Annotated in this window: 204 protein-coding genes, 1 tRNA gene, 10 pseudogenes and 2 riboswitches (1 of these 217 running past the window's edge); of the genes and pseudogenes, 125 read left to right on the top strand and 90 right to left on the bottom strand. The window is 72.2% G+C overall.

Annotated features, from left to right (window positions below; translation table 11 throughout):
- The 3 genes in view from J1792_RS29355 to J1792_RS29345 are tightly spaced (at most 6 nt apart) and all read right to left on the bottom strand, a layout consistent with a single transcriptional unit that may run on beyond the window.
- Positions 1–329, bottom strand: the 5' end (the start) of a protein-coding gene (locus J1792_RS29355) for a sugar ABC transporter permease (protein ID WP_086572383.1). The gene continues 526 nt to the left of window position 1, outside the view; only the first 329 of its 855 coding nucleotides appear in the window; the start codon lies at positions 327–329; its stop codon lies beyond the left edge, outside the window.
- Positions 326–1,267, bottom strand: coding sequence for a carbohydrate ABC transporter permease (locus J1792_RS29350; RefSeq protein ID WP_207248565.1), 942 nt, complete (start codon positions 1,265–1,267; stop codon positions 326–328). The genes J1792_RS29355 and J1792_RS29350 overlap by 4 nt, the downstream gene beginning before the upstream one ends.
- Positions 1,268–1,273: 6 nt before the next feature.
- A complete protein-coding gene (locus tag J1792_RS29345) occupies positions 1,274–2,575 on the bottom strand; it encodes an extracellular solute-binding protein (RefSeq protein ID WP_086572387.1) in 1,302 nt (433 codons plus the stop codon).
- A 296-nt stretch (positions 2,576–2,871) separates the two neighbouring features.
- Between J1792_RS29345 and J1792_RS29340 the strand changes: the two genes are divergently transcribed.
- Positions 2,872–4,269, top strand: a complete 1,398-nt coding sequence (locus J1792_RS29340) for an alpha-amylase (protein WP_372446198.1) — start codon at positions 2,872–2,874, stop codon at positions 4,267–4,269.
- 377 nt (positions 4,270–4,646) lie between these two features.
- Here J1792_RS29340 and J1792_RS35995 read toward each other — a convergent pair whose 3' ends face one another.
- Positions 4,647–4,850, bottom strand: coding sequence for a hypothetical protein (locus J1792_RS35995; RefSeq protein WP_372446197.1), 204 nt, complete (start codon positions 4,848–4,850; stop codon positions 4,647–4,649).
- Between J1792_RS35995 and pulA the strand changes: the two are divergent.
- Positions 4,758–7,016 (top strand): annotated as a pseudogene (gene pulA / locus J1792_RS29335) (pullulanase-type alpha-1,6-glucosidase); the annotation flags it as partial. The gene J1792_RS35995 and the pseudogene pulA overlap by 93 nt on opposite strands.
- Here the strand turns inward: pulA and J1792_RS29330 are convergent.
- The 8 genes from J1792_RS29330 to J1792_RS29295 form a co-directional block, all read right to left on the bottom strand.
- Positions 6,973–7,689, bottom strand: coding sequence for a TetR/AcrR family transcriptional regulator (locus tag J1792_RS29330; RefSeq protein WP_086575336.1), 717 nt, complete (start codon positions 7,687–7,689; stop codon positions 6,973–6,975). The pseudogene pulA and the gene J1792_RS29330 overlap by 44 nt on opposite strands.
- 78 nt (positions 7,690–7,767) lie before the next feature.
- Complete coding sequence (locus tag J1792_RS29325; protein WP_086575334.1) at positions 7,768–9,705, bottom strand: hypothetical protein; 1,938 nt, start codon at positions 9,703–9,705, stop codon at positions 7,768–7,770.
- 72 nt (positions 9,706–9,777) lie between these two features.
- The gene (locus J1792_RS29320; protein ID WP_086575332.1) at positions 9,778–10,605 is read right to left on the bottom strand and encodes a tyrosine-protein phosphatase; all 828 of its coding nucleotides are present in this window, start codon (positions 10,603–10,605) and stop codon (positions 9,778–9,780) included.
- 50 nt (positions 10,606–10,655) lie between these two features.
- Positions 10,656–11,330, bottom strand: a complete 675-nt coding sequence (locus J1792_RS29315; protein WP_207248564.1) for a rhomboid-like protein — start codon at positions 11,328–11,330, stop codon at positions 10,656–10,658.
- Positions 11,331–11,391: 61 nt separating this feature from the next.
- Entirely contained in the window at positions 11,392–11,940 is a 549-nt protein-coding gene (locus J1792_RS29310; protein WP_207248563.1) for a winged helix-turn-helix domain-containing protein, read from the bottom strand.
- A gap of 335 nt (positions 11,941–12,275) precedes the next feature.
- Positions 12,276–13,295: a sphingomyelin phosphodiesterase gene (gene sph, locus J1792_RS29305; RefSeq protein ID WP_086569777.1), complete on the bottom strand. Its 1,020-nt coding sequence runs from the start codon at positions 13,293–13,295 to the stop codon at positions 12,276–12,278.
- A gap of 219 nt (positions 13,296–13,514) precedes the next feature.
- A complete protein-coding gene (locus J1792_RS29300; RefSeq protein WP_086569776.1) occupies positions 13,515–13,916 on the bottom strand; it encodes a cupin domain-containing protein in 402 nt (133 codons plus the stop codon).
- A gap of 66 nt (positions 13,917–13,982) precedes the next feature.
- On the bottom strand, positions 13,983–15,443 hold the full coding sequence (locus tag J1792_RS29295; protein WP_207248562.1) for an MFS transporter: 1,461 nt from the start codon (positions 15,441–15,443) through the stop codon (positions 13,983–13,985).
- A 64-nt stretch (positions 15,444–15,507) separates the two neighbouring features.
- On the opposite strand from J1792_RS29295, the gene J1792_RS29290 reads away from it, so the two are divergent.
- Positions 15,508–16,290: a winged helix-turn-helix domain-containing protein gene (locus J1792_RS29290; RefSeq protein WP_207248561.1), complete on the top strand. Its 783-nt coding sequence runs from the start codon at positions 15,508–15,510 to the stop codon at positions 16,288–16,290.
- A gap of 104 nt (positions 16,291–16,394) precedes the next feature.
- Here J1792_RS29290 and J1792_RS29285 read toward each other — a convergent pair whose 3' ends face one another.
- Both J1792_RS29285 and glnA read right to left on the bottom strand, forming a co-directional pair.
- On the bottom strand, positions 16,395–18,617 hold the full coding sequence (locus J1792_RS29285) for an NADP-dependent isocitrate dehydrogenase (protein ID WP_086569769.1): 2,223 nt from the start codon (positions 18,615–18,617) through the stop codon (positions 16,395–16,397).
- Between the two features lie 213 nt (positions 18,618–18,830).
- Positions 18,831–20,240 (bottom strand): type I glutamate--ammonia ligase, encoded by a 1,410-nt coding sequence (gene glnA, locus J1792_RS29280; RefSeq protein ID WP_086569767.1) that lies wholly within the window; start codon positions 20,238–20,240, stop codon positions 18,831–18,833.
- A 198-nt stretch (positions 20,241–20,438) separates the two neighbouring features.
- On the opposite strand from glnA, the gene J1792_RS29275 reads away from it, so the two are divergent.
- Entirely contained in the window at positions 20,439–20,906 is a 468-nt protein-coding gene (locus J1792_RS29275; RefSeq protein ID WP_086569765.1) for an RDD family protein, read from the top strand.
- A 146-nt stretch (positions 20,907–21,052) separates the two neighbouring features.
- Here J1792_RS29275 and J1792_RS29270 read toward each other — a convergent pair whose 3' ends face one another.
- The 4 genes from J1792_RS29270 to lipB all read right to left on the bottom strand — a co-directional run bounded on the left by J1792_RS29270 (position 21,053) and on the right by lipB (position 24,158).
- Positions 21,053–21,736: a DUF4191 domain-containing protein gene (locus J1792_RS29270; RefSeq protein WP_086569762.1), complete on the bottom strand. Its 684-nt coding sequence runs from the start codon at positions 21,734–21,736 to the stop codon at positions 21,053–21,055.
- Between the two features lie 10 nt (positions 21,737–21,746).
- Positions 21,747–22,007 (bottom strand): SCO2195 family GlnR-regulated protein, encoded by a 261-nt coding sequence (locus J1792_RS29265; RefSeq protein WP_242646874.1) that lies wholly within the window; start codon positions 22,005–22,007, stop codon positions 21,747–21,749.
- Between the two features lie 230 nt (positions 22,008–22,237).
- Positions 22,238–23,203, bottom strand: coding sequence for a lipoyl synthase (lipA, locus tag J1792_RS29260; protein ID WP_086569760.1), 966 nt, complete (start codon positions 23,201–23,203; stop codon positions 22,238–22,240).
- A gap of 151 nt (positions 23,204–23,354) precedes the next feature.
- Positions 23,355–24,158: a lipoyl(octanoyl) transferase LipB gene (gene lipB / locus J1792_RS29255; protein WP_207248560.1), complete on the bottom strand. Its 804-nt coding sequence runs from the start codon at positions 24,156–24,158 to the stop codon at positions 23,355–23,357.
- Between the two features lie 271 nt (positions 24,159–24,429).
- Between lipB and J1792_RS29250 the strand changes: the two genes are divergently transcribed.
- Positions 24,430–25,932 (top strand): NsdA family TPR-like regulatory protein, encoded by a 1,503-nt coding sequence (locus J1792_RS29250; RefSeq protein WP_207248559.1) that lies wholly within the window; start codon positions 24,430–24,432, stop codon positions 25,930–25,932.
- Positions 25,933–26,003: 71 nt separating this feature from the next.
- Here the strand turns inward: J1792_RS29250 and J1792_RS29245 are convergent, their stop codons facing one another.
- From J1792_RS29245 to J1792_RS29235, 3 genes are all read right to left on the bottom strand, one after another.
- On the bottom strand, positions 26,004–27,320 hold the full coding sequence (locus J1792_RS29245; RefSeq protein WP_086574719.1) for an NAD(P)/FAD-dependent oxidoreductase: 1,317 nt from the start codon (positions 27,318–27,320) through the stop codon (positions 26,004–26,006).
- A 176-nt stretch (positions 27,321–27,496) separates the two neighbouring features.
- Positions 27,497–28,393 carry a TIGR01777 family oxidoreductase gene (locus J1792_RS29240; protein ID WP_086574718.1) on the bottom strand — a complete coding sequence of 299 codons (897 nt, stop codon included), beginning with the start codon at positions 28,391–28,393 and terminating at the stop codon, positions 27,497–27,499.
- Positions 28,394–28,426: 33 nt separating this feature from the next.
- On the bottom strand, positions 28,427–28,945 hold the full coding sequence (locus tag J1792_RS29235) for a DUF4240 domain-containing protein (protein WP_179199113.1): 519 nt from the start codon (positions 28,943–28,945) through the stop codon (positions 28,427–28,429).
- 187 nt (positions 28,946–29,132) lie between these two features.
- On the opposite strand from J1792_RS29235, the gene J1792_RS29230 reads away from it, so the two are divergent.
- Complete coding sequence (locus J1792_RS29230; protein ID WP_207248558.1) at positions 29,133–30,050, top strand: SDR family oxidoreductase; 918 nt, start codon at positions 29,133–29,135, stop codon at positions 30,048–30,050.
- Here J1792_RS29230 and J1792_RS29225 read toward each other — a convergent pair.
- From J1792_RS29225 to J1792_RS29200, 6 genes and pseudogenes are all read right to left on the bottom strand, one after another.
- Entirely contained in the window at positions 30,047–31,030 is a 984-nt protein-coding gene (locus J1792_RS29225; protein WP_086574710.1) for a helix-turn-helix transcriptional regulator, read from the bottom strand. The genes J1792_RS29230 and J1792_RS29225 overlap by 4 nt on opposite strands.
- Before the next feature lie 296 nt (positions 31,031–31,326).
- Complete coding sequence (locus J1792_RS29220) at positions 31,327–31,950, bottom strand: GntR family transcriptional regulator (protein ID WP_086574708.1); 624 nt, start codon at positions 31,948–31,950, stop codon at positions 31,327–31,329.
- A 126-nt stretch (positions 31,951–32,076) separates the two neighbouring features.
- Positions 32,077–33,856: pseudogene (sucB, locus tag J1792_RS29215) on the bottom strand (2-oxoglutarate dehydrogenase, E2 component, dihydrolipoamide succinyltransferase).
- Positions 33,857–33,905: 49 nt separating this feature from the next.
- On the bottom strand, positions 33,906–35,294 hold the full coding sequence (gene lpdA / locus J1792_RS29210) for a dihydrolipoyl dehydrogenase (RefSeq protein WP_086571512.1): 1,389 nt from the start codon (positions 35,292–35,294) through the stop codon (positions 33,906–33,908).
- A gap of 310 nt (positions 35,295–35,604) precedes the next feature.
- Positions 35,605–37,125, bottom strand: a complete 1,521-nt coding sequence (locus J1792_RS29205) for a leucyl aminopeptidase (protein WP_207248557.1) — start codon at positions 37,123–37,125, stop codon at positions 35,605–35,607.
- 139 nt (positions 37,126–37,264) lie between these two features.
- A complete protein-coding gene (locus tag J1792_RS29200) occupies positions 37,265–38,068 on the bottom strand; it encodes an adenosylcobinamide-GDP ribazoletransferase (RefSeq protein ID WP_207248556.1) in 804 nt (267 codons plus the stop codon).
- Positions 38,069–38,140: 72 nt separating this feature from the next.
- Here J1792_RS29200 and J1792_RS29195 point away from each other — a divergent pair, with 72 nt between their 5' ends.
- Complete coding sequence (locus tag J1792_RS29195) at positions 38,141–38,878, top strand: hypothetical protein (RefSeq protein ID WP_086571506.1); 738 nt, start codon at positions 38,141–38,143, stop codon at positions 38,876–38,878.
- Here the strand turns inward: J1792_RS29195 and J1792_RS29190 are convergent.
- From J1792_RS29190 to J1792_RS29175, 4 genes are all read right to left on the bottom strand, one after another.
- A complete protein-coding gene (locus J1792_RS29190) occupies positions 38,845–39,564 on the bottom strand; it encodes a hypothetical protein (protein ID WP_179198957.1) in 720 nt (239 codons plus the stop codon). The two genes, J1792_RS29195 and J1792_RS29190, sit on opposite strands and share 34 nt — an antisense overlap.
- Positions 39,561–41,327, bottom strand: a complete 1,767-nt coding sequence (locus J1792_RS29185; RefSeq protein WP_207248555.1) for a phosphatidylglycerol lysyltransferase domain-containing protein — start codon at positions 41,325–41,327, stop codon at positions 39,561–39,563. Before J1792_RS29185 ends, J1792_RS29190 begins: the two co-directional genes overlap by 4 nt.
- A 73-nt stretch (positions 41,328–41,400) precedes the next feature.
- Positions 41,401–42,447, bottom strand: a complete 1,047-nt coding sequence (gene cobT / locus J1792_RS29180) for a nicotinate-nucleotide--dimethylbenzimidazole phosphoribosyltransferase (RefSeq protein ID WP_207248554.1) — start codon at positions 42,445–42,447, stop codon at positions 41,401–41,403.
- Positions 42,448–42,526: 79 nt separating this feature from the next.
- Positions 42,527–43,726, bottom strand: coding sequence for a bifunctional adenosylcobinamide kinase/adenosylcobinamide-phosphate guanylyltransferase (locus J1792_RS29175; RefSeq protein ID WP_179199134.1), 1,200 nt, complete (start codon positions 43,724–43,726; stop codon positions 42,527–42,529).
- A gap of 114 nt (positions 43,727–43,840) precedes the next feature.
- Here J1792_RS29175 and J1792_RS29170 point away from each other — a divergent pair, with 114 nt between their 5' ends.
- The gene (locus tag J1792_RS29170) at positions 43,841–44,053 is read left to right on the top strand and encodes a hypothetical protein (protein ID WP_207248553.1); all 213 of its coding nucleotides are present in this window, start codon (positions 43,841–43,843) and stop codon (positions 44,051–44,053) included.
- Between the two features lie 106 nt (positions 44,054–44,159).
- On the opposite strand, the gene J1792_RS29165 is transcribed toward J1792_RS29170, so the two are convergent.
- Both J1792_RS29165 and J1792_RS29160 read right to left on the bottom strand, forming a co-directional pair.
- Positions 44,160–44,876 (bottom strand): class I SAM-dependent methyltransferase, encoded by a 717-nt coding sequence (locus J1792_RS29165; RefSeq protein WP_179199133.1) that lies wholly within the window; start codon positions 44,874–44,876, stop codon positions 44,160–44,162.
- Between the two features lie 83 nt (positions 44,877–44,959).
- Positions 44,960–45,553 (bottom strand): DUF3043 domain-containing protein, encoded by a 594-nt coding sequence (locus tag J1792_RS29160; protein ID WP_207248552.1) that lies wholly within the window; start codon positions 45,551–45,553, stop codon positions 44,960–44,962.
- A 249-nt stretch (positions 45,554–45,802) separates the two neighbouring features.
- Between J1792_RS29160 and J1792_RS29155 the strand changes: the two genes are divergently transcribed.
- From J1792_RS29155 to J1792_RS29140, 4 genes are all read left to right on the top strand, one after another.
- The gene (locus tag J1792_RS29155; protein ID WP_086575149.1) at positions 45,803–46,600 is read left to right on the top strand and encodes a PspA/IM30 family protein; all 798 of its coding nucleotides are present in this window, start codon (positions 45,803–45,805) and stop codon (positions 46,598–46,600) included.
- A gap of 110 nt (positions 46,601–46,710) precedes the next feature.
- Complete coding sequence (gene pspAA, locus J1792_RS29150; protein ID WP_086575147.1) at positions 46,711–46,989, top strand: PspA-associated protein PspAA; 279 nt, start codon at positions 46,711–46,713, stop codon at positions 46,987–46,989.
- 77 nt (positions 46,990–47,066) lie between these two features.
- Positions 47,067–48,386, top strand: a complete 1,320-nt coding sequence (locus J1792_RS29145) for a sensor histidine kinase (protein ID WP_207248551.1) — start codon at positions 47,067–47,069, stop codon at positions 48,384–48,386.
- The gene (locus J1792_RS29140; protein WP_086574066.1) at positions 48,383–49,069 is read left to right on the top strand and encodes a response regulator; all 687 of its coding nucleotides are present in this window, start codon (positions 48,383–48,385) and stop codon (positions 49,067–49,069) included. Before J1792_RS29145 ends, J1792_RS29140 begins: the two co-directional genes overlap by 4 nt.
- Before the next feature lie 74 nt (positions 49,070–49,143).
- Here the strand turns inward: J1792_RS29140 and nadA are convergent, their stop codons facing one another.
- Positions 49,144–50,331, bottom strand: a complete 1,188-nt coding sequence (gene nadA, locus J1792_RS29135; protein WP_086574064.1) for a quinolinate synthase NadA — start codon at positions 50,329–50,331, stop codon at positions 49,144–49,146.
- A gap of 243 nt (positions 50,332–50,574) precedes the next feature.
- Between nadA and erpA the strand changes: the two genes are divergently transcribed.
- Positions 50,575–50,931: an iron-sulfur cluster insertion protein ErpA gene (erpA, locus tag J1792_RS29130; RefSeq protein ID WP_086574063.1), complete on the top strand. Its 357-nt coding sequence runs from the start codon at positions 50,575–50,577 to the stop codon at positions 50,929–50,931.
- A 98-nt stretch (positions 50,932–51,029) separates the two neighbouring features.
- Here the strand turns inward: erpA and J1792_RS29125 are convergent, their stop codons facing one another.
- Complete coding sequence (locus tag J1792_RS29125; protein WP_207248550.1) at positions 51,030–52,589, bottom strand: hypothetical protein; 1,560 nt, start codon at positions 52,587–52,589, stop codon at positions 51,030–51,032.
- A gap of 117 nt (positions 52,590–52,706) precedes the next feature.
- Positions 52,707–52,919, bottom strand: coding sequence for a hypothetical protein (locus J1792_RS29120; RefSeq protein ID WP_086573973.1), 213 nt, complete (start codon positions 52,917–52,919; stop codon positions 52,707–52,709).
- A 175-nt stretch (positions 52,920–53,094) separates the two neighbouring features.
- Here J1792_RS29120 and J1792_RS29115 point away from each other — a divergent pair, with 175 nt between their 5' ends.
- Positions 53,095–54,069: a carbohydrate kinase family protein gene (locus tag J1792_RS29115; protein ID WP_086573975.1), complete on the top strand. Its 975-nt coding sequence runs from the start codon at positions 53,095–53,097 to the stop codon at positions 54,067–54,069.
- A gap of 43 nt (positions 54,070–54,112) precedes the next feature.
- Here J1792_RS29115 and J1792_RS29110 read toward each other — a convergent pair whose 3' ends face one another.
- Positions 54,113–55,501 carry a cysteine desulfurase/sulfurtransferase TusA family protein gene (locus tag J1792_RS29110; RefSeq protein ID WP_086573977.1) on the bottom strand — a complete coding sequence of 463 codons (1,389 nt, stop codon included), beginning with the start codon at positions 55,499–55,501 and terminating at the stop codon, positions 54,113–54,115.
- A 304-nt stretch (positions 55,502–55,805) separates the two neighbouring features.
- On the opposite strand from J1792_RS29110, the gene ctaC reads away from it, so the two are divergent.
- The 4 genes from ctaC (at position 55,806) to J1792_RS29090 (ending at position 60,260) form a co-directional block, all read left to right on the top strand.
- Positions 55,806–56,777, top strand: a complete 972-nt coding sequence (ctaC, locus tag J1792_RS29105; protein ID WP_086573979.1) for an aa3-type cytochrome oxidase subunit II — start codon at positions 55,806–55,808, stop codon at positions 56,775–56,777.
- The gene (ctaD, locus tag J1792_RS29100; protein WP_086573981.1) at positions 56,774–58,501 is read left to right on the top strand and encodes an aa3-type cytochrome oxidase subunit I; all 1,728 of its coding nucleotides are present in this window, start codon (positions 56,774–56,776) and stop codon (positions 58,499–58,501) included. The genes ctaC and ctaD overlap by 4 nt, the downstream gene beginning before the upstream one ends.
- Entirely contained in the window at positions 58,498–58,896 is a 399-nt protein-coding gene (locus tag J1792_RS29095) for a cytochrome c oxidase subunit 4 (protein WP_086573983.1), read from the top strand. Before ctaD ends, J1792_RS29095 begins: the two co-directional genes overlap by 4 nt.
- Positions 58,897–59,012: 116 nt before the next feature.
- Positions 59,013–60,260, top strand: a complete 1,248-nt coding sequence (locus tag J1792_RS29090) for a L,D-transpeptidase (protein ID WP_086573999.1) — start codon at positions 59,013–59,015, stop codon at positions 60,258–60,260.
- Between the two features lie 3 nt (positions 60,261–60,263).
- On the opposite strand, the gene J1792_RS29085 is transcribed toward J1792_RS29090, so the two are convergent.
- Entirely contained in the window at positions 60,264–60,665 is a 402-nt protein-coding gene (locus J1792_RS29085; protein WP_086573985.1) for a hypothetical protein, read from the bottom strand.
- 216 nt (positions 60,666–60,881) lie between these two features.
- Here J1792_RS29085 and ctaE point away from each other — a divergent pair, with 216 nt between their 5' ends.
- The 6 genes from ctaE to J1792_RS29055 all read left to right on the top strand — a co-directional run bounded on the left by ctaE (position 60,882) and on the right by J1792_RS29055 (position 67,991).
- The gene (ctaE, locus tag J1792_RS29080) at positions 60,882–61,502 is read left to right on the top strand and encodes an aa3-type cytochrome oxidase subunit III (protein ID WP_071963529.1); all 621 of its coding nucleotides are present in this window, start codon (positions 60,882–60,884) and stop codon (positions 61,500–61,502) included.
- Positions 61,503–61,570: 68 nt separating this feature from the next.
- Entirely contained in the window at positions 61,571–62,380 is an 810-nt protein-coding gene (gene qcrC, locus J1792_RS29075) for a cytochrome bc1 complex diheme cytochrome c subunit (protein WP_086573987.1), read from the top strand.
- Positions 62,377–63,432 carry a cytochrome bc1 complex Rieske iron-sulfur subunit gene (gene qcrA, locus J1792_RS29070; RefSeq protein WP_086573989.1) on the top strand — a complete coding sequence of 352 codons (1,056 nt, stop codon included), beginning with the start codon at positions 62,377–62,379 and terminating at the stop codon, positions 63,430–63,432. The genes qcrC and qcrA overlap by 4 nt, the downstream gene beginning before the upstream one ends.
- Entirely contained in the window at positions 63,429–65,051 is a 1,623-nt protein-coding gene (gene qcrB, locus J1792_RS29065; RefSeq protein ID WP_207248549.1) for a cytochrome bc1 complex cytochrome b subunit, read from the top strand. The genes qcrA and qcrB overlap by 4 nt, the downstream gene beginning before the upstream one ends.
- Before the next feature lie 151 nt (positions 65,052–65,202).
- Positions 65,203–66,267 (top strand): anthranilate phosphoribosyltransferase, encoded by a 1,065-nt coding sequence (trpD, locus tag J1792_RS29060; RefSeq protein ID WP_086573993.1) that lies wholly within the window; start codon positions 65,203–65,205, stop codon positions 66,265–66,267.
- A gap of 75 nt (positions 66,268–66,342) precedes the next feature.
- Positions 66,343–66,459, top strand: a riboswitch (SAM riboswitch).
- A 155-nt stretch (positions 66,460–66,614) separates the two neighbouring features.
- A complete protein-coding gene (locus J1792_RS29055; RefSeq protein ID WP_086573994.1) occupies positions 66,615–67,991 on the top strand; it encodes an aminotransferase class V-fold PLP-dependent enzyme in 1,377 nt (458 codons plus the stop codon).
- Between the two features lie 7 nt (positions 67,992–67,998).
- Here J1792_RS29055 and J1792_RS29050 read toward each other — a convergent pair whose 3' ends face one another.
- Positions 67,999–68,280: an Lrp/AsnC family transcriptional regulator gene (locus J1792_RS29050; RefSeq protein ID WP_086573996.1), complete on the bottom strand. Its 282-nt coding sequence runs from the start codon at positions 68,278–68,280 to the stop codon at positions 67,999–68,001.
- Positions 68,277–69,011 (bottom strand): rhomboid family intramembrane serine protease, encoded by a 735-nt coding sequence (locus J1792_RS29045; RefSeq protein WP_207248548.1) that lies wholly within the window; start codon positions 69,009–69,011, stop codon positions 68,277–68,279. Before J1792_RS29045 ends, J1792_RS29050 begins: the two co-directional genes overlap by 4 nt.
- Positions 69,012–69,155: 144 nt before the next feature.
- On the opposite strand from J1792_RS29045, the gene J1792_RS29040 reads away from it, so the two are divergent.
- The 3 genes and pseudogenes from J1792_RS29040 to J1792_RS29030 all read left to right on the top strand — a co-directional run bounded on the left by J1792_RS29040 (position 69,156) and on the right by J1792_RS29030 (position 73,106).
- Positions 69,156–70,529 (top strand): NYN domain-containing protein, encoded by a 1,374-nt coding sequence (locus J1792_RS29040; protein WP_207248547.1) that lies wholly within the window; start codon positions 69,156–69,158, stop codon positions 70,527–70,529.
- A 238-nt stretch (positions 70,530–70,767) separates the two neighbouring features.
- Positions 70,768–71,831: pseudogene (locus tag J1792_RS29035) on the top strand (C40 family peptidase).
- A gap of 48 nt (positions 71,832–71,879) precedes the next feature.
- Complete coding sequence (locus J1792_RS29030; protein ID WP_207248546.1) at positions 71,880–73,106, top strand: hypothetical protein; 1,227 nt, start codon at positions 71,880–71,882, stop codon at positions 73,104–73,106.
- 25 nt (positions 73,107–73,131) lie between these two features.
- Here J1792_RS29030 and J1792_RS29025 read toward each other — a convergent pair whose 3' ends face one another.
- A complete protein-coding gene (locus J1792_RS29025; protein WP_086571626.1) occupies positions 73,132–74,373 on the bottom strand; it encodes a glycosyltransferase 87 family protein in 1,242 nt (413 codons plus the stop codon).
- A gap of 155 nt (positions 74,374–74,528) precedes the next feature.
- On the opposite strand from J1792_RS29025, the gene J1792_RS29020 reads away from it, so the two are divergent.
- Positions 74,529–75,671, top strand: coding sequence for a glycosyltransferase family 4 protein (locus J1792_RS29020; RefSeq protein ID WP_086571630.1), 1,143 nt, complete (start codon positions 74,529–74,531; stop codon positions 75,669–75,671).
- Between the two features lie 76 nt (positions 75,672–75,747).
- Here J1792_RS29020 and J1792_RS29015 read toward each other — a convergent pair whose 3' ends face one another.
- A complete protein-coding gene (locus J1792_RS29015; RefSeq protein ID WP_207248545.1) occupies positions 75,748–77,544 on the bottom strand; it encodes an AMP-dependent synthetase/ligase in 1,797 nt (598 codons plus the stop codon).
- A gap of 266 nt (positions 77,545–77,810) precedes the next feature.
- On the opposite strand from J1792_RS29015, the gene J1792_RS29010 reads away from it, so the two are divergent.
- The 6 genes from J1792_RS29010 to J1792_RS28985 all read left to right on the top strand — a co-directional run bounded on the left by J1792_RS29010 (position 77,811) and on the right by J1792_RS28985 (position 82,795).
- Complete coding sequence (locus J1792_RS29010) at positions 77,811–78,572, top strand: metallophosphoesterase family protein (RefSeq protein ID WP_179198961.1); 762 nt, start codon at positions 77,811–77,813, stop codon at positions 78,570–78,572.
- A 69-nt stretch (positions 78,573–78,641) separates the two neighbouring features.
- Positions 78,642–79,091, top strand: coding sequence for an SRPBCC family protein (locus tag J1792_RS29005; protein ID WP_086571620.1), 450 nt, complete (start codon positions 78,642–78,644; stop codon positions 79,089–79,091).
- Positions 79,092–79,210: 119 nt separating this feature from the next.
- Positions 79,211–80,437: an ArsA family ATPase gene (locus J1792_RS29000; RefSeq protein WP_086571619.1), complete on the top strand. Its 1,227-nt coding sequence runs from the start codon at positions 79,211–79,213 to the stop codon at positions 80,435–80,437.
- A gap of 57 nt (positions 80,438–80,494) precedes the next feature.
- Positions 80,495–80,950 carry a DUF5304 domain-containing protein gene (locus J1792_RS28995; RefSeq protein WP_086571617.1) on the top strand — a complete coding sequence of 152 codons (456 nt, stop codon included), beginning with the start codon at positions 80,495–80,497 and terminating at the stop codon, positions 80,948–80,950.
- An 89-nt stretch (positions 80,951–81,039) separates the two neighbouring features.
- Entirely contained in the window at positions 81,040–81,981 is a 942-nt protein-coding gene (locus J1792_RS28990) for an ROK family glucokinase (RefSeq protein ID WP_086571615.1), read from the top strand.
- A gap of 67 nt (positions 81,982–82,048) precedes the next feature.
- Positions 82,049–82,795, top strand: a complete 747-nt coding sequence (locus J1792_RS28985) for an endonuclease/exonuclease/phosphatase family protein (RefSeq protein ID WP_207248544.1) — start codon at positions 82,049–82,051, stop codon at positions 82,793–82,795.
- A gap of 19 nt (positions 82,796–82,814) precedes the next feature.
- Here the strand turns inward: J1792_RS28985 and J1792_RS28980 are convergent, their stop codons facing one another.
- Positions 82,815–83,390, bottom strand: coding sequence for a hypothetical protein (locus J1792_RS28980; protein WP_086571612.1), 576 nt, complete (start codon positions 83,388–83,390; stop codon positions 82,815–82,817).
- Positions 83,383–84,156, bottom strand: coding sequence for an alpha/beta hydrolase (locus J1792_RS28975; protein WP_086571610.1), 774 nt, complete (start codon positions 84,154–84,156; stop codon positions 83,383–83,385). Before J1792_RS28975 ends, J1792_RS28980 begins: the two co-directional genes overlap by 8 nt.
- Before the next feature lie 139 nt (positions 84,157–84,295).
- On the opposite strand from J1792_RS28975, the gene J1792_RS28970 reads away from it, so the two are divergent.
- From J1792_RS28970 to J1792_RS28955, 4 genes are read left to right on the top strand one after another with little or no spacing between them, the layout of a single operon-like run.
- Positions 84,296–85,054 (top strand): lysophospholipid acyltransferase family protein, encoded by a 759-nt coding sequence (locus J1792_RS28970; RefSeq protein ID WP_086571608.1) that lies wholly within the window; start codon positions 84,296–84,298, stop codon positions 85,052–85,054.
- A 27-nt stretch (positions 85,055–85,081) separates the two neighbouring features.
- Positions 85,082–86,317 (top strand): MacS family sensor histidine kinase, encoded by a 1,236-nt coding sequence (gene macS / locus J1792_RS28965; RefSeq protein WP_242646801.1) that lies wholly within the window; start codon positions 85,082–85,084, stop codon positions 86,315–86,317.
- Complete coding sequence (locus J1792_RS28960; protein WP_086571604.1) at positions 86,314–86,988, top strand: response regulator; 675 nt, start codon at positions 86,314–86,316, stop codon at positions 86,986–86,988. Before macS ends, J1792_RS28960 begins: the two co-directional genes overlap by 4 nt.
- Positions 86,989–87,041: 53 nt before the next feature.
- Complete coding sequence (locus J1792_RS28955; RefSeq protein ID WP_207248543.1) at positions 87,042–88,073, top strand: 6-phosphofructokinase; 1,032 nt, start codon at positions 87,042–87,044, stop codon at positions 88,071–88,073.
- Positions 88,074–88,128: 55 nt separating this feature from the next.
- On the opposite strand, the gene J1792_RS28950 is transcribed toward J1792_RS28955, so the two are convergent.
- Positions 88,129–90,045 (bottom strand): anthranilate synthase family protein, encoded by a 1,917-nt coding sequence (locus tag J1792_RS28950; RefSeq protein ID WP_207248542.1) that lies wholly within the window; start codon positions 90,043–90,045, stop codon positions 88,129–88,131.
- 319 nt (positions 90,046–90,364) lie between these two features.
- Here J1792_RS28950 and J1792_RS28945 point away from each other — a divergent pair, with 319 nt between their 5' ends.
- A complete protein-coding gene (locus J1792_RS28945; RefSeq protein WP_086572760.1) occupies positions 90,365–91,714 on the top strand; it encodes a class II 3-deoxy-7-phosphoheptulonate synthase in 1,350 nt (449 codons plus the stop codon).
- Positions 91,715–91,862: 148 nt separating this feature from the next.
- A complete protein-coding gene (locus tag J1792_RS28940) occupies positions 91,863–92,111 on the top strand; it encodes a (2Fe-2S)-binding protein (protein WP_086572762.1) in 249 nt (82 codons plus the stop codon).
- A gap of 30 nt (positions 92,112–92,141) precedes the next feature.
- On the opposite strand, the gene bfr is transcribed toward J1792_RS28940, so the two are convergent.
- A complete protein-coding gene (bfr, locus tag J1792_RS28935) occupies positions 92,142–92,630 on the bottom strand; it encodes a bacterioferritin (protein WP_086572763.1) in 489 nt (162 codons plus the stop codon).
- A gap of 150 nt (positions 92,631–92,780) precedes the next feature.
- Between bfr and J1792_RS28930 the strand changes: the two genes are divergently transcribed.
- Positions 92,781–93,413, top strand: coding sequence for a sulfite oxidase-like oxidoreductase (locus tag J1792_RS28930; protein WP_207248541.1), 633 nt, complete (start codon positions 92,781–92,783; stop codon positions 93,411–93,413).
- Between the two features lie 30 nt (positions 93,414–93,443).
- Here the strand turns inward: J1792_RS28930 and J1792_RS28925 are convergent, their stop codons facing one another.
- The 5 genes from J1792_RS28925 to thiO form a co-directional block, all read right to left on the bottom strand.
- A complete protein-coding gene (locus J1792_RS28925; RefSeq protein ID WP_086572766.1) occupies positions 93,444–94,334 on the bottom strand; it encodes a deoxyribonuclease IV in 891 nt (296 codons plus the stop codon).
- A gap of 8 nt (positions 94,335–94,342) precedes the next feature.
- Positions 94,343–96,298 (bottom strand): Stk1 family PASTA domain-containing Ser/Thr kinase, encoded by a 1,956-nt coding sequence (pknB, locus tag J1792_RS28920; RefSeq protein ID WP_207248540.1) that lies wholly within the window; start codon positions 96,296–96,298, stop codon positions 94,343–94,345.
- A 124-nt stretch (positions 96,299–96,422) separates the two neighbouring features.
- On the bottom strand, positions 96,423–97,217 hold the full coding sequence (locus J1792_RS28915) for a thiazole synthase (protein ID WP_086572767.1): 795 nt from the start codon (positions 97,215–97,217) through the stop codon (positions 96,423–96,425).
- Between the two features lie 9 nt (positions 97,218–97,226).
- Positions 97,227–97,451 (bottom strand): sulfur carrier protein ThiS, encoded by a 225-nt coding sequence (gene thiS, locus J1792_RS28910; protein ID WP_086572769.1) that lies wholly within the window; start codon positions 97,449–97,451, stop codon positions 97,227–97,229.
- Positions 97,448–98,611 carry a glycine oxidase ThiO gene (gene thiO, locus J1792_RS28905; RefSeq protein ID WP_086572778.1) on the bottom strand — a complete coding sequence of 388 codons (1,164 nt, stop codon included), beginning with the start codon at positions 98,609–98,611 and terminating at the stop codon, positions 97,448–97,450. The genes thiS and thiO overlap by 4 nt, the downstream gene beginning before the upstream one ends.
- Positions 98,609–98,721, bottom strand: a riboswitch (TPP riboswitch). (Overlaps the previous gene by 3 nt.)
- A 209-nt stretch (positions 98,722–98,930) precedes the next feature.
- Between thiO and J1792_RS28900 the strand changes: the two are divergent.
- The 5 genes and pseudogenes from J1792_RS28900 to J1792_RS34660 all read left to right on the top strand — a co-directional run bounded on the left by J1792_RS28900 (position 98,931) and on the right by J1792_RS34660 (position 103,388).
- Positions 98,931–100,099, top strand: a pseudogene (locus J1792_RS28900) (NAD(P)/FAD-dependent oxidoreductase).
- Between the two features lie 107 nt (positions 100,100–100,206).
- Complete coding sequence (locus J1792_RS28895) at positions 100,207–100,572, top strand: Rv2175c family DNA-binding protein (protein ID WP_086572772.1); 366 nt, start codon at positions 100,207–100,209, stop codon at positions 100,570–100,572.
- Positions 100,573–100,668: 96 nt separating this feature from the next.
- Positions 100,669–101,322: a thiamine phosphate synthase gene (thiE, locus tag J1792_RS28890; protein ID WP_086572773.1), complete on the top strand. Its 654-nt coding sequence runs from the start codon at positions 100,669–100,671 to the stop codon at positions 101,320–101,322.
- Between the two features lie 135 nt (positions 101,323–101,457).
- Complete coding sequence (metF, locus tag J1792_RS28885; protein WP_086572775.1) at positions 101,458–102,375, top strand: methylenetetrahydrofolate reductase [NAD(P)H]; 918 nt, start codon at positions 101,458–101,460, stop codon at positions 102,373–102,375.
- A 527-nt stretch (positions 102,376–102,902) separates the two neighbouring features.
- On the top strand, positions 102,903–103,388 hold the full coding sequence (locus J1792_RS34660; RefSeq protein WP_242646800.1) for a hypothetical protein: 486 nt from the start codon (positions 102,903–102,905) through the stop codon (positions 103,386–103,388).
- 16 nt (positions 103,389–103,404) lie between these two features.
- On the opposite strand, the gene J1792_RS28875 is transcribed toward J1792_RS34660, so the two are convergent.
- The 4 genes from J1792_RS28875 to J1792_RS28860 form a co-directional block, all read right to left on the bottom strand.
- A complete protein-coding gene (locus J1792_RS28875) occupies positions 103,405–104,910 on the bottom strand; it encodes a phytoene desaturase family protein (RefSeq protein ID WP_086574647.1) in 1,506 nt (501 codons plus the stop codon).
- Between the two features lie 341 nt (positions 104,911–105,251).
- The gene (locus J1792_RS28870) at positions 105,252–105,863 is read right to left on the bottom strand and encodes a TetR/AcrR family transcriptional regulator (RefSeq protein ID WP_086566058.1); all 612 of its coding nucleotides are present in this window, start codon (positions 105,861–105,863) and stop codon (positions 105,252–105,254) included.
- A 35-nt stretch (positions 105,864–105,898) separates the two neighbouring features.
- A complete protein-coding gene (locus tag J1792_RS28865) occupies positions 105,899–108,028 on the bottom strand; it encodes a YhgE/Pip domain-containing protein (RefSeq protein WP_086566057.1) in 2,130 nt (709 codons plus the stop codon).
- Positions 108,000–108,767 (bottom strand): ATP-binding cassette domain-containing protein, encoded by a 768-nt coding sequence (locus J1792_RS28860; protein WP_086566056.1) that lies wholly within the window; start codon positions 108,765–108,767, stop codon positions 108,000–108,002. Before J1792_RS28860 ends, J1792_RS28865 begins: the two co-directional genes overlap by 29 nt.
- A gap of 159 nt (positions 108,768–108,926) precedes the next feature.
- On the opposite strand from J1792_RS28860, the gene J1792_RS28855 reads away from it, so the two are divergent.
- Positions 108,927–109,682 (top strand): methyltransferase, encoded by a 756-nt coding sequence (locus tag J1792_RS28855; RefSeq protein ID WP_086566055.1) that lies wholly within the window; start codon positions 108,927–108,929, stop codon positions 109,680–109,682.
- Between the two features lie 237 nt (positions 109,683–109,919).
- Complete coding sequence (locus J1792_RS28850; protein ID WP_086566054.1) at positions 109,920–110,312, top strand: SCO2097 family morphological protein; 393 nt, start codon at positions 109,920–109,922, stop codon at positions 110,310–110,312.
- A 186-nt stretch (positions 110,313–110,498) separates the two neighbouring features.
- Here the strand turns inward: J1792_RS28850 and J1792_RS28845 are convergent, their stop codons facing one another.
- From J1792_RS28845 to J1792_RS28830, 4 genes are all read right to left on the bottom strand, one after another.
- On the bottom strand, positions 110,499–112,937 hold the full coding sequence (locus J1792_RS28845; RefSeq protein ID WP_086566053.1) for a transglutaminaseTgpA domain-containing protein: 2,439 nt from the start codon (positions 112,935–112,937) through the stop codon (positions 110,499–110,501).
- On the bottom strand, positions 112,934–114,289 hold the full coding sequence (locus J1792_RS28840; RefSeq protein WP_086566052.1) for a DUF58 domain-containing protein: 1,356 nt from the start codon (positions 114,287–114,289) through the stop codon (positions 112,934–112,936). Before J1792_RS28840 ends, J1792_RS28845 begins: the two co-directional genes overlap by 4 nt.
- A complete protein-coding gene (locus J1792_RS28835) occupies positions 114,289–115,287 on the bottom strand; it encodes an AAA family ATPase (RefSeq protein ID WP_086566059.1) in 999 nt (332 codons plus the stop codon). The genes J1792_RS28840 and J1792_RS28835 overlap by 1 nt, the downstream gene beginning before the upstream one ends.
- A gap of 198 nt (positions 115,288–115,485) precedes the next feature.
- Positions 115,486–116,040 (bottom strand): beta-class carbonic anhydrase, encoded by a 555-nt coding sequence (locus J1792_RS28830; RefSeq protein ID WP_086566051.1) that lies wholly within the window; start codon positions 116,038–116,040, stop codon positions 115,486–115,488.
- A 306-nt stretch (positions 116,041–116,346) separates the two neighbouring features.
- Between J1792_RS28830 and rsmH the strand changes: the two genes are divergently transcribed.
- From rsmH to J1792_RS28750, 16 genes are all read left to right on the top strand, one after another.
- Positions 116,347–117,306 (top strand): 16S rRNA (cytosine(1402)-N(4))-methyltransferase RsmH, encoded by a 960-nt coding sequence (gene rsmH, locus J1792_RS28825; protein WP_086566050.1) that lies wholly within the window; start codon positions 116,347–116,349, stop codon positions 117,304–117,306.
- Positions 117,303–117,938, top strand: coding sequence for a cell division protein FtsL (ftsL, locus tag J1792_RS28820; protein WP_207248539.1), 636 nt, complete (start codon positions 117,303–117,305; stop codon positions 117,936–117,938). The genes rsmH and ftsL overlap by 4 nt, the downstream gene beginning before the upstream one ends.
- A gap of 4 nt (positions 117,939–117,942) precedes the next feature.
- Positions 117,943–119,844 carry a peptidoglycan D,D-transpeptidase FtsI family protein gene (locus J1792_RS28815; RefSeq protein ID WP_207248538.1) on the top strand — a complete coding sequence of 634 codons (1,902 nt, stop codon included), beginning with the start codon at positions 117,943–117,945 and terminating at the stop codon, positions 119,842–119,844.
- 12 nt (positions 119,845–119,856) lie between these two features.
- Positions 119,857–121,557: a UDP-N-acetylmuramoyl-L-alanyl-D-glutamate--2,6-diaminopimelate ligase gene (locus J1792_RS28810; RefSeq protein WP_207248537.1), complete on the top strand. Its 1,701-nt coding sequence runs from the start codon at positions 119,857–119,859 to the stop codon at positions 121,555–121,557.
- Between the two features lie 65 nt (positions 121,558–121,622).
- Positions 121,623–123,044, top strand: a complete 1,422-nt coding sequence (locus J1792_RS28805; protein WP_086567478.1) for a UDP-N-acetylmuramoyl-tripeptide--D-alanyl-D-alanine ligase — start codon at positions 121,623–121,625, stop codon at positions 123,042–123,044.
- The gene (gene mraY / locus J1792_RS28800) at positions 123,044–124,108 is read left to right on the top strand and encodes a phospho-N-acetylmuramoyl-pentapeptide-transferase (RefSeq protein WP_086567477.1); all 1,065 of its coding nucleotides are present in this window, start codon (positions 123,044–123,046) and stop codon (positions 124,106–124,108) included. Before J1792_RS28805 ends, mraY begins: the two co-directional genes overlap by 1 nt.
- On the top strand, positions 124,105–125,532 hold the full coding sequence (gene murD / locus J1792_RS28795) for a UDP-N-acetylmuramoyl-L-alanine--D-glutamate ligase (protein ID WP_242705060.1): 1,428 nt from the start codon (positions 124,105–124,107) through the stop codon (positions 125,530–125,532). The genes mraY and murD overlap by 4 nt, the downstream gene beginning before the upstream one ends.
- 73 nt (positions 125,533–125,605) lie before the next feature.
- Entirely contained in the window at positions 125,606–127,000 is a 1,395-nt protein-coding gene (gene ftsW, locus J1792_RS28790) for a putative lipid II flippase FtsW (protein WP_107430991.1), read from the top strand.
- A gap of 6 nt (positions 127,001–127,006) precedes the next feature.
- On the top strand, positions 127,007–128,101 hold the full coding sequence (gene murG, locus J1792_RS28785; protein ID WP_086567473.1) for an undecaprenyldiphospho-muramoylpentapeptide beta-N-acetylglucosaminyltransferase: 1,095 nt from the start codon (positions 127,007–127,009) through the stop codon (positions 128,099–128,101).
- A 27-nt stretch (positions 128,102–128,128) separates the two neighbouring features.
- On the top strand, positions 128,129–129,010 hold the full coding sequence (locus J1792_RS28780) for a cell division protein FtsQ/DivIB (protein WP_086567472.1): 882 nt from the start codon (positions 128,129–128,131) through the stop codon (positions 129,008–129,010).
- 240 nt (positions 129,011–129,250) lie between these two features.
- Positions 129,251–130,501 (top strand): cell division protein FtsZ, encoded by a 1,251-nt coding sequence (gene ftsZ / locus J1792_RS28775; RefSeq protein ID WP_086567470.1) that lies wholly within the window; start codon positions 129,251–129,253, stop codon positions 130,499–130,501.
- 77 nt (positions 130,502–130,578) lie between these two features.
- Entirely contained in the window at positions 130,579–131,307 is a 729-nt protein-coding gene (gene pgeF / locus J1792_RS28770; RefSeq protein WP_086567497.1) for a peptidoglycan editing factor PgeF, read from the top strand.
- Positions 131,308–131,310: 3 nt separating this feature from the next.
- A complete protein-coding gene (locus tag J1792_RS28765) occupies positions 131,311–132,039 on the top strand; it encodes a YggS family pyridoxal phosphate-dependent enzyme (protein ID WP_086567469.1) in 729 nt (242 codons plus the stop codon).
- 120 nt (positions 132,040–132,159) lie between these two features.
- Complete coding sequence (locus tag J1792_RS28760; protein WP_086567467.1) at positions 132,160–132,768, top strand: cell division protein SepF; 609 nt, start codon at positions 132,160–132,162, stop codon at positions 132,766–132,768.
- A gap of 71 nt (positions 132,769–132,839) precedes the next feature.
- On the top strand, positions 132,840–133,124 hold the full coding sequence (locus tag J1792_RS28755; protein WP_086567466.1) for a YggT family protein: 285 nt from the start codon (positions 132,840–132,842) through the stop codon (positions 133,122–133,124).
- A 61-nt stretch (positions 133,125–133,185) separates the two neighbouring features.
- Complete coding sequence (locus tag J1792_RS28750) at positions 133,186–134,376, top strand: DivIVA domain-containing protein (protein WP_086567464.1); 1,191 nt, start codon at positions 133,186–133,188, stop codon at positions 134,374–134,376.
- 179 nt (positions 134,377–134,555) lie between these two features.
- On the opposite strand, the gene ileS is transcribed toward J1792_RS28750, so the two are convergent.
- Positions 134,556–137,690 (bottom strand): isoleucine--tRNA ligase, encoded by a 3,135-nt coding sequence (gene ileS / locus J1792_RS28745; RefSeq protein WP_086567463.1) that lies wholly within the window; start codon positions 137,688–137,690, stop codon positions 134,556–134,558.
- Between the two features lie 446 nt (positions 137,691–138,136).
- On the opposite strand from ileS, the gene J1792_RS28740 reads away from it, so the two are divergent.
- The 4 genes from J1792_RS28740 to J1792_RS28725 all read left to right on the top strand — a co-directional run bounded on the left by J1792_RS28740 (position 138,137) and on the right by J1792_RS28725 (position 142,678).
- On the top strand, positions 138,137–139,348 hold the full coding sequence (locus tag J1792_RS28740) for a TraR/DksA family transcriptional regulator (protein ID WP_086567461.1): 1,212 nt from the start codon (positions 138,137–138,139) through the stop codon (positions 139,346–139,348).
- A gap of 63 nt (positions 139,349–139,411) precedes the next feature.
- Positions 139,412–140,002 (top strand): signal peptidase II, encoded by a 591-nt coding sequence (lspA, locus tag J1792_RS28735; protein WP_107430990.1) that lies wholly within the window; start codon positions 139,412–139,414, stop codon positions 140,000–140,002.
- Positions 140,003–140,072: 70 nt separating this feature from the next.
- Complete coding sequence (locus tag J1792_RS28730; RefSeq protein ID WP_086567458.1) at positions 140,073–141,014, top strand: RluA family pseudouridine synthase; 942 nt, start codon at positions 140,073–140,075, stop codon at positions 141,012–141,014.
- A 71-nt stretch (positions 141,015–141,085) separates the two neighbouring features.
- Positions 141,086–142,678, top strand: a complete 1,593-nt coding sequence (locus tag J1792_RS28725) for a Na+/H+ antiporter (protein WP_086567457.1) — start codon at positions 141,086–141,088, stop codon at positions 142,676–142,678.
- 39 nt (positions 142,679–142,717) lie between these two features.
- On the opposite strand, the gene J1792_RS28720 is transcribed toward J1792_RS28725, so the two are convergent.
- On the bottom strand, positions 142,718–143,821 hold the full coding sequence (locus tag J1792_RS28720) for a mechanosensitive ion channel family protein (protein ID WP_086567455.1): 1,104 nt from the start codon (positions 143,819–143,821) through the stop codon (positions 142,718–142,720).
- A 100-nt stretch (positions 143,822–143,921) separates the two neighbouring features.
- On the opposite strand from J1792_RS28720, the gene J1792_RS28715 reads away from it, so the two are divergent.
- Positions 143,922–144,533: a dienelactone hydrolase family protein gene (locus J1792_RS28715; RefSeq protein WP_086567454.1), complete on the top strand. Its 612-nt coding sequence runs from the start codon at positions 143,922–143,924 to the stop codon at positions 144,531–144,533.
- On the opposite strand, the gene J1792_RS28710 is transcribed toward J1792_RS28715, so the two are convergent.
- The 6 genes from J1792_RS28710 to J1792_RS28685 all read right to left on the bottom strand — a co-directional run bounded on the left by J1792_RS28710 (position 144,530) and on the right by J1792_RS28685 (position 150,837).
- A complete protein-coding gene (locus J1792_RS28710) occupies positions 144,530–146,188 on the bottom strand; it encodes an alkaline phosphatase D family protein (protein ID WP_086567453.1) in 1,659 nt (552 codons plus the stop codon). The two genes, J1792_RS28715 and J1792_RS28710, sit on opposite strands and share 4 nt — an antisense overlap.
- A gap of 88 nt (positions 146,189–146,276) precedes the next feature.
- Positions 146,277–147,134 (bottom strand): thioredoxin domain-containing protein, encoded by an 858-nt coding sequence (locus J1792_RS28705; RefSeq protein WP_086567452.1) that lies wholly within the window; start codon positions 147,132–147,134, stop codon positions 146,277–146,279.
- A 58-nt stretch (positions 147,135–147,192) separates the two neighbouring features.
- A complete protein-coding gene (locus J1792_RS28700) occupies positions 147,193–147,846 on the bottom strand; it encodes a hypothetical protein (RefSeq protein WP_086567451.1) in 654 nt (217 codons plus the stop codon).
- A gap of 84 nt (positions 147,847–147,930) precedes the next feature.
- Positions 147,931–148,773, bottom strand: a complete 843-nt coding sequence (locus J1792_RS28695) for a thioredoxin domain-containing protein (protein WP_207248536.1) — start codon at positions 148,771–148,773, stop codon at positions 147,931–147,933.
- Positions 148,774–148,826: 53 nt separating this feature from the next.
- Positions 148,827–149,462 (bottom strand): hypothetical protein, encoded by a 636-nt coding sequence (locus tag J1792_RS28690; protein WP_086567495.1) that lies wholly within the window; start codon positions 149,460–149,462, stop codon positions 148,827–148,829.
- Between the two features lie 37 nt (positions 149,463–149,499).
- A complete protein-coding gene (locus tag J1792_RS28685) occupies positions 149,500–150,837 on the bottom strand; it encodes a DUF2252 domain-containing protein (RefSeq protein WP_086567447.1) in 1,338 nt (445 codons plus the stop codon).
- A 154-nt stretch (positions 150,838–150,991) separates the two neighbouring features.
- Here J1792_RS28685 and dnaE point away from each other — a divergent pair, with 154 nt between their 5' ends.
- Complete coding sequence (gene dnaE, locus J1792_RS28680) at positions 150,992–154,534, top strand: DNA polymerase III subunit alpha (protein WP_086567446.1); 3,543 nt, start codon at positions 150,992–150,994, stop codon at positions 154,532–154,534.
- Between the two features lie 83 nt (positions 154,535–154,617).
- On the opposite strand, the gene J1792_RS28675 is transcribed toward dnaE, so the two are convergent.
- On the bottom strand, positions 154,618–154,791 hold the full coding sequence (locus J1792_RS28675) for a hypothetical protein (protein WP_179198794.1): 174 nt from the start codon (positions 154,789–154,791) through the stop codon (positions 154,618–154,620).
- 267 nt (positions 154,792–155,058) lie between these two features.
- Between J1792_RS28675 and J1792_RS28670 the strand changes: the two are divergent.
- The 4 genes and pseudogenes from J1792_RS28670 to J1792_RS28655 all read left to right on the top strand — a co-directional run bounded on the left by J1792_RS28670 (position 155,059) and on the right by J1792_RS28655 (position 159,121).
- Positions 155,059–156,361: pseudogene (locus J1792_RS28670) on the top strand (NYN domain-containing protein).
- Positions 156,362–156,532: 171 nt separating this feature from the next.
- Positions 156,533–157,504 carry an ABC transporter ATP-binding protein gene (locus tag J1792_RS28665; protein WP_086567442.1) on the top strand — a complete coding sequence of 324 codons (972 nt, stop codon included), beginning with the start codon at positions 156,533–156,535 and terminating at the stop codon, positions 157,502–157,504.
- A 37-nt stretch (positions 157,505–157,541) separates the two neighbouring features.
- Positions 157,542–158,378 (top strand): ABC transporter permease, encoded by an 837-nt coding sequence (locus J1792_RS28660; RefSeq protein ID WP_086567440.1) that lies wholly within the window; start codon positions 157,542–157,544, stop codon positions 158,376–158,378.
- A 59-nt stretch (positions 158,379–158,437) separates the two neighbouring features.
- Positions 158,438–159,121 carry a hypothetical protein gene (locus J1792_RS28655; protein ID WP_179198793.1) on the top strand — a complete coding sequence of 228 codons (684 nt, stop codon included), beginning with the start codon at positions 158,438–158,440 and terminating at the stop codon, positions 159,119–159,121.
- A gap of 34 nt (positions 159,122–159,155) precedes the next feature.
- Here the strand turns inward: J1792_RS28655 and J1792_RS36190 are convergent, their stop codons facing one another.
- The 4 genes and pseudogenes from J1792_RS36190 to J1792_RS28640 all read right to left on the bottom strand — a co-directional run bounded on the left by J1792_RS36190 (position 159,156) and on the right by J1792_RS28640 (position 162,198).
- Entirely contained in the window at positions 159,156–159,230 is a 75-nt protein-coding gene (locus tag J1792_RS36190) for a 50S ribosomal protein bL37 (protein WP_466319588.1), read from the bottom strand.
- A 97-nt stretch (positions 159,231–159,327) separates the two neighbouring features.
- Positions 159,328–159,840: a Cys-tRNA(Pro) deacylase gene (gene ybaK / locus J1792_RS28650; RefSeq protein ID WP_207248535.1), complete on the bottom strand. Its 513-nt coding sequence runs from the start codon at positions 159,838–159,840 to the stop codon at positions 159,328–159,330.
- A gap of 33 nt (positions 159,841–159,873) precedes the next feature.
- Positions 159,874–160,611 carry an LON peptidase substrate-binding domain-containing protein gene (locus tag J1792_RS28645; protein ID WP_207248534.1) on the bottom strand — a complete coding sequence of 246 codons (738 nt, stop codon included), beginning with the start codon at positions 160,609–160,611 and terminating at the stop codon, positions 159,874–159,876.
- Positions 160,612–160,655: 44 nt separating this feature from the next.
- A pseudogene (locus J1792_RS28640) lies at positions 160,656–162,198 on the bottom strand (oxidoreductase).
- 247 nt (positions 162,199–162,445) lie between these two features.
- Between J1792_RS28640 and hisD the strand changes: the two are divergent.
- The 8 genes from hisD to hisF are packed head-to-tail and all read left to right on the top strand — an operon-like array spanning position 162,446 to position 168,165.
- On the top strand, positions 162,446–163,771 hold the full coding sequence (hisD, locus tag J1792_RS28635; protein ID WP_207248533.1) for a histidinol dehydrogenase: 1,326 nt from the start codon (positions 162,446–162,448) through the stop codon (positions 163,769–163,771).
- A complete protein-coding gene (locus tag J1792_RS28630; protein WP_207248532.1) occupies positions 163,768–164,889 on the top strand; it encodes a histidinol-phosphate transaminase in 1,122 nt (373 codons plus the stop codon). Before hisD ends, J1792_RS28630 begins: the two co-directional genes overlap by 4 nt.
- Positions 164,889–165,482, top strand: coding sequence for an imidazoleglycerol-phosphate dehydratase HisB (gene hisB / locus J1792_RS28625; protein WP_207248531.1), 594 nt, complete (start codon positions 164,889–164,891; stop codon positions 165,480–165,482). Before J1792_RS28630 ends, hisB begins: the two co-directional genes overlap by 1 nt.
- A complete protein-coding gene (locus J1792_RS28620) occupies positions 165,479–165,646 on the top strand; it encodes a CG2302 family histidine operon protein (protein WP_179199165.1) in 168 nt (55 codons plus the stop codon). The genes hisB and J1792_RS28620 overlap by 4 nt, the downstream gene beginning before the upstream one ends.
- Positions 165,643–166,287 carry an imidazole glycerol phosphate synthase subunit HisH gene (gene hisH, locus J1792_RS28615; protein WP_207248530.1) on the top strand — a complete coding sequence of 215 codons (645 nt, stop codon included), beginning with the start codon at positions 165,643–165,645 and terminating at the stop codon, positions 166,285–166,287. The genes J1792_RS28620 and hisH overlap by 4 nt, the downstream gene beginning before the upstream one ends.
- Positions 166,287–167,012 (top strand): bifunctional 1-(5-phosphoribosyl)-5-((5-phosphoribosylamino)methylideneamino)imidazole-4-carboxamide isomerase/phosphoribosylanthranilate isomerase PriA, encoded by a 726-nt coding sequence (gene priA, locus J1792_RS28610; protein WP_207248529.1) that lies wholly within the window; start codon positions 166,287–166,289, stop codon positions 167,010–167,012. The genes hisH and priA overlap by 1 nt, the downstream gene beginning before the upstream one ends.
- Complete coding sequence (locus J1792_RS28605) at positions 167,009–167,413, top strand: RidA family protein (protein ID WP_207248528.1); 405 nt, start codon at positions 167,009–167,011, stop codon at positions 167,411–167,413. The genes priA and J1792_RS28605 overlap by 4 nt, the downstream gene beginning before the upstream one ends.
- Complete coding sequence (gene hisF / locus J1792_RS28600; RefSeq protein ID WP_207248527.1) at positions 167,410–168,165, top strand: imidazole glycerol phosphate synthase subunit HisF; 756 nt, start codon at positions 167,410–167,412, stop codon at positions 168,163–168,165. Before J1792_RS28605 ends, hisF begins: the two co-directional genes overlap by 4 nt.
- Before the next feature lie 63 nt (positions 168,166–168,228).
- Here hisF and J1792_RS28595 read toward each other — a convergent pair whose 3' ends face one another.
- Together J1792_RS28595 and J1792_RS28590 are read right to left on the bottom strand one after the other, a co-directional pair.
- Positions 168,229–168,813, bottom strand: a complete 585-nt coding sequence (locus J1792_RS28595; protein ID WP_207248526.1) for a DoxX family protein — start codon at positions 168,811–168,813, stop codon at positions 168,229–168,231.
- Positions 168,814–168,870: 57 nt separating this feature from the next.
- Positions 168,871–169,503: a TIGR03085 family metal-binding protein gene (locus J1792_RS28590; RefSeq protein ID WP_207248525.1), complete on the bottom strand. Its 633-nt coding sequence runs from the start codon at positions 169,501–169,503 to the stop codon at positions 168,871–168,873.
- Positions 169,504–169,606: 103 nt separating this feature from the next.
- Here J1792_RS28590 and hisI point away from each other — a divergent pair, with 103 nt between their 5' ends.
- The 13 genes from hisI (at position 169,607) to J1792_RS28525 (ending at position 185,716) form a co-directional block, all read left to right on the top strand.
- Complete coding sequence (hisI, locus tag J1792_RS28585; protein WP_207248524.1) at positions 169,607–169,975, top strand: phosphoribosyl-AMP cyclohydrolase; 369 nt, start codon at positions 169,607–169,609, stop codon at positions 169,973–169,975.
- A gap of 11 nt (positions 169,976–169,986) precedes the next feature.
- Complete coding sequence (locus tag J1792_RS28580; RefSeq protein ID WP_207248523.1) at positions 169,987–171,528, top strand: anthranilate synthase component I; 1,542 nt, start codon at positions 169,987–169,989, stop codon at positions 171,526–171,528.
- A gap of 121 nt (positions 171,529–171,649) precedes the next feature.
- A complete protein-coding gene (locus J1792_RS28575; protein WP_207248688.1) occupies positions 171,650–172,264 on the top strand; it encodes a TIGR02234 family membrane protein in 615 nt (204 codons plus the stop codon).
- A gap of 113 nt (positions 172,265–172,377) precedes the next feature.
- A complete protein-coding gene (locus J1792_RS28570) occupies positions 172,378–172,605 on the top strand; it encodes an HGxxPAAW family protein (RefSeq protein ID WP_086570981.1) in 228 nt (75 codons plus the stop codon).
- 100 nt (positions 172,606–172,705) lie between these two features.
- On the top strand, positions 172,706–173,125 hold the full coding sequence (locus J1792_RS28565) for a DUF2752 domain-containing protein (protein WP_242705061.1): 420 nt from the start codon (positions 172,706–172,708) through the stop codon (positions 173,123–173,125).
- Positions 173,126–173,295: 170 nt separating this feature from the next.
- Positions 173,296–174,105, top strand: coding sequence for an indole-3-glycerol phosphate synthase TrpC (gene trpC, locus J1792_RS28560; protein WP_086570977.1), 810 nt, complete (start codon positions 173,296–173,298; stop codon positions 174,103–174,105).
- Positions 174,106–174,380: 275 nt separating this feature from the next.
- Positions 174,381–175,625, top strand: a complete 1,245-nt coding sequence (gene trpB, locus J1792_RS28555) for a tryptophan synthase subunit beta (RefSeq protein ID WP_207248522.1) — start codon at positions 174,381–174,383, stop codon at positions 175,623–175,625.
- Positions 175,625–176,440 (top strand): tryptophan synthase subunit alpha, encoded by an 816-nt coding sequence (gene trpA / locus J1792_RS28550; protein ID WP_086570971.1) that lies wholly within the window; start codon positions 175,625–175,627, stop codon positions 176,438–176,440. Before trpB ends, trpA begins: the two co-directional genes overlap by 1 nt.
- Positions 176,441–176,504: 64 nt before the next feature.
- Positions 176,505–177,287, top strand: a complete 783-nt coding sequence (locus J1792_RS28545; protein ID WP_207248521.1) for a DsbA family protein — start codon at positions 176,505–176,507, stop codon at positions 177,285–177,287.
- Between the two features lie 149 nt (positions 177,288–177,436).
- A complete protein-coding gene (lgt, locus tag J1792_RS28540; protein ID WP_207248520.1) occupies positions 177,437–178,456 on the top strand; it encodes a prolipoprotein diacylglyceryl transferase in 1,020 nt (339 codons plus the stop codon).
- Positions 178,457–178,664: 208 nt separating this feature from the next.
- On the top strand, positions 178,665–179,396 hold the full coding sequence (locus J1792_RS28535) for a VIT1/CCC1 transporter family protein (RefSeq protein WP_086570965.1): 732 nt from the start codon (positions 178,665–178,667) through the stop codon (positions 179,394–179,396).
- Between the two features lie 310 nt (positions 179,397–179,706).
- Entirely contained in the window at positions 179,707–184,263 is a 4,557-nt protein-coding gene (gene gltB / locus J1792_RS28530) for a glutamate synthase large subunit (RefSeq protein ID WP_086570963.1), read from the top strand.
- Positions 184,256–185,716, top strand: coding sequence for a glutamate synthase subunit beta (locus J1792_RS28525; protein WP_086570961.1), 1,461 nt, complete (start codon positions 184,256–184,258; stop codon positions 185,714–185,716). The genes gltB and J1792_RS28525 overlap by 8 nt, the downstream gene beginning before the upstream one ends.
- Before the next feature lie 88 nt (positions 185,717–185,804).
- Here J1792_RS28525 and J1792_RS28520 read toward each other — a convergent pair whose 3' ends face one another.
- From J1792_RS28520 to J1792_RS28510, 3 genes are read right to left on the bottom strand one after another with little or no spacing between them, the layout of a single operon-like run.
- Entirely contained in the window at positions 185,805–186,470 is a 666-nt protein-coding gene (locus J1792_RS28520) for a calcium-binding protein (RefSeq protein ID WP_086570959.1), read from the bottom strand.
- Positions 186,467–187,660, bottom strand: a complete 1,194-nt coding sequence (gene wecB / locus J1792_RS28515; RefSeq protein ID WP_242646798.1) for a non-hydrolyzing UDP-N-acetylglucosamine 2-epimerase — start codon at positions 187,658–187,660, stop codon at positions 186,467–186,469. Before wecB ends, J1792_RS28520 begins: the two co-directional genes overlap by 4 nt.
- A gap of 58 nt (positions 187,661–187,718) precedes the next feature.
- On the bottom strand, positions 187,719–188,981 hold the full coding sequence (locus J1792_RS28510; RefSeq protein WP_086570957.1) for a glycosyltransferase: 1,263 nt from the start codon (positions 188,979–188,981) through the stop codon (positions 187,719–187,721).
- A gap of 519 nt (positions 188,982–189,500) precedes the next feature.
- On the opposite strand from J1792_RS28510, the gene J1792_RS28505 reads away from it, so the two are divergent.
- Together J1792_RS28505 and J1792_RS28500 are read left to right on the top strand one after the other, a co-directional pair.
- Positions 189,501–191,339: a DUF2334 domain-containing protein gene (locus J1792_RS28505; protein ID WP_207248519.1), complete on the top strand. Its 1,839-nt coding sequence runs from the start codon at positions 189,501–189,503 to the stop codon at positions 191,337–191,339.
- Positions 191,340–191,344: 5 nt separating this feature from the next.
- Complete coding sequence (locus tag J1792_RS28500) at positions 191,345–192,397, top strand: glycoside hydrolase family 113 (RefSeq protein ID WP_242646796.1); 1,053 nt, start codon at positions 191,345–191,347, stop codon at positions 192,395–192,397.
- Between the two features lie 21 nt (positions 192,398–192,418).
- Here the strand turns inward: J1792_RS28500 and J1792_RS28495 are convergent, their stop codons facing one another.
- Positions 192,419–193,300 carry a hypothetical protein gene (locus J1792_RS28495; RefSeq protein ID WP_242705063.1) on the bottom strand — a complete coding sequence of 294 codons (882 nt, stop codon included), beginning with the start codon at positions 193,298–193,300 and terminating at the stop codon, positions 192,419–192,421.
- Between the two features lie 213 nt (positions 193,301–193,513).
- On the opposite strand from J1792_RS28495, the gene J1792_RS28490 reads away from it, so the two are divergent.
- From J1792_RS28490 to J1792_RS28435, 12 genes are all read left to right on the top strand, one after another.
- Positions 193,514–194,323 carry a serine protease gene (locus J1792_RS28490; RefSeq protein WP_242646795.1) on the top strand — a complete coding sequence of 270 codons (810 nt, stop codon included), beginning with the start codon at positions 193,514–193,516 and terminating at the stop codon, positions 194,321–194,323.
- 316 nt (positions 194,324–194,639) lie between these two features.
- Complete coding sequence (locus J1792_RS28485) at positions 194,640–195,353, top strand: hypothetical protein (protein WP_207248518.1); 714 nt, start codon at positions 194,640–194,642, stop codon at positions 195,351–195,353.
- A gap of 114 nt (positions 195,354–195,467) precedes the next feature.
- Positions 195,468–196,154 (top strand): response regulator, encoded by a 687-nt coding sequence (locus J1792_RS28480; protein WP_207248517.1) that lies wholly within the window; start codon positions 195,468–195,470, stop codon positions 196,152–196,154.
- A 76-nt stretch (positions 196,155–196,230) separates the two neighbouring features.
- Positions 196,231–197,388 (top strand): sensor histidine kinase, encoded by a 1,158-nt coding sequence (locus J1792_RS28475; protein WP_086573109.1) that lies wholly within the window; start codon positions 196,231–196,233, stop codon positions 197,386–197,388.
- 101 nt (positions 197,389–197,489) lie between these two features.
- On the top strand, positions 197,490–198,206 hold the full coding sequence (locus J1792_RS28470; RefSeq protein WP_307843123.1) for an MBL fold metallo-hydrolase: 717 nt from the start codon (positions 197,490–197,492) through the stop codon (positions 198,204–198,206).
- A 266-nt stretch (positions 198,207–198,472) separates the two neighbouring features.
- Positions 198,473–200,140: a recombinase family protein gene (locus tag J1792_RS28465; RefSeq protein WP_207248516.1), complete on the top strand. Its 1,668-nt coding sequence runs from the start codon at positions 198,473–198,475 to the stop codon at positions 200,138–200,140.
- A 470-nt stretch (positions 200,141–200,610) separates the two neighbouring features.
- Positions 200,611–201,042, top strand: a complete 432-nt coding sequence (locus J1792_RS28460; RefSeq protein ID WP_207248515.1) for a hypothetical protein — start codon at positions 200,611–200,613, stop codon at positions 201,040–201,042.
- A gap of 112 nt (positions 201,043–201,154) precedes the next feature.
- A complete protein-coding gene (locus J1792_RS28455; protein WP_207248514.1) occupies positions 201,155–201,667 on the top strand; it encodes a hypothetical protein in 513 nt (170 codons plus the stop codon).
- 138 nt (positions 201,668–201,805) lie between these two features.
- Entirely contained in the window at positions 201,806–202,945 is a 1,140-nt protein-coding gene (locus tag J1792_RS28450) for a phage major capsid protein (protein ID WP_207248513.1), read from the top strand.
- Positions 202,946–202,956: 11 nt separating this feature from the next.
- A complete protein-coding gene (locus J1792_RS28445) occupies positions 202,957–203,133 on the top strand; it encodes a hypothetical protein (RefSeq protein WP_207248512.1) in 177 nt (58 codons plus the stop codon).
- Between the two features lie 596 nt (positions 203,134–203,729).
- The gene (locus J1792_RS28440; RefSeq protein ID WP_207248511.1) at positions 203,730–204,140 is read left to right on the top strand and encodes a hypothetical protein; all 411 of its coding nucleotides are present in this window, start codon (positions 203,730–203,732) and stop codon (positions 204,138–204,140) included.
- On the top strand, positions 204,130–204,297 hold the full coding sequence (locus J1792_RS28435) for a hypothetical protein (RefSeq protein WP_207248510.1): 168 nt from the start codon (positions 204,130–204,132) through the stop codon (positions 204,295–204,297). The genes J1792_RS28440 and J1792_RS28435 overlap by 11 nt, the downstream gene beginning before the upstream one ends.
- A gap of 100 nt (positions 204,298–204,397) precedes the next feature.
- Here J1792_RS28435 and J1792_RS28430 read toward each other — a convergent pair whose 3' ends face one another.
- Positions 204,398–205,135, bottom strand: a complete 738-nt coding sequence (locus J1792_RS28430) for an XRE family transcriptional regulator (protein WP_189455360.1) — start codon at positions 205,133–205,135, stop codon at positions 204,398–204,400.
- Positions 205,136–205,336: 201 nt separating this feature from the next.
- On the opposite strand from J1792_RS28430, the gene J1792_RS36140 reads away from it, so the two are divergent.
- Both J1792_RS36140 and J1792_RS28425 read left to right on the top strand, forming a co-directional pair.
- Entirely contained in the window at positions 205,337–205,570 is a 234-nt protein-coding gene (locus tag J1792_RS36140) for a DUF7848 domain-containing protein (RefSeq protein WP_436840079.1), read from the top strand.
- A 170-nt stretch (positions 205,571–205,740) separates the two neighbouring features.
- Entirely contained in the window at positions 205,741–206,328 is a 588-nt protein-coding gene (locus J1792_RS28425) for a hypothetical protein (protein WP_242646794.1), read from the top strand.
- Here the strand turns inward: J1792_RS28425 and J1792_RS28420 are convergent.
- The 4 genes from J1792_RS28420 to J1792_RS28405 form a co-directional block, all read right to left on the bottom strand.
- Complete coding sequence (locus tag J1792_RS28420; RefSeq protein ID WP_207248509.1) at positions 206,325–206,726, bottom strand: hypothetical protein; 402 nt, start codon at positions 206,724–206,726, stop codon at positions 206,325–206,327. The two genes, J1792_RS28425 and J1792_RS28420, sit on opposite strands and share 4 nt — an antisense overlap.
- A 68-nt stretch (positions 206,727–206,794) precedes the next feature.
- Positions 206,795–207,187, bottom strand: a complete 393-nt coding sequence (locus J1792_RS28415) for a VOC family protein (protein WP_207248508.1) — start codon at positions 207,185–207,187, stop codon at positions 206,795–206,797.
- Between the two features lie 22 nt (positions 207,188–207,209).
- On the bottom strand, positions 207,210–207,419 hold the full coding sequence (locus J1792_RS28410) for a DUF397 domain-containing protein (protein ID WP_086573104.1): 210 nt from the start codon (positions 207,417–207,419) through the stop codon (positions 207,210–207,212).
- Complete coding sequence (locus J1792_RS28405; protein ID WP_086573103.1) at positions 207,416–208,252, bottom strand: helix-turn-helix domain-containing protein; 837 nt, start codon at positions 208,250–208,252, stop codon at positions 207,416–207,418. Before J1792_RS28405 ends, J1792_RS28410 begins: the two co-directional genes overlap by 4 nt.
- A gap of 133 nt (positions 208,253–208,385) precedes the next feature.
- Between J1792_RS28405 and J1792_RS28400 the strand changes: the two genes are divergently transcribed.
- From J1792_RS28400 to J1792_RS35505, 4 genes are read left to right on the top strand one after another with little or no spacing between them, the layout of a single operon-like run.
- Positions 208,386–208,712, top strand: coding sequence for a hypothetical protein (locus J1792_RS28400; RefSeq protein WP_179199020.1), 327 nt, complete (start codon positions 208,386–208,388; stop codon positions 208,710–208,712).
- A 2-nt stretch (positions 208,713–208,714) separates the two neighbouring features.
- Positions 208,715–208,933 (top strand): DUF6255 family natural product biosynthesis protein, encoded by a 219-nt coding sequence (locus J1792_RS35990; protein ID WP_372446196.1) that lies wholly within the window; start codon positions 208,715–208,717, stop codon positions 208,931–208,933.
- Positions 208,930–209,277, top strand: a complete 348-nt coding sequence (locus J1792_RS35510) for a hypothetical protein (protein ID WP_086573101.1) — start codon at positions 208,930–208,932, stop codon at positions 209,275–209,277. The genes J1792_RS35990 and J1792_RS35510 overlap by 4 nt, the downstream gene beginning before the upstream one ends.
- 8 nt (positions 209,278–209,285) lie before the next feature.
- Positions 209,286–209,528, top strand: coding sequence for a type II toxin-antitoxin system RelE family toxin (locus J1792_RS35505; RefSeq protein WP_242705064.1), 243 nt, complete (start codon positions 209,286–209,288; stop codon positions 209,526–209,528).
- Between the two features lie 19 nt (positions 209,529–209,547).
- Here J1792_RS35505 and J1792_RS28385 read toward each other — a convergent pair whose 3' ends face one another.
- Complete coding sequence (locus J1792_RS28385; RefSeq protein WP_207248507.1) at positions 209,548–209,865, bottom strand: EF-Tu C-terminal domain-related protein; 318 nt, start codon at positions 209,863–209,865, stop codon at positions 209,548–209,550.
- A 140-nt stretch (positions 209,866–210,005) separates the two neighbouring features.
- Between J1792_RS28385 and J1792_RS28380 the strand changes: the two genes are divergently transcribed.
- Both J1792_RS28380 and J1792_RS28375 read left to right on the top strand, forming a co-directional pair.
- Positions 210,006–210,518, top strand: coding sequence for a hypothetical protein (locus J1792_RS28380; protein WP_179199018.1), 513 nt, complete (start codon positions 210,006–210,008; stop codon positions 210,516–210,518).
- 82 nt (positions 210,519–210,600) lie between these two features.
- Positions 210,601–213,714 carry an endo-alpha-N-acetylgalactosaminidase family protein gene (locus J1792_RS28375; RefSeq protein ID WP_207248506.1) on the top strand — a complete coding sequence of 1,038 codons (3,114 nt, stop codon included), beginning with the start codon at positions 210,601–210,603 and terminating at the stop codon, positions 213,712–213,714.
- A gap of 120 nt (positions 213,715–213,834) precedes the next feature.
- On the opposite strand, the gene J1792_RS28370 is transcribed toward J1792_RS28375, so the two are convergent.
- Positions 213,835–215,640 carry a glycoside hydrolase family 35 protein gene (locus J1792_RS28370; protein ID WP_307843121.1) on the bottom strand — a complete coding sequence of 602 codons (1,806 nt, stop codon included), beginning with the start codon at positions 215,638–215,640 and terminating at the stop codon, positions 213,835–213,837.
- A 111-nt stretch (positions 215,641–215,751) separates the two neighbouring features.
- On the opposite strand from J1792_RS28370, the pseudogene J1792_RS28365 reads away from it, so the two are divergent.
- From J1792_RS28365 to pepN, 3 genes and pseudogenes are all read left to right on the top strand, one after another.
- Positions 215,752–216,640: pseudogene (locus tag J1792_RS28365) on the top strand (helix-turn-helix domain-containing protein).
- A 15-nt stretch (positions 216,641–216,655) separates the two neighbouring features.
- Entirely contained in the window at positions 216,656–216,985 is a 330-nt protein-coding gene (locus J1792_RS28360; RefSeq protein WP_207248684.1) for a chorismate mutase, read from the top strand.
- A 111-nt stretch (positions 216,986–217,096) separates the two neighbouring features.
- Positions 217,097–219,618: pseudogene (gene pepN, locus J1792_RS28355) on the top strand (aminopeptidase N).
- Between the two features lie 130 nt (positions 219,619–219,748).
- On the opposite strand, the gene J1792_RS28350 reads toward pepN, so the two are convergent.
- Entirely contained in the window at positions 219,749–220,291 is a 543-nt protein-coding gene (locus J1792_RS28350; protein ID WP_372446195.1) for a F0F1 ATP synthase subunit B, read from the bottom strand.
- A 349-nt stretch (positions 220,292–220,640) separates the two neighbouring features.
- Here J1792_RS28350 and J1792_RS28345 point away from each other — a divergent pair.
- A pseudogene (locus J1792_RS28345) lies at positions 220,641–222,068 on the top strand (pyridoxal phosphate-dependent decarboxylase family protein).
- Positions 222,065–223,495, top strand: a complete 1,431-nt coding sequence (locus J1792_RS28340; protein WP_207248505.1) for a lysine N(6)-hydroxylase/L-ornithine N(5)-oxygenase family protein — start codon at positions 222,065–222,067, stop codon at positions 223,493–223,495. Before J1792_RS28345 ends, J1792_RS28340 begins: the two are co-directional and overlap by 4 nt.
- Here the strand turns inward: J1792_RS28340 and J1792_RS28335 are convergent.
- Positions 223,451–225,247, bottom strand: a complete 1,797-nt coding sequence (locus J1792_RS28335) for a bifunctional metallophosphatase/5'-nucleotidase (RefSeq protein WP_207248504.1) — start codon at positions 225,245–225,247, stop codon at positions 223,451–223,453. The genes J1792_RS28340 and J1792_RS28335 overlap by 45 nt on opposite strands.
- 119 nt (positions 225,248–225,366) lie before the next feature.
- On the opposite strand from J1792_RS28335, the pseudogene J1792_RS28330 reads away from it, so the two are divergent.
- A pseudogene (locus J1792_RS28330) lies at positions 225,367–226,102 on the top strand (SIMPL domain-containing protein).
- 156 nt (positions 226,103–226,258) lie between these two features.
- Positions 226,259–227,695, top strand: coding sequence for a pyruvate kinase (gene pyk / locus J1792_RS28325; RefSeq protein ID WP_207248503.1), 1,437 nt, complete (start codon positions 226,259–226,261; stop codon positions 227,693–227,695).
- A 6-nt stretch (positions 227,696–227,701) separates the two neighbouring features.
- Here the strand turns inward: pyk and J1792_RS28320 are convergent, their stop codons facing one another.
- Positions 227,702–228,490: a helix-turn-helix domain-containing protein gene (locus tag J1792_RS28320; protein WP_207248502.1), complete on the bottom strand. Its 789-nt coding sequence runs from the start codon at positions 228,488–228,490 to the stop codon at positions 227,702–227,704.
- An 88-nt stretch (positions 228,491–228,578) separates the two neighbouring features.
- A tRNA-Leu gene (locus J1792_RS28315) sits at positions 228,579–228,662 on the bottom strand.
- A gap of 89 nt (positions 228,663–228,751) precedes the next feature.
- Between J1792_RS28315 and J1792_RS28310 the strand changes: the two genes are divergently transcribed.
- A complete protein-coding gene (locus tag J1792_RS28310) occupies positions 228,752–229,402 on the top strand; it encodes an ANTAR domain-containing response regulator (protein ID WP_086575044.1) in 651 nt (216 codons plus the stop codon).
- A gap of 66 nt (positions 229,403–229,468) precedes the next feature.
- On the opposite strand, the gene J1792_RS28305 is transcribed toward J1792_RS28310, so the two are convergent.
- The coding region (locus J1792_RS28305; RefSeq protein WP_207248501.1) for an ABC transporter ATP-binding protein at positions 229,469–229,877 on the bottom strand (409 nt) is incomplete at its 5' end.

Genomic DNA, 229,877 nt, shown 5'->3' with positions numbered 1-229,877 from the left:
CCGGGGAAGCGCATCCGGGAGACGGCGTAGCCGGCGGTCGCCGAGATGAGGACGCCCACGACGGTCGCGCCGAGGGCCACCACCACGGAGTTGCCGAACCACGTGAGGAACTTCGTCTCGCCCAGGATGTGGGTGTAGTTGGAGAGGTCGAAGCCCGTGAACTTCGTGGGCTCCTGCCAGCCGTCCCGCCCGCGCAGCGAGACGAGGACGATGAACAGGACGGGGAAGAGCGAGATCAGCGAGGCGGTGATCAGCGCGGTGTGCAGGGCGACGGAGGCCACGCGCGAGCGCTGCCCGCGCCCGCGCGGCCTGGGGGTGGTGGCGCTCATCGCTGGGCCTCCTGTCGGGCGAGCATCCGGCGGTAGAAGGTGGCGAAGACCAGCAGGAGGGAGAGGATGAGGATCCCGTACGTCGCCGACCCGGCGTAGTCGCGGATCCCCTGGAACGCCAGGCGGTAGGCGTACGTCACCAGGATCTCGCTGTCCGAGCTCGCGCCCTGCCCGATCAGCAGGTAGATCACCTGGAACATGTTGAACGTCCAGATGACGCCCAGCAGGATCACCGTGCCGCTCACCGGCCGCAGCCCCGGCAGGGTCACGTGCCGGAAGCGCTGCCACGGCGAGGCGCCGTCCATCTCGGCGGCCTCGTGCAGCTCGCCCGGGATGGCCTGCAGGCCGCCGAGGATGGCCACCATCATGAACGGCACGCCCAGCCACACGTTGACCGCGACCGCCGCCATCTTCTGCAGCGTGCTGTCGCCGAGCCAGTCCACCGGGTCCATGCCCAGCCCGGTCAGGAAGGCGTTCAGCACGCCGTACTTCTCGTTGAACATCAGCCGCCAGGAGAACGTGGCGACGAACGCCGGCACCGCCCAGGGAAGGATCAGCAGCACCCGGTACAGGGCCCGGAAACGGACCTCCCGGTTGAGCAGCAGGGCCATCCCCAGGCCGATGGCGTAGTGCAGGAAGACGCAGGCCGCGGTCCAGACGACGGTCCAGGTCAGGCGCGAGTAGAAGTGGCCGTCCTGGCCGGAGAGCACCTTCCAGTAGTTGTCGAGTCCGACGAACTCGTAGGTGGCGGCGATGTGGTTGACGCCGATGGTGCGGCCGACGCTGGCCTCGTTGGCGTCCGTGAGGGAGAGGTAGATGCCCTTCCCCAGCGGATAGCCGACGAGCACGGCCAGCACGATGACGACGGGCAGCACCATCGCCCACGCGTACCAGTGGGTGCCGAAGGAGCGCCTGACCTTGGTGACGACTGTGGCCATCGGGTCCTACTCCTCGATGCCGTAGTCCTTGAGGAGCGCGGACTGCCAGGCCTTGGCCGTGGCGTCCAGGCCCGCCTTGGGCTCCTCCTTCAGCGTGAGGATCTTGGTGTAGTGCTGGAGGTACTCCGTGAAGAGATCGCCGCCCTGGGGGATCGGCGGGCGCGGGTGGGCCTTGCCCAGCGCGTCGTGGAAGGAGCTGCGCACCGGGTCGGCCAGGACGGCCTTGGTGTAGGCCGACTTGCGCGTCGGCAGCACGCCGATGGCGTTGGAGACGTTCTCCTGCTGGGCGGCCTCGGTCATGAAGCGGGTGAAGAGGTAGCTGGCGTCGAAGTTCTTGGAGCCGGCGTAGACCACGAGGTTGTGGCCGCCGACCGGGGCGCCCGCGGTGCCGGTGGAGCCGGCCGGGATGGGGGCGATGCCCAGGTTGTCCTTGGACTTGAAGGCCTCGCCGCCGAAGATCTCCTTGGTCGCCCAGGGACCGTCGACCATCATGGCCAGCTTGCCGTTCTTGAAGTCCGTCTTGAGGGCGTTGTAGCCGTCGGTGCCGGCCGGCTTGGGCGCGGCGCCCGACTTCACCAGGTCGACGGCGGTCTCGATGCCCTTGAGGGAGGCGGCGCTGGAGACCGTGATCTTCTTCTTGGCGGCGTCGACCATGTCGCTGTTCTCGCCGTAGAGGAAGGGCAGGGAGTAGTAGCTGTCCGGGCTCAGACCGATGCCGCCGGCGCCGGTCTTGTCCTTGATCTTCTCCGCGGCCTCCTTGACCTCCTTCCAGTTCGCCGGGGCCTTGTCGACGCCCGCCTTGCTCAGCAGCTCCTTGTTGTAGAGCAGGCCGAGGGTGTCGGTGACCTGCGGGACGCCGTAGGTCTTGCCCTGGTAGGCGGCGTTCTTCAGCGGCCCCTCGAGGAAGTCCTCGCTCTTGTCGAGGGCGGGAGTGCCGGTGAGGTCCTTGAGGTAGCCGAGCTGGGCGAAGCCGGGGGTCCAGCCCACGTCGGAGCGCAGCACGTCCGGGGCGCCCTTGCCGGTGGCGGCGGCGGTCTTGAACTTCTGCTGGGCCTGGTCGAAGGGGACGTTGACGTACTCGACCTTGATCTTGGGGTACTTGGCCTCGAAGGCCGCCACCAGCTTCTTGAAGGCGGGCGCCTCGTTGGTGGCGTCGGAGGTGTCCCACCAGGTGACGGTGCCGGTCACACTGCCCGGGTCGTTCGCCGCCTTGGAGCCGTCGCTCTTGTCGCCGCCGCCACCGCCGCAGGCGGTCATGGTCAGGGCCAGCGCGCCGACAACGGCGGCGACCGATATGCCTCTTCGCATATGGATGCTCCTTTTCGGGGAGGCCGGCCTTGGTGCGGGCGGCCCGAGCTGAGGAGGAAGTTAACAGGCTGCAATCTCTTGCGAAAGACCTTGCAAGAAGTGAATCGCGAGATTACGGGGTTGTAACCGGACCGTGTCCCAGGGGTTGACCGTTACGCGAGGGACTCGTACGGTCTCGGCGGCAAGCGGTTGCACTCGTGCGGGCAAACTTGCTGAAAGAACCTTCATGGGCCTTACGGGCAAGGCGCGTTGCCGTACGGGGTTCGTATACCGCACCCCCCACCCCAGGAGGACCCGTGCCCCCCACCGGCATGTCCGACATCGCCCGAAGAGTCCTGACCGCCACCCTCGCCCTCGTGGCGGGCGCGGCCGTCTGCACACCCCAGGCCCAGGCGAGCCCACCCGGCGAGAAGGACGTCACCGCCGTCCTCTTCGAATGGGACTACCGCTCCGTGGCGAAGGAGTGCACCACCGCCCTCGGCCCCGCCGGATACGGCTACGTCCAGGTCTCCCCGCCCCAGGAACACGTCCAGGGACCCCAGTGGTGGACCTCGTACCAGCCCGTCGGCTACCGCATCGCCGGACGGCTCGGCGACCGGGCCGCCTTCACCACCATGGTCGCCGCATGCCACACGGCCGGCGTGAAGGTCGTCGTCGACGCCGTCGTCAACCACATGGCGGCCGGCTCCGGCACCGGCACGGGCGGCACGCCGTACACGAAGTACGACTACCCCGGCACCTACCAGCGCCAGGACATGGACGACTGCACGACCGTCGTGAGCGACTACCGCGACCGCGGCAACGTCCAGAACTGCGAGCTCGTCGGCCTCGCCGACCTCGACACCGGCGAGGAACACGTACGCGCCCGCATCGCCGCCTACCTCGAGGACCTGCTCGGACTCGGCGTCGACGGCTTCCGCATCGACGCCGCCAAGCACATCCCCGCCCAGGACCTCGCCGCCATCAAATCCCGCCTGAGCAGGCCGGACGTCCACTGGAAGCAGGAGACGATCTTCGGCGCCGGCGAGGCCGTCCAGCCGGAGGAGTACCTCGGCACCGGCGACGTCCAGGAGTTCCGCTACGCCCGCGACCTCAAGCGCGTCCTCCTCGGCGAGCGGCTCGCCTACCTGAAGAACCACGGCGAGGGATGGGGCTACCTCCCCGGCGGCAAGGCCTCCGTCTTCGTCGACAACCACGACACCGAACGCGGCGGCGACACCCTGAACTACAAGGACGGCGCCGCCTACACCCTCGCGAACGTCTTCATGCTCGCCTGGCCCTACGGCTCGCCGGACATCCACTCCGGCTACGAGTTCTCCGACCGCGACGCCGGCCCGCCCCGGGGCGGCGCCGTGGGCGCCTGCTGGCAGGACGGCTGGAAGTGCCAGCACGCCTGGCCCGAGATCCGCAGCATGGTCGCCTTCCGCAACGCCGTACGCGGCACGGCCGTCACCGACTGGTGGGACAACGGCTACCAGACCATCGCCTTCGGCCGGGGGAGCAAGGGCTACGCCGTGATCAACCACGAGGCGTACGCCGTGACCCGCACGTTCCAGACGTCGCTGGCGGCCGGTGACTACTGCGACGTGCAGAGCGGACGCCGGGTGACGGTGGCGGGGGACGGTCGCTTCACGGCGACGGTCGCCGCGAACACGGCGCTGGCCCTGCATGTGGGGGCCCGCGTCTGCGCTTGAGTTCCCCCACCCCGCCCCTTCCCGTAAGGCCTCAAACGCCGGCCGGGCTGTGATTTCAGCCCGTCCGGCGATTGAGGACGCCGCGCGCAGCGCGGTCCGGGGGCCGGGGGCGAAGCCCCCGAAAACGGTGAAAGGGCGGGACCGGGGCAAGCACCACGTCTGTGACCCCAGCCAAAGGAGCACCGCAACAGTGAAACGCTTAGCCGCCCTCGCGGCAGCCATAGGCATGGCCCTGCCCACGGCCAACCCCGCCGCACCCCCAACCCCCACCCCCGCCCAAGTCCAGTGGCTGGACCGCCACACCATCGCCTGGCCCAAGAACCTCGGCGACCCCGCCCGCCCCCACCGTCTCGTCCACGAGCGCGGCCGCATCACGCTCACCCCCTGCCGGGCGGCGGCCTGGCGAAGTACCCGCGTCTCGCCCCACCCACGACGCCTTCCGCGTCGACGCCGACGAGAAGACCGAGCGCACCGCGCTCAGAGGCCGCCTCGTCGCGGAGACGGACGGCGGCGTCAGCACCGGTGTCCAGATACCGGGCGTCCTCGACGACCTGTACGCCCGCGCCGCCACCACCGCCCACCTGGGCCCCACCTTCCGTAACGGCCGCCCCACCCTCTCCGTCTGGGCCCCCACGGCCAAGAACGTCGCCCTCGACCTGGACGGCAGGACCGTGGCCATGCGGCGCGACGCCGCCACCGGCGTGTGGAGCGCCACCGGCCCCGCCGCCTGGACCGGCAAGCCCTACCGCTACGCCGTCACCGTCTTCGCCCCGGCCGCCGGGAAGGTCGTCACCAACCACGTCACCGACCCGTACTCCACCGCCCTGACCGCCGACTCCGCCCGCAGCCTGGTCACCGACCTCGCCGACCCGGCCCTGGCCCCGGCCGGCTGGCAGCGGCTGCGCAAGCCCAAGGCCGTGCCGCTGCGCGACGCGCAGATCCAGGAGCTGCACGTCCGCGACTTCTCCGCGCGGGGCGACTACCTGGCCTTCACCGACCGCCGCTCGGCCGGCATGCGGCACCTGAAGCAGCTCGCCGACGCCGGGACCTCGTACGTCCATCTGCTGCCCGTCTTCGACTTCGCCACCGTTCCCGAACGCCGCGCCGGGCAGGCCACCCCGCCCTGCGACCTCGCCGCGCTGCCCGCCGACTCCGACGAGCAGCAGAAGTGCGTCGGCCGGACCGCCGCCCGCGACGCGTACAACTGGGGCTACGACCCGCTGCACTACACCGTCCCCGAGGGCTCCTACGCCTCGGACCCGGACGGGCCGCGCCGCACCCTGGAGTTCCGGCGGATGGTGGGCGGGCTGGCGGACGCCGGGCTGCGGACCGTCATGGACGTCGTCTACAACCACACCGCGGCCTCCGGGCAGGACGAGAAGTCCGTCCTCGACCGCATCGTGCCCGGCTACTACCACCGGCTCCTCGACGACGGCACCGTCGCCACCTCCACGTGCTGCGCGAACACCGCGCCCGAGCACGCCATGATGGGCAAGCTCGTCGTCGACTCCGTCGTCACCTGGGCCAAGGAGTACAAGGTCGACGGCTTCCGCTTCGATCTGATGGGGCATCACCCCAAGGCGAACATCCTCGCCGTGCGCAAGGCCCTCGACGCCCTGACCCCCGCCAAGGACGGCGTCGACGGGAAATCGGTCATCCTCTACGGCGAGGGCTGGAACTTCGGAGAGGTCGCGAACGACGCCCGCTTCGTCCAGGCCACCCAGAAGAACATGGCCGGCACCGGCGTCGCCACCTTCTCCGACCGCTCCCGCGACGCGATCCGGGGCGGGGGCCCCTTCGACGCCGACCCGCGCGTCCAGGGCTTCGCCTCCGGGCTGTTCACGGCGCCCAACGACTCGCCCGCCAACGGTTCCCCCGACGAGCAGCGGGCCCGGCTCCTGCACGCCCAGGACCTGATCAAGGTCGGGCTGACCGGCAACCTCGCGGGCTACCGCTTCACCGACTCCACCGGGCGCGACGTCCGGGGCGCCGACGTCGACTACAACGGCTCGCCCGCCGGCTACGCGGCCGCCCCCGGCGACGCCCTGTCCTACGCCGACGCCCACGACAACGAGACGCTCTACGACGCCCTCGCCTACAAGCTGCCCCGCTCCACCCCGCCCGCCGACCGGGCCCGCGCCCAGGTCCTCGCCCTGGCCGCCGCGGCGCTCTCCCAGGGCCCGTCCCTCTCCCAGGCCGGCACGGACCTGCTGCGCTCGAAGTCCCTGGACCGCAACTCCTACGACAGCGGCGACTGGTTCAACGCGATCCACTTCGACTGCGCCGACGGCAACGGCTTCGGCCGCGGCCTGCCCCCGGCCCGCGACAACGCCGACAAGTGGCAGTACGCCAGGCCGCTGCTCGCGGACCCGGGGCTGCGGCCCGGCTGCGGCCCGGTCACCGCCGCCTCGGCCGCCTACCGGGACCTGCTGCGCATCCGCACCACGGAGAAGACGTTCGGCCTGGCGACCGCCGAGGCCGTCCAGGCGGCCCTGAGCTTCCCGCTCTCGGGCCGCGACGAGACGCCGGGCGTCGTCACCATGCGCCTCGGCGACCTCGTCGTCGTCCTCAACGCCGCCCCGGACGCGCGCACGCAGCGCGTCGCCGCCCTCGCCGGCACGGACTACGCCCTCCACCCGGTGCAGGCGCACGGCTCGGACCCCGTGGTCAGGACGGCCTCCTACGCGGCCGGCTCGGGCACCTTCACCGTGCCGGGCAGGACGGCAGCGGTCTTCCGGCGCAGCTGAGCCGGACCGCCAGGGCGGCCACCGGGCCGTCCGCCGGCTCGTCGGCGAGGACCCGCGCCAGCACGGCCGCGGTGTCCTCGTCGTGGGCGGCGCCCACCGCGACGAGCGCCATGAGCGCGTGCGCCAGCTGCGCCTCCAGCTCCGGGCGCGGAATGCCGCGCCCGTCCAGCCAGAGCAGCGCCGTCGTCTCGACCAGGGAGATCCAGGACCGCAGCGTCAGCTCCAGCCGGGGCGTCGGCTCCCGTACGCCCAGGTGTTCCAGCAGCCGGGCGTACGCGGCCCCGCGCACGCCGTCGATCAGCGAGACCGCCGCCCCCGCGCCGGCCGTCGCCGGGCCCCCGCGCAGCAGGGCGGCGTATCCGGGGGCGTAGCCCTCGACGAAGTCGAGGAACCGCCGCAGAACCCGTAACAGCCGGGCGACCGGCGGGCCTTCGACGGGCTCCTCGAAGAGCGCCGTCAGCTCGTCGGCGGCGCGCCGCAGAGCGATCTCGTACAGGCTCTTCTTGCAGGTGAAGTACCGATAGACGAGCGGCCGGGAGATCCCGGCCGCCATGGCGATGTCGTCGATGGAGACGGTGTCGGGCGGGCGATGGCTGAAGAGGTCGAGGGCGACCGCGATGAGTTGCTCGCGTCGCTCCTCGACGCTCATCCTGCGGCGGACCTCGGTCGTCATGGCGGTCATCCTAAACCGCCCGAACCGCCCACCGGCTGGGGCCGTTGGGCCTGCCGCGCGGGGCCGTCCGACCCCGGATCAGCGCAGCGCGGCGATCTTCCGGCCGTCCTTCAGACGGGCCGTCAGCTCGGTGCGCGCGCCCTGCCGGGCCGGCACGGCCAGGACCGGCCCCGGGGCGCTGCCGCGCACCCCGCCGGTCGCGGTCACCGAGGCGACGTCGCCGCCGCCGGCCGCGAGGGCGTACCACGTTCCGGCGCGGGACTTCCACAGCACGCCCGCCAGGACGTACGGCTCGCGCCCGCCGCAGACGGGGGAGTCCTCGGCGCGGGCGACGACCGTGCCCGGGGCGCCCGCCCGGCCGCCGGGCACCTGGAACTGCGCGAGCACCCGGCTCCCCGCGCCCCGCCAGGTCTCGGCGCGGGTGCAGAACCACTCGGCGGTCCCGCCGGCCCCGGGCAGCGCCTGCGTCGCGAACCGCCAGGAGTTCACCGCCCGTACGCCCTGGCCACGGATCGTCGCGAGGTGGCAGGCGGTGTGGGCCCAGCCGGCGCGCTCGGCGGCGGTGGTCACGTCGTGCGGGGCGGCGGGGGCGCCCGAGGTGAGCCGGGCCGGGACCAGCTCGGCCAGGTCCGTGACGAGATGGCCGCCGAGCTGCAGGGCGGTCCAGCGGCGGCAGTCGCCGCTCGCGGCGGGGCTGGGGAGCGGGTCGGTGACGCCGTCGGCGTCGCGGTGCAGCGGCTCGGGCGCGGCGGTGGGCTCGAGCAGGTCGCGCGCGGCGGCGGTGGTGACCCAGGGGGCGGTGAGATAGCGGACGTTGCCGTCGGTGCGGCCGAGGACGAGCGCGGCGGCGCTCCCGCCGTCGGCGGCGTCGGTCCGCGCGAAGTCCAGCGCGGCCGATCCGGTGTCGCCGTTCCTGGACTCGGCGTAGCGCACGGCCCGCAGGCCGTCGTGGAAGAGCACCACCACGGCGGAGTCGACCTCGCCCGCGTACAGCAGCTGCGGCGGCCCCGCGGCCGGCCCGGAGGGGGTGCCGGGGGTCGCGGTGACCTGCACGGTGCGCCCGGGCCGGGCCCAGACGGCGAGCGCCCGGCGCAGCAGGTCCTTGTCGCCGGTGCGGTCGCCGCGGGCGGGCCAGCCGGCGTAGCCCAGGCGGTCGGCGCGCTTCCAGGCGTCGGGGGCCGCCCGGGTCAGGCGCGCGGGGTCGAGGGCCTGCTGCGCGGCCTCGTTGCGCGCGTACGAGGGCGCGGCCGCGCTGCCGGAGCCCCAGCCGTCGCCCGGCAGCCCCAGGAGCGTGCCGCAGACGACGGCGGCGGCCAGGGCGGCCAGCGCCGCGCGGGCGTGCTGGCGGCGCCGCATCAGGTCCGTGGGCCTGGCCTGCAGCGAGCAGGGGTCGAACTCCACCGACTCCAGCAGCGAGACGTCCCGGCTGCCGGCCGGGACGCGCAGCCGGCCGGCCTCGGCGAGGGCCGCGTCCGGGTCCTCGGCCCCGGCGGCGGCCAGCAGCCGGCGGACGTCCCGGTCGTCCGGCAGCTCCAGCTCGCGCAGCACGTACGCGGCGCGGGCGGGCCCGGAGAGCGCGGCGAGCGCCTGGTCGAGGGCCAGCTCGTCGGCGCCGCCGGAGCGGGGGAACAGCCGCAGGCCCCACACCTGGGGGAGCAGCGGCGGCAGCTGGCCCGGCCGGGGGAGCTGCCACCGGCCGCGCGGGCGGCCCGCGTCCAGCGCGGCGCGCAGCACCCGCTGCCGCACATAGGCGTACCCCGCGTCGCCGGGGGATCCCCCGGCCTCGCGGGGCGCCGGCAGGACCGGCTCCGAGTCGGCCGAGCGGTTGCGGGGCAGCGCCCGCTGGACCAGGGCGTGCGCGGTCAGGACCCGGCGGTTGCGCCCCAGCGCGGGCGGCAGCACCAGATAGGCGAGCCGCACCAGGCGCGGGTAGTGCTCGATGAGCGCGGCCTCGGCCTGCTCGACGTCGACGGGGGCCGGGGCGAAGGGCCGGGGGACTGTAGCTTGCTGCTCCACATCCGTAGAACGAGTGAATGATGCGATGGTCACCTCACCCGTGTGGGCGGGCGCAGATCTATCGGACAGGCCCTACGCCACGCAGCGGGCCCGGATGCGGTCTATGGCCGCGTGGGGGATGCCGAGGCCCTCGCGCACGTAGCCCGTCACGTCGCCGTGGAGGCGGTGCATCTCCTCCAGGGCCGCCTCCAGGTAGGCGGGCCGTACGCCCAGGATCGCGTCGGCTATCGCGGGATCCCCGCCGACGGCGGTGAAGCGCTCGACGACCGGCGCGAAGGCGGCCCGTACGGCGGGCGTCACCGCGAGGTACTCGCGCTCGACGGCGGCGGCGTCCGCGCCGAGCAGCAGCAGGAGGACGGTGGCCGCCCAGCCGGTGCGGTCCTTGCCGGCCGTGCAGTGGAAGAGCAGCGGGCCGCAGTCGGGCTCGGCCAGCGTGGTGAGCAGCAGGCCGTAGGCCTGGCAGGCGGGCTCGGAGGTGACGAACGTGCGGTAGGTGTCGCACATCAGCTTCTCGGCCTTGCCGCCGCCCAGGTGCTCCTCGGCGGCGGCGGGGCTGCCCAGCACGTCCTCGAGCCGGGCGGGCACCCGGTCGCCGGGGGCGGCATGGCCCTGGTGGGGGCCGGCGCGGTGGGCGGACAGGCCCGCCAGGACGTCGGCGACGATCAGCCGGGCGCCCTCGGGCAGCCGGTCGGGCCGCTCCCGGCGCTCGTGCTCGGAGCGCAGGTCGACGACCGTGTGGATGCCCAGGGCGGCGACGGCGGGATCGGTGGCCGGGTCCAGGCGGTCCAGCCGCCCGGAGCGCAGCAGCAGACCTGGGCGGACGGCGGAGTTGCCCGCCAGCGCGATGCCGCCGAGGTCGCGGAGATTGGTGATCGTCGAGGCATCGAACTGCTGCGGCATGGGCGGGTCTCCCTTGTCTGCCTTTTGCGCTTATCCCATTGTCTGTCCTTTTATTGTGAGGAAGGGCGGCCGAGTCCGCGACGGCGCCCGGCGGCGAGGGCCGGTCCCAGGCTCATGCCCAGCGCCAGCGCGAGCAGGTGCCCCGCGTCCGTGAAGCTCGTCCGCCGGAATCCGTGCAGGCAGGGGCGGGTGGCGAGGGCGAGCAGCGCCCCGCGGGCGGCCGTTTGCGGGTAGCCCCGCGGCAGGGCGGCGGTGAGCGCTCCGGTCACGGCGTTGAAGCCGTAGCTGGTCCCGACGTCGATCGCGGCCCGGGTCCGCGGCCCGGCGCGCAGGGCGCGCAAGCCCGCGTACACGACGAGCGACGCGCCCACGTGCCCGTACGCGAAGGCGCCCGCCGCCCACCACGCGCCGTAGGCGTACTCCGTGTATCCGAGCACGGCCAGGAGCAGCAGGGCGTAGGGCAGCTCCATGGGGGCCTCGACCACCAGCGCGCTGCCGGCGAGGGTGTGCCAGCGGCCCCGGCGCAGGTTGTCGACATTGGTGGAGCACAGGCGCAGCAGGCGCCGGCGTGCATCGGGCGTGAGCAGGTGTTGCACGGCGTATGCGCCCAGCTGCACGCCCCCCACATAGGCGGGCGCCAGGCGGGGCAGCCCGGCGGGGGAGAGGGACGGCAGGAGGTCGGCGAGGGCTAAGCGCACGGGCCCCCGCCCGGAGGTGTCGGTCATGGCCTTACCCTCACCCGCCCCACCGGTCACCGACAAGAGGCGAGCGGCGGGGCGGTACGTCTCACATCCCGGCCGGGGGCGCGTACTTGTAGCCGACGCGGCGGACGGTGACGATCGAGGAGCGGTGCTCGGCGCCCATCTTGCGGCGCAGCCGGGCGACGTGCACATCGACGGTCCGGCCGTCGCCCACGTGTCCGTAGCCCCACACCGTGGTCACCAGCTGGTCGCGGGTGTGCACCCGGTGCGGGTGGGCCACCAGGTGGGACAGCAGCTCGAACTCGAGGTAGGTCAGGTCCAGCACCCGGCCCGCGACGCTCGCCGTGCGCTGCTCGGGGTCGATGCTCACCAGCGCGTCGCCTTCGGTGACGGGGGCGACGGCCTCGGGGGCGGGCTGCCCGGCCGGTACGAGCACCAGGTAGCCGATCATCGGCGGCTGGCCGGGGAGGGAGGGCAGGGTGTGCTGCGGGGCGGGCATCCACGTGGCCCCCGGGTGCAGCAGCTCGGCGACCGGCGGCACCTCGTCCGGGGCCACGGCCCGCAGCCGCTGGCGGTGGGCGGCGGGGGCGGCGGTGGCCTGCGCGGGGAGGGGCAGCGTGCGGAGGTTCGTCATGGCGGAAGCTCTTTCGCGCGAGAACGTCGAGGGGACGTGCTGGGCGCGCGGGCCGCTTGGCCGGACCTGGTGCCGGCGGCTGACTACGACGTAAGGGTCAGCGAGAGAGGAGGGCCTGCGCGAAGGACGCGCGACAACACACTCGGTCGAAGTCGTGGTGCTGGCGAGAGGGCCAGAAGGGCTCGAGGTCGCTGCGACCCGTCGCGGTGTTCTGGTAGCTGGCCATGCCCCCTATTGAAGCATGGCCCGCGACGGGGCAGCAGACCCCTTGGCCGGTCGATACGGAACCTTGGCGAAAGATCGACTTCGCGGCCGGGTCCGGGGGGATCTTCCGGTCAGTTCGCCCCGGCGATCACGGGGTAGTGGTCGCTGAGGTCGGTGTAGGTGTACCGCTTGCCCCAGCTGGAGACGGTCCACGGTGCGGACGTCTCCTGGACCACCGTGTTCCGCCAGCCCGCCGGGCGCGCGTGGCCGTTGCGGTGCAGGACGTAGTCGAGGTCCTCGCGGGGGTCGGTGGGGTAGCGGTAGGCCGCGATCGAGTTCTCCTTGGTGTCGAAGGAGTACGGGTGGCCGGCGCGGGAGTCGGCCGGGGCGAGATCGCCGTCGGCGAGCATCGAGGCGTACTCCGCGCTGTGGGAGTCCACGTTCAGGTCGCCGGCGAGCATGACCTGCTCGTCGGCCGGGATGTTCTTGGCGTCCAGGAACGCGTCGATCTGGCGGAACTGCCTGGAGCGGTCGGCCGCGGCCTCGCCCGCCGCGCAGCCGCTGTCGGTGGACTGGGCGTGGGTGCCCACCACGTGCACCCTGGTGCCGCCCACGTTCAGCACGACGTACGCGAAGCCCTTGTTGGACCACCAGTCCGCGCCGCAGGCGTCGTTGAAGATCACCTGCTCCTTGCGGACGATGGGCCACTTGCTCAGCACGGTCACGCCGCCGTCCTCCGGCGTGGTGGCGGAGTACTTGCCGCCGGTCGCGTCCCAGCCGTCCTTGCTCCGCCCGACCACCGGCGTCTGGTACGGGTACCGGTCGGCCGCCGCGGCCTTCAGCCCGTCCGCGGTGGCGTTGTCGAACGCCTCCTGCAGCACGACGACGTCGTTGCCCTGGAAGAACCCGGCCGCCGCTATCTCCCTGGCCCGGTGCTCCTGGCCCCAGTTGGGGTAGAGGCCGGTGCTCATGAGGAAGGTGTTGTACGTCAGCACCTTCAGCGACGGGGTGGCGGCGGCCGGTGCGGCCATCGCCGTCTGCGGCAGGGCCGCCGTCAACGCGGCGGCGGTGAACAGGGCGGCGGTTGCGGTGCGCTGGGTGAACGGCACTGCGGCTCCCGGGGTGGGGGTGGGTGAACGGGCCTGTGCCATCCCATCAGTTGGCGTTACTCCTGGGTAACGGGTCGTTGGCGGGCGGGAGACCACCACCGCAACGCCTGGAGAAGGCTCGCGGGAACTCGCGGGAACGCGCGGGAAAAAGGACGAGCCCCGTCCCTGGAACGCGACGGGGGAGGCGCGTCAGGGACGGGGCTCGGGACGGCGGAGCGCCCGCAGGGCGGGGGAACGCTGCGGGGTGCTCCGCCCCGCTCGTTACGACCGCGGAGCGGTCGGGGCCGCGCGCACTCCGAGGAGGACGCAGCCCTTCTCGGTGCTGACCTGGTGGACGCTGCCGGGCTCCTCGACGATGAGATCGCCGACGGTGTAGCGGTCGCCGTTGTCGTTGACCAGCTCGCCCTCGAGGACGAACACCAGCTCGTAGCCCAGGTGCTCGTGCAGGTCGCCGTGGGCGCCGGGGCGCATTCTGGTGACGAGCGCCGAGCCCGGTCTGGTGTCGTCGGTGACGTAGAGCCGGTGGAGCTCGACGCCCGAGCGGCCGGGCTCGGTCCAGGTCTCCCACTCGAGGGCGTCGAGGCCCTCTGCGGTGAGCAGGTTGCGCAGTACGGTGACGTCGCGCGCCGGGGCGGTACCGGTGTTCCGTGCGGAAACCGACATGAGGATCTCCTTGGTGCTCGGGTGGGCCAACGGTGGTGCCGGAGCGGTCGGTCGACCGGCCGTCTGTCAGGAGGAGCGGAGCGCGGCGTTCTTGCGCCGGGCGAAGAGGGCCAGCACTCCGCCGGTGAGGAAGGCCCCGGCGGCGATCACGGCCGAGATGTGCAGCCCGTCGGTGAGGTGGCCGGCGGTGGCGGTCAGGGTGCCGAAGAGGGCCACGCCGACGGCGCTGCCCACCTGGCGGGAGACGTTGAAGACGGCCGAGGCCACGCCCGCTCCGTCGGCGGGCGCCGACTCGATGATCGCGGCGGTGGACGAGAGCGCCGTCATGGTCTGCCCCAGCCCCGTCGCGACGAGCGCGAACAGCAGCACGGGGTAGGCGGTGTCGGACGCGGCGAGCAGCCAGCCCAGGAAGCCCGCCGAGCCCAGGAACAGGCCGCAGATCATGGGGACGTACGGGCCGGTGCGGGCCGCGATCCGGCTGAAGACCGGGGCGGCGATCAGACCCATGCACACCGAGGGCAGCAGCGCCAGGCCGGTGCGCAGGGCGTCGTACCCGCGCTCCTGCTGGAAGTAGAGCGTGGACAGGAACAGCATGCCGTAGTAGCCGAGGCTGATCAGCAGGCCGACCAGGGCCGTCGCGGAGAACGCCCCACGGCGGAAGAGCGAGGGCCGCAGCAGCGGCCTGCGGCCGTCCGGGTTCCGGGTCAGCCCGGTCTCCAGCCGGGTCTCCACGACGATGAAGGCGGCGAGGGCGATCACGCCGACGGCGGCGGCGGAGAGCACGGTCGGGGACGTCCAGCCCTGTGAGCCCGCCTCGTTGAGGGCGCCGGCCAGGGCGACCAGCCCCAGCACGCCGAGGATCTGCCCGGCCGGGTCCATCCGGCCGGCCGCGGGCCGCGCCGCGGGGGCGGGCACATGGCGCAGGGTGAGCAGCACCGCGAGCGCGCCCACCGGCAGGTTCAGCCAGAACACCGCCCGCCAGTCCAGGCCCGAGATCAGCAGGCCGCCCACCACGGGGCCGGCACCGAAGGCGATCGAGGCGACGGCTCCCCAGATCGCGATGGCCCGGGCCCGTACGGCCCGGTCCGGGTAGGTGGCCTGCAGCAGCGCGAGGGAGGCGGGAACGAGGAACGCGGCCCCCGCGCCCTGCACCAGCCGCCCGGCGACCAGCACGGCGGTCGACGAGGCCAGACCGCAGCCGATGGAGGCGAGGGTGAAGACGGCCAGGCCCCACAGGAACATCCTGCGGTGCCCCAGCCGGTCGCCCAGGCCGCCGCCGAGCAGCAGCAGACCGGCGAAGACGGTGCTGTAGCCGTCGACGATCCACTGCAGGGAGGCCGTTCCGGCCCCCAGCGACTCACGGATGTCCGGCACCGCCACGGTCACCACCGTGACGTCCAGCATCACGAGGAAATAGCCGAGGCTCAGGGCGATCAGGGGGACCAGCTGCAAGGGCGGGCGTTCGGGCGCCGTGTTCACCACGGCGCCCTGCCTCGGGTCCGTGGCGGACCCGGTCGTCGTCGTCATGGCTCAAGTCTCCGGGCCGGACACTTCGTCAGCTGCCGAAGTGTCGTCGCGCTACGGTGGCGTCATGCGCACCGCCACTCACGAACGCGCCGACGACCGGCTCCGCCAGCAGACCGACGTCGCCCGCGCCGCCACGCTCATCGCCGACCCCTCCCGGGCCCGCATCCTCAAGGCGCTGTGCGACGGGCGCGCGCTGCCCGCCGGCGCGCTCGCCGCCGAGGCGGGCGTCACGGCCCAGACCGTCAGTGCCCACCTGGGCAAGCTCATGGACGGCGGGCTCGTCACCGCCGACCGCGACGGCCGCCGCCGCTACTACCGCCTCACCGGCCCCGAGGTCAGCGCCGCCCTCGAGGCGCTGGCCCTGATCGCCCCGCCGCTGCCGGTGACGTCCCTGCGCGAGAGCGGCGTCGCCAACGCGCTGCACCGCGCCCGCACCTGCTACGACCACCTGGCCGGGCAGCTCGGCGTCGCCCTGATGGGATCCCTGATCGAGGGCGGCCTGCTCGCCGGCCACGACGGCAGCCACCACCCCCGGGCCGCGGTCCGGGACCGGCCCGCCGCCTACGGGCACGACGTCGACTACCGGCTGACGGACGAGGGGCGGGCCACGCTGCTGGCCTTCGGCGTCGACCCCGAGGGCCTGCCCGGGCGCCGGCCCGCCATCCGCTACTGCGTCGACTGGAGCGAGCACCGCCACCACCTCGCGGGCGGCCTCGGCGCGGCCGTCACCGCCCGGCTCTTCGGCCTCGGCTGGCTCCGCCACGGGGTGAGCCCGCGCGTGGTCCATCTGACGGACGCCGGCACGCGGGGGCTGGCCGCCACGTTCGGGCTGGCGGCGGAGGCCTGAAGGAGCCCGGCACTTCGGGCACGACGAAGGCCGGGGCCCCGTGCGGGGCCCCGGCCTGTGCGTTCAGCCGGTCGTCAGGCGGATGTCACCGCCGTCGGAACGATTCAGCCGAGGGTGGCGATCGCCTGGTTGAAGGTCTTCGACGGGCGCATGACCGCCGAGGCCTTGGCGGCGTCGGGCTGGTAGTAGCCGCCGATCTCGACCGGCGAGCCCTGGACCGCGATCAGCTCGTCGACGATGGTGCTCTCCTGCTCGGCCAGGGACGTGGCCAGCGGGGCGAACGCCTTTGCGAGCTGGGCGTCGGCGGTCTGCTTGGCCAGCTCCTGGGCCCAGTACAGGGCGAGGTAGAAGTGGCTGCCGCGGTTGTCGATGCCACCGAGACGGCGGCTGGGCGACTTGTCCTCGTTGAGGAAGGAGCCCGTGGCGCGGTCCAGGGTGTCGGCGAGCACCTGGGCGCGCGCGTTGCCCGTGGTGGTCGCGAGGTGCTCGAAGCTCACCGCGAGCGCGAGGAACTCGCCCAGGCTGTCCCAGCGCAGGTAGTTCTCCTTGACCAGCTGCTGGACGTGCTTGGGAGCGGAGCCGCCGGCACCGGTCTCGAACAGGCCGCCGCCGTTCATCAGCGGGACGACCGACAGCATCTTCGCGCTCGTGCCGAGCTCGAGGATCGGGAAGAGGTCGGTCAGGTAGTCACGCAGCACGTTGCCGGTGACCGAGATGGTGTCCTCGCCGCGGCGGATGCGCTCGAGGGAGAACTTCGTCGCCTCGACCGGGGACAGGATCTTGATCTCCAGGCCCTCGGTGTCGTGCTCCGGCAGGTACGCGTTGACCTTCTCGATCAGCTGCGCGTCGTGGGCGCGGCCCTCGTCCAGCCAGAACACGGCCGGGTCGCCGGTGGCGCGGGCACGGGTGACGGCCAGCTTGACCCAGTCGCGGATCGGCAGGTCCTTGGTCTGGCACATGCGGAAGATGTCGCCGGCGCCCACGACCTGCTCGAGCACGACGTCGCCCTTGGCGTCGACGACCCGCACGGTGCCCGTGACGGGGATCTCGAAGGTCTTGTCGTGGCTGCCGTACTCCTCGGCCTTCTGCGCCATCAGACCGACGTTGGGCACCGAGCCCATCGTGGCCGGGTCGAAGGCGCCGTGGGCGCGGCAGTCCTCGATGACGGCCTGGTAGACGCCCGAGTAGCTGCTGTCGGGCAGCACGGCGAGGGTGTCGGCCTCCTGGCCGTCCGGGCCCCACATGTGACCGGAGGTGCGGATCATGGCCGGCATGGAGGCGTCGACGATGACGTCGCTGGGGACGTGGAGGTTGGTGATGCCGCGGTCGGAGTCGACCATGGCCAGCGCCGGGCCCTCGGCGAGCTCGGCCTCGAAGGACGCCTTGATCTCGTCACCCATGTGGGGCAGCGTCTCGAGGCCCTTGAGGATGCCGCCGAGGCCGTCGTTCGGGGACAGGCCGGCCGCGACCAGGACCTCGCCGTACTTCGCGAACGTCTTCGGGAAGAAGGCGCGCACCACGTGACCGAAGATGATCGGGTCGGAGACCTTCATCATCGTGGCCTTCAGGTGCACCGAGAACAGCACGTCCTCGGCCTTGGCCCGGGCGACCTGCGCCGACAGGAACTCGCGCAGCGCCGCGACGCGCATGACGGACGCGTCGACGACCTCACCCGCGAGGACGGGGACCGACTCGCGCAGCACGGTGGTCGAGCCGTCGTCGCCCGAGAGCTCGATGCGCAGCGAGCCGTCCTCGGCGACGACCGCGGACTTCTCGGTGGAGCGGAAGTCGTCGACGCCCATGGTGGCGACGTTCGTCTTCGACTCGGCCGTCCAGGCGCCCATGCGGTGCGGGTGCGCCTTGGCGTAGTTCTTGACCGACCCGGGGGCGCGGCGGTCGGAGTTGCCCTCGCGCAGCACCGGGTTCACGGCGCTGCCCTTGACCTTGTCGTACCGGGCGCGGACGTCGCGGTCCTCGTCGGTCTTCGGGTCGTCCGGGTAGTCCGGCAGCGCGTAGCCCTGCTCCTGCAGCTCGGCGATCGCGGCCTTCAGCTGCGGGATCGAGGCCGAGATGTTGGGCAGCTTGATGATGTTGGCGCCGGGCGTCTTGGCCAGCTCGCCGAGCTCGGCGAGGGCGTCGGCGACGCGCTGGCCCTCCTCCAGGAACTCGGGGAACTGCGAGATGATCCGGCCCGCCAGCGAGATGTCGCGGGTCTCCACAGTGACCCCGGCCGTCGAGGCGTAGGCCTGGACCACGGGCAGGAACGAGTACGTGGCCAGGGCCGGCGCCTCGTCAGTGTGGGTATAGATGATGGTCGAGTCAGTCACCGGGTGCTCCGCTCCACGTCTGCAACATTGCTCGACATCAAGATATCTCGTGAGCGCTCCCCACTCGACAGGGACCTGGCGTGAGATACGCCCCGCGCCCTGGATGGGCCCCGGAATCCGGAGATCCCCCCGGACACGCCCCGAGCCCCGCTCCCGCACAGGCGGGAACGGGGCTCGGGGTCCGGACTCGGGTCGTCGCGAGACGCCGGGTTCTTAGATGTCGAAGTACATCTCGAACTCGTGCGGGTGCGGCCGCAGCTGCATCGGCGCGATTTCGTTGGTGCGCTTGTAGTCGATCCAGGTCTCGATCAGGTCGGAGGTGAAGACACCGCCGGCCTGGAGGTACTCGTTGTCGGCCTCGAGGGCCTCGAGGACCGCCGGGAGGGAGGTCGGGACCTGGGGGACGCTCGCGTGCTCGTCGGGGGCGAGCTCGTAGAGGTCCTTGTCGATCGGCTCGGCCGGCTCGATCTTGTTCTTGACGCCGTCCAGACCGGCCAGCAGCAGGGCCGAGAAGGCCAGGTACGGGTTGGAGGACGGGTCCGGGGCGCGGAACTCGACGCGCTTGGCCTTCGGGTTCGAGCCCGTGATCGGGATACGCATGGCCGCGGAGCGGTTGCGCTGCGAGTAGACCATGTTGACCGGGGCCTCGAAGCCGGGGACCAGGCGGTGGTAGGAGTTCACCGTCGGGTTGGTGAAGGCCAGCAGCGACGGGGCGTGCTTGAGGATGCCGCCGATGTAGTAGCGGGCGGTGTCCGACAGGCCGGCGTAGCCCTGCTCGTCGTAGAAGAGGGGCTCGCCGTTGCTCCACAGCGACTGGTGGACGTGCATGCCGGAGCCGTTGTCACCGAAGATCGGCTTGGGCATGAAGGTCGCGGTCTTGCCGTTGCGCCAGGCGACGTTCTTCACGATGTACTTGAAGAGCATCAGGTCGTCGGCCGCGGCGAGCAGCGTGTTGAACTTGTAGTTGATCTCGGCCTGGCCGGCGGTGCCGACCTCGTGGTGCTGGCGCTCGACCTGCAGGCCGGCCTTGTCCAGCTCCAGGGAGATCTCGGCGCGCAGGTCGGCGAAGTGGTCGACCGGCGGGGCCGGGAAGTAGCCGCCCTTGTAGCGGACCTTGTAGCCGCGGTTGTTCTCCACCGCACCGGTGTTCCAGGCGCCGGCCTCGGAGTCGATGTGGTAGAAGGACTGGTTCGCGCTGGTCTCGAAGCGCACGTTGTCGAACACGTAGAACTCGGCCTCGGGGCCGAAGTACGCGGTGTCGGCGATGCCGGTGGAGGCGAGGTAGGCCTCGGCCTTCTTGGCGATGTTGCGCGGGTCGCGGCTGTACTGCTCACCCGTGATCGGGTCGTGGATAAAGAAGTTGATGTTGAGCGTCTTGTCCCGGCGGAACGGGTCCATACGGGCCGTCGACAGGTCCGCGCGCAGCGCCATGTCGGACTCGTGGATCGCCTGGAAACCGCGGATCGACGAGCCGTCGAACGCCAGCTCCTCGTTCGGGTCGAAGGCATGGGCCGGGATCGTGAAGTGCTGCATCACGCCGGGCAGATCGCAGAACCGGACGTCGACGAACTTGACGTCCTCGTCCGAGATGAACTTCTTGGCCTCGTCGGCGTTCTGGAACATCCAACTCCTCCTAGCCCGGCCGCTCGGGTCGGGGATTGCTTCGGTGGCGCGGTCCGTATCGCAATGGCGCGCTGGGGCCGACCCTAGAGAGACGGGATTTCTCAAGCATGACCCATTTGTTTCGCCGACGTTAACCGCCGCGCGGCAGGGGCGTACCCGGGCGCCGGGGAACGTAGGGGGACGCAGTACCTTTGATGGGTGGACAACAGGCAAGCAATCGGATCATGGCTCTCCGGTCCCCGCGCCGCCGCCGAGGACATGGGCGTCGAATTCGGCCACCGGGGGGAGCGCCTGGGGCTCCCGAAGGAGGGGCCGGGTTCCGTCGCCCCGCCCGGCCGCCGCATCGCGGCCCTCGTCGTCGACTGGGCGTTGTGCGAGCTCATTGCATACGGCTTTCTGGGTGGCGCCGATCTTCAGCGGGTCGGGAACTGGGCCGTTCTGATCTTCTTCGTGCTCAGCCTGCTCACCGTCGGCACGATCGGCTGCACCCCCGGCAAGCGACTGCTGGGCCTGCGCGTGATCTCCGAGGACGGCGCCCGGCTCTCCCTGCCGCGGGTGCTGCTGCGCAGCCTGCTGCTCGTCCTCGTCATTCCCGCCGTGGTCTGGGACCGCGACACGCGCGGTCTTCACGACCGTTTCTCGCGCGCCGTTCAGGTGCGGATCTGACCGCGGATCCGACGGCGGATCCGACCGTGGATCCGCACAGCGAATCCCGCATAACCGAGATGTAATCGAGACACGGCACGAACGGAAAATGGGGCGGGGCGGAACCGAATGGTCCCGCCCCGCCCCATTGTCATGTTTTTCGTTCGTCAGCGGCCCTTCGGCATCCGCATGCCCTTCGGCATGGGCCCCTTGGGGATCGGCATGTTGCTCATCATGTCGCCCAGCGCGCGCAGCCGGTCGTTCACGGCCGTCACCTGCGCGCCCGGCAGCACCCGGGGCAGCTTCAGGAGGGTGGTGTGGAGCTTCTTCAGCGACACCTGGCCCTCGCCGTCGCCCACCACGATGTCGTGCACCGGGACGTCCGCGACGATGCGCGCCATGCGCTTCTTCTCGGCCGCCAGCAGGGCCTTCACCCGGTTGGGGTTGCCCTCGCCGACCAGCACGATGCCCGCCTTGCCCACGGCACGGTGGACGACGTCCTGGTTGCGGTTCATCGCGACCGCGGGGGTCGTCGTCCAGCCACCGCGCCGGATGTTCTCCAGCACCGCGGCGGCGGCGCCCGGCTGGCCCTCCATCTGCCCGAAGGCAGCGCGCTCGGCGCGTCGCCCGAAGACGATCGCCATCGCGAGGAAGGCCAGCAGGAAGCCCAGAATGCCCAGGTAAATCGGGTGGTCGATCAAGAAGCCGATGGCAAGGAGTACACCGAAGGTGACAATGCCCACAGCCGCGACGACAAGACCGACCTTCGAGTCGACCTTCTTGGTCATCTTGTAGGTCAGGGCGATCTGCTTCAGTCGCCCGGGGTTCTCGGATGTTTCCTTCCTCGCCATACGGCGAAGTTTACGTGGCTTGCGGACCAGGGGTAGCCACGGCCTCGAGCACATGCTGAGCCTCACGCCTGTCCTTGGCCCGGCGGCGGTCCTCCAGCACCGCCGTCCAGGCGTTGCGCCGGGCGGTGCGTTGGCCCCCGCGCATCAGCAGGCCCTCCAGCGCGCGCAGGGCGCCGGTGACGGACGGGGGTCGTACGGACAGGGTGGACGGCAGTGCGGTGGAGGCGCGGGTGGCGGTCGACAGGACTGCGGTACCGGGCGCGGCCTGCATCTCGGATTTCCCCTCGGGAGCGTCGGTCATCGAAGGCGTGGAGGGTGGTACTGCTGGGGGCCGTACGGGTGGGGTCGCACTGCTGTGCGTACACCCATCGTCACTGAACGGTGTTACCAACGGATGACCTGTTGGTCAAACACCTATGAAACGTTGACGCGGCCCGTACCTTCTCCGGCTGTCGCCGGGAGGTGCGGGCCGCGTCAACGGACGTTCCGGAAGGGGCTGGCTCAGACGGCCTTCGCCGCGGCCGCCGCCTCGCGTCGCTCGATGGCCTGCTGGTGCAGCCTGCCCGCCCGGTAGGAGGAGCGGACCAGCGGGCCGGACATGACGCCGGCATAGCCGATCTCGTCCGCCTCCTCCTTGAGCTCCACGAACTCCTGCGGCTTCACCCAGCGCTCCACCGGGTGGTGGCGCACCGACGGGCGCAGGTACTGGGTGATGGTGATCAGGTCGCAGCCCGCGTCGTGCAGGTCCTGCAGCGCCTCGCTGATCTCCTCGCGGGTCTCGCCCATGCCCAGGATCAGGTTCGACTTCGTCACCAGGCCGGCCTCGCGGGCGCGGGTGATGACCTCGAGCGAGCGCTCGTAGCGGAAGCCGGGGCGGATCCGCTTGAAGATCCGCGGGACGGTCTCGACGTTGTGGGCGAAGACCTCGGGGCGGGAGGCGAAGACCTCCTCCAGCAGCTCGGGCACCGCGTTGAAGTCGGGGGCCAGCAGCTCGACCTTGGTGTGGCCGCCCGCGCGGCCCGCGGTCTGCTGGTGGATCTGGCGCACGGTCTCGGCGTACAGCCAGGCGCCGCCGTCCGGGAGGTCGTCGCGTGCGACGCCGGTGATGGTGGCGTAGTTCAGGTCCATCGCGACGACGGACTCGCCCACGCGGCGCGGCTCGTCGCGGTCGAGCGCCTGCGGCTTGCCGGTGTCGATCTGGCAGAAGTCACAGCGCCGGGTGCACTGGTCGCCGCCGATGAGGAACGTCGCCTCGCGGTCCTCCCAGCACTCGTAGATGTTGGGACAGCCCGCCTCCTGGCACACCGTGTGCAGACCCTCGCGCTTCACCAGGCCCTGCAGCTCGGTGTACTCGGGGCCCATCTTCGCCCGGGTCTTGATCCACTCGGGCTTGCGCTCGATGGGGGTCTGGGCGTTCCGGACCTCCAAGCGCAGCATCTTGCGTCCGTCGGGTGCGACTGCGGACACGTCCGGCTCCCTATGACTTCGATTCCTCGGCGGACACCAGGGTACGCCCGTTATTTCCTACGCTGATACGCGCGACTGCGCGTACGCCCAAGGCAACCGTCGGTGCCCGGGGCACATTCCCTTCCGCGGGCCCGCTCGGCCTCCGGCCCCGCTAGGAGCCGGCCGCGGCCGGCTCCACCGCGCGGGGGCGCGGCTCGGCCGACTCCAGGACCTCCCGCAGGTGCTTCTCCACCAGCGGGATCACCTCGGCCACGGTCACCCGGCGGCCCAGTTCGTTGGAGAGCGACGTCACACCGGCGTCGCGGATGCCGCAGGGGACGATCCGGTCGAACCAGGTGTTGTCCGGGTCACAGTTGAAGGAGAAGCCGTGCATCGTGACGCCCTTGGCGATGCGGATGCCGATCGCCGCCAGCTTGCGGTCCTCGCGGCGCTGGCCGGCGTTGGAGGGGGCGTACTCCGGGCCGTTCAGACGGGGGTCGAACTCCTCGTCCGTCAGCCGCGGGTCGAAGTCCAGGCTCAGGCCCCCGATGGCCGGGCGGCTCTCCACCGGGTCGCCGAGCACCCACACCCCGCTGCGGCCCTCCACCCGGGTCGTCTCCAGGCCGAGCTCGGCGCAGACGCGGATGAGCGCCTCCTCCAGGCGGCGGACGTGCGCGATGACGTCCACCGGGCGGGGGAGCTTGAGGATGGGGTAGCCGACGAGCTGGCCGGGACCGTGCCAGGTGATCTTGCCGCCGCGGTCGACGTCGATGACCGGGGTGCCGTCCAGGGGGCGCTCGCTGTCCTCCGTGCGCCGTCCGGCCGTGTAGACCGCCGGGTGCTCCAGGAGGAGGCAGGTGTCCGGGATCTCGTCCGCGAACCGCGCCGCGTGGACGGTGCGCTGCTCCTGCCACGCCTGCTGGTACTCGACGGCGTCCGCTCCGAAGCCCAGGTGGACAAAGCGCAGCTCAGTCACGGCAGCTTCCCTTTTCCTTCGAACCTTCGAACCACATCGTGTCGCTCGCGTTCTTGCCACTGTACGGCGGAGCGCCGGCGAACCCGCAGGGGGCCGGGGAGGGCGATCACTCCGGCCGATCTCCCGGTGATCTTCCGCGGTGATCCTCCGGGGGCGGGTGAGCTGTCCTCACACGATCGGATGAATGCGGGGCGAAGGTGGCGATCGGGGCGTTGGGGGCCGCTAAGTTCACGCCGTTCCAGGAACAAAGATCAGGGAGACCGGCAGGCTGATGACGGAACGACCCCCACAGCGCATCCCCAACCGTCAGCTCGCGGCGCTCATCGCGGAGGCCGGCTTTTCCAATGCGGGCCTGGCCCGCCGCGTCGATCAATTGGGGCTCGAACACGGCCTCGACCTGCGCTACGACAAGACCTCCGTCACGCGGTGGCTGCGCGGCCAGCAGCCGCGGGGCACCACGCCCGCGCTGATCGCCGAGGTGTTCACCCGGCGGCTCGGGCGGCGGCTGTCCGCCCAGGACCTCGGGCTGGACGCATGCGCCCCCGTGTACGCCGGGCTCGAATTCGCCGCCTCACCGGAAGAGGCCATTGACATCGTCAGCGGGCTCTGGCGCAAGGACTCCGGCAGCCACACCGAGCTGCGGAAGATCGCCTTCACCCCGGCCGGGCTGGTGGTGCCGAGCCGGGACTGGCTGATCGGGCGCGCGGACGAACGGGTGGCGCGCGGGCCGGGCCCCGCGCCCTCCGGAGACGGCGCGCGCGTACCGCAGCAGGCGCGGGCCGGACAGGGAGCGCCACCCGCCCCCGGCGCCCCGGCCCTGCCGCCCCCGACGCTGTCGCTGCCCCGCCAGCGGCTCGCCGAGCGGGCGCCCGGCGCCCGCGTCTCCATGGGAGACATCGCCGCCCTGCGATCGGTGGGAGAGCTGTTCCGCACCATCGACAACGCCTACGGCGGCGGGCACGCCCGCCAGGCGCTGGTGCGCTACCTCGAGCACGAGACCGAGCCGATGCTGCGGGGCGTGTACGGCGAGACGACGGGCCGGCGGCTGTTCGCCGCGGCCGCCGACCTGACCCGGCTCGCGGGCTGGACGTCGTACGACATCGCGGCGCACGGCCTCGCCCAGCGCTACTACGTCCAGGCGCTGCGGCTGGCCCAGGCGGCCGGCGACCGCGCCTACGGCAGCTATGTCCTGGTCACGATGAGCCGTCAGGCCGTCTACCTGGGACACGGCCGCGAGGCCGTGCAGCTGGCGCGGGTCGCCCAGCAGGGCGTCGGGTCCGGGGCGCCGCCCGTGGTGCAGTCGTTGCTGCACGCGGTGGAGGCCCGGGGCCACGGCGTCCTGGGGGAGGTACGGGCGTGCTCGGCGTCGCTGGCCCGGGCGGAACGGGCGCTGGAGACCTCGCGGCCGGGCGACGACGTGCCGTACTGGGCCCGGTTCTTCGACGAGGCGCAGCTCGCCGACGAGTTCGGGCACTGTCACCGGGACCTGCAGCAGTACCGCGCCGCCGCGCAGCACGCGGAGCGGTCCCTGCAGCTGCGGGCACCGGCCTACGCGCGCAGCCGGCTGTTCTGCAAGGTGGTGCTGGCGTCGGCGCGGCTGGGGCTGGGCGAGCTGGAGCCGGCGTGCTCGCTCGGGGTGGAGGCGGCGCAGTCGGCCGCGGAGATGCGCTCGGTGCGGGCGCTGGAGTACGTACGGGACTTCGAGCGCCGGCTCGAGCCCTACCGGGACGCCGCGGCCGTACGGGCGTACCGGGAGAAGGTCTCGGTGCTCTGACGGCGGTGCTCTGACGGCGTCGTGGCCCGGCGTCGCCGGTCGTGCCCACCGGGCCGCGTCGCCGGGCCGGGCTACGCCGCCCGCAGGGCCTGCCCCTGTCCCGGGCGGACGCCCAGGTCGCGCAGGACCGCCTGTGCGGCCCGGCGGCCGGAGAACAGCGCCCCCTGGACCGTGCTGGTGTCGCGGTGGTCGCCGCAGACGTAGAGGCCCGACAGCAGCCGCACGGGGCGGCGCACGTCGTGCGGGGCCGGCATGGCCGGGACCGCGTCCGGGTCGTGATGGGCCGCCAGGAGCCGCCACCTTGAGGCCGAGGTGCCGTAGACCCGGGCCAGCTGGGCCCGGGCCGCCCGGTCGAGCTCCGCCGTGGGCAGGCCCGCCGCCGCGCCCAGGACCGTCGAGGTGATCAGGGCCTCGCCGGCCGGCGCGCGGTCCGGGTCCACCTCGCTGGCCACCGTGGTGTGGGCCACCGGGCCCCGGCGGGTGCCGGTGAGGATCAGCGAGGCGTCGCGCAGCGGCGGCTCGTCCGCGGCGTGGTGCAGGACCGTCACGGGGTGGAAGCCCGGCAGGCGCAGCCCCGGGATCAGCTCCGCCGCCGAGCGGGCGCCCGTGGCGACGACGACCGAGCGGCAGGTGATCTCGCCGTGCTCCGCCGTGTCCACCGCCGTGGTGCCCACCGCCTTGGCGTGGACGCCGGTGCGGACCGTCTCCGGTGGCAGCTGTGCCGCGAGCAGGTCCGGGATGATGCCGGCCCCGCCCGCCGGGAGGCAGAGGCGGCCGCGCGCGTAGCCGCGCAGGACCAGGTCGGCGCAGCGGCTGGACGTGGTGAGGTCCGGGTCCGAGAGCAGCGACGCCAGCAGGGGGCGCAGGAAGCCCTCCACCGTACGGGCCGGCAGGCCCCGGGTGGCGAGGGTCGTGGAGGTGGGGCGGTCCGGGCGGGCCAGCATGCGGTCGATGGGCAGTGCGGCGAGGCGGGCCAGGGCCGCTCCCAGCCGGGCCTGGTCGAGGCCGGCGCTGCGCGAGGCGCGGGCCGCCGCGAAGGCGCGGGCGGTGGTGAAGGCGCGCTTGGCGCCGCGCAGTTCGCCGGTGCGGTGGTTGCGGCCGTCGGTGTGCACCAGCACGCCGGGGCTGAAGGGGCGCAGCTTGAGCGCCTCGAGCCCCGGGGTGCGGATCAGCTCGGGGAACGAGGTGTTGAGCAGCTGGCCCGTGCGGTCCAGGAGGAAGCCGTCCACCGCGTCGGTCGTCATGCGGCCGCCCGGCCGGGGCCCGGACTCCAGGACGGTCACGGTCACGCCGGAGCTGATCAGGTGCTGGGCCGCCGAGAGGCCTGCCAGGCTTGCCCCCACGACGACGACATCGGCGTGGTGTGCGGTGCGTGCGCTGCTGAGCACGTGCCCTCCCGGGGTCGGTCCGCTCGCTCGGGGGCCTGATGCCCTCAACCGGCGGCGGCGATGCGCGAGTTCGCCTCGACCGTAGAGAGAAATCCGGTCAATAACAGTCGCGCACGGGCCGAGCACGGTCGCACGGCGGTCGCATAAACCCCGTTCCGGGGTGCGGGCCGAGGGCGTCAGCTCTTCGCCAGCGCCGCTCGTACGGCGCTCTCGATATCCGGGTGGGCGAAGACGAAGCCGGACTCCAGCAGGCGGCGGGGCAGCACACGCTGACTGGCCAGCACTTCCGTGGCCATCTCGCCCAGCGCCAGCCTGAGCGCCGGAGCGGGCGCGGGCAGCAGCGCCGGACGCCTCAGCACGCGCCCCGTCGCCTCGGTCGCCTCGCGGTTGGTGACCGGGTGGGGTGCCGTGAGGTTGAAGGGGCCCGAGAGGTCGGAGGAGCGCAGCAGATGCCGCAGGGCCGCGACGTGGTCGGCGAGCGAGATGAAACTCCAGTACTGCCGGCCGTTTCCCAGCCGGCCCGCCAGCCCCAGCTTCGCGAGGGGGAAGAGGCGGGCCCAGGCGCCGCCGTCGGCGGACACCACCAGGCCGGTGCGCAGCAGCACCGTGCGTACGCCCGCCTCCGTGGCCGCGCCCGTCGCCGCCTCCCACTCCTGGCAGACGTCCGCCAGGAAGCCCCGGCCGGGCGGGGTGTTCTCGTCCACGACCCGCTCGCCGGTGTCGCCGTAGACGCCGATCGCGCTGGCGCTGAGCAGGACCCGGGGCGGGGTGTCGAGCGAGGCCACGGCCTCGGCGATCGCCCCGGTGCCGAGCACCCGGCTGTCGCGGATCTCCTTCTTGTACGCCGCCGTCCAGCGGTGGTCGCCCACCCCGGCCCCGGCCAGGTGGACGACCGCCTCGCACCCGGCGAGGCCCGCCGCGTCCACCCGCTGCCGGGCGGGGTCCCACTCCACCTCGCCGGGCTGCCGGGGCGGGTGGCGCACCAGGCGTACCACCTCGTCGCCGTCCCGGACGAGGGCGCGCGTCAGCGCCCTGCCGATCAGTCCCGTCGATCCCGTGACCGCTACGCGCATGATGTCCCGTCCGATGTCTTCGCAGGAGGAGAATCAGGACGAGAAGCGGGCCCAGAGCCGGGGGAAGCGCTCGGCCAGCACCGCCTCGTTCTCGAGGTCGAACGGCGTGCCGAGCGGTTCGGAGGGCTGCGGGGGCAGGCCGAGGTCGGGGGTCTCCACGCCCGTCAGCTGCTCGTACGCCTCGTCCGCCGCGTAGCCCAGGTCCTCGCCGTCCCCGTCCACGTCCTCGTCGAAGTCCTCCAGCAGGTCGGCGAGCGCGTCCGGTTCGTGCACGGCGCCCTCGAAGACCTCCCGGCCCTGCCCGATGAGCCAGCAGCGGAAGTAGTCGAAGACGTCGTCGCTCGCCCCGTCGAGGAGCACGGCCGCGGCCCCCCACAGGTCCCAGAGATAGGCACGGTTGTAGCGCGCCTCGAAGTGCCGCGCGAAGTCCAGCACGGCGTCCGGGTCGAGCTGCGTCAGCTTCTCGACCAGCAGGTCGGCCTGGTCCTCGGGGTCTCCCTCGGCGGTCTCTCGTGCGCTGTCGATCAGCTCCCAGAACTCCGTCTCGTCCATCATCACGGGACCAGCATCGGTCCTCGAGGGGGGCGACGCACCCGGAGGGCTCCGGATGCGGCCGTGTTGTTACCGGAGGCGGGTGGTGCCCGGTTGCCGGAAAATCAGGACAACAGATGTCTGGTATCGCTGGCAACGTCCTCCTCGTCGTCGAACGCAGTCGTCGAACGCAGGAGAGAGAGGACGGATGGACATGGGTGCACTCGAGGGGAAGGTCGCGCTGGTCGCCGGCGCCACCCGGGGAGCCGGCCGGGCCATGGCCGTGGAGCTGGGCCGCGCCGGGGCCGTGGTCTACGCGACCGGGCGCACCACGCGCGAGCACCGCAGCGAGGTGGGCCGGCCCGAGACCATCGAGGAGACCGCCGAGCTGATCACGGCCGCCGGCGGCACCGGCATCGCCGTCCCCACCGACCACCTGGAGCCGGAGCAGGTGCGGGCCCTCGTCGAGCGCGTCGAGAGGGACCACGGACGGCTCGACGTGCTCGTCAACGACGTGTGGGGCGGCGACCACCTGCTGCAGTTCGACACCAAGGTGTGGGAGGCGGACCTCGCCGCCGGGCTGCGGATGCTGCGCCTGTCCATCGACGCCCACGCCATCACCAGCCACTTCGCCCTGCCGCTGCTCATCCGGCGGCCGGGGGGCCTGGTCGTGGAGATCACCGACGGCACGGAGGAGTTCAACCGTGGCACCTACCGCGACAACCTCTTCTACGACCTGGCCAAAATCGCTCCCACCCGGATGGCCTTCGGGCTGGCGAAGGAGCTCCAGGAGTGCGGCGGGACGGCCGTCAGCCTCACGCCCGGCTTCCTGCGGTCCGAGGCGATGCTCGAGCACTTCGGGGTGACGGAGGAGACATGGCGGGACGCGGTGGCCGGCAGCCCGCACTTCGCCGTCGCCGAGTCGCCCGTCTACATCGGCCGCGCGCTCGCCGCGCTCGCCGCCGACCCGGACCGGGCGCGGTGGAACGGCCGGTCGCTCTCCAGTGGTGAGCTCGCCAGGGTCTACGGGTTCACCGACGCCGACGGCTCCCGGCCGGACGCCATGGGGTACTTCCGGGACGTGGTGTTCGGCGGCAAGGACGCGCCGGTGGAGGACTACCGCTAGGGCGTCTCCAGGGAAGGCCGGTAGAGGGCGGCGGCCCGGTCCGCCGCCCGCGCGAAGCGCACGCGGAGCTCCGGCGGCCCCAGCACCTCGGCCTCCGGGCCCAGCGCCAGCAGCTGCTCGTACGCGACGTCCTGCGACTCCACGGCCAGGGTGACGGCGACGCGGCCCAGCTTGTCCGGGGCTCCGGCGGCCTCCAGGGCCTCGTGGGCCGCCGTGCGGTCGGTGACGTACGGCAGGCGGCGGGCGCCGTCGGGGGACAGCCGCAGCTCCACGCGGTCGCGGAGGATCGAGCGGGCGAACGCGGCGGCGCGCTCCTCCCAGAAGGCCGGCAGGTCGAACGCCTCGGGGCGGTGGAAGCGGGCCTCGCCCACGGTCACCGCCGTGAAGCGGTCCACGCGATAGACCCTCACGTCCCCGTCCGCGCGGGCGGCCAGATACCAGACGCCCGCCTTGAGGATCAGGCCGTACGGCTCGAGGTCGCGCTCGACCTCGCCGCCCGGCCTGGCGTAGCGGGCCGTCATGCGGCGGTCGTCCCAGACGGCGTCGGCGACGGAGGGCAGCAGGTCGGGCGGGTCGTGGGGCTGCCACCAGCCGGGGGCGTCCAGGTGGAAGCGCTGGGCCGCGCTCGTGGGGGCGTCGCTCAGCTCCGGCAGCAGGGCGGCCGAGACCTTCAGACGGGCGGCGGAGGCGGCGTCGGCCAGGCCCATGTCGCGCAGGGCGGCCGGTACGCCGGAGAGGAAGAGGGCTTCGGCCTCGGTCCGGCCGAGACCCGTCAGGCGGGTGCGGTAGCCGCCGATCAGGCGGTATCCGCCGGCCCGGCCGCGGTCGGCGTAGACGGGCACGCCGGCCTCGGACAGCGCGAGGACGTCCCGGGCGACGGTGCGCTCGGAGACCTCGAGCCGGCGCGCCAGCTCGGTCCCGGTCATGGACGAACGGGACTGCAGGAGGAGCACCAGTTTGATCAGACGGGCCGCACGCATGACCTCATCATGCCGGGGCCCGCCCGTCGGTTCGGGGCACGACGACAGGAGCCCGTGCGCAGCCAGGGCACGGATGACGCATGGGGTCCTGTCGTCACCCCTTCGGACCGTGGCCGCGACACAGGACAGGGCGCGCGGCGACGGCTCCGGCGGAGACGATACGCCTTTGATCGATGATCGATCAATCCCTTGCGGGAATCGGATGCGGATCGGGCCGGATCTCCGGCGTGGACCGGACCGGATTTCGGCGGATTCCGGTGCTTTTCGAGGGCGTGCGGCCGGGATTCCGGCGTGGATCAGATGCGGGGCGCGCAGCTCAGGACGTGCCGCTTGAGGAGCTCGCCGATGGCCGGGTCGCGGCGCCGGAAGGCCCGTACGATCTCCGCGTGGTCCTCGGCGTGGGCGCGCGGCTCCGGGCTCAGCCAGCGGATCGACAGCGTCGTCCAGACCTCGATGCCCAGCGACTCCCAGGTGTGCAGCAGCACCGAGTTCCCCGCGGCCCGCACGATCTCGCGGTGGAAGGCCACCGTGTGGCGCGCCTGCGCCTCGCTGTCGCCCGCGCGGTCGGCCACCTCCAGGGCCGCCACCTCCCGCTCCAGCGCCGAGACGTCCTCGGCCAGGGCGCCCGCGGCCAGCTCGGCGGCCACCTGCTCCAGGCCCGCCCGGACCGGGTAGCTCTCCTTGAGGTCGGCGGCGGTCAGGTCGCGGACCCGCACGCCCTTGTTGGGCACGGACTCGATCAGCCGCAGCGACTCCAGCTCGCGCAGCGCCTCGCGCACCGGGGTCTGGCTCACCAGCAGCTCGGCGGCGATCCGCCGCTCCACGATCCGCTCGCCCGGCTGCCAGCGCCCGCTGACGATCCCCTCGAGGATGTGCTCGCGGATCTGCTCGCGCAGCGAATGGACGACGGGCGGGGTCATTTCTCTCCTTGGTCGGATCTGCCGGGTACGTCATTATGTCGGCACACGTAAGGGCGCGGCCCCGGCCCGTACGGAGTACGGAGCCGGGGCCGCGCCCTTCAGCGCTTACCGTCGAGAACGCTCGGGTCAGAGACCGATCTCGGTCTCGAACTCGGCGGCCTCGAGGATCTGCTTGACCGTGGTCAGGTAGCGGGCCGCGTCGGCACCGTCCACCAGGCGGTGGTCGTAGGAGAGCGCCAGGTACGTCATGTCGCGGATCGCGATGGTCTCGCCGAGCTCCGGGTGGTTGATGACCACCGGGCGCTTGACGGTCGCACCGATACCCAGGATGCCGACCTGGTTCGGGGGCACGATGACCGTGTCGAACAGCGCACCGCGCGAGCCGGTGTTGCTGATCGTGAAGGTCGCGCCGGCCAGGTCGTCCGGGCTGATCTTGCTGGAACGGACCTTGCCGGCCAGCTCCGCGGTCTTGCGCGCGATGCCCGCGATGTTGAGGTCACCCGCACCCTTGATGACCGGGGTCATCAGGCCCTTCTCCGAGTCGACGGCGATGCCGACGTTCTCGGAGTCGAAGTAGGTGATGGTGTTCTCGTCCTCGTTGATCCGGGCGTTGATGACCGGGTGGGCCTTCAGCGCCTGGACGGCGGCCTTGACGAAGAACGGCATCGGGGAGAGCTTGACGCCCTCACGGGCCGCGAACGCGTCCTTGGCCTTGTTGCGCATCCGCATGATCTTGGTGATGTCCACCTCGACCACGGAGGTCAGCTGCGCCTGGCCGTGCAGCGCCTTCATCATGTTGTCGGCGATGACCTTGCGCATGCGCGGCATCTTGACCGTCTGACCGCGCAGCGGCGACGCCTCGAGGGCCGGGGCCTTCGGGGCGGCGGCGGCCGGGGCGGCAGCGGCGACCGGAGCCGGCGCGGCCTTGGCGGCCTCGGCGGCGGCGATGACGTCCTGCTTGCGGATGCGACCGCCGACGCCGGTGCCGGCGACGGTGGTCAGGTCGACGCCGGCCTCGGCGGCGAGCTTGCGCACCAGCGGCGTGACGTAGGCGCCGTCCGTCGCCGGGGCGGCGGCGGCCGGAGCCTTCGGCGCGGCCGGAGCGACCGGCGCGGGGGCCGGGGCGGCCGGAGCCGGGGCGGCGACGGGCGCGGCCGGGGCGGCGGGGGCCGGGGCCGGAGCGGCCGGAGCCGGGGCCGGGGCGGCCGGGGCCGGAGCGGCGACCGGAGCCGGGGCGGCGGCGGGGGCCGGGGCGGCCGGGGCAGCGGCGGCGGCCGGAGCGGCGCCGGCGGCACCGATCACGGCGAGCTTGGCGCCGACCTCGGCGGTCTCGTCCTCGCCGACCAGGATCTCCAGCAGGGTGCCGGAGACGGGGGCCGGGATCTCGGTGTCGACCTTGTCGGTGGAGACCTCGAGCAGCGGCTCGTCGGCCTCGACCGTCTCGCCGACCTCCTTGAGCCAGCGGGTGACGGTGCCCTCGGTGACCGACTCGCCCAGCGCGGGCAGGACGACGTCGGTGCCCTGGGCGCCACCGGCGGCCGGAGCGGCGGGGGCCTCGGCGACGGGCGCGGGGCGGCGGGGCCTCGGCCACGGGGGCCGGGGCGGGCTCGGCGACCGGGGCCGGGGCCTCGGCGGCGGCCGGAGCGGCGGCCTCGGCGGGGGCGCCGGTGCCGTCGTCGATGATGGCCAGCTCGGCGCCGACCTCGACCGTCTCGTCCTCGGCCACCTTGATGGAGGCGAGGATGCCGGCCGCGGGGGCCGGGATCTCGGTGTCGACCTTGTCGGTGGAGACCTCGAGCAGCGGCTCGTCGGCCTCCACGCGCTCACCCTCGGCCTTGAGCCAACGGGTGACAGTGCCCTCGGTCACGCTCTCGCCGAGCGCCGGCAGGGTTACGGAAACCGCCATGATTGCGGTTGCTCCTTACGATTAGTGCGGATGGTCGTGCGCTCGGGACTCAGTCGTGCGAGTGCAGCGGCTTACCGGCCAGGGCCAGGTGCGCCTCGCCCATGGCCTCGTTCTGCGTCGGGTGCGCGTGGATGAGCTGCGCGACCTCGGCGGGCAGCGCCTCCCAGTTGTAGATCAGCTGGGCTTCGCCCACCTGCTCGCCCATGCGGTCGCCGACCATGTGTACGCCGACGACGGCACCGTCCCGCACCTGGACGAGCTTGATCTCGCCCGCGGTCTTGAGGATCTTGCTCTTGCCGTTGCCCGCGAGGTTGTACTTCAGGGTGACGACCTTGTCGGCGCCGTACAGCTCCTTGGCCTTCGCCTCGGTGATACCGACCGAGGCGACCTCGGGGTGGCAGTACGTGACGCGCGGCACGCCGTCGTAGTCGACCGGCACGGGCTTGAGCCCGGCCAGACGCTCCGCTACCAGGATGCCCTCGGCGAAGCCGACGTGCGCGAGCTGGAGGGTCGGGACGAGGTCACCGACGGCCGAGATGGTCGGCACGTTGGTCTGCATGTACTCGTCGACGAGGACGTAGCCGCGGTCCATCGCGACGCCGGCCTCCTCGTAGCCCAGGCCCTGGGAGACCGGGCCGCGGCCGACGGCGACGAGCAGCAGCTCGGCCTCGAAGGTCTTGCCGTTCTCCAGCGAGACCTTCACTCCGTCGGCGGTGTACTCCACGCCGGAGAAGCGGGAGCCGAGGGAGAAGTTGATGCCGCGCTTGCGGAAGGCGCGCTCCAGCAGCTTGGAGCTGTTCTCGTCCTCGACCGGGACGAGGTGGGGAAGCGCCTCGACGATGGTGACCTCGGCGCCGAAGGACTTCCACGCGGAGGCGAACTCGACGCCGATGACGCCGCCGCCCAGCACGATCGCGGACTTCGGCACGCGGTCCAGGACCAGCGCGTGGTCCGAGGAGATGACGCGGTCGCCGTCGATGGCCAGGCCCGGCAGCGACTTCGGCGTGGAGCCGGTGGCCAGCAGGACGTGGCGGCCGTTGATGCGCTGCCCGTCGACGTCGACGGACGTGGGGGAGGACAGGCGGCCCTCACCGGTGATGTAGGTGACCTTGCGGGAGGCGACCAGACCCTGCAGACCCTTGTACAGGCCCGAGATCACGTCGTCCTTGTACTTGTGGACGCCCGCGATGTCGATGCCCTCCAGGGAGGCCTTGACACCGAACTGCTCGGCCTCACGAGCCTGGTCGGCGATCTCGCCGGCGTGCAGCAGAGCCTTGGTGGGGATGCAGCCGCGGTGCAGGCAGGTGCCGCCCAGCTTGTCCTTCTCGATCAGGGCGACCTCGAGACCCAGCTGCGCTCCACGCAGGGCAGCGGCGTAACCACCACTACCGCCTCCGAGGATCACTAGGTCGAAAACGGTGCTGGCGTCGTTCGCCACGTCACGTCCTCCATGCATGGGTACGCCGGGCCGGTCGTCGGTGACCGGGCGGCGGCTGTTGTTCGGCCGCGTTTCTTCGGCCCTGTGATTACGGGGGCCCTGTCCTGCCGAGACAACATCTTCGCACTTGTTGACGGACGGCGGGACGCCGGGCCGGGCTGTGGGACGACTGATGCGTCACCTTCAGGGGGTTACTCGCGCGTACGAACGTGCCGGTTCATGCGGGTTTCGTCCGTAGCGAACACGCCACCGTACCGGCCGCGGCCCCGGGCGTCGCCCGGGGCCGCGGAGCCGGCACGAGACCCGTGACTCAGCCCAGGTCGCCGTCGGCGGTGCGCTCCGCCAGCCGGACCAGGGTGCGCACCGAGGAGCCGGTGCCGCCCTTGGGGGTGTAGCCGAAGGGGGCCTTCTCGTGGAAGGCGGGGCCCGCGATGTCCAGGTGCGCCCAGGCGATGCCCTCGCCCACGAACTCCTTCAGGAAGACACCGGCCACCAGGCCGCCGCCCATGCGCTCGCCGATGTTGGCCATGTCGGCCACCGGGGAGTCCATGGACTTGCGCAGCTCGACGGGGAGCGGCATCGGCCACGCCTGCTCGCCGACCTCCTCGGCGATCTCGTACAGCGAGGTGCGGAACGCGTCGTCGTTGGCCATGACGCCGAAGGTGCGGTCGCCGAGCGCGACGACCATGGCACCCGTGAGGGTGGCGACGTCCACGATCGCGTCCGGGTTCTCCTCCGAGGCGCGGGTCAGTGCGTCGGCCAGCACCAGGCGGCCCTCGGCGTCGGTGTTCAGCACCTCGACCGTCGTGCCGCTGTACATCCGCAGCACGTCGCCCGGACGGGTGGCGTTGCCGGAGGGCATGTTCTCCGCGAGGGCCAGCCAGCCGGTGACGTTGACCTTCAGGCCGAGCCGGGCGACGGCGAGGACCGCGCCGAGGACGGCGGCGGCGCCGGCCATGTCGCACTTCATGGTCTCGTTGTGGCCGGCCGGCTTCAGGGAGATGCCGCCCGAGTCGTAGGTGATGCCCTTGCCGACCAGCGCGAGGGTCTTCTCCGCCTTGGGGTGGGTGTAGGCGACGCGCACCAGGCGCGGCGGGTTGACCGAGCCCTGGCCGACGCCCATCAGACCGCCGAAGCCGCCCTTGAGCAGCGCCTTCTCGTCCAGCACCTCGACCTTGAGGCCGAACTCCTTGCCCGCGGCCTGGGCCTGGGCGGCGAACGACTTCGGGTTGAGGTCGTTGGGGGACATGTTGACCAGGTCGCGCGCGCGGTTGACCTCGGCGGCCACGGCGGTGGCGCGCTCGACGGCGGCCTTGAACGCCTTGTCGCGCGGCTTGCCGCCCAGGATCGCGGCCTCGGCCAGCGGGGCGTTCTTCGCGGGCTTCTCGTCCTTGCCGCCGCGGTAGGCGGTGAAGGAGTACGCACCCAGGACGGCGCCCTCGCCGATCGCGGCGGCGGACTCGGCGTCCTCGACGGGCAGGGCGAACGCGGCCTTCTTCGAGCCGGCCAGCGCACGGGCCGCCACACCGGCGGCGCGGCGCAGCGTCTCCTCGTCGAAGGCGTCGCCCTCGGCGGGCAGATCACCGAGGCCGACCGCCAGCACCACCGGGGCCTTGAAGCCGGAGGGGGCGGGCAGCTTGGTGACCTCCCCCTCGCCGCCGGAGCCGCCGAGGGTCTCCACGACGGCGGCCAGCCGGCCGTCGAAGGCCTGGTCAACGGCTTCGGCACCGGGCGCGACGACGAGGCCCTTCGGGCCCTTCGCCACACCGATGACGACGGCGTCCGCGCGCAGCGTCGCCGCACTGGAAGTGCTGAGAGTCAGAGCAGTCACGGTGGTGGGTGTCCCTACTTCCGTCGAGTTCTCGGCCGTGGATGGTGGTCCGGCCGCACCTTGCGCATCGTATGCGCCGTGCTGGGGCCGCCAGGGCCCGGGCCATCCGGCACGCGAGAGCGTATCGGGGCGGGAGCGGTCAGCCCAGTGCCAGGACGACCAGCGCGCAGGTCGCCGCGGTCTCCGCCAGGGCGCCGAACACATCGCCGGTCACGCCGCCGAACCGGCGCCGGCAGCGCCGCAGCAGCGCCTCGGTGCAGGCCAGGGCGAGGAGAACAGCGGCCGCCCCCTGCGCCGCCCGGAAGGGGCCGCCCGCCGTGCAGGCACAGGCCCCCGCGGCCGCGGCGGCGGTCGCCACGGCCACGGCCCACGCGGCCGGTACGGGCACCACGCCCGCCACCGCCGCGCCCAGCCCCTCGGGCCGCGCGGCGGGCACCCCCGCGCGGGCGGCCAGGGTCAGGGCGCAGCGGGCGGCGAGGGCGGCGACGACCGCCGCGACCGCGCCGCGTGTCCAACTGGCCGCGTACAACTGCGCGAGGACGGCGACCTGCGCAAGCAGGGTGAGCAGCAGGGTGACGACGCCGAAGGGGCCGATGTCGGAGCGCTTCATCACGCGCAGCGCGTCCTCGGCCGGCTTGCCGCTGCCCAGCCCGTCGGCCACGTCCGCGAGCCCGTCCAGGTGCAGCCCCCGGGTGAGCACGGCGCCCACCGCGACGGCGGCCACGGCGGCGAGCAGGGGACCGGCCCCGAGCAGCAGGAGCAGCGCTCCGGCGGCGGCCGCGCAGCCGCCCACCACCAGCCCGGCCAGGGGCGCCGCCAGCATCCCGCCGCGGGCGGCCGGGCGGTCCCAGCGGGTGAGGGCGACGGGCAGCACGGTGAGGGTGCCGAACGCGAAGCGCAGGGCGTCGCCGAGGCCGGCCCGGGCGGTGGTCGTGTCGGTCATCGCGGGCAGGGTATCCCGGCGCCCACGGCAGTACGTTTGCCGGGAGGGCGCGGCACGGGAGCGGGAGTTGCGATGGGTCACTGGCTGGCACGCAACATCGTCGAGCCGGGCAAGCTGCCGCTGCTGCTGGCGCTGGCCGCGTTCGTGCTGACGTTCCTGGTGACCCGGGTCATCACCCGGCTGATCCGGGCCGGGAGGGGGCCCTTCCGCAACATCCGCCCGGGCGGGATGCACGTCCACCATGTGGTGCCCGGCGTGGTGCTGATGGTGGTCGGCGGCTTCGGGGCGGTGGCCGAGGGCCGGCACGGCTTCGGCGCGTCGGTGGCCGCCGTGCTGTTCGGCATGGGCGCCGGGCTGGTGCTGGACGAGTTCGCGCTCGTGCTGCACATGGACGACGTCTACTGGACCGAGCAGGGCCGCAAGAGCGTGGAGATCGTGGTCCTGACCGCCGCGCTGGTGGGCCTGGTGCTCTGCGGCTTCGCGCCGTTCGGGGTCAACGAGCTGACGCCGGACGAGCTGCAGAACCGCACCATCGTGGTGACCAACACCCTCGCCAACTTCCTGCTGGCGCTGTTCGCCCTGGCCAAGGGCAAGCCGCGGCTCGCGCTGATCGGCGCCGTGGTGCCGCTGGTGGCCATCGTGGCCGCGGTGCGGCTGGCCCGGCCGGGATCACCGTGGGCGCGGCGCTTCTACCGGCGCCGGCCCCGCGCCCGGCGCCGGGCACGGCTGCGCGCGTACCGCCACGACGCGCGCTGGTCGGCGGTGCGGCGCAGGATTCACGATCTGGTGGCGGGCGCGCCGGACCGCTGACCCGGCTGCCGGTGGGCGTCGCGGCGGGGCTTGCGGCGCCGCCGGAGCTCGTCCAGGCCGCACAGCACGAGCATCGCGGCGACGGCGGCGACGTGCTCCTTGCCCGCCAGGTTGGGCTTGAGGAGCACCTCCACGGCCATGGCCAGCACCACCAGGGAGCAGGTGAACCAGGCGCGGTAGCGCCAGGAGACGTACATCGCCAGGCCCACGACGGCCGCCGACGGCCCGGTGTCGATGACCTTCGCGGCCTCGGCCGGCAGCCCGAAGGGCGAGTCCGGGCCGGTGGCCACGGCCAGCCGCGCGTACATCGTCCCCGCGAGGGTGGCGACGTAGGCGACGGTCAGCGTGCGCCACCGGCCCACCGCGCACTCGGCGATGCCGAGGACGAGCAGGACCTGGGCCAGCGCCCCCCATACCGGCAGGTCGAGCGCGGGCACGAACAGCGACAGCGGCGTGCGCAGCAGCGCGAGCCACCAGGGGAGCTGGGCCTGTACGGAGCCCAGCCGCTGGACGGGGCCGAAGCCCCAGGGCTGGTTCTGGACGATCTGGAAGACGGCCGTGAGGGCCACGGCCGAGAGCGTCATGGGGACGGCCCTCAGCCGCTTTCGGGTGAGGGTCCCCCACACGGCCGTGTACAGGGGACCCCATTCGGTGCGCGCGGCGCGGAGCAGCGCCGCGCGCTTCATCGCCGGCTCTCCAGGTGCTTGCGGTTGAGCCACTTGGGCAGGCCGGGGGCCTCCAGGAAGCCCTCGGCGCGGGCGCTGGCGATGCCGATGCGCAGCAGGTCACTGCTCTTCTCGAACAGCATGAAACGAGGCTCCCAGATGGGGCGGTACTTCGCATTTGCTCGGTAGAGCGATTCGATCTGCCACCAGCGGGAGAAGAAGCTCAGCAGCGAGCGCCACATCCGCAGCACCGGACCCGCGCCGAGCCGGGAGCCGCGCTCGAAGACGGAGCGGAACATCGCGAAGTTCAGCGAGACCTGAGTGATGCCCAGGGATCTCGCCCGCTGGAGCAGTTCGATGACCATGAACTCCATCAGGCCGTTCTCGGAGTCCCGGTCACGGCGCATCAGGTCCAGCGACAGGCCCTTGGGGCCCCAGGGCACGAAGCTCAGCAGGGCGCGCAGCTCGCCGTCGCCGTCATGGCACTCCAGCATCATGCAGCGGCCGTCGTCCGGGTCGCCCAGCCGGCCCAGCGCCATGGAGAAGCCGCGCTCGGTCGCGCCGTCGCGCCAGTCGTCGGCGCGGCGCAGCAGCTCGGCCATCTCCTCGTCGGGGATGTCCTCGTGCCGCCGGACGGTGACGGTGTACCCGGCGCGCTTGACCCGGTTGTAGGCCTGGCGCACGGTCCGCATGGCCCGGCCCTCGAGGGTGAACTCGGCGGTGTCCACGATCGCCTCGTCGCCCAGCTCCAGGGCGTCCAGGCCGTGCCGGGCGTAGATCGTGCCGCCCTCCTCGCTCGCGCCCATCACGGCCGGGATCCAGCCGTGCTCGCGCGCCTCGGTCAGCCACGGCTCGATGGCCCCGGGCCAGGCCTCGGGGTCGCCGATGGGGTCGCCGGAGGCCAGCGAGACGCCGCCGACGACGCGGTAGGTGACCCCCGCCTTGCCGGAGGGGGACCAGATGACGCTCTTCTCGCGGCGCAGGGCGAAGTAGCCGAGAGAGTCGCGGTCGCCCCAGCGCTCGAGCAGGCCGCGCAGCCGCGACTCGTCCTCGGCGGTGAGGGCGTCGGTGGCGCGGCGGGAGCGGAAGGCCGCGAAGAGCACCAGGATCAGCAGCGCCGTGCTCATCACGTTGATGACGACGTTGACCCAGCCGGGGGGAGCGATGCCGGCGTAGCGCTGGTCGTCGGCGGCGATCGTGATCAGCCGCATGACGCCGTAGTGCCAGCGGTCCAGGAAGGTGGAGCGCTGTTCGTCGGTGGACTCGTTGGTGACGGTGACCAGGGCCGCGGCGAGCAGCGAGGTGACGAGCAGGCCGACCGCGGCGACGGCGGTGGCGAGCTTGGGGTTGGAGCGGTCGCCCTTGGCGTAGAACTCGCGGCGGCCCACCAGCAGGGAGAGCACGAACAGCGCGGTGGCCACCAGCGAGAACCAGTTCAGGCCGTGCCGGCGGAACTCCGGGAAGGCCATCACGAACACCAGGAGCAGCAGGAGCAGCCCGGAGAGCACCAGGTTGAGGATCCACGCGGCCCGCTTGCGCCGGCGCATGGTGATCGCCAGGAGCAGCGACACCACCGCCGGGGCGAAGCCGGCCGACAGCAGGTAGGGAGTGAAGAACTCGTCGACGTTGTGCCGCCGGACGTCGGCGCCGAAGGACACCCAGACCGCGCCGAGCAGATTGACGAACGTAACGGCGCGCAGGTACCACACGGCGAACGACGCGGCGCGCCGCTGCCAGGGGCCGCCGCGGGCGCCCTCATCCGGAGTCAAGCGGATATCTCCCATGAAAAGTGGCCATATGGGGCTCTTGTTCGGCGGGATCCGGGCGCTCGCGACCCCGCCGGCACGGCCGGCGTCGTCAGGAGCGCTCGGGGAGCTCCGCCGCCAGGGCCGCGGCCGCCTGCACCAACGGCAGAGCCAGCAGCGCCCCTGTCCCCTCGCCCACTGTGACGCCGTGGTCCAGCAAAGGGTTGAGCGCCATCCGGTCGAGCGCCTTCGCCTGCGCCGGGTCGCCGCTCGCCTGCCCGGCCAGCCACCAGTCCGGCGCCCGGAACGCCACCCGCTGGGCCACCAGCGCGCACGCCGCGGTCACCACGCCGTCCAGGATCACCGGGGTGCGGCGCACCGCGCTCTGCAGCAGGAAACCGGTCATCGCCGCCAGGTCCGCGCCGCCCGTCGCGGCCAGCAGCTCCATCTGGTCGCCCAGCACCGGGCGGGCCCGGCGCAGCCCGTCGCGGATCGCGGCGCACTTGCGCATCCACGCCAGGTCGTCGATGCCGAAGCCGCCGCGCCCGGTGACCACCGACGCGTCCGTCCCGCACAGCGCGGCCACCAGGATTCCGGCCGCCGTGGTGCCGCCCACGCTCAGGTCGCCGAGGACCACCAGGTCGGTGCCGGAGTCGGCCTCCTCGTCCGCCACGGCCATCCCGGCCCGGAACGCCCGCTCCGCCTCCTCGACGGTCAGCGCGTCCTCGATGTCGACGCGGCCCGAGCCGCGCCGCACCCGGTGCCGGGTGACGTCCTCGGGCAGGTCGGCCGCGTCGCAGTCGACGGACATGTCCACCACGCGCAGCTCCGCCCCGAACCGCCGGGCCAGCACGGCCGCCGGGCTCACCCCGTCGAGCACGGCCCGCACCAGCTCGTGCGCCCCGCCGGCCGGGCCGCCGGAGACGCCGAGCTTGGCGACGCCGTGGTCGCCCGCGAAGAGCAGCACCCTGGGCCGCTCCACCGGCTTCACGGGCAGCGCGCCCTGCGCGGCGGCGAGCCACTCGCCGAGCTCGTCCAGCCGCCCCAGCGCACCGGCCGACGGGACGAGCCGCTCACGGCGTTCCTCGGCGTCCCGCCGGACGCCGGCGTCGGGGCGCTCGATCAGCGTGGCGAAGTCATCAAGATTCAGACTGCTCATCCGCGACACACTACCCGTGGGGGCCTGGGCAACCGGGGTTGCCGGGGGTTCGGGCGGGGCGGCCGTGCCGTAGGGGGCCCTAGCCGCGCAGGGTCAGCGCCTGCCCGGCCACCACCAGCACGACCTGTTCGCACTCGTCGCCCACGGCGGCGTTGAGCCGGCCCAGCTCGTCGCGGAAGCGGCGGCCCGACGCCGACGCCGGGACGACGCCCGAGCCGACCTCGTTGCTCACCACGACCACCGTGCGGCCGGTGGCGCGTATCGCGGCCACCAGCTCCCCGACCCGCCCGGCCAGCTCGGCCGCCCCGCCGTCGGCCCACCGGGCGTCGTCCCACGCGCCGACCGAGTCCATCGCGTCGGTCAGCCACAGCGCCAGGCAGTCGATCAGCAGCGGCGGGCCCTGCTCCGCCAGCAGCGGCACCAGGTCGCAGGTCTCGGCCGTGCGCCAGGAGCCCGGCCGCCGGTCGCGGTGGCGGGCCACCCGCTCCGCCCAGTCCGCGTCGCCGTCGCGGGTGCCGCCGGTGGCGACGTAGAGCACCTCGGGGAACGACTCCAGCCGCCGCTCGGCCTCCACCGACTTGCCCGAGCGCGCCCCGCCCACCACCAGCGTCCGCCGGGGCACGTCCGGCACGGCGTGGTAGTCGCCGACGGACAGCGTCGTGCCGTCCGGCACCGCGCGGGCCCCCGCCGCCGCCAGCCGCCGGTGCAGCTCGGGCCCCGGCGGGACGTCGTGGTCCAGGTGCACCGCGATCACGTCCGTGGTCGCCCCGACCGCGCCCGTCTCCCGCAGCCGGGCCAGCGCGTCGGGCCGCCCGACGACGTCGAGCAGCACCATGTCGTACGGGCCGACGTGCCCGGGCAGCCCGGCCGGGCCCCCGCCGGGGGCCAGGTACAGCAGCCGCTGCCCGTCCGGCGACGTCACCTCGTACCCCGTGCCCGGCGCGTCCAGCGCCATGGCCCGCACCCGGTGGCCGCTGATCACCGACAGCTCGCGGCCGTCGGGCACCCGGCCCGGCGCGGGCAGCCCGGCCGGGAACTCCACGGCGGGGCCGTCGTTCGGGTGCGAGAGCAGCACCTGCCGCACGCCCGCGATGGAGTGCCCGGCGCGGGCGGCGGCGAACGCCGGCCCCGGGGTGAGGTCCAGCAGCAGCGCGTCGTCCACGAGCAGCGAGGTCGCCGCCCGCGCCGCGTCGCCGACGGCGACGGCACAGGCGGCGCAGGGGCAGCCGGGGCGCGGCAGCCCGTCGGGGGCTCCGGTGCCCAGGAGAGTCAGTTCCACCCCCTGATCGTCTCGCGTCCCCGCGCGGCGGGCGCGCGGGGCTCACCCTTTCTCGTTCCCGACGGGCCGTTAGGCTGCGGGACGGACACTCACTTCAGCCCCCAGGAGGCGGACATGGTGTGGACGTGGCGGTTCGAGAAGAGCGACGGGAGCGAGACGCCCCCGGCGCTGGAGCCGGAGGAGTTCACGACGCAGGGTGACGCGGAGTCCTGGATCGGGGAGAACTGGAAGGACCTGCTGGAGGGCGGGGTGGACCAGGTGCGCCTCTTCGAGGACGACACGGAGATCTACGCGGCCCCGATGAGCCTGCACGCCGCCGCGGAGTGACCCACGCCGCCGCGGAGTGACCGACGTGCGAAGACCGCCGGCCGGACCCCTTTTTCCCGGGGTCCGGCCGGCGGTCTTCGCACGTTCTTCTGTTGCTCTTCTGTTCCTACGAGCCGCCGCGCACGCCGCACAGGTGCAGCAGGGCCGCCACCGCGCGGTACGGGTCGGTGCGCCCGGCCCGGTCCTCGGCGGCCAGCAGGCGCTCCAGCTCGGCGCCGACGGGCGGCGCCTGGTCGTCGGCCGCCAGGTCGGTGAAGACGCGCACGCCGTACCAGGCCTGCAGCGGGGCCCCGATCCCGGCGAGCGTCGCGGTCAGCGCCTCCAGCCGGTCCGCGCGGGCCTCGACGCCGATGCGGTTGGTGTAGGCGGGGGAGTCGAAGGCCGCCAGCGCGGTGTCCCAGTCGCCCGACAGGCCCGGCCGCATGGCCAGGGCGTCGGCGTTGCGCACCACCAGCGAGAGCACCCCGCCCGGGGCGAGCACCCGGGCCAGGCCCGCGAGCAGCGGATCCGGCTCGGCCACGTACATCAGGACGCCGTGGCACAGCACGACGTCGAAGGTGCCGGGCAGGAAGTGCGCGCCGGTGTCACGGCCGTCGCCCTCCACGATGCGCACGCGCTCCTGGATGCCGGCCGGCTCGGCGGACAGCGCGAGGCGCAGCGCCTCGACCATCCGCGGATCCGGCTCCAGACCCGTCACCTCGTGCCCGGCCCGGGCCAGGCGCAGCGCCTGGGTGCCCTGGCCGGGGCCGACGTCGAGGACGCGCAGCCGCCGGCCGACCGGGAAACGGGCGGCTATCTGTTCGTCGGTCTGGCGGGCGACCAGCTCCTGGCGAACGATGTTCCGCAGCCCCCCGAGGCCCTCGAGCCACCCCCACGCGCCACCGCCGAAGCCGGGCGCGAAGGCGCTCAGGGCTTCGCCCCGCGCTTGACCTTCGGCTTGGGCAGGCGCAGGCGGCGCATCTGCAGCGTGCGCATCAGGGCGTACGGGACGGCACCGCGGGTGTTCTCGTCCGGGAAGCGCTGCTTGAGGGCGCGCTTGAAGGTGAGGGCGGTGACCACCGAGTTGATGACGATCAGCACGATCACCACGAGCCACGCCAGCAGCACATAGCTCTGGAAGGCACCGCGGTTGATCATGCTCAGGATGAGGATCAGCACGGCCAGCGGCAGGAAGAACTCCGCCACCGAGTACCGCGCGTCCACGAAGTCACGGGCGAAGGACCGCACCGGGCCCTTGTCGCGGGCGGGGAGATACCGCTCGTCCCCGCTCGCCAGCGCCTCGCGCTGCTTGGCCAGGTCCACGCGGCGCGCCTCGCGCTGCCGCTTGGCGGCCTCCTTGCGGTTGGCGGGCGTGCTCGCCAGGGAGCGGCGCTGGGCGGAGGCCTCACTCCGCTTGGGGGTGGGTCGGCCCTTGGGGGCCTGCGGATCACGGGGCTTCTTGGGCTGGTCCGCTGTCACCTCGGGGGTCGCGGCCTGCGCTTTCGAACGGCTTCGGAACACAGAACCCAAGGGTACGGGGTCCGGGCGTCCCGTTCGGGCACGATCCGGCAACGGAGTGCGGCCGCCGCCGGCGCCGCCCCGCCCCCTACTCCTCGCGCCGGAGGGCGGGGGGTGCTGATCGTCCTGCAGGAGGAGCGCATCCACGGCCGAACAGTGCGGTAATGGAAGCAGGGCCCGTACTGTGGGTTCTGAAGGATGTGCTGGAGCCTAAGCCCGATCAGTTCGGTCAGAAGGGGGCGCGCGAGGCCCATGAGCGGTGTCATGAAGCGGATGGGAATGATCTTCCGCGCAAAGGCCAACAAGGCCCTGGACCGGGCCGAGGATCCCCGCGAGACCCTCGACTACTCGTACCAGAAGCAGCTCGAGCTCCTGCAGAAGGTGCGCCGCGGCGTGGCCGACGTCGCGACCTCCCGCAAGCGCCTGGAGCTCCAGCTCAACCAGCTGCAGAGCCAGTCCTCCAAGCTCGAGGAGCAGGGCCGCAAGGCGCTCGCGCTGGGCCGGGAGGACCTGGCGCGCGAGGCGCTGACCCGCCGGGCCGCCCTGCAGCAGCAGGTCAGCGACCTCGAGACGCAGCACCAGACCCTCCAGGGCGAGGAGGAGAAGCTCACGCTCGCCTCCCAGCGCCTGCAGGCCAAGGTCGACGCCTTCCGGACGAAGAAGGAGACCATCAAGGCCACCTACACCGCCGCCCAGGCCCAGACCCGCATCGGCGAGGCCTTCTCCGGCATCTCCGAGGAGATGGGCGACGTCGGCATGGCCATCCAGCGCGCCGAGGACAAGACGGCCCAGCTGCAGGCCCGCGCCGGCGCCATCGACGAGCTCCTCGCCTCGGGCGCGCTCGACGACCCGACCGGCATGGCCAAGGACGACCTCACCGCCGAGCTGGACCGCATCTCCGGCGGTTCCGACGTGGAGCTGGAGCTCCAGCGGATGAAGGCCGAGCTGGCGGGCGGCAGCGGCGGCCGGCAGCAGGCGATCGAGGGCGGCTCCGCGGGCCAGGCGCAGCAGAACCACCCCCAGGACCAGCCGCGCTTCGACAAGGGCTGACCCACGGGACGACGGGCAGGCACGGGCCGGGCGGCTACGAGCCGACCCGGGCGGGAGCTGGCAGACTCGGCTCGCAGGCATCTCACTCGCCCTACGCAAGGGAGACCGTCGTGATCGTACGGATCATGGGGGAGGGCCAGGTGAGGCTGGCCGACAGCCACTTCACCGAGCTCAACACGCTGGACGACGAGCTGCTCGAGGAGATGGAGAGCGGCGACGAGGAAGGCTTCCGGCGCACGCTGGGCGCCCTGCTCGACGCCGTTCGCCGCCTGGGCACGCCACTGCCCGACGACGCGCTCGAACCCTCCGAACTGATCCTGCCCGCGCCCGACTCCTCCCTGGCCGACGTCCGCGCGATGCTCGGCGACGACGGCCTCATCCCCGGCTGACACCGGGCTCCGCACCGCACATCCCCGGCTCCCCGCCGCAACCACCCGATGCCGGCCCGCCCCCGATCGGTACCGCGATGACCTCCCTCGCCGCCACGGGCCTCGCCCGCCCGCACCGCTGGCTGCGCGCCCATCCCCTGGCCGCCGACACCCTGCTGGCCGTCCTCGTCCTCGGCCTCGTCCTGGTCGGCGTCTACCTCGGCCCGCGCACCGCCGCCCATCCGCCCGGCCTCGTCTTCGCCCTGCTGGCCACGGCCGCCTGCGCGTCGCTCGCGCTGCGCCGCCGGGCGCCGCGCGCGGTGCTGGCCCTGACCGCCGCGCTGACGGTCGTCGCGACCGTCACCGCCCACGACGGCGGGCCCCCGCGCACCCAGGTCGCCACCGCCACCGCGGTCGCCCTCTACACCGTCGCCGCCCGCACCGAGCGGCCCACCGCCTGGCGGATCGTCGCGGTGACCGTCGCCGTCGTCACCGCCGCCGTCATGCTCTTCGGCCCGCCGCCCTGGTACGCCCAGGAGAACCTGGGCCTCTTCGCCTGGACCGGCATGGCGGGCGCGGCGGGCGACGCCGTCCGCAGCCGGCGGGCCTTCGTCGCCGCGATCGAGGAACGGGCGGTACGGGCCGAACGCACCCGCGAGGAGGAGGCCCGGCGCCGCGTCGCCGAGGAACGGCTGCGCATCGCCCGCGAGCTGCACGACGTCGTCGCCCACCACATCGCCCTGGTCAACGTCCAGGCCGGGGTCGCCTCGCACATCATGGACAGCCGTCCCGAGCAGGCCAAACAGGCCCTCGCGCATGTCCGCGAGGCCGGCCGCTCGGCCCTGGAGGAACTGCGCGCGACCGTGGGCCTGCTGCGCCAGTACGGCGACCCGGAGGCCCCCACCGAGCCGGCCCCCGGCCTCGGCGTCCTCGACCAGCTCGTCGACGGCTTCGCCCGGGTGGGCCTGCGCGTGGAGGTCGCGGCGGCCTCCACCCTGACGGAGAGGTCCGGCACCGCGACGGGCGCCGCCGGGGCGGCGGCCGTCCTCGGCCCGCTGCCCGGCGCGGTCGACCTGACCGCCTACCGGGTGCTGCAGGAGGCGCTGACCAATGTGCACAAGCACGCGGGCTCCGGCGCCCGCGCGGAGGTCGCCCTGCTGCGCAGCGCGGACAGCCTGCACCTGACCGTCCTGGACGACGGCGGCGACGGGCCCGGCCGGGCCCCGGAGGGCGGCGCGGCGGGCGACGCGTCCGGCGGCGGCCACGGCCTGATCGGCATGCGCGAGCGCGCCACCGCCCTGGGCGGCGTCTGCGAGGCGGGCCCGCGCGGCGGGGACGCACCCGGCTTCCGGGTGCGGGCGGTGCTGCCGCTGCAGGCCCGTACGGGTGATGTGCGGCCCCTAGGGTTTGACGCATGACTGAGCCGATCACCGTCGTCCTGGCCGACGACCAGGCGCTGCTGCGCAGCGCGTTCAAGGTGCTGGTGGAGTCGGAACCGGACATGAGGGTGGTGGGGGAGGCCGCGGACGGGGCGCAGGCGGTCGAGCTGGCCCGGGCGCATGTGCCGGACGTGGTGCTGATGGACATCCGGATGCCCGGGACGGACGGCCTCGCCGCGACGCGGGAGATCTGCTCTGACCCGGCGCTGGCGGCGGTGCGGGTGCTGATGCTGACGACGTTCGAGGTCGACGAGTACGTGGTGCAGTCGCTGCGGGCCGGCGCCTCGGGCTTTCTGGGCAAGGGGGCGGAGCCGGGGGAGCTGCTGGCCGCGATCCGGGTCACGGCGGCGGGCGAGGCGCTGCTGTCGCCCGCGGCGACCAAGGGGCTGATCGCGAAGTTCCTGGCCCAGGGGGATCCCGCCGACCGCCCGGCCGGTGCCGCCGCGGTCCGGCTCGACACGCTCACCGGCCGGGAGCGCGAGGTGCTGGTGCAGGTGGCGGGCGGCCTGTCGAACGACGAGATCGGCGAGCGCCTGACGGTCAGCCCGCTGACGGTCAAGACGCATGTCAACCGCGCCATGGCGAAGCTGGGCGCCCGGGACCGGGCGCAGCTGGTGGTGATCGCCTACGAGTCGGGGCTGGTGCGGCCGAGAACGGACTGAAGGCCCCCGGACGCGAAGACGCCGGCCGGACCGCTCGGGGCGGTCCGGCCGGCGTCGGCCAAGACGGGCGCGGGCTACGGAAGCGCCAGCATCCGCTCCAGGGCCAGCTTCGAGAAGCTCGCGACCTCGGGGTCGACCTCGATGCGGTTGACGACCTTGCCGGCCGCCAGCGACTCCAGCGCCCAGACCAGGTGCGGCAGGTCGATGCGGTTCATGGTCGAGCAGAAGCAGACCGTCTTGTCGAGGAAGACGATCTCCTTGCCCTCACCGGCGAATCGATTCGCCAGGCGGCGCACCAGGTTGAGCTCCGTGCCGATGGCCCACTTGGAGCCGGCCGGGGCGGCCTCGAGGGTCTTGATGATGTACTCCGTCGAGCCGACGTAGTCGGCCGCCGCGACGACCTCGTGCCGGCACTCGGGGTGCACCAGGACGTTGACGCCCGGGATGCGCTCGCGCACGTCGTTGACCGAGTCCAGCGAGAAGCGGCCGTGCACCGAGCAGTGCCCGCGCCACAGGATCATCTTCGCCGCGCGCAGCTCCTCGACGGTCAGGCCGCCGTTCGGCTTGTGCGGGTTGTACAGGACGCAGTCGTCCAGCGACATGCCCATGTCGCGGACGGCGGTGTTGCGGCCCAGGTGCTGGTCGGGCAGGAAGAGGACCTTCTCACCCTGCTCGAAGGCCCAGTTCAGCGCCCGCTCGGCGTTGGAGGAGGTGCAGATGGTGCCGCCGTGCTTGCCGGTGAAGGCCTTGATGTCCGCCGAGGAGTTCATGTACGAGACCGGGACGGTCACGTCGGCTATGCCCGCCTCGGTCAGCACGTCCCAGCACTCGGCGACCTGTTCGGCGGTGGCCATGTCGGCCATCGAGCAGCCGGCGGCCAGGTCGGGCAGCACGACCTGCTGGTCGCTCGTGGTGAGGATGTCCGCGGACTCGGCCATGAAGTGCACGCCGCAGAAGACGATGTACTCGGCGTCCGGCCGGGCGGCGGCGTCGCGGGCGAGCTTGAAGGAGTCGCCGGTGACGTCCGCGAACTCGATGACCTCGTCGCGCTGGTAGTGGTGGCCGAGGACGAAGACCTTGTCCCCGAGCTTCGCCTTGGCCGCGCGGGCACGCTCCACCAGGTCCGGGTCGGACGGCGCCGGCAGGTCGCCGGGGCACTCCACGCCGCGCTCGCTGCGGGGGTCGGACTCGCGGCCGAGCAGCAGGAGGGCGAGGGGCGAGGGGGAGGGGGCCTGGAAGTCCAAGGGCTGGGCGGTGGTCACGACACGCACCCTTTCTGTTCTGCGGACGGCCGTTCGGGCCTTGTCGTCAATTTGACGCTATCTATCATAACCCCTTCACGTCAGTTTGACGATGATGATCGCGTCGATGTGACACATTCCCGATCCGTCCAGGGGTGTGCGAGCATGAAAAGCGGAAGTCAGTTCAGGCCCGGAATGAATCCGGGACGCCGGCGGTTGCTGCCACAGGCAAGCAGTCCGCACCAAGACCCGGGAGTGAAGCAGATGTCCGTACAGGACGAGAAGACCACTGTGAGCGACGGCATCCTCCTGTCCGACGCCGCGGCCGCCAAGGTCAAGACCCTGCTGGAGCAGGAGGGTCGTGACGACCTCGCCCTGCGCGTCGCCGTCCAGCCCGGTGGCTGCTCCGGCCTGCGCTACCAGCTCTTCTTCGACGAGCGCGCGCTCGACGGTGACGTCGTCAAGGACTTCGACGGCGTCAAGGTCGTCACCGACCGCATGAGCGCCCCGTACCTGCACGGCGCCTCGATCGACTTCGTCGACACCATCGAGAAGCAGGGCTTCACGATCGACAACCCCAACGCCACCGGCTCCTGCGCCTGCGGCGACTCGTTCAGCTAAAGCGGCCCGCCCGGCTTCGACAGGAAGCCGCGGGACACGCGAGAAAAGGGGCGGCACCCACCGGTGCCGCCCCTTTCGCCTGCCCGGCTGCCTGCCGGCTACTTGCCCTGCCGCTCCCGTACGGTCTCGCCGTTGCTGACGTCCACGACCTTGCGGTCACCCAGCGGCTCGTCCAGCGTCACCGTCGTCTCCATGCGCTTGGCGATCATCACGCAGGCCCGGCCCGGCTCCTTCTCGGTGCCGGTGATCTTGACCGTCGCCGCCGACGAGGACTGCTCGACGGAGGCCGCGTAGGTGCTGCAGACCCCGCCCCAGAAGTGCAGGACGAGCTTCTTGCCGTCGTCCTCGGTGGTGTACGCGTCCACCCGCACCGGGGACGACGAGGCCGGAGCGGTGGCCGACGGACCGCCGGGCCGCGTCGAGGGCGCCTTCGCGACGAACTTCGGGTCGATCGCCGGCTGGGCGATCGTGACGGTGTCGGCCTTGTCGTCCGCGCCCGGCATCTTCGCGGTGAACAGCCACGACGGCACCAGCGCCTGGCGGCCGGAGACCGACTGCGCCGACAGCCCGAAGACCGCGCCGGTCACCGTCACCGGCTCCCGTCCGTCCCGCTTGCCCTCGCAGGGGGCGTCACCGGCACCGTCCCCGTCCCGGAACGGAACCGCCGTCGCGCAGCCCCCGACGGCCACCCGGCCGGTGCCCGCTCCCCGGTTCAGCTCCTCCAGCGCCTTGCGCGCGGTGGTCAGTGGGTACGCCGCGCCCTTCTTCGGCGTCTGCAGGCGCCCGCTGCCGCCGACGACCTGCGCGTCCGCGCCGACCTGCAGGCTGGTCTGCCAGCCGTAGGTGGGAGTGGAGTTGACCACAGGGTCGGCGGTGACGGTCCGTACCGCGCCGTGGACCGCCGTCGCGCCCACCTTCGCGCCGTCCTGCCCCAGGGCCTTGAACACCGGGGCGACCACGCTCTTCGCCTTCTCCTCCGACACCGGCCCCGCGGCCGCCGGGTCCGTCCCGGGCGAGCCGTCACGGAAGGAGGGGCACGCCGGCGCCGGCGAGTCCAGGCCGGGGGAGGCGCCCGAGGAGCCCTGCTCCTTCGGCCCCCCGCCCGGCGGGTGGGCGCAGGAGGTGCCGCCCGGCACGCCGTACTTCGAGTACGCCCAGTCGCCCGGCCCCTGCCGGCTCACCTGCAGCGTGGGCCCGGCCGCGTCGGGGCCGCCGCCGACCGTCCAGGTGTCCTTGACCAGCCGGGGGGTGCCCCGCACGTCCAGGGCCTTGGCCAGGGCGGCCACCTCGGCGCCGGAGACCTCGCTCCCCGGCAGGTGCACGGGCGCCGTCCGGGGGCCGTCGGGCAGGCTGCCCGACGCCCGGTAGCGCACGCCGCGCGGGTCGGGCTCGCCCGGCGCGATGCCCTGGGAGGCGCCGCCGCCGGCCGTGCCGGACGGGTAGCCGTCGAGCGCCAGCGGGGCGGGGGTACCGCTCGCGCCGGACGCGCCCGGCGCGCCCCGCCGCCGTCGCCGTGCCCGGCGGTGGACGCCCAGTACGCCCCGCCGCCCCCGGCCAGCCAGCAGCACCGCCGCCGCCACCGATGCCACCGCCAGCGGGGAGTGCTTCCGCTGCCGTTTGTCGGGGCCACCGCCCGGAGTGCCGCCCTCGGTGCTCACCGCATCGCTCCTTCGCTCCGCTCAAACTTCAGTACTGCCGCATCCCCCGAGAGGGGGACACCGCTTGGACGGAGCGCAGGAGCGAGCGGTTCCAGTGTGTCCTCCGGTGCGGCGCCGTCAGTCGCCGTACTCCGACATTCCGTCCAGCAGCCGGGCCGACCGGGCCGGCACCCGGACCCCGTGGATCAGCGACAGGGGCGTGTGCGCGGCGGGCGCCGGGGCGGCCACCGTGGTGCCGGTCCAGTGCGGGGCCATCCGGGCGCAGTCCCTGCGCAGATCGGCCAGCGATTCCGGCTCTCTGGGCGTGACGTCCTTCACAGTCTTCGGCATACCCGCACCGTACGCACGCCGGTGCGCGGTACGTAAGACCTACTATTAGGTAGATCTGCCCACCGACCGGCCGGAACCGGACCTGGTGGATGTCCGGGGAACCGGTAGCGTGGTGTGGCTCTTCTCGTTGTTTTTCGTTCTCCATCACCGCCTCGCCACCAGGAGCAGATCCGTCGTGCGTATCGCTGTCACCGGCTCCATCGCCACCGACCACCTGATGACCTTCCCCGGCCGCTTCGCCGATCAGCTCGTGGCCGACCAGCTGCACACGGTCTCCCTCTCCTTCCTGGTCGACGAGCTCGACGTGCGCCGTGGCGGCGTGGGCCCCAACATCTGCTTCGGCATGGGCGTGCTCGGCCTGCGTCCGGTCCTCGTCGGTGCCGCCGGCGCCGACTTCGCGGACTACCGCGCCTGGCTGGACCGGCACGGCGTCGACACCGCCTCGGTGCACATCTCCGAGGTCCTGCACACCGCGCGCTTCGTCTGCACCACCGACAGCGACCACAACCAGATCGCGTCCTTCTACACCGGCGCGATGAGCGAGGCCCGCCAGATCGAGCTGCAGCCGGTGGCCGACCGGGTCGGCGGCCTGGACCTGGTGCTGATCGGCGCGGACGACCCCGAGGCGATGATCCGCCACACCGAGGAGTGCCGCGCCCGCGCGATCCCCTTCGCCGCCGACCCCTCCCAGCAGCTCGCCCGGATGGACGGCGACGACATCCGCGTGCTGATCGAGGGCGCGACGTACCTGTTCACCAACGAGTACGAGAAGGCGCTCATCGAGTCCAAGACGGGCTGGACGGGCGAGGAGATCCTCTCCAAGGTCGGCACCCGCATCACCACGCTGGGCGCGCGCGGCGTGCTCATCGAGCGGGTCGGCGAGCAGCCGATCGAGGTCGGCTGCGCCGAGGAGGAGGCCAAGGTCGACCCGACCGGCGTCGGCGACGCGTTCCGCGCGGGCTTCCTGGCCGGCGTGACCTGGGACCTGTCCCTCGAGCGCGCCGCGCAGCTGGGCTGCATGCTGGCCACCCTCGTCATCGAGACCCTGGGCACCCAGGAGTACGAGCTGCGGCGCGGGCACTTCATGGAGCGCTTCACCAAGGCCTACGGCCAGGAGGCGGCCGCCGAGGTCCAGGCCCACCTGGCCTGATCCCCCGGCGCGGGAGGGGGCGGCGCTCACCGCCCCCTCGCCGTCAGGTGCGGCGCCGCACCGTGTACGCGACCCCGGTCTCCGCCGGGCGCTCGCCCACGTACTCCTGGCCGCGCATCGAGCACCACGCCGGAATGTCCAGGCGCGCCGCCTCGTCGTCGGACAGGACGGTCACGAGGCCGCCCACCGGAACGTCCCCGATCACCTTCGCCAGCTCGATCACGGGGATCGGGCACCGCTTGCCGAGCGAGTCGACCACCAGCTCCTCGCCGGCCCCGGGCGCGGCGGCCGGAGCGGTGGCCGCCGGCGCGCCCAGCGCCTCGCGCACCGACGCGACGACCCCCGGCAGGACGCCGAGGAAGGCCTCCACGTCCTCCGGCGACGTGCCACGCGGCAGCGACAGGCGCACATTGCCCTCCGACAGCACGCCCATCGCCTGGAGCACATGGCTCGGCCGCAGGGTGCTGGAGGTGCACGACGAGCCCGAGGAGACCGAGAAGCCCTCGCGGTCCAGCGCGTGCAGCAGCGTCTCGCCGTCCACGTAGAGGCAGGAGAACGTGACCAGGTGCGGCAGCCGTCGCACGGGGTCGCCGACCACCTCCACGTCCGGTACGAGCCCGGGCACCCGGGACCGTACGCGCTCCACCAGCGCCCGCAGCCGGGCGTCCTCGGCCGCCGCCTCCGCGCGCACCGCCCGCAGCGAGGCCGCGGCCGCCACGACGGCGGGCAGGTCGGGGAAGCCGGGGGAGCGGCCCGACTCCCGTTCGTCCGCGGGCCCCTGGGCGGCGAACCGCACCCCCTTGCGCACGGCCAGCAGGCCCACCCCCGAGGGGCCGCCCCACTTGTGCGCGCTGGCCGTCAGCAGCGACCAGCCCGGCGCCACCGGGCCCCAGCCGAGCGACTGGGCCGCGTCCACCAGCAGCGGCACCCCCGCCGCCCGGCAGGCCTCGGCCACCTCGGCCACCGGCTGCTCGGTGCCGACCTCGTGGTTGGCGGACTGCAGCGCCGCGAGGGCGGTGTCCGCCCGCAGCGCGGCCGCGTACGCCGCCGCGTCGACGCGGCCGGCGCGGTCCACCTCCACCTCGGTGACGGTGCCGCCCGCCGCGCGCAGGGCGTCCGCCGAGTGCAGTACGGCGGAGTGCTCGACGGCGGAGACGACCAGATGGCGGCCCACCCGGCGGCGTCCGGCGAGGGCGCCGGCAATGCCGTCGTGCAGCGCGCGTGTCCCCGAAGGAGTGAACACGAGCTCGTCGGGGCGACAGCCGACGGCCTCGGCGGCGGCCTCGCGGGCGGCGTCGAGCAGCAGCCGGGCCCGGCGGCCCTCCCGGTAGAGCCGGGCCGGGTCGGCCCAGCCCTCGTCGAGGGCGGCCAGCAGCGCCTGGCGGGCGACCGGGTGCAGAGGAGCGGCGGAGGCCGCGTCGAAGTAGGGCACGGAAGAAACGCTAACTCCCGTCGCCGGTACGGCCCGCGGCCGCCGCGGCGCCGGCCCCGCCACGCCCCCTGTGACCAGGCAGCACACGGCGCTGACGGTCCTCCAGATGGTCGCCGGAGCCCCATATTCCACCGGTTCGGGGAGTGGTCCGGCGCGTTGGGCACCCTCCCCGCGCGGCCCCAAATAGCGTCCAGTAGGGTTTGGTCCGCATAAACATCCAAACCCCTGCCCGCAGCGGGCCGGCGACCGACCAGCGAGACGGCCGCAGCCGGCCGCACGGGCGAGACTCTCGGGAAGGCGCTACGTGAGTCCCAACGGCTCCGACCGCTCGTCGCGGCGCCCGGTGCGGCGGAAGCTGCTGCAGGCGCTGGCCGCGGGCGCTGTCCTGGCGACCGCCACCGGTTGCACATCGAAGGACTTCCCCCGCCTCGGCATGCCAACGCCCGTCACGGAAGAGGCGCCGCGGATCCTCTCCTTGTGGCAGGGCTCGTGGGCGGCAGCGCTCGCCACGGGCGTACTGGTGTGGGGCCTGATCCTGTGGAGCGTCATCTTCCACCGGCGCAGCAGGTCCAAGGTGGAGATCCCCACCCAGACCCGGTACAACATGCCCATCGAGGCGCTGTACACCGTGGTCCCGATCATCATCGTCTCGGTGCTCTTCTATTTCACCGCGCGCGATGAGAACAAGCTCCTGACCAACCCTGACAAGCCGCAGCACGTCATCAACGTGGTGGGCTTCCAGTGGAGCTGGGCGTTCAACTACATGGAGAACGTCGACGGCAACACCGCCACTCCGGCGAAGCCGCTCCGTGAGAACAAGGAGCTCGACGCGATCCCGGACCGGTTCCTGAACAAGGCACCGCAGGGCGCCGAGGGCGTCTACGAGGTCGGCGTTCCGGGTGACCGGAACCCGCAGACGGGCAACCCGGGCCCGACCATGTGGCTGCCCAAGGGCGAGACGGTCCAGTTCGTCCTCACCTCGCGGGACGTCATCCACTCCTTCTGGGTGGTGCCGTTCCTGATGAAGCAGGACGTCATCCCGGGGCACACCAACAGCTTCACGGTGACCCCCCAGAAGGAGGGCACGTACCTGGGCAAGTGCGCCGAGCTCTGCGGTCAGGACCACTCGCGGATGCTCTTCAACGTCAAGATCGTCTCTCCTGAGCGATACCGGGCGCACCTGAAGGAGCTGGCGGCCAAGGGCCAGACCGGTTACCAGCCGGCGGGTATCGCGATGACGGATCACGCGAAGAACGCGGAGACCAAGAACAAGTGAGCATCCTCAACGAACCCCAGGGTGCCGCCGCCGCAACAGCCACGGCAGCACCACCCGTACGCCAGAAGCAGCCCGGTAGTCAGGTCATCAAGTGGCTCACCACCACCGACCACAAGACGATCGGCACGCTCTACCTGGTCACGTCGTTCGCGTTCTTCTGCATCGGCGGCCTGATGGCGCTCCTCATGCGCGCCGAGCTGGCCCGTCCCGGCACGCAGATCATGTCGAACGAGCAGTTCAACCAGGCGTTCACGATGCACGGCACGATCATGCTGCTGATGTTCGCGACGCCGCTGTTCGCCGGATTCGCGAACTGGATCATGCCGCTGCAGATCGGCGCGCCCGACGTGGCGTTCCCGCGGCTGAACATGTTCGCCTACTGGCTCTACCTCTTCGGCTCGCTGATCGCGGTGGCCGGGTTCCTCACCCCGCAGGGTGCGGCCGACTTCGGCTGGTTCGCCTACTCCCCGCTGTCGGACGCGGTCCGCTCGCCGGGCGTCGGCGCCGACATGTGGATCATGGGTCTGGCCTTCTCGGGCTTCGGCACGATCCTCGGTTCGGTCAACTTCATCACCACGATCATCTGCATGCGCGCCCCGGGCATGACGATGTTCCGCATGCCGATCTTCACCTGGAACGTCCTGCTGACCGGTGTGCTGGTCCTGCTGGCCTTCCCGGTGCTGGCCGCCGCGCTGTTCGCCCTGGAGGCGGACCGTAAATTCGGCGCCCATGTATTCGACGCGTCCAATGGCGGCGCGTTGCTGTGGCAGCACCTCTTCTGGTTCTTCGGCCATCCCGAGGTGTACATCATCGCCCTGCCGTTCTTCGGCATCATTTCCGAGGTCATTCCGGTGTTCTCCCGGAAGCCGATGTTCGGTTACTGGGGCCTGATCGCGGCGACGATTTCGATCGCCGGTCTGTCGGTGACCGTGTGGGCGCACCACATGTACGTCACCGGTGGTGTGCTGCTGCCGTTCTTCTCCTTCATGACCTTCCTGATCGCGGTCCCGACCGGTGTGAAGTTCTTCAACTGGATCGGCACCATGTGGAAGGGCTCGCTGTCCTTCGAGACCCCGATGCTGTGGGCCGTCGGCTTCCTGATCACCTTCACCTTCGGTGGTCTGACCGGCGTCATCCTGGCCTCGCCGCCGATGGACTTCCACGTCTCCGACTCGTACTTCGTGGTCGCGCACTTCCACTACGTCATCTTCGGCACCGTGGTGTTCGCGATGTTCTCCGGCTTCCACTTCTGGTGGCCGAAGTTCACGGGCAAGATGCTGGACGAGCGTCTGGGCAAGATCACCTTCTGGACGCTGTTCGTGGGCTTCCACGGCACGTTCCTGGTGCAGCACTGGCTGGGTGCCGAGGGCATGCCGCGTCGTTACGCGGACTACCTCGCCGCCGACGGCTTCACCACGCTGAACACCATCTCGACCATCAGCTCCTTCCTGCTGGGCCTGTCGATCCTGCCGTTCTTCTACAACGTCTGGAAGACCGCCAAGTACGGCAAGAAGGTCGAGGTCGACGACCCGTGGGGCTACGGCCGCTCGCTCGAGTGGGCGACCTCCTGCCCGCCGCCGCGGCACAACTTCCTCACGCTGCCTCGCATCCGCTCCGAATCCCCGGCGTTCGATCTGCACCACCCGGAGATCGCGGCGCTGGAGATCGAGGAGAACCTCGCCGCTGACAAGGCCCTCGCGGGTGGCAAGGAGGCCGGCAAGTGAAGATCCAAGGCCGGATGTTCATCTGGCTCTCCGTCTTCATCCTCGCCATGGCGATCGTCTACGGCATGTGGGCGAAGGAGGCGGCCGGTACGACCGCCCTCTTCATGGCCTTCGGCCTGTGCGTCATGGTCGGCTACTACCTGGCGTTCACCGCGCGCCGGGTGGACGCCGGTGCCCAGGACGACAAGAACGCGGACGTCGCCGACGACGCCGGTGAGCTGGGCTTCTTCGCCCCGCACAGCTGGCAGCCGCTGTCCCTGGCCGTCGGTGGAGCGCTCGCCTTCATGAGCATCTGCTTCGGCTGGTGGCTGATGTACTTCTCGGCGCCGGTCATCCTGGTCGGACTCTTCGGCTGGGTGTTCGAGTTCTACCGCGGCGAGAACCAGAACCAGTAGGTTCCCCCGCGAACGTTCGGGCCCCGCACACCTCACGGTGTGCGGGGCCCGATGCGTTTCCACCCGTTTGCGGCCCTCAGGAGGCCGTATGACCGGATTCTTCCTATCGTGTGACCATGGGTCATACACCTCGACGCCGCACGGTGCCCGCCGGCGCCCTGCTGCTGGTCTCGCTGGTTCTGGGGGCCTCCGCGTGCGGGGGCTCGTCCAATCCCCTGGCCGACCCGCCGTACGACGCGACCGGCCAGGTCAGGGTCACCGGCTCGCAGGAGGGTCACAAGGCGGACCCCAGCAAGCCCCTGGAGGTCGAGACCTCCGGCGGCGACCGGATCACCGACGTGACCGCCACCGACGCGGCCGGACGCTACGTCAAGGGCGAGCTGGCCGCCGACGGCTCGCGCTGGCACAGCACCGGCGCCCTCGCCGCCGGGGCCCACTACACCGTGCGGGTCAGCACGGAGGACGAGGACGGCGCCCAGGGGCGCCGGACGATCGGCTTCGACACCAACCCGGCCGACCGGCTGCTCAGGGTCTCCTTCGGCCCGCAGAACGGCACCTACGGCGTCGGACAGCCCATCACCGCCGAACTCAGCGAGCCCGTCCAGGACCCGGCCGCGCGCGCCGTGGTCGAACGCACCCTCAGGGTCGAGTCCACGCCCGCCGTCCAGGGCGCCTGGCACTGGATCGACAACCGCACCCTGCACTACCGCCCGGCGGAGTACTGGCCCGCGCACGCCACGATCGACGTGCGCGCCACCCTCGACGGCATCAAGGTCGGCGGCGGCCTCTACGGCGGCCCCTCCAAGCCCGTACGGCTGACCACCGGCGACCGCGTGGAGGCCGTCACCGACGCCGCCGGGCACTACATGACCTTCACCAGGAACGGCGAGGTGCTGCGCACCATCCCCGTGACCACCGGCAAGCCCGGCTACGCCACCCGCAACGGGGTCAAGGTGATCCTGGGCCGGGAATCCTTCGTACGGATGCGCGGCACCAGCATCGGCATCGCCGAGGGCAGCGAGGACTCCTACGACCTGCCGGTCTACTGGGCCACGCGGGTGACATGGAGCGGCGAATACGTGCACGCCGCCCCCTGGTCCGAGGGCTCGCAGGGCATGGACAATGTCAGCCACGGCTGCACGGGCATGAGCACCGCCAACGCCAAGTGGTTCTTCGACAACGTCCGGGTCGGCGACATCGTCAAGGTCGTCGGCAGCGCCGGCGCCACCATGACGCCCTTCGACAACGGCTTCGGCGACTGGAACATGCCCTGGAAGCAGTGGCGCGAGGGCAGCGCCCTGGTGGGCGGCAAGCGCGAGGGCACCGGCCCCGCCGACATGGCCCGGATGCGGCCGAGGCTGTAGGCGTCAGGCGTCCACGCCGAGCCGCTCGCGCAGCAGCCCGGCCAGGGCGTCGGCGAACGCCACCGGGTCCAGCGGGTGGGTGACGGCCGCGTCCGCGCGGCTCCAGGTGGCCAGCCAGGCGTCCTGTGGACGGCCGATGAGCAGCAGCACGGGCGGGCAGCGGAACACCTCGTCCTTCAGCTGCCGGCACACGCCCATGCCGCCCGCGGGGGCCGTCTCGCCGTCCAGGACGCACACGTCGATCCGGCGCTCCCGAAGGGTCCGCAGCACGGCGGGCAGCGTCGCGCACTCCACGTACTCCACGGCCGGCACGTCCGGGGCCGGGCGCCGTCCCGCGGCCAGCCGCACCTGCTCCCGCGTGTTCGCGTCGTCGCTGTAGACCAGCACCGTGGCGGTCGGCTGCATCGTTCCTCCATGCTCGTGGGCAGGTGGGGCCGTTGTGCGCGGATGCTACTCCGCCGGGCCCCCGCAGGAGGAGGGTTCGGCAGGGCCCGCGGGGCCCCGGAAGCGCTCCTTCCTCCCTTTGGGGGACCGTCCCAATGGGCCGTACGAGCTGGGCATACGGTCTTGACACACCGAACGGCACCCCCCGGAGTGAGCGCGAGATAAGCGACCGACATAATGTCGGTCGTGGCGACAGCAACAGCAACAGATACCGGGCACGCACACCCGTCGGTCAATCGACCGAACCTCACCAGCGTCGGAACCATCATCTGGCTGAGTTCCGAGCTGATGTTCTTCGCGGCCCTCTTCGCGATGTACTTCACCCTGCGATCGGTGACCGGTGCCGAGCACTGGAAGGAAATGGCGTCCGCGCTGAACCTTCCGTTCTCGGCCACCAACACCACGATCCTGGTGCTCTCCTCCCTCACCTGCCAGCTCGGCGTGTTCGCGGCCGAGCGTGGCGACGTGAAGAAGCTGCGCATGTGGTTCGTGGTCACGTTCGTGATGGGTGCCATCTTCATCGGCGGCCAGGTCTTCGAATACACCGATCTGGTCAAGGAGGAGGGCCTCTCCCTCTCCTCCGACCCGTACGGCTCGGTGTTCTACCTGACGACCGGCTTCCACGGCCTGCATGTGACGGGCGGTCTCATCGCCTTCCTGCTGGTCCTGGGCAGGACGTACGCGGCCAAGAGGTTCACCCACCACCAGGCCACGGCGGCCATCGTCGTGTCCTACTACTGGCACTTCGTCGACGTGGTGTGGATCGGCCTCTTCGCCACGATCTACTTGATCAAGTAATCGGTCCCGTCCCGCACCGGGCCAATCAGTCCAGATCGACGCAGAAGATCCTGACACCGGGGTAATCCGTGAAAAAGCTCTCCGCACGACGACGCCATCCGCTGGCGGCGGTCGTCGTCCTACTCTTCGCGCTGGCGGTTACTGGGGGGCTGTACGCCGCGTTCGCGCCGGCGGAGTCGGCCAAGGCCGATGACACCGCCCAGTCCCTCGCCATCGAGGAGGGCAAGAAGCTGTACTCCGTGGGCTGCGCAAGCTGCCACGGTACCGGCGGTCAGGGCACCTCCGACGGCCCGAGCCTGGTCGGCGTGGGCTCCGCGGCCGTCGACTTCCAGGTCGCCACCGGTCGCATGCCGCTGCAGCAGCAGGGCGCCCAGGCCCCTCGCAAGAAGGCCATCTACACGCAGGCCGAGATCGACCAGCTCGCCGCGTACATCGCCTCCCTCGGTGCCGGCCCCTCGGTCCCGACCAAGAACCAGTACAGCCCCGACGGCGCCGACATCGCCAAGGGCGGGGAGCTCTTCCGTACGAACTGCGCCCAGTGCCACAACTTCGTCGGCAAGGGCGGCGCGCTCTCGAACGGCAAGTACGCCCCGTCTCTCGAGGGCGTCAACCCGAAGCACATCTACGAGGCCATGCAGACCGGCCCGCAGAACATGCCCTCGTTCCCCGACACCACCATGTCGGAGCAGAACAAGAAGGACGTCGTCGCGTACCTCGACACGGTCAACAGCGACAAGACGAAGAGCCCGGGCGGCCTCGAACTGGGTGGCCTCGGCCCCGTCAGTGAGGGTCTGTTCGCATGGGTCTTCGGCCTGGGCGCGCTGATCGCCGTCGCCATCTGGGTCGCCGCCCACACCGCCAAGGCCAAGAAGTCATGAGTAGCCAAGACATTCCAGAAGAGACCCTGCCGAGCAAGCAGGGCGACGCGCACCAGGGCGTAGCAGCGACCTCCGGCGACCCGTTCGCCGACCCGGGGATCCCGCCGCACGAGCCCCGCATCCAGGACATCGACGAACGGGCCGCCCAGCGCTCCGAGCGCGTGGTCGCGTTCCTGTTCCTGCTGTCCATGCTGGCCACGGTCGGTTTCATCGCCGCCTATGTGACCCTGCCGGTCGACAAGAGCATCTACGTCTTCCCGATCGGTCACATCAGCGCCCTGAACTTCTCGCTGGGGCTCACCCTCGGCGTGGCGCTGTTCTGCATCGGCGCGGGCGCGGTCCACTGGGCCCGCACCCTGATGTCCGACGTCGAGCACGCGGACGACCGTCACCCGATCGAGGCCGACCCCGAGGTCAAGGCCAAGGTCATGGCCGACTTCGCGCAGGGCGCGGAGGAGTCGACGTTCGGCCGCCGCAAGCTGCTGCGCAACACCATGTTCGGCGCGCTGGCCATGGTGCCGCTCTCCGGCGTGGTGCTGCTCCGTGACCTCGGTCCGCTGCCGGGCACCAAGCTCCGCAAGACCGCCTGGTCCGAGGGCAAGATGCTCATCAACCAGAACACGATGCAGCCCCTGCGTCCCGAGGACATCGCGGTCGGCTCCCTCACCTTCGCCATGCCCGAGGGCATGAAGGAGGAGGACCACGACTTCCAGCAGGAGATCGCCAAGGCGGCCCTGATGATCATCCGGCTGCAGCCGGAGAACATCAAGGACAAGCGCGAGCTCGACTGGTCGGCGGACGGCATCGTCGCGTTCTCCAAGATCTGCACGCACGTCGGCTGCCCGATCAGCCTCTACGAGCAGCAGACCCACCACGTGCTGTGCCCGTGCCACCAGTCGACCTTCGACCTCTCCGACGGCGGTCGAGTGATCTTCGGCCCGGCCGGTCACGCCCTTCCGCAGCTGCGGATCAAGGTCAATGACAAGGGCTACCTCGAGGCCATGGGCGACTTCGCCGAGCCCGTCGGTCCTGCCTTCTGGGAGCGCGGATGAGTACTACAGACAACCGCCGCAAGGCACCCGCGGGCGAGCGGGTCGCCGACTGGGCCGACGGCCGGCTGGGCATCTACAGCCTGGCCAAGGCCAACATGCGGAAGATCTTCCCGGACCACTGGTCCTTCATGCTGGGCGAGGTCTGCCTCTACAGCTTCGTGATCATCATCCTCACGGGTGTGTATCTGACGCTGTTCTTCCACCCCAGCATGAACGAGGTCGTCTACCACGGCTCGTATGTGCCCATGCAGGGCATGCACATGTCCGAGGCGTTCAAGTCGACCGTGGACATCAGCTTCGACGTCCGTGGCGGTCTGCTCATCCGGCAGATCCACCACTGGGCGGCGCTGATCTTCCTCGCCGGCATGTTCGTGCACATGATGCGCGTCTTCTTCACGGGCGCGTTCCGCAAGCCGCGTGAGATCAACTGGCTGTTCGGCTTCCTGCTGTTCGTCCTCGGCATGTTCACCGGCTTCACCGGTTACTCGCTGCCGGACGACCTGCTCTCGGGCACCGGTGTCCGCTTCATGGAGGGCGCGATCCTGTCGTTCCCCATCGTGGGCACGTACATCTCGATGTTCCTCTTCGGCGGCGAGTTCCCCGGCTCGGACTTCGTGCCGCGGTTCTTCTCGATCCACGTCCTGCTGCTGCCGGGCATCATGCTCGGCCTGCTGGTGGCGCACCTGATCCTGGTCTTCTACCACAAGCACACGCAGTTCCCCGGCCCCGGCCGGACGAACAAGAACGTGGTCGGCATGCCGCTGCTGCCGGTCTACATGGCCAAGGCCGGAGGCTTCTTCTTCCTGGTCTTCGGTCTGATCGCGGCCATCGCGGCCATCGCGACGATCAACCCGATCTGGGCCATCGGCCCGTACCGTCCGGACCAGGTGTCCACCGGTGCGCAGCCCGACTGGTACATGGGCTTCGCCGAAGGCCTCATCCGAGTGATGCCGGGCTGGGAGATCAACGTCGCGGGCCACACGTTCGTCCTGGGCGTGTTCATCCCGATGATGATCTTCCCGCTGGTCCTCGCGGCCATCGCGGTCTACCCGTTCATCGAGTCCTGGGTCACCGGCGACAAGCGGGAGCACCACCTGCTGGACCGCCCGCGCAACGCCCCGACGCGCACCGCGTTCGGCGTCGCCTGGCTGACCGCCTACATGGTGATGATGATCGGTGGTGGCAACGACCTGTGGGCCACCCACTTCCACCTGTCGATCAACGCCATCACCTGGTTCGTCCGGATCGGCTTCTTCGTCGGCCCGGTGCTCGCCTTCATCGCCACGCGCCGGATCTGCCTGGGCCTCCAGCGCCGCGACAAGGACAAGGTGCTGCACGGCCGCGAGTCGGGCATCATCAAGCGCCTGCCGCACGGCGAGTTCGTCGAGGTGCACGAGCCGCTCTCGCAGGAGCAGCTGCACACCCTCACCGCGCACGAGCAGCCCAAGCCGCTCGAGCTCGAGCCCGAGGTCGACGAGAACGGCGTGGCCCGCAAGGTCGGCGCCACCCGGAAGCTCCGCGTGAAGCTCTCCAAGGGCTTCTACGGCGAGGGGACCCACATCCCCAAGGCCACCGCGGAGGAGTACCACGAGATCACCAGCGGCCACGGCCACCACTGATCCCACCCGCTGATCACTGATCGCCACAGCGAGAGCCCCGTCCGGAAGCCCGGACGGGGCTCTTCGCCGTCCCCGGACCTGGATAGGCTGGACCGGAATCAGCGGACCCCTACGGCGGTCCCGTCACGACCGACCACCAGGAGTGTGGACCATGAACGTTGCGACCCCGGCAGGCGGCGAGCGCTCGGTGGCCCCTTCCTGGCCGGGCGTACTGGAGGCCCTGCTCAACCGGGTGGACCTGAGCGCCGACGAGACCGCCTGGGCCATGGACCGCATCATGCGGGGCGAGGCCACCGACGCGCAGATCGCCGGGTTCGCGGTGGCCCTGCGCGCCAAGGGCGAGACGGTCGCCGAGATCTCCGGCCTGGTACGGACGATGTACGCGCACGCCAACCTCATCGAGGTGCCCGGCCCGAGCGTGGACATCGTGGGCACCGGCGGTGACAACGCCCGGACCGTCAACATCTCCACCATGTCCTCGATCGTGGTCGCCGGCACCGGCGCCAAGGTCGTCAAGCACGGCAACCGCGCCGCCTCCTCCGCCAGCGGCGCCTCGGACGTGCTGGAGAAGCTGGGCGTCAACCTCGACCTCACCCCGAAGCGGGTGGTGGAGGTGGCCGAGGAGGCGGGGATCACCTTCTGCTTCGCCGTGAAGTTCCACCCGGCGCTGCGTCATGTGGCGCCCGCGCGGCGCGAGCTGGGCATCCGCACGACGTTCAACGTGCTGGGCCCGCTGACCAACCCGGCGCGGGTGCGCGCCCAGGCCACCGGCGTCGCGGACGCGCGGATGGCGCCGATCCTGGCCGGAGTGCTCGCCGAGCGGGGCTCCTCGGCGCTGGTCTTCCGCGGCGACGACGGGCTGGACGAGCTGACGACGACGGCCACGTCGAAGGTGTGGGTGGTGCGCGACGGCCAGGTGCGCGAGGAGTCCTTCGACCCCCGGGACGTGGGCATCGAGCTGGTGCCCGTGGAGGCCCTGCGGGGCGCCGACGCCTCGTACAACGCCGACGTCGCCCGGCGGCTGCTCGCCGGGGAGACGGGCCCGGTGCGGGACGCGGTGCTGCTCAACTCGGCTGCCGCGCTGGCCGCGCTGACGCCCACCGACGCGCCGCTCGTGGAGCGGATCCGGGAGGGAATGGAGCGCGCGGCCGAGTCGGTCGACTCCGGCGCGGCACGTCGGGTGCTCGAGCGATGGGTTTCGGCCAGCAACGCCTGAGGCCATGACGGGGCGCGGTCCGCGATGCGGACCGCGCCCTTGCGCTTGCAAGATCGTGTGGCATGATGCTGCGCAGGTCACGAGTGACAGCGCTTCGGCCCCGGCCTGCTGTCCGGCAACCCTCCTTCCGTGGCGGGGTGCCCCGGGTGATGACCGGGCCGCAGGCAGTGAGGTCTGCGGCAAGCGCGGATCCCTCGCCAGGGATCCTGGTCGTCGAGGGAGATCCTTCCGTGATGCAGCGAATGCGATAGGGCCGCAGCGGCCCCTTCTCCGGTACGTCCCGTGCGCCCCTGCCCTTTCGAGCGGGCCGCGCGTTTCCTTCATCGTCCCCGCCGGGAGAACTCGCCATGTCCGCATGCCCTGCCGCCGTCCTGTCCGCCACCGAACCGCTGCCCGTGCTGGGCCGGGACGTCCGCGTCCCGCTCGTCACCGGCGGCGAGGCGTCGTACGCCGCCCTCGACTACGCCGCCAGCGCGCCCGCGCTGCAGCGGGTGTGGGACGACGTGGCCGCCTACGCGCCCTACTACGGAAGCGTCCACCGGGGCGCCGGGTATTTGTCGCAGCTGTCCACCGACCTGTTCGAGAACAGCCGGGCCGCCGTCGCCGGCTTCCTCGGCTGCCGCGAGGGCGACCAGGTGCTCTTCACCCGCTCCACCACCGACTCGCTCAACCTGCTCGCGGCCGCGGCGCCCGCCGGCTGCCGCGTGTTCGTCTTCGAGACCGAGCACCACGCGGCGCTGCTGCCGTGGGAGCGCCGCGAGGACGTGAGCGTGACCTACCTGGACGCGCCGCGCTCCGCCGGCGAGGCGGTCGGGACGCTGGAGCGGGCCCTGGCCGACCGGGAGCCGTACGGCCCTGCCCTGGTCTGTGTGACCGGCGCGTCCAATGTGACCGGCGAGCTGTGGCCCGTACGGGAGCTGGCGGCCGCCGCGCACGCCCACGGGGCCCGTATCGTGCTGGACGCCGCCCAGCTGGCGCCCCATCACCCGGTGGACGTGGCGGAGCTGGACGTCGACTGGGTCGCCTTCTCCGGGCACAAGCTGTACGCGCCGTTCGGCGCCGGCGTGCTGGCCGGGCGCGCGGACTGGCTGCGGGACGCCGCTCCCTACCTCGCGGGCGGCGGCGCGAGCCGCACGGTGGCGCGCGGCGAGGACGGCTCGGTCGAGGTGGAGTGGCACGAGAGCGTCGCCCGCCACGAGGCCGGTTCGCCCAACGTCATCGGGGCCTACGCCATCGCCGCGGCCTGCCGGGCGCTCGAGGAGGCCGGCTTCGAGGGGCTGGTGGAGCGCGAGCGGCGGCTGGTGGACCGGGTGCGCGCGGGGCTGGCGGAGGTGCCCGGGGTGCGGGTGCTCTCGCTGTTCGGCGACGACGCCCCGCGCGTGGGCGTGATCTCCTTCGTCGTGGACGGCTGGAACAGCTCGCACTTCGCGGCCGCGCTCTCGGCCGAGTACGGCATCGGGGTCCGCGACGGCCTCTTCTGCGCCCACCCGCTGGTCCGGACGCTGCTCGGCGGGGAGCGGGACGAGCCCGGCGAGTGCGGGCCCACCGACGAGGGCCGGCCGCTGAGCGCCGTCCGGGTCAGCTTCGGGGCCGGCACGCCCGACGAGCACGTCGAGCGGTTCGTCCGGGCGGTGGGGGAGCTGGTGGAGCGCGGCGCGCGCTGGCTCTACCGCACCGAGAGCGGCCGCTGCGTCCCCGACGCCCCGGCGGCGGCCGCCGCCTGACGTCGCGTCAGCTGTCGAGGCCGATGGCGAAGGCGGCCTCGAGGTCGTGCTGGGAGTAGGTGCGGAAGGCGATGTGCGTCTCCGTGGAGGCCACGCCCGGCACCTTGCTGATCCGGCCCGGGATGACGTCCGCGAGGTCGTCGTGCCGGGCCACCCGCACCATCGCGATCAGGTCGTGCGCGCCCGTGACGGAGTAGACCTCGCTGACGCCCTCCAGTGCGGCGATCTTCTCGGCGATCTCGGGGATGCGGTCCACGTCGGTCTTGATGAGCACGATCGAAGTGATCACGTCGGTTTGTCTCCTGTTCCGGCCGGGGGTCCGGGGGGTGTCCCCCGGGAAGACACAGTAGCCGCACGCGTCCGGCTGACCCAGGCGTAGCCGAAGCCGAGGCAGAAGCCCAGGACATGGGCCAGATAGGCGACCCCGGGCCGCCCCGCGTCGGTGCCCGTCGCCAGCCACTGCAGAACGAACCAGAACAACAGTACGGCCCAGGCCGGAAAGCGCAGCGGCAGGAAGAAGAGGAACGGGAAGAGGCTGGTGACCCGGGCTCTGGGGAAGAGATGGAGGAAGGCGCCCAGCACCCCGGAGATGGCGCCCGACGCCCCCACGAGGGTGCGACTGGAGTCGGCGTGCACGGCCGCGTAGCCGAACAGGGCCAGATAGCCGGTCACGAGATAGCACAGCGCGAAGTCGGTACGTCCCATGCGGGCCTCGGTCATGGCGCCGAAGACGAAGAGGAAGAGCATGTTGCCCAGCAGATGCACCCAGTTGCCGTGCACGAACAGGGCCGTCAGGGGAGCGGTCAGAGCGAGCGGGGGGCTGTGCCACAGCTCCTGGGGGACCACCCCCCAGCGCTCGAAGTACTCGCTCTGGGCGGACAGCAGCCCGGTCCCGGTGCCGTAGGAGGGGTTCAGGCCGGACGCCGGGCCGATGAGGAAGACCGTGCCGCAGATGCCCAGGATCGTCCAGGTCACCCAGGGGGTGCCGGTCCGCCGTGAAAGTCCAGCCTTTCTGATCATGGCCAGATCATGGCGTACCGGGCGCAACCGGCACCAAGTGCCTCGCCGGTCCGTCCCCCGGGCCCCTGGGCACCGCGTCCGGCGACCGGCAGGCCGTAGGGTGGACCGGGCGTTGCGTATCAGAAGAACGGGAGCGATGAAGCGGTGGCGGAGCACACAGACGGCGTGGAGGCGGCCGGTGACGCCGGCGGGGCCGACGACGGCGTCAGCGAGGTGCTCGACCGGCCGCTGCCCGAGGGGATCCGGCGGCGGGTCGTCAACCTGGTCGCCGAGGCGTTCGGCGGCCTGACCGTCACCGAACTTCCCGCCCAGCTGCGGCAGTACGCCCGCTTCACCCCCACGCGCCGTGCCAAGTTCGCCGGGAACGCCATGGCGGCCGCGGTCGAGACCGACACCGCCTTCCGGCAGCGGATCTCCGCACGGCTGCGCGAGGGCGACTCGGAGCTGGTCCGGGCGCTCGACGCCGGCGCTCCGCCCGCGGCCGCGGACCCCGAGGACGTGGCGGCCATGGCCTTCGTGCTGCGTCCGGCCGGCTGGGTCAAGCTGGTCACGGCGGCCGGCGAGGAGGCCCAGCGGGCCACCGCCGAACGGGCCGGCGAGGAGGCCCAGCGCGAACTGCGGCGGCTGCGCGGCCGGCTGGCCGAGGTCCGGGACGAGGCGCGCGCCGAGACCGAGCGCGTCCGCGCCGAGCTGGAGGCCGCCCGCAAGGAGACCGAATCGCTGCAGCGCAAGCTGCGCAGCGCGGTCAGCGACATACGCCGCGGCGAGGCCGCGCTGCGCAGGGCGCAGGCGGAGCTGGAGGCCGCGCGCGCGGAGACCGCCGCCGAGAAGGCCGCGGCCTCGGGCGAACTGCGGCGCGTCAAGGCCCGGCTCGCGGAGGCCGAGGCCGCCCTGGAGGCCAGCCGCCGGGCCGTGCGCGAGGGACGCAGCGTGGAGGACATGCGGCTGCGGCTGCTGCTGGACACGGTGCTGGACGCCGCCCAGGGCCTGCGGCGCGAGCTGGCGCTGCCGCCCGCCTCGATCCACCCGGCGGACACCGTGGACGCGGTCCAGCCCGGCACGATGACGCCCAAGGACATCGCCACCCGCGCCCTGTCCGAGACCGACCCGGCGCTGCTGGACCAGCTGCTGGCGCTGCCTCAGGCCCACCTGGTCGTCGACGGCTACAACGTCACCAAGACCGGCTACCCGACGATGCCGCTGGACAAGCAGCGGCTGCGGCTGCTGGGCGGGCTGGCGATGCTGGCCGCGCAGACCGGCGCCGAGGTGACTTGCGTCTTCGACGGCGCCGAGCTCGCGGCGCCGGTGCTCCTGGCGCCGCCGCGCGGGGTGCGGGTGCTCTTCAGCAAGCCCGGCGTGACGGCCGACGAGCTGATCCGCCAGCTGGTACGGGCCGAGCCGCCCGGCCGCCCGGTCGTGGTGGTCTCCACCGACCGCGAGGTGGCGGACGGCGTCGCCAAGGTGGGTGCGCGCCCGGTGGCCTCGGCCCTGCTGCTCAAGCGCCTCGCCCGCACCTGATCCCCGGTCCCCGCCCCGGAGACCCGCCACACCACCCGTCCGGGCGAATCCCGGCTCCGGCGGCCGGTCGCGCGCCCCGCCGGTGACCTGCGCCTTGGGCCGGGTGTCCCTTTTACCCTTGGGCGGGTCTTTGAACGGAAGGTGACCGCGCCGCTACTGTCTGGCGCGCGGCGCCCGTCCGTCGTCCGCCCCACCGGGCGGCAGGGTCCGCACATCGTGGAAGGAAGTGCGGCCTCCCGTGGCGTCCCATCGCCGTCTCGTGCAGTCCGGTCTCACCCAGAGCGTCCGGGTCTCGGTCCTCTCGGCCGCCGTGGCCACCGCCGCGGCCGCCCTCTCGGCGGCCCCGGCCACCGCCCGGCCCGGCGACACCACCGACGAGGGCAAGGCCTCCGGGACGGTGAAGGCACAGCTCGACCGGCTCTACGAGCAGGCCGAGCGGGCCACCGAGAAGTTCAACGCCGCCGGTGAACGCGCCCACTCCCTGCGCGAGCGGGTGGAGCGGGCCGCCGGCCGGGTCGCCTGCGGCCAGGAGAAGGTCAACCGGATGCGCGGCGACCTCGGCATGATCGCCACCGCCCAGTACCGCAACGGCGCCGTCGACCCCGCCCTGGAACTGCTGCTGTCCTCCGACCCCGACGGCTACCTCGACAAGGCCGCCACCCTCGACCGCATCACCGGCCGGCAGGCCGAACAGCTGCGGGCCCTGATGGTCGCGCAGCGCACCCTGCGCCAGGAACGGCAGGAGGCCGCCCGCACCCTCGCCGAGCTGGAGGACAGCCGCAAGGCCGTCGAGCGGCACAAGCGCGAGGTCGAGGGGAAGCTCGCCGCCGCGCGCAGGCTGCTGAACACCCTGCCCCCGTCCGACCGGGCCGAGTACGCCCGCTCCTCGCGCTCGGGCGAGCGCTCCGGCGGCCCGTACCGGGCATCCGCCCTGCCGGAGCAGCCCGCCGTCGTCTCCGGCCGGGGCTACGCCGCGGCCATGGCCGTGCGCCAGGCGGTCGGCTCGCCCTACGCGTGGGGCGCGACGGGGCCGGGCGCCTTCGACTGCTCGGGGCTGATGCAGTGGGCGTACGGCGGGCCGGGGTGGGCCTGCCGCGCACCTCGCAGGCCCAGCGGCACGCCGGACGCCGGGTCTCGCTCGCCGAGGCGCGCCCCGGCGACCTGGTGATCTACCGCGACGACGCCAGCCACGTGGGCATGTACGTGGGCAACGGGCAGGTGGTGCACGCCCCCTATCCCGGCGCGCGGGTGCGCTACGACCCCGCCGACATGATGCCGATCTCCTCCGTCACCCGGCCCTGAGCGTGCCCTGACCCGGGGCCGGGCCCGCCCGGCTCGTACGATGCGGGCGTGACGGGCAGGCGGTGGAGCGGACGGCGGGCGGTGTGCTGCCTTGCGGCGCTGCTCGCCCTGCAGCCCCTCACCGGCTGCGGCGACACCGGCTCCGCGGACCGCGCCGACACCGGCGACCGGTCCGTCCAGCGGCTGCTGGACCGCTGGGGGCGGGCCGTGCGCGACCGCGACGAGCACGCCTACCTGGCGGCCGTCGACCCGGCCGCCCGCGGCTACCGCGACGAGCGCCGGCAGGTCTTCGCCAACCTCGGCGCCGTGCCGCTGGCCTCCTGGGAGTACCGGCTGGTCCGCACCCGGGGCACGGGCGGGCGGGTGGTGGCCGAGACGGAGCTGCGCTACCGGCTCGCCGGATACGACACGGCGCCGGTCACCGCCCCGGTGCGGCTGACCCTCGTGCGGCGCGTCGGCCGCTGGTTCGTGGCCGGGCAGGAGTCCCGCCAGGGCGGCGGGCAGCTGTGGGAGCAGGGCACGGTCACGGCGGTCCGCGGCCGCAGCAGCCTGGTGCTGGCGGTCGGCCAGGACCAGGAGCGGATGCGCGTGCTCGCCGCCCTCGCCGACCGGGCCGTGCCCGCCGTCGAGTCGGCCTGGAGCGGCGGCTGGGCCCGCCGCGTGGTGGTCGAGATGCCGGCGTCGCTGGAGCGGATGGCGGATCTGCTGGGCTCGCCCGCCTCCCAGTACCGGGGCATCGCCGCCGTGACCACCGGCGAGGGCGGCGGCGCGGGCGCCGCGCCCGCCGACCGCGTCATCGTCAACCCCGAGGCGTACGGCGTGCTCGGTGACTTCGGCCGCCGGATCGTGCTCACCCACGAGACCGCCCACGTCGCCACCCGCGCCGCGACCTCCCCGGCCACCCCGCTGTGGCTCTCCGAGGGCTTCGCCGACTGGGCGGCCTACCGGACCACCGGCCGTACCCCCCGCCAGGCCGCCCCCGAGCTGGCGAACGCCGTCGCGGCGGGCCGTGCGCCCCAGAGCCTCCCGGAGGACGCGGACTTCGGCTTCGCCGGGGAGGCGGGCCGGCTGGCGCGGGCGTACGAGGAGGGCTGGCTGGCCTGCCGGATGATCGCCGAGGGCTGGGGCGAGGACCGGCTCGTCGCCTTCTACCGGAAGGTGGGGGAGCGCAAGCAGCGGGCCGGCGCGGTGGAGGCGGCGCTGCGGGAGGTCCTGGGGATCGGGGCGGAGGAGTTCACTGCGCGGTGGCGGTCGTACGTGGCGAAGGCCTTCTGACGCCTCCGTTCCCTTCGGGTGCTCCCTAGCCCGGCACCAGCGCCGACTGCCGCTCGGCGGGCGGCTCCGGCTCCTCCTCCACCGTCCGGGGCGCGGTCACCGTCTCCTGCCACAGCCGCCTGCAGGAGATCACCGTCGCCGCCACCAGCAGCCCGTTGCGCAGCGTCAGCGTCGCCACCCCCAGCTTGTCGCTGGCGATGACGTGCGCGAACCAGATCGGGAACTCCAGCTGCGTCAGCGGCGCAGCGAGCAGCACCAGCAGCACCGGCAGCCACTGGCGCGGCGTCCGCATCGTCACGCACACCGCCGCCAGGCCGATCAGCCAGATCATGTACTGCGGGCTGATCACCCGGCTGGTCGTGGTGAACAGCAGCACCGCGGCGAACGCGGCCTCGTAGGGGGTCGTCGCGGTGAAGTGGCGGGCCCGCATCCGCCACAGCAGCAGCCAGGCGAAGGCCAGCACGCTCAGCCCCAGCGCCAGCGCGCTGACCGCGTGGACGTGCCGGCCGAGGAACTCCACCGAGCCGTAGTTCAGCCGCGCCTTGCCGTGCCAGCCGACGTGCCGGGCCAGATGGAAGACCAGCGATCCCAGGGACTCCACCTCCGTGCCCCGGTCGCGCTGGAAGGTGAGGAAGGCCAGCGCCCCCGGCATCGCCGCCGCGAAGAACATGGCCAGGATCCCCGCAGTGGCCAGCGCCGCGCCCCACGTCGAGCGGGTGCGCGGGCCGCGCGGGGTGCCGATGAGCAGCAGCAGGGGCCAGACCTTCAGCAGCGCCCCGAAGCCGGTCAGCGCGCCCGACAGCCGGGTGCGCCGGGCGGCGGCCAGCAGGGCCGCCACGGCCACCGCCGTGACCATCACGTCGTAGCGGGCGTAGACGATCGGGCCCAGCAGCGGCACCCCCACCACCCAGACCCACACCCCCAGCGGCCCGCGCCGCCCGTCGCGCACCGCGTAGAGCAGCATGCCGGTGATCGCGGCATCGGCCAGCAGGCACAGGGCGAAGAAGGCCGGGGCGTAGTCGAGGAAGGGCAGGAGCCCCGGGGCGAGCACGGCCAGCGCGGCGGCCGGGGGGTACTGCCAGGTGACGTCGTCGTACGGGAAGATGCCGGTGCGCAGGACGCCGTACCAGCCCTGGTAGATCACCTCGATGTCGACGGAGACGTCCGATCCCGGCATGTCCCACACCCGGAACACGCACATCATCAGAACGGCCCGGGTGACGGCCCACACCACGATCGAGAGCCGCAGACTCGTGCCCGCCACCATCGTCCACCTCGTCCCTTCGGGTCGGCGCCACCACCACGCGCCGTACACGTTCGGTCACTGGAAGGAATGATGCCGGGGAAGTGCCCCCGCGCGCGACGGACGTGGCGGGAAGCGGCCCGGTTGCCGCCCGATCGCACCCGGTACTGTCGGCGGCGATGCACAAGACCCTCATCGTCACCAATGACTTCCCGCCGCGCCCCGGCGGCATCCAGGCCTTCCTGCACAACATGGCGCTGCGCCTGGACCCGGAGAGCATCGTCGTCTACGCCTCCACCTGGAAGCACAGCCGCGAAGGCGTCGAGGCCACGGCCCGGTTCGACGCCGAGCAGCCGTTCCCGGTGGTGCGCGACCGTACGACCATGCTGCTGCCCACCCCCCGGGTGACCCGGCGCGCGGCCACGCTGCTGCGCGAGCACGGCTGCACCTCGGTGTGGTTCGGGGCCGCCGCGCCCCTGGGGCTGATGGCGCCCGCGCTGCGCCGGGCGGGCGCCCGCCGGCTGGTCGCCACCACCCACGGCCACGAGGCCGGCTGGGCCCAGCTGCCCGCCTCCCGGCAGCTGCTGCGGCGGATCGGCGAGGGCACCGACACGATCACCTATCTGGGCGAGTACACGCGCTCGCGGATCGCCGCCGCCCTGACGGACGAGGCGGCCGCCCGGATGATCCAACTGCCGCCCGGCGTGGACGAGAAGACCTTCCACCCCGGCTCCGGCGGCGACGAGGTCCGCGCCCGGCTCGGTCTCACCGACCGCCCCGTCGTCGTCTGCGTCTCCCGGCTCGTCCCGCGCAAGGGTCAGGACACCCTGATCCGGGCCATGCCGCGCATCCTCGCGGCCGAGCCGGAGGCGGTGCTGCTGGTCGTGGGCGGCGGCCCGTACGAGAAGGAGCTGCGCCGGCTCGCCGCCGACACCGGCGTGGCGCACGCCGTCCGCTTCACCGGGGCCGTGCCCTGGGAGGAGCTCCCCGCCCACTACGGCGCCGGCGACGTCTTCGCCATGCCCTGCCGCACCCGCCGGGGCGGGCTGGACGTCGAGGGGCTCGGCATCGTCTACCTCGAGGCCTCGGCGACCGGGCTGCCCGTGGTGGCCGGAGACTCCGGCGGGGCGCCGGACGCCGTCCTCGACGGCGAGACGGGCTACGTGGTGCGCGGCGGCTCCCCCGAGGACGCCGCCGACCGGATCGTCACGCTGCTCGGGGACGCCGAGCTGCGCCGCCGGATGGGCGAGCGGGGCCGGGAGTGGGTCGAGGAGCGCTGGCGCTGGGACCTGCTGGCGGAACGGCTGAAGGAACTGCTGTAACGGACGACGAAAACAAGGGGTAAGGGGCTCGTGCCATGGCGCGAGCCCCTTACCTTTCTGCGTTCATGAGCCGGCGTCAGCCGCGGTAGATCGCCTCGATCTCGTCCGCGAAGTCCTTCGCGACGACGTTCCGCTTGAGCTTGAGCGACGGCGTCACATGGCCGGAGGCCTCGGTGAACTGAGCCGGCAGGATACGGAACTTGCGCACCGACTCGGCCTTGGAGACCGCGGCGTTGCCGTCGTCCACGGCCTTCTGAACGTCCGCCAGCAGGTCCGGGTCGTCGGCCAGTTCGGCGGCCGTCAGCCCGGCCGGCTTGTCGTGCTCCTCCAGCCAGCGCGGCAGGAAGTCCTCGTCCAGGGTCACCAGCGCGCCCACGAACGGGCGGCCGTCGCCGACCACCATGCACTCGGCGACGAGCGCGTGGGCCCGGATGCGGTCCTCGATCACCGCGGGGGCGACGTTCTTGCCGCCGGCCGTGACGATGATCTCCTTCTTGCGGCCGGTGATGCTGAGGTAGCCCTCCTCGTCGAGGGTGCCCACGTCGCCGGTGTGGAACCAGCCGTCCGACATCGCCTCGGCGGTGGCCGCCTCGTTGTTCCAGTAGCCGGAGAACAGGTGCTCGCCGTGCAGCAGCACCTCGCCGTCGTCGGCGATGCGCACCACCGAGCCCGGCAGCGGCTGGCCCACCGTGCCGATCTTCGGCTTGTCCCAGGGGTTGAAGGCGGTCGCCGCGCAGGACTCGGTGAGCCCGTAGCCCTCGAGGACGGTGAAGCCGATGCCCCGGTAGAAGTGGCCGAGCCGCTCGCCGAGCGGGGCGCCGCCGGAGATCGCGTGGGTGGCCTTGCCGCCCAGCACCGCGCGCAGCTTGCCGTAGACCAGCTTGTCGAAGACCTTGTGCTTGATCTTCAGGCCGAAGGAGGGGCCGGCGGGGGTGTCCAGCGCGCGGCTGTAGGCGATGGCGGTGTCCGCCGCCCGGTCGAAGATCTTGCCCTTGCCGTCGGCCTGCGCCTTGGCGCGGGCGCCGTTGTAGACCTTCTCGAAGACGCGGGGCACGCCCAGGATCAGCGACGGCCGGAAGCTCTGCAGGTCGTCGGTCAGGTTGCGGATGTCGCTGACCATGCCCAGGCGGATCGGCGCCAGCATCGCGGCGACCTCGACGAGGCGGCCGAAGACGTGCGCGGCGGGCAGGAACAGCAGGACGGAGTGCTCGCCGGTGGTGAACAGCGGCTTGAGCCGCTCGACGGCGTTGCCGCACTCCGCGAAGAAGTTGCGGTGGCTCAGCACACAGCCCTTGGGGCGGCCCGTGGTGCCCGAGGTGTAGACGATGGTGGCGGGGGAGTCCGCGGTGGCCAGCGCGCTGCGCTCGTCCACCGACTCGTCGGTCAGCGACTCGCCGGCGGCCCGCAGCCGCTCGACGGCGCCGCGCTCGATCTGCCAGATGTTGGCCAGTTCGGGGAGCCGGTCGCGTACGGACTCCACCGACGCCTCGTGCGCGGGGGTCTCGGTCAGGCAGGCCACGGCGCCGGAGTCGCCGAGGATCCACTGGATCTGCTCCGGCGAGCTGGTCTCGTAGATGGGCACGGTGACGCCGCCCGCGCTCCAGATGGCGAAGTCCATCAGCGCCCACTCGTAGCGGGTGCGCGACAGCAGGCCGATCCGGTCGCCCGGCTTGATGCCGGAGGCCATCAGGCCCTTGGCGACGGCGCGGACCTCCGCCAGGAAGGCGGTCGCGGTGACGTCCTGCCACTGCCCGTCGACCTTGCGCCCTATGACCGCGACATCGGGGTGCAGAGCGGCGTTCCGGCGGATGAGATCCGTCAGGTTTCCGTCGGCCGGGACCTCGTAAAGGGCCGGAAGGCTGAACTCGCGCAAGACTGCTGCTCCTCGTCGGGCGCCGGCGCCGCCGCGTCGTCGAGGGGCGCTGCGTCGGCTGCGGTCCATGATCAGGCAGGGGTGTAGGACTGCCCGGACGTTACCCATCAGTACGGAATTCGAATAGAGGGGTGCGCCCAGATGTTCCATGCGTCACATGCCACGGGCCCGCTCCCGGCACCCTAGCTGCTCGGCACGGTGACCCGGAAGTAACCGCAGGTCGCGGCCCTTCCTGCGGCCCGTGCGCAGCGCCTAGGGTGATCGGTATGCGAGTCCACGTGGTCAGCGACGTACACGGCAACGCCGAGGGTCTGGCGCGGGCGGGAGAAGGCGCCGACGCCCTGGTCTGCCTGGGGGACCTGGTCCTCTTCCTCGACTACGCCGACCACTCGCGCGGCATCTTCCCCGAGCTCTTCGGCGTCGAGGCCGCCGACCGCATCGTCGAGCTGCGCACCGCCCGCCGCTTCGAGGAGGCCCGCGCGCTCTCCCGCACGCTGTGGGACGGCATCGACCGCAAGACCGCCGTCGAGGCCGCGGTCCGCAAGCAGTACGCGGAGCTCTTCGCCGCCTTCCCCACCCCCACCTACGCCACCTACGGCAACGTGGACATCCCGCCTCTGTGGTCCGAGTACGCCCAGCCGGGCACCACCGTCCTCGACGGCGAGCGGGTGGAGATCGGCGGCCTGGTCTTCGGCTTCGTCGGCGGCGGCCTGCGCTCGCCCATGCGCACCCCCTACGAGGTCGACGACGAGAGCTACGCCGCCAAGCTCGCCGCCCTCGGCGAGGTCGACGTGCTGTGCTCGCACATCCCGCCCGACGTGCCCGAGCTCTGCTACGACACCGTCGCCCGCCGCTTCGAACGCGGCAGCTCGGCCCTGCTGGAGACCATCCGCGCGACCCGCCCCAAATACGCGCTCTTCGGTCATGTCCACCAGCCGCTCGCGCGCCGGATGCGCGTCGGCGCGACCGAGTGCGTCAACGTCGGGCACTTCGCCTCGAACGGAACACCCTGGGTGCTGGAGTGGTGACGCGCAGCGCGAGGTAGCCTTCACCGGCAGACAATCGAGGCCGCGCACCGGTACGGAGGAGCCACGCAGATGGCGGAACACACCAGCTCGAGCATCACGATCGAGGCGACGCCGGCCCAGGTGATGGCGGTGATCGCCGACTTCGACCGCTACCCGGAGTGGACGGGGGAGGTCAAGCAGGCCGAGGTGCTCGAGAAGGACGAGCAGGGGCGCGCCGCCAAGGTGCGCCTGGTCCTCGACGCCGGCGCCATCAAGGACGACCACACGCTGAACTACAGCTGGCCCGGCGAGAACGTCGTCGCGTGGTCCCTGCACAAGTCGCAGATGCTGCGCCAGCTCGACGGGTCGTACAGCCTGGCCCCGGTGGCGGGCGGCCAGCACACCGAGGTGACCTACCAGCTCACCGTCGACGTCAAGATCCCGATGCTCGGAATGATCAAGCGCAAGGCCGAGAAGGTCATCATCGACCGTGCCCTGGACGGGCTCAAGAAGCGCGTCGAGAGCGGCCTGGCGTCCTGACCGCCCGCCCGGCGCCCCCGGCGCCGGGCACCCGACCGCCCGGGCCTCGCCCGGGCCCAGCGCACCACCGCAGTCAGCGCACCACAGCAGTTCCTGACACCACTGCCGGAGGCTCCACCTTGCGTACGGTCCTCGTCACCGGTCCCGGCGGCGCGGGCCGCACCACCGTGGCGGCGGCCACGGCGCTGGCCGCCGCCCGCGCCGGGCGCCGCACGCTGCTGCTCACCTGCGACCGCGGCCCCGCGCCCGACGCGGTGCTCGGCACCGCCCTGCCGGCCGAGGGCGGCGACGAGAGGACGCCGTGGGCGCCACCCGTCCAGGCGGCGCCCAGGCTGTGGGCCGCCCGCGTGGGCACCGGCGAGCACTTCCGCGCCCTGGCCGGAGACCTGCAGGAGCGCGGCACCTCGCTCTTCGACCTCCTGGGCGCCGCCCCCCTCGACCCCGAGGAGCTCACCGAGCTCCCCGGCGCCGAACAGCTGGCCGTCCTCGCCGCCCTGCGCGCCGCCCACGCCGACGCCGGCGCCTGGGACCTGCTCGTCGTCGACATGCCGCCCGCGCACGAGACCGTCCGGCTGCTCGCCCTCCCCGAACAGCTCGACCGCTACCTGCGCCGCCTGCTGCCCCCCGAGCGCCAGGCCGCCCGCGCGCTGCGGCCCATGCTCGCCCAGCTGGCCGGGGTGCCGATGCCCACCCAGAAGGTGTACGAGACCGTCGAGCGCTGGCAGCGGGAGCTCGCCGCCGTGCGGCGCGTCATAGAGGCCGACGGCACCACCGTGCGGCTGGTCGCCGAGCCCGGCCCGCTCGGCAACGACGTGCTGCGCACCGCCCGCGCCGGGCTCGCCCTGCAGGGCTGCCGTATCGATTCGCTGGTGGCCAACCGCCTGCTGCCCACCGGCTCCGCCGACCCCTGGCTGGCCGCCCTCGCCGACGAGCAGCGCACCGCCCACCAGGCGCTGTGCGAGGAGTTCCTCGCCGACGGGGTCACCGTGCGCGACCTGCCGCACCTGGGCCGCGCCCCGCGCGGGACGGCCGACCTGGCGGCGCTCGCCGCGGGCGCCGCCCCCACCGAGGCCAGCGGCCCCGGCGGCGACCCCTGGACCGTCGAGGACCGTCTGGCCGACGACGGCATGCTGATCTGGCGCCTCCCGCTGCCCGGCGCGGACCGTGACGGCCTCGGACTGGTCCGCCGGGGCGACGAACTGGTCGTGGGCGTCGGCCCCTTCCGCCGCGTCCTGCCGCTGCCCTCCGCCCTGCGCCGCTGCGGCGTCGCCGGCGCCGGGCTGCGCGACGGGGCGCTGTGCGTCCGCTTCCTGCCCGACCCCGACCTCTGGCCAAGGACTCCCTGAACGCCGCTACCGGGGTCGGGTAACGTCGAAGGAAAATCCAGCCCGCAGGAGTCCGTCATGAGCGAATCCACCGAGCGCCCCGGCCCGGCGCCCGACCCCGACGCGTGGGAGCGGGCCTGCGCCGAGGACCTCGCCGCCGAGAACGCCCGCCGCCGCCAGGCGTCCGGGCAGGGACCCGTACCGGGCAGCGCCGCCGAGGAGCTGCGCAAGCTCGTCGACGCCGTCGCCGAGAAGGTCGCCGCCTTCGAGCTGCCGCCGGCCGCCCAGGTCGCCCAGGGCGCGGTGCAGCAGATCATCTCCCAGGCCAAGGCCGCCGTGGAGCCGGTCATCGAGCGCAACCCCGAGGTCTTCGACCACCTCGCCTCCGCCGGCACCGAACTGCTGGCCGCCTACCGCGCGGCCGTCCACCGCCAGGAGGCGCGCTGGACGCGCGACGAACCGGCGCGCGAGCCGCGCGAGGGGCGCGAGGGCCCTGGGCCGGATGGCGGAAGCGAACGCATCGACCTCGACTGATCTCCCCCATAGCCTGAACGGCATGGGGGCACCCCCATGCTCCGGTACGGTGGGGCGCGGCGGGGTTCGAGCGAAAAGCTGAGGGATACATGGGACTCACCATCGGCGTCGACATCGGCGGCACGAAGATCGCGGCCGGCGTGGTCGACGAAGAGGGCTCGATCCTCGCGACGTGCAAGGTGCCGACACCCGACACCCCGGAGGGTGTCATCGACGCCATCGCGGACGCGGTGCGCACGGTCAGCGAGGGCTTCGAGGTCGAGGCCGTCGGCATCGGCGCCGCCGGGTACGTCGACGACAAGCGGGCCACCGTCCTGTTCGCCCCGAACATCAACTGGCGGCACGAGGCGCTCAAGGACAAGGTCGAGCAGCGCGTCGGCCTCCCCGTCGTCGTCGAGAACGACGCCAACGCCGCCGCCTGGGGCGAGTACCGCTTCGGCGCCGGCAAGGGCCACGACGACGTCATCTGCATCACCCTCGGCACCGGCCTCGGCGGCGGCATCATCATCGGCAACAAGCTGCGCCGCGGCCGCTTCGGCGTGGCCGCCGAGTTCGGCCACATCCGGGTCGTCCCCGACGGCCTGCTGTGCGGCTGCGGCAGCCAGGGCTGCTGGGAGCAGTACGCCTCCGGCCGCGCCCTCGTCCGCTACGCGCGCCAGCGCGCCCAGGCCACCCCGGAGAACGCCGAGATCCTGCTGGGCATGGGCGACGGCACCCCCGAGGGCATCGAGGGCAAGCACATCAGCGACGCCGCCCGCCAGGGCGACCCGGTCGCCATCGACTCCTTCCGCGAGCTCGCCCGCTGGGCCGGCGCGGGCCTGGCCGACCTGGCCTCGCTCTTCGACCCCTCGGCGTTCATCGTCGGCGGCGGCGTCTCGGACGAGGGCGACCTGGTCCTCGACCCCATCCGCAAGTCCTTCCGCCGCTGGCTGGTCGGCGGCCAGTGGCGCCCGCACGCCCAGGTGCTGGCCGCCCAGCTGGGCGGCAAGGCGGGTCTCGTGGGCGCCGCCGACCTGGCCCGCCAGGGCTGACCCGAAAGGGCCGTATTTCCCAGCGATACCCAGCGACACTCCAGCGGAATTCCCCAGCGGAGGGGCGATGCTCGCGGACCTGCCGGAATCCTCGACCGAAGCGGACGCGTCGGTGGTCCGCGTGCTGAGCTACAACATCCGCTCCCTGCGCGACGACGAGGCGGCACTGGCCCGGATCATCCGGGCCTGTGTCCCCGACGTCGTCTGCGTCCAGGAGGCGCCGCGCTTCTTCCGCTGGCGCAAGGCCGCGGCGCGCCTGGCCCACGCCTCGGAGCTGGTGTACGCCACCGGCGGCGGCACCGCCTCGGGGCCGATGATCCTCACCTCGCTGCGCGCGCACGTCGAGCACGCCGAGGACGTCCTGCTGCCCCGCACGCCATGGCTGCACCAACGGGGCCTGGCCACCGCGGTGCTGAGGTTCGGCAGGGCCCGGCTCGGCGTCGTCAGCTGCCACTTGAGCATCGACGCCGACGAGCGTCACGACCAGGGGAAGCTGTTGCTGGACCGGCTGGCGGCGCTGGACGTGCCGCACGCCGTCGTCGCCGGAGACCTCAACGACCGGCCCGACGGCCGTACGTTCGGCCTGCTGGCCGGGCATCTGCAGGACGGCTGGGCCGTCCGGCCGTGGGGGCGCGAGCACACCACGCGCCTGGGCGACCCGCTTCAGCGCATCGACGCCGTCTTCGCCACGAAGGGCGTCGAGGTGCTCGGCTGCGGGGTGCCGATGGGCCTGCCCGGCGTCACGGAAGCGGATCTGCGGGCGGCCACGGACCATCTGCCGGTGCTGGCGGCGCTGCGGGTGCCGGCGGCCTGACGGGCGCACCGGCCCGGGTTCACACGACGGCGCCGCGCCCCGGGTCGTCGTCGCCCTCGTCGTCGCCGTCCTTCATCCGCAGGACCAGCGTGGCGAAGCCCCCCAGGAAGCCCCCCACGCCCAGCGTGGTGAGCCACCACGTCAGCTCCTGCCGCAGCAGCACCATGACGAACAGCAGCAGCGGGCCGCCGAGCACCGCGATCCACGCGAAGCGGGACGTCACATCGCCGGTCGGCAGCGGCGGCGGCTCCGGGGGCACGAAGTGGCCCTCGTCCGGCTCCTCGCGAGCGTCGTCGGCGTCGCCCGACGCCGGATCCGGAGTGCTCGAGTCGCGGGGGCCGACGCCCGGCGCGTAGACGATGAAGCTCCCGGGCCTGCCGGGGGCGGCCGGCTTCTTCGCCCCGGGGGTCTTCGGCGCCGCCGGCGTCCCGCCCTCGGGGCCGTCCTCGACGTCGCCCGTGGCCGGCCAGCGCCCCTTGTCCGGGTCCGGCTGCTCGCCGTAGGCCGCGACCAGCTCCGCCCACGCCCGGTCCTCGTCCAGCGGGTCGCGGCTGTCGTCGCGGTCGCGGTCGCGGTCCGCGTCGTGCTCAGCCACGGGTGGCCGCCCCACGCGCGCCCACGGAGAGGCGCTCGATGAAGGCATGCGTCTGCTCGAAGATCGCCGGGGCGTCGTGGTCCAGGGTGGCCACGTGGTAGCTGTTCTCCAGCAGCCGCTCGGTGACGTCACGGGAGGAGACGCGGGCCAGGATCCGCGCCGAGTCGACCGGGGGCACGACGTGGTCCTCGGGGCTGTGCATCAGCAGCAGCGGCTGGGTGACCTGCGGCAGCTCGGCGTCCAGCCGCCGCAGCCCGCGCCGGAAGGAGTGCGCGGCGTGCAGCGGCACGCGGTCGTAGCCGACCTCGACGCCGCCCGGCCTGGCGATGTCGCTGGCGATGCCCTTGGTCGTGGGGACCAGGTGGCGCACCACCGGCAGGGCCTTGGCGGCCAGGCCGTGCACCTTGTTGGCGGGGTTGACCAGCACGAGGCCGGACACGGCGGCGCCGTGCCGGGCGGCCAGCCGCAGGGCCAGTGCCCCGCCCATCGACAGCCCGCACAGGAAGACCTGCGAGCACGTCTCCCGCAGCCGCCACAGCTCGCGGTCGACCTCCGCGTACCAGTCCTGCCAGCCCGTGATCGCCATGTCCTGCCAGCGGGTGCCGTGACCGGGAAGGAGCGGCAGGGAGACCGTGAATCCCCGCTCCGCGAGATAATCGGCCCAGGGCCTTACGGACTGCGGGGAACCGGTGAAGCCGTGACACACAAGGACGCCGACCTCTCCGCCCTCATGGCGGAACGGCTCGGCACCGGACAGGAGCGGCACCGGGATCTCCGATCGATGGAACGAGACAACGGGACAAGGAAGGCTCTGGGCCTCAGCCTACGCGGAGCGCCGCACGGCGGGTAGGCAGGTTAAGGTCTCCTCGTCACTCACAGGAGGTTCTCGGTTGTTCTACGGCGCTATGAAGCTGTCCATCGGAGGGTCGCTGAAGCTTGCCTTCCGCCCGTGGGTGGAGGGCTTGGAGAACGTACCGGCCGAGGGGCCCGCCATCCTGGCGAGCAACCACCTGTCCTTCTCGGATTCCTTCTTCCTGCCCGCGGTGCTCGATCGCAAGATCACGTTCATCGCCAAGCAGGAGTACTTCACCTCTCCCGGGGTCAAGGGAAAGCTGACGGCGGCCTTCTTCAAGGGCGTCGGCCAGCTGCCCGTCGACCGCTCGGGCGCCCGGGGCGCCGGCGAGGCCGCCATCAAGAGCGGCATCGAGGTGCTGGAGCGCGGTGAGCTCTTCGGCATCTACCCCGAGGGCACCCGGTCCCCCGACGGCCGTCTCTACCGCGGCAAGCCCGGCGGGCTCGCCCGGGTGGCGCTGGCCACCGGCGCACCGGTGATCCCCGTGGCGATGATCGACACGGAGAAGGTGCAGCCCCCGGGCAAGGTGCTGCCGAAGATGATCCGGCCCGGCATCCGGATCGGGAAGCCGCTGGACTTCAGCCGCTACCACGGCATGGACGGCGACCGCTTCATCCTCCGCTCGGTGACCGACGAGGTCATGTACGAGATCATGAAGCTCTCCGGCCAGGAGTACGTCGACATCTACGCCACCGCCGCCAAGCGGCAGATCGCGGACGAGGCGAAGCGGCAGGCCGAGGAGGAGAAGGCGGCGAAAGCAGCCGGACTCGACACGGCGGGAAAGAAGGCGGAGCACAAGCCCGAGGCGTAAGGTCGCCCGGCCGGGGGGAGTCGGTTCATGACACAGCGCACCGGGCGGCGCCCGCGTCCCGTACGGATGTCGGTGGAGCTGCCGCTGTGGCGCGCCCTGACCGGCTACCGCCTCCTGACGCTCGGCTACGCCCTCACGCTCTTCTTCCTCAACTACCGGGAGTACGCACATCCGGCCGGCGCGGCGCTCTACATGGGCGTACTCACCCTGTGGACGCTGCTGACCTGGAACCGCGTCACCTCGGCCGAGCGCTGCACGAAGTCGTTCCTGATCGCCGATCTGAGCATCGCGATCGCCGGAATCCTTCTCACCGCCGTCCTCGACACCGGCGAGCGCATCGCCGCAGGCTCGGCCACCCTCCCGTCCATCTGGGCGGGCGGCGCCGTCCTGGGCATGGCCATCAAGGGCGGCTGGCGCTGGGCGGCGGTCGGCTCCACGATCGTGGCCGTCGCCAACCTGGCCGAGCGCGGCGCCGCCGCCCGCGACACGGTCCACAACGTGGTCCTGGTGTGGGTCTCCAGCATCGCCGTCGGCTACATCGTCGAGGTCGCCCGCGCCAGTGAGCGCACGCTCGCCCGCGCCCTGCAGATCGAGGCGGCGACCCGCGAGCGGGAGCGGCTGGCCCGCGACATCCACGACAGCGTCCTGCAGGTGCTGGCCATGGTCCAGCGCCGCGGCGCCGCCCTCGGCGGCGAGGCCGCCGAGCTGGGCAGGATGGCCGGCGAGCAGGAGATCGCGCTGCGCACGCTGGTCGCCGGCGGCCTCGTGCCGCCGCAGCGGTCCGCCGAGCAGCTCGCCGAGGACGCCGAGCTGGTGGGCGCCGTGCGCACCGCCCCGGCCCCGCCGGCCGGCCCCTGCGACGTCCGCGCCCTGCTCGCCCCGCACGCCGGGGCGACCGTCACCCTCTCCGCGCCCGGCACCGCCGTCCTGCTGGAGGCGGCCGCGGCGGCGGAGCTGGCGGCCGCCGTCAGCGCCGCCCTGGACAACGTCGCCAAGCACGCGGGCCAGGACGCCCAGGCCTGGATCCTGCTCGAGGACGAACCAGGCGAGGTGATCGTCACCGTCCGCGACGACGGCCCCGGCATCCCCGAGGGACGGCTGGCCGACGCGGAGCGGGAGGGCCGCATGGGCGTCGCCCTGTCCATCCGCGGCCGGCTGCGCGACCTGGGCGGCACGGCCGAGCTGGTCTCGGTGCCGGGACAGGGCACCGAGGTCGAACTGAGGGTTCCGAAAGACCGACGGGGGAGCGAGGACACACGATGAGCACGGAGACAGCGCAGGTCAGGGTGATGGTGGTCGACGACCACCCGATGTGGCGCGACGCGGTCGCCCGCGACCTGGCGGCCGCCGGATACGACGTGGTGGCCACCGCCGGCGACGGCCCGCAGGCCGTCCGCCGCGCCCGGGCCGTCACCCCCGACGTGCTGGTGCTGGACCTCAACCTGCCCGGCCTGCCGGGCGCCGCCGTCTGCAAGGAACTGGTCGCCGAGCGCCCCGCCCTGCGCGTCCTGGTGCTCTCCGCCAGCGGCGAGCACGCGGACGTCCTGGAGGCGGTCAAGTCCGGCGCGACCGGCTACCTGCTCAAGTCCGCCAGCACCGAGGAACTGCTGGACGCCGTGCGCCGCACCGCCGTCGGCGACCCCGTCTTCACCCCCGGCCTGGCCGGGCTCGTCCTCGGCGAGTACCGCCGGCTCGCCGCCGACCCGGCCCCCGCCGCCCCCGACGAGCCCAAGGCGCCGCGGCTCACCGACCGCGAGACCGAGGTGCTCCGCCTCGTGGCCAAGGGACTGTCCTACAAGCAGATCGCGGAACGGCTGGTTATTTCCCACCGCACGGTGCAGAACCATGTGCAGAACACCTTGGGCAAGCTCCAGCTGCACAACCGCGTGGAGCTCGTCCGCTACGCGATAGAGCGAGGCCTCGACGACGCCTGACCGCCCCTTCCGCGGCCGGGCGTGCGTACCGGCGCGAAAGAAGGGTGTCTGTCATGCGGATCGGAGTGCTCACCGGCGGCGGCGACTGCCCCGGGCTCAACGCGGTCATCCGTGCGGTCGTCCGCAAGGGCGTCCAGGACCACGGTCACGACTTCATCGGCTTCAAGGACGGCTGGCGCGGGCCCCTCACGGGCGCCGTCGCCGAACTCGGCATCCCCGCGGTGCGCGGCATCCTGCCACGCGGCGGCACCGTCCTCGGCTCCTCACGGACCAATCCGTTCAAGGAACCGGACGGCGTCCGCCGGATCAAGGAGAGCCTCGCCAAGCACGAGGTGGACGCCCTGATCGCCATCGGCGGCGAGGACACCCTGGGCGTCGCCTGCCGGCTCCACGACGAGTACGGCATCCGCTGCGTCGGCGTGCCCAAGACCATCGACAACGACCTGTCCGCCACCGACTACACCTTCGGCTTCGACACCGCCGTCAACATCGCCACCGAGGCCATCGACCGCCTGCACACCACGGCCGAGTCCCATATGCGCGTCCTCGTGGTCGAGGTCATGGGCCGGCACGCCGGCTGGATCGCCCTGCACTCCGGCCTCGCCGGCGGCGCCAACGTCATCCTCATCCCCGAGCGGCGCTTCGACGTCGACGAGGTCTGCGGCTGGGTCACCTCGCGCTTCGGCGCCAGCTACGCCCCGATCGTGGTGGTGGCCGAGGGCGCGATGCCGGTGGACGGCGACCTGGTGCTCAAGAACGCCACCCGGCAGGACTCCTTCGGACACGTCCGGCTGTCGGGCGTGGGGGAGTGGCTGGCGGAGGAGATCGAACGACGCACGGGCAAGGAGGCCCGTACGACCGTGCTGGGCCATGTGCAGCGCGGCGGGACGCCGAGCGCGTTCGACCGGTGGCTGGCGACCCGGTTCGGGCTGCACGCCCTGGCCGCCGTGGACGGCGGCCACTTCGGGACGATGGTCGCGCTGCGGGGTACGGACATCGTCCGTGTCCCGCTGGCCGAGGCCACCGCCCGTCTGAAGACGGTGCCGGCCGCGCTGTACGAGGAGGCGAAGGTCTTCTTCGGCTGACCGCACCCGCCCGCCCGGAACGTCATGACGGCGTTCCGGGCGACGGGCGGGCGGGTCAGACGAGGACGGCGGCCAGCAGCTCCGCCACGATCGCCGCCCCGTTCAGCGTCAGCACCGACTCCGGGTGGAACTGGACGCCGCCGAACGTGCCCCCGCGCACCGCGTGGACGTCTCCGGTCGTCGCGTCGCGGCTCACCTTGATGCCGTGCATCGCCAGCTCCTCGGCCACGGCCACGTCGCAGCGCGCCGTGAAGGTGTTGTAGAAGCCCACCGTCTCCTCGCGCCCGAAGAAGTCGATCCGCTCCTGCGCCCCCTGGAAGGGCACGTGCTTGCGCACGATCTCCAGTCCCAGCTCCGCCGCGATCAGCTCGTGCCCGAGGCAGACGCCCAGCAGGCCGTGGTGGTGTGCCCGCAGCAGTCCGGCCGTCAGCTCGCGCAGCATCCGCATCTTGGGGTCGGCCGTGTCCGAGGGGTTGCCGGGGCCGGGGCCCAGCACCACCGGGCCCTCGTGGCGCAGCGCGGCCTCGGACAGGCCCGGCTCGTCGTAGCGGCGCACGGTCACTGTCAGCCCCGAGGTGCGCAGCAGATGGGCGAGCATCGCCGTGAAGGTGTCCTCGCCGTCGACGATCAGCGCGTGGCCGGTCAGCGCGGCGGTGGGCGCGCCGGTGCGCATCCGCAGCCAGAACGGGGCCAGATCCGCCCGGCGGGCGTCCAGCGCGGCCCGTACCCGGACGTCGTCGCCCAGCCGTACGGCCGGGGCGGCCGCCGGGCGTACGGCGGCCGGCCGGACGCCGAGGGCGGCCAGGACGCCCGCCGCCTTGGCGTGGGTCTCGGCGACCTCGCCGTGCGGGTCGGAGTGGCGCACGAGCGTGGCGCCGACGGACACCCGCAGCCGGCCGTCGCGGTCGATGTCGGCGGTGCGGATGAGGATGGGGGAGTCCAGGGTCTGCGCGCCGCCGGCGTCGCGGCCGATGAGGGCGAGGGCGCCGGCGTAGTAGCCGCGGCCGTGGGGTTCGTGGCGCTGGATGACCCGGCAGGCGTTCTGGACGGGCGAGCCGGTGACGGTGGCCGCGAACATGGTCTCCTTCAGCACCTCGCGCACGTCCAGCGAGGAGCGTCCCCGCAGCTCGTACTCGGTGTGCGCGAGGTGGGCCATCTCGCGCAGCCGGGGGCCGACGACCACGCCGCCCATGTCGCCGACGGTGCACATCATCTTCAGCTCCTCGTCCACGACCATGGACAGCTCCTCGACCTCCTTGCGGTCGTGGAGGAAGCCGAGCAGGTCCTCGGCGGTGGGGCCGCCGGCCGGGTAGCGGTAGGTGCCGCTGATGGGGTTCATCACGACCGTGCCGCCGGCCATCCGGACGTGCACCTCGGGGCTGGCGCCCACCAGGGTGCGGTCGCCGGTGTGCACCACGTACGTCCAGTAGGCGCCGCGCTCGCCGGCGAGCAGGCGGCGGAAGAGGGCGAGGGCGTCGGCGGCGGCGAAGCCGGGGATCTCGCCCTCGAAGGTGCGGCGGATGACGAAGTTGGCGCCTTCGCCGGTGCCGATCTCGTCCTCGATGACGCGCTCGACGATGCGCGCGTACTCCTCGTCGCCGACGTCGAACGCGCCGCCCTCGACCCGAACGTCGTGCGTGGGCAGGGCGTCGAGGGCCTCGGCGAGCGGCAGCTCGTGGGTCTCCTCGGGGCGCAGGACGAGCAGCGGGGTGCCGTCGTCGCGCACGTCGAAGCCGCGCTCGCGGATCTGGCGGAAGGGGACGAGGGCCAGCGCGTCGTGGGTGGGGCCGCCGTGCGCCGCGGGCCCGGTGGGCAGCGGGATGTCACCGAGCCGGCCGGCCTCGGCGACGGGGCCGAGCAGCAGCTCGACCGTGTCGCCGGGCAGGCCGGGGGTGCGGCGGTGCAGCAGGGCGAAGGGCGGGTGGCCGGGGGCGGTCAGCCGGGCGAGGAGGGCGGCGGCGCCGGTGGTCATACGAGGTGTTCCTTCCGGGGAGGAGGAACGGCCCCGGGCCGGCGTCCGGGAGAACGCCGAAGGCCGCCCCTCGGGGCGGCCTTCGCGGATCGTTCGGGAGTACGCGCGATCAGTGGGCCGCCGAAGGAGCGGGCCACCACCAGTTCTGCTTCTGGTTCGCGAGCACGTACATGCGGCGCACCTTACCCGACGACCCGGGCGCGCGTCCCGCGGCTTCCCGGAGCGTCGTCCGGGTATTTGTCTCGGCATTTGTCCAGGATTCGTCTCACAGTGCGGTCCCGCCGCTGGACGCCCTCCCCGACCCCGTAGTGTTGAGGGCGTGACCGTGAACGCTGAAATCCACGCCGGTGGCAACACCTGGCGCTCCCTGCCCGCGGCGCAGCAGCCTGACTGGCCGGACCAAGAGGCTCTGCGCGATGTGATCGCCGAGCTCGAGTCCTATCCGCCTCTCGTCTTCGCCGGCGAGTGCGACCAGTTGCGCCAGCGCCTGGGAGCCGTCGCGCGAGGAGAGGCGTTTCTGCTCCAGGGCGGTGACTGCGCGGAGGCCTTCGACGCCGTCGGCGCCGACCAGATCCGCAACAAGCTCAAGACCCTGCTGCAGATGGGCGCGGTGCTCACCTACGCCGGGTCCGTGCCCGTCGTGAAGGTCGGCCGCATCGCCGGCCAGTACAGCAAGCCGCGTTCGAAGCCGACCGAGACCCGCGACGGCGTGACCCTGCCGACCTACCGCGGCGACTCCGTCAACGGCTTCGCCTTCACGCCCGAGGCCCGTACGCCGGACCCGCAGCGGCTGAAGCGGATGTACCAGGCCTCGGCCTCGACGCTGAACCTGGTGCGTGCCTTCACCACCGGCGGTTACGCCGACCTGCGCCAGGTGCACGCCTGGAACCAGGACTTCGTGAAGTCCTCGCCGTCCGGTCAGCGCTACGAGCAGCTGGCGCGCGAGATCGACCGGGCGATGAACTTCATGAACGCCTGCGGGGTGGACCCGGAGGAGTTCAAGACCGTCGAGTTCTACGCCTCCCACGAGGCGCTCGTGCTCGACTACGAGTCCGCGCTGACCCGTATCGACTCGCGCACCGGCCACCTCTACGACGTCTCGGGCCACATGGTCTGGATCGGTGAGCGCACCCGGCAGCTGGACGGGGCGCACATCGAGTTCGCCTCGAAGATCCGCAACCCGATCGGGGTGAAGCTCGGGCCGACCACGACGCCCGAGGACGCCCTCACGCTGATCGAGCGGCTCGACCCCGAGCGCGAGCCCGGCCGTCTGACGTTCATCACCCGGATGGGCGCGGACAAGATCCGCGAGAAGCTCCCCACCCTGGTGGAGAAGGTCACGGCGTCCGGCGCCCAGGTGGTGTGGGTCTGCGACCCGATGCACGGCAACACCTTCGAGGCCGCCTCGGGCCACAAGACCCGTCGCTTCGACGACGTCCTGGACGAGGTCAAGGGCTTCTTCGAGGTCCACAAGAGCCTGGGCACCCACCCGGGCGGCATCCACGTGGAGCTCACCGGCGACGACGTCACCGAGTGTGTGGGCGGCGGCGACGAGATCTTCGTCGACGACCTCCACCAGCGCTACGAGACGGCGTGCGACCCCCGCCTGAACCGCAGCCAGTCCCTGGACCTGGCCTTCCTGGTCGCCGAGATGTACCGCGACCAGTAGGGGTGGCTTTCATCACCGTCGGTGACGACCGTGGGGCGCGGATCTGTGATCCGCGCCCCACGGCGTTGTGACCGGCCGCCGGGGCGGGTAAGGTAAGGGTAACCTTATTGATCAACTCGGCCCCCGGGCCGGCGCAAGGCGGTGACGCGTGTACGTCTGCTCGTGCTTCGGCATTACCGAGCGGCAGGTGCGCGAGCACGCGGACAAGGGTGCGTGCACGCCCCGGCAGATCGCGTCCGCCTGCAAGGCCGGCACCGACTGCGGTGGCTGCGTACGCCGCATCCAGGCCCTGCTCGGCCGGGGCGCCTGCCCCCGCCGGGAGCTCACCGACCAGGGGGAGACCGACGTGCTGGGCGCCGATGCGGCGCTCCTGACGGCCTCCGCCGCGGCCGCCTGAGCCGGCGGCCCCCGAGCCGACGGCCGCGGGTCAGTCGCCCCCGCCGTTCTCCTGCTCGATGAACTGCGCGAGGTAGAGCGCCTCGCCGAGCTTCTCGATCAGCTCCAGCTGGGTGTCCAGGTAGTCGATGTGGTCCTCCTCGTCGGCGAGGATCGACTCGAAGATGTTGGCCGAGGTGATGTCGCCCTTGGCCCGCATGACCTCCACGCCGCGCCGCAGGCGGTCGATGGCCTCGACCTCGACCTGCCGGTCGGCCTGGAACATCTCGGTGACCGTCTGGCCGATCCGGACGTGGAAGAGCCGCTGGTAGTTGGGCAGCCCCTCCAGGAAGATGATCCGGTCGGTGAGGGTCTCCGCGTGCCGCATCTCGTCGAACGACTCGGCGCGCGTATGTGAGGCGATCTTGGTCCAGCCGTGGTGCTCCTGCAGCTTCGCGTGCAGGAAGTACTGATTGATCGCGGTCAGCTCGGCAGTCAGCTGTTCATTGAGGAACTCGATGACCTCGGGGTCGCCCTGCATCGCAGAGGCTCCTTCCAAGCAGAATGGCAGGTTGCGCGCATCCTCGCACCGCCCCGGGGAGCCGTCCAGTAAGTGCACACTTAGTGGGAGTTGTCCAGATAACGCAACCCCCGGTCATCAGCACCCCCCACGGTCTGACACCATTGAGCCATGGGGCCCTCGAAGAACACCGAAAGCCGCAAAGGGGAGAATCTTCAGCTGCCCCCGGGGCAACGGCTCCAGCGCGGATGGCCGGTGACCCACTACGGCCCGGTGCCGAGGTTCAAGCCGGACCGCTGGGAGTTCCGCGTCTTCGGCGCCACGGCGGGCGGTGACAAGCACTGCTGGACGCACGAGGAGTTCTCCGCGCTGCCGTACACCACGGTCGTGGCGGACCTGCACTGCGTCACGAAGTACAGCATGCTCGGCGCCGAATGGGGCGGGGTCTCCACCCGTACGATCCTCGAACTGGCCCCGCCCGCGCCCGAGGTCACCCATGTGATGGTGTGGGCCGAGTACGGCTTCAGCTCGAACCTGCGGCTCGCCGACTTCACGGCCGAGAAGACCATGTTCGCCACCCACAAGGACGGCGAGCTCCTCACCGCCGAGCACGGCTTCCCCGTCCGCCTGGTCGTCCCGCACCTCTACGCCTGGAAGGGCCCCAAGTGGGTGCGCGGCGTGGAGTACATGACCACCGACCGGCGCGGCTTCTGGGAGGAGCGGGGCTACCACAACATCGGCGACCCCTGGAGCGAGCAGCGCTACTCCTACCAGGAGAAGCCCGGCGAGGGCCCGGAGCTCTAGGCTCCCCGCCCCGGCAGGTCAGGCGGCCTGTCAGCCGTCGCGCAGGGCCTTCAGCCGCGCCACGTCCACGGCGTGTCCCTCCTTGCCGCCGGGCGTCTCGATCGTCAGCGGCACGCCGGCCGTCGCCGCGTGGGCGAACAGCTCGGCGAAGGGCTCGGCGCCGATGTGGCCGGATCCGATGTTCTCGTGCCGGTCCTTGTGCGCGCCCACGACGTCCTTGGAGTCGTTGGCGTGGATCAGCCCCAGCCGGCCCTCGCCCACCACGCCGACCAGCTCGTCGAGGGCCAGCTTCATCCCGCCGGGCCCCGCCAGGTCGTGCCCGGCCGCGAAGGCGTGGCAGGTGTCCAGGCAGACGCCGAGCCGGGGGTGGTGCTCCAGCGCGTCGAAGTACGGCCCGAGGTCGTGCACCCAGGAGCACAGCGACGCGCCCTGACCGGCCGTCGGCTCCAGCAGCAGCCGCGGGTCGTCGTCGTGGGTGAGCTCCTCCAGCAGCGGCAGCAGCCGCTCGTGGACCTGGGCCAGGGCCTCGCGCCGGGGGCGGCCGCCGGTCGCCGAGCCGGTGTGGACCACGACGCCGCGCGCCCCGATCTCCCGGCCCCGGCGCAGCGAGTGCCGCAGGGACTCCACGGACCGCTCGACGGTCGCCTCGGTGTGCGAGCCGAAGTTGATCAGGTAGGGGGCGTGGACGAAGACGGGGATCCCCTCGTCCGCGCAGGCCGCCCTGAACTCCTCGTCCTGCCGGGGGTTGCCGTCCGGGGTGGCCCAGCCGCGCGGGTTGGCGACGAAGACCTGTACGGCCTCGGCGCCCATCTCCCGGGCGTAGGGCAGGCCCACCCGGGCGAGGCCGCCGGCCACCGGGATGTGGCCGCCCACGGGGTTGCGGGCGGGGCCGGGCGGAAGGTCGGTGCTGGTGATGTTCATGATCCTGTTCAGATGCCGCTCTTCATGCGGATGACGATGGTGTCCCCCTTGGCGGCCCGCTCGCCGCCGCGGACCGACTGGCTCTCGACGGAGTCCTTCGGGAAGAAGAACGGCCGCTCCACCTTCACCCCGAAGCCCGCGTCCGTCAGGGTCTTCCGGGCCTCCGCCTCGCTCTTCCCGGTGACGTCGGGGACCGCGATCATCTCCTTGCCCTTGGAGAGGGTGACGGTCACGGCGTCGCCCTCGGCGGCCTGCGCCCCCTTGGCGGGGGACTGCTGGGCCACGGAACCCTGGGGCCGGTCGGAGAAGACCTGGTCGTCCGAGACCTTGACGTCCAGGCCCGCGTCGCGCAGCGCCGAGGTGGCGGCCGCGGCGGACAGCCCGGTCACGTCCGGCACGCTGATCTGCCGGCCCTGGCTGACGACGAGCGCCACCGCCGAGTCCGGCCTGCGCTCCACGCCCGGCTTGGGGTCGGTGGCCAGCACCGAGCCCTTGGGCGTCTCGCCGCTGAACTGCTTGCTGATCTCGCCGACCGTCAGCCCCTGGCCCTCGATCTTCTTCTTCGCCTGGTCCAGGGTCATGCCGACGACGTTGGGCACCTCGGCCTTCTGCGGGCCGCGCGAGACGGTCAGCGTCACCTTGCCGGTGTTGCGGATGCGCTCGCCCGGCTTCGGGTCGGTGGCGACGACGTGCCCGCGCTCGACGGTGTCGCTGAACGCCTGGTCGGTGCGCACCCCGAGCCCGGCCGCGTCCAGCTTCTTCTCCGCCTCGGCCTGGGTGAGGTCCAGGACGCCGGGTACGGACGTGAACTGCCCGGAGTTGATGTACCAGACGCCCGTGCCGGCCAGCACGGCCAGCAGGGCGCCCAGCGCGGCGATGATCCAGCGGCGCGGCGGCATCCGCCGCGCGGCTCCCCGCCGGCCGGGCGGCCCGGCCGGCGGGGCCTGGACCGGCGGCGCGGAGGGAGCCGTGACGCGCTCCAGCCGGGTGGTGTGGTGGAGCTCGTCCTCGCCCTGCGCGGGCACGACCACGCGCGGGATGACGCTCGTACGGTCCTCGGAGCCCACGGATTCCGCGGCGGGCGCGGCGCCCGGCGGCTCCGCGTCCAGCTGCTCGTCGGTCAGGGCGGCGCGGGCCTCGCGGACCATGGCCAGCAGCTCGACCGCGTCGACCGGGCGCCGCCCGGCGTCCCGGGCGGTGGCGGCGGCCACCAGCGCGTCCAGCGCCGGCGCGAGGCCGGGGACGGCGGCGGACGGCGGCGGCACGTCCTCGTGGAGGTGCTGGTAGAGGATCTGGGCGGCGGTGCCGCCGCTGTGCGGCTTGGCGCCGGTGAGCATCTCGTAGAGGACGACGCCGCAGGCGTAGACGTCGGCGCGGGTGTCGGCCGTGCCGTGCTCGATCTGCTCGGGGGCGAGGTAGGAGACCGTGCCCAGCACCGAGCCGGTGCTGGCGGTGGTGTTGGTGTCCACCGCCCGTACGAGACCGAAGTCGGCGACCTTGACCCGGCCGTCGTCGCCGATGAGCACGTTCTCCGGCTTCATGTCGCGGTGCACCAGCCCCGCCACATGGGCCGCGCCCAGCGCGGCCAGGATCGGCTCGGCGATGTCGAGCGCCGCGCGCGGGCGCAGGGCGCCGCGGTCGCGCAGCACGTCGCGCAGGGTGCAGCCGGCGACGTACTCCATCGCCAGGTAGACGTACGGGCCGTCGGTCCCCTGGTCGAAGACGCCGACCACGTTGGCGTGGTCGAGGCGGGCCACGGACCTGGCCTCGCGGATGAAGCGGTCCACGAAGGCCTGGTCGGCGGCGAGCGAGGGGTGCATCACCTTGAGTGCGAGCACCCGGTCGAGCCGGGTGTCCAGGGCCCGGTAGACCGTGGCCATGCCGCCCACGGCGACCCGCGCCTCGACGCGGTATCGGCCGTCGAGCAGGTGATCGACGAGGGGGTCCGGCAGGGTCGTATCCACGGCACACGAGTCTACGAGTCGCGAGGCGCGACCTGGACGGCGTGCGCCCCGCTCGCTCGTTCTATAGCCGAACAGTGACAGGAACGGCTGGTCGGAAGGCTCATCGGAACGCCGAACGCTCCGGTCAGAACGCCGGACGCTCCGGGTCGAGCCGCGCCATGCCCTCCACCGGCGACGACGCCTCCGCGAAGTGGCGGCGCGGGATCCGCCCGGCCCGGTGGGCCAGGCGCCCGGCCTCCACCGCGTGCCGCATCGCCTCCGCCATCAGCACCGGCTCCTGCGCCCGGGTGACGGCCGAGGCCAGCATCACCGCGGCGCAGCCCAGCTCCATGGCGAGCGCCGCGTCCGAGGCGGTGCCCGCCCCGGCGTCCAGGATCACCGGCACCTCGGCCCGCTCGGTGATCAGCTGGAAGTTGTGCGGATTGCGGATGCCCAGGCCCGAGCCGATGGGCGCGCCCAGCGGCATGATGGCCGCGCAGCCCACGTCCTCGAGCTTGCGGGCCAGCACCGGGTCGTCGTTGGTGTACGGCAGCACGGTGAAGCCGTCGTCGACGAGGATCTCGGCGGCGTCCAGCAGCTCGATCGGGTCGGGCAGCAGGGTGCGCTCGTCGGCGATCACCTCGAGCTTGACCCAGTCCGTGCCGAGCGCCTCACGGGCCAGCCGGGCGGTGAGGACCGCCTCGCCGGCGGTGAAGCAGCCCGCGGTGTTCGGCAGCACCCGGATGCCGTGCTTCTCCAGGACCGACAGCACGGAGCCGCGCACGGTCGCGTCGAGGCGGCGCATGGCGACCGTGGTCAGCTCGGTGCCGGAGGCGATCAGGGCGCGCTCGAGCACGTCGAGGCTGGGGGCGCCGCCCGTGCCCATGATCAGCCGGGAGGTGAAGGGGGTGTCCGCGATGGTGAGCAGGTCGTCGGCCATCTGTGCTGATCAGCCTCCCTGGACGGCGGTGAGGACCTCGACCCGGTCGCCGGCGGCGAGCGGGGTGAGCGGCCACTGGCCGCGGGGGACGACGGCCTCGTTGACCGCGGCGGCGACTCCGCCGTGCGCGGTGGTGAGACTCGCCACGAGCCCGTCGAGGGTCGTCCCGGCGGGGACGTCGCGGTGCTCGCCGTTGACGCTGATGCTGTGGGTGATGACGTCGCTGCCGGTCATGCGGGCTGCTCCTGGAATGCGTGGGTGAAGCGTCGGGGGGAGAAGGGGCGGGCCTCCTCGGGCAGCCGCCCGGTGGTCAGCACCTCGGCCATCACGTCGCCGGTGACCGGGGTGAGCAGCACGCCGTTGCGGTAGTGGCCGGTGGCCGCGAGCAGCCCGGGCAGGGCGGTGGGGCCGAGCAGCGGGGCGTTGTCGGGGGAGCCGGGCCGCAGCCCCGCGCGGGTCTCCACCAGCGGCAGCTCGGTGATGCCGGGCATGAGCTCGTGGGCGTCGCGCAGCAGCTCGTAGACGCCGCCGGCGGTGACGGTGGTGTCCCAGCCGAGCTCCTCGCTGGTGGCGCCGACGACCAGCTCGCCGTTCTCGCGCGGCACCAGGTAGACCGGGCAGCCGCGCACCACCGCCCGTACGGTGCGGGAGAGGAAGGGCCGGTAGGCGTCCGGCACGCGCAGCCGCAGGACCTGGCCCTTGACCGGGCGGACCGGGGGCAACACGTCCTCGGGCAGCCCCGCCAGGCGACCGCTGAGGCTGCCCGCCGCCAGCACGGTCTGGCCGGCGGCCAGCAGGGTGCCGTCGGCGAGCTCGGCGCCCACCGCGCGGCCGCCGGCCAGCAGCGCCCGTACGGCCTCGTGGCGGTGGAAGACCACCCCGGCCCGCTCACAGGCCGTCAGCAGGGCCCGGGACAGGCGCCGGGGGTCGGTCTGGTGGTCGCCGTCCACCCGCAGCCCGCCGCGCACGCCGGGCGCCAGCATCGGCTCCAGGCGGCGGCATTCGCGCCCCGACAGCCACTGCGCGTCCAGCCCGGAGCGCAGCTGCAGCGCGTGCAGCTCGCGCAGATGGGCCCGGTCGTCGGCGTCGAGGGCGACGGCGAGGGTGCCGCAGGCGCGGTAGCCGGTCTCCACGCCGCTGGCCTCCTCCAGCTCGGCCGTGAACGCCGGATAGCGCCGCGCGGAGGCGAGGTTGAGGGCGAGCAGCGTCTGCTCGCCGTAGTGCAGTTCGGTGACGGCGGCCAGCATTCCGGCCGCCACCTGGGCCGCGCCCTGGCCGGGCGCCGGGTCGGCGACCGCCACGCGCAGACCGCGCTGGGCGGCGCGCCAGGCCGTGACCAGGCCGATGACGCCGCCGCCGATGACCAGAACGTCACGGGTGTGCCGCGCGTGCATGGGCTTCCAGCCCCTCCCTTCGCCGGCATGACCCGGATCAGGTTCGTACGGTCGGAGGCCGTCCAGCCTCCCTCTCAGCCCGGTGCGTCCGGGCTCCCGCGAGTGCTTGCAGCGGCCACAGTAGTACGCGCCGAGGAGGGGCCGGAAGGGCGGCCCACGCGTGGTTCGTGGTGATCGGACCCCCAAACATCGTGACGCTGTGTCAGAGGTCTCGTCACCGGTTGCTCCGACGGACGCAGGTCGCCGTCCTACAGTTGATCGTGTGAGCGAGCAGACGAACACCTCCAGTGACCGGCGCGTCGTCATCGTCGGCGCGGGCATGGCCGGGGTGCAGACCGCCGTCGCCCTGCGTGAGCAGGGCTGGAAGGGCGCGATCTCCCTGCTGGGCGCCGAGCCCCACCCGCCCTACGACCGCCCCCGCTGTCCAAGGCCGTGCTCCTCGGCAAGGCCGAGGGATCCGCCTTCGAGGTGGACTTCGCCTCGCTCGGCATCGACCTCGAGCTGGGACGGGAGGCCACCGGCCTGCGGGCGGACGAGCATGTGCTGGAGACCGCGCGGGGGCCGGTGCCCTACGACGTGCTGGTCGTCGCCACCGGCGCCGAGCCCATCACCCTGCCCGGCAGCGAGGGCGTGCCCGGCGTCCACGTGCTGCGGACCCTCGACGACGTCGAGGGGCTGCGCCCGGTGCTCGCCGGGCAGCGCGACGTCGTCGCGGTCGGGGCCGGCTGGATCGGCGCCGAGTTCGCGACCGCCGCGCTCGAGGCGGGCTGCCGGGTGACCGTGGTCGAGGCCGCGGACCGGCCGCTGGCGGACGCCATGCCGCCCGAGGTCGCCACCCACATGGCCGAGTGGTACGCCCACAGCGGAGCCCGCCTCGTGACCGGCGCGCGGGTGGCGGCGGTGGAGGAGGGCGCGGTCGTCCTCGACGACGGCACCCGCCTGCCGGCCGGCGCGGTGGTCGTCGGCATCGGGGCCCGTCCCGCGACGGCCTGGCTGGCCGGTTCCGGCATCGAGCTCGCGGAGGACCGCTCCATCGCCGCCGACGACCGGCTGCACACCTCGCTGCCGGACGTCTACGCCGTCGGCGACTGCGCCTCCTTCCCCTCCGCCCGCTACGGCGAGCGGCTGCTGGTCCACCACTGGGACAACGCCCTGCAGGGCCCCCGGACCGTCGCCGGGAACATCGTCCACGGCCCGGCCGAGGGGCCGGTGTACGACCCGGTGCCGTACTTCTGGTCCGAGCAGTTCGGGCGGTTCGTGCAGTACGCCGGGCACCACGCGCGCGCCGACGAGCTCGTCCGGCGCGGCGACCCGGCCGGCGCCGCCTGGACGGTGTGCTGGCTGCGGGCGGGCGTCCTGGTGGCGCTGCTGGCCGTGGGGCGCCCGCGCGACCTGGCGCAGGGCCGCAAGCTCATCGAGCAGGGGGCGGTGCTGGACCGGTCGAAGGCCGCCGACGCGTCCGTCCCGCTGAAGTCCGCGGTGCTCTGATCCGCGGTGCTCCGAGGGGCCGGTGGGGTGACCTCCGGGCCGGTTCGGGGACCGGCTCGGGTCAACCCGGCTACCGACTGTCAGTCCCGGATGGCAGGCTTGTCCCTGTGACCGAGATTGACGCAAAGATCGATGCTCTCGTCCCCGCCTGGCTCAACCTCCCCGACATCGCCGAAATGCTCGATGTCGAGGTGACGCGCGTCCGGCAGCTGGTCAAGGAAGGCCAGCTGATCGCCGTGCGCCGTGGCGAGAACCGAGTGCTCATGGTGCCCGCCGAGTTCATCGGCGAGGGCAAGGTGGTCAAGGGCCTGGCCGGGACCTTGACGCTGCTGCGGGACGACGGCTTCAGCGACCAGGAGATGCTGGAGTGGCTCTTCACCCCCGACCCGACCCTGCCCGGCACCCCCGCGCAGGCGCTGCGCGAGAATCGCGGCACGGAGGTGAAGCGCCGCGCCCAGGCGCTCGCCGTCTGAGCCTTCCGACCGCGGAGGGGTAGAGAGAAAGACCGTCCGGTGTACGGGTCCGGCAGCCCCGGCCCGTACACCGCCGACCCGGGGGGAGACACCCGAATGTCCGTCACCGCGCGCGAGCGGCTCGCCGACGCCCGGCTGTACCTGTGCACCGACGCGCGCAGGCGCCAGGGCGACCTGCCGCAGTTCCTCGACGCGGTGCTCTCCTCCGGAGTGGACATCGTGCAGCTGCGCGACAAGGGCATGGAGGCGGGCGAGGAGCTGGAGCACCTCGCCGTGTTCGCCGAGGCCGCCCGCCGCCACGGCCGGCTCCTGGCGGTCAACGACCGCGCCGACGTCGCGCACGCCATCGGCTCCGACGTGCTCCACCTGGGCCAGGGCGACCTTCCGGTGCCCGCCGCCCGCGCGATCCTCGGCGAGGACGTGCTGATCGGCCGCTCCACGCACGCCGAGGCCGAGGTCGACGCCGCCGTCGCCGAGCCCGGCGTGGACTATTTCTGCACCGGCCCCTGCTGGCCGACCCCCACCAAGCCCGGCCGCCACGCCCCGGGCCTTGACCTGGTGCGCTACGCCGCCGCGCTCGAGCCCGTACGACCCTGGTTCGCCATCGGCGGGATCGACGAGGGCAACGTCGACGAGGTGCTCGCCGCCGGTGCCCGGCGGATCGTGGTGGTGCGCGCCATCACCGAGGCCGACGACCCGGCCGCCGCCGCCGCACGGCTGGCGAAGCGGATACGCGCCCACGAGGGGTAAGGGCATAGCCGTCCGGCTCCTCGTGAGACGCCCGGCGTCCAAGGAGTGGGACGGTCGGTGGACAGTCGCCCGGCGAACGGGACATTTCGCCTATTCGGTTGGGGGGTCCACGGACCCGCTGGTTAACTTGCCGGTATGGCCCTTGGCACTGCCTCCACCAGGACAGACCACGCGCGCACCGTGCGGGAGCTGCTCGCCTCAGGCGAGCGGTCGTACTCCTTCGAGTTCGCCGCCCCGAGGACGGCGAAGGGCGAGCGGACGCTGTGGAATGCCATCCGCCGGATCGAGGCCGTCGGACCGACCTTCGTCTCGGTCACCTACGGCGCCGGCGGCTCCTCCCGTGAGGGCACCGTCCGGGCGACGGAGCGCATCGCGACCGACACCACGCTGACCCCGGTGGCCCACCTCACGGCGGTCGACCACTCCGTGGCCGAGCTGCGCAACATCATCGGCCAGTACGCCGACGTGGGCATCCGCAACATGCTCGCCCTGCGCGGCGACCCGCCCGGCGACCCCATGGGCGAGTGGGTGCGCCACCCCGACGGCGTGCGCTACGCCGCGGACCTGGTGCGGCTCATCAAGGAGTCGGGCGACTTCTGCGTGGGCGTCGCGGCCTTCCCCGAGATGCACCCGCGCTCCACCGACTGGGAGACCGACATCGGTCACTTCGTCGACAAATGCCGGGCGGGCGCCGATTTCGCCATCACCCAGATGTTCTTCTATCCCGAGGACTATCTCCGGCTCCGCGATCGGGTAGCGGCAGCGGGTTGCCAAACTCCGATCATTCCGGAAATCATGCCGGTCACCAACGTGCGCCAGATCGAACGATTCGCGCAGCTCAGTAACGCGGCCTTCCCGCCGGACCTCGCGGAGCGGATCCTCGCGGTGAAGGACGACGCGGCCGCTGTACGCTCGATCGGAATCGAGTACGCGACGGACCTGTGTGCCCGGTTGATGGCCGAGGAGATCCCCGGGTTGCACTTCATTACCCTGAACCACTCAACGGCCACGTTGGAAATCTACGAGAACCTGGGGCTGCACCAGCGGTCCTGACACGGTCGGCCGGCGGACGGGCGGCCGCACGAGAGGGGCGTTAATGGGCTGGACGGTCCTCTACATCGCGTTCGGCATCGTCGCGCTCTGGCTGCTCGGCGAGGTGCTGCTGCAGTACAAGGCGCGGCTGCGCTGGCGGCTCCTCGCCTTCGTCGGCTTTCTCGGCGTCGTCGCCGGAGTCGCCCTACCGTCCGTGGCGGTCATCGTCGTGGGCGCCCTCGCCTTCGGCGTCGGCCAGACCTTCGTGACCCTCTCGTTCCGTCGTGGCTTCTCCATGGGCTGGGCCCTGCGCCGCAAGGAGGAGGACGGCGGCCCCGAGAGCGCGCCGAAGGGCAAGAACGCGCCGAGGGGCAGGGGCAAGGGCAGGGGCAGAGCCGCGACCGAGAGCCGGGCCGGGTCCGGGCGCCGCCGCAGGGCGAGCGCCCCGCCCCGCCGCACCGTCCGCCGCTCCCGAGGCCACCGGCCCGTCCTCCGGCCCCGACGCGCCCCCGCCCGCCCCCGGTCTGGACGCCGCCGCCACCGAGCTCATGCCCACCGTGCCCCAGCAGCCCACGGCCGAGCAGCCGCACCCCGGCTACGACCCCGCCGGCGCCGACGACAACGTCTTCGGGCACACGGACGGTTACGGCAACCAGGACGGCTACGGCAACCAGGCCGCCTCCGGCGCCCCGGACCAGGGCGGCTACGCCGGCCAGTACGACTACGGCCAGGGGCAGTACGCCTCGTACTCCGACCCGTACATCGGCAACCGCCCGCAGTCCTACGAGCAGTACGACGTGTACGGGCAGCAGCAGCCGTACCAGCAGCAGCAACAGCAGCAGTACGGCGGCGGAACCCCCGCCGCCGGGGTGTACACGCCGCAGTACGACTTCGACACCCCGCCCGGCGGCGTCTGGGTGCCGCAGCAGCGCGACAACGACACCCCGCCCTCCGGCCAGCCCGGGCAGCAGCAGTACCCGCCGCAGCAGGCGCCCGGCCACGGCTACGACGAGCAGCAGCACTACCGCTACTGACGCCCGGCGCGGCGGCCTACTGCGAGCCGCGCCAGTCGGCGCCGTCCACGATCAGCCCGGCGACCAGCGCGCCGGACATGCCCGCGTGCGCCAGCCCGCCGCCGGGGTGGGCGAAGCCGCCCGCCAGATACAGGCCGGGCAGGCCGGTGACGTTGCCGGGATGCAGGAACGCCCCCTCCGCTCCGGCCAGGGCCGGCGCGGGCACGCCCCCGCCCTCGGCCCCGGTCGCCGCCCGGGTGTCGGCCGGCGTGCGCACCTCGTGCCACATCAGCCGCTTCCGCAGGTCCGGCACGGCGGCCTCGGCCGCCCGGATCACCCGCTCGGCGAAGCCGGCGGACACCCCGGGCGCCGACCAGTCCACCCGGCCGTGCGGGGCGACCGTCGCGGTGAGCGTCACCGCCTCGTGGTCGTCCCCGGGGCGCGTCGTGGGGTCGTCCGGCCGCAGCACCGTCACCGTCGGCCCGTGGCCGGACCCGCCGCGCTCGCCGAAGACGGCGTCCAACTCGGCGCCGCGGCCGGCCGCGTGGACCACCGTGCGGTGCGCGGTGCCCTCCGGCCGGGCGCCGGAGAGCGCCAGGAACACGCCGAACCTGCCGGCCGGCGCGACGGGGGCCGCGGACGGCCGCCCCTCCACGCCCGGCGCGATGGCCGCCAGCCGGCCGGGCGCGACCGCGGCCACCACCATGTCGGCCTCGGCGACGCCGCCGTCGGCCAGCCGCACCCCGGCCGCCCGGCCGTCCTTCTCCACCAGTCCCACGACCTCGGCGCCGAAGAAGAACTCCACGCGCCGCGCCAGGCACCGCTCGTACAGGGCGTCCGCCAGCCCGCGCAGGCCGCCGCGCACGTACCAGCTGCCGAAGGTCTGCTCCATGTACGGCAGCACGGTCGCGCTCGCGGGGGCGCGGCGCGGATCGAGGCCGTACGCCAGGGCGTGGCTCTCGAGCAGGGCGACGAGGCGGGGGTCCTTCAACTCCCGCTCGGCCACGGCCGCCAGGGTGGCGGGCGCCGCCCGGCGGAAGAGCCCGCGCCGGCGCACCGCCGGGTACGGGTCGCCGCCCAGGGCCCCGGCGGTCTCCGCGCGCAGCGGCTCCTCCAGCAGCGGACGCCGCGTGGCGTCCCAGACCTCGCGCGCCCGGTTGACCAGATCGCTCCAGCGCTCGCCCGCGCCCGGGCCCACCGCCGCGTCCAGGGCGGCGACGACGCCGGCCCGCGAGGCGTTGGGCAGCGAGACGTCGGTGCCGTCGGGGAAGACGTGCCGGCTCGCCGGATCCACCTGGACCAGCTCCAGGCACTGCTCCAGCGACTCCTTGCCGGTCTTGACGAACAGGTCGCGGTAGACGGCGGGAAGGTGCAGCAGCCCGGGGCCGGTGTCGAAGACGAACCCCTCCCGTGCCAGCCGCCCGACGCCGCCTCCGTGCGTTCGTCCCTGTTCGTACACCGCCACCCGGTGGCCCGCGACGGCCAGCCGGGCGGCGGCCGCCATCGCGCCCATCCCGGCGCCGATCACCGCAATCCGTGCCATGCGCCGACTGTATCGGCACCCGGCGGCCCGGCCCGCAACGCGGCCCCGCACCCGTCCGCACCGGTGCCGGGGGCTCAGGTGATGAGTACGCGTACCTAGGCGCACGGATGAGTACGCGCGCGGATGGGCCGGACCCCTCCCACCGGGGAGAGTAGGGGGCACGGAAGGGACGCCCGGGCCGGCACCGCCGACACGGGGCGGCGGAACGGCGCGGCGGCCCTGCCGTACGGGGGAACAGGAGCCCCACGGGGGCTCTGGGGAGTTACGGGGAACGCTGCCCCGGTGCGGATCGAGGGGGATCGGTCCGCACCGGGACGGCGGACGCCCGCCGTGCGCGCCGGTCAGCGGCCGCCGCCCACCCGCCCCTGCAGCAGCCGCGACAGCGCCGAGTGCACCTCGTCGATCGACCGCTCCGGCTGGAACGACTGCCAGTCCAGCGCCGCCACCAGCACCATCCCGAACAGCGCGGACGCCGTCAGCGGCACATCGATCTCGTCGCTCAGCTCGCCCTCGGCGACCGCCTCGCGCAGCACCGACTCGATCACCGCTATCGCGCGGGAGCGGACCTGCATCAGCGTCGACTGCCAGGCCCGGTTGGTGCGCCACAGCTCGGCGACGTAGAGCTGCATGAGCGCCGGGTAGCGCGTGATGAAGTCGAGTCCGGCCCGGATCATCGCGTCGAGCGCGTCGACCCGGCTGCCCCCGCGCTCGGCGCTCTCGTCGGCGGCCGCCTGCAGGGAGTCCGTCAGCAGCTCGATGCCGTGCCGCAGCAGCTCCTCGAAGAGCACGGTCTTGCTGGCGAAGTTGTAGTAGACCGTGCCCTTCGCCACTCCGGCGCGCTCGGCGATCTCGTCCACCGTCGTGGAGGAGAAGCCCTGCTCGGCGATGAGGGTGACCGCCGCCTCGAAGAGCCTGCGCCGGGTGTTCCGGCGGCGTGTACTGCTGCTGTCCATGGGAGTGATTCTCCCTGTACGCGCGGTGTCCGCGCTCACAGACTCAGCTCCGGGTGCAGCCGGCTCACGGACCACACCTGCTTGCCGCGCGCGGACCAGGCGGTCAGCGCGAGGGCGCAGGCGGTGAACGCCGCCAGGACCGCGCACGCCCGCCACACCGGCCCGAGCCCGCCGCCGGTGATCAGGTGGCGCAGCCCCTCGACCACGTAACTCATCGGCAGGAAGGGGTGGACGGCGTTGAAGAAGCCGGGGCTGGTCTGGACGGGATAGGTGCCGCCGGCCGAGGTCAGCTGGAGCATCAGCAGGGCGAGGACGAGGATGCGGCCGGCCGGGCCGAAGCGGGCGCCCAGCCACTGCACGATGGCGGCGAAGCACGCCGTGACCAGGGCGAGGAAGGCGACGGTGCCGGTGGCGTGGGCCGTTCGCAGCCCCAGCCCCCAGTGCAGGACGGCCAGCAGCGCGCCCGCCTGCAGCACGCCGACGGCGACCACCGGCAGCCAGCCGGCCAGGGCGATCCGCCAGGCGCCGGCACCGGCCGCCAGGGCCCGCCGGTTGAGGGGCGGGATCAGCATGTAGGCGACCATGGCGCCGACCCACAGCGACAGCGGGATGAAATACGGGGCGAAACCGGTGCCGTAGTTGGGCGCCTTGTGCAGCGCCCCGCCGGCCAGCCGCACGGGGTCGGCCATCATCTCGGTGTGGGCGTCGCGGTCCTTCTTGCCGTAGTCGGGTATCCGGGCGGCGCCGTCGCGCAGTCCTCCGGCGAGCCGGGAGGAGCCGTCGGACAGCTTCACCATGCCGCTCCGGAGCGTGCCCGCGCCCTCGCGCAGCTTCCCGATGCCGCCGTCGAGCTCGGTGGCGCCCTTCTCGGCGGTTCCCAGGCCCCGGTTCAGCTGTCCCGCGCCGGTGTGGATCCGGCCGGCGCCGTCGGCGACCTTGTGGGCGCCCTGGTTGAGGGTGTTGACGTCGCGCACCGCGCCGTCGATGTCCCGCGCCAGGTTCGGGGCCTCCTTGGCCAGCCGCAGCGCGTAGGTGCGCAGGGAGTCCAGCTCGCCGGGGAGCCGGTCGAGTTCGCCGTTCTTGTTCTGTACGAGCGTGTCGAGCTTCGCCGCGCCGGCGGCGGACTGGCGGGCGGCGAAGACGGCCTTCTTCAGCTCGGGGCAGTACGCGGCGGCCCCCTGGGGCGGGCACTGCCCGGCGTATGCCGCGGACAGCGCGGCCGCGCTCTTGCGGGCGGCCTCGGAGAGCGCCGCGGTGGTGGCGGCGGACGGCAGGTCGTCCAGGTGTTCGCGCAGCAGCTTCGCCTGCTCGGCGACGAAGCGGGCGGTCGTGCCGATCTCCTTGGCGTGCCCCTTGACGAAGGTGCCTTCGTCGCGGGCCGCGGCGTTGACCTTGTCCGCCAGCTTCTGGGTGCCGGCCGCGACCTTCCCCGCGCCGGTGGTCAGTTCGCGGGAGGCCGTATCGAGGGTGCCCGCGCCGGTGTGGAGTTCGCCGACGCCGTCCTCGAGGGTGCCGCTGCCGCGTTTCGCCCGGTTCAGCCCGTCCTTGAGGTCGCCGGCGCCCTTGCCCGCCTTGTCGATGCCGTCCTCCAGCCGGCCGGCGCCCTCGGCGGCCTCGCCGGTCTTCCCGTGGAGCTCGGAGAAGGAGACGAAGATCTTGTCGTAGAACGAGCGGGAGGCCTTGCGGGACGCGGCCGCGCGGACCTCGGAGAAGACCGTGCGGGAGATCTGGCCGACGATGTAGTTGTTGGCGTCGTTCGTACGGACCTCGAGCGCGCCGGCCGCCGGGGAGTCGCCGGAGGCGGAGGCGACGCGCTCGCTGAAGTCGGCGGGGATGGTCAGCGAGAGGTAGTACCTGCCCCGCTCGACGCCCGCGCGGGCCTCGTCGGCGCCCGTCTCGTGCCACCGGAACGACGAGCTGTCCCGCAGGCCCGCCGCGATCGAGTCGCCCGCCGTGAGCCGGTGGCCGTCCACGGTGGCGCCCCGGTCGGCGTTGACCAGGGCGACGGGCACCTTGTCCAGGCGCCCGTAGGGATCCCAGAACGACCACAGGTACAGGGCGCCGTAGAGCAGCGGCAGCAGCAGGAGCGCGACGAGCGCGGCCCGGGGGAGACGGCCCCTGCCGAAGCGCCGGAGTTCAAGCGCGGCCAGTTTCGGCGAGCGCACCGGAGGCCCCTTTCTCTCGCTTTTCTCGCTTCTCGTGCTTCTCGTGGTCGCGGGCCGGGACGACGATCGCCCCCTCGGGAGGTTCGCCGCACACCGCGAGCACGGTCGGACCCGCGGCGGCGAGCGAGCGCAACAGGGCCCACACCTCCTCGCGTTCGGCGGGGGAGAGCTTGAGGTCGGCGTCGTCCACGGCGATCAGCCGCGGCCGGCCCACGAGCGCGAGGGCGAGCGAGAGCCGCAGCGCCTCCACCCGGCCGAGGTCGCGGACGGCCGTGGCGGCGCCCCTGGGCAGGGCCGGCACCTCGAGGCCGGCGGCGGCGAGCGCCGCCTCGGCCTGCGCGCGTTCCTCCCGCGCGCGGGCGCCCCGGCGGAGCGGGCCGAGCAGCGGGCCGCCGAACCGCCGCCGCAGCAGGGCCCGTTCCCGCAGGTGCTCGGCGACGGTCAGGGCGGGGTCGAGTTCGGTGACGCCGGGGACGTGCGCGAGCGCGCTCAGGGCGCGGACGGCGGACATCCTCCGGGGCAGCGGCAGGCCCGCGACCGCGGCCGTGCCCGAGGAAGGACGCATGCGGCCGGTCAGCGCGAGCAGAAGACAGGTGCGGCCCGAGCCGGACGGGCCCGTGACGGCGACGAGCGAGCCGGGCTCCGCTCTCACGTCCACACCGCGGAAGACCCAGCCCCGAGGGCCCTCGAGGCCGAAGTCCTCGGCCGTGATCGCGGCTCCGTGCGGGGTGTCGTCCATGCGACCTCCAACAACTTGCACTGACCGGTCAGTGCAAAAAGTATGGCGGACCCCGGGCCCCGCCCGTCAACCCCGCCCCGGTAAAGCCCATTAGGCTGGGGCCGCCGGCGAAGGTCGCCGGAGAAGAGCCGTTCTGCCGCCGCCGAGGAGCCGTCCGCCGTGTCAGACCCCCTTCGCCCCCGGGCGTCCCTCCGTACCGCCGTGGTCTGGGAGGTCCTGCGGGACGCCCTGGACCGCCGGGTCAAGGCCGCCGGCCGGGATGCCCTGGAGGTCCTCGACACCGGTGGCGGCTCCGGCAAGTTCGCCGTCCCCCTCGCCCGGCTCGGCCACCGCGTCACCGTCGTCGACCCCAGCCCCAACGCCCTCTTCGCCCTCGAGCGCCGGGCCGCCGAGGCCGGCGTCGCCGACCTCGTCCACGGTGTCCAGGGCGACGCCCACGGCCTCTTCGACGTCGCCGAGCGCGGCGGCTACGACCTCGTGCTGTGCCACGGCGTGCTGGAGTACGTCGAGGACCCCGCCGAGAGCGTGCGCAACGCCGTCGCCGCGCTGCGCCCCGCCGGCACCCTCAGCCTGCTCGCCGCCGGGACCGGCGGCGCCGTGCTCGCCCGCGCCCTGGCCGGGCACTTCACCGAGGCCCACCAGGCGCTCACCGACCCCGCGGGCCAGTGGGGAGCGGGAGACGCCCTCGCCCGCCGGTTCACCGCCGACCAGCTCTCCGGCCTGGTCGCCGACGCCGGGCTCGAGGTCTCGGCGGTGCACGGCGTGCGCGTCTTCGCCGACCTGGTGCCCGGCGTGCTCGTCGACGCCGAGCCCGGCGCCATGGACGCGCTCCTGCGCCTCGAGGCCGCCGCGGCCGAGCTGCCCGCCTTCCACTCCGTGGCCACTCAGCTGCACGTCCTGGCCGAGCGGGGCTGATCGCGCGCGGGCGCACACGGGCCGCCCCGTCGGCCCGTTCGCCCCGTATGATCGGGGGACACCGTCCGGCATGGCGGATCGGCGAGCAGGGAATGTACGTCCCGACGGCATCGATCGCCACACCGGGGCCGGTGGCCGAATTGGCGCAGAGGGGCGGGTTTCACGGGGGCGATTCCCTGCCTATCCTGAAAGGGTCGCACCCGGTCGCCCCCCGCGACCGACGAGTAGGAGGACTCCGTGCCGCTCTCGGAGCACGAGCAGCGCATGCTCGAGCAGATGGAGCGAGCGCTGTACGCCGAAGATCCCAAGTTCGCGACAGCGCTCGAGGGCAGCGGCCTGCGCACGTACACCCGGCGACGGGTCTACCAGGCGGTCGCGGGTTTTCTGGTGGGCATCGCGCTCCTCATGGCCGGAATGGTCGCCCAGCGGATCTGGATCAGCGTCGTGGGCTTCCTCGTCATGCTGAGCTGCGCCGTGCTCGCGGTGACGGGGTGGCGCAAGGCGCCCAGGCCCGGCGCGCAGCGGAACGCCGGACCGGGCATGCCGCGACGGCAGGCCGTCCGGCGACGCGGAATGATGGACCGGATCGAGCAGCGCTGGCAGCGCCGCCGCGACGAACAGGGCCACTGAGCCCGGCAGTCGAGCCTCAAGGACCGAGCCCACGGGGGCCAGGACACGATCCTGGACCCCGTGGGCTTTTCCGCCGTCTTCGGTCGCCTTCCCTCGCCTTCCCTCGCCTTCGACCGCCTTCCCGGACCCGCCCGCCGCCTGTCCGGGGCCGCCGTTCCCGCGCCCGCCCGGCGGGTGCGGGACGCCTCAGCCCCGTCGCCCGGTCCTGAGCCCCGCGGCGATCCCGCGCAGCGCGGCCCCGACCCGGCGCCAGGCCCGGCCCACGGGCCCGGAGCGCAGCGCGGCGCCGGCCGCCGAGCGGCGGCGGGCGGCGGCCCGCACGATACGGACGGCGCTGCGCGGCGCCAGCCGGGCCCGCAGCCGGGCCCGGGGAGCGGCCGAGGCGTGCAGGCCGGCCCGTACGAGCTCGACGTCGCCGGCCAGCCCCTCGGCCGGGCTCGGGCCGGGGGCGTACAGCGTCCGCTCCACCGCCGTGGCCACCCGCCCGGCGGCCTCGGCCGCGGGGCCCTCCAGGCGGGCCGTCACCACGATCCGGTCGGCGGCCATCCTGGGGGTGCGGGAGTCGTCGGGCGGAATGCCGTAGTCCCAGGCGGAGTCGGTCAGCTCGCGCCAGGCGGCCAGCGTGCGGGCCGCCGGCTCGCCGGGGGAGCGCGCCCCGCCCAGCCGCCGGGCCCGGGTCCGTATCCGCCACAGCATCGGCAGCAGGGGCAGCGCCAGCGCCGCCAGGCAGGCCAGCGCGAAGCCCGCGACCGTGAGCGGGGAGGTGCTCCCGCCGGTCTCCGCGGCACTCGCCCGGGAGGCGGGCCCGGGGCAGCCGGCGAGTTTCCTCTGCTCCGGCGGGCACGCCGGATCCACCGAGGGCGCCGCCGACGGGACGGTCCGGCGGCTCGGCGCCGGCACCGGGGCGCCGGGGTCGGGCGCGGTGGGCGCCTGGGCGACCGTGTACTCGGGCTGGGTGCCCCGGCTCGGGGTGGGCTCGAACCGCGTCCACCCGGCGCCTTCGAAGTACAGCTCGGGCCAGGCGTGCGCGTCCTTCGACCCCACCGACATCGACCCGTCCGCCTGCGGGCTGCCCGGCGTGAAGCCGACCGCCACCCGGGCGGGAATGCCCAGCGTCCGGGCCATGGCCGCCATGGAGAAGGAGAAGTGGACGCAGAAGCCCCGCTTCTCCTCGAGGAAGCGGGCTATGGCGTCGTGGCCGCTGCCCGAGCGCACCTCGGTGTCGTAGCGGAAGCCGCCGCCCACGGCGAAGAAGTCCTGGAGCCTGATCGCCTGCTCGTAGGCGTTGGCCGCCCCGGCGGTCACCTCGCGGGCGGTCCGGGCCACCACCGCCGGCACGTTGTCCGGGACCTGGGTGTACTCGCGCAGCAGCGCCTCGGGAGGCGCCGGGGCGGCCGCGAGCTGCGCGGCCGTCGGCTGCACCCGCAGGACGGCGACCTCGTAGCGCAGGCCCCGGGTGGTCTGGCCGTGGTCGCCGACCAGGGTGCGGCCCTCGGGCTCGTAGCGCCACTGGCCCGTGAGCCTGTCGACGCTCTGGGCGGGATAGGGCATCGGCAGGTAGTTCTGGGCGTAGCCGTCGGCGGCCGCGACGGACATCCCGACCGGGTCCGCCCGCACCTCCGGGGCCAGCCCGGTGGGCGCCGGCAGCATCGGCATCGGCACATTGGTGATCCGCCGCTCCGAGGCCCGCCATGACGCCCCGTCGAACCGGTCGAGGGAGACGATCCGCAGATACAGGTCCTGACCCCCCGGAGGGGCGACGCGATAGCGCAGGACCTCGCGGTTCTCCGGCTGGTTGAGGCTGTTCTGCAGCGACACCAGGGGATTGACCGCCGAGATGGTGCCGCCGGAGCCGCCGGGTCCGTCGCCCCGGCCGCGCGGCTGCAGCAGCCCGCCGCCGATCGACGGCAGCACCGCCGGCGCCACCAGCGCGATGCCGAGCACCAGCGCGCCGATGCGGTGGCCCGTGCGGACGGGGCTCGGCCCGCGGCCCGCCCCGATCGCGGCCGGGCCGTCCGCGGAGGGCGGCTGCCCGCCGAAGACGCGGCCCCAGCGCGAGAGCCGCTCACGGCCCTCGGCCAGGAGCAGCAGGAGATAGCCGGCCGCGGCCGGCAGGAACAACAGCCAGTCCGAGCCGCCCTTGGCCAGCCCGGCGCCGATCGAGTACAGCGCGAGCAGCGGCAGGCCCGCCGGGGCCGCGCCGCCGTACGTGACCGCCAGCGCGTCCACGACCAGGCCGACCAGCAGCACCCCGCCGACCAGCAGCAGCCTGAGGGCCACGGTCGCCGGCGCCGGGATGGCGTACCGCCCGATGTCGTCCAGGCTCTCGCGCAGCAGATGGTCGAAGTGCTGGAGGACGTCCGGTCCCGGGAGCACCCCGGCGACGGCCTGCTCGCGGGCGAAGACCACGGTCAGCAGCAGCAGCGAGGTCACCGCCTGCAGCGCGATGGTCAGGGGCGCGGCCAGCGGCACCCGGCGCGCCACCACGCCGACGGCGCTCTGGACCGTCAGCAGCAGCGCGGCCTGCAGGATCCAGCTGGTCCGGTCGACCAGCGGCAGCATCGCGCAGGCCGCCCCGAGCGTCGCCAGCGCGCCGCACACCGCCGGCCATACCCGCCCGTTCATGCCAGGCCCCCCATCGCTGTGCCCGTCCTGCCACCCGCCGCGCCCGTGGCGGCCGCGTCCTCCCGGACCCCCGGCGCGCCCGCCAGCCGCCACAGGGCGGGCAGCGTGACGCCGGGGCCCACGGCCAGCGCCGTCCACCCGGCCTCACGCAGCAGCCGCAGCCCCGCCCCGGCCGCCGCACCGCGGCCCGCCCACGCGTCCGCGTCCAGGACGAAGGCGACGGCCGTGCCGCCGCGCGGCCGCATCCGGGCGGCCACCGCCGCCTGCCGCTCGTCCAGCTCGCCGAGGAAGGCGATCAGCAGCCCCTCGCCCGAGCCGTCGCGCAGCGCGTCGTACGCCGGGGACAGGTCCGTCCCCTCGGAGTGGTCCAGCACGGCCAGGGCGTCCAGCAGCAGCCCGGCCGCCTCGGCCGGCACGGCGTGCCCGTCCGGGCCGCCGGGCCCCGTCAGGAGGCCGCCGGTGTCGGTCAGCAGGCGCACCGTGAAGCCGCGCTCCAGCAGGTGCAGTGCGGCGGAGGCGGCCCCCGACACCGCCCACTCGAACGGCGAGTCCGGGCCCGCGCCCTCGTAGGCCACGCCCCGGGTGTCCAGCAGCACCGTGCAGTGCGCCCGCCGGGGCTGCTCCTCGCGGCGCACCATCAGCTCGCCATGGCGGGCCGTGGAGCGCCAGTGCACCCGGCGCAGGTCGTCGCCGTGGCGGTATTCACGCGGAATGACGTCGTCCTCGCCGGCCAGGGCGAGGGAGCGCAGGCTGCCGTCGCCGTGGCCCAGGGCCCCGCCGCCCAGCCGCAGGGGCGGCAGCGCGTCGACGCGCGGCACGACCGTGAGCACGTCGTACGCGCTGAAGCTCCGGCTCAGCTCGCACATCCCGAAGGGGTCGCTCAGCCGCAGCTGCAGCGGGCCCAGCGGATAGCGGCCGCGCAGGGGGGAACGGACCCGGTAGGACACCTCGCGCCGACCGCCCGGCTCGATGCGCTCCAGCACGAAGCGCGGGCGCGGGCCCAGGGCGTAGGGCACCCGGTCCTGCAGCATCAGCAGGCCCGTGGGCAGCCGCGAGACGTTGTCCAGGCGCAGGCTCACCCGGGCCTCGCCCAGGGCGGACACCCGCGCGGGCGTCAGCCGTCTGCTGCCCGTGACGCGCTGGCGGCCGGCCTGCAGGACGAGCACGCACACCAGGGGCAGCACGGCCAGTAACAGCCCGACGCGCAGCAGGTCCTCCTGGCCCAGGACGTAGGCGCACCCGGCCGCGGCGACGCCGGCCGCCAGGAACGAGCGGCCCCGGGTGGTCAGCCCGGCGAACGCCGCCCCCAGGCTCCTGAGCCGGCCCGGCCGGGGCGCGGCGCCGGCGGACATCACAGCCGCCGGGCGCCCGGCGGCTGCTGGCCGAACGGGTCGGGCAGCGGAGTGCGCTGCAGGAGGTCCATGACGATCAGCTCGGCCGTGCGCCGGTTGAGCTGGGCCTGCGCGGTCGGCAGCAGCCGGTGCGCGAGCACCGCGACGGCCAGCGCGCGCACGTCGTCGGGCAGGGCGAAGTCGCGCCCCGCGAGCGCGGCGGCGGCCTTCGCCGCCCGCACCAGGTGCAGCGTCGCGCGGGGCGACGCGCCGAGTCTGAGATCCGGGTGGTGACGGGTGGCGGTGACCAGGTCGACCGCGTACCGCCGCACGGACTCGGCGACGTGCACCGAGCGCACCGCGTCGATCATCTTGACGATCTCGTGGGCGTGGGCCACCGGCTGCAGGTCGTCCAGCGGGGAGAAGCCGGCGTGGGCGTCCAGCATCCGCAGCTCGGCCTCCGGGCTGGGATAGCCCATCGACACCCGGGCCATGAAGCGGTCGCGCTGCGCCTCGGGCAGCGGATACGTGCCCTCCATCTCCACGGGGTTCTGCGTGGCGACCACCATGAAGGGGCCGGGCAGCTCGTAGGTGTGCCCGTCGACGGTGACCTGGCGCTCCTCCATCGACTCCAGCAGCGCCGACTGGGTCTTGGGCGAGGCGCGGTTGATCTCGTCGCCGATCACGATCTGCGCGAAGATCGCGCCGGGCTTGAACTCGAAGTCGCGGCGCTGCTGGTCGTAGACGCTCACGCCGGTGATGTCCGAGGGCAGCAGGTCCGGGGTGAACTGGATACGCCGCACCGAGCAGTCCAGCGACCGCGCCAGCGCCTTGGCGAGCATCGTCTTGCCGACCCCGGGCACGTCCTCGATCAGCAGGTGGCCCTCGGCGAGCAGCACGGTCAGCGACAGCCGTACGACCTCCGGCTTGCCCTCGATCACACCCTCCACCGACCTGCGGACGCGGTCCGCGGTCGTGGTCAGATCGCTCAGGCTCGCTCGCTCGTCATAGGTCGTCACCCGGTCCTCCTCGGCCCAGTACCGGGGCATGATCCGACGGGTCACGGACCGCCCCCCTCCCAGCGTGGACGCCGCGCCCGCGATCACGGAGGCGGCGTCCTACGCATTCTGTCCGTCCACGGCGGTTCCCGTCACCGCCTGTGGATAACTCGCGACCCGGCCGGGGATTCCGGCCGCCGCGACGGTGCCCCCCCGGGCTCAGGGCCGGGGGTCGATCTCGCGCAGCCGGCCGGTGGTGACGTCGAAGACGAAGCCGCGCACATCGTCGCGGTGCGGCAGGAAGGGAGACGTCCGCACGCGCTGCATGGACTGGCGCACGTCCTGGTCGAGGTCCTTGAACGCCTCGACCGCCCAGGCCGGCCGCTGGCCGACCTCGGCCTCGATCTCGTGCCGGAAGTCCTCGGTGAGGTTCAGCAGGCCGCAGCCGGTGTGGTGGATCAGCACGACCGAGCGGGTGCCCAGGGCGCGCTGGCTGATGGTGAGCGAGCGGATGATGTCGTCGGTGACCACGCCGCCCGCGTTGCGGATGGTGTGGCAGTCGCCCAGCTCCAGGCCGAGCGCCGCGTGGAGGTCCAGGCGGGCGTCCATACAGGCCACGATCGCGACCTTGAGCACCGGCCGGGCGTCCATGCCCGGGTCGCGGAAGGAGGAGGCGTACTTCGCGTTGGCGTCGACCAGATGGTCGGTAACCGTGGGTTCGGCGCGCTCGGCGTCGGAGCTGGGCTTTTGCGGCTGGGGCGCTGATATCGGCATAGGGATGAAGGTAGTCGCCGACCGGCCGCGGCGCACGCGCGGAGTGACGCGCCTGGCGGTTGGTTGACCGAGGGGACGAGTGGACTAAAGTGGCGCGAAGTGGGAGGCGTGACGCTCCCCTTGGAACCGAAGAAAAACCCATGTGCGCGCGGTGCGTACGTGCCTCTCGGCCTCCTCCCGCTCCCGGTCGCCCGGCCCCGTCTTCCCGGTGCCGAAGCGGCCGCTTCCCCTTCGAGCGGGCGGGGACCCGGTGGTGCGTGCGTCCGGCGCGCGCGGGGCCTCCTCCCCGGACTCTCAGAAGGGCGCATGAGCAGCAACGTGCGACACGTCCCCGTCATGCTCCAGCGCTGCCTGGACATGCTCGCTCCCGCTCTCACCGAGCCCGGCGCCGTCGTCGTCGACTGCACGCTGGGCGCCGGCGGGCACAGCGAGGCGCTGCTCAAGGCGTTCCCCGAGGTCCGGCTCGTCGCCCTCGACCGCGACCCCACCGCCCTGAAGCTCGCCGGCGAGCGGCTCGCCCCGTTCGGCGAGCGCGCCACGCTGGTGCGGGCGGTCTACCACGAGCTGCCCGAGGTGCTCGAGCGGCTCGGCATCCCGAGCGTGCAGGGCGTCCTCTTCGACCTCGGCGTGTCCTCCATGCAGCTCGACGAGGCCGACCGCGGCTTCGCCTACGCCCAGGACGCGCCGCTGGACATGCGCATGGACCAGACCACCGGCATCAGCGCCGCCGAGGTCCTCAACACCTACCCGCCGGGCGAGCTGGTGCGCATCCTGCGCGCCTACGGCGAGGAGAAGCAGGCCAAGCGGATCGTCTCGGCCGTCGTCCGCGAGCGCGAGAAGGAGCCCTTCAGCAACAGCGCCCGGCTCGTCGAGCTGATCCGCGACGCCCTGCCGCAGGCCGCCAAGCGCACCGGCGGCAACCCCGCCAAGCGCACCTTCCAGGCCCTGCGCATCGAGGTCAACGCGGAGCTGGCCTCCGTGGAGGCGGCCATCCCCGCCGCGGTCGCGGCCCTGGCGGTCGGCGGCCGGATCGCCGTCCTGTCGTACCAGTCGCTCGAGGACCGCATCGTCAAGGGCGTCTTCGCGGCCGGTGCCGCCACCACGGCACCGCCCGGGCTGCCGGTCGTGCCCGAGCGCTACCAGCCCCGGCTGAAGCTGCTCACGCGCGGCGCCGAGCTGCCCACCGAGGAGGAGATCGCCGAGAACAGGCGAGCCGCCCCGGCCCGCCTGCGCGGCGCCGAACGCATCCGCGAGGACATCTTGTGACCCCGGCCGCCCGCCGGGGCAGCCGGCTCGCCCGGCTGCTTCCCGCCGGGGCCGTGGGCGCCCGCCGCACCCCCTTCGTCCTGCTGGTCGTGGTGCTGCTGGGCTCCGGGCTGATCTCGCTGCTGCTGCTGAACTCCTCCCTCAACCAGGGGTCCTTCGAGCTCAGCAGGCTGCAGCGCAAGACCACGGAGCTGACCGACGAGCAGCAGGCGCTGCAGCAGGACGTCGACCGGCTCGCCGCCCCCGACGCGCTCGAGCGCCGCGCCCGCGACCTGGGCATGATCCCCGGCGGCAGCCCCGCCTTCCTCAACCCCGACGGCACCGTCAGCGGCGTCCCCGCCCCCGCCGGCTCGGACCCCTCGGCCGACGCGGCCTCCTACGTCGCCCCCGCCGAGCCGCCGCGCGCCCCGGACGCCGCGCCCGCCGCCGCGCCCGCCCCGGCAGGCCGCCGGCCGCCGTGGCCCCCTCGCCGGCCGCTCCGCCGCCCGCCGCCGTCCCGCCCGTGCCCGTCCCCCGGCGGTCGTAGGGCCCCCGGCCCCCGCGGACCCCGCCGCCACCCGCGCTCCGGCGCCCCCGTCCCGGCCCTCCCCCGGTCCCCGCGGCCGGGCACCCCGAACAGGTCAGGTAGGTGAGGTCGTGACGGCGCCCAGGCAGCCCCGCCGCCCGGTACCGGGCCCCGCGCGCCCCGTCGCGCGGCCCGTACGCCCCCGCCCGGGGTCGCAGACCCTCAGGCTCGGCAGCCCCCGGCCCCGGCTGCGCCTGATCGGCGTGGGCCTCACCCTGGTCCTGCTGGTCTTCACCGTCCGGCTGCTGCAGGTGCAGGCCGTCGACGCCGACGCCTACGCGGCCCGCGCCAACCTCAACCGCTACATCCCCGTCACCCTGGCCGCCGAGCGCGGCGCCATCACCGACCGGTCCGGCATCGACCTGGCGACCACCGTCGACGCCTACGACATCACCGCCGCCCCCGACCTGCTCACCCCCGAGCGGATCAAGGCCCAGGGGGCCGCCCGGCAGGCCGCCGAGCTGCTCTCCCCGGTGCTGCGGGAGCCGGTCGAGACGCTGGAGCAGAAGCTCACCGCGAACCCCAAGTCGAAGTACGTGGTGCTCGCCCGCCGGCAGACCCCCCAGGTCTGGAAGAAGATCACTGAGCTGAAGAAGGCCCAGGCCGACAAGGCGGCCCGCAAGCAGGGGGCGAATGTCCTCGCGGGCGTCAACCGCGAGTCCCACAGCAAGCGCGTCTACCCCAACGGCGAGCTCGCCGCCGGGCTGCTGGGCTTCGTCAGCGCCGACGGCCAGGGCGGCGGCGGCCTGGAGGCCCAGCTGAACAAGCAGCTGGCGGGGAAGGAGGGCAAGCGCGTCTACGCCCAGTCCGGCGGCCGCCAGGTGCCCACCGGGGACGTCAAGGAACAGGCCGCGGTGCCCGGCTCCGACGTCGAGCTGACCATCGACCGCGACATCCAGTGGGCCGCGCAGAACGCCATCGCCCGCCAGGTGGAGCAGTCCGGCGCCGACCGCGGCTACGTCGTCGTCCAGGACACCCGCAGCGGCGAGATCCTCTCCATGGCCAACGCCCCCGGCTACAACCCCAACGAGCTCGCCCGGGCCGACGGTTCCGCCATGGGCAACTTCGCCCTCCAGGACGCCTACGAGCCCGGCAGCGTCAGCAAGGTCATGACCATGGCCGCCGTCCTCGAGGAGGGCGTGGCCACGCCCTCCACCCGCGTCGAGGTGCCCAACCGGCTGCCGCGCGCCGACCGCTCGTTCGCCGACGACGTCGACCACCCCACCTGGCACCTCACCCTCAACGGCGTGCTCGCCAAATCCAGCAACATCGGCACGATCCTGGCCAGCGAGCAGCTCGGCAAGAGCCGCCGGCAGGCCAACGAGGTCCTCTACACCTACCTGCGGAAGTTCGGCATCGGCCGCCCCAGCGGCCTCGGCTTCCCCGGCGAGACCCCCGGCATCCTCGCCAAGCCGCAGGAGTGGAAGTCCTCGCGGCCGTACACCATCCCCTTCGGCCAGGGCCTGTCCCTCAACGCCGTCCAGGCCGCGTCCGTGTACTCCACCATCGCCGCCGGCGGCGAGCGCGTACAGCCCTCGCTGGTGCGCGGCACCAAGGGCCCCGACGGCCACTTCGCCGCCGCGCCCACCCCGCCGCGCACCCGGGTGATCAGCCAGAAGACCGCCCGGCAGCTCACCGAGATGCTGGAGTCGGTCGTCGACGACCAGGAGGGCACCGGCACCAAGGCGAAGATCCCCGGCTACCGGGTGGCCGGCAAGACCGGCACCTCCAACCGGGTGGACCCGCAGACCGGCCGCTACCACGGCTACACCGCCTCCTTCGCCGGCTTCGCCCCCGCCGACCAGCCCCGGATCACGGTCTACTGCGCCATCCAGAACCCCACCCGGGGCAGCTACTTCGGCGGCCAGATCTGCGGACCGGTCTTCAAGCAGGTCATGGAGTTCGCCCTGAAGACCCTCCAGGTGCCGCCGTCGGGCTCGCAGCCGCCCCGGCTGCCGGTGAGCTACGAGTGAGCCGGGTCCGCCGTGACGACGATCACTCCCGATCCGAGGAACCGCGACCCGGCGGGCCCCTCGCTTCGCGACGAGGCGGGTACGCCCGGTACGCTCACCGCCGTGCCCCACGCTGATCAGTCCCACGCCACCTCCCAGGACGCCCCCGCCGCGCACCCGGGAGCGCCCCGCCCCACCCGCGTCGGTCCCGTGCCCCTCACGGAGCTGGCCGGTCAGCTGGGCATCCCCGCGCCCCAGGGCGCGCCCGAGGTCCGAGTCACCGGCATCACCCACGACTCGCGGGCCGTCCGCCCCGGCGACGTCTACGCCGCCCTGCCGGGCGCCCGCTTCCACGGCGCCGACTTCGCGGCCCAGGCCGCGGAGCGCGGCGCCGCCGCCGTGCTCACCGACCCGGCGGGCGCCGAGCGCGCCGCCGCCACCGGGCTGCCCGTCCTGAGCGTGGACGACCCGCGCGGCCGGATGGGCGCCCTGGCCGCCACGATCTACGGCCGGCCCGGCGGCGATCTGCTCCAGATCGGCATCACCGGCACCTCCGGCAAGACCACCACCGCCTACCTCATCGAGGGCGGCCTGCGGGCCCTGGCCGGGCCCACGGGCCTGATCGGCACGGTGGAGTCCCGCATCGGCGACGAGCGGATCAAGTCGGAGCGCACCACCCCCGAGGCCACGGACCTGCAGGCGCTGTTCGCCGTGATGCGCGAGCGCGGCGTGCGCTCGGTCGCCATGGAGGTCTCCAGCCACGCCCTGCGGCTCGGCCGCGTCGACGGCTGCGTCTTCGACGTCGCCGTCTTCAACAACCTCAGCCCCGAGCACATGGAGTTCCACTCGGGCATGGAGGACTACTTCGCCGCGAAGGCGGAGCTGTTCACCAAGGAGCGCAGCCGCCTGGGCGTGGTGAACGCCGACGACGAGTACGGCCGCCGGCTCGCCCGCGGCGAGTCCGAGGTCCCGGTGATCACCTTCTCCGCCGAGGGCCGCGAGGACGCCGACTGGCGCGCGGTGGACGTGGAGATCGGCCCGTTCGACTCGACCTTCACGGTGCTGGGCCCCGAAGGCCGGTCCGCGACCGCCAGGGCGCCGCTCGCCGGCCCCTTCAACGTGGCCAACGCGCTCGCCGCCATCGTCGCCCTGGTCGCCGCGGGTGCCGACCCGCAGGCCGCCGCCGACGGCGTCGCGGCCGTCCCCGGCGTGCCCGGCCGGCTCGAGCGCGTCGACGCCGGCCAGCCCTACCTGGCGGTGGTCGACTACGCCCACAAGACGGACGCCGTCGAATCGGTTCTCCGCGCCCTGCGCGCGGTCGGCACCGGCCGCATCCACGCCGTCCTCGGCTGCGGCGGCGACCGCGACACCACCAAGCGCGCCCCCATGGGTGCCGCGCTGGCCCGCGGCGCCGACACGGCCGTACTGACCTCCGACAACCCCCGCTCCGAGGACCCGCTCGCGATCCTCGCCACCATGCTCGCGGGCGCCGCCGAGGTGCCCGCCGCCGAGCGCGGCACGGTCCTCCTGCTGGAGGAGCGTGCCGCCGCCATCGCCGCCGCCGTCGCCCGCGCCGAGCCCGGCGACACCGTCCTGGTCCTGGGCAAGGGCCACGAGCAGGGCCAGGACATCGCCGGAGTGGTACGCCCCTTCGACGACCGCCAGGTGCTGCGCGAGGCCATCGAGGCCGAGCGGCTGCGTGTGCCGTCCAAGCACCGGAACGACCAGGGATGACAGACCGCCATGCGCGCACAACCCTCCCCCCGGCAGCCCTCCCCAGCGGCAGGAGGTGACCTTCGGTGATCGCCCTGTCCCTCGCCGAGATCACCGCCATCGTCGGCGGGCAGCAGCACGACATACCGGACCCGGCCGCCCGGGTCACCGGACCCGTCGTGATCGACTCCCGTGAGGTGCGGCCCGGCAGCCTGTTCGCCGCCTTCACCGGCGAACACGCCGACGGCCACGACTTCGCCGAGCGCGCGGTCGCCGCGGGCGCGACGGCCGTGCTGGCCGCCCGCCCCGTGGGCGTTCCCGCGATCGTCGTCGACGACGTCGAGCGGGCGCTGGGCGCCCTGGCCCGCGCCGTCGTCGAGCGGCTCGGCACCACGGTCGTCGCGCTGACCGGCTCGGCCGGCAAGACCAGCACCAAGGACCTGATCGCGCAGCTCCTGGAGCGCATCGGCGCCACCGTGTGGCCGCCCGGATCCCTCAACAACGAGATCGGCCTGCCGCTGACCGCGCTGCGCGCCACCGAGGACACCCGGCACCTCGTCCTGGAGATGGGCGCCCGCGGCATCGGCCACATCCGCTACCTCACCGAGCTCACCCCGCCGCGCATCGGCGTGGTCCTCAACGTCGGCACCGCCCACATCGGCGAGTTCGGCGGCCGCGAGCAGATCGCCCTGGCCAAGGGCGAGCTGGCCGAGGCGCTGCCCACCGAGGCCGATGGCGGCGTCGCCGTGCTCAACGCCGACGACCCGCTGGTGCGGGCCATGAGCGGGCGCACCAAGGCCCGTACGGTCCTGTTCGGCGAGGCCGCCGACGCCGACGTCCGCGCGGAGAACGTCCGCCTGGACGGCGTCGGAATGCCCTCCTTCACGCTGCACACACCCACCGGGTGCGCCGACGTGACCATGCGGCTGTACGGTGAGCACCACGTGTCGAACGCGCTCGCCGCGGCCGCCGTCGCCCATGAGCTGGGCATGCCCGTCCAGGAGATCGCCTCGGCGCTCTCCGCCGCGGGCCAGCTCTCGCGCTGGCGCATGGAGGTCACCGAGCGCGCGGACGGCGTGACGATCGTCAACGACGCCTACAACGCGAACCCCGACTCCATGCGAGCGGCGCTGCGCGCGCTGGTCGCGATGGGCGAAGCCGCCCGGGCTAGGGGCGGACGTACGTGGGCAGTACTCGGTCAGATGGCCGAGCTGGGCGGGGAGTCACTCGCCGAGCACGACGCTGTCGGGCGGCTCGCCGTCCGGCTCAACGTCAGCAAGCTCGTGGCAGTCGGGGGCAGGGAAGCGGCCTGGCTGCGGATGGGCGCCTATAACGAGGGTTCGTGGGGTGAGGAGTCGGTGCACGTGTCCGACGCGCAGGCGGCGGTCGACCTGTTGCGCAGCGAGCTGCGCCCGGGAGACGTCGTACTGGTGAAGGCGTCCAGGTCGGTGGGGCTGGAGCGGGTGGCCGAGCAGCTGCTCGCCGTCGACGGTGAGGTCGCCGGCTGATGAACCAGATCCTCTTCGCGGGTGTCATCGGTCTGTTCCTGACCCTCATCGGCACCCCGCTGCTGATCAAGTTCCTTGCCCGCAAGGGCTACGGCCAGTTCATCCGCGACGACGGCCCGCGCGGCCACGCCGGCAAGAAGGGCACGCCCACCATGGGCGGCATCGCCTTCATCCTGGCGACGCTCATCGCGTACGCCGTGACGAAGGTGATCACCAGCAGGGAGCCGACGACGTCGGGTCTGCTGGTGCTGTTCCTGACCGCCGGCATGGGCCTGGTCGGCTTCCTCGACGACTACATCAAGATCGTCAAGCAGCGGAGCCTGGGCCTGCGAGCCAAGGCCAAGATGGCCGGTCAGCTGATCGTCGGCATCGCCTTCGCGGTGCTCGCGCTGCAGTTCGCCGACACCCGGGGCCAGACCCCGGCCTCCACGCGGCTGTCCTTCACCCAGGACTTCGGCTGGACCGTCGGCCCGGTGATCTTCGTGATCTGGGCGCTCTTCATGATCCTCGCGATGTCGAACGGCGTGAACCTCACCGACGGCCTCGACGGCCTGGCCACCGGCGCCTCGGTGATGGTCTTCGGCGCGTACGTCTTCATCGGCACCTGGCAGCACGGCCAGTCCTGCGGCAACCCGCTGACCGCCGGCGCCTCCTGCTACGAGGTACGCGACCCGCTCGACCTCGCCGTCGTCGCCTCGGCCCTGATGGGCTCCTGCTTCGGCTTCCTGTGGTGGAACACCTCGCCCGCCAAGATCTTCATGGGTGACACCGGCTCGCTCGCCCTCGGCGGCGCGCTCGCGGGCCTGGCCATCTGCTCCCGCACCGAGCTGCTGCTCGCGCTGCTGGGCGGCCTGTTCGTCCTGATCACCATGTCCGTGGTGATCCAGGTCGGTTCCTTCCGCCTCACCGGGAAGCGCGTCTTCCGGATGGCCCCGCTGCAGCACCACTTCGAACTCAAGGGGTGGAGCGAGGTCCTTGTGGTGGTCCGCTTCTGGATCATCCAGGGTCTGTGCGTGGCCGTCGGCCTCGGAATCTTCTACGCCGGATGGTTGGCCATCAAGTGAGCTCCCAGAGCTGGAACGGCAAGCACATCACCGTCGCCGGCCTCGGCGTGAGCGGCGTCAGCGCCGCCCGCGCCCTGGCCGGCCTCGGCGCGCGCGTGACGGTCGTCGACGGCGGCGACAGCCAGGCGCTGCGCGAGCGCGCGGCGACCCTCCAGGAGCAGGGGATCACGGTCCGCCTCGGCGACGCCGACACCCTGCCCGAGGGCACCGGCCTCGTCGTCACCTCGCCCGGCTGGAAGCCGGAGAGCCCGCTCTTCGCGGCCGCCGCCGCGGCGGGCGTCGACGTGGTCGGCGACGTGGAGATCGCGTGGCTGCTGCGCGACGAGAAGTCCGCGCCCTGGCTGGCGGTCACCGGCACCAACGGCAAGACCACCACCGTGCAGATGCTGGCCTCCATCCTGGAGGCCGCCGGCCTGCGCACCGCCGCCGTCGGCAACATCGGCACGCCGATCATCGACGTGGTGCTCGGCGAGCAGGAGTACGACGTGCTCGCCGTCGAGCTCTCCAGCTACCAGCTGCACTGGGCGCCCTCGCTGCGCGCCCACTCCGCCGCCGTGCTCAACCTCGCGCCCGACCACCTCGACTGGCACGGCTCCATGCGGGCCTACGCCGCCGACAAGGGCCGGATCTACGAGGGCAACACGGTCGCCTGCGTCTACAACGTCGAGGACCCGCGCACCGAGCACCTGGTCCGCGAGGCCGACGTCGAGGAGGGCTGCCGGGCCATCGGCTTCACCCTCGGCGCCCCCGGCCCGTCCATGCTCGGCGTGGTCGACGGCCTGCTCGTCGACCGGGCCTTCGTGGAGAACCGCCACCAGCAGGCGCAGGAGCTCGCCGAGGTCTCCGACATCACGCCCCCGGCCCCCCACAACATCGCCAACGCCCTCGCCGCCGCCGCCCTCGCCCGGGCCTTCGGCGTGGAGGCCGCGGCCGTGCGTGACGGGCTGCGGGCGTTCCGGCCCGACGCCCACCGCATCGCCCACGTCGCCGACGTCGACGGCGTCGCCTACGTGGACGACTCCAAGGCCACCAACACCCACGCCGCCCAGGCCTCGCTGGCCGCCTACGGGTCGATCGTGTGGATCGCCGGCGGCCTGGCCAAGGGCGCGACGTTCGACGAGCTGGTCACCGCCTCCGCGCCGCGGCTGCGCGGCGCCGTCCTGATCGGGGCCGACCGGGCGCTGATCAGGGAAGCGCTGGCGCGACACGCCCCGGATGTGCCGGTGGTGGACCTCGAGCGGACCGACACTGGGGCGATGGCCGCGGCGGTGCAGGAGGCGGCGCGGCTCGCCCGTCCCGGGGACACCGTGCTGATGGCCCCGGCGTGCGCCTCGATGGACATGTTCACCAACTACAACAAGCGCGGCGAGGCCTTCGCCGAGGCGGTACGCGCCCTGGCCGCCGGCCGCACCGCGGCCGAGTAGCCGCCGGTCCCCGCGCCGGGGGGCCGACCGGCCCGTCGGCCCGGCGCGGGAGACCAGCGAAGGGGAAACCCGGATGCACGCGGACGACATCGTGACGCCGCCCATCGCACGACGCCTGGGGCTGACGGCCCTGCGGGGCCCCGTGGCCCGCTCCCGGCCCGCACGGGCACCCCGCCCGGCGGGCCGCGGCTTCGCCGGCGGCCGTATGCCCGGCCGGCCGCCCCGTGGCGGCCCGCGCGGCCTGCGGGGGCTGCACGCCCGTGCCCGGCGCGCCTGGGACCGGCCGCTGACCGCGTACTACCTGGTCCTCGGCGGCTCCCTGCTGATCATCGTGCTGGGCCTGGTGATGGTCTACTCGGCCTCCCAGATCAAGGCGCTGCAGAACGGCCTGGCGCCCAGCTACTTCTTCCGCAAGCAGCTGCTGGCCGCCGCCATCGGCGCCGTCCTGCTGCTGGCGGCCGCCCGGACGCCCGTCCGGCTGCTGCGTGCGCTGGCCTACCCGCTGCTGGCGGTCTCGGTCTTCCTGCTGTGCCTGGTCCAGATGCCCGGCATCGGCGAGACGATCAACGGCAACACCAACTGGATCTCCCTCGGCGGCCCCTTCCAGCTCCAGCCCAGCGAGTTCGCCAAGCTGGCGCTGGTGCTGTGGGGCGCCGACCTGCTGGCCCGCAAGCAGTCGAAGAAGCTGCTGGGGCAGTGGAAGCACCTGCTGGTGCCGCTGGTGCCGGTGACCTTCCTGCTGCTCGGCCTGATCATGCTCGGCGGCGACATGGGCACCACCGTCGTGCTGACCACGGTGCTGCTCGGCCTGCTGTGGATCGCCGGCGCCCCCACCCGGCTCTTCGCCGGGGTGTTCGGCGTCACCGCCGCCCTGGCCGTACTCTTCATCAAGACCAGCGCCAACCGCATGTCCCGCCTGGAGTGCATCGGCGCCACGGACCCGGGTGCCAACGACCAGTGCTGGCAGGCCGTGCACGGGATCTACGCCCTGGCCAACGGCGGTTTGTTCGGCGCCGGCCTGGGCGCCAGTGTGGAGAAATGGGGCGAACTCCCCGAACCCCACACCGACTTCATCTTCGCCATCACCGGCGAGGAACTGGGCCTGGCGGGGACGCTGTCGGTCCTCGCCCTGTTCGCGGCTCTAGGCTATGCGGGTATCCGCGTGGCCGGACGCACGGAGGACCCCTTCGTGAGGTACGCCGCGGGAGGTGTGACCACCTGGATCACGGCCCAGGCCGTGGTCAACATCGGTGCGGTGCTCGGCCTGCTGCCGATCGCCGGTGTCCCGCTCCCGCTGTTCTCCTACGGAGGGTCCGCCCTGCTGCCGACCATGTTCGCCATCGGGCTCCTGATCGCCTTCGCGCGCGACGAACCCGGTGCGCGGGCGGCACTGGCCATGCGGCAGCCTGGGGTGAGATGGAAGACGATGAGACGGCGCGTCAAGAAGCGACCGTCCGGAGAGCGGTGAATTTCGGTGCATGTCGTACTCGCCGGCGGGGGGACCGCCGGCCACATCGAGCCCGCGCTCGCCCTCGCGGACGCCCTGCGCAGGCAGGACCCGACCGTGGGGATCACGGCGCTCGGCACGGAGCGGGGCCTGGAGACCCGGCTCGTGCCCGAGCGGGGCTATGAGCTGGGCCTGATTCCGGCCGTGCCGCTGCCCCGCAAGCCCACCCCGGAGCTGATCACCGTCCCCGGGCGGCTGCGCGGCACCATCAAGGCGGCCGAGCAGATCCTGGAGCGCACCCGGGCCGACTGCGTCGTCGGCTTCGGCGGCTATGTGGCGCTGCCCGGCTACCTGGCCGCCAAGCGGCTCGGCGTGCCGATCATCGTCCACGAGGCCAACGCCCGCCCCGGCCTGGCCAACAAGATCGGCTCGCGCTACGCCGCGTCCGTGGCGGTGAGCACCCCGGACAGCAAGCTGCGCAACGCCCGCTACGTGGGCATCCCGCTGCGCCGCACCATCGCCACCCTGGACCGGGCGGCCGTCCGCCCCGAGGCGCGGGCGTACTTCGGGCTCGACCCCAACCTGCCGACGCTGCTGGTCTCCGGCGGCTCGCAGGGTGCCCGCCGGCTGAACGAGGTCGTCCAGGCCGTCGCGCCGCTGCTGCAGCGCTCCGGTATCCAGATCCTGCACGCGGTCGGTCCGAAGAACGACCTGCCGCACGTGGACAACATGCCCGGAATGCCGCCTTACATCCCGGTATCGTATGTAGACCGGATGGATCTCGCGTACGCCGCGGCCGACATGATGCTCTGCCGCGCGGGCGCGATGACCGTAGCCGAGCTGTCCGCCGTCGGCCTGCCGGCGGCCTACGTCCCGCTGCCGATCGGCAACGGCGAGCAGCGGCTCAACGCCCAGCCGGTGGTCAAGGCGGGCGGCGGCCTCCTGGTCGACGACGCCGAGCTGAGCCCCGAATGGGTGCAGAACAGCGTGGTTCCGGTGCTCTCCAACCCGCACCGGCTGTACGACATGTCCCGGGCCGCCGCCGAGTTCGGCCGCCGGGACGCCGACGAGCTGCTGGTCGGCATGGTGTACGAGGCGATCGCCGCACGCAGAGCGGGCTGACGCCGGTAGAGGCAGGAGGCTGGGAGCGTGGCCGGACCGACGACCGCCCGGCGCGGTGGCGAGAAGAACGCGAAGTCGAAATCGTCCCGATCGTCCAAGACGTCGAAGTCGTCCCGGACCGCGCTCCCGCCGTCCCGCCCACGCCGTCCGGGCGGCGGCCCCCGCGCGGGGCGCCCGGGCGGCACCCGGCCCCTTGGACGCCCGCCCAGGCGGCGCACGCTCCTGCTGTGGGGGGCGCTCGCCGTCATGGTGGGCGCGGGCGCCTGGTGGGCGCTCTACGGCTCCACCTGGCTGCGTGTCACCCACGTGGACGTCAGCGGGAACTCCGTGCTGACGGCCGGTGAGATCCGTGAGGTCGCCAAGGTGCCGCTCGGCGACCCCCTGGTCTCCGTGGACACCGACGCCATCGGCGAGCGGCTGCGCACCCGGCTGCGGCGGATCGGCGCGGTGGACGTCGTCCGGTCCTGGCCGCACGGAATCGGTCTGAAAGTGACAGAACGCCAGCCCAAAGCCCTCCTCGAAAGAGGCGGGAAGTTCATCGAAATCGACGGCGCCGGCGTGCGGTTCGCCACAGTCGATCATCCGCTGCGGGGCGTCCCCCGGCTGGTGATGGACGTCCCGGACGACTCGCCCAGCGCCCGGCGGTTCGGCACCGCCCGGCTCGAGGGCGCCGCCGTCCACGTCCTGACCTCCCTGCCCGGCTCGGCCCGCAAGGACACCCTGGCCGTGCGCGTACGCTCCTACGACGCCATCACGGTGGAGCTGACGGGGGGTCGGGCCGTCATCTGGGGCAGCTCCGAACGGGGCGAGGAGAAGGCCCGTACGCTCGCCGCCCTGCTCAGGGCGGCCGGGGGCGCGAAACGGTTCGACGTGAGCGCTCCGGGCGCCCCGGCGGTGTCCGGGAGTTGACGCCGTTCCAGATCGGCCAGCACCCTGGTTGGCTACGGCTATGGGTGATCACATAGGGTGAAAAGAAAAACGGGAGGTTCGGCGTGTTCGTTGAAGCCGCGCCGCTTGTCGACTTAGTGTCCTGCTTCAGAGAACCCACGGAACAGTGACACCGGTAACCCTAAACTTCAACGTTAGGGTTCGGGTCGGCATTGAGAACCGCCCCCAGGCATACGTAACTCGAGGCGAGAGGCCTTCGACGTGGCAGCACCGCAGAACTACCTCGCAGTCATCAAGGTCGTCGGTATCGGCGGCGGTGGCGTCAACGCCATCAACCGGATGATCGAGGTCGGTCTCAAGGGCGTCGAGTTCATCGCGATCAACACCGATGCACAGGCCCTGCTGATGAGCGACGCCGACGTGAAACTCGACGTCGGTCGTGAGCTCACCCGCGGCCTCGGTGCCGGCGCGAACCCCGATGTCGGCCGCAAGGCGGCCGAGGACCACCGCGAGGAGATCGAGGAGGTCCTCAAGGGGGCCGACATGGTCTTCGTCACCGCCGGCGAGGGCGGCGGCACCGGCACCGGCGGCGCGCCCGTCGTCGCCAACATCGCCCGCTCGCTGGGCGCCCTGACGATCGGTGTGGTCACCCGACCGTTCACCTTCGAGGGCCGGCGTCGCGCGAACCAGGCCGAGGACGGCATCGCCAGCCTCCGCGACGAGGTCGACACCCTCATCGTCATCCCCAACGACCGACTGCTGTCCATCTCGGACCGCCAGGTGAGCGTGCTCGACGCGTTCAAGTCGGCCGACCAGGTCCTGCTGTCCGGCGTCCAGGGCATCACCGACCTCATCACCACCCCCGGTCTGATCAACCTCGACTTCGCCGACGTCAAGTCCGTGATGTCCGAGGCGGGCTCGGCCCTCATGGGCATCGGCTCGGCCCGCGGCGACGACCGCGCGGTGGCCGCGGCCGAGATGGCGATCTCCTCGCCGCTGCTGGAGGCGTCCATCGACGGCGCCCGCGGCGTGCTGCTCTCCATCTCCGGCGGCTCCGACCTCGGTCTCTTCGAGATCAACGAGGCGGCGCAGCTGGTCAGCGAGGCCGCCCACCCCGAGGCCAACATCATCTTCGGTGCCGTCATCGACGACGCGCTGGGCGACGAGGTCCGGGTCACGGTCATCGCGGCGGGCTTCGACGGCGGCCAGCCGCCGGCCAAGGGCAGCCGCGACAAGGTCCTCGGCGGTTCGTCCTCCTACGGCTCCGGCCGTGAGGACGGCGGCTCGGCCGCCACGGCCGCCAGCCGTCCGGCCGTCACCTCGCAGGAGCCCTCGCGCCCGTCGTTCGGCGGGCTGGGCAACGTGACCCCGCGCACCGAGGAGCCGGTGTCCGACCCGGCCCCGGTCGCCGAGGTCCCGGCGCCCCCGGTCGCCTCCCCCCAGGTCCCGCCGGCCCGTCCGTACCAGGACTCGACCGCCGAGGAACTGGACGTTCCCGACTTCTTGAAGTGACACGGCACGACGTGACACAGCCCGAAGCGATCCCCGTGATAGGGAACTCCACCCCGCTCCGGCGGGGCGCCCCGGACGTGGCACACGCGAGCGGCGCCCACTTCGCCTTCACCGACCGGTGGGGCGGGGTGAGCGCCGCTCCGTATGCGGAGCTCAACCTCGGCGGCGCGGTCGGCGACGACCCCGCGGCGGTACGGACCAACCGCGCCCTGGCCGCCGGGGCGCTCGGCATCGACCCGGCCTCCGTCGTCTGGATGAACCAGGTGCACGGCAAGGACGTGGCGGTGGTGGACGGCCCCTGGCAAGAGGGGTCAAACAGTGAGATTCCGGCGGTCGACGCCCTGGTGACGACCCGTCGGGGCCTGGCCCTGGCGGTGCTCACCGCCGACTGCACCCCGGTCCTGCTGGCCGACCCGGTCGCCGGGATCGCGGGCGCCGCGCACGCCGGACGCCCGGGCCTGCTGGCCGGGGTCGTCCCGGCGGTGGTCGGGGAGATGGTCCGCCTCGGCGCCGAGCCGGACCGGATCCTCGCCCACATCGGCCCCTCCGTCTGCGGACTGTGTTACGAGGTGCCCGAGGCCATGCGCGCCGAGGTCGCCGAGGCGGTGCCGGAGTCCTGGGCCACCACCCGTCGGGGCACCCCCGCCCTCGACATCGCGGCCGGGGTCCGCGCCCAGCTCGGCCGACTGGGTGTCGCCGTCGCCGGCGGGTCCGGCGTCTGCACGCTGGAGTCGGCGGACCACTTCTCCTACCGGCGCGAACACACCACCGGCCGGCTCGCGAGTTACGTCTGGCTGGACGGCTGACCTGTGACGGACCGTAGAACCCAATTGGCGGACAACCTCGCCCGTGTGGAGGAACGTATCTCCGCGGCGTGCGCGGCGGCGGGCCGGCAGCGCGACGAGGTCACCCTCATCGTGGTCACCAAGACCTACCCCGCGAGCGACGTGCGGATCCTCGCCGAGCTGGGGGTGCGTCAGGTCGCCGAGAACCGGGACCAGGACGCCGCCCCCAAGGCGGCCGAGTGCTCGGATCTGCCCCTTACCTGGCACTTCGTCGGTCAGTTGCAGACGAACAAGGTCCGGTCGGTGGTGAATTACGCCGGTCTGGTGCACTCCATCGACCGGAACAGACTGGTGACCGCACTCTCCGCGGCGGCCGTCAAGGCGGGGCGCGCCGAACAGGAGCTCGGCTGTCTGATCCAGGTGGCGCTGGACGCCGAGTCGGGAGGCCGCGGCGAGCGGGGCGGCGTCGCTCCCGACGGAGTCCTCGAGCTGGCCGACGTGATCGCCAAGGCGGAAGGGCTCCGGCCCGCCGGACTCATGACGGTCGCTCCGCTGGTCGGCCCGTACGCGGGCAGGCCACGGGCCGCATTCGACCGGCTGATGGAAATCTCAACGCACCTGCGCGCGGCTCATCCGGCTGCGAACATGGTGTCGGCAGGGATGAGCGCGGATCTCGAGGACGCGGTGGCGGCCGGTGCGACACATGTACGTGTCGGCTCAGCGGTACTCGGAGTCCGACCCCGGCTCGGGTAACGTCGCCAAGAAGTCGGACCACAGCAGAAAATATGGTCATTCCCGTCAAAAGGCGGGCGGACCACGTGGATCCGGGCGCCGTTGAGGAGCCGATCCACCACAGAGCGGAGGACGCAGAGAATGGCCGGCGCGATGCGCAAGATGGCGGTCTACCTCGGCCTCGTGGAGGACGATGGGTACGACGGCCCGGGGTTCGACCCCGATGACGAGTTCGAGCCCGAGCCGGAGCCGGATCGGCGCCGACAGCACCAGGCACACCAAGCACAACAGACGCAATCGGACGAACCGGTTCGAGTCGCCCAGCCGCCCGCGCAGCGCGAACCCGCTCCGCTCGTAGCGGAAACGGGACGACCCGCCCGAATCGCCCCCGTGTCGTCCATCACACCCGAACGCCACTCTCTGGAGAAGAACGCACCGGTGATCATGCCCAAGGTTGTGTCCGAGCGGGAGCCCTACCGCATCACGACATTGCACCCCCGGACCTACAACGAGGCCCGTACCATCGGGGAACACTTCCGCGAAGGTACCCCGGTGATCATGAATCTCACGGAGATGGACGACACCGACGCGAAGCGACTCGTCGACTTCGCCGCCGGTCTCGTCTTCGGTCTGCACGGGAGCATCGAGCGGGTGACGCAGAAGGTGTTCCTGCTGTCTCCTGCTAACGTCGATGTCACGGCGGAGGACAAGGCCCGCATCGCAGAGGGTGGGTTCTTCAACCAGAGCTGAGACGCAACACCGGGCAATCCGGACAACGGCCGGTCAGGCCGAGTACGAGCAAGGGGAGAGGGAAGCGCGAGATGGGCATCGCACAGCAGGTGATCTACATCGCGCTGTACTGCTTCCTGATCGTGCTGATCTTCCGACTGGTGATGGATTACGTCTTCCAGTTCGCCCGCTCATGGCAACCCGGTAAGGCGATGGTGGTCCTCCTGGAGGCCACCTACACTGTCACCGATCCGCCACTCAAGCTTCTGCGGCGGGTCATCCCGCCGCTGCGTCTCGGGGGCGTAGCGCTCGACCTGTCCTTCTTCGTACTGATGATCATCGTCTACATCCTGATCACCGTCGTGAGCCGGCTGTGAACGCGGCTGTGAACGATACGGTCTTGCCGATTGCCGACGACTACGTTGAGGTGAAGAAGAGATGCCGCTGAGCCCCGAGGACGTGCGGAACAAGCAGTTCACGACCGTCCGCCTCCGAGAAGGCTATGACGAGGACGAGGTCGATGCCTTCCTCGACGAGGTCGAGGCCGAACTGACCCGCCTGCTCCGGGAGAACGAGGACCTGCGCGCCAAGCTGGCCGCCGCCACGCGTGCCGCCGCGCAGAACCAGCAGCAGGCCATGCGCAAGCCCGAGCCGCAGGACCAGCGACCCGGCGCTCCGGTGCCCGCCGCCATATCGGGCCCGCAGCCGGTGCCGCCGAACCAGCAGCAGATGGGCGGCCCGCCGCAGCTTCCGGGCGGTGCCCCGCAGCTGCCGGCCGGCCCCGGCGGCCACGGCCACGGTCCCCAGGGCCCCCACGGACCCGGCCCGATGGGACAGAACGGTCCGATGGGCGGCCCCATGGGCGGACCCATGGGACAGAACGGACCTATGGGGCAGAACCCCATGCAGCAGAACGGTCCGATGGGGCAGAACCCCATGCAGCAGAACGGTCCGATGGGCGGCGCCCCGCAGCTGCCGCAGCCGGGTCAGGGCGGTCCGGGCGGCGACAGCGCGGCCCGTGTCCTCTCGCTCGCGCAGCAGACGGCCGACCAGGCGATCGCGGAGGCCCGTTCCGAGGCCAACAAGATCGTCGGCGAGGCCCGCAGCCGCGCCGAGGGCCTGGAGCGGGACGCCCGTGCCAAGGCGGACGCCCTGGAGCGGGACGCGCAGGAGAAGCACCGCGTCGCGATGGGCTCCCTGGAGTCCGCTCGCGCCACGCTGGAGCGCAAGGTCGAGGACCTGCGCGGCTTCGAGCGCGAGTACCGCACGCGCCTGAAGTCCTACCTGGAGAGCCAGCTGCGTCAGCTGGAGAACCAGGCGGACGACTCGCTGGCCCCGCCGCGCACCCCCGCGGCCGCGTCGCTGCCGCCGGCCCCCTCCATGAGCGGGTCGATGGCCTCGGCCGGCGCGGGCATGGGCGGTCACTCCATGGGTGGCAACTCCATGGGCGGCAACCAGACCATGGGCGGTCACGGCGGTCCGTCGACGGGTGCCCCGTCGTACGGCGGCCAGCAGCAGATGTCGCCGGCGATGACCCAGCCGATGGCACCCGTGCGACCGCAGGGTCCGCAGCCGATGCAGGCACCGTCGCCGATGCGCGGCTTCCTGATCGACGAGGACGACAACTGACGGCCGCGTAGTCGTCGGCATCAATGGGCCGGGCCCCTGGGTGATCCCAGGGGCCCGGCCCATTTGTGCGCCCATGTCCCGGATGCGGGAACCCGCGGGGCATCCCCGGGCAGGGGAAAGCCCCCGGGGCATGGGAAAGCCCCCCGGCGCCGAGGCGCCGGGGGGCTTCACCCGTCTGCTTACGCCTTACGGAGGCGGAACGTCAGTCCGAGGCCCTCGTCGGTGAACGGCTCACCGTAGGAGTCGTCCGCGTCGCCGGTGGCGAAGTCGGTCGCCAGGACCTCGTCCGAGATGAGGCCGGTGTGCTCGGTCAGAGCGGTCACCGTCTCCTCGTCGGCGGAGCTCCACCGCAGGGCGATCCGGTCGGCCACGTCCAGGCCGCTGTTCTTGCGGGCCTCCTGGATCAGGCGGATCGCGTCACGGGCCAGGCCCGCGCGCCGCAGCTCCGGAGTGATCTCCAGGTCGAGCGCCACCGTGGCACCCGAGTCGGAGGCCACCGACCAGCCCTCGCGCGGCGTCTCGGTGATGATCACCTCGTCCGGGGCGAGGGCGACGGTCTCGCCGTCGACCTCGACGGAGGCGTTCCCCTCGCGCAGCGCCAGCGACAGCGCCGCCGCGTCGGCCGCGGCGACGGCCTTGGCCACCGCCTGGACGCCCTTGCCGAACCGCTTGCCCAGGGCACGGAAGTTCGCCTTGGCCGTGGTGTCGACCAGCGAGCCTCCCACCTCCGAGAGGGAGGCGAGCGAGGAGACGTTCAGCTCCTCGGCGATCTGCGCGCGCAGCTCCTCGCCGAGCGCCTCGAAGCCGGCCGCGGCGACCAGCGCGCGGGAGAGCGGCTGGCGCGTCTTGACGCCGGACTCGGCGCGCGTGGCGCGGCCCAGCTCGACCAGGCGGCGGACCAGCAGCATCTGCTGGGACAGCGCCGGGTCGATCAGCGCGGTGTCGGCCTTCGGCCAGGTGGAGAGGTGGACCGACTCCGGGGCCTGCGGGTCGACCGGGACGATCAGGTCCTGCCACACCCGCTCGGTGATGAACGGCACCAGCGGCGCCATCAGCCGCGTGACGGTCTCGACGACCTCGTGCAGCGTCCGCAGCGCGGCCGCGTCGCCCTGCCAGAACCGGCGGCGCGAGCGGCGCACGTACCAGTTGGACAGGTCGTCCACGAAGGCCGACAGCAGCTTGCCCGCGCGCTGGGTGTCGTAGGCCTCCATGGCCTGGGTGACCTGGTCGGTCAGCGCGTTCAGCTCGCTGAGCAGCCAGCGGTCGATCAGCGGCCGGTCGGCCGGCGCCGGGTCGGACGCGGACGGCGCCCAGCCGGACGTACGGGCGTACAGGGCCTGGAAGGCGACCGTGTTCCAGTAGGTGAGGAGCGTCTTGCGGACGACCTCCTGGATCGTGCCGTGACCGACGCGGCGCGCGGCCCAGGGGGAGCCGCCGGCGGCCATGAACCAGCGGACGGCGTCGGCGCCGTGCTGGTCCATCAGGGGGATCGGCTGGAGGATGTTGCCCAGGTGCTTGGACATCTTCCGGCCGTCCTCGGCGAGGATGTGGCCCAGGCAGACGACGTTCTCGTACGACGACTTGTCGAAGACGAGCGTGCCGACGGCCATCAGGGTGTAGAACCAGCCACGGGTCTGGTCGATGGCCTCGGAGATGAACTGCGCGGGGTAGCGCTGCTCGAAGAGCTCCTTGTTCTTGTACGGGTAGCCCCACTGGGCGAACGGCATCGAACCCGAGTCGTACCAGGCGTCGATGACCTCCGGCACCCGGACGGCCGTGTGCGAGCAGCCCTCGGTGGTGCAGGTGAAGGTGACGTCGTCGATGTACGGGCGGTGCGGGTCGAGGCCGCTCTGGTCGGTGCCGGTCAGCTCGGTGAGCTCGGCCAGCGAGCCGACGCAGGTGAGGTGGTTCTCCTCGCAGCGCCAGATGGGCAGCGGGGTGCCCCAGTAGCGGTTGCGGGAGAGCGCCCAGTCGATGTTGTTGTTCAGCCAGTCGCCGAAGCGGCCGTGCTTGACCGACTCGGGGAACCAGTTGGTCTTCTCGTTCTCCTCGAGCAGCCGGTCCTTGACCGCGGTGGTGCGGATGTACCAGGACGGCTGGGCGTAATAGAGGAGCGCGGTGTGGCAGCGCCAGCAGTGGGGGTAGCTGTGCTCGTAGGCCACGTGCCGGAAGAGCAGGCCGCGCTCGGAGAGGTCGGCGACGAGCTTCTCGTCGGCCTTCTTGAAGAACTGGCCGCCGACCAGGCCGACGCCCTCCTCGAAGGTGCCGTCCGGGCGGACCGGGTTGATCACGGGCAGGCCGTAGGCGCGGCAGGTCTTGAGGTCGTCCTCACCGAAGGCCGGGGCCTGGTGGACCAGACCGGTGCCGTCCTCGGTGGTGACGTACTCGGCGTTGACGACGTAGTTGGCGTTCTCCAGCTCGACCAGGTCGAACGGGCGGCGGTAGGCCCAGCGCTCCATCTCGCGGCCGGTGAACGACTGGCCGGTGGCGGTCCAGCCCTCGCCGAGCGCCTTCTCCAGCAGCGGCTCGGCGACGACCAGCTTCTCGGTGCCGTCGGTGGCCACGACGTAGGTGACGTCGGGGTGCGCGGCGGCGGCCACGTTGGAGACCAGCGTCCACGGCGTGGTCGTCCACACCAGCAGCGAGGCCTCGCCGGCCAGCGGGCCGGAGGTCAGCGGGAAGCGGACGAAGACGGACGGGTCGACGACCGTCTCGTAGCCCTGCGCCAGCTCGTGGTCGGAGAGGCCGGTGCCGCAGCGGGGGCACCAGGGGGCCACGCGGTGGTCCTGGACCAGCAGGCCCTTGTTGAAGATCTCCTTCAGCGACCACCAGACGGACTGGACGTACTCCGGGTCCATGGTCCGGTAGGCGTCGTCCAGGTCGACCCAATAGCCCATGCGGGTGGTGAGCTCGGCGAACGCGTCCGTGTGGCGGGTGACGGACTCGCGGCACTTCGCGTTGAACTCGGCGATGCCGTACTTCTCGATGTCCTGCTTGCCGGAGAAGCCGAGCTCCTTCTCGACGGCCAGCTCGACCGGCAGGCCGTGGCAGTCCCAGCCGGCCTTCCGGCCCACGTGGTAGCCCTGCATGGTGCGGAAGCGGGGGAAGACGTCCTTGAAGACGCGGGCCTCGATGTGGTGGGCGCCCGGCATGCCGTTGGCGGTCGGCGGGCCCTCGTAGAACACCCACTCGGGGCGGCCCTCGGACTGGTCGAGGGTGCGGGCGAAGGTCTTGCTCTCACGCCAGAACTCGAGCACGGCGTGCTCGAGGGCGGGCAGGTCGACCTGTGCGGGTACCTGGCGGTACTGCGTCATCGGCTTCCTCCGGCGGAACGTCATTGCGCTGTCCGTCGGAGGGACGAGAGCGCGCCGTGCCGGGCGCTTCCCGCGGTACCACCCTCCTTGGCCGCAGACGCCGCTCGCGCCTCCGGCCCTCTCATTAGGGCCGCGATGCCGGTTCTACTGACCCTGTCCGGGGTGTTCTTCCGGCGGCTCCGGGCTGATCTTCGCTGCCGCGCACGCCACCGGGCTCGCACCGTCCCCGGATCGCTCATGGCTGCGTGCGGCGCTACTGGTCCCATCCACGCCTCTCGCTCCGCCCAGTGTAAGGGGCCCGGCGACGCACGGCAGACCGATTTTGAGGGCCGGAGGCGGGGCACACGGCGGGAGACCGGCGAGCCCCGTTGCCGCGCGCGCCCGGGCGATTTATCGTTCCCGCACGATTCGCGCGCAAGATCATAAAATGTGAAGGGATCGCGGCGATGGCGCAGAAGCCGAATTCCGCTGGCGCGGGGAAAGCCGGGAAGACGGCCTCGGCCAAGGGGACCGCGTCCGACTCGGCGGTCAAGGGCGCCAAGAAGACGTCGTCCGCCAAGAAGGCCGCGCCGGCGAAGAAGGCCGCCGCCTCGGCGAACAGGACAGTGGCAAAGAAGCCCGCGTCCGCCAAGAAGGCCACCCCGGCCACCAAGGCCGCCGTGGCCAAGGAGGCGTCGTCCGCCAAGAAGCCCGCGTCCGCGAGGAAAGCCACCGCCTCGGCCGCTCCGGCGGCGAAGAAGGCGGCATCGGCCGGCACGGCGGCGTCGGCGAAGAAGGCCGGGGCCAAGAAGGCGCAGGTGGCGGGCGGCTCCGCGCCCGCCCAGGCGGCGTCGGCGAAGAAACCGGCAGCCGCCGGCACTGCGGCGGGGGACGGTGCCGCGCCGCCCGAGAAGGCCGTATCCGCCGGCAAGGCGAAAGGCACGTCGGCCAAAAAGTCCGTACCGGCGAAAAAGACCGCCGCGGCGGGGAAGACTGCCACGGTGACGAAGCCCGCGGCCGCCGGTAAGGGGGCCATGGCGAAGCAGAAGCATGCGCCCGCCAGTGGGGCTCCGGCCGGTGCGGAGGAATCCGCGCCGGGGAAGAAGGCCGTGGCCCGAGGGGCCGCGGCGTCGCACACGGCCGTCACGGCCGAGGGGTCCGCACCGGCCGCGACGGCGGTGCCCGCTGAGGAGACGGGAGCCAGAACGGTGGCTGCGAAGAAGACCATGGGTCAGGCGCGGGGCGCGAAGAAGGTTCCGGGGGCCCGTACGGCCGCCGCCGGGGCCGGTGAGCTCGCCGTACGGCCGGGGGAGGAGCCCTGGTCGCCGGCGGAGGTGAGCGAGGCGCGCGACGAGCTGCAGAGCGACGTGCTGCGGCTGCGCGGCGAGATCGCCCACTCCGAGGAGGCGATCAGCGGCCTGATGCGCGACTCGGGGGACGGTGCCGGCGACGACCAGGCGGACACCGGCACCAAGAACATCACCCGCGAGCACGAGCTGGCGCTGGCCGCGAACGCCCGGGAGATGCTGCTGCAGGCCGAGCGGGCGCTGGAGCGGCTGGACGCCGGTACGTACGGCCTCTGCGAGAACTGCGGCAAAGCGATCGGCAAGGCCCGTATGCAGGCATTTCCCCGGGCCACGCTGTGCGTGGAGTGCAAGCAGCGGCAGGAACGGCGCTGACCCGCCCGCCATCGCGTGCCGTACCCTCGTCCTCAGTCAGCAGGGACGACATCAGGGACTCACGTGACTGAGGCGGAACAGGCCGGACGGCCCACCGGAACGACCGGGACCACCGGCCCGGCCGGGGCGAACGGGGCGACGGCGGTGGGCGAGAAGAACGAGCCCAGGGGCAGGCGACGCATCGCGGTGCTGCTCGCGGTGGCCGCCTTCGCCTACCTTCTCGACCTCGGCAGCAAGCTGTTCGTCGTGGCCCAGCTGGAGCACCACGACCCGGTCCAGGTGATCGGCACGTGGCTGCAGCTCGACGTGATCCGCAACCGTGGTGCCGCCTTCGGCATCGGCGAGGCGATGACGATCGTCTTCACGGTGATCGCCAGCGCGGTGATCGTGGTGATCGCCCGGATCGCCCGCAAGCTCTACAGCCTGCCCTGGGCGATCGCCCTGGGCCTGCTGCTGGGCGGGGCGCTCGGCAACCTCACCGACCGGCTCTTCCGCTCGCCCGGCGGCCTCGAGGGCGGGGTCGTGGACTTCATCGCCACCCCGCACTTCGCGGTCTTCAATCTGGCCGACTCCGCGATCGTCTGCGGCGGCTTCCTGATCGTGATCCTCTCCTTCCGGGGCCTGGACCCGGACGGCACCGTCCACAAGGACTGAAGGCCCGGCCGGACGGCCGCGGCGGGCCCGCGCGTACGGGCCCGTCGCGGCCGTCCGTCATACTCGACGGGTGAGCACCATTCCCGAGATCCGCGCCCTTCCCGTTCCCGACGGCCTGGAGGGCGAGCGCGTCGACGCCGCGATCGCCCGTATGTTCGGTTTTTCCCGCACCAAGGCCGCCGAGCTCGCGGCCTCGGGCAAGGTCCAGCTCGACGGGGCCGAGGCCGGGAAGTCCGACCGGGTCACCGGCGGGGCCTGGCTCGAGGTCGAGCTCCCCGCGCCGCCCGCGCCGGTGCAGATCGTCGCCGAGCCCGTCGAGGGCATGGAGATCGTCCATGACGACGACGACATCGTCGTGATCGTCAAGCCCGTCGGCGTGGCCGCCCACCCCAGCCCCGGCTGGACGGGCCCCACCGTGATCGGCGGGCTCGCCGCCGCGGGATACCGCATCTCCACCTCGGGCGCCGCCGAGCGTCAGGGCATCGTGCACCGCCTGGACGTCGGCACCTCCGGCCTGATGGTCGTCGCCAAGTCCGAGCGCGCCTACACCCTGCTCAAGCAGCAGTTCCGCGAGCGCACGGTCGACAAGCGCTACCACGCGCTGGTCCAGGGCCACCCGGACCCGATGAGCGGCACGATCGACGCCCCCATCGGCCGCCACCCCAACCACGACTACAAGTGGGCGGTCGTCGCCGAGGGCAAGCCGTCGGTGACCCACTACGACCTCATCGAGGCGTTCCGGGCCGCGAGCCTGCTGGACATCAAGCTGGAGACCGGCCGCACGCACCAGATCCGCGTGCACATGTCCGCCCACCGTCACCCGTGCGTCGGCGACCTCACCTACGGCGCCGACCCCACGCTCGCCAAGCGGCTGAAGCTCACCCGCCAGTGGCTGCACGCGATGCGGCTCGGCTTCGAGCACCCCGAGGACGGCCGCTGGGTGGAGTTCGAGAGCGCCTACCCCGAGGACCTGCAGCACGCCCTGGACACGGTGCGCGCCGAAAGCTCGTAAGGCGGCCTCCGGGCCGGTGCGGCAGGCTTGAAAGCCAGTTCCACCGCACCGACCCGGCCCGGGGGTAATCCGTGGACCAGCTCGCCCTGCTGTTCGTCCTGCTGCTGGGGGCGCTGGTCACGGTTCCGCTGGGGGACCGGCTGGGGGTGCCCTCCCCGGTCCTGATGACGATCGGCGGGATCGTCCTCGCCCTGCTGCCGTTCGTGCCCAACGTGGACATCCCGCCGGAGTTCATCCTCCCGCTGGTGCTGCCGCCCCTGCTCTACGCCACCGCCCAGCGCACCTCGTGGCGGCAGTTCGCGGCCAACAAGCGGCCGATCTTCCTGCTGGCGGTCGCGCTCGTCTTCGTCACCACCGCGGCCGTCGCCGCCGTCGCCGACGCGATCGTGCCCGGGCTCTCGCTGCCCGCCGCCGTGGCGCTGGGCGCGCTCGTGGCCCCGCCGGACCCGGTCGCCGCCACCGCCGTCGCGGGCTCCCTCGGACTGCCGCGCCGCCTGGTCTCCATCCTGGAGGGCGAGGGGCTCTTCAACGACGTCACGGCCATCGTGCTCTACCACGTGGCCATCGCGGCCGCCGTCAGCGGCCACTTCTCGCTGCCGAGCGCGCTCGCCGAACTGGTGCTGTCCGCCGTGGTGGCCGTCGCCGTCGGCCTCGGGCTCGGCTGGCTGGCCAAACGGCTGATGGACGTCCTCGGGGACGCCACCCTCCAGATCGGCCTCACCCTGCTGGTGCCGTTCGTCTCCTACGTCCTGGCCGAGGAGCTCAAGGGCTCCGGCGTCCTCGCGGTCCTCACCACCGCCCTCTTCCTGGCCGAGTACGCCCACGACCCCGACGACGTCCTCGGCCGGCTGGCCGGCCACACCTTCTGGGAGGTCGTCGACACCCTCGTCACCGGCGCGGCCTTCGGCCTGGTCGGCCTGGAGCTGCACAACGCCATCAGCACCGCCTCCGGCCGCTGGGGCGAGATGCTGGGCATCGGCGCCGCCATCGTGGCCGTGGTGGTGGGCGTACGGCTGCTGTGGCTGCTGCCCGCCGCGTGGCTGACCAAGAAGCTGCACAAGCGCCGGGACACCGAGGAGGAGGTCCTGCTGAGCTGGCGCGAGACGGTGGTGACATGGTGGTCGGGGATGCGCGGCGTGGCCACCGTGGCGCTGGCCCTGGCCATCCCCCTCACCATGGCGGACAAGACCCCCTTCCCGGCCCGCGACGAGATTCTCTTCATCGCCTTCGCCGTCATCATCGCCACCCTCGTCGTCCAGGGCCTGACCCTGCCCTGGCTGGTCCGGCTGCTGGGGGTGCGCGCCGACACCGACGTGAGCCGGGAACTGGAGCGGCAGCTGGCCGCCCGGGCGGCGAAGGCGGCCCGGCACCGCCTGCTGGAGATCGTCGAGGACGAGGACCTCCCCGAGGACATGATGGAGATGCTCGGCCGGCGCGCCTACGACATGGGCGCCCGCATCAGCCCCGACATGGTCGACGAGGAGCGCCGCGACGCCCACGCGCAGCGCGTGGAGCGGCTGCGGACGCTCCACCGGGTGCAGGGGCAGCTGCTGTCGGCGGCCCGGCACGAGGTGCTGGCGGCACGCAGCGAGCCGGGAATGGACCCCGAGGTGGTCGACAGGGTGCTGCGGCACCTGGACGACCGCACCCTGCGCGGCATCTGATCGGCGGGCCCCCGGGCCGGTGCCCTCACGTCGTGCCTCTCACGTCGTCCCCGGGCCCGGCCCCATGTCGCCGGAGGACGGCGGGGCCTGCTCGCGGGCGGGCGCCTGGGCCGGGCCGGGCGCGGGCGCGGTGGCGATCCGCGGCAGCGCGTAGGGGTGCTCGCGGCGCAGCCAGGAGATCAGCTCCTCGCGCACCACGCAGCGCAGAGCCCAGATGTCGTCGGCGTTGCGGGCCGTCAGCAGCGCCCGGACCTCGATCGAGGTGGGCGTGGTGTCCGTGACCACCAGGTTCCAGGCCCGCTCGTCCCACTCGAGGGACGCCTTGAGCACATCGTGCAGGTGTTCGCGCATCAGGTCGACGGGGGCGGCGTGGTCCAGGTGGAAGAAGACGGTGCCCGTCATCCGGGGGTCCCCGCGCGACCAGTTCTCGAACGGCTTGCTGGTGAAGTACGACACCGGCATGGTCAGGCGGCGCTCGTCCCAGGTGCGCACCACCAGATAGGTGAGCGTGATCTCCTCGACGGTGCCCCACTGCCCCTCGACGACGACCGTGTCGCCGATGCGCACCATGTCGCCGAAGGCGATCTGCAGGCCGGCGAAGAGATTGCCCAGCGTCGACTGGGCGGCGATACCGGCGACGATGCCGATGACCCCGGCCGAGGCCAGCAGGGACGCGCCCGCCGTCCGCATGGCCGGGAAGGTCAGCAGCATGGCGCCCACCGCGACGACCGTCACCGCGGCCGTCACCACCCGCTGGATCAGCGTGACCTGCGTCCGCACCCGCCGCACCCGCGCCGGGTCCTGGGCGCCGGCGGCGTAGCGCGCGTAGGTGGATTCGACCACCGCCGTGGCCACCCGGACGGTCAGCCAGGCGCAGGCCCCGATGAGTATCAGGGTCAGCACCTGCCCCACGGCCGTCGCGTACCACGGGGACAGCTCCGCCCAGGGGTAGCCGGCCCGCAGCAGCGCCGCGCACAGCACCAGCCGCACCGGCACCCGGCAGCGGCCCAGCAGCCCCCACAGCGGCGTCTCCGGATGGCGCACCCCGATCCGCCGGACCACCTGGTCCGCGACCCAGCCCGCCAGCAGCGTGATCAGCACCGCCGCGCCGACGACCGCCAGGGGGCGCAGTATGTGCTCCATGGGCACCTCCGCTCCTTCCGAACCTAGCTGGCACGATGGGAGGACGCTCCCCCAGCTGACGCTGGGCGGTGCTCCCACAGCTGTAAGGAAGTGACCTCCAGTGGCGTCCCCTACCACGATCGTCCTGTTTCATTCGGCCTACGGACTGCGGCCCGCGGTCCACGCCGCCGCCGACCGCCTGCGCGCCGCCGGGCACGAGGTACACGTACCCGACCTCTACGAGGGCCGGACGGCGGAGACCGTCGAGGACGGCATGGCCGTCAAGGACGAGATCGGCCACGAGGAGCTGCTGCGCCGCGCCGTGACCGCGGCCGCGCCGCTGTCGGAGCGGGGCGTGGTCTACGCCGGGTTCTCGCTCGGCGGCTCGATCGCGCAGAACCTGGCGCTGAACGACGACAAGGCGCGCGGCCTGCTGCTCCTGCACGGCACCTCGGACATCGCCGAGGACACGGCCGTGGACGAGCTGCCCGTGCAGCTGCACGTCGCCGACCCCGACCCGTTCGAGCCGCACGACTGGCTCAACGCCTGGTACCTGCGGATGGGCCGGGCCGGTGCGGACGTGGAGGTGCACCGCTACCACGGTGCGGGCCACCTGTTCACCGACCCGGAGCTGCCGGACTACGACGCCGAGGCCGCCGAGGCCACCTGGCGGGTGGCGCTCGGCTTCCTCGAGGACATCGGCGCCGGCCGTTCCGAGAGCGTGCCTGGCTAGCGCACGGGTGCGTCGGCCCGCTCCACTCGCTGGGTCTTGGAACGGGTCCGGTAGGAGCGGGCCCAGGAGGCCGTGGCCGCCGGGTCCGCCTTGTCGGAGAGCACGTAGTAGTCCATCTGCGCCTGCTCGGCGGTCACGTCGAGGACGCCGTAGCCGTGCGAGTCCATGTCGAGCCACTTCACGTGCCGGTTGGCGGCCTTGAGGGCCGTGGCCGCGGCCAGGGAGACCGTGTGCGGCGCCACGTGCAGGAGGTCGTCGAGGTTGTCCGAGGACACCGAGGTCACCACGAACTCCGTGGCGGCCGAGGAGGACAGCGGGTAGGTCGCGGCCTTCGTCGGCACGTCGTTGGCCCACGCCATGTGGATGTCGCCGGTCAGGAAGACGGTGTTGGAGATGCCGCGGTCGTTCAGGTGGGCTATCAGCTCCCGCCGGTCGTCGGTGTAGCCGTCCCACTGGTCGGAGTTGATGGTCACGCCGCCCGAGGGCAGCCCCAGCAGCTTCGCCAGCGGCTCCAGGAGGTGGGCGGGCAGGGCGCCGAAGGCGACCGGGGAGATCATGACCGGGTTGCCGACGAGGCGCCAGGCGGTGTCCGAGGACGCCAGCCCCTCCTTGAGCCAGTCCAGCTGGGCGCGGCCGGTGATGGTGCGCTCGGGGTCGTCGACCTTGCCGCTGCCGGGCTTGACCTGCTGCGAGCGGAAGGATCTCAGGTCCAGCAGGTGGAGGTCGGCGAGCTTGCCGAAGCGCAGCCGCCGGTAGGTGGTGCCCTCGACGGAGGGGCGTACGGGCATCCACTCGAAGTACGCCTTCTTGGCGGCCGCGACGCGCGCGGCCCAGTCGCCCTCGGTGCCCGGGGTGTGGTTCTCCGCGCCGCCCGTCCAGGCGTCGTTGGCGAACTCGTGGTCGTCCCAGATGGCCACGACCGGGTGCGCGTGGTGCAGCGCCTGCAGGTCGGGGTCGGTCTTGTAACGCCCGTGCCGGGTGCGGTAGTCGGCGAGGGTGACGATCTCGTGGGCGGGCTCGTGCGGCCGGACGACGTACTTGGGCGCCGGGTACTGCCCGGTGCCGTACTCGTAGATGTAGTCGCCGAGGTGGAAGACCGCGTCCAGGTCGCGGCGGGCGGCGAGGTGACGGTAGGCCGAGAAGTGGCCGGACTCCCAGTTGGCGCAGGAGACCACGCCGAAGCGGATGCCGGGTACGGCCGCGTCGTGGGCGGGGGCCGTGCGGGTGCGGGCGGTGGGGGAGCTGACGCCGCCGCAGGTGAACCGGAAGAAGTAGCCGGTGGCCGGGCGCAGTCCGCGCACGTCCGCCTTGACGGTGTGGTCGGTGGCGGCCGTCGCGGAGACCGTGCCCTGCGCGACGACGCGGGTGAACCCGTCGTCCTCGGCGACCTGCCAGGCGACGTCGACGGCCGGGCCGCGGCCGGATCCGGGGACGGCGTCGGGCTCGGGGGTGACCCGGGTCCACAGCAGGACGCCGTCGGGCAGCGGGTCGCCGGAGGCCACGCCGTGCGCGAAGACGGGGGCGGTGGAGGTTCCCGCGGGGGAGTCGGTGGCGGCGACGGCCGCCTGGGCGGAGGCCGCCGGGAGCAGGGCGGCGGTCGCGGTGGCGGCGACGGCCGTGACGGCAGTGCGCCGTGATATGTCGTGGGATGTCACGGGCCGTCACCTTACCGGCCGGTCACAACCGCCGGTAAGGCCTCGGGTGGGCGCGTTACGCAAGAGTTCGCCCACCCGTCGCTCATTGTTACTTCTTCAGGTTCTGCTCCACCAGGGTCTTGAACATGTCCGGCGCCTGCGGGGCCTGACCCCGCTCGTCGCCCAGCACCTTGCCGTTGAGCTTCAGGCCCGGGGTGCCCTTGATTTCCTTGTCCGGGCCGACGAACGTGTCGAAGGAGTCGGAGACGGCCAGCGCCCACTTGTCGTAGGTGCCGTCCTTGACGTCCTTCTCGAAGGCGGCGTTGCCCTTGAGCGCCGGGACCTGCGCGGCGACGTCGAGCAGCTTGCCGTCGTCGGAGAAGGCGTCGTCCCGCTCGTCGGGGTGGTTCTTCTGCGCGAACAGCGCCTTCTTGTACTCCAGGAAGGCCTCCGGGCTGACGTTCAGCGCGGCGCCCAGCGCGCTGAGCGCGTTCTTGGAGCCCGAACCCTTGATCATCGGGTTGCGGTCCAGGAAGGTGCCGATCCGGTACTGCGCCTTGTACTTGCCGTCCTTGACGTCCTTGAGGACCACCTCGCCGACGTTCTGCTCGAAGCCGGAGCAGATCGGGCAGCGCATGTCCTCGAAGACCTCGAGGGTGTTCTTGGCGTCCTGCTTGCCGATGACGACCGTGGTGCCCTTGTCCCCGGAGGTGTTGGCGGGCGCCTTGAACTCCGCCTTCTTGGCCGCGGAGACCCAGTCCTCGCTGGTGACCTTGTTGTTCTTGCCGCCGCTGGTGGCGTTGGTGACGACCACGCCGACTCCGGCGGCGATCGCCAGGACGGCGACGACGCCCACCCCGACCAGGATCTTCCGGCGCGCCTTGTCCTTCTTGGCCTGGCGCTCGCGCTCGGCGCGCAGCCGCTCGCGGGCGGCGGCCTTGTTCTGCGGGTTGTTGCGGGTGCTCATGACGTGAACCCTCCGTGGGCGTACGGGCGATGGGACCGAAGGCGGTGCGGTGCTGTGCTCAGGCGGATGCCGGGCACAGCGGCGGTCCCCGCCGTACGACGGAGTGCACGAGGAGGGGGAGGGTGCGCGCGGCGAGCGTGTCGCGCACGGGCCGCGGGCGGGCGCCGGCCGGGGCGGACGGCGTGAGCGCGGCCAGGGCCGGCAGTAGTGGCCGGAAGGCGACGGCGGCCACCGCGCGCACCAGCCGGGCCAGCGCCACCTCGCCGCGGCGCAGCCAGGCGGCGGCCAGCAGCCCGACCGCGACGTGCGCGGCGAGCAGCAGCCAGGGGGTGGCGGAGTTCGCGGCGGCCTGGCCCGCCGCCAGCGGGGTGCCGAACTCGCCGCCGCGGCAGACCAGATCGACGCCCATCGAGTGCAGCGGCCCCGCCACCGGGCCGCCGGCCTGGCCGTAGCAGGCGTGCTGGCCGGTGGTGAACACGGTGTCCGCCGCCAGCTCCAGCGGGACCAGCAGCGCGGCTATCGATCCGTAGCCGCGCTCGCGGCCGGCCAGCGCGTAGGCGATCGTGAAGAACGCCGCCGACAGCCCGGCGACCGTGGCCGCCGGCAGCGGCGCGTGGGAGAGCAGGACGTGGGAGGTGGCGGACAGGGTGACGCACAACGCCGTGAACAGCGCGGCGCGTACCGCCCTGAACCGAACTCCCGTCCCCTCCATGACGCCGAGTGTGCCACGGCCCCTGCCGGGTGTCGTGTCAAGATTCGGCATCGGTGGAGGGGACGGCCGCCCGGCCCCCCAGGGCTACTTCAGCTGCTCGCCGACGGCCGAGCCGAACTGCTCGGGGGTCATCGGAACGCCCTTGCCCTGCTCGCTCTCGTAGGTGACCTTCTTGCCGTCGAGCTTGAGCGTCGGCGTGCCGGTGACGTCCTTGACCTTGTCGAAGGAGTCGGACATCTCCAGCGCCCACTTGTCGAAGGTGCCGTCCTTGACGTCCTTCTCGAAGGCGGCGTTGCCCTTGAGCGCCGGCACCTGCTGGGCGACCTTCAGCAGGACCGCGTCGTCGGCGAAGTCGTCCTTGGTCTCCTCGGGGTGGTTCGCCTTGGAGTAGAGCGCCTTGTTGTACGCGCTGAACGCCTCGGGGTTGACGTTGAGCGCCGCGCCCAGCGCGCTGAGGGCGTTCTTCGAACCGGTGCCGGCGATCGCGGGGTTGCGGTCGAGGAAGGTGCCGACGTGGTACGAGACCTTGTACTTGCCGTCCTTGATGTCCTTGTCGATCGTGTCGCCGACGTTCTGCTCGAAGACCGAGCAGACCGGGCAGCGCATGTCCTGGAAGATGTCCAGGGTGTGCTTGGCGTCCTTCTTGCCGATCACGATCTCGGTGCCCTTGTCGCCGCCGGTGTTGGCGGGCTTGACCAGGGTCTGGTCGGCGGCGGCCTTCCAGGCGGCGTTGGTGCTCTTGGAGCTGGCGCCGCCCAGCTGGGTCGCGGCGTAGCCGATGCCGCCGGCTATCGCGAGCACGCCGACGATGGCGCCGCCCACGACGAACTGGCGGCGGGTGCGGTCCCGCTTCGCCTGCTGCTCGCGCTCGGCGCGCAGCCGCTCGCGGGCGCTCTGCTTGTTCTCCCAGGTGTTGCGCTTGCTCATGGTGGTGATGTCTCCGTGGTGCGTCCGTACGGTGCTGTCGGTGTCCGGGGCCCTCAGGCGGCGAGGGCGTGCCCGGCCGGCGGACCGCGGCGCACGACGGAGTGGACGAGCAGCGGCAGGAGCCGGGCCGGCCGGCCGTCGCGCGCGGGGCGCGGCAGGGCGCGGCGCCGCGGCCGTACGCCCGCGGCGGTGGTGGTGGCCATCCGCAGCGGCCGGAAGGCGGCCGCTGCCGCTGCACGCAGCAGCCGGCCGAGGGCCGCCTCGCCGCGCCGCAGCCAGGCGGCGGCCAGCAGGCCGAGGGCGACGTGCCCGGCGAGCAGCAGCCAGAGGGCGGCGCCCGGGTCGGCCCAGCGGGCCAGGGGGGTGCCCATGCTGCCGTTGCACAGCCAGGTCAGCGCGCCGGGGGAGGGGTGGCCGGGGCGGCCGTAGCAGGTGTCCTGGCCGGCGGCGAAGAGCGCGCCGACCGCCAGCTGCAGCGGGACGAGGAGGGCGGCGATGCGCCCGTAGCCGCGCTCGCGGCCGGCCAGGGCGTAGGCCAGCGCGAAGACGCCCGCCCCCGCCCCGGTGACGGCCGCCACGGGCAGCGCCCGGCCGGACAGCAGCACGTGGGAGGCCGCGGACAGCAGCACGCACAGCGCTGTGAACAGCGCTGCGCGCAGTGCCCGCAACCGTGCCGCCGATATGTCCATGAGGGCCGAGTGTGCCATGCCGTGCGTAAAGCCGTGGCTAAAGCCCGGGGATCCTGCCGTTGCGGAAGAGGTCCACGAAGATCTGGTGGTCCGCGCGGGCCCGGGCGCCGTAGGTGTGGGCGAAGTCGACCAGCAGCTCGGCGAAGCCCTCCTCGTCGGCGGCGATGACGGCGTCGATGGCGCGCTCGGTGGAGAACGGCACCAGCGAGTGGCCGCTCTGGTCGTCGGCGGCGGCGTGCATGGTGGCGGTGGCGCGGCCCAGGTCGGCGACGACGGTGGCGATCTCCGCCGGGTCGTCGATGTCGGACCAGTCCAGGTCGACGGCGTACGGGGAGATCTCGGCGACCAGCTGCCCGTAGCGCCTGCCCCCCTCCTGGATCTCCGTCCAGCCCAGCCACGGGTCGGCGTGGGCCTGCAGGGCGCGCTGGGAGATCACCGTGCGGTGGCCCTCGTGCTGGAAGTAGCCGCGCACCTCGGGGTCGGTGATGTGCCGGGAGACCGCAGGGGTCTGCGCCTGCTTCATGTAGATGACGACGTCGTTCTCCAGGGCGTCGCTGTTGCCCTCGAGGAGGATGTTGTACGAGGGCAGGCCGGCGCTGCCGATGCCGACGCCCCGGCGGCCGACGACGTCCTTGACGCGGTAGGAGTCGGGGCGGGCCAGGCTGGAGCCGGGGAGGGTCTCCAGGTAGCCGTCGAAGGCCGCGAGGATCTTGTAGCGGGTGGCGGCGTCGAGCTCGATCGCGCCGTCGTCGGCCAGGAATCGCCGGTCGAAGTCCCTGATCTCCGTCATCGAGGCCAGCAGCCCGAAGCGGGTCATCGAGCGGGCCTCGCGCAGGGCGTCCAGCAGCGGGCCGTCGGCGGTGTCGAGCGTGAACGGCGGCAGCTCGTGGTCCTTGGCGCCGGTGGCCAGGGCGTGGACGCGCTCGCGGTAGGCGGCGGCGTAGATCCGCACCAGCTCGGAGATCTTCTCGTCGCTGAGCGCCTTGGTGTACCCCAGCAGGGCCAGGGAGGCGGCGAAGCGCTTGAGGTCCCAGGTGAAGGGGCCGACGTAGGCCTCGTCGAAGTCGTTGACGTTGAAGACCAGGCGGCCGTTGGCGTCCATGTACGTGCCGAAGTTCTCGGCGTGCAGGTCGCCGTGGATCCACACCCGGCTGGTGCGGTCGTCCAGGTACGGGCCGGCGTCGCGCTCGTGGTCCAGGTCGGAGTAGAAGAGGCAGGCCGTGCCGCGGTAGAAGGCGAAGGCCGAGGCGGCCATCTTCCGGAACTTGACCCGGAAGGCGGCCGGGTCGGCCGCGAGCAGCTCACCGAAGGCGGTGTCGAAAACGGCGAGGATCTCCTCGCCGCGCTGCGTGGCCCGGTCGTGCTCGGTCGCCATCGGTGGGTCCTCCTGGTGAAGGTCATGGGGCGGACAGATGTGCTGCCGTCCTCAACGGCCGAGGCTACCGGCGTGTGCCCGCGACTGTCGGTGGGGGCCGGTAACCTTCGAAACTGCCCCGTTCCGTCCCGCTGCCCCCCGGAGGTCCTCCACCGTGGCCAAGACGCCGTTCACGCACCTGCACGTCCACACCCAGTACTCGCTGCTGGACGGTGCCGCGCGGCTGAAGGACATGTTCAATGCCTGCAATGAGATGGGCATGACACACATCGCCATGTCCGACCACGGCAACCTCCACGGCGCGTACGACTTCTTCCACTCCGCCCAGAAGGCCGGGATCACTCCGATCATCGGCATCGAGGCCTACGTCGCCCCCGAGTCCCGGCGCAACAAGCGCAGGATCCAGTGGGGCCAGCCGCACCAGAAGCGGGACGACGTCTCCGGCTCCGGTGGTTACACCCACAAGACGATCTGGGCGGCCAACGCCACCGGCCTGCACAACCTCTTCCGGCTGTCCTCCGACGCCTACGCCGAGGGCTGGCTGACCAAGTGGCCGCGCATGGACAAGGAGACCATCAGCCAGTGGTCCGAGGGGCTCATCGCCTCCACCGGCTGCCCCTCCGGCGAGCTGCAGACCCGGCTGCGCCTCGGCCAGTTCGACGAGGCCCTGAAGTCCGCCTCCGAGTACCAGGACATCTTCGGCAAGGACCGGTACTTCCTCGAGCTGATGGACCACGGCATCGAGATCGAGCGCCGGGTCCGCGACGGACTGCTGGAGATCGGCAAGAAGCTCGGCATCCCGCCGCTGGTCACCAACGACTCGCACTACACCTACGCGCACGAGGCCACCGCCCACGACGCGCTGCTGTGCATCCAGACCGGCAAGAACCTCTCCGACCCCGACCGCTTCCGCTTCGACGGCTCCGGCTACTACCTGAAGTCCACGGACGAGATGTACGCCATCGACTCCTCGGACGCCTGGCAGCAGGGCTGCGCGAACACCCAGCTGGTCGCCGACCAGGTCGACACCGAGGGCATGTTCCAGTTCCGGAACCTGATGCCCAAGTTCGACATCCCCGACGGCTACACCGAGGTCACCTGGTTCCGCGAGGAGACCATGCGGGGCATGCACCGCCGCTTCCCGGGCGGCATCCCCGAGGACCGCATGAAGCAGGTCGAGTACGAGATGGACACCATCATCTCGATGGGCTTCCCGGGCTACTTCCTCGTGGTCGCCGACTTCATCATGTGGGCCAAGAACCAGGGCATCGCCGTCGGCCCCGGCCGTGGCTCCGCGGCCGGCTCGATCGTCGCGTACGCCATGGGCATCACCGACCTCGACCCGATCCCGCACGGCCTGATCTTCGAGCGGTTCCTGAACCCCGAGCGCATCTCCATGCCCGATGTCGACATCGACTTCGACGAGCGCCGGCGCGCCGAGGTGATCCGGTACGTCACCGAGAAGTACGGCGCCGACAAGGTCGCCATGATCGGCACGTACGGCACGATCAAGGCCAAGAACGCCATCAAGGACTCCGCGCGCGTCCTCGGCTACCCCTACGCCATGGGCGACCGCATCACCAAGGCGATGCCCGCCGACGTCCTCGGCAAGGGCATCCCGCTCTCCGGCATCACCGACCCGAAGCACCCGCGTTACAGCGAGGCGGGCGAGGTCCGCTCGATGTACGAGAACGAGCCGGACGTCAAGAAGGTCATCGACACCGCGATGGGCGTCGAGGGCCTGGTCCGGCAGATGGGCGTGCACGCGGCCGGTGTGATCATGTCCAGCGAGACGATCACCGACCACGTCCCGGTCTGGGTGCGCCACTCCGACGGTGTGACCATCACGCAGTGGGACTACCCGAGCTGTGAGTCGCTCGGCCTGCTGAAGATGGACTTCCTCGGCCTGCGCAACCTCACGATCATGGACGACGCCGTCAAGATGGTGAAGGCCAACAAGGGGATCGACATCGATCTCCTGAGCCTGCCGCTCGACGACCCCACGACCTTCGAGCTGCTCCAGCGCGGCGACACCCTCGGCGTCTTCCAGTTCGACGGCGGGCCCATGCGGTCCCTGCTGCGGCTGATGAAGCCCGACAACTTCGAAGACATCTCCGCCGTGTCCGCCCTGTACCGGCCGGGCCCGATGGGCATGAACTCGCACACGAACTACGCGCTGCGCAAGAACGGCCAGCAGGAGATCACCCCGATCCACCCGGAGCTGAAGGAGCCCCTCGAGGAGGTCCTCGGCGTCACCTACGGTCTGATCGTCTACCAGGAGCAGGTGCAGAAGGCCGCCCAGATCGTCGCCGGCTACTCGCTCGGCGAGGCCGACATCCTCCGCCGCGTCATGGGCAAGAAGAAGCCCGACGAGCTGGCGAAGAACTTCGTCTTCTTCAAGGAGGGCGCGACCAAGAAGGGCTTCTCCGACGAGGCCATCCAGGCCCTGTGGGACGTCCTGGTCCCCTTCGCCGGCTACGCCTTCAACAAGGCCCACTCCGCCGCGTACGGCCTGGTCTCGTACTGGACCGCCTACCTCAAGGCCAACCACCCCGCCGAGTACATGGCCGCCCTGCTGACGTCCGTCAAGGACGACAAGGACAAGTCGGCGACCTACCTCAACGAGTGCCGTCGCATGGGCATCAAGGTGCTCCCGCCGAACGTCAACGAGTCCGAGGCCAACTTCGCCGCCCAGGGCGACGACGTGATCCTCTTCGGCCTGACCGCCGTGCGCAACGTCGGCGCCAACGTCGTGGACTCGATCATTCGCTGCCGCAAGTCCAAGGGAAAGTACACCTCCTTCCCCGACTTCCTCGACAAGGTCGAGGCCGTCGTCTGCAACAAGCGCACCGTCGAATCGCTGATCAAGGCCGGCGCCTTCGACACCATGGGGCACACCCGCAAGGGCCTCACCGCGCACTACGAACCGATGATCGACAACGTGGTGCAGGTCAAGCGCAAGGAGGCCGAGGGGCAGTTCGACCTCTTCGGCGGCATGGGCGACGAGAGCGCCGACGAGGGTCCCGGCTTCGGGCTGGACGTGGAGTTCTCCGACCTCGAGTGGGAGAAGTCCTACCTGCTCGCCCAGGAGCGCGAGATGCTCGGCCTCTACGTCTCCGACCACCCGCTCTTCGGCATCGAGCACGTCCTCAACGACAAGGCCGACGCCTCTATCTCCCAGCTCACCGGCGGTGAGCACGCCGACGGCGCGATCGTGACCATCGGCGGCATCATCTCCGGCCTGCAGCGCAAGATGACCAAGCAGGGCAACGCCTGGGCCATCGCCACCGTCGAGGACCTGGCCGGCTCCATCGACTGCATGTTCTTCCCCGCCACCTACCAGCTGGTCTCCACCCAGCTCGTCGAGGACGCCGTCGTCTTCGTCAAGGGGCGCCTGGACAAGCGCGAGGACATCCCGCGCCTGGTCGCCATGGAGCTGATGGTCCCCGACCTGTCCAACGCCGGCACCAACGCACCGGTGATCATCTCCATCCCCACGGTGAAGGTCACCCCGCCGCTGGTCGAGCGGCTCGGCCAGGTCCTCAGTCACCACCGGGGCTCGACCGAGGTGCGGATCAAGCTCCAGGGGGCCCGCAAGACCACCGTGCTCCGCCTGGACCGGCACCGGGTGACGCCCGACCCGGCGCTCTTCGGTGACCTGAAGCAGCTGCTCGGGCCGTCCTGCCTGGCGGGCTGACCCCGCCCGGGAGACCGCTGATCATGCGCGAGGGGCGCACCCGCTGTGAGCGGGTGCGCCCCTCAAGCGCATCCAAGCGCCGGTCAGTTGTGGCCGAAGCGCTTCTGGCGGCCCTTGTGCGCGACGTCCGCGGGGGTGACCCGAGTGGCCCGCTCCTGCCCCTGGGACTCCATGGACGAGCTCTTGGCCTGCTGAGTGCCGCGCTCGGCCGCGCTCGACTTCTGCTGGCTCCGGTCCTGCTTCTTGTTCTTCGCCATGCTGCTGCGCCTCCGCGTCGGGGTGACTCCCCCTGGCGACCAGCCTCGCACGCACCGGCCAAAGGTGCATTTCGGGTAATTACCGTAGGTGACAGGGGTACTTATCGGCCGCTGCCCGTATCCGCCACGCCGAAGATCCAGTTCGGACTGATAACCCCCGCCCGGTCGGGCAGACTCCTGGGAAAGCCAACGGAACCGGGGCACGCCTGTGCCGGGGGGCGACCGCACTTCTGGAATCAGGGGAAACCCGGGAAAAGAGGGTGGAACGTGGACCGCTGCGTCGTCCTGGTGGACGCCGGGTATTTGCTGGGCGCCGCCGCGAGCCTGCTGGCCGGGGAACCCGCCCGGTCCCGTATCACCGTCGACCACGCAACCCTCATCCAGGGCCTGCGCGAACGCGCCGAAGCCGACACCCAGCGCCCGTTGCTGCGCATCTACTGGTTCGACGGCGCCCCCGACCGCGTCCCCCAGCCCGAGCACCGGCGGTTGCGGGTGATGTCCCGCGTCACCGTCCGGCTGGGCGCTCTCACCCGCAGCGACGGCCGCTGGGCGCAGAAGGGCGTCGACGCCGCCATGCACGCCGAGCTCACCGAGCTCGCCCGCAACCGCGCCTGCTCCGACATCGTCCTGGTCACCGGCGACGGCGACCTGCTGCCCGGGCTGATGTCCGCCAAGGAACACGGCGTCGCCGTCCACCTGTGGGCCGTGCAGGCCGCCGACGGCGACTACAACCAGTCCGAGGACCTCGTCGCCGAGGCCGACGAGCGGCGCGTCCTGGACCGCACGTGGATCACCCGCGCGGTACGGGCCAAGGAGCTCACCGGCGTGTGCGCCCCGCCCCCGCGCCCCGGCCCGAGATCGCCGCCATCCTCGCCGCCCCGCTGCCGGAGACGGCCGCGGCCGCCGCCGCGGCCGCCGGTCACACGGCGGAGGCCCGGACCGAGGCCGGGCACAACGGCACCGCACGACCCGCCCCGGCCCCCGTGCCGTGCGTGAACGGCGACGGCGCCGACACCGCGCCCGCCGTCCGCGGCGTGCCCACCCCGAAGGACCTCGCCGGACTGGGCCGGGGACCGGGCCCCGACCGGCCCACCCCGGCCACCGCCGCCGCGCAGAACGGCGGCACGCCCCCGGCACGCCGAACGCGACCCTGCGCTGGTCCTCGGACAAGGGCTGGGTCGAACGCGGCGCCGGCAGCAGCCTCGGGGAGCCTCCCGAAACCGCCTCCCTGCCGATGCTGGCCCAGCTCACCAGCGCCGAGCAGCGCTGGGCCGACCGCGAGGAGGACATCACCACCGTCGGCGGCGACCCCTTCGAGGTCGGCCAGGTCTTCGCCCGCCGCTGGGCCGAGCGCCTCACCGACGCCGTCCACCTCCAGCACCTCTCCACCGAGTACCCCCGCATCCCCCACCGCATCGACGGCGAGCTCCTGCGCTACGCGGCCCGCTTCGGCCTCCTCGCCCACAAGGACGACCAGATCGACGAGCACGACCGGTACGCGATCCGGGCGGGCTTCTGGCGTGAGATCGACACCCGTACGGCGGCCGAGCACGCGCCGGCCGGGGACTGACCCGCCGAGCACACGGTGTCCCTGTTGTTCCTTCCCGGTTGTTCCTGCCGCGCCGAATCCCGCCCCCGCGGCGAGCCGCGGCGGGCGGGGCGCGTACCCTCATAGCTCGTGAGAACGGGCACGAAAACGGCGGAGCGGGGCGGCTCCTCGCGGCATACCGCGGGCGAGACGGTGTGTACCGTGCGCGGGCTCGTCAAGACCTATCCCCCCGCGCGCTCCCGGCGTGGGGAACCCGCCGCGGCCCCCGTGCGGGCCAGCGACGGCATCGACCTCGACGTCCGGCGCGGCGAGATCTTCGGCCTGCTCGGCCCCAACGGCGCCGGCAAGACCACGCTCGTACGCCAGCTCACCGGCCTGCTGCGACCCGACGAGGGCCGCGTCGAGCTCCTCGGCCACGACCTGGTCCGCCACCCCGAGCGCGCCTCCCGCCTCGTCGGCTACCTGGGCCAGGAGTCCACCGCGCTCGACGAGCTGACCGTCGCCCTCGCCGCCGAGACCACCGGCCGGCTGCGCGGCCTGGACCTGCGCACGGCCCGCGCCGAGCGCGACGCCGTCCTCGACGAACTGGGCCTGACCCCGCTCGCCGGACGGCCGCTGAAGAAGCTCTCCGGCGGCCAGCGCCGCCTCGCCTGCTTCGCCGCCGCCCTGGTCGGCGACCGCCCGCTGCTGGTGCTGGACGAGCCGACCACCGGCATGGACCCGGTGGCCCGCCGCGCGGTGTGGGCCGCCGTCGACCGGCGGCGCGCCGAGCGAGGGGCCACGGTGCTGCTGGTCACCCACAACGTCATCGAGGCCGAGACCGTGCTGGACCGCGTCGCGGTGCTCGAGCGCGGCCGGATCATCGCCTGCGACACCCCGGCCGGCCTCAAGGAGCTCGTCGGCGACGACGTACGGGTCGACCTGGTCTGGCGGGACGCCCCGCCGCTCGACGTTCCCGAGGTCGCGGCCCTGCGCGAGTCCGCCCAGGAGACCGGCCGCCGCTGGTCGCTGCGGCTCGGCCCCGCCGAGGCGCGCGCCGCCGTCGCCGCCGTGACCGGCGGCCCCGCCTTCGCCGCGCTCGACGACTTCACGCTCGCCACGCCCAGCCTGGAGGACGTCTACCTCGCCCTGGGCGGCCGCGAGAAGGGGCTGATGAAGGGGTGAGGGCCGTCCCGACCGGACCGAACAGGAGCTGTGCCGCGTGACTGCTGTATCCGCCGAAGCGGTGTCGGGGAAGGCGCCCGCCGCGTCCGCCCCCCGGCCGTGGTCCGAGGACGGCGGCCCCGCCCCGCTCGCGCCCAGGGCACGGCTGCTGCCCGCGCTGGCGGCGGTCTACCGCGCGCAGCTCTCGCGCGCCCGCGTGGCGCGGATCCCGCTGCTGTTCGTGGCCACGTTCCAGTCCGTCGGCATCATGATCCTGATGCGCGGCGTCGTCGACGGCGGGGCCGAGGCGCGCGCCGTGGTGGCCGGGTCCAGCGTCCTGGTCGTGGCGTTCGTCGCGCTGAACCTCCTGGCCCAGTACTTCGGCCAGCTGCGGGCCAGCGGCGGCCTGGACCACTACGCGACGCTGCCGGTGCCGCCGGCGGCCGTCGTGCTGGGGGCGGCCGGGGCGTACGCGTCGTTCACCGCGCCCGGCACGGCCGTCACGGCGGTGGTGGGCAGCGTGCTGTTCGGGCTGCCGATGACGCACCTGTGGGTGCTGGTCGCGGTGATCCCGCTGGCCGGCGCGGCCCTCGCCGGGCTCGGCGCCGCCCTGGGCCTGCTCGCCCCGCGCCAGGAGCTGGCGACGCTGTGCGGCCAGCTGGGCATGTCGGCGGCGCTGCTGCTGGGCGTGCTGCCGGCCCAGCACATGCCGGCGCCGGTCGCCTACGCGCGCGACCTGCTGCCCTCCACCTACGGCGTGGAGGCGCTGGCGCGGAGCTTCGACGCGCACCCCGACTGGCTGCGGACGGCGGCCGACCTCGGGGTGTGCGCGGCCGTCGGCGTGGTGTCGCTGGCGGCGGCGACGTGGGCCTACCGCCGGGCGGCCGTGCGGTGACGCGCCGCAGCGACCGTCCTGGCTCCGGGGCGTCCGCGTCCACCTGGCACGATGGCGGGGTGACCGCACCGCTGACGCCGCACGGCAACTCCCCCTCCGAACCCGGACCCGGCTCCGGCCCGGACCTTCCGCAGCACACCGGGGACGAGGCCGCGGACACCGCGCCCGGCCTGTCCGAGGAGACCCGTACGGAGCTGCGGCAGGGCGCGGTGATCCTGGCGTTCGTGACGCTCTGCGGCGTACTGCTGGGGCTGCTGTGGCTGTGGCTGGCGCCGAGGGTTCCCCTGATCTCCGACGGCAAGGCCGTCTACCTCAGCAACACCGAGGGCGAGCAGGCCGTCGGCGCGGACGGCTGGTTCGGCCTGCTGGGCCTGGTGTTCGGCGCGGTCGCCGCGGCCGTGGTCTTCCTCTGCTACCGCAAGGGCGGCATCGCGATCGTGGCGGGCCTCGCGGCGGGTTCGCTGCTGGCCTCGCTGATCGGCTGGCGGCTGGGCGTCTGGCTCGGCCCGACGGCCGACGTGGCCGGGCACGCCCGCGCCGTGGGCCAGGGCGTGGTCTTCGACGCGCCGATCAAGCTCGCCGCCAAGGGCATGCTGCTGGCCTGGCCGCTGGCGGCCATGGCCGTCCACCTGGGCCTGACGGCCCTCTTCGGCCCCCGCGACCCCGAGCCCGAGGCCGGGCCGGAACTCCACTGGTCCCGGCCCGGAACCCCGCCCGCGCAGGACGCGGAGGAGCAGAACTAGGGCGTGTCCGCCCCGGCCCGGCCCCGGCCCGGCGCTAGGCCGGCCGGCGGCCGTGGTTGGCGCGGCCCTTCTTCAGGCGCCAGCGGCGTTTGCGGGTGCGCTTCGACATGGGCGTCCCTCCCTGTGCGCGGCCGCCCACGCGGCGGCCCGCCCCTCGGTCGTAGCGGAGGGCGCCCTCGCCGTCCAGACCCCGCACGGGCCACGGCTCAGCCGCGGGCGATCGGGGCGATCACCGCGCCCGTCAGAAGCGCCAGGTCGGCGGGGGAGAGCTCGACCTCCAGGCCCCGCCGACCCGCCGAGACACAGATCGTGGCGTGGGAGCGCGCGGAGGCGTCCAGCGCGGTCGGCAGGCGCCTGCGCTGACCCAGCGGGGAGATCCCGCCCCGGACGTACCCCGTCACGCGCTCGGCGGCCGCCGGGTCCGCCATCGCCGCCCGCTTGCCGCCGACCGCCGCCGCCAGCGCCTTGAGGTCCAGCGAGCCGGACACCGGCACGACAGCCACGGTCAGCGCGCCGTCCACGTCGGCCACGAGCGTCTTGAAGACCCGGCCCGGCTCCACGCCCAGGGCCCGCGCCGCCTCCTCGCCGAAGGAGGCGACGGCCGGGTCGTGCTCGTAGGAGTGCACGGAGAAGGCCGTGCCCGCCCGCTCGAGGGCGACGATCGCGGGCGTCGCGCCCGCGCCCGCCTTCGCCCCGTTCCCGCTGGACTTCCTCGCCACGGCGGTCGTCCTCCGTCCGGTTGGGGCTGATGCCTAGTTGGGGCTGGTCGGGCGCCGGGTCAGATCGACGGCCGGCAGCGACGGCAGCTTGCTTATCACCGCGGTCTCGGCCCGCAGCAGCCGCAGTTCCTCCGTCAGCCGGGACGCCGTGTCGGGCGCCTGCAGCAGGCGCTGCTTGGCCGGGGTGTCCAGCACCGCGGCCGCGGCCACGAGGTAGGACAGCACCCGCGGCTCGCCGGGCAGCTCCGCCTGCCGGGCCAGCGACGTCTCGCTCGCCCCGGCCAGCCGCTTCTGGTACGCCCGGAACGCCCGGACGACGCCGGCGGCGAGGGCGCCGGCCTCGTCGCCCTGCCGCTCCTCGATCTCCTCCACCTCACCCGTCAGATACGGGCCCGAGGCGTCCACCGACAGCAGCCGGAAGCGCGTGGTGCCGGTGGCCAGGACCTCGTACGTGCCGTTCTCGCGCCGCCGGATCGTGGCCGCGTCGGCGACGCAGCCCACGGTGTGGAACGACCGCAGCGGGTCGGGGCCGAAGCCGGAGGCCGGGCCGGGCTCCGGGCGGGCGTCGTCGGGCAGGCCCGGGGCGCTGGGCGCCACCTCGTGCCCGTCGCGGATGGCGACCACGCCGAAGCGGCGCGGCGCGTCCTCGGGGAGCTGCGCCAGTTCGCGCATCATCGTGCGGTACCGCTGCTCGAAGACGTTCAGCGGCAGCACGAGGCCGGGGAACAGCACCGAGTTCAGCGGGAAGATCGGAAGGCGCGCGGTGGTCACGGCGGGTAAGCCTAATGGCCGTGCGGACGGACGGGCCGGGGATTTCACTGCCGGCGCAGCAGGCGGGAGGCTCCCGCCGCCACCGTCGTGGCGAGGATCCAGCCGAGGAGGGTGAGGACGGCCACCGCCCACTGCTGGCCGCCGGTGGGGCGCCAGGCGGCGCCCTGGCCCAGGTCGATGACGGGCAGCAGCAGGTCCAGGGTGTACAGCTCGGGGTTCCAGGCGGGGCCCTCGCCCTCCTTGAGGGGTGGCACCGGGCGGTAGGAGAAGTAGAAGCCTCCCAGCGCCCACAGCACCGCCATCCACACCGCCGCCCGCCCCGGGCGGTAGCCGTAGGCCACCGTCCAGTCCTGCAGGTACCCCCACGCCTTCCCGGCCGGTGGCAGCGTCTCGCGCCGGCGGCGCTGCTTGGCGAGCAGCACCGCCCGGGCGTCGGCGTCCTCGCCGCTCGAGCGCAGGGCGCCCGCCAGCCGCTCGTAGGGCTCCGGGGCGTACTCGGGCGTGGCCGCGGCCACCCAGTCCAGGCGGCGGGCCAGCGGGAAGGAGCCCAGCGGTATCAGGTTCTCGTAGGTGAAGCCGGCCATCACCAGGCCCCCCGGGCCCGGCCAGCTGTCGTAGCGGTCGACCAGGTTGACCACCCGCGCCCCCGACAGCACCACCCGCCCGCGCTCCTGCCGCTCGCCGAGGAAGCGCAGCTCGGGCGTCTGGACGCGGCGCAGCGACAGCTCCTGGTCCGCCTCCATCACGAACCGGGCCTGGCTGAGGTCCACCGCGTCCCCGAACCGCCCGTCGTCCAGCCGGGCCCCGCCCAGGCACTCGAAGCGCCGCAGCCGGGGGCCGCGGTCGGGGGCGGGGTGGTGGAGATGCCGTACGGGGAGTGGCGCCGCCCGCGAAGCGGGAGCCGCCCAGGCCCGCGGAGGTGAGGTAGAGGGTGCGTTCGACGGTCAGCTGGGGGGCGTTGAGGGCGCGGCGCCCGTAGGGGTTGTTGAGGGTGGAGCCGCGCAGGCTCAGCGAGGCCCCGATGGTGGCGCCGCGCATGCTCAGCTCGCCGTGCGAGCGCATCATCTCGGCCTGCAGGTCCTGCCCGACCGTCATCCCGTCGGCGGCTATGGACACCCCCCGCCGGTCGCGCCGCACCACCAGCTGGTTGAGCAGCAGGTCCGTGCCGATGTGGGCGTCGGTCAGGCGTATGCCGTGCTGGACGACGCAGCGCGGCAGGTGGAGGTCGCCGTCGGTGCGGATGCGCGCGGCCTCGACCCGGGGGATGGCGCAGCCGACCAGGCGCAGGGTGGTGAAGGTGCTCTCGGGCAGGAGCAGCTGCTGTTCGAAGCGGCAGTTGTGGAGCTCGACGTAGGGCACGACGGTGCCGCCGGACAGGTCGAGGGTGCCGGTGATCTGCACGCCGTTGAGCTTGAGCGCGGCCACCCGGCCGGGGCGGGCGGAGGGGGCGTTCAGGAGCAGCAGGGCGACGACGCGGGCACGCACGCTGCGGTCGGCGCCCCAGGTGTAGGGGGCGGAGGGATCGTTCTGCTCGGGGCTGGAGGTGCGTAAGTCGTGTGTGGTGCCGTTGCGGAACGCCTCCCACATGTCCCGCTCGACGGCGGTCAGCTCGAGGTCCGCGGGCGGCCCGCCGTCGTGTGGATCGGTCACGCTCGTCCCTCCCTTCACCTGTGGCGCCCGGTCAGGGGCCCCATTCCCTTCGGGTGACTGTTCGAACACCCCTGGTGAGGGCCGATTGTCCGGCCTCGGTCAGAAAAAGATCAACACTTTGGCCCCGTATCACTGAGTGGTACGGGGAGCCGTGTGCCGGGACGGGTCTGAGACAATTGGCCATGTGATCTCCCGAATCGATCTGCGCGGCGACGCCTTCCCTGTGAACGGCATCGACCGCGACCTGCTGCCCCGTGCCGAGCTCGACGTCGAGGCCGCCCTGGAGAAGGTGCGGCCCATCTGCGACGACGTGCATCATCGCGGCACCGCGGCCCTGATCGACTACGCGGAACGCTTCGACGGTGTGCGCATCGAGCGGGTGCGGGTGCCCGCCGAGGCGCTCACGCGCGCCCTTAAGGAGCTCGACCCCGCCGTGCGCGCGGCCCTGGAGGAGTCCATCCGGCGCGCCCGCCTCGTCCACCGCGAGCAGCGCCGCACCGACACGACCGTCCAGGTCGTCCCCGGCGGCACGGTCACCGAGCGCTGGGTGCCCGTCGAGCGCGTCGGGCTGTACGTGCCGGGCGGGCGGTCCGTCTACCCCTCGTCCGTGATCATGAACGTCGTCCCGGCCCAGGAGGCCGGCGTGGGCTCCATGGCCGTCGCCTCCCCGCCCCAGGCGGACTTCGGCGGCCTGCCGCACCCCACGATCCTGGCCGCCTGCGCGCTGCTGGGCGTCGACGAGGTGTACGCGGCCGGCGGCGCCCAGGCCGTCGCCATGTTCGCCTACGGCACCGACGAGTGCCGCGCCGCCAACATGGTCACCGGCCCCGGCAACATCTGGGTCGCCGCGGCCAAGCGCCTGCTCAAGGGCCGCATCGGGATCGACGCCGAGGCCGGCCCGACCGAGATCGCCGTCCTCGCCGACCACACCGCCGACCCGGTGCACGTCGCCGCCGACCTGATCAGCCAGGCCGAGCACGACCCGCTGGCCGCCTCGGTGCTCGTCACCGACTCCGAGGAGCTCGCCAGCGCCGTCGAGAAGGAACTCGAGGCGCAGGTGGCGGTCACCAAGCACATCGAGGACCGGATCGTGCCCGCCCTCGGCGGCCGCCAGTCCGGCATCGTGCTGGTCGACGGCATCGAGCAGGGCCTCGCGGTCGTCGACGCCTACGCCGCCGAGCACCTGGAGATCCAGACCGAGAACGCCGCCGAGGTCGCCGCCCGGGTGCGCAACGCCGGCGCGATCTTCGTCGGCCCGTACGCCCCCGTCTCGCTCGGCGACTACGCAGCCGGCTCCAACCACGTGCTGCCCACCGGCGGCTGCGCCTGCCACTCCTCCGGGCTGTCGGTGCAGTCCTTCCTGCGCGGCATCCACGTCGTGGACTACACCCGCGAGGCGCTGGCCGAGGTCGCCGGGCACGTGGTGACGCTGGCCGAGGCCGAAGACCTGCCCGCCCACGGCGCGGCGGTCAAGGCGAGGTTCGACTGGAAGGTTCCGGACGGCAAGTGACGGACACATCCCCCTCGTCCCCCTGGGACGACCTCCCCATCCGGGACGAGCTGCGCGGCCAGTCCCCGTACGGCGCCCCCCAGCTCGACGTGCCCGTACGCCTGAACACCAACGAGAACCCCTACCCCCTGCCCGACGCCCTCGTCGCCCGCATCGCCGAGCGCGTCGCCGAGGCCGCCCGGCACCTCAACCGCTACCCCGACCGGGACGCGGTCGAGCTGCGCACCGCGCTCGCCGCCTACCTCACCCGCACCACGGGCCACGAGGTCACCGCGGCCGGGGTCTGGGCCGCCAACGGCTCCAACGAGGTCCTCCAGCAGCTGCTGCAGACCTTCGGCGGGCCCGGCCGCACCGCGATCGGCTTCGAACCCTCGTACTCGATGCACGCCCTGATCTCGCGCGGCACCGGCACCGGCTGGATCTCCGGCCCGCGCCGCGAGGACTTCACCATCGACGTCGACGCGGCCGTGGCCGCCATCGCCGAGCACCGCCCCGACGTCGTCTTCGTCTGCTCGCCCAACAACCCCACGGGCACGGCGGTCGACGAGGAGACGGTCCTGCGGCTGTACGAGGCCGCGCAGGCGGCGAAGCCCTCGATGCTCGTCGTCGACGAGGCCTACGGCGAGTTCAGCCACCGCCCCTCACTGCTGCCGCTCATCGAGGGCCGGCCCCACCTCGTCGTCTCCCGCACCATGTCCAAGGCGTTCGGCGCCGCCGGGCTGCGCCTGGGCTACCTCGCCGCCGCCCCGGCCGTCGTCGACGCCGTCCAGCTCGTCCGGCTGCCGTACCACCTGTCGGCCGTCACCCAGGCCACCGCGCTCGCGGCCCTGGAGCACACCGACACGCTGCTCGGCTACGTCGAGCAGCTCAAGGCCGAGCGCGACCGCATCGTCACCGAGCTGCGCGCCATGGGCTGCGAGGTGACCGACTCGGACGCCAACTTCGTGCAGTTCGGCCGCTTCGAGGACAGCCACGCCGCCTGGCAGGCCATCCTCGACCAGGGCGTCCTGGTACGGGACAACGGCGTGCCGGGGTGGCTGCGGGTCACCGCGGGCACCCCGCAGGAGAACGACGCGTTCCTGGACGCGGTACGCGCCCTTCGCAAGGAGAACAACTGATGACTCGAGTGGGCCGCGTCGAGCGCACCACCAAGGAGACATCCGTCCTGGTCGAGATAGACCTCGACGGCACCGGGCAGGTCGACGTGTCGACGGGGGTCGGTTTCTACGACCACATGCTCGACCAGCTGGGCCGCCACGGCCTCTTCGACCTCACCGTCAAGACCGACGGCGACCTGCACATCGACACCCACCACACCATCGAGGACACCGCGCTCGCGCTCGGCGCCGCCTTCCGGCAGGCCCTCGGCGACAAGGTGGGCATCTACCGCTTCGGCAACTGCACCGTGCCCCTGGACGAGTCCCTCGCCCAGGTCACCGTGGACCTCTCCGGCCGGCCGTACCTGGTGCACACCGAGCCCGAGAACATGGCGCCGATGATCGGCGCGTACGACACGACGATGACCCGGCACATCCTGGAGTCCTTCGTCGCGCAGGCGCAGATCGCGCTGCACGTCCACGTCCCGTACGGGCGCAACGCCCACCACATCGTCGAGTGCCAGTTCAAGGCCCTCGCCCGGGCCCTGCGCTACGCCAGCGAGCGCGACCCGCGCGCGGCTGGAATTCTCCCGTCCACGAAGGGTGCGCTGTGACAGGCCTGTCGACTGTTCTGATCGTTGTCGGGCTGTTCCTGATCGGCGGCATCGTCTCCTTCCTCAAGCAGGGCATGCCCAAGAGCGTGATCACGCTGCTGGGGATCGGTGCGGCGATGTGCCTGACCGCCGGTGTGATGCGTATCGAAGGGCTGTGGTCATGAGTTCCCCCGCCAAGAAGGTCGTCGTCTTCGACTACGGCTTCGGCAACGTCCGTTCCGCCGAGCGGGCCCTGGCCCACGTCGGCGCGGACGTCGAGATCACTCGCGACTACGACAAGGCCATGAACGCCGACGGGCTGCTCGTCCCCGGCGTCGGCGCCTTCGACGCCTGCATGCGGGGGCTGCGCGCCGCGCGCGGCGACTGGGTCATCGGGCGCCGGCTCTCCGGCGGGCGTCCCGTCATGGGCATCTGCGTCGGCATGCAGATCCTCTTCGAACGCGGCATCGAGCACGGCGTGGAGACCGAGGGCCTCGACGAGTGGCCCGGCGTGGTCGAGCCGCTCAAGGCCGACGTCGTGCCGCACATGGGCTGGAACACCGTCGCCCCGCCCGAGGACTCCCAGCTCTTCGCGGGCCTGGACGCGGACACCCGCTACTACTTCGTGCACTCCTACGCGGTGCGCGAGTGGACGCTGGAGGTCGGCAACGCCAACATCCGCGCCCCCAAGGTCACCTGGGCCAGGCACGGCGAGCCGTTCGTGGCCGCCGTGGAGAACGGGCCGCTGTGGGCCACCCAGTTCCACCCCGAGAAGTCCGGCGACGCCGGAGCCCGGCTGCTGACCAACTGGATCGAGACGCTGTGATGCCGAAGCTTGAACTCCTGCCCGCCGTCGACGTCCGGGACGGGCAGGCCGTCCGTCTCCTCCACGGCGAGTCCGGCTCCGAGACCTCCTACGGCGACCCGATGACCGCCGCCCAGGCCTGGCAGCGCTCCGGCGCCGAGTGGCTGCACCTGGTCGACCTGGACGCCGCCTTCGGCACCGGCGACAACCGCGCCCAGGTCGCCGAGGTCGTCCGTTCGATGGACATCAAGGTCGAGCTGTCCGGCGGCATCCGCGACGACGCCTCGCTCGCCGCCGCCCTCGCCACCGGCTGCACCCGCGTCAACCTCGGCACCGCCGCCCTGGAGACCCCCGAATGGGTCGCCAAGGTCATCGCCGAGCACGGCGACCGCATCGCCGTCGGCCTGGACGTGCGGGGCACCACCCTGAGCGGCCGCGGCTGGACCCGCGACGGCGGCGACCTCTACGAGACCCTCGCCCGCCTCGACTCCGAGGGCTGCGCCCGCTACGTCGTCACCGACATCGCCAAGGACGGCACCCTCCAGGGCCCCAACCTGGAGCTGCTGAAGAACGTCTGCGCGGCCACCGACAAGCCGGTCGTCGCCTCCGGCGGCGTCTCCTCCCTTGACGATCTGCGTGCGCTCGCCACCCTGGTACCTCAGGGGGTCGAAGGCGCCATCATCGGCAAGGCCCTCTACGCCAAGGCGTTCACCTTGGAAGAGGCTCTGGAGGCAGTGTCCGTATGAGTCAGACCCCGGCCCCGCAGCGCGTGCAGACTGACAGCCCCTGGGAAGAGTCGATCGGATTCGCACGTGCCGTGGCGGCCGGGGACCGGGTCCTCGTGGCCGGGACGATGCCCCTGGTCAGGGGAGTCCTCCACGGTGAGGGAGACCCGTACGAGCAGACGCTGGTGGCGTTCGGCAACGCGCTCGAGGCGCTGAAGCGCTTCGGCCTCGGCGCCGAGTCCGTCGTCCGCACCCGCATGTATCTCACCCACGCGCGCGACGTCGACGCCGTCGGCCGGGCCCACAAGGAGCTCTTCGAGGACGTCCGGCCGGCCGCCACCCTGGTGGTGGTCTCCGGCTTCGTCGACTCGCGCGTCCTGGTCGAAGTAGAAGTAGAAGCTTTCAGAGGAGAACCGGCGTGACCCTCGCCGTGCGAGTCATCCCCTGCCTGGACGTGGACAACGGCCGGGTCGTCAAGGGCGTCAACTTCCAGAACCTGCGCGACGCGGGCGACCCCGTCGAAATGGCCCGCGTCTACGGACGGGAGGGCGCCGACGAGCTCACGTTCCTGGACATCACGGCCTCCTCCGGCAACCGCGAGACGACGTACGACGTGGTGCGCCGCACGGCCGAGGAGGTCTTCATCCCCCTCACCGTCGGCGGCGGCGTGCGCACCGCCGAGGACGTCGACAAGCTGCTGCGGGCCGGCGCCGACAAGGTCGGCGTCAACACCGCCGCGATCGAGCGGCCCGAGCTGATCCGCGAGATCGCCGAGCGCTTCGGCCGGCAGGTCCTGGTCCTGTCGGTCGACGCGCGGCGCACCCCCTCCGGCTCCTTCGAGGTCACCACCCACGGCGGCCGCCGGGGCACCGGCCTCGACGCCGTCGAGTGGGCGCACCGGGCCGCCGAGCTCGGCGCCGGGGAGATCCTGCTGAACTCCATGGACGCGGACGGCACCAAGGACGGCTACGACGCGGAGATGATCCGGGCCGTGCGCAAGCACGTCGTGGTCCCGGTCATCGCCAGCGGCGGCGCCGGCCGCCTGGAGCACTTCGCCCCGGCGGTCGAGGCCGGCGCGGACGCGGTGCTGGCCGCCTCGGTCTTCCACTTCGGCGACCTGCGGATCGCGGACGTCAAGGGCGCGCTGCGGGACGCGGGGCACCCGGTCCGCTGAGCCCGGCCAGGGGCCGGAGGCGCCGCGTCACGCGGCTCCTCCGGCCTCTCCGGCTCTCGCCCCTCAGTCCCGGATCAGCAGGAACACGGCTCCCGCCACCACCGCCAGCGCGATCGCGGCCACCCCGTACGCCAACCGGTTCGTCCGCAGCACCGGCAGGAAGCGGTCCACCGCGTAGGCCCCGGGCCCGGTCAGGGCCAGCGCCGTGGCCCCGACGGCGATCAGAAGGGTGAACTCCACGCCCTGGGGCAGGAAGAAGGCCCCCCACGTCACGCCCAGCGCGTTGATCATGGTGCCCAGGACCGCCGCCGCGGCGAGCGGTGTGAGCAGCCCCAGGAACAGCCCCGCCCCGCCCAGCGTCTCGCTGAGCCCGGCCACCACAGCCATGGCTTTACCCGCCGGGTAGCCCGACAGGGTGAAGAATTTCGCCGTCCCGTCGAGCCCGGGCCCGCCGAACCAGCCGAAGAGCTTCTGCGTGCCGTGGCCCATCATGATGAGCCCCAGCATCAGGCGCAGCAGCAGGAGCCCCAGGGAGACGCCGGTCCCTGCCGAGGACGCGTACAGGGGGCCGTACGAGGGCCCGTGCGGCGATCCGTACGAGGACCCGTACGAGGAGTCGCCGTAGCGGGATCTGTTGGGGAAAGCCATGGTCGGAGCCTTCTTCCATGCGTCGGGTGTGAGTGTCCGATGCGGCCCCCGAGCCCATTAGATACCCAGTTTCGCCTCCCGTAGCTTCGCGAGCGCGTCCTCGTCGCCCTCCGTCTTGACCCGGGCCACGCCCTGGCGGCCGAAGCCGAAGAGGACCAGCTCGCCGGGCTCCCCGGTGACGGTGACGACCGGCGTGCCCCGGTGGGCGACGGCCGTGCGCCCGTCGGGGCGTCTGAGCACCAGCCCCACGGGCGAGCGGCGGCCGAGGAGCCGGGCCGTGCGCTCCAGCCGGCTCCACAGCGCGTCCGCGAAGACGGAGTCCGGCTCGCGCGGCGTCCACTCCGGCTGGGCGCGGCGCACGTCCTCGGTGTGGACGTAGAACTCGACGGTGTTCGCCGCCTCGTCCACCGGCTTGAGGGCGTACGGCGACAGGCGCGGCGGCCCGGTGCGGATGAGCTGGACGAGTTCCGAGAAGGGCTTGGCGGCGAACTCCGCCTGCACCCGCTCCAGGCGGGCGGCCAGCGGCTTGAACACGATGCCGGCGGCCGCGTCGGAGCGCCGTTCGCGCACCACCACGTGCGCGGCGAGATCACGGGCGCGCCAGCCGCCGCAGAGCGTCGGGGCCTCGGGGCCCACCATCTCCAACAGGTCGGCGAGGAGCAGACGTTCGCGTTGGGCATGAGTTGACATGGCGTCACCCTACGACCGGCACTCCCGCCCGGCCATGCCGCCGCGCCCCGCCCGGCACGGCCGACGGCGAACGCCTCGCCGCGACGCGGGCACAATGGAGCACATGACCGGCAACGCCTGCCCCTCCTCCGCCCTCGACCCCGCCATCGCCGCCCGCCTCAAGCGCGACGCCGACGGCCTGGTCCCCGCCATCGCCCAGCAGTACGACACCGGCGAGGTGCTCATGCTGGGCTGGATGGACGACGAGGCGCTCCACCGCACCCTGACCACCGGCCGCTGCACCTACTGGAGCCGCAGCCGCCAGGAGTACTGGGTCAAGGGCGACACCTCCGGCCACGTCCAGCAGGTGAAGTCGGTGGCCCTGGACTGCGACGCGGACACCATCCTGGTGAAGGTCGACCAGACCGGCCCGGCCTGCCACACCGGCACGCGCACCTGTTTCGACGCCGACTCGCTCCCGCTCGCCCAGTAGGCTCCGCTGCCATGGCTGCCACCACCGCAACTGTCTCCCCCGGGGATGTCACCCCCGACGCGGACACCTTCCGCACGCTGGCCCAGGACCGCCGGGTCATCCCCGTCACCCGGCGCTTCCTCGCCGACGGCGACACGCCCGTGGGCCTCTACCGCAAGCTGGCGGCCGAGCGCCCCGGCACCTTCCTGCTGGAGTCCGCGGAGAACGGCCGCACCTGGTCGCGCTACTCCTTCGTCGGCGTGCGCAGCGCCGCCACCCTCACCGTGCGCGACGGGCGCACCCACTGGCTCGGCACCCCGCCCGTCGGCGTCCCCACCGACGGCGACCCCCTCGCCGCCCTGCGGGCCACCGTGGAGGCCCTGCACACCCCGCGCGACCTCATAGAGGGTGCCGGAATGCCGCCCTTCACCGGCGGCATGGTGGGCTACCTGGGCTACGACATCGTCCGCCGCCTCGAGCGGATCGGCGAGCACGCCGGCGGCCCCGGCCCGCACGCCCTGGACCTGCCCGAGCTCACCATGCTGCTCACCTCGGACCTCGCCGTCCTCGACCACTGGAACGGCACGGTCCTGCTGATCGCCAACGCGATCAACCACAACGACCTGGCGACCGGGGTCGACGAGGCCTACGCCGACGCCGTCGCCCGGCTCGACGCGATGGCCGCCGACCTGCGCCGCCCGGTCCCCTCCGACCCCACCGTCCTGCCGCCCTCCGAGCTGCCGGAGTACACCGCCCGCTGGGGCGGCGCCGACTACATGGCGGCCGTGGAGGAGATCAAGGAGCGCATCCGCGCCGGCGAGGCCTTCCAGGTGGTGCCCTCGCAGCGGTTCGAGACGCCCTGCACGGCCTCCGCGCTGGACGTCTACCGCGTGCTGCGGGCGACGAACCCGAGCCCGTACATGTACCTGTTCCGCTTCGACGGCTTCGACGTCGTCGGCTCCAGCCCCGAGGCGCTGGTGAAGGTCGAGGACGGGCACGCGATGGTGCACCCCATCGCCGGCACCCGCCCGCGCGGCGCCACGCCGCAGGCCGACGCGGCGCTCGCCGAGGAACTGCTGGCCGACCCCAAGGAACGCGCCGAGCACCTGATGCTCGTCGACCTCGGGCGCAACGACCTCGGCCGGGTCTGCGAGCCCGGCAGCGTCGAGGTCGTCGACTTCATGTCGATCGAGCGCTACAGCCATGTGATGCACATCGTCTCGACGGTGACCGGCCGGCTCGCCGAGGGCCGCACCGCCTTCGACGTGCTCACCGCCTGCTTCCCCGCCGGCACCCTGTCCGGCGCGCCCAAGCCGCGCGCCATGCAGATCATCGAGGAGCTCGAGCCGACGCCGCGCGGCCTGTACGGCGGCTGCGTCGGCTACCTCGACTTCGCCGGGGACTCCGACACGGCCATCGCCATCCGCACCGCGCTGCTGCGCGACGGCACCGCCTACGTCCAGGCCGGCGCCGGCGTCGTCGCCGACTCCGACCCGGCGGCCGAGGACGCCGAGTGCCGCAACAAGGCGGCGGCCGTCCTACGGGCCGTCCACACGGCGAACCGCCTGGGCTGACCGGTTGTGGGCAGTCGTTCCGCAGGGCGGAACGGGTGGGCACAACCGGACCACCGGGCCGCACCCCGCTCCCGCACCACCCACAAGGACCAGCGATAGTAGAAACCGTGACCGTAGCCGCATCCCACCCCACCACCCCCGCACCGCCCGGCGCAGCGTGGGGGCCGCCCTGCTCCTCGGCGCCGCCGGCGCCGCGCTCGTCCTGCTGTCGGGCGGCCGCACCTGGTCCGAGGGCAGCGCCCCCGCCGCCCAGGGCACCCTGGCCGAGCAGGCCAGCGGCCAGGACGTCACCGCCCTGCCGGGCGCGCTGGCCGTGGTGGGCCTGGCCGCGCTCGTCGCCGTCTTCGCGGTGCGCGGCGCGGGCCGTCTGGTGGTGGCGGTGCTGCTCGCCCTCAGCGGCGCCGGCACCGTGGCGGCCGCGCTCGTCGGCGCGGACGACACCGGCGCGCTGGAGGAGAAGGCCGCCAAGGTCGCCGGCAACACCCAGGCCACCATCGGCGACGTCACCCACACCGCCTGGCCGTGGGTGGCCGTCGCCGGCGGCGCGCTGCTGTTCCTCGCCGGACTGCTCGCCGTGCGCTACGGACGCCGCTGGCCCACCATGTCCGGCCGCTACGAGCGCGACGGCACCCCCCGCCCGCGCCGTCCGCGCGCCGCCGTCGACCCCGACCGCCCCGAGGAGCTGTGGAAGGCCCTCGACCGCGGCGAGGACCCCACCGGCGAAGCCGGCCGCTGAAGGCGGCGGCGTGACACGCCAACCCCGGCGCACGGCGGCCCGGGGCGTCGGGGACAATGTCCCCGAGCGATCTCTGCGCCCGCGGGCGCGATACAGCAACGAGGAGTCAACTCATGTCGGCTAGCGACCACGGCCACACCCCTGCGGCCTGGACCGGTGTCACCATCGCCTTCATCGGCTTCTGCATCTCCGGTGCGTTCGTCGTGGCGGCCAAGCCCGTCGGCTTCTGGGCCGGCATGGTCGTGGTGGCCCTCGGCGGCGTCGTCGGCGGCGTCATGCGCGCCATGGGCATGGGCATGGTTCCCAAGGGCGGCGTGAAGGCCCAGGGGCAGAAGGCCTGACCTCCCGCCTGCCTCGCCATGGCGCGGCCCGGGCCCGTACGGACGCCAGAAGACGGGCCCTGAGCTGCGCCTTCGCGTTTTCCGGCGGACACTCGGCAGTGTGAGCGCCTCCGCACGCGGGCCCCTGGCCCACCGCCTGGCCGCGCCCCTGGGCGTGGCCGCCGGCATCGGCGCGGCCGTCGCCGGGGTCGCTGCCGTGGACCCCAACCGGCCCGGCCACTACCCCGCCTGCCCCCTGCTGCGCTGGACGGGGCTGTACTGCCCGGCCTGCGGCGGCCTGCGCGGCCTGTACGCGCTGGCCCACGGGGACCTGGCGGGCGCGCTGGGCGCCAACGCCCTGGCCGTCGCCGGCTACGCGGCCTTCGCCGTGCTGTGGGCCCTGTGGCTCGCCAGGGCCCTCGGCCCCGGCGGGGGCTTGCCGCTCGCCCCGCGGGCCCGGCACTGGTGGGCGCTGGGCGGCGTCCTGCTCGTTTTCACGCTCGTACGGAACCTGCCGTTCGGGTCGGCGCTCGCGCCCTGAGCGGCGCCGGAGGCCCCCGCCGGGCGTCCATTCGGGGGTCCGCCCGGCGAGACCGGCGTCAACCGGATGCGAAACCTTCGCCCTCCGGCAAGTACCATCGCAGATGCCTGGTGAGGTGATATCGCACCGCACCAGCCCAGACCATCCGAGTCCGGAAGGGGGCCGCTCGCGTGAGTGTGCTCGACGAGATCATCGACGGAGTCCGTGCCGACCTCGCGGAGCGGCAGGCGCGCGTCAGCCTCGACGAGCTCAAGGAGCGCGCGGCGAAGGCCCCGCAGGCCAGGGACGGGGCGGCCGCCCTGCGCGGCGAGAACGTCAGCGTGATCTGCGAGGTCAAGCGCTCCAGCCCGTCCAAGGGCGCGCTCGCCGCGATCGCCGACCCCGCCGGGCTCGCCGCCGACTACGAGGCGGGCGGCGCGGCCGTCATCAGCGTGCTGACCGAGCAGCGCCGCTTCGGCGGCTCGCTCGCCGACCTCGAGGCCGTCCGCGCCAAGGTCGACATCCCGATCCTGCGCAAGGACTTCATCGTCACCGCCTACCAGCTGTGGGAGGCCCGCGCGTACGGCGCCGACCTGGCGCTGCTGATCGTGGCCGCGCTGGAGCAGGAGGCCCTGGTCTCCCTCATCGAGCGGGCCGAGTCCATCGGGCTGACCCCGCTGGTCGAGGTGCACGACGAGGACGAGGTCCAGCGCGCGGTGGACGCCGGCGCCCGCATCATCGGCGTCAACGCCCGCAACCTCAAGACCCTCGAGGTGGACCGGGACACCTTCGCCCGCGTGGCCCCCGAGATCCCGGACGGCATCATCAAGATCGCCGAGTCCGGCGTGCGCGGCCCGCACGACCTGATCGCCTACGCCAACGACGGCGCCGACGCCGTCCTGGTCGGCGAGTCCCTGGTCACCGGCCGCGACCCGAAGGGCGCCGTGGCCGACCTGGTCGCCGCGGGCGCCCACCCGGCCCTGCGGCACGGACGGGGCTGACACCCCGGATGGCCGCCGGCCGCACCCGCCGCACGGGACCGGGCCGCCGCCCGGCCCCCGCCGGCGTGCCCGCGGCCGGGAACGCCTACGCGCGCCTGGCCCGGGGCTGCCGCCCCCGTGGCTGCCGCGCGCCCGCGCGCCGCGTCCGCGGGCGCCGGGTGAGGTACCACATCGGCTGTGAGCCGGGGCAGGTCAACGGGCGCCGATGGCGTAGCTGAGCCGATCGCTCGCTCAGTCACACCGTCATCCCACGCTTCTCCTTGAGGAGATCAGGCATGCCCAGCGAATTCTTCGTGCCCGACCCCGAAGGTCAGGTGCCGAACGCCTCCGGCTACTTCGGCGCGTTCGGCGGCAAGTTCATCCCCGAGGCCCTCGTCGCCGCCGTCGACGAGGTCGCCGCCGAGTACGAGAAGGCCAAGGCCGACCCCGCCTTCGCCGCCGAGCTCAACGACCTGATGGTCAACTACACCGGGCGCCCCAGCGCCCTCACCGAGGTGCGGCGCTTCGCCGAACACGCGGGCGGCGCCCGGGTGTTCCTCAAGCGCGAGGACCTCAACCACACCGGCTCCCACAAGATCAACAACGTGCTGGGCCAGGCCCTGCTCACCCGGCGCATGGGCAAGACCCGCGTCATCGCCGAGACCGGCGCCGGCCAGCACGGCGTGGCGACCGCGACGGCCTGCGCCCTCTTCGGCCTCGAGTGCACCATCTACATGGGCGAGGTCGACACCCAGCGGCAGGCCCTCAACGTCGCCCGGATGCGGATGCTCGGCGCCGAGGTCGTCGCCGTGAAGTCCGGCAGCCGCACCCTCAAGGACGCCATCAACGAGGCCTTCCGCGACTGGGTCGCCAACGTCGACCGCACCCACTACCTCTTCGGCACGGTCGCCGGCCCCCACCCCTTCCCGGCCCTGGTCCGCGACTTCCACCGGGTCATCGGCGTCGAGGCCCGCCGCCAGATCATCGAGCGCGCCGGCCGCCTGCCGGACGCCGCCGTGGCCTGTGTCGGCGGCGGCTCCAACGCCATCGGCCTCTTCCACGCCTTCCTCCCCGACGAGAGCGTGCGCCTGATCGGCTGCGAGCCGGGCGGCCACGGCGTCGAGACCGGCGAGCACGCCGCGACCCTCACCCAGGGCACCCCCGGCATCCTCCACGGCTCCCGCAGCTACGTCCTGCAGGACGAGGACGGCCAGATCACCGAGCCGTACTCCATCTCCGCCGGCCTGGACTACCCCGGCATCGGCCCCGAGCACTCCTACCTCAAGGACACCGGCCGCGCCGAGTACCGCGCCGTCACCGACGACGACGCCATGCAGGCGCTGCGCCTGCTCTCGCGCACCGAGGGCATCATCCCGGCCATCGAGAGCGCCCACGCGCTCGCCGGCGCCCTGGAGCTCGGCCGCGAGCTCGGCCCGGACGGGCTGATCCTGGTCAACCTCTCCGGGCGCGGCGACAAGGACATGGACACGGCGGCGCGTTACTTCGGGCTGTACGACAACGACACGGCGGGGGCGAAGTGATGGCGGGCAACATCGAACTCCTGAGCTCCGTCCTGGCCGCGGCCAAGGCCGAGAACCGCGCCGCGCTCGTGGGCTACCTCCCGGCCGGCTTCCCGACCGTGGCGGACGGCGTGCGGGCGGTCACCGCCATGCTCGACGGCGGCTGCGACGTCGTCGAGATCGGCCTGCCGCACAGCGACCCGGTCCTGGACGGGCCGGTCATCCAGACCGCCGACGACATCGCCCTGCGCGGCGGCATCAGGATCGCCGACGTCATCCGCACGGTGAAGGAGGCGCACGAGATCACCGGCGCGCCCGTGCTGTGCATGACCTACTGGAACCCCGTCGACCGCTACGGCGCCGAGCGGTTCGCCGCCGACCTCGCGGCCGCCGGGGGAGCGGGCTGCATCCTGCCCGACCTGCCGGTGGAGGAGTCCGAGGTCTGGCGCAAGGCCGCCGAACAGCACGGCCTGGCCACGGTGTTCGTCGTCGCGCCCAGCAGCCGCGACGAACGCCTCGCCAAGATCACCGCGGCGGGCAGCGGCTTCGTCTACGCCGCGTCCCTGATGGGCGTCACCGGCACCCGGGAGTCCGTCGGCCAGGAGGCCCAGGAGCTGGTGCGCCGCACCCGGGCCGTCACCGACCTGCCCGTCTGCGTCGGCCTCGGCGTCTCCACCCCCGAACAGGCGGCCGAGGTGGCCCAGTTCGCGGACGGCGTGATCGTCGGCTCGGCCTTCGTCAAGCGGCTGCTGGACGCCCCCGACCTGGAGTCGGGCCTGGCGGCGGTCCGTACCCTCGCGGGTGAACTGGCAGAGGGCGTACGCAAGCGCGCGTAACCCTTTGGGAGGAAACGACGGCCGGGGGCGCGCACGGCGCGCCCCCGGTTCGTTGTAGGGGGATGTGAGCCAGAAGAACAGCGACGGAAAGCGCAGCGCCCGCGAGCGGCTGCAGGAACAGCGCGAGCGGGAGCAGGCCCGCGTCAAACGCAAGAGGGCCCTGATCGCGGGTGTCGCGGTGGCCGTCGTCCTCGGCGGGGGCGCCGGGGTCGCCGCCCTGGTGGCCTCTTCCGGCGGCGGCAAGGACAACAAACAGCAGACCTCCGGACCGCTGGTCGCCCCCCAGGGCGCCATGGGCAAGGACAACCTGGCCATCCCCGTGGGCAAGCCCGAGGCCAAGGCCACCCTCGCCGTCTACGAGGACTTCCGCTGCCCCGCCTGCGCCCTGTTCGAGAACGGCTACCGCGACACGGTCCACGACCTGGAGGCGAAGGGCCGGTTGAAGTCCGAGTACCACCTGGTCACGCTGATCGACAAGAACATCCCCGGCACCGGCTCGCTGCACGCCGCCAACGCGGCGGCGTGCGCCCAGGACGCCGGGAAGTTCACCGCGTACCACGACGAGCTGTACAAGAACCAGCCGCCGGAGACCGACGACGCCTTCGGTAAGAAGGACCGCCTGCTGGAGCTGGCGGACAAGGTCGGCCTGAACAGCCCGGCGTTCAAGCGGTGCGTCGAGGGCGGCACCCACAACAGCTGGGTCCAGAAGTCCCAGAACACCTTCAGCACCTCGGGCCTCCAGGGCACCCCCACCGTCCTGCTGAACGGCAAGAGCATCTACGGCCCGACCACTCCGCTCACCCCGCAGAAGTTCCGCGAGATGGTCGCGGAGGCGCAGAAGGGCTGAGCCGGGGCCCGAGGCCGTCGACGGGGGCGCCGCGGCCCCGCCGTCGACGCCAAGGCCCCCGCGTCCGTGAGGCGGGGGCTACCGTGGGTCACGGGCCGAAAAGGCCGCCCTGGGACTTGGCGCCGCCACGAGGTAGGTTCTTACCTGCCATGGAACTCGCATACATTCCCAGCCCCTCGACCGGCGTGATCCACCTCGGGCCGGTCCCGCTGCGCGGCTACGCCTTCTGCATCATCATCGGTGTCTTCGCCGCCGTCTGGCTCGGCAACCGACGCTGGATCGCGCGGGGCGGCCGGGCCGGGACGGTGGCCGACATCGCCGTGTGGGCGGTGCCCTTCGGCCTGGTCGGCGGGCGTCTCTATCACGTGATCACCGACTACGAGCTCTACTTCGGCCCGGGCCGGAACTGGGTGAACGCCTTCAAGGTCTGGGAGGGCGGCCTCGGCATCTGGGGCGCCATCGCGCTGGGCGCGGTCGGCGCGTGGATCGGCTGCCGCCGGCGGGGGATCCCGCTGCCGGCGTACGCGGACGCCATCGCGCCCGGCATCGCCGTCGCCCAGGCCATCGGGCGCTGGGGCAACTGGTTCAACCAGGAGCTGTACGGCAAGCCCACGGACCTGCCCTGGGCGCTGAAGATCGACGCCGACCCGGCCATCGGGCGCGTCGCGGGCACGTACCACCCGACGTTCCTCTACGAGTCCCTGTGGTGCCTGGCCGTCGCGGCGCTGGTGATCTTCGCGGACCGGCGGTTCAAGCTCGGGCACGGCCGGGCCTTCGCCCTGTACGTGGCCGCCTACACCGTCGGGCGCTTCTGGACCGAGTACCTGCGTGTCGACGAGGCCCACCACGTGCTGGGCCTGCGCCTGAACGGCTGGACGTCGATCCTGGTCTTCCTCGCGGCGGTGGCCTACATCGTGATCTCGGCGAAGAAGGCGCCGGGCCGCGAGACGGTCGTGGAGCCGGGCGCCGCCGAGGACGCGGCCGCCGTCGACGGCGGAGCGAAGGACGGCAAGGGGTCCGTCAAGGAGCCCGCCACGAAGCCGGTCAACGGTGCCAAGGACGTCAAGGAGCCCGCCAAGGAGCCGGTCAAGGACGTCAAGGAGCCCCCCAAGGACGTCAAGGGTTCCCCGGACGCCGCCCCCAAGCCCGCCGGTCCGAAGAAGCCCTGACGCGCGCGGCGCGTCGCCCCAGCCCCCACGGCCTGTGCCGTGGGGGCTTTTCGTCGTCTCGCCGCTAAAAACCAGCAGGTCAGCGTGGTTAGTACGGCCTGCCTTGCTAGCGGATCACCCTCGAACGCGCGTACCTTCGACCCGTAAGCGACACAAGAGGGGCGGGGGCCGTGGGCCCGTGCCCCTGGGGAAGGGAGCACCCGGAGCAATGGCTGTCCTCGATACGGCCGCGGAGACGCATATCGCCCACCGTGACAACCACACGCACCGCGATGTGAACGGCGGCTGGCTGCGACCCGCCGTGTTCGGCGCCATGGACGGGCTGGTCTCCAACGTGGCCCTGATGACGGGTGTCGCCGGCGGGTCGGCGTCCTCGGACGCGATCGTGATCGCCGGCCTGGCGGGCCTGGCGGCGGGCGCGTTCTCGATGGCCGCCGGCGAGTACACCTCGGTGGCCTCCCAGCGCGAGCTGGTGCTGGCCGAGCTGGACGTGGAGCGGCGCGAGCTGCGCAAGCACCCGGCCGACGAGCTGGAGGAGCTCGCCGCGCTCTACGAGTCGCGCGGCGTCGAGCCCAAGCTGGCCCGCGAGGTCGCGCGGCAGCTGTCGAAGGACCCCGAGCAGGCGCTGGAGATCCACGCCCGCGAGGAGCTCGGCATCGACCCCTCCGACCTGCCCTCGCCGACGGTCGCCGCCGCGTCCTCGTTCGGTTCCTTCGCGCTGGGCGCGCTGCTGCCCCTGCTGCCCTACCTGCTGGGCGCCACCCGGCTGTGGCCCGCCGTGCTGCTGGCGCTGCTCGGTCTCTTCGCCTGCGGCGCCGTCGTGGCGCGGGTGACGGCCCGGTCGTGGTGGTTCAGCGGGCTGCGTCAGCTGCTGCTCGGCGGTGCGGCGGCGGGTGTGACTTACCTCCTCGGTATTGCCTTCGGCACCGCTGTCGGGTGATGCTTATGCGGGCAACCGCATAACGTGCAGGTTTCTTCGCGGTTTCAGCTCCTCGCCCACAGGGCACAATCCGGTAGCGCAGCGGGCAACGCCGCCCCCTTGCGCAATTCTCTTCGGCGCGACCGGGCCTGGTGATCCCAAGGCCTCCAGGCGCTCCGCTCCGCATCCGGGTGTCCAGATGATGGACCGAGGCTTCCACTTTTCGAGAAGCCGCCCATCATGTAATCTGCACGAACTTTTCAGCGGAGGGCCAGCGTCGTCCCTCGGCACATGCCTCTGACATGACTGCCAGACGACGACGGGAGCGCCGATGCGCCACGCATCCCACCCCGCCCCGCAGGGGATGTACGACCCGCGCAACGAGCACGACGCCTGCGGCGTCGGCTTTGTCGCGACTCTCACCGGCGAGGCGAGCCACGAGCTCGTGGAACAGGCGCTCACCGTCCTGCGCAACATGGAGCACCGGGGCGCCACCGGCTCGGACCCCGACTCCGGCGACGGCGCGGGCATCCTGCTGCAGGTCCCCGACGCCTTCCTGCGCGAGAGCGTCGGCTTCGCCCTCCCCGAGGCCGGCGCGTACGCCGTCGGCATCGGCTTCCTCCCGGCGGACGACCAGGAAGCGGCCGCCGCCGTCTCGCAGATCGAGACGATCGCCGCTGCGGAGGGCCTCGCCGTCCTCGGCTGGCGCGACGTCCCCGTCGCCCCCGACCTGCTGGGCGCCGGCGCCCGCGCCACCATGCCCGTCTTCCGGCAGCTGTTCGTCGCGGACGCCGCCGGCGAGGCGTCGGGGCTCGCCCTCGACCGCAAGGCCTTCGTCCTGCGCAAGCGCGCCGAGCGCGAGGCGGACATGTACTTCCCCTCCCTGTCCGCCCGCACCATCGTCTACAAGGGCATGCTCACCACCGGGCAGCTCGAGCCGTTCTTCCCGGACCTCTCCGACCGCCGCTGCGCCACCGCCATCGCGCTGGTGCACTCGCGGTTCTCCACCAACACGTTCCCGAGCTGGCCGCTCGCCCACCCGTACCGCTTCGTCGCCCACAACGGCGAGATCAACACGGTCAAGGGCAACCGCAACTGGATGCGCGCCCGCGAATCCCAGCTGGCGAGCGAGCTGTTCGGCGCCGACGGGAACATCGACCGCCTCTTCCCGGTCTGCACCCCCGACGCCTCCGACTCCGCCTCCTTCGACGAGGTCCTCGAGCTCCTCCACCTCGGCGGGCGCTCGCTGCCGCACAGCGTGCTGATGATGATCCCCGAGGCCTGGGAGAACCACGCCTCCATGGACCCGGCCCGGCGCGCCTTCTACCAGTACCACTCCACCCTGATGGAGCCCTGGGACGGCCCGGCCTGCGTCACCTTCACCGACGGCACCCTCGTCGGCGCCGTCCTCGACCGCAACGGCCTGCGCCCCGGCCGCTACTGGGTCACCGACGACGGCCTGGTCGTGCTCTCCTCCGAGGTCGGCGTCCTGGACATCGACCCCGCCAAGGTCGTCCGCAAGGGCCGCCTGCAGCCCGGCCGGATGTTCCTCGTCGACACCGAGGGCCACCGCATCATCGAGGACGACGAGATCAAGGCCGCCCTCGCCGCCGAACAGCCCTACCAGGAGTGGCTGGAGGCCGGTCTCATCGACCTCGCCGACCTCCCCGAGCGCGAGCACATCGTGCACACCCACGCCTCGGTCACCCGCCGCCAGCAGACCTTCGGCTACACCGAGGAGGAGCTGCGCGTCATCCTGGCGCCCATGGCCGCCTCCGGCGCCGAGCCGATCGGCTCCATGGGCACCGACTCGCCGATCGCCGCGCTGTCCGAGCGGCCGCGGCTGCTCTTCGACTACTTCACCCAGCTCTTCGCGCAGGTCACCAACCCGCCGCTGGACGCCATCCGCGAGGAGCTCGTCACCTCGCTGATCTCCTCCCTCGGCCCGCAGCGCAACCTGCTCGACCCCACCGCCGCGTCCTGTCGCAGCGTCACCCTGCCGTTCCCCGTCATCGACAACGACGAGCTCGCCAAGCTCATCCACATCAACGCCGACGGCGACCTGCCCGGCCTCAAGGCCGCCACCCTCTCCGGCCTCTACCGCGTCTCCGGCGGCGGCGAGGCGCTCGCCGCCCGCCTCGCGGCGATGTGCGCCGAGGCCGACGCCGCCATCGCCGACGGCGCCCGCCTCATCGTGCTCTCCGACCGGCACTCCGACGCCGAGCACGCCCCCATCCCGTCGCTGCTGCTGACCTCCGCGATCCACCACCACCTCATCCGTACCAAGCAGCGCACCCAGGTGGGCCTGCTGGTCGAGGCCGGCGACGTCCGCGAGGTCCACCACGTCGCGCTGCTCATCGGTTACGGCGCGGCGGCGGTGAACCCGTACCTGGCCATGGAGTCCGTCGAGGACCTGGTCCGCGCGGGCACGTTCCTGCCGGACACCGCCCCCGAGGACGCCATCCGCAACCTCATCAAGGCGCTCGGCAAGGGCGTGCTCAAGGTGATGTCCAAGATGGGCATCTCCACCGTCGCCTCCTACCGCGGCGCCCAGGTCTTCGAGGCCGTCGGCCTGGACGAGACCTTCGTCGACACCTACTTCCACGGCACCGCCACCAAGATCGGCGGCGCCGGCCTGGACGTCGTCGCCAAGGAGGTCGCCGCCCGCCACGCCAAGGCCTACCCCGCCACCGGCATCGCGGCCACCCACCGCCGCCTCGACATCGGCGGCGAGTACCAGTGGCGGCGCGAGGGCGAGCCGCACCTCTTCGACCCCGACACCGTCTTCCGGCTCCAGCACTCCACCCGTGCCCGCCGCTACGACATCTTCAAGCAGTACACGCAGCGCGTGAACGAGCAGTCCGAGCGGCTGATGACGCTGCGCGGCCTGTTCTCCTTCAAGAGCGACCGCCCCTCGATCCCGCTCGAGGAGGTCGAGCCGGTCGCCGCCATCGTCAAGCGCTTCTCCACCGGCGCCATGTCCTACGGGTCCATCTCCCAGGAGGCCCACGAGACCCTCGCCATCGCCATGAACCGGCTGGGCGCCAAGTCCAACACCGGTGAGGGCGGCGAGGACCCCGAGCGCCTCTACGACCCCGCGCGCCGCTCCAGCATCAAGCAGGTGGCCTCCGGCCGCTTCGGCGTCACCAGCGAATACCTCGTCAACTCCGACGACATCCAGATCAAGATGGCCCAGGGCGCCAAGCCCGGCGAGGGCGGCCAGCTGCCCGGCCACAAGGTCTACCCCTGGGTCGCGAAGACCCGGCACTCCACCCCCGGCGTCGGCCTGATCTCGCCGCCCCCGCACCACGACATCTACTCCATCGAGGACCTCGCCCAGCTCATCCACGACCTCAAGAACGCCAACCCCGCGGCCCGCATCCATGTGAAGCTGGTCTCCGAGGTCGGCGTCGGCACGGTCGCGGCGGGCGTCTCCAAGGCCCACGCCGACGTCGTCCTGATCTCCGGCCACGACGGCGGCACCGGCGCCTCCCCGCTGACGAGCCTCAAGCACGCGGGCGGCCCCTGGGAGCTCGGCCTCGCCGAGACCCAGCAGACCCTGCTGCTCAACGGGCTGCGCGACCGCATCGTCGTGCAGACCGACGGCCAGCTCAAGACCGGCCGCGACGTGATCATCGCCGCCCTCCTCGGCGCCGAGGAGTTCGGCTTCGCCACCGCCCCCCTCGTCGTCTCCGGCTGCGTCATGATGCGCGTCTGCCACCTCGACACCTGCCCCGTGGGCATCGCCACCCAGAACCCCGTCCTGCGCGAGCGGTTCTCCGGCAAGGCCGAATTCGTCGTCAACTTCTTCGAGTTCATCGCCGAGGAGGTCCGCGAGATCCTCGCCGAGCTGGGCTTCCGCACCCTCGAGGAGGCCGTCGGCCACGCCGAACTCCTCGACACGGGCCGGGCCGTCGGTCACTGGAAGGCCCAGGGCCTGGACCTCGAGCCCCTGCTGCACGTGCCGGACCTGCCCGCGGGCGCCGTCCGCCACCGCACCACCGCACAGGACCACGGCCTGGCCAAGGCGCTCGACAACCAGCTGATCAAGCTCGCCGCCGACGCCCTCGACACCGTCGGCGACGAGGCCCCCCAGCCCGTCCGCGCCCAGCTGCCCATCCGCAACATCAACCGCACCGTCGGCACCATGCTGGGCCACGAGGTGACCAAGCGGTACGGCGGCGCCGGCCTGCCCGACGACACCATCGACATCACCTTCACCGGCTCCGCCGGCCAGTCCTTCGGCGCCTTCCTGCCGCGCGGCGTCACCCTGCGCCTGGAGGGCGACGCCAACGACTACGTCGGCAAGGGCCTCTCCGGCGGCCGGATCGTCGTCCGCCCCGACCGCGGCGCCGACCACCTCGCCGAGTACTCCACCATCGCCGGCAACACCCTCGCCTACGGCGCCACCGGCGGCGAGCTCTACCTGCGCGGCATCGTCGGCGAACGCTTCTGCGTCCGCAACTCCGGCGCCACCGTCGTCTCCGAGGGCGTCGGCGACCACGGCTGCGAATACATGACCGGCGGCAGGGCCGTCGTCCTCGGCCCCACCGGCCGCAACTTCGCGGCCGGCATGTCCGGCGGCGTCGCCTACGTCGTCGACCTCGACCCCGACAACGTCAACAAGGAGCTGGCCGCCGCCGTCGACACCCTCGACGACGCCGACCGGCAGTGGCTGCACGACGTGGTGCGCCGCCACCACGAGGAGACCGCCTCCACCGTCGCGGCGGCCCTCCTCGCCGACTGGGACACGGCCGTGACCCGCTTCAGCAAGGTCATGCCCGCCACGTACAAGGCAGTGCTCGCCGCCAAGGACGCCGCCGAGCGAGCCGGTCTCACCGAGACCGAGACCCACCAGAAGATGATGGAGGCGGCGACCCATGGCTGACCCGAAGGGCTTTCTGACCACCGACCGCGAGGTCGCCCGCACCCGTCCCGTCGAGGAGCGCGTCCGCGACTGGAACGAGGTCTACGTCCCCGGCTCCCTCCTGCCGGTCATCAGCAAGCAGGCGAGCCGCTGCATGGACTGCGGCATCCCGTTCTGCCACAACGGCTGTCCGCTCGGGAACCTCATCCCCGAGTGGAACGACTACGCCTACCGCGAGGACTGGAGCGCCGCGTCCGAGCGGCTGCACGCCACCAACAACTTCCCCGAGTTCACCGGCCGCCTGTGCCCCGCGCCCTGCGAGTCCGCGTGCGTGCTCGGCATCAACCAGCAGCCCGTCACCATCAAGAACGTCGAAGTCACCATCATCGACAAGGCCTGGGACACCGGCGACGTCACCCCGCAGCCGCCCGAGCGGCTCTCCGGCAAGACCGTCGCCGTCATCGGCTCCGGCCCCGCCGGCCTCGCCGCCGCCCAGCAGCTGACCCGGGCCGGCCACACGGTCGCCGTCTACGAGCGCGCCGACCGCATCGGCGGGCTGCTGCGCTACGGCATCCCCGAGTTCAAGATGGAGAAGCGGCACATCAACCGCCGCATCGAGCAGATGCGCGCGGAGGGCACCAAGTTCCGCACCGAGGTGGAGATCGGCCGCGACATCGACGCCGCCAAGCTGCGCAAGCGCTACGACGCCGTCGTCATCGCCGCCGGCGCCACCACCTCCCGCGACCTGCCCGTCCCCGGCCGCGACCTGGCGGGCATCCACTTCGCCATGGAGTACCTGCCACTGGCCAACAAGGTGCAGGAGGGCGACCTGACGGTCTCCCCGATCACCGCCGAGGGCAAGCACGTCGTCGTCATCGGCGGCGGCGACACCGGCGCCGACTGCGTCGGCACCGCCCACCGCCAGGGCGCGGCCTCCGTCACCCAGCTGGAGATCATGCCCAGGCCGGGGGAGCAGCGGAACGCGGGCCAGCCCTGGCCCACCTTCCCCATGCTCTACAAGGTCACCTCGGCCCACGAGGAGGGCGGTGAGCGGGTGTACTCCGTCTCCACCACCCACTTCGAGGGCGACGAGGACGGCAACGTCCAGTGGCTGCACCTGGTCGAGGTCGAGTTCGTCGAGGGCAAGCTGACGCAGAAGCCGGGCACCGAGCGTCGCATTCCGGCCCAGCTCGTCACCCTCGCGATGGGTTTCACCGGCACCGACCGGCAGAACGGTCTCGTGGAGCAGTTCGGCCTCGAACTGGACGAGCGCGGCAACATCGCCCGCGACGCCGACTACGCCACCAACGTCCCCGGCGTGTTCGTCGCCGGTGACGCCGGCCGCGGCCAGTCCCTCATCGTGTGGGCCATCGCCGAGGGCCGCTCCGCCGCCCGCGGCGTGGACCGCCACCTCACCGGGACCAGCACCCTGCCGGCCCCGGTCCGGCCGACGGACCGGGCGCTCACCGTCTGACCGTCCGACGCCCCCGTGACACGGCGCCCGCCTCAACCCCGACCCGAGGCGGGCGCCGCCACGCGTCGCCCGTCACTCCGGCCGTCCGTCACTCCAGCGGACGGGCCGAGACGTCGCTGAACACCACCCGCGCGTCCTCCGAGTACACCCCCACGTTCCCCTTGAGGTACGGGCGCTCCCGGTCCTCGTAGGCCACCAGCCCCCGGCCGTCGACGCTCACCTCCATTTTGGCGCCCCACTGGACGACCCGGACGTCCGACGACTTGCCGAGCGGGAAGTGCTGGGCCCCGGTCGCCAGGAACCGCTGTCCGCCGGGATAGGCGGGATCGCGCTTGCCCAGCTCCCAGCCGTTCGGCTTGAGGGTGATGTAGTAGAAGTGCTCCGGATCGGTGTACGCCCACACCAGCCACGGCACCTCCCAGGGGTTGGGCTTGGGGGTGCGCAGCTGGGCGATCGTGCGCATCCGGGCGTGGAAGTCCACGTCCCCGTACTGCCGGGTGGAGACGATCAGGCCGGCGTGGGTCTCCTCCGCCCGCGTGGCGGGCTTGGGGGAGAGGGCCAGGCCGTCATGGCGGCCGATGTTCTCGCCGTGCCCGTCGAACACCGACCGCCACGGCCCGTGGACCGATCCCTCGGCCCACGGGCGCTCCGGCTCCCCGCTGTCCTCCCAGATGGCGCTCACCGCGAAGACCAGTCCCGCCACCACGGCGGCCGCGAGCAGTGCGAGGGCGAGAAGCCGGTGAACTCTCGTCATGCCGTCGAGTATGACCCCGGACCGTCGGGCTGGGTGACGACCAGCGGGCGGGGCGCGGGCGTCGCGTCGGCGTCGGCGCCGAAGTCCTCCGCGAGCTGCGCCACGATGCGGTCCGTGGCGTGCCCGTCGCCGAAGGGGTTGCCGGCCTTCGCCATCCGCTCGTACGCCGCGGCGTCGTCCAGCAGGTGCATGGCCGCGTCGAGGATGACCTGCGGCTCGGTGCCCACCAGCCGTGCCGCGCCCGCCTCGACGGCCTCGGGCCGCTCGGTGGTCGTCCGCAGCACCAGGGCCGGCTTGCCCAGGCTCGGCGCCTCCTCCTGGATGCCGCCCGAATCGGTCATCACCAGGTCGCAGCCGGCGAGGGTGGCGGAGAAGTCCACGTAGTCCAGCGGCTCGACGACGTGGATGTGGGCGTGGCCGGTCAGTTCGGGCAGCAGGGCCTCGCGTACGGCCGGGCTCTTGTGGAGCGGCAGCACGATCTCCACGTCGCCGCGGTCCGCCAGGCGGCGCAGCGCCGTGCCCATGGCGCGCATCTTGTCGCCCTGGTTCTCCCGGCGGTGCAGGGTGACCAGGACGCGCCGCAGACCGGTGCTGAAGTGGTCGCGGCCGGTGCCCTCCTGGAGGACCCACAGCAGGTTGTCGATGACGGTGTTGCCGGTGACGAAGACCTCGGCGTCCGGCACGCCCTCGGCCTTCAGGTGCCCGGCTGCGCGCGAGGTGGGGGCGAAGTGCCAGCGTGCCGTGCGGCCGATGAGACGGCGGTTGAGCTCCTCGGGGAAGGGGTTGTCCAGGACTCCGGTGCGCAGCCCGGCCTCGACGTGGGCGACGGGGATGTGCTCGTAGAACGCGGCGAGGGCGCCGGTGAGGGCGGTGGTGGTGTCGCCCTGGACGATGACGACGTCGGGGCGCTCGGCGCGGACGACGTCGCCGAGCCCGTCCACGAGCCGGGCCGTCAGCTTGGACAGCTCCTGGCGGTCGCGCATCACGTCGAGCTCGACGCTCGCGGGCACCCGCAGGAGTTCCAGCATCTGCTGGAGCATCTCGCGGTGCTGGCCGGTGCTGACGACGATGGGTTCGAAGAGCGGCGAGGCGGCCATCGCACGGGCCACGGGCGCGAGTTTGATGGCCTCGGGGCGGGTGCCCAGGACGAGCATGGCGCGTACGGGCGTGGTGATGACGTTCGGGGACATGGGTCTCCCTCGGGGAAATGTCGTGCCGTTGCGTGAAGGTGGCGGAGCGGCCGGGGCCTCAGGTGCGCGCGGTCTTGAGCCAGGTCTGCTTGCCCGTGAGCATCCGCCACAGCCCCCACCATCCGGCGGCGAACCAGATGTAGCCGTAGAGGACGAAGACGTGCGAGAGCAGAACCGACCGCACGAGCCCGAGCCCTCGCTCGCGCCGGGAGTAGACCCAGCCGTAGGCGTACGCCGCGGTGAACGACAGGACGTACGGGCCGATGATCCACATCGGTGAGAACAGCGGGTGTCCCGCCTGCACCGAGCCGACGACGGTGCCGCCGGTGGCCATGAGGAAGGACAGCGGCAGCAGTGAGGTGAGCAGGATCAGGACCGGGCTGGAGAGGTGGTAGAGCAGGTCCACCGCGGCCCGGGTGGGCACCTCGCGCAGGATCAGCGGGACCAGTCCGGCCGACTGCAGATGGCCCTGGAACCAGCGCGAGCGCTGGCGCACCAGGCGCTTGACGTCGAGGACGGCCTGCTGGGAGACGGCGGCGGTGGTGCAGTGGTGGTTGGTCCAGCCGCGGGCGATCAGGCGCACCCCGAGGTCGAGGTCCTCCGTCAGGGAGTCGCTCCAGGGGCCGTTGCCGCTCTCGTCCATGAGGCTGTCCAGCGCGGACAGGCGCATGAACTGGCCGTTGCCGCCCATGCCGACGCTGCCGAAGTAGCGCCGGGCGGACTGGAAGATGTCGCCGTAGATGACGAACTCCATGTCCTGGAGCCGGGCGAGCAGCCCCTTGTGCCGGTTGTACATCCGCACGCCGATCTGGGTGCCGCCGGTGCGCGGGTCGTCGAAGTAGGGGTCGACCGCCTGCACCACGTGCGGGTCGAGGCGGCCGTCGGCGTCCACGACGCAGACGATGACGTCGGCGGGGTCGTGCTCCCGCAGGAGGCCGGATTCGCGCAGGTGACGGATGCCGGCGTTGAGGGCGGCGCCCTTGCCCTTGCGGGCGTCCGGCAGCCGCCGCTGGAGCAGCCGCACCCTGTTCGACGAGGAATGGGCGGCGGACCGCGCGATGTCGGCCGTACGGTCGTCGGACGCGTCGTCGATGACCAGGGCCATGAAGTTGCCGGCCGGCAGCGAGGTGATGCGGGCCAGGCTTTCCGCGAGCACCTTCTCCTCGTTCAGGCAGGCGAGGAGAAAGACGTAGAGACGTTCGGCGCGCGGCCCCCGGGCGTGGCGTATCCGTCGTCTCGAGAGGACGAAGAGAGTGGAGTTGTAGCAGCCGGCCATCACGATGATGGCGATGCTCGACCACAGCATCACTTCGGTGATCATGAACGGCCACCGGAGTTTCGCAGTGCGAACCAGAATTTTGCCGAAAGAAGTGCGGCGGCTATCGCGCAGTAGAGCAGAAAACCTGCTCCCGCTGCTTCTTGCATTCCCCTGGCAAAGGGTATGCCCGGCAGAACTTCTGGGGCAGCCGTCAGCCCTGCCAAGGGCAGGACTGTCCCCAGAGCGGGTTTTCCGTACATGAGTTCCCCCCGGATGCCGCCTCGGCTTGAGGCGTGCGCAGGGAAAGTATCAGACCGTGGAGGGGGTTTAGGGGTCTGTGGTGAGAGTTGTTGAAACGGAGCACTTACTTCTGCATACCTGTCGGTTGTCATGCCTGCTCACGATGGGTATGTGACGCGTGTGATTTCTGGTCTGCACCAATTCGATTGTTCGTAATTGCCCGGACGGGACCGTAGTTGTCTATTGACACCCTTCTCGGGGACCACAAGAATCAGCCAACTGTCGGGCCCTGACACCTTTGGTGAGGGTCCGGTGGCAGATCGCCAACCAGGGGGAAACACAATGAAACATTTGCGCGGGAGACTGGGTACGTCCCGGATTTCCGTCGTCCTCGCCGTCGTCGCCGCCCTGCTGGGCGGCGTCACGCTTTCCACCGGCGCCGAGGCCGCGATAGCCCGGGACGGCAGGCCCGGCCCGGCACACGGGCTCCAGGGGGTGGGGCCCGCGTCGCTGTCCGGGGCGAGCACCAGTGACCTGAAATCATGGGCCACCGCCCGCCTGGCGAACGACCGCAAACGCCGGGCCGGCACTCTCACCGTCACCCCGGCACCCGCACCGAAGGCCACGGTCACCGCCGCACAGACGCTCGCCGCCGCATCCGGCACCTCGGCCCTGGTCCTCTACGACACCACCGGCCCCTACGGCCACCTCGGCGAGCTCTACGCCATGGCGATCGCCAACCTGGCCGGCCACTTCGGCACCGTCACCGCCAAGCCGGTCTCCGCCTACACCGCGGGCATGGTGGAGCAGTACACCTCCACCGTCTACGTCGGCTCGACCTACTACGGCGGCTCGATCCCGGACGCCATCCCCGCCGCCTTCTACCAGGACGCGCTGAAGACCACCAAGCCCGTCAACTGGGTCGGCGACAACATCTGGGGCATGGCCAATGCCGTCGGCGTCGAGAACTTCAAGAAGAAGTACGGCTGGGATCCCACCAACTCGTACTTCGAGACCGGCGGCAGCGTCGGCAACATCAACCAGGTCGCGTACAAGAACCAGACGCTGACCCGGAAGATCCCCGCCGGCTTCGACGGCGGCGTGCTGCACCCGGCCGTCGTCGACGGCCCGGACTACCCGGACATCACCGAGCTCGCCCAGGCCAAGGACGCCAACAGCGGCGCCACCAGCCCGTGGGCGATCCGGTCGGGCAACCTGACCTACGTCGGTGAGATCCCCTTCACCTACGTCTCCGAGTCCGACCGCGTCATCGTCTTCGAGGACCTCCTCTTCGACTCCCTCGCCCCCGCGACCACCGAGCGGCACCGGGCGTTCGTCCGGCTCGAGGACGTCAGCCCCAAGGCGGACCCGGCCCAGCTGAAGGCCATCGCCGACTACCTCTACGCGCAGAAGATCCCCTACGGGATCAACGTCATCCCGACCTACACCGACCCCAAGGGCGCGTACAACAACGGTGTGGCCGAAACCGTCACGCTGGCCCAGGCGCCGCAGGTCGTCGACGCGCTGAAGTACATGCTCCAGCGCGGCGCGGTGCTGATGAACCACGGCTACACCCACCAGTACAAGAACGTCGCCAACCCCTACACCGGCGCCACGGGCGACGACTTCGAGTTCTTCCGCTCCCACGTCGACGCCTCCGACAACGTGATCTACGACGGGCCGGTGGCCGAGGACTCCACCGTCTGGGCGCAGTCGCGGGTGACGTCGGCGCTGAGCGGGTTCGCGCTGGCGGGCCTGCCCAAGCCCACGCTGTGGACGACCCCGCACTACGCGGCGTCCGCCACCGACTACAAGGTCTTCGGGCAGAACTACACGGCCCGGCTTGAGCGTTCGCTGTACTTCGCGGGAACCCTGAGCGGCGGAACGGTGAACCCTGCCCGCTACATCGGCCAGTTCTTCCCGTACGCGGTCAAGGACGTCTACGGTACGACCGTGCTTCCCGAGAACATCGGCAACTACGAGCCCGAGCCCTACAACAACCACCCGGCCCGGCTGCCCGCGGACCTGGTCAACTCGGCCAAGGCCAACCTGGCCGTGCGGGACGGCGTGGCGAGCTTCTTCTACCACCCGTACTACCCGGTGGAGCCGCTGAAGCAGACGATCGAGGGCATCAAGGCCCTCGGCTACACCTTCGTCGGCCCCACGGCCCTGGCGCAGTGAACGCGATGAAGAGGGCGACCGCCGTGCTGGCGGCGGCGGCCGCCCTCTTCGTCGCCGGATGCTCCTCCTCCGGTGACGGCGACGACCCCGGGCCGTCCCCCGACCGCACCCGGCCCGACAGCAGGAAGGTGAGCGGAATGCGGGGCATGACGCTCCCGTCGTGGAACACCGACGACTACGGCAGCCCCCAGGCCGAAACGTATCTCCGGCAGATCGCCGCCACCGGCGCCCGGTGGGTGACCTTCACCCCCACCTGGTACCAGGACCGTGTCACCGACACGGCCATGCGCGTCACGGAAGAGACGGCCGGCGACGACAGCCTGCGCCACATCATCGGCCTCGCGCACGACGCGGGCCTGAAGGTCATGCTCAAGCCGCACGTCGACCTCACCAAGGGCGGGGACCGCGCCGAGATCAGGCCACGCGACCGCGACGCCTGGTTCCGCGCGTACGAGCGCTTCATCACCCACTACGCCGGCCTCTCCCGCACCACCGGCGTCGAGCAGTTCTCCGTCGGCACCGAGCTCGCCGGCACCTCCGAGGACGGCGAGCACTGGGGCCACGCCATCGCGGCCGTGCGCGAGCGCTACAAGGGCCCGCTGACCTACGCCGCCAACTACGACGAGTACCGCAAGGTCGCCTTCTGGAAGGACCTCGACGTCATCGGCGTCGACGCCTACTGGCCCCTGGCCGACAAGGCCACCAGCGACCCGGCCCGGCTGCGACGGGCCTGGCAGCCGATCGCGGAGGAGCTCGCCGCGTTCTCCGAGCGACAGCACCGCAAGATCCTCTTCACCGAGGCCGGCTACGTCAGCCAGCGCGGCTCCACCACCGCCCCCTACTCCTGGACCGTCAGCAGGCGCGACGGCGACGCCGAACAGGCGGCGGCCTACGAGGCCCTGCTCGCCGCCTTCGAGGGCAAGCCGTGGTGGGCGGGCGTGTGCTGGTGGATGTGGGACGACTGGCCCGACAGCGGCGAGACCGCGAAGCGGCTGGCGTACACGCCGCACGGCAAGCCCGCCGAGAAGGTGCTGCGCAAGTGGTGGGGCGCGTCCTGACCGGCCGGGTGGGCGCGGGTGTCACGTGTCGCACTCCAGCTCCGTGCGGCACAGCGCGCAGCGCGCCCGCAGCCGCCCGCGCACCGGCACCCGGATGCGCTGATGGCACGTCGGGCAGGGGAAGCTGACCCGCAGCGGGTCGGAGCCCTCGAAGACGTAGCCCGCCTCCGCCGAGGCGGTCCGCGTGCGGCGGTCCCGGGCGTAGCGGTGCCGGCCCAGGCGGCCGGCGCCGGCCAGCGGGGGCCGGCGCCCGTCCCGCCGGGCGCGCTCGCGCCCCCGCGCGTACGCGTCGTACGCCTGCGCGCTGGTGAACCACGGCGAGGGGTCCTCGCCGAAGGCCTCGGCCCGCTTGGCCAGCACGTACCCGAACTCCTCGGGCGTCAGGTAGCCCAGCTTCTGCGTCGTCACCGACGACTCGCGGTAGGCGTCCAGCAGCAGCCATCCCGCGCCCAGGTAGGCGGCCGCCGTGTCGGTGAGGATCTCGTTGTCCCGGGTGCCGGGGAACTCCAGGCCCAGCCGGTGCAGGTAGACGTGCATGACCTCGTGCGAGAGCGCGGCGCCGATGTCCTTGCGGTGGGTCTTGAAGCGGGAGTTGAGCTCGATGAAGTACTCGGGCCCGGCGGCGAGTTCGACGCTGCCCGCGTGCCGCATGTCGCGGAAGCTGACGATCATACGGGCGTCCGGCAGCCGCAGGTGCCGGACCATCTCGCCGGCGACGCGCTGCACGCCCAGATACGGGTCCTCGTGGTCGGAGAAGGCCACGTCGGCCGGCGGCATGCTGGCCGCGAAGGAGCGCACGCCGTCGTAGGAGAGCCGCTTGTAGAGCGCGGTGATCGCCGCCTGCACGGTGTCGACGTGCGGGAATCCGTGCTGGATCGCGACGTCCGGGACCGAGCCGCCCACGCGTGACCACCCCCGTGCGGTTGTCGCTGCCCTTCCACTGTAGGGCGGGCGGCAAGACCGCCCCCGGTGCCCGGCCGCGGGCGCGTCCCGACTGGCTGAAAACCCCGCTAGGTGCGCGTGCCAACCGGTTCGATAATCACAGCGCGCATCGTTGTCATGAGCTCTACAACCCCCACCGCGCGATGCGCACAACCTCCCACGGAAGGAAGCACGTTGCGCAATCACCTCATCGTGCTCAAGAGATTCCTCGCGGCCGGCGCGGTCGCCCTCGCCGCCCTCAGCCTCCAGCCCGGCACCGCCCAGGCCGCCCAGGACCGCGACCCCGACCCGCGCCCCGGGCCCGGCGTGGTCGGCGGCGTTCCGGCCGCACAGGGCGAGTTCCCCTGGATGGTGCGGCTGTCCATGGGCTGCGGCGGCGCCCTCTACACCCAGCAGATCGTCCTCACCGCCGCCCACTGCGTGAACGGCAGCGGCGCCAACACCTCCATCACCGCCACCGCGGGCGTCGTCGACCTGCAGTCCTCCCAAGCGATCAAGGTCAAGTCCACCCGCGTCCTGCAGGCCCCCGGCTACACCGGCACCGGCAAGGACTGGGCGCTGATCAAACTCGCCAAGCCCATCAACCTCCCCACCCTCAAGACCGCCGACAGCACCGCCTACAACCAGGGCACCTTCACCGTCGCCGGCTGGGGCGCCGACCGCGAAGGAGGCAGCCAGCAACGTCTCCTGCTCAAGGCGGACGTCCCCTACGTCGACGACGAGGCCTGCGCGGGCGCCTACGGCGACAGCCTCACCCCCGCCGAGGAGATATGCGCCGGCTTCCTCGAGAAGGGCGGCGTCGACACCTGCCAGGGCGACTCCGGCGGACCCATGTTCCGCAAGGACGACGCCGGCGTCTGGATCCAGGTCGGCATCGTCAGCTGGGGCACCGGCTGCGCCCGGCCCGGCTACCCCGGCGTCTACACCGAGGTGAGCACCTTCGCCTCCGCCATCAAGTCCGCCGCGGCGAGCCTCGGCGGCTGAGCCCCTCACCGGCTGAGTCCCCTCACCGGCGGGCCCGACGACCGGCCCGTACCGGCGACCCGGCCGTCCGCTGACCCGGACGGCCCAGCCCGGTACGGGCCCGGCGTGTCCTCCCCGGCGCCTTCGGAGACCGGTTCCTCAGGGCCCGGACCGGTCTCCGGTATGACACGGAGGGGGGTCCGTCATCCTTTCGGCCGAGACGACAATGGTCGGACAGTCGAGGTGTGGGGCGCGTAGACGTCCGTAACGTAAGGGGAGTGCCACCGAACGACCGGCGGCCGCAGTCCGAGCCGTCCGTTACGGAAAGGCACTCTCCGTGTCCGTCAAGTCCCGCCTCGCCGCCACCGCCGTCCTCACCGCCGCCGTCGCGGCCGTGGTGTACCCGACGGCCGGCGCGTTCGCGGTGGACAAGCCCGACCACGACGCCCGCCCCAAGACCACCACCGTGCGCCAGGTCCTTCTCCCCGACGGCAGCCACGCCAGCCTCACCACCGGCAGCGGCGGCACCAGCGTCACCGTCACCACCCACGGCACGCGCCGGCGCACCATCGACGCCGCCCGGCCCTCCGCCGACCTCGACCGGCTCCACCTGCGCATCATCGACGGCGGCGGCACCCGCCCCACCCTGCGCGCCCAGCTCGACGGCAGCCGCCTGACGCACTACTACGACTTCGCCTCCGGCACCCTGCGCCACACCCCCGAGGCCGCCGCCACGACCACCGGCCACCAGGCCGTCACCGGCGCCGCGAGCGGCCCCGCCACCGGCGCCGTCGTGGCCCCCGCCACCCCGCCCGCCGTCTCCCCACAGGGCACACCGCAGACCGCGCCGGCCGCCCACCGCCCGCCCCACGACACCTCCGGCAACCCCGTCAAGCGCGTCGTGGAGGCCGGCCAGGTCATCAAGGCCAGCCACGACGTCGGCGACGCCGTCACCCCCGCCCTCGCCGGCGGGGTGGCCCTGCTGGCCGTCGGCGGCGGCGCGTACGGCGTGCGCGTGGCGCTGCGCCGCAACGGACGCACCGAGGGCTGACCGGCCGGGCGCCCGCCGGAACGTCCCGGAGTGCCTGCGGTTGCGGCGCGGGGACGCCCCCGGTGACATGGAAGACGCCCCGGCGTACGGCGTGTGAGGAGCGAGGGCACAGTCATGGCGATCACCGTGGTCATCGCGGACGACCAGGAGATGGTCCGCACCGGCTTCCGGATGATCCTGGAGAGCCAGTCCGACATCGACGTCGTCGCCGACGTCGTCGACGGCGAGGCCGCCCTGGAGGCCGTCGAGCGCCACCGGCCCGACGTCCTCCTCCTCGACATCCGCATGCCCAAGCTGGACGGCCTCGAGGTCACCCGGCGGCTCTCCGAGCTCTCCGCCGCCCACCCCGAGCGCGGCCCGCGCCCCCGCATCGTCATCGTCACCACCTTCGACCTCGACGAGTACGTCCACACCGCGCTGCGCAACGGCGCCTCCGGCTTCCTGCTCAAGGACGCCAGCCCCGCCATGCTCGTCGAGGCCGTGCACGCCGCCGCCGTCGGCGACTCCCTCATCTCGCCCGCCATCACCGTCCGGCTGCTGCGCGACATGGCCGCCACCGGCACCGGCACCGCCTCACCCGCCGTCAAGCAGCCCGCCGAACCGCTCACCGACCGCGAGGCCGACGTCGTCCGCTGCCTGGCGCGCGGCGCCACCAACGCCGAGATCGCCTCCGAACTGTTCGTCTCCCTGTCCACGGTCAAGACCCACCTGGCCAACGTGCAGCTCAAGCTCGACGCCCGCAACCGCGTCGAGATCGCCGCCTGGGCCTGGGGGAGCGGACTGGCCACGAGCGGCACGTGAACGTCCACGAGCGGCACGTGAAGATTCACGAGCGGCACGTGATGGTTTACGGGCGGCACGCGAACAGAGCCCGCAGGTGAACCCGTGGGTCCTGCGGACCGCCCGCTCCCCCCGGCGGGCGGGCTGCGGCAAGGCCGCCCTCGGGGCCGCCCTGCTCTTCCTCGTCGGCTTCGAGGGCTTCTCCCTCGCCCGCCAGCCCAGCCAGCCGCACGCCGTCGTCCTCGCCTCCGGCGTCGCCGTCTGCCTGTGCGCCCTGCCCTGGAGCTGGATCCCGCTGACCGTCCGCGCGAGCGTCGCCGTCGCCGTCTCCTGGACCGCCTCGCTCGTCCTGATGACCGGACAGCACCCCACCGTCGTCTGGGGCGTCGGCGAGGACGTCGCCCTGCTCGTCCTCCTCACCGAGATCGTCTCCCGCTCCCCGGCCCGCGTCGCCCGCGTCCTGGGCCCCATGCTCGCCATCGCCGCCGTCGCCGCGCCCGTACGCGACCTCAACCCCGGCGGCTTCACCGCCCTCTTCGCCGTGCTGACCGCCGTCGTCGGCGCGTACTCCCTGATCCTGCGCGGCCACGACGCGCAGCGCGTGCGCGACATGGCGGCCGTACGCACCGCCGAGCGCCTCGAACTCGCCCGCGAGCTCCACGACCTCGTCGCCCACCACGTCACCGGCATCGTCGTCCAGGCCCGCGCCGCCCGCTTCACCGCCCTGGAGGGCCCCGCCGCCGCCGACACCCTCGAGCGCATCGAGACCTCCGCGAGCCAGGCCCTGGGCGCCATGCGCCGCCTGGTGGGCATCCTGCGCGAGGGCGAGGCCGAGACCGAACCCGTCGCCGGCCTGCCCGAGGTCCGCGAGCTGACCGAGGAGTTCACGCGCACCGGCCCGCCCGTCGCCCTCTACATCGAGAAGGGCATGGAGAGCTGGCTGCCCGGCGAGGTCGCGGCGGGCGTCCACCGCGTCGTCCGCGAGTCCCTCACCAACATCCGCAAGCACGCGGCCGACGCCACCGCCGTACGCATCGGCGTGCGCGGCGTCCCCGAGGGGGTGGAGCTGCGCGTAGCGGACGACGGCAAGCGGGCCGCCGGCCTCTCCGAGCAGGCGCGCGGCGGCGGCTTCGGCCTGGTCGGCCTCGCCGAACGGGCCAAGGCACTGGGCGGCCGGCTGCACGCCGGACCCGTGCCGGAGGGCGGGTGGCAGGTGACGGCGCTGTTCCCCGTGGACCGCGAGGGGCGGGGCTGAGCGGGAGCCCGGGAGTTCCCGGATCCGGTTCGCCGGCGGCTCAATCCGCGCACGGCGCAAACGCTTGGGGCGGCGCCTTCTTGATCATTAGCGTGACGGGCATGACAACGATGCGGACCGTCGAAGTGACGCCGGACATATGGATGCTGCAGTTCCCCGTCGGACAGGCCTACGTGCTGCGCCTGCCGGGCGCCAATGGCTGGGCGATGGTCGACGCCGGGCTCCCGGGCCATGCCGAACCGGTCCTCGACGCCCTCGCCGGCCTGGGCGCGCGCCCCGAGGAGCTCCGGGACATCGTGCTGACCCACTCCCACCTGGACCACACCGGTTCCGCCGCGGCCCTGGCGGCGGCCACGGGCGCGCGCGTCCTGGCGGGCGCGGCCGACGCGGCCGTCATCCGTGGCGAGGTTCCCGAGCCGCCGCCGGTACTGGAGGACTGGGAGGTGCCGCTGTGGGAGTCCGTCCAGGCGGGTCTCGTCGACGCCCCGCCGCCGGCGCCCTGCCCGGTCGACCGCGAGGTGGGGGAGGGCGACACCCTCGACTGGGGCGAAGAGGCCCGCGTCGTCCACGTCCCGGGCCACACCGCCGGCAGCATCGCGCTGCACCTGCCGGCCTCCGGCGTGCTGTTCACCGGCGACACCATCGCCAATGTCGAGCAGCTGATGCCGGGCGTCTTCAACGTCGACCGGCAGGGCGTCATCAACGCCTTCCGCCGCCAGGCGTCGCTGTCGGACGTCGACACCGCCTGCTTCGGCCACGGCGCGCCGGTCGTCGGCGGCGCGGGGGAGGCCCTTCGGGCCGTGGCGGCGGGGCTGTAGCGGAGGCCTAGCCCTGCTGCCCGTAGCAGAGGCAGAAGGGGTGCCCCGCCGGGTCTCCGAACGCTCCAGAACTACCGTTCTGGAGGACCCCGGTCATGGCGGCAACGAAGCAGGTCAGCGCGGACAGGAAGCCCTTGCGCTCTAGCGAGCGCGTGAGCCTTCCTTCTCAGGACAGCGCAGGCGGGCGTTCGACTCGCTCGAAGACGTCCGTGGACACCGAAACGCAGACCGGCCCCGCTGGGCAACCGACTCATCAGACCTCGGGCATGGACACCCTTGCCCGCCTCAGAGGCGTACGCGCCGTGCGTCTGTCCGTGCTGACCGACGAGACGACTTCCCCGGAGCGGCAGCGCGAGGCAGACGACCTTGCCGCCGCCGCTCTCGGCATCGACTTCGACGGACGCGAGGCCGTAGACCTGGATGTCAGCGCATCCAAGGTGGGGCCGTTCGACCGGCCGGAACTTGGGGCGTGGCTGGCTCGACCGGATGAGTTTGACGCGATCGTGTGGTGGCGCTTTGACCGTGCCATCCGGTCCATGAGCGACATGCACGACCTTGCGAAGTGGGCGAAGCAGCACCGGAAGATGTTGGTCTTCGCTGAGGGAATCGGCGGGGGCCGACTGGTCTTCGACTTCCGGAATGCCATGGACCCGACGGCTGAGCTCATGATGATGATGCTTGCCTTCGCGGCTCAGGTGGAGTCGGCGAGCATTCGTGATCGTGTGTTGGGTGCTCATGCGGCGATGCGCAAGATGGCGTACCGCTGGAAGGGCGGTCGGCCGTCCTACGGATACATGATTGCCCCTATGCCCAAGGAGCACGGCGCGGGCAAGACCCTGGTCCCTGATCCCGATGCAGTGAAGGTCATTGAGCGGATCATCCGAGACCTGTTGTCGGGAATGACGATCACGAAGCTTTGCCAGGATCTCAGGGCCGAGAAGGTACCGACTCCCCGTGACCACTGGTCCCTGAAGGCAGGCCGTAAGACGGGCGGGAAGACGGGCGGGGCCAAGGGGGAGACCACGACTCGTGACGCGTTCTGCTGGGTGCCGTCCGTAATCCGTAAGGTGCTCACCTCGCCCGCGCTGTTGGGTTGGAAGCTGCACCAGGGGAATCCGGTGCGGGACAGCGAGGGTACGCCGATCATGGCGACCGAACACCCCATATTGACGCGCGAAGAGTTCGATGTAATCGGGAAGCTCTTTGAGGACCGCAAGATTGGGCCGCATGACCGCGTAGACCAGAAGTCCAAGTTGCTGCGCGTTATCCACTGCGCGGGCTGCGGCAGTCGCATGTACCACATGTCCAACAAGCGCAAGGGGGTGCAGCGTGAGAGTTACAAGTGCACGGCGCACCTCACGGGCATTGTGTGCCCTGCTTCCGTAGCGATTCGGGCTGACTGGGTCGAAGAGTACGTAGAGCGTGAGTTCTTGGCGCTGATAGGCGATCTACAGACACAAAAGACGATCGTGATACCGGGGTATGACCCTGCTCCGGAGATAGCGGCGACGCTCGCTGAGTTCAACGCTCACCAGGAAGAGAAGGGGCGGCAGAAATCCACAGCGGCGAAGCGGGCCTGGCAGGAGCGGGCGGACGCGTTGGACAATCGTCTCGCCGTACTGGAGCAAACCCCGGCGCGTCCGGAAAAGCGGGAAGTGGTGACGACCGGCCGCACTATCCGCGAGGTCTGGGCGGAGTCGGACGACCAGGAAAGGCGGCACCTCCTCCTTGAGGCGGGGGCACGTCTGCTGATCAAGAAGGGGACACGGGGCGGCTGGCGGAAGCTGGATGAATCCCGCGTGAGCTTCGCTCTAGGGGAAGGGTTCTTCCGTGATGCTGCTGACGCACTTGTAGCACTTCGGGAAGAACTCGCCTATGAGTCCCGCCCCGACGTTCCTTCCAGCGGAGGGGGAGGGCTCCGCCTGGCCGCGTAAGCCCGGCTGTACGCCTCACAGCCCTGTTCCTCCCCTGGGGAGGGGCGGGGCTGTGTCATGCCCGCTGGAAGCCTGTGCGCTCCCGAAGCGGTGACGGATGACGAATGACGGTGCTCTTCCCGGTTGTCGTTTCGCTAAGAGGTGGTGAGTCACCTACGTATCTTGCACAGCTTGCAAAGTCCCTGCTTACAGCGGGAGAGAGAGTTGTGTGTTTCTTGCTCAGTCTTTGAACCCCACTTGTTCCTGCCTTGCTCAACAGCGAGTGGGCAACCCTGAGAAAGGATCAGTTCATGAGTGGACACGTCTTGAAGGCGGCAACGGTAGGCGAATGGTCGGAGGCGATCGTTAGGGCCGCCCACTGTCTCCCTCACGCCCCCATTCTGTGGTGCCCCGCTTCACGCTGCTGGGTAGAGGGGGAAGCACCCTTCGCACCCCTTGATCCGGCGCTGTGGCGCGTCCGTATTGCCCACATGCTGAACGAGCTTGAGGGATACGCGGGGGACTTCGGTCCCGAGGGCGTCTTTGTGCCAGAATTCGCCTTGCCCGATCGTTGGGGAGTGCTGGGGACTCAGGCGCTCGCATGGAAGGGAATGGCCGTTGCGGTCCGGCACGCTTCCGGCCCAAACGTCCGGGACTTGAAAGAAATCCTGTCGGGCTCTCCCGTGTTCCGTCGTGAGTCCGCTATGACGCCTGAGCGCTGGCTCAAGCTGTGCGAACAGTCGGCGGGAGACTTCATTTCCCGGCGTGACCTGATAGCCGCTTTCCGGCGTGACTGTCCCAACGCCATCATCGGCGAACGCGCTCTCCTCGTTCTTGCCCGTGAACTCCTTGGGCGTGACGGCCGTTTCGGCCCGAATGGCGCGCGCGGTCCGTGGGGGTTCAGGGTGCGCCTGCCTCGCTGAAACCAGTGCGCCCCGTGGCGCACTGCCTTGCTGATCACCTACTCAACTTGAGGACTTGCCCCGGCTCGCCGACCCGGGGCTTTTTCATGCCCTTCAACAGGACGGTTCCCGCATGTACTACAACCCAACTGGCGTTACAGAGAACGAGATTGAGGCGCTTGCCTGCACCCCCGACGAACTGACGGAGCACGTAGACCCTGCGGTCGTCCGGGCGTTCATGGAGTGGGACACCAGCCGTTTCATGCGCGGTGAGAGCGGCCCTGTGGTCGTGCGTGCTGGCTTCGCTCGCGGGCCGTTTCGCCTCGTTGCCGACCCGTTCCGCCCCCTGTGGGAGTTCCCGCCTGCTCTGCGTGAGGACGTGCTCAGATCCCGGCTGATCATCCGCTGTCGTGAGGCCCGTCCGGTGTCGTGGCAGACGAAGGGCGGCACTATCCGTGTGGTGGACGGCGTGAAGGTGTTCACGGGCACGTGCGAGTGGTGCGGCGAGGCATACGAGCAGAGGCGCCCCGAGGGGCAGAAGCGCCGTTGGCCGTTGATGTGCTCGGACGAGTGCCGGGCAGAGCGGAACCGACAGCGTAAGCGCGAGTGGGCGGCAAAGAGGCGCACTCAGGGCAAGGCTGCGTAGACATTTACTAATAAGAGTGAAGGGTGATTTCGCATTCACCCTGTACCCCACGGCCGGCTGACCCCTTGAGGTTTGGTCGGCTTTTCTATTCCTCCGGAGGGAACCCCGTTGTCTCATGCAGAACGAGCGCACGCCCACATGGCGAAGCGCGATGAATACCTAGAACGCCTCCGAGCGTTCGAGTCAGATTCTGCGAAGCGCTCTCGGAGTCGAGAGGAGCAAGCGGCAGAGTCGAACCTTCTTAGAAAGGTCAAGGAGGCTGACGACCAGATCAAGCGGCACCTTGAGGCTGCTGCCGCTGAGGAACAGGCAATGCGGGTGACTTCCCCGCTACAGACGATGGGCACCACTCGCCCGGGAAGGAAGGGAGACTCGCGCATGAATGCGACCCCTGGTGAGCTTATGGCTCGCTCTCTTGAAATGTCGCGCGGCATCACCACGACGGGCACGAATAAGGCGTTCTCTCCGGAGGAGATGGCGCGGACCTTCGTCGATCTCCTTGCGCCTCAGTCGGTGGTGATGGAGAGCGGTGTTCAGCGCGTCCAGACCGGCGCGGAGACGTACGCGTTCCCCGTAATCCGTTCGGACTTCTCCGCTGGTTTCGTGGGAGAGCTTGACGACCTGCCCACGGGCGGTTTCGGTGCGGACCCGCTGAAGGTCACACCGAAGAAGATTGCGGCGGCTGACCTGATCGCGAATGAGCTGCTGGACGATGGTGGTGCCGCATTCCTTAACCCCATGGCGAAGTCGCTGATGCGCTCCGTTGCCCTCGGGTTCGATCGTGAAGCGCTGATTGGCACCGGGGCTGGTAAGGGGTTCATTGGCATCGCCAATACGCCGGGTATCCAGACTCATGCAGTTAAGGGCGGCCTCAAGGATCTCGACCCGTTCGTGACGGCTTTCGGAAAGCTGGAAGCGGCGAACGCGAAGGCGACGGCAATCGTAATGAGCCCGAAGGCGTGGACGGCGCTTATGGCGCTGCGTGAGTCCTCCGGCTCCCTTAAGCCGCTTCTGAGCGAGTCGGCCGGTTCCCCCACGGCTGGTGTTCAGCGGTCGATTCTCGGCGTGCCCGTATGGCTTTCCTCGTTCGTGCCGGAGAGCGACATTCTCACCTATGAGGCGGACCAGGTATTTGCCGTATGGCGCAAGGATGCCGGATTTCAGATTTCTGATCAGTTCGGATTCCTTAAGGACGGCACTGCGGTCCGCGCGATTGCCCGTGCTGCTATCGCCGTCCCGAACGCTGCCGCTGTCTGCAAGATCACCGTTACTGCCTAAGAGGAGTCACCATGTCTTTCTTCAACACCGATGAGCCGACCACCACTGTCCGGATGACCGGCTACATGTCGTACGGCCCGAGCAATGACGGCGTCGCCTCTCGTGTTCTCCAGAACGGCGAGACCTACGACGTGCCGAAGAGTGAGGCTGAGTGGCTGGTCTCGACTGAGCTTGCCGAACTGGCGTAAGCCCCATGCTTGTTGAGATGACTACCGGGGTCCATATCGACCGGACCCCGGTAGGGGCAGGCATGCGGGTGGGGGTACCTTCCGACCTAGGGGGGTATCTCCTCGAACGGGGGTGGGCGCGGAAGGTCGGGGATCCCCACCGAATCGCCGACGGTCGGACGCTGATTGCATTCAAGGCCCGCGAGATTCCGGGCACTTACGAAGAGCTCAGCGAGTGGCCATCGTGGATGCGCCCAACATGGGTGCGCCCCGATGGCCGGGCGAGGCTGAGCGGAGACGAGCGGCATTGGGTTCCGGTGCGCTGTCGTTTGTGCCCGCGATATTCGTACGCACCGAAAGAGCGGCTTCCCGTCGATGCCGACCGTGAGGAACGGTCGGATGCCTGGCTCATTGAGTGTCGTCACTGCCGCCCGCGAACGTGAGGCGTGATCACGCGAATGATCGTGCGCGTTCTCGACCTGCCCGCGCTGACATAGGGCGAGTGCGGGTCAAAAGTTCGCGGCAGTGCCGCTCAGCGATCCCGGCTCCAGCACGGAAAACGCGTCCGTCCCGGACAAGCCCTTTCCGGCTGTCCGCCAACTGATGAGAGGGACCGAATGACACGAAGGTGCGCGCACGCCCCGTGCGGCGCCCCGATTTCCGCCGACGCCGACCAGCGCACCCGGTATTGCAGCGATGCGCACCGTAAGGCGGCAGCGCGTGCGCGCAAGGCTGTCGCGACGGCATCCAAGAGCCGCCTGGAGCCCGTCTCCGGCGACGCGGAGCGGTACCCGGCCCTGCGGGCCGTCTGGGACGTCGTAGCGGCTCAGATCGTCGCCGAGGGGGTCACGGTCCCCGGCTCGTCCGGCGTGCCCGTGGCGCACCCCCTGTTGCGCTTCCTGGGCCCGCTCGACGCCGCCCTGTCGGCACACGAGAAGGCGACCGACGCCACGACCCCTACCGACCCGAAGGAAGCCGCCCGCGCGGCAGCCATGGCGGCACTGGAGGATTACCGGCGTGGCGAGTGACGAACTCAAGGAAATTGGCTGCGAGTTGGCCGAAAGCGAGACGCCCGAAGGGCATCCCCTCTGGGCTGTGTTCGCCGCGCTGTTCCGGCTCGAAGTCGGCGACGAGCCCGCCCCTGTCGACCTGTACAAGCTGGGCTGCTGCCCCCGGCACTTCTGACCACTGCCCCCGACGACTGCCCGCGCTGGGCTGCCGTCGGGGGCTCTTTGCGTTGGGCGCGAACCCGGGCTATCCCCGATTGGGGACGGCAGGCGTTACCTCATTCCCCGGGCGACCGGTTGTACTCGGCCATTGTGGGCTTAGAGGTTGAAGCGTCCTTGAAGGTCAGTTCCCATGGGCCAGTGTTCACGTCGAAGTCCTTGCCGAAGCCGACCCACTTACCGCTCATCTTCCGGCCCGTAGGTTCGACAAGGAGCTGAATAGCCCCGTGGTAGACGGCCCCGGCGTAGTAGCCATCCCGTGCTGTTTCCTCGCGCCACGTTCCCGTGACTACGTTTCCTTCAACGGTCAGGTCGAGCGTCAGCGGAGAATTCGGGTTCGAAGAGCCTTCCGGCAGCGAGCGCGCCGTCAGCTTGTTGCCGTGCTGGAGTACCACTACATAGTGCTCTCCGATGAAGTCGGATTCCCGCCCCGACGAGTGGTACTCGTATCGGGACAGCCAGATGCCGGACAGGGTTCCGTGATCGTTGTGCTTGGTCATGGGGGCGATACCTCCTGGGGCTGTTGCGGCTCGCGCCTTCGCCGCCTCTCGCTGTTCTGGTTCACGACCGTTCAGCACGGCTGACTCTGCCGCTCGTGCGTTCGGCCCCGGTGGGGCGAACCCTAAAGCCTCGATCGGAAGACCTGTTACGCGCTCCAGGGCCCTGGCGTAGACGGGGCGGGGATTGAGGACCTTCCCTGACTCCCATCGCTGAACGTTGCGTTTGGCGCAGTCGTTCGGTTCACCTGATTCCTTCCCCGCCTGACGTATGGCGAGAGCTAGATCATCTTGCGACATGCGCAGGCTGATTCTGACGGCGCGAAGGATCGTGTTGGGTTCGGCCACGTCTTCGACAGTAGGGCGCTGGGCGACAGTTGGTCACGGGTTTTGACCGATGAATGACGCCGGTATGACGCCTTGACGGTCGCCGCGCTGCCTCTGCGACCGGCTGTACACCTGTGGCACTGACGGGGGCAACGCCCGAAGGGATTGGCCTGCATGAGCACACGTGCCGTGATCGCACACGCTGATTGGACCGTTCGGCCCGACCGTGAGCCGGACGCGAAGCCCCACACCTACGCCCAGGAGTGCGACGTGTGTGGGGAGGGCTCCCCCCGGAGCACCGACCAGGAGGTTGGTTCGCTCTGGATCTTGGAGCACGTCAGGGCCAACCCGTCGCACCACTCCTACACGCAGATCGTCAAGCGCCCGTTCCACGCGTGGATGAGGTAGCCGTGATCCGACGCGCAATTCTCCGATGGGCCGGTGCGATCTGGGCCACGACGGTCATCGTCTCCGTCGCCCTGGTGATCCCGCTTGCGATCATCAGCAACCCGCACCACCAGTGAGCCCCGCCTCGATGGCTGAGGCGGGAAATACACACAATCGAAAAGGAGAGTGCAGTGGTGAACACAACCCTTGTTCGTCCGGCTCCCGAGAGGGTGTCCGAGCGTGCACGAGAGATCCTCTCGGCAATTGAGGCCGACCCGGAGTTCGAGCGTCTGCGCACCGGGTGCGCCAAGTACGACAAGGACTGGCAGAGCTTCACGGGCTACGCGCTCGTCGACGGCTTCGACGTCGAGAAGGACACCGTTCCGCTGTTCCCGGAAGCCCTCCGGGCGATGGCGATCAAGTCGGCGGTCTACGAGATGACGGGCGGTGATGAGTACGCGGCTGAGGTTCCCGTCTCCGTCCCCGTGGATGAGATGATCCACGCCCTTGCCGCTCAGTTCACCGTGCTGAGCCGTGTTCAGGAGCGGACTGGGATCAAGTTCGTTCACGCCACGGACCGCGAGGAAATCGGCGGCTGGGACCACGGCGACTACACGCACCAGGTCTACCGGGCTGCATGGGGGCCGGTGAACGAGCGATTCTGGATCGGCAAGGACGAGACCGAGAAACGGCGCGAAGCCGCCATCAAGAAGTATGAGCCGCTGGGCATCTTCGAAGGCGGACGCAGGTTCGCCCCCGGCTTCGCCACGGCGAGCTAGCTGAGAGCGCGGCGTAGCGTCGTGATGACGTCCACTCCGGGGAAATTACGGGGAATCTCGGTGGCGGCTTGCTCGATCAGCAATTCGAGCACTCCCGGCGCTGCACTGTGCATGACGTCGCGCAGATACGAGTCCAGCTCGGCTACGTCGTCAGGCAGCGCAAGCTTCGTGGCCACGGGCAAGCCATCGGTCTTGTATCTCCCCGCAGGGATGCCCACCTTCTCCGGGTGCACGCACACGGGCACGCCGTCAGTGGTGTACCGGTGCCCGTCAGCGGGGTTGAACGGGCAGTCGCGCGAGGGCCGTTCGAACACGTCGAAGGCTCCGAGAGGGAAGCGGCGTGACGGGCAGATCCCGCATGCCGGGTGCTCATCGCTGGTGACGTAAGCCTCAGCCATGGCACCGAAGCCTAGGCCCCTGGTCGCCCCGTCTGTGCGCTTCTCCCCCGAGGCGCATGGGCGGGGCTTCATGCTGCCGTCGACAGCCCGGTACCGTAGAACGGTAAGTCGAGAGCGTTCGGGTCCGAGAACACCCGGAAGCCGGACGGGCTACCGCCGCTGTCGTGCAGGAACGTGGCGCCCAGCGCGACGACCTCGCGCTGGGCACGCTCGACGTCGTCGACGTCGAAGTCCAGGTGGAACTGCTGCGGGTGTGCCGGCTCGGGCCAGCGGGGCGGGTGGTACTCGCCCTGGACGCCCTGGAAGGCGAGCCGCTGGGTTTTGCCGGGCGCGTTCAGCCACACCCAGGAGGGGTCGCTCTCGTCGGCCTCGACCTCCCACCCCAGGACGGCCGCGTAGAAGTTCGCCAGGGCGAGCGGGTCGGGACAGTCGATGACGGTGCACTGCATGGTGGCGATCATGAATAGATGATGCCGCAGGGGCCTATGTGAGTGCGGTCCGCTTCACGGACGTGATGAAGGCGGACCAGGCCGACGCCTGGAATATGAGCGGGGGGCGGGTGGTGTCCTTGCTGTCCCGGACCGGGACGACGGCGGTGAGGTCGGGGGCGAACTCGACGCACTGGCCGCCGTTGCCGGCGCTGTAACTGGACTTGACCCACGTGGCGTTGGGGAAGTCTCGGGTATTGCTCATGCTTTCCATTCCTCCATGACTTCACGAATCAGAGTGAGGGATGCTTCGGGAGAAAGTGCGTCGGCGCGCAGGAGGTCGTAGGTCATCTCCGCCTCGGCGACATGATCAGGTGAACCAAAGATCTGTCCGGCGATCAGGTCCTCCATGTAGAGCGCATCGGGTTCGTCGCCATCGAACTTCATGACGTTGAAGGGCGTGTGCCACGCCGGTGTGCCCGACTCGAAGGGGAGCACCTGGAGCACGACGTGGGGGTGCATGGGGTCGCCCTTCTCGAGGAGTTGTGCCAGCTGCTCCGCCATGACGCGACGGGTTCCGATCCTGCGTCGCAGGCACGACTCGTCGAGGACGACCCACAGCAGAGGCGGGTTCGTGCCGTCCATGAGCTCCTGACGCTTGAGGCGCCTCGCGACCTTTCCGGCGGTCACGTCCAGGTCTTCGCAGGGGTGCATCTTGCGGAAGATCGCGTGGGCGTACTCCTCTGTCTGCAGCAGGCCCATGATGAAAGTCGAGCTGTAGTCCAGGATCATCGAGGCCCGCTGCTCCAGTTCTACGTACGGTTCGAACCAGTCGGGATGCTTCTGCAGCGCGGCCCTCTTCCGCAAACGCGAGAACGTCCCCGGCGTGCCGAACGTCGCATCGCACGCCTTGGCGAACTCAGGGCTGGCCAGCCGCTCCCCGGCCTCGACCTTGGCCACGTACTGCTGCCCGTACTGCGCGGCCTCGCCGAGCTCCCTCTGGCTCATTCCCCTCTCCGTGCGCCAGGCCCGCACCTCGCTGCCGAAATACGCGGCTCCGCTTTCCGGTTCACCCGTGTTTCCCAGGTCGTTGGCCATAACTCCCGTTCACCCCAAACGCGTTGGCGTGGCTCCAGACCTTTCGGAGCGTAGGTGCGGAGCGCAACCCTGGAAGCGCAAGCAGTGAACATCGCTCGCGTGAGTGAGCGAGAGGCAAACAGAGGTTGCCCCCATGCCCCATACCCCCGAACGCGCGGGCGAAGCCACCGCCTATACCCCTGCCCTCGGCGAACTCGTCTGGGACGCCACGCGCAAGCGCGTAGGCGAGGTCATGGACCGCCAGTGGTCCCGCTACCAGCTGCGCCCACCCGGCGGCGGCATCGAGTGGCACGCGGAATCCCACGACCTCCGCCCCTCCGGGGCCTCCCGGCAAGGGCAACGGTGCGAGGAGTGCTCGCGCATCAAGTCCGCGTACTACGCGGCATCGCGCGTCGGCGACCGCGACGGCGCCGCGCGGTGGACCACGGCGATGGGCCTGCACCAGTGGGCGGCGCACTAGCGATGGCGGCGCGGACGCGAACGTGCCCCCACCCCGAGGGCGGGTGGGGCGTCACGGACGGGCTCGCCACCTGCCGCGCCTGCGGGGTCCGGCGGTTCCTGGACTACGGGGCGCTGCGTCTGCCGGGCCAGGCCGTCGCCTCGGGAGAGTCTCCGCAACACCCATCGTGGAGGGTGCCCGGCTGGCATGATGGCGCTACGACGACGGAGGTGCGAATGTGACCGAACCGGCTGATTGGGCGGCCGTCTGCGACCAGGCGCGCCAGGAGAGCGGCTACAGCGGGCCGGAGCCCGCCAGAACCGTCGATGCGATCGGCGCGGCTCTCCGGCTCGACCATAGAGCCGCTTTCTACGCGGAGCTGGGCACCTTGGTCGACGGTGCCGCCTTCGACGTGTTCCTCGATCACTGGTGGACACAGGCCTTGGCCGACAACGCTCGCGACGAGGCGGCCAGAGAGGCGGCCATCGACTTCGCCGACCTTGCCGTATCGCTCCGCGCCCGCGCCGCGGATGGCCCCACCTACACCATGGCCGAGGTGGAAGCCATGCTGGCGGACGCCTCGTGACATATACCGTGATCTGGGAGAAAGAGGCGACCGCCGGCCTGAACCGTCTGAAGGCTCGCGACGGCGACAAGGTGAGACCGCTGGTCCGGGCAGTCAACGCACTCGCCGGGGATCCTGAGCCGGCTGCGAGCAGCAAGCTCGGCAACGGCGGCCTGCGCCGTCTGCGTGTCGGTGACTACCGGGCGACGTACGAGGTCGACGGCAGACACATAGCGATCAAGGTGCTCATGGTGGGCAAGACCTTGGCGTGACCTGCCTACCGCCCACCACTTACCGCAGGATCGCCGTGACCACCCCGCCGCAGACCGCCTTGCCTGTCTCCTGGATGGAGAACCGTACGCCCTTCTCGATGGCGATCTGCTCGGCCGGCCGAACGGACAGGAAGGCCGGGCCGCCCCGGGACACGTCGATGCCCTGGCCGCCCTGCCGGAGGACCGTGATCCGCCCGGTGACGTCCGTCGTGCGGAAGTAGAACTGGGCTTCGCGCCGCGCGAAGGTCACGTCCCGGCCGCCGTCGTCCTCGGGGAGGACGTACACCTCGGCTCGGGCACCGCCACCGTCACCGCCGTCGATCATCGACTCGTCCATCGGCCCATTGTCGACGGCCGGCCGTTCGACGGGCCAATCGAAAAAATCATGGATTGCGGGAAACCCGGCTCCGGGGCGCGCGCGAGCCTGCACGATGTGAATCCGCCGTCTCTCCGCAGTTCATCCCCTAGGTGGCCCGCATGCCCGCACCGCATTCCCGAAGCGATCGCAGCTTTCAGCTGTGGGCGGCGGTCATCACGGCGTTGGGCGCGCTGCTGGCCGCGCTGATCACCAAGTACGGGCTGCCGTCTTTCTCTTCCGACGCGTCCGACCGCTCCCCGGCCCGGCACGACGGCGGCGTGCCGGACGCGTTCCTCGGGCAGTGGCGGGGGGACGTCACGGAGGAGGGCGTGCGGCCGTCCGTCTACGCGGCCGCCGTGTCGATCACCGAGGCCGGGCCGGGAGGCGAGGCAGGCGGCATCGAGTACACCGCTCCAGGCCTGCTGTGCAAGGGGGTGCTCGTGCTGCAGGAGGTCGGCGACGACCGCAGGACGATCACGCTGGGGGAGGAGATCAGGTCCGGACGGTGCGTCCCCAGGGGACGGATCACCCTCACCGCGGGGGCCGAGCGCCATGTGACGTTCTTCTACACCGGCAAGAAGCACGACGGCACCCTCCAGGTGGTCAAGGGAGCGCTGGACAAGGGCGCCTGAGCCCATCCGCCGCAACATCAGTCCAATACCGCCCCCCGTTTGTCCATGGTCACCCCAGGCCCCGCAGCCCCACGGTGAGGCGGTGACCGCAGACCAACCGCGCCCCCACGGCCCCGGCCGACGGGCCGTCGTCGTCACCACCGCCCTGGCCGGACTCGGTCTCGGCACGGCCGAAGCGGCAGCGCACGGCACCGAAGCCGTCCTGCGCTCCGCCGAGCTCGACGTCCGCGTCGACACCTCCTTCCCCCGCGTCCTGTCCTACACCGACCGCGCCACCGGCGCCGTGCTGCACGGCCAGGAGGACGCCGTCACCTCCCTGCTCGTCGACGGCACCGAGCACACCCCCCGGGTCACCCGCGCCCTCTCCCCGGCCGGCGACCGCGCCGCCTATACCCTCGCCCTGACCGGCGGCACCCGGATCGACGTGGAGATCTGCGTCGAGGGATGGCGCGTCGACTGGCGGGTCACCCGCGTCGCCGACACCCCCGCCCTGCCCGTGGGAACCCTCGCCGTCCCTGGCCTGGCCCTGCTGAGCGTGCGCAGCACCCAGCCCGGCGCGTCCTTGCTCGCGGCCCGCATCCAGCTGGACGCGGCGAAGAGCGGCGACACGCTCGTACGCCTGACCCCCACCCCGCCGCCGCCCGACGCCTCGCCCATCGGATGCGCGTACGCCGTCGTCAGCACGGACCGGCTCGCCGCGGCCGTCGAGACCAACACCGTCCACGACCGGCCCGACCGGTCCACGGCATGGGAGAACGGCCGCCTGTGGCGCCAGACCCTCCGGCGCGACGGCTACACCAAGGCCCAGCTCACCTGCGGGCAGTGGACCCACCGTGCGGCGGGCGCGCACACCACCGACCCGCTGCCCTGCGCGAGCGTCATCGTCACCCGGGACCGCAACGGCGACGGCACCGTCGACTGGCAGGACGCGGCCATCGCGATGCGGGACATCATGGTGAACCCGCCCGGCGCCGACGAGCAGCATCTGCGCGTCGTCCCCCACATCCCGTTCAACTTCGCCAGCCAGGCGACCAATCCCTTCCTCGCCACCCTCGACGCCGTCAAACGCGTCCACCTCTCCACCGACGGACTTCGGCAGTTCACGCTGCTCAAGGGGTACCAGTCCGAGGGGCACGACTCCGCGCACCCCGACTACGGCGGCAACTACAACGAGCGCGCGGGCGGGCTGGCGGACCTGAACACCCTGCTGCGCGCCGGAAAGCGCTGGAACAGCGACTTCGCCGTCCACGTCAACACCACCGAGTCGTACCCGGTCGCCAACGCCTTCTCCGAGACCCTCGTCGACAAGAACGACCGGCAGTGGGACTGGCTCGACCAGGCCTACCGCATCGACCCGCGCCGCGATCTGGTCTCCGGCGACATCGCCCGCCGCTTCCGCCGGCTGCGCGAGGAGACCGACCCCGCCCTGACCACCCTCTACATCGACGTCTTCCGCGAGTCGGGCTGGAACTCCGACGCCCTCCAACGCCTCCTGCGCGAGCAGGGCTGGCAGATCACCAGCGAATGGGGACACGGCCTGGAACGCTCCAGCCTCTGGTCCCACTGGGCCACCGAGACCGACTACGGGCCCGACACCTCGCGCGGCATCAACTCCCGCCTCATCCGCTTCCTCCGCCACCACCAGAAGGACGTCTTCGCCGACAAATGGCCCCTCCTCGGCACCGCCAGAATGGGTAACTTCGAGGGCTGGCGCGGCAAGACCGACTGGCACGACTTCACCCGGCGGATCTGGGAGGAGAACCTGCCCGCCAAGTACCTGCAGGGCTTCGCCATCCGCACCTGGGACGACCACGAGATCACCCTGGCGACCGCAGCGGCGACTCGAGGCACGGGGGGCTCCTCCGCCTCCCCGGACGTGATCACGACCCGCGTCTCCGACGCCGACGGCACCCGGCGCGTCACCACCGACGGGCGTACGGTCCTCGCCGGCCGCGCCTACCTCCTGCCCTGGGAGCCCCGGCGCGCCACCGACCCCGCCCGGCTTTACCACTACAACCCCGACGGCGGCACCACCACCTGGACCCTGCCCCGCGGCTGGTCCCGGCAGCGGACCGTCTTCCTCCACCGCCTCACCGACCAGGGCCGCGCCGACACCGCCGAACTGCCCGTACGCAGGGGCCGGATCACCGTCACCGCCCGGCCCGGCACGCCCTACGTCCTCACCCGCCGGAGCGGCCGCCCACCGGCCGACCCCGGCTGGGGCGAAGGCACCCCCCTGCGCGACCCCGCCTTCCACTCCGGAACGCTCGACGCCTGGCGCGTCACCGGCCACGCCACCGTCGAGACGAGCCCTCTCGGCGACGGGGAGCTGGTCATGGGCCCCGGCCCGGCGACCGCCGTCGGCCAGCGGCTGAAGCGGCTCGCACCCGGCACGTACGCGGCGTCCGTGCAGGTCGAGGTCGGCGCCACGGCGGGGGAGCGGCGCCGGGCCGCGCTCGAGGTCCGTACCGGCGACGGCGTCACGGCGGTCAACTGGACCGACACCTCCACCGCCGTCAATCACGTCGCCGCCGACCGCAAGCACGGCACCCGCTTCCAGCGGCTGTTCACCTGGTTCACCGTGCCGCCCGGCGGCGGACCGGTGACGCTGTCGCTGACGGCGGCGGCGGGCGACGCCCGCGTCAGGTTCGACGCCGTCCGCATCGTGCCCGGCCGACGGGCGACGGCCGAAGGGGCCCTGGTCTTCGAGGACTTCGAGAACGTGCCCCAGGGCTGGGGGCCCTTCGTCAAGGGCGACGCGGGCGGCAGCACCGACCCGCGCACCCACATCGCGCGCCGCCACGCGCCCTACACCCAGCGCGGCTGGAACGGCAAGGCCGTCGACGACGTCATCGACGGCACCCAGTCCCTGAAGTCGCGCGGCGAGAACCCGGGCCTGGTCTACCGCACCGTCCCGCACACCGTCCGCTTCGAGCCCGGCCGCCGCTACCGGGTGAGCTTCCGCTACGAGAACGAGCTGGCGGGGCAGTACGCCTGGGTGACGGCCGTCGACGAGCCCGGGGCGCGCGAGCTGTCGCGTACGCCGCTGCCGGTCGCCGTGGCGCCCACGACGTACTCCTACGAGTTCACGGCGCCCGCTACGGGTGAGGCGTGGGTGGGGCTGCGGAAGACCGGGGAAAACGGGACCGCTGAGTTCGCTCTGGACGGCTTCATCGTGCAGATAGTCGGGCAATAAACATTCACGGGGTTCCGTCCCGTTGGTCACCGTCATCGGCCGGTGACCAGCGGGACGGGAGTACCACCCGGACCGAGGGCCCACCGGCCCACGCCCCGGCCCACGTCCCAAGGCTCGCGCTCATACGGCGGGGCTCAGCCGGAGCACCGGCTCGCCCGCCCCCTCGCACTCCAGCACCAGCAGCTCGTTGTCCCCCTCCCGCAACACCGGCCCCGGCACGTACAGCGCCCGCTGCGGCCCCCGGCCCCAGTAGCGGCCCAGGCAGAAGCGGTTGACCCATACGAAGCCCCGCACCCAGCCCGGCAGCTCCAGCACGGCGTCACCCGCACCGGCCACCGCGCACGAGGCCCGGTACAGGCCCGGGTCCCCGCCCGCCGCCCCGGCCGGCCGCCACCCCACCGCCTCCATCGCCCCCGGCTCCTCCAGGGCGTCCAGGCGCAGCCCGCGCGCCGCCACCTCGTGCACGTACTGCCGCTCGTGCAGCAGCCCGCCCGTGACGCCCTTGGGCTCGCCCAGGCGCGGCCCGTAGTTGACCCGGCCGAGCGACTCCACCCACAGCTCCACCTCGGCCGGCCCCGCCACCTCGCCGATCGGCGCCGGGTCGCGCGCGTCGTCGAGCACGGCCACCCGCACCCCGTCCACGGACGCCACCGCCACATCCCGCAGCCCCGCCACCCACAGCGGATACGCCCGGCGCGGCCCCGGCACCGTGAAGCGGTAGCGGACCACACCCCGGTCGACGCCGAGGTCCTCGAAGGACGGCGGCACCGGCCCCCGCTCCTCCGGCCCGCCGAGCGCGTCCATCACCTCGCCCAGCGGCGCCCACCCCGCCGGGTGCGCCACGACCGGCGCGCGCAGCACCGGCGGCGTCGGCGGCACGGCGGGCAGCGGCCCCTCCGCGTACCGCGACAGCACCCGCCGGAACGCCCGGAACTTCTCCGTCGGCCGCCCGAACTCGTCGATGGGGGCGTCGTAGTCGTAGGAGGTGACCATCGGCCGCAGCGCGCCCCGGAAGTCGTCACCGGCGCGGTTGGCCCCCGCCCAGCCGCCGAAGTTCGAGCCGCCGTGCGCCATGTAGATGTTCACCGACGCGCCGAGGCCGAGGATCTCCTCGAGCACCCCGGCCGCCTCCCGCGCGTCCCGGGCCGCCTCCTCGCCGCCCCAGTGCGTGAACCAGCCGCACCAGAACTCCGTGCACATCAGCGGCCCGCGCTCCTGGTGGCGCCGCAGCGCCGCGAACGCCTCCCGCGCCCCCGACCCGAAGTTCACCGTGGCGAGCGCCCCCGGCACCGTACCGCCCGACAGCATGTGCTCCTCCGGGCCGTCCGAGGTGATCAGCGGAACGGTCACCCCCAGCGCCCGCAGCCGTTCTACGAGACGCCGCAGATAGACCCGGTCGCTGCCATACGATCCGTACTCGTTCTCCACCTGGACGAGCACCACCGGCCCGCCCCGGTCCACCTGCCGCCCCACCACCTGCTCCGCCACCAGAGCCAGCCACCGCTCCGCGGCCCGCACGAACTCCTCGTCGCGGGTACGCACGCGTGCCCCCAGCCGCCCGGTCAGCCACGCGGGCAGCCCGCCGTTGTCCCACTCCGCGCAGATGTACGGACCCGGGCGCACGATCGCGTACAGGCCCGCCTCCCGCGCCGCGTCCAGGAACCGCCCCAGCTCCCCGACGTCCCGCGCCCGCCCCGGAGACGGCTCGTGCCGGTTCCACGGCACATACGTCTCCACGCAGTTGAGGCCCATCGCCCGCAGCATCCCCAGCCGGTGCCGCCACAGCCCCTCGTGCACCCGGAAGTAGTGCAGCGCCCCGGACAGCAGCCGCACCGGCCGCCCGCCGAGCAGGAAGGCGTCGTCCCCACCACGAATTCCGGCACGTCCCCCGCCTCGTCCCTCGCCGCCCGCGCACCTTGGCCGCACACCATCCTCGCCCTCTGGCGGGGGCGGGGGCCATGGACAAAGATCGGGGGCTGATTGGACGGAAGACGGAAGACGGGGACGACCACCGGAGCGACGGGAGGCATCGGGCGCGTGTACCACTCCTGGATGCGGTACTTCACCCCGGACCGGTCCACCACCGGCTCGGCCTGGTCTGCCTCGGCGTGGGCCTGCAGCACGGCGCCCTGCCCCCGTCGGACCCCGCGTCCTGGACCACCACGTCGCCGTCGTCATCGGCGCCGGCGGCGGCTGGTACCGCACCCCCGACGGCCGCACCCACCCCGTCACCGCACCCGCCCTCATCTGGCTCGTCCCCGGCGTACCCCACCACTACGGCGCCGGGCCCGGCGCCGGCTGGGACGAGAGCTTCGTCGATTTCTCAGGCTCCGCCGTCGCCGCCTACACCGAGCTCGGCTACATCGGATCCGGCCACCCCGTCGTGCCGCTGGCCGACACCACCGCCGCCCGCGCCGCCGTCGGGCGCATCGCCCGCGCCGCCCGGCGCGGCAACCCCCTCCTGGAGGTCGAGACCGCCGCCGCCGTCCACGAACTGCTCGTCGCCCTGCGCCGCGCCCGCACCGACACAGGCGACGCCACCGATCCCGTGCTGCGCGCCCTGGCCCGCGACGCCTTCCTGCCCCTGTCCGTCACCCAGCACGCCGCCCGGCACGGCATGACCCCGGCCGAGCTGCGCTCGGCCGTACGGCGCGGCGCCGGCTGCAGCCCGAAGGACTACCTGCTCGGCATCCGCCTGGGCCGCGCCAAGGAGCTCCTGGCCGCCACCGAGCTGCCCGTCGCCGCCGTCGCCCGGCGCGTCGGCTACGACGACCCCGCCTACTTCAGCCGGCTCTTCACCCGCCGCGTGGGCACCGCACCCGTGCGCTTCCGCCAGTGCTGCGGCAGGGCCGTACCCGGCGGGTGGAGCAACGAGATCCCCGATCCGGAGCACCCTCCGGTCATCGAATCCCGTCCTTCCGCATAGGCTCGGTGGGTGGACATGAACAACAGTGCCAAAGACGAGCCCGTACGCAGCCTCGGCGACGCCTCCGCGAGCGCCGAGCTGGGCCGCCTGCGCGACAGCATCGACAACATCGACGCCGCGGTGATCCACATGCTCGCCGAGCGCTTCAAATGCACCCAGCAGGTCGGTCACCTCAAGGCCGCCCACAAGCTGCCCCCGGCGGACCCGGCCCGCGAGGCCCGCCAGATCGCCCGGCTGCGCGAGCTGGCGGAGAACGCCAAGCTCGACCCGGCGTTCGCGGAGAAGTTCCTGAACTTCATCATCGCCGAGGTCATCCGCCACCACGAGACGATCGCCCGCGCCTGACGGCCGCCCGCGCCTGACGGCCGCCCCGCGGGCGGGCCCCGGACCACCGGGCCCCGCCCGCCCGGGCGAAAATCACCGGCCCCCTCAGGGCGGGTGCGGCAGCATGACCCCATGCCCGTACTGACGCGCGACGAAGCGCAGACCCGAGCCCGCCTCCTCGACCTTCACCGCTACGAGATCGACCTCGACCTCACCCGCGGCGACGAGCACTTCGGCTCCACCACCGTCATCCACTTCACCGCCCGCACGGCGGGCACCACCTTCGTCGAGCTCAAACCCGCCACCCTGCACAGCGCGCACCTCGACGGCACCCCCCTCGACCCCGCCGCGCTCGACGACAACCGCCTCGCGCTCACCCTCGCCGCCGGCGAGCACGAACTGCGCGTCGAAGCCGACATGCGCTACTCGCGCACCGGCGAGGGCATGCACCGCTTCACCGACCCCGCCGACGGCGAGACCTACCTCTACACCCAGACGTTCATCGACGACGTCCAGCGCGTCTTCGCCGCCTTCGACCAGCCCGACCTCAAGGCCCTCTACGACGCCACCGTCACCGCGCCCCCCGAGTGGACCGTCCTCGGCAACGGCGTCGCCACCCGCATAGGACCGCCCGGGCAGGGCCGCTGGCGCCTGGCCACCACCAAGCCGCTCAGCACCTACTTCGTCGCCTTCGCCGCCGGCCCCTGGCACAGCGTGCGCACCGAGCACGCCGGGATCCCCTTCGCCCTGCACTGCCGCCGCTCCCTCGCCCCCCACCTGGACGCCGACGCCGACGAGATCCTCGACATCACCCGGCGCTGCTTCGACCGCTTCCACGAACTCTTCGACGAGCCCTACCCCTTCGACTCCTACGACCAGGCGTTCGTCCCCGAGTTCAACGCCGGCGCCATGGAGAACCCGGGCCTGGTCACCTTCCGCGACGAATTCGTCTTCCGCTCCGCCGTCACCGCCACCGAACGCCAGACCCGCGGCGTGGTCATCGCCCACGAGATGGCCCACATGTGGTTCGGCGACCTCGTCACCCTCCGGTGGTGGGACGACATCTGGCTCAACGAGTCCTTCGCCGAATACATGGGCTACCACGTCCTCGCCGAAGCCACCCGCTTCACCGGCGCCTGGACCGAGTTCGCCGTCTCCCGCAAGAGCTGGGGCTACGACGCCGACCAGCGACCCTCCACCCACCCCGTGGCCCCCACCCCCGAGGACGTCACCGACACCGCCTCCGCCCTGCTCAACTTCGACGGCATCTCCTACGCCAAGGGCGCCTCCGCCCTGCGCCAGCTCGTGACCTGGCTCGGCGAGAAGGACTTCCTCGCCGGCATCAACGACCACTTCGCCCGCCACCGCTTCGGCAACGCCACCCTCGCCGACTTCATCGACTCCCTCGCCCGCCACTCCGACCGCGACGTCCACGCCTGGGCCGCGAGCTGGCTGCGCACCACCGGCGTCGACACCCTCACCCCGCACGTCACCGCCCCCGCCCCCGTCCCCGGCCAGTGGCGGCTGGACCTCCACCACGACGGCACCCGCCCCCACCGCCTCGCCATCGGGCTCTACGACCACGCGCCCGGCGACGGGACCACCCTCGTGGCCCGCGACCGCCTCACCACCGACCTCCCGGCCGGCTGCGGCACCCACCCTCGACCTCACCGGCGACCGCCCCGCGCTGATCCTGGTCAACGACGGCGACACCTCCTACACCAAGGTCCGCCTCGACCCCCACTCCTGGACCACCGCCCTCGGCTCCCTGTCCGCCCTGCCCGACCCGCTCAGCCGGGCCGTGCTGTGGAACGCCGCCCGCGACATGGTCCGCGACGGCGAGCTGCCCCACGGCGCCTACCTCGACGCCGCCCGCGCCCACCTGCCCCACGAGACCGACGTCGCCATCGCCCAAGGCGTCCTGTCCTTCGCCCGCGGCGAGATCGCCGACCGCTACACCGCCCCCGCCGACCGCCCCCACGCCCTGGCCACCCTCACCGCCCTCTGCCACGACCTGCTCGGCCGCCACCCCGGCGCCGACGGCACGGGCCTGCGCCTGACCGCCGTACGCACCCTGATCGACAGCGCCACCACCCCCGGCGACCTCCGGGACTGGCTGACCGCCGGCACCGCCCCCGGCGGCCCGGCCCTCGACCCCGAACTGCGCTGGCGCGTCCTCGCCCGCCTCGCCGTCCTCGGCGCCGTCACCCCCGCCGAGATCGACGCCGAACTGGCCCGCGACCCCAGCGCGACCGGCCAGGAGGGGCGCGGCCCGCTGCCGCGCGGCCCTCCCCGACCCGGCCGCCAAGGCCGCCGCCTGGGAGGCGATGTACGGCGGCGACGAGCTGTCCAACTACCTCTTCACCGCCACCGCCCAGGGCTTCTGGCAGGCGGAGCAGACCGCCCTCGTACGCCCCTACCGCGACCGCTACTTCCCCGCGGCCGTCGCCGTCGCCGCCCGCCGGGGCCCCGCCCTGGCCTCCGCCGCCGGCGGCCCCGGCTTCCCGCGCACCCTGGTGGACGAGGAGACCCTGCGCCAGGGCGAGGCCTGCCTGCGCGAGGGCGACCCCACCCCCGCACTGCGCCGCAGGATCGCCGACCAGCTCGACGACCTGCGCCGCGCCCTGGCCGTGACGGCGGCGCCCACGGCGTAGCGCCCGGAGGCGCCCCCCGAGCCCGGAAGGCCGGGCTCAGGGGGTCCTCCCGCGGGAACGACAAGGCGCCCGCACCCCTCGTGGGGTGCGGGCGCCTGGGCCTTGGCTTCGCCGGTTGTCAGCCGGTGGGTCAGTCGCGCGGAGTGGCCGCGTCGGACGGCTGGGCCGCGCGCAGCTCCTCCAGGAAGCGGTCGACGACGCCGCTCTCGCGGGCGTAGTCGGCCATCGACTCGCCGACGATCCGGCCCGCCAGCTCCGTCGCCAGCGCACCGACCTGCTCGCGCAGCTCGGCCTCGGCGACCGCGCGCTCGGCGTCGATCACCGCGTGACCCGCGGAGATGATGTCCTCGCGCTGACGCTGGCCCTCGGCACGCAGCTCGGCGATGATCGCCGTGCCCTGCTCGAGCGACTCCTGGCGCAGCCGCGCGGCCTCGTGCCGGGCCTCGGCCAGCAGCGCCTGGTACTCGGCGTGCACCCGCTCCGCCTCGACGCGCGTCTCCTCGGCGTCCTCGAAGGCACCGTCGGTGGCCTTCTCACGCTCGACGAGCACCTTGTTGATCCGGGGCAGGATCACCTTCGCCATCACGGCGAAAACGAGGAAGAAGAGCACCAGCCCGAGAACGAGCGGCGCGGGCTCGGGCTTCAGCGGCCCCACGTCGATAGCAAAAGTCATGGCCATGGTGTGCACATTACCTTGAAGCGCCGCCCCGCCGGAGACCCGCACCCCGCCCGGCGACCCAACTCACCCCCGCCACAAGGCCATGCCATGCCGGCCCTCTACAGCCAACGCATGCCGGGCCCGTACCACCATCGGGCGAAACCTCCCCACTCGGGGTCACGCAGCGTATACAGCCGGTAGCTTGAGCCGTCCGCCCCGGCCCGGACCCCTTCACGGGCCGCGCCCCAGGCCAGGAACGGACCGGAAGCAGCACCCGAACCGATCAAGACCGCCCGCAAGACCGCTCGCGACAGATCAACACGACAGATCAACTCGATCAGACCCGATCAAAGAGGCCTTCCTCATGCCCGCGCCGCCCACCGCCCGACACACCCCCGCGACAGCACTCGCCGGCGGCACCCAAGGCACCCGCGCCCTGCGCCCCCTCCTCGACACCACCCCTGCGCGCCCTCGCCCGCGGCGCCACCGCCCGCGGCGGCCCCCTCCCCGCCGGCGGCCCCGAAGCCGTCGCCGCCCGCATACGAGCAGCCGCCACCCCCGCCCTCCCCGAACACGGCACCGGCCCCGACGAAGCCCTCCACACCCTCGTCCAAGCCCTCGCCGAAGGCGCCGCCGACCCTGCCGACCCCCACTGCGCCGCCCACCTCCACGGCCCGCCCCTCGCCCTGGCCGCCGCCGCCGACCTCGCCGCCGGCGCCCTGAACCCTCCCTCGACTCCTGGGACCAGGCCCCTCCGCCACCGCCCTCGAAGCCCTCACCACCCAGGCGCTGGCCGCCCTCGCCTACCCCGACCGCCCCCACCCCGACGCCCTCGTCACCACCGGCGGCACCGAGTCCAACCAGCTCGCCCTCCTCCTCGCCCGCGAAGCCGCCCGCACCACCACCCCCGACCGCCCCCTGCGCATCATCTGCGGCGCCAACGCCCACCACAGCGTCCACCGCTCCGCCTGGCTCCTCGGCCTCCCCACCCCCACACCCTCCCCACCCCCACCGGCACCCTCGACCCCCACGACCTCCACACCGCCCTCACCGGCCCCACCGCCGACCCCGGCGCACCCCACCTCGTCGTCGCCACCGCCGGCACCACCGACACCGGCCGCATCGACCCCATCCCCCCATCGCCGACCTCTGCGACGCCCACGGGGCCCGCCTCCACATCGACGCCGCCTACGGCGGCCCCCTGCTGTTCAGCCACACCCTCAAGACCGCCCTCACCGGCCTCGAACGCGCCCACACCATCACCCTCGACCTGCACAAACTCGGCTGGCAGCCCATCGCCGCGGGCGTCCTCGCCGTCCCCGACCCCGCCGCCCTGCACCCCCTGGCCCACCAGGCCGACTACCTCAACGCCCCCGACGACACCGACGCCGGCCTGCCCGATCTCCTGCACCGCTCACTGCGCACCACCCGCCGACCCGACATCCTCAAGATCGCCGTCACCCTCCGTGCCCTCGGCCGCCGCGGCATCGCCGACCTCGTCGAACGCGTCTGCGCCACCGCCCACCACCTCGCCGACCTCATCGACGCCCACCCCGCACTCGAACTCCACTCCCGCCCCACCATCAGCACCGTGCTCTTCCGCCCCACCGGCGCCGACCACCACACCACCGCCCGCATCAGACGACGCCTCCTGCACACCGGTCACGCCGTCCTCGGCCGCGCCACCACCCCCGAAGGCCTCTGGCTCAAGGCCACCCTCCTCAACCCCCACACCACCCCCGACGACCTCCGACACCTGCTGAAACTCGTGGAAGGCCACACCACCCGATGACCACCCCTCAGCACCCAGCCTCGGCCCCCGACCAACCCCTCGACCTCGTCGGCATCGGCATCGGCCCCTTCAACCTCTCCCTCGCCGCCCTCGCCCACCCCCTCGACGACCTCCGCACCGCCTTCTACGACCAGAGCCCCGCCTTCCGATGGCACCCCGGCCTCCTCATCGACGGCACCACCCTCCAAGTCCCCTACCTCGCCGACCTCGTCACCCTCGCCGACCCCACCAGCCCCTGGACCTTCCTCAACTACCTCAAAACCCAAGAACGCCTCTTCCCCTTCTACTTCTCCGAGCGCCACCACATCCACCGCGCCGAATACGACGCCTACTGCCGCTGGGTCAGCGAAAACCTCACCGGACTCCACTTCAACCACCACATCGACGCCGTCCGCTGGAACCCCGAACGCGTCCTCTTCGAAATCGACTACACCCAACTCGACCCCGAAGGCGAAGCCGACGCCCTCGGCCGCGCCTACACCCGCAACCTCGTCCTCGGCGTCGGCACCGCCCCCTACATCCCCGAACCCCTGCGCCCCCTCGCCGAAGCCCCCGGCGTCCCCGTCATCCACTCCGCCGACTACCTCGACAACCGCGCCAAACTCCTCGACGCCGAACACATCACCGTCATCGGCTCAGGACAATCAGGCGCCGAAGTCTTCCTCGACCTCCTGCGCCACCGCCCCACAGGCCGCGAAAAACTCCACTGGCTCGCCCGCAGCCCCGCCTTCGCCCCCATGGAATACAGCAAGCTCGGCCTCGAACACTTCACCCCCGACTACACCCACTACTTCCGCACCCTCCCCGAACCCGTACGCGACCAGGTCCTGCCCCAGCAATGGCAGCTCCACCAGGGCATCGACGCCAAAACCATCGCCGACATCCACGACGAGCTCTACCGCCGAAGCCTCGACGGCGGCTGGCCCGACACCGTCCTCACCCCAGGAGTCTTCGTCCGCACCGCCGGACGCGTCGGCGCCACCCGCGTCGAACTCCACCTCGAACACACCCAGCAGGGCACCCGCTCCCGCCTCACCACCGACGCCGTCGTCCTCGCCACCGGCTACCGCGAACGCCGCGTCGACACCCTCCTCGCCGCCCTCGACCCCTACATCCGCCGCGACTCCAACGGCCGCCCCCGCATCGACGAACACCACCGGCTCGTCCTCGACCCCTCCGTCAAGGGCGCCGTCCACGTCCAGAACGCCGAAACCCACACCCACGGCGTCGGCACCCCCGACCTCGGCCTCGCCGCCTGGCGCAGCACCGTCATCCTCAACGCCATCACCGGCAAGACCACCTACCCCCAGCCCCAGCGCACCGCCTTCACCACCTTCGGCCTGGAGCCGCGGCCACAACCACGACTCCAGAACCACCACACCTCAGAAAACCGGCACACCATCCCGCGTCAGCTTCCAGTCCACTGACGCGAAGCCGGCCACATCGATCGACCCCTTGGCCTTCACCCAGCCGATGATGGTGTTACGAATCTCCTCCGAATTCGCCCACAACTGCTTGGAACGCGCCACATGCGGGAAGTTCCCGCCACCGCTCGCCCGGTAGTTGTTCACCGCCAGGACGAATTCGGCGGAGTCCTCGAGCGGCTTCCCGTCGAACGAGAGGTTCACGATCCGCGACCCCGGCGCCTTCGCGATGTCGATCTCGTACGAGAGACCGCCCACCACGTCGTAGTTGTAATCCGGAATCGACTCGGCATTCGTCAGCTTCGCCGGATCCACCGGCACGCCGGCCGCCGTCCGTACGTAATACCGCGCCGAGAACTCCAGGTACTCCCGCAGCTGAGCGCCCGTCAACAGCCGCGCCTCCAGCGTGTTCTCGAACGGATACAGCCCCGCCACCTGGCGGATCGACACCTTCCCCGCCGGAACCGCCGCCGTACGCGAGAAACACGACGCCTGCGACAGCACCGGCAGCTTCGCGTACGCCGTACCCGCCAGCGCCGCCTTCACCGTCTCGACCTGCACATGGTTGATGAAATCGATCACCGGCGTGTCCTTGTACGCGGCCTCCGCCGCGCTCATCGCCGCCGTCGACGTACCGATCACCTGGTTGACGTACGCCACCACCTTCCGGTGCTCGTCACCCAGCAGACGCGTGATCCTCCGGTCCTCGGCCGCCGTGTTGGAGTTCAGCACCTTCGCACCCACCGACTCCACCTGCCAGGCACCGTGCTCCCACACCACGGAGAAGTCGAACAACGTCAGCCGCTGCCCCCACTTCAGCGGCTCGGACAGCACCACCTGCTTGCCCGTCTTCTTGTTCGCCACCCGGTACTCGGGAATCTCCGTATGCGCATGCCCCACCAGAATCGCGTCGATCCCCGGCACCTGCTCGGCCACCAGCGCCGCCGCGTTCTCCACATACGGCAGCTGATCGCCGTACGACGACGTCCCGCTCGAACCCGAATGCGCCGACACGATCACCACATCCGCACCCAGCGAACGCAGCTTCGGCACCCACTTCGCCGCCTGCTCCTCAAGCCCCGGGAAAACCATCTTCCCCTGCACATTCGCCTTGTCCCAGATCGCGATCCCCGGATTGGTCAGACCCAGAATCGCCACCCGCACATCACGACCGAACGGCGTACACACCTTCTTGATCACATAAGGCCGGAACGCCGGACGCAACGTCTTCGCATCCAGCGCGTTCGCCCCCAGCAACGGGAAATCGCACTGCTCCTCGAACTTCCGCAGCGTCGGAATACCGTAATTGAACTCGTGATTGCCCAGCGCCGCCGCGTCATAACCGATCGCGTTCATGGCCTGCGCCATCGGATGCACCGGACCGTTCGCACCCGTGATCGGGTCGACCTTCGCGTAGTAGTACGACAGCTGAGTGCCCTGGATCGTGTCACCCGCGTCGATCAACAGCGTGTTCCGGCGACCCTTCTCCGACCGCACCTGGCTCACCAGCGTCGAGATCTTCGCCAGACCCACATCGTTGTGCGCCTTGTCGTCGAACTCGGCATCCGTGAAGTAGTCCCAGTTGAAGACGTTCCCATGCAGGTCCGTCGTCCCCATCACGGTGAACGCGTACCGCTTCTTCCGGCGCCCCACGGACTCCGCCTCGGCCGGCACCGTCCCCACCGCACCCGCAAGGGCCACACCCGCACCCGTCACGGCCGTACGCCCCAGGAAATTCCTACGATTGAGCGGCATATGTTCTGTTCTCCCCATTCATATCCAGAACCAACGCGCGTAGATTCTGGCCCAGCCCCCACCCCCACCGACACCCTCACAAGGTTGCGATCCCGTCACCACCTGGGACGCTGAACCCCATGACCACACCCCAACACCCCACCACCCCACCCGAGAACCCCCACCTCCCCTACGGAACCCCGACACCCCCGCATCGCCGTCCGCGGCGAAGCCCGCCTCGAAGTCGACCCCGAAATCGCCCACCTCGGCATCACCGTCAGCGCCCGCGGCACCGACCGCCGCACCGCCCTCGGCGACCTCACCCGCCGCAACAACCACGTCCTCGACCTCCTCAAGTCCTACGGCGAAGCCGTCGAAAAAATCGAAACCGGCACCTTCACCATCACCCCCCAACTCACCGAAAAAGGCCGCCACGAACGCATACGCGCCTACCACGGCCGCGTCCGCGTCACCGCCACCCTCATCGACTTCACCGCACTCGGCGAACTCGCCACCCGCCTCGCCGAACTCGAACTCACCCGCGTCGACGGCCCCTGGTGGAGCCTCCGCCCCGACTCACCCGCCCACGGCGAAGCCCGCCGCCAAGCCGTCCACGAAGCCGTCCAACGCGCCCGCGAATACGCCGCCGCACTCGGCGCCCAACTCACCGCCGTCGTCGAACTCGCCGACACCGGAGCCGAAAACCCCACCCCCATGGGCCTCCCCGCCCGACCCGCCGGCCGACCCCGCGCCGGCGGATCCGGCTTCGCCGGAGCCGCCCCCGAGCCGGCCCCCGCCCTCGACCTCGAACCCCAGCGACAGACCCTCTACGCCCACGTCAACGCCCGGTTTACGATGACGCGCCCGACCCTGTGAGACACCCCTGAGGCAGCCCTGAGCCACCCCCTGGGGGCGCTCATCGGAGCGCCCCCCTGCACGTTTCACAAGGTGTCAACAAGCTTTCACTAAAAGGTCGTTGGTCAGATGCGGCAGGACAATTCTCTACCCATGAGTAGGTCATAAGGTCGTGCCATGCGCCGAGCGAAAATCGTCTGCACCCTGGGGCCGGCCACCGACTCGTACGAGCAGATCAAGGCCCTCGTCGAAGCCGGAATGGACGTCGCCCGCTTCAACCTCAGCCACGGCACCTACGCCGAACACGAAGCGCGGTACCAACGCGTCCGCAAAGCGGCCGACGAAACAGGCCGCAACATCGGCATCCTCGCCGATCTTCAGGGCCCGAAGATCCGCCTCGGCCGCTTCCGCGAAGGCCCCGTACTCCTTGAACGCGGCGACGAGTTCACCATCACCGTCGAAGAAGGCGTCGAAGGCGACCGCCACCACTGCGGCACCACCTACGAAGGCCTCGCCGGCGACGTCACCCAAGGCGAACGCATCCTCGTCGACGACGGCCGCGTCACCCTCGAAGTCATCGAGGTCCGCGGCCCCCGGGTCAAGACCATCGTCATCGAAGGCGGCATGATCTCCGACCACAAGGGACTCAACCTCCCCGGAGTCGCCGTCTCCGTCCCCGCCCTCTCCGAAAAGGACATCGACGACCTCCGCTGGGCCCTCACCACCGGCGCCGACGTCATCGCCCTCTCCTTCGTCCGCACCGGCCACGACATCCACGACGTCCACCGCGTCATGGACGAGGAAGGCCGCCGCCTCCCCGTCATCGCCAAGATCGAAAAGCCCCAGGCCGTACAGAACCTCGACGACATCATCGCCGCCTTCGACGGCATCATGGTCGCCCGCGGCGACCTCGGCGTCGAAATGCCCCTCGAAAAGGTCCCGATCGTACAGAAGCGAGCGATCAAGCTCGCCAAGCGCAACGCCAAGCCGGTGATCGTCGCCACCCAGATGCTCGACTCCATGATCGACGCCTCCCGCCCCACCCGCGCCGAGGCCTCCGACGTCGCCAACGCCGTCATCGACGGCACCGACGCCGTCATGCTCAGCGGCGAGACCAGCGTCGGCAATTACCCCATCGAGACCGTCAAGACCATGGGCCGCATCGTCGAGGCCGCCGAGGAAGACGTCCTCGCCAAGGGCCTCCCCCCACTCACCGAGCGGAGCAAGCCCCGCACCCAGGGCGGATCCGTGGCCCGCGCCGCAGCCGAGATGGGCGACTTCCTCGGCGCCAAGTTCCTTGTGGCGTTCACTCAATCCGGTGACACAGTACGGAGGCTGTCGCGCTACCGGTCACCCATCCCGCTCCTGGCCTTCACCCCCGAGCCGGCGACCCGGTCACAGCTCAACCTGACCTGGGGCGTGGAGACCTTCCTCGGCCCGATGGTGCAGACGACCGACGAGATGGTCGAGCAGGTCGACGAATACCTGCTGCGGATCGGCCGCTGCCGCAAGGGCGACATGGTCATCATCACGGCCGGCTCCCCGCCGGGCACTCCGGGCACGACGAACCTGGTGCGGGTGCACCACATCGGAGAGGACGACTCGCCGAAGTAGGGGTGATCAGTACTTCGGGCCTATGTGGGTGTCCATGAGGGCGACGGAGGCTTTGCGGGCCACGGAGATGTTGTACGGATCGCTGCCGCGCCGGGTCACCTTCCACTCGACCCCGACCTTGTCGAGGGTGTCGCAGTAGAGCTGTCGGATGTCGTCCGACTTGTTGGTGAAGAAGTAGCGCGGGTACTCGTAGCGCTTACGTTCGCCGCCGACAAGGCGGACGGTCCAGTTGGTGATGCGGCAGCCGTCGGAGTGGACAAGTCCGCGGATGAACTCCCAAGGATGTGCGTCCACGATCTGCTGCTGCCAGGGCTCGAGCTCAATCCGTCTCTCGTGCTTCTTGCCCGGGCCGTGTTGGGGGAACATGCACCACAGGTGTTTCGAGTAGACCTTCACGTTGTGGCAGCCGATCTTGCGGACCCGGCAGACCGAGTTGTCGGGGAAGACCGCTTCCATCGCGGCGTGGCACGCGTCCATGAGTCCGGGCCATACGTCACCACAGGTGATCATCAGGCTGGGCACCCGGTGCTGGGAGTACTGGACGATGTGTCCGTCGCCCAGGTACAGGCCGAGCAGGTAGGAATAGGCGGCCTCGTCGAGCTCCCGACCGGTGCACCGAGGGCACCTCGTCTGGTGGGCGCCTGGGCATTCGCCGCGCTTGGATCTGTCCATGTGGAGCCAGTAGCTGACAGTGCCCGGTGGTACGGCCAGCCGTCGGGAGACTTCGGCGTTGGTAGCACCTGAGGCGATGAGGTCCAGCGCGCGCTGACGCACTTCGGAACCGTGAAACTGCATGGCATCACTGTGCGTGATCGCATGTTCACGATGCGGCGGATTCGTGAAGATTCACGCGATGGAGAAAATCCGCTTTGTGGATGTTCGGTGCCCGGTGTGGGATTCGAACCCACATGCCCAAAGGGCACGAGTGTTTGAGACTCGCGTGTCTGACCAGTTCCACCAACCGGGCGTGCTGCTCGAGACACCATACCGCGTGCGTGTTGTGGGACGGTGCTAGGTACGCTCGTATGGCACCACCTGCCCTGAGCGAGGAGACCCGTGAGCGCCGCCGAGCCCCAGCCGCCTGTCGACGACGAGCCGCAGCACACCCCTCCGAACGTCACGCGCGTCGTGATCGCCGAGGACGAGGCCCTCATCCGGCTCGACCTCAAGGAGATGCTCGAGGAAGAGGGCTACTCCGTCGTGGGCGAGGCGGGCGACGGCGAGACCGCGGTCGCGCTGGCGCGGGAGCACCGTCCCGACCTGGTGATCCTCGACGTGAAGATGCCGGTGCTGGACGGGATCTCCGCGGCCGAGCGGATCGGTGCGGAGTCGATCGCGCCGGTGTTGATGCTGACGGCGTTCTCGCAGCGTGATCTCGTGGAGCGGGCGCGGGACGCGGGGGCCATGGCCTACTTGGTGAAGCCGTTCAGCAAGAGCGATGTCGTTCCGGCCATCGAGATGGCGGTGTCGCGGTTCACGCAGCTGAAGGCGCTGGAGCGGGAGGTCGCGGATCTTTCGCAGCGGCTGGAGACGCGGAAGCTGGTGGACCGGGCGAAGAGCATTCTGCAGACGCAGTACGGGCTGACGGAGCCGGCGGCGTTCCGGTGGATTCAGAAGACGTCGATGGATCGTCGTTTGTCGATGCAGCAGGTGGCGGAGGCGGTCATCGAGGATGCCAAGGAGAAGAAGGCCGCGAAGGATCAGTAGCGATTCTGATTGTTTGGTTGTTCGAGGGGCCCGTGTCCGGTTGGATGCGGGCCCTTTTGCATGCGCTCAGTCTTCGCCGAGGTAGGCCTTGCGGACGGATTCGTCGTGGAGGAGGTCGGTGCCGGTTCCGGAGAGGACGATTTTGCCGGTTTCCATGACGTGGGCGCGGTCGGCGAGGGAGAGGGCGGCTTGGGCGTTCTGTTCGACGAGCAGGATGGTGGTGCCGGTGGTTTTGAGTTCGGCGATGGTGTCGGTGATTTTTCGCATCATGATCGGTGAGAGGCCCATGGAGGGTTCGTCGAGCATGAGGAGTTTGGGGCGGGACATGAGGGCGCGGCCCATGGCGAGCATTTGTTGTTCGCCGCCGGAGAGGGTGCCGGCGGGTTGTTTGGCGCGTTCGCGGAGGACGGGGAAGAGCTCGTAGGCGCGGTGGATGTCGTGGGTGATGCCGGTGGTGTCCTTGCGGAGGTAGGCG

It is taken from the genome of Streptomyces triculaminicus (assembly GCF_017349075.1).
In the GTDB taxonomy this organism is placed as follows: Bacteria; Actinomycetota; Actinomycetes; order Streptomycetales; family Streptomycetaceae; genus Streptomyces; species Streptomyces triculaminicus.
Note: the sequence above shows the minus strand (reverse complement) of the source record. Positions and strands in the feature narration are given on the sequence as shown.

Excerpts from the sequence above, each read along its gene's own strand:
- hisH (WP_207248530.1), top strand. The coding sequence starts at position 165,643 with ATGAGTTCCCCCGCCAAGAAGGTCGTCGTCTTCGACTACGGCTTCGGC.
- J1792_RS29170 (WP_207248553.1), top strand. The coding sequence starts at position 43,841 with ATGGTGTGGACGTGGCGGTTCGAGAAGAGCGACGGGAGCGAGACGCCC.
- J1792_RS28685 (WP_086567447.1), bottom strand. The coding sequence starts at position 150,837 with ATGGCGACCGAGCACGACCGGGCCACGCAGCGCGGCGAGGAGATCCTC.
- gltB (WP_086570963.1), top strand. The coding sequence starts at position 179,707 with ATGCGCCACGCATCCCACCCCGCCCCGCAGGGGATGTACGACCCGCGC.
- J1792_RS36140 (WP_436840079.1), top strand. The coding sequence starts at position 205,337 with ATGAGCACACGTGCCGTGATCGCACACGCTGATTGGACCGTTCGGCCC.
- J1792_RS28470 (WP_307843123.1), top strand. The coding sequence starts at position 197,490 with ATGACAACGATGCGGACCGTCGAAGTGACGCCGGACATATGGATGCTG.
- bfr (WP_086572763.1), bottom strand. The coding sequence starts at position 92,630 with ATGCAGGGCGACCCCGAGGTCATCGAGTTCCTCAATGAACAGCTGACT.
- thiS (WP_086572769.1), bottom strand. The coding sequence starts at position 97,451 with ATGACCGGCAGCGACGTCATCACCCACAGCATCAGCGTCAACGGCGAG.
- J1792_RS28380 (WP_179199018.1), top strand. The coding sequence starts at position 210,006 with ATGCCCGCACCGCATTCCCGAAGCGATCGCAGCTTTCAGCTGTGGGCG.
- J1792_RS28995 (WP_086571617.1), top strand. The coding sequence starts at position 80,495 with ATGAGCGAATCCACCGAGCGCCCCGGCCCGGCGCCCGACCCCGACGCG.
- J1792_RS28605 (WP_207248528.1), top strand. The coding sequence starts at position 167,009 with ATGAGTCAGACCCCGGCCCCGCAGCGCGTGCAGACTGACAGCCCCTGG.
- J1792_RS29140 (WP_086574066.1), top strand. The coding sequence starts at position 48,383 with ATGACTGAGCCGATCACCGTCGTCCTGGCCGACGACCAGGCGCTGCTG.
- ileS (WP_086567463.1), bottom strand. The coding sequence starts at position 137,690 with ATGACGCAGTACCGCCAGGTACCCGCACAGGTCGACCTGCCCGCCCTC.
- J1792_RS28460 (WP_207248515.1), top strand. The coding sequence starts at position 200,611 with ATGCTGAACGAGCTTGAGGGATACGCGGGGGACTTCGGTCCCGAGGGC.
- J1792_RS28405 (WP_086573103.1), bottom strand. The coding sequence starts at position 208,252 with ATGGCCAACGACCTGGGAAACACGGGTGAACCGGAAAGCGGAGCCGCG.
- J1792_RS28970 (WP_086571608.1), top strand. The coding sequence starts at position 84,296 with ATGAAGCTGTCCATCGGAGGGTCGCTGAAGCTTGCCTTCCGCCCGTGG.
- J1792_RS29090 (WP_086573999.1), top strand. The coding sequence starts at position 59,013 with ATGGGTCATACACCTCGACGCCGCACGGTGCCCGCCGGCGCCCTGCTG.
- wecB (WP_242646798.1), bottom strand. The coding sequence starts at position 187,660 with ATGTCCCCGAACGTCATCACCACGCCCGTACGCGCCATGCTCGTCCTG.
- J1792_RS29265 (WP_242646874.1), bottom strand. The coding sequence starts at position 22,007 with ATGCAGGCCGCGCCCGGTACCGCAGTCCTGTCGACCGCCACCCGCGCC.
- J1792_RS28695 (WP_207248536.1), bottom strand. The coding sequence starts at position 148,773 with ATGAGCAAGCGCAACACCTGGGAGAACAAGCAGAGCGCCCGCGAGCGG.
- J1792_RS29320 (WP_086575332.1), bottom strand. The coding sequence starts at position 10,605 with ATGCCGCAGCAGTTCGATGCCTCGACGATCACCAATCTCCGCGACCTC.
- J1792_RS28455 (WP_207248514.1), top strand. The coding sequence starts at position 201,155 with ATGTACTACAACCCAACTGGCGTTACAGAGAACGAGATTGAGGCGCTT.
- J1792_RS28385 (WP_207248507.1), bottom strand. The coding sequence starts at position 209,865 with ATGGACGAGTCGATGATCGACGGCGGTGACGGTGGCGGTGCCCGAGCC.
- J1792_RS29240 (WP_086574718.1), bottom strand. The coding sequence starts at position 28,393 with ATGCGCGTAGCGGTCACGGGATCGACGGGACTGATCGGCAGGGCGCTG.
- J1792_RS29185 (WP_207248555.1), bottom strand. The coding sequence starts at position 41,327 with ATGGGAGATATCCGCTTGACTCCGGATGAGGGCGCCCGCGGCGGCCCC.
- J1792_RS28590 (WP_207248525.1), bottom strand. The coding sequence starts at position 169,503 with ATGTCAACTCATGCCCAACGCGAACGTCTGCTCCTCGCCGACCTGTTG.
- J1792_RS28360 (WP_207248684.1), top strand. The coding sequence starts at position 216,656 with ATGAACAACAGTGCCAAAGACGAGCCCGTACGCAGCCTCGGCGACGCC.
- J1792_RS28930 (WP_207248541.1), top strand. The coding sequence starts at position 92,781 with ATGGGGCCCTCGAAGAACACCGAAAGCCGCAAAGGGGAGAATCTTCAG.
- J1792_RS28340 (WP_207248505.1), top strand. The coding sequence starts at position 222,065 with ATGACCACCCCTCAGCACCCAGCCTCGGCCCCCGACCAACCCCTCGAC.
- J1792_RS28870 (WP_086566058.1), bottom strand. The coding sequence starts at position 105,863 with ATGGACAGCAGCAGTACACGCCGCCGGAACACCCGGCGCAGGCTCTTC.
- J1792_RS28860 (WP_086566056.1), bottom strand. The coding sequence starts at position 108,767 with ATGGACGACACCCCGCACGGAGCCGCGATCACGGCCGAGGACTTCGGC.
- J1792_RS28705 (WP_086567452.1), bottom strand. The coding sequence starts at position 147,134 with ATGAGCACCCGCAACAACCCGCAGAACAAGGCCGCCGCCCGCGAGCGG.
- J1792_RS28510 (WP_086570957.1), bottom strand. The coding sequence starts at position 188,981 with ATGATCACCGAAGTGATGCTGTGGTCGAGCATCGCCATCATCGTGATG.
- thiE (WP_086572773.1), top strand. The coding sequence starts at position 100,669 with ATGTCCGTCACCGCGCGCGAGCGGCTCGCCGACGCCCGGCTGTACCTG.
- J1792_RS28410 (WP_086573104.1), bottom strand. The coding sequence starts at position 207,419 with ATGAGCAATACCCGAGACTTCCCCAACGCCACGTGGGTCAAGTCCAGT.
- J1792_RS28420 (WP_207248509.1), bottom strand. The coding sequence starts at position 206,726 with ATGGCTGAGGCTTACGTCACCAGCGATGAGCACCCGGCATGCGGGATC.
- J1792_RS29200 (WP_207248556.1), bottom strand. The coding sequence starts at position 38,068 with ATGACCGACACGACCACCGCCCGGGCCGGCCTCGGCGACGCCCTGCGC.
- J1792_RS29010 (WP_179198961.1), top strand. The coding sequence starts at position 77,811 with ATGCGAGTCCACGTGGTCAGCGACGTACACGGCAACGCCGAGGGTCTG.
- macS (WP_242646801.1), top strand. The coding sequence starts at position 85,082 with ATGACACAGCGCACCGGGCGGCGCCCGCGTCCCGTACGGATGTCGGTG.
- J1792_RS29230 (WP_207248558.1), top strand. The coding sequence starts at position 29,133 with ATGGACATGGGTGCACTCGAGGGGAAGGTCGCGCTGGTCGCCGGCGCC.
- J1792_RS28320 (WP_207248502.1), bottom strand. The coding sequence starts at position 228,490 with ATGCAGTTTCACGGTTCCGAAGTGCGTCAGCGCGCGCTGGACCTCATC.
- J1792_RS28450 (WP_207248513.1), top strand. The coding sequence starts at position 201,806 with ATGGCGAAGCGCGATGAATACCTAGAACGCCTCCGAGCGTTCGAGTCA.
- J1792_RS29350 (WP_207248565.1), bottom strand. The coding sequence starts at position 1,267 with ATGGCCACAGTCGTCACCAAGGTCAGGCGCTCCTTCGGCACCCACTGG.
- hisI (WP_207248524.1), top strand. The coding sequence starts at position 169,607 with ATGACCGGCAACGCCTGCCCCTCCTCCGCCCTCGACCCCGCCATCGCC.
- hisB (WP_207248531.1), top strand. The coding sequence starts at position 164,889 with ATGACTCGAGTGGGCCGCGTCGAGCGCACCACCAAGGAGACATCCGTC.
- ftsW (WP_107430991.1), top strand. The coding sequence starts at position 125,606 with ATGCACGCGGACGACATCGTGACGCCGCCCATCGCACGACGCCTGGGG.
- ctaE (WP_071963529.1), top strand. The coding sequence starts at position 60,882 with ATGTCGGTCGTGGCGACAGCAACAGCAACAGATACCGGGCACGCACAC.
- J1792_RS29020 (WP_086571630.1), top strand. The coding sequence starts at position 74,529 with ATGCACAAGACCCTCATCGTCACCAATGACTTCCCGCCGCGCCCCGGC.
- J1792_RS29235 (WP_179199113.1), bottom strand. The coding sequence starts at position 28,945 with ATGGACGAGACGGAGTTCTGGGAGCTGATCGACAGCGCACGAGAGACC.
- J1792_RS28950 (WP_207248542.1), bottom strand. The coding sequence starts at position 90,045 with ATGACCACCGGCGCCGCCGCCCTCCTCGCCCGGCTGACCGCCCCCGGC.
- J1792_RS28750 (WP_086567464.1), top strand. The coding sequence starts at position 133,186 with ATGCCGCTGAGCCCCGAGGACGTGCGGAACAAGCAGTTCACGACCGTC.
- J1792_RS34660 (WP_242646800.1), top strand. The coding sequence starts at position 102,903 with ATGCCCACCGTGCCCCAGCAGCCCACGGCCGAGCAGCCGCACCCCGGC.
- J1792_RS28875 (WP_086574647.1), bottom strand. The coding sequence starts at position 104,910 with ATGGCACGGATTGCGGTGATCGGCGCCGGGATGGGCGCGATGGCGGCC.
- J1792_RS28500 (WP_242646796.1), top strand. The coding sequence starts at position 191,345 with ATGAAGAGGGCGACCGCCGTGCTGGCGGCGGCGGCCGCCCTCTTCGTC.
- J1792_RS29345 (WP_086572387.1), bottom strand. The coding sequence starts at position 2,575 with ATGCGAAGAGGCATATCGGTCGCCGCCGTTGTCGGCGCGCTGGCCCTG.
- mraY (WP_086567477.1), top strand. The coding sequence starts at position 123,044 with ATGAACCAGATCCTCTTCGCGGGTGTCATCGGTCTGTTCCTGACCCTC.
- J1792_RS29005 (WP_086571620.1), top strand. The coding sequence starts at position 78,642 with ATGGCGGAACACACCAGCTCGAGCATCACGATCGAGGCGACGCCGGCC.
- cobT (WP_207248554.1), bottom strand. The coding sequence starts at position 42,447 with ATGAGCAGTCTGAATCTTGATGACTTCGCCACGCTGATCGAGCGCCCC.
- J1792_RS28925 (WP_086572766.1), bottom strand. The coding sequence starts at position 94,334 with ATGAACATCACCAGCACCGACCTTCCGCCCGGCCCCGCCCGCAACCCC.
- J1792_RS28755 (WP_086567466.1), top strand. The coding sequence starts at position 132,840 with ATGGGCATCGCACAGCAGGTGATCTACATCGCGCTGTACTGCTTCCTG.
- J1792_RS29300 (WP_086569776.1), bottom strand. The coding sequence starts at position 13,916 with ATGTCGGTTTCCGCACGGAACACCGGTACCGCCCCGGCGCGCGACGTC.
- J1792_RS28990 (WP_086571615.1), top strand. The coding sequence starts at position 81,040 with ATGGGACTCACCATCGGCGTCGACATCGGCGGCACGAAGATCGCGGCC.
- J1792_RS29085 (WP_086573985.1), bottom strand. The coding sequence starts at position 60,665 with ATGCAGCCGACCGCCACGGTGCTGGTCTACAGCGACGACGCGAACACG.
- trpA (WP_086570971.1), top strand. The coding sequence starts at position 175,625 with ATGGCGGGCAACATCGAACTCCTGAGCTCCGTCCTGGCCGCGGCCAAG.
- J1792_RS28955 (WP_207248543.1), top strand. The coding sequence starts at position 87,042 with ATGCGGATCGGAGTGCTCACCGGCGGCGGCGACTGCCCCGGGCTCAAC.
- J1792_RS28675 (WP_179198794.1), bottom strand. The coding sequence starts at position 154,791 with ATGGCGAAGAACAAGAAGCAGGACCGGAGCCAGCAGAAGTCGAGCGCG.
- qcrA (WP_086573989.1), top strand. The coding sequence starts at position 62,377 with ATGAGTAGCCAAGACATTCCAGAAGAGACCCTGCCGAGCAAGCAGGGC.
- J1792_RS28400 (WP_179199020.1), top strand. The coding sequence starts at position 208,386 with ATGCCCCATACCCCCGAACGCGCGGGCGAAGCCACCGCCTATACCCCT.
- J1792_RS28700 (WP_086567451.1), bottom strand. The coding sequence starts at position 147,846 with ATGGAGGGGACGGGAGTTCGGTTCAGGGCGGTACGCGCCGCGCTGTTC.
- J1792_RS28720 (WP_086567455.1), bottom strand. The coding sequence starts at position 143,821 with ATGGAGCACATACTGCGCCCCCTGGCGGTCGTCGGCGCGGCGGTGCTG.
- J1792_RS28440 (WP_207248511.1), top strand. The coding sequence starts at position 203,730 with ATGACACGAAGGTGCGCGCACGCCCCGTGCGGCGCCCCGATTTCCGCC.
- trpB (WP_207248522.1), top strand. The coding sequence starts at position 174,381 with ATGCCCAGCGAATTCTTCGTGCCCGACCCCGAAGGTCAGGTGCCGAAC.
- J1792_RS28985 (WP_207248544.1), top strand. The coding sequence starts at position 82,049 with ATGCTCGCGGACCTGCCGGAATCCTCGACCGAAGCGGACGCGTCGGTG.
- J1792_RS29145 (WP_207248551.1), top strand. The coding sequence starts at position 47,067 with ATGACCTCCCTCGCCGCCACGGGCCTCGCCCGCCCGCACCGCTGGCTG.
- J1792_RS29025 (WP_086571626.1), bottom strand. The coding sequence starts at position 74,373 with ATGGTGGCGGGCACGAGTCTGCGGCTCTCGATCGTGGTGTGGGCCGTC.
- J1792_RS29220 (WP_086574708.1), bottom strand. The coding sequence starts at position 31,950 with ATGACCCCGCCCGTCGTCCATTCGCTGCGCGAGCAGATCCGCGAGCAC.
- J1792_RS28505 (WP_207248519.1), top strand. The coding sequence starts at position 189,501 with ATGAAACATTTGCGCGGGAGACTGGGTACGTCCCGGATTTCCGTCGTC.
- J1792_RS28350 (WP_372446195.1), bottom strand. The coding sequence starts at position 220,291 with ATGACTTTTGCTATCGACGTGGGGCCGCTGAAGCCCGAGCCCGCGCCG.
- J1792_RS28415 (WP_207248508.1), bottom strand. The coding sequence starts at position 207,187 with ATGATCGCCACCATGCAGTGCACCGTCATCGACTGTCCCGACCCGCTC.
- J1792_RS28520 (WP_086570959.1), bottom strand. The coding sequence starts at position 186,470 with ATGACGAGAGTTCACCGGCTTCTCGCCCTCGCACTGCTCGCGGCCGCC.
- J1792_RS28830 (WP_086566051.1), bottom strand. The coding sequence starts at position 116,040 with ATGCCGATATCAGCGCCCCAGCCGCAAAAGCCCAGCTCCGACGCCGAG.
- J1792_RS29195 (WP_086571506.1), top strand. The coding sequence starts at position 38,141 with ATGGGTCACTGGCTGGCACGCAACATCGTCGAGCCGGGCAAGCTGCCG.
- qcrB (WP_207248549.1), top strand. The coding sequence starts at position 63,429 with ATGAGTACTACAGACAACCGCCGCAAGGCACCCGCGGGCGAGCGGGTC.
- erpA (WP_086574063.1), top strand. The coding sequence starts at position 50,575 with ATGTCCGTACAGGACGAGAAGACCACTGTGAGCGACGGCATCCTCCTG.
- J1792_RS28480 (WP_207248517.1), top strand. The coding sequence starts at position 195,468 with ATGGCGATCACCGTGGTCATCGCGGACGACCAGGAGATGGTCCGCACC.
- rsmH (WP_086566050.1), top strand. The coding sequence starts at position 116,347 with ATGAGCAGCAACGTGCGACACGTCCCCGTCATGCTCCAGCGCTGCCTG.
- J1792_RS29055 (WP_086573994.1), top strand. The coding sequence starts at position 66,615 with ATGTCCGCATGCCCTGCCGCCGTCCTGTCCGCCACCGAACCGCTGCCC.
- J1792_RS28430 (WP_189455360.1), bottom strand. The coding sequence starts at position 205,135 with ATGTCGCAAGATGATCTAGCTCTCGCCATACGTCAGGCGGGGAAGGAA.
- J1792_RS28690 (WP_086567495.1), bottom strand. The coding sequence starts at position 149,462 with ATGGACATATCGGCGGCACGGTTGCGGGCACTGCGCGCAGCGCTGTTC.
- J1792_RS28335 (WP_207248504.1), bottom strand. The coding sequence starts at position 225,247 with ATGCCGCTCAATCGTAGGAATTTCCTGGGGCGTACGGCCGTGACGGGT.
- J1792_RS29250 (WP_207248559.1), top strand. The coding sequence starts at position 24,430 with ATGACGGAACGACCCCCACAGCGCATCCCCAACCGTCAGCTCGCGGCG.
- J1792_RS29225 (WP_086574710.1), bottom strand. The coding sequence starts at position 31,030 with ATGCGTGCGGCCCGTCTGATCAAACTGGTGCTCCTCCTGCAGTCCCGT.
- J1792_RS29295 (WP_207248562.1), bottom strand. The coding sequence starts at position 15,443 with ATGACGACGACGACCGGGTCCGCCACGGACCCGAGGCAGGGCGCCGTG.
- thiO (WP_086572778.1), bottom strand. The coding sequence starts at position 98,611 with ATGCACGCGCGGCACACCCGTGACGTTCTGGTCATCGGCGGCGGCGTC.
- metF (WP_086572775.1), top strand. The coding sequence starts at position 101,458 with ATGGCCCTTGGCACTGCCTCCACCAGGACAGACCACGCGCGCACCGTG.
- J1792_RS28960 (WP_086571604.1), top strand. The coding sequence starts at position 86,314 with ATGAGCACGGAGACAGCGCAGGTCAGGGTGATGGTGGTCGACGACCAC.
- J1792_RS29270 (WP_086569762.1), bottom strand. The coding sequence starts at position 21,736 with ATGGCGAGGAAGGAAACATCCGAGAACCCCGGGCGACTGAAGCAGATC.
- lgt (WP_207248520.1), top strand. The coding sequence starts at position 177,437 with ATGGAACTCGCATACATTCCCAGCCCCTCGACCGGCGTGATCCACCTC.
- glnA (WP_086569767.1), bottom strand. The coding sequence starts at position 20,240 with ATGTTCCAGAACGCCGACGAGGCCAAGAAGTTCATCTCGGACGAGGAC.
- J1792_RS28595 (WP_207248526.1), bottom strand. The coding sequence starts at position 168,813 with ATGGCTTTCCCCAACAGATCCCGCTACGGCGACTCCTCGTACGGGTCC.
- J1792_RS29315 (WP_207248564.1), bottom strand. The coding sequence starts at position 11,330 with ATGACCGACACCTCCGGGCGGGGGCCCGTGCGCTTAGCCCTCGCCGAC.
- J1792_RS28740 (WP_086567461.1), top strand. The coding sequence starts at position 138,137 with ATGGCGCAGAAGCCGAATTCCGCTGGCGCGGGGAAAGCCGGGAAGACG.
- J1792_RS28840 (WP_086566052.1), bottom strand. The coding sequence starts at position 114,289 with ATGTCCGCCGGCGCCGCGCCCCGGCCGGGCCGGCTCAGGAGCCTGGGG.
- J1792_RS28845 (WP_086566053.1), bottom strand. The coding sequence starts at position 112,937 with ATGAACGGGCGGGTATGGCCGGCGGTGTGCGGCGCGCTGGCGACGCTC.
- J1792_RS28760 (WP_086567467.1), top strand. The coding sequence starts at position 132,160 with ATGGCCGGCGCGATGCGCAAGATGGCGGTCTACCTCGGCCTCGTGGAG.
- J1792_RS28580 (WP_207248523.1), top strand. The coding sequence starts at position 169,987 with ATGGCTGCCACCACCGCAACTGTCTCCCCCGGGGATGTCACCCCCGAC.
- J1792_RS28535 (WP_086570965.1), top strand. The coding sequence starts at position 178,665 with ATGGCTGTCCTCGATACGGCCGCGGAGACGCATATCGCCCACCGTGAC.
- J1792_RS28525 (WP_086570961.1), top strand. The coding sequence starts at position 184,256 with ATGGCTGACCCGAAGGGCTTTCTGACCACCGACCGCGAGGTCGCCCGC.
- J1792_RS28465 (WP_207248516.1), top strand. The coding sequence starts at position 198,473 with ATGGACACCCTTGCCCGCCTCAGAGGCGTACGCGCCGTGCGTCTGTCC.
- J1792_RS35990 (WP_372446196.1), top strand. The coding sequence starts at position 208,715 with ATGGCGGCGCGGACGCGAACGTGCCCCCACCCCGAGGGCGGGTGGGGC.
- trpD (WP_086573993.1), top strand. The coding sequence starts at position 65,203 with ATGAACGTTGCGACCCCGGCAGGCGGCGAGCGCTCGGTGGCCCCTTCC.
- J1792_RS29045 (WP_207248548.1), bottom strand. The coding sequence starts at position 69,011 with ATGATCAGAAAGGCTGGACTTTCACGGCGGACCGGCACCCCCTGGGTG.
- J1792_RS29330 (WP_086575336.1), bottom strand. The coding sequence starts at position 7,689 with ATGACGACCGAGGTCCGCCGCAGGATGAGCGTCGAGGAGCGACGCGAG.
- J1792_RS28915 (WP_086572767.1), bottom strand. The coding sequence starts at position 97,217 with ATGGCCGACGACCTGCTCACCATCGCGGACACCCCCTTCACCTCCCGG.
- J1792_RS29155 (WP_086575149.1), top strand. The coding sequence starts at position 45,803 with ATGAGCGGTGTCATGAAGCGGATGGGAATGATCTTCCGCGCAAAGGCC.
- J1792_RS29290 (WP_207248561.1), top strand. The coding sequence starts at position 15,508 with ATGCGCACCGCCACTCACGAACGCGCCGACGACCGGCTCCGCCAGCAG.
- J1792_RS29190 (WP_179198957.1), bottom strand. The coding sequence starts at position 39,564 with ATGAAGCGCGCGGCGCTGCTCCGCGCCGCGCGCACCGAATGGGGTCCC.
- priA (WP_207248529.1), top strand. The coding sequence starts at position 166,287 with ATGCCGAAGCTTGAACTCCTGCCCGCCGTCGACGTCCGGGACGGGCAG.
- sph (WP_086569777.1), bottom strand. The coding sequence starts at position 13,295 with ATGGCACAGGCCCGTTCACCCACCCCCACCCCGGGAGCCGCAGTGCCG.
- J1792_RS28570 (WP_086570981.1), top strand. The coding sequence starts at position 172,378 with ATGTCGGCTAGCGACCACGGCCACACCCCTGCGGCCTGGACCGGTGTC.
- J1792_RS29310 (WP_207248563.1), bottom strand. The coding sequence starts at position 11,940 with ATGACGAACCTCCGCACGCTGCCCCTCCCCGCGCAGGCCACCGCCGCC.
- J1792_RS28445 (WP_207248512.1), top strand. The coding sequence starts at position 202,957 with ATGTCTTTCTTCAACACCGATGAGCCGACCACCACTGTCCGGATGACC.
- J1792_RS29120 (WP_086573973.1), bottom strand. The coding sequence starts at position 52,919 with ATGCCGAAGACTGTGAAGGACGTCACGCCCAGAGAGCCGGAATCGCTG.
- pyk (WP_207248503.1), top strand. The coding sequence starts at position 226,259 with ATGCGCCGAGCGAAAATCGTCTGCACCCTGGGGCCGGCCACCGACTCG.